The organism is Terriglobia bacterium (assembly GCA_020072815.1).
Lineage (GTDB): Bacteria > Acidobacteriota > Terriglobia > Terriglobales > Acidobacteriaceae > Angelobacter.
The window spans coordinates 1-230,686 of record JAIQGE010000002.1 but is presented as its reverse complement, the minus strand read 5'-3'; the positions used below and the strand labels follow the sequence as shown (position 1 = coordinate 230,686).

206 protein-coding genes, 1 tRNA gene and 3 pseudogenes (1 of these 210 cut by a window edge) are annotated in these 230,686 nt (G+C 59.2%); 107 read left to right on the top strand and 103 right to left on the bottom strand.

The genetic code is table 11. The annotated features are described in order from the left end of the window. Positions 1–1,811, bottom strand: the 5' portion of a protein-coding gene (locus tag LAO20_04935; GenBank protein ID MBZ5530756.1) for a DEAD/DEAH box helicase family protein. Its footprint begins 796 nt before the window's first position; only the first 1,811 of its 2,607 coding nucleotides appear in the window; it begins with the start codon at positions 1,809–1,811; its stop codon lies beyond the left edge, outside the window. A 467-nt stretch (positions 1,812–2,278) separates the two neighbouring features. Between LAO20_04935 and hpnJ the strand changes: the two genes are divergently transcribed. The 4 genes from hpnJ to LAO20_04915 all read left to right on the top strand — a co-directional run bounded on the left by hpnJ (position 2,279) and on the right by LAO20_04915 (position 7,893). After that, positions 2,279–3,772 (top strand): hopanoid biosynthesis associated radical SAM protein HpnJ, encoded by a 1,494-nt coding sequence (hpnJ, locus tag LAO20_04930; protein MBZ5530755.1) that lies wholly within the window; start codon positions 2,279–2,281, stop codon positions 3,770–3,772. Between the two features lie 34 nt (positions 3,773–3,806). Beyond that, positions 3,807–4,205: a DMT family transporter gene (locus LAO20_04925; protein MBZ5530754.1), complete on the top strand. Its 399-nt coding sequence runs from the start codon at positions 3,807–3,809 to the stop codon at positions 4,203–4,205. Next, on the top strand, positions 4,192–4,572 hold the full coding sequence (locus LAO20_04920) for an EamA family transporter (GenBank protein ID MBZ5530753.1): 381 nt from the start codon (positions 4,192–4,194) through the stop codon (positions 4,570–4,572). The genes LAO20_04925 and LAO20_04920 overlap by 14 nt, the downstream gene beginning before the upstream one ends. Before the next feature lie 231 nt (positions 4,573–4,803). Continuing rightward, positions 4,804–7,893 (top strand): TonB-dependent receptor, encoded by a 3,090-nt coding sequence (locus LAO20_04915; protein ID MBZ5530752.1) that lies wholly within the window; start codon positions 4,804–4,806, stop codon positions 7,891–7,893. A gap of 143 nt (positions 7,894–8,036) precedes the next feature. Here the strand turns inward: LAO20_04915 and hpnE are convergent, their stop codons facing one another. The 12 genes from hpnE to LAO20_04855 form a co-directional block, all read right to left on the bottom strand. After that, positions 8,037–9,431 carry a hydroxysqualene dehydroxylase HpnE gene (hpnE, locus tag LAO20_04910; protein ID MBZ5530751.1) on the bottom strand — a complete coding sequence of 465 codons (1,395 nt, stop codon included), beginning with the start codon at positions 9,429–9,431 and terminating at the stop codon, positions 8,037–8,039. Then, positions 9,428–10,333, bottom strand: a complete 906-nt coding sequence (locus LAO20_04905) for a phytoene/squalene synthase family protein (protein ID MBZ5530750.1) — start codon at positions 10,331–10,333, stop codon at positions 9,428–9,430. The genes hpnE and LAO20_04905 overlap by 4 nt, the downstream gene beginning before the upstream one ends. Further along, positions 10,330–11,271 (bottom strand): squalene synthase HpnC, encoded by a 942-nt coding sequence (gene hpnC, locus LAO20_04900; GenBank protein MBZ5530749.1) that lies wholly within the window; start codon positions 11,269–11,271, stop codon positions 10,330–10,332. The genes LAO20_04905 and hpnC overlap by 4 nt, the downstream gene beginning before the upstream one ends. A gap of 2 nt (positions 11,272–11,273) precedes the next feature. Continuing rightward, entirely contained in the window at positions 11,274–12,308 is a 1,035-nt protein-coding gene (locus tag LAO20_04895) for a zinc-binding dehydrogenase (GenBank protein ID MBZ5530748.1), read from the bottom strand. A gap of 8 nt (positions 12,309–12,316) precedes the next feature. After that, complete coding sequence (locus LAO20_04890; GenBank protein ID MBZ5530747.1) at positions 12,317–13,402, bottom strand: zinc-dependent dehydrogenase; 1,086 nt, start codon at positions 13,400–13,402, stop codon at positions 12,317–12,319. 30 nt (positions 13,403–13,432) lie between these two features. Next, on the bottom strand, positions 13,433–14,176 hold the full coding sequence (locus tag LAO20_04885; GenBank protein ID MBZ5530746.1) for a phosphorylase: 744 nt from the start codon (positions 14,174–14,176) through the stop codon (positions 13,433–13,435). Next, positions 14,173–15,192 (bottom strand): NAD-dependent epimerase/dehydratase family protein, encoded by a 1,020-nt coding sequence (locus LAO20_04880; protein ID MBZ5530745.1) that lies wholly within the window; start codon positions 15,190–15,192, stop codon positions 14,173–14,175. Before LAO20_04880 ends, LAO20_04885 begins: the two co-directional genes overlap by 4 nt. A gap of 301 nt (positions 15,193–15,493) precedes the next feature. Then, positions 15,494–15,961 carry a hypothetical protein gene (locus LAO20_04875; GenBank protein MBZ5530744.1) on the bottom strand — a complete coding sequence of 156 codons (468 nt, stop codon included), beginning with the start codon at positions 15,959–15,961 and terminating at the stop codon, positions 15,494–15,496. Then, positions 15,958–17,085 (bottom strand): adenosyl-hopene transferase HpnH, encoded by a 1,128-nt coding sequence (hpnH, locus tag LAO20_04870; GenBank protein MBZ5530743.1) that lies wholly within the window; start codon positions 17,083–17,085, stop codon positions 15,958–15,960. Before hpnH ends, LAO20_04875 begins: the two co-directional genes overlap by 4 nt. A gap of 278 nt (positions 17,086–17,363) precedes the next feature. Beyond that, entirely contained in the window at positions 17,364–19,367 is a 2,004-nt protein-coding gene (gene shc / locus LAO20_04865) for a squalene--hopene cyclase (GenBank protein MBZ5530742.1), read from the bottom strand. A gap of 3 nt (positions 19,368–19,370) precedes the next feature. After that, a complete protein-coding gene (ispH, locus tag LAO20_04860; GenBank protein ID MBZ5530741.1) occupies positions 19,371–20,345 on the bottom strand; it encodes a 4-hydroxy-3-methylbut-2-enyl diphosphate reductase in 975 nt (324 codons plus the stop codon). Positions 20,346–20,518: 173 nt separating this feature from the next. Beyond that, positions 20,519–20,830 carry a HigA family addiction module antidote protein gene (locus LAO20_04855; GenBank protein ID MBZ5530740.1) on the bottom strand — a complete coding sequence of 104 codons (312 nt, stop codon included), beginning with the start codon at positions 20,828–20,830 and terminating at the stop codon, positions 20,519–20,521. A gap of 72 nt (positions 20,831–20,902) precedes the next feature. On the opposite strand from LAO20_04855, the gene LAO20_04850 reads away from it, so the two are divergent. Continuing rightward, positions 20,903–21,181, top strand: coding sequence for a type II toxin-antitoxin system RelE/ParE family toxin (locus tag LAO20_04850; protein MBZ5530739.1), 279 nt, complete (start codon positions 20,903–20,905; stop codon positions 21,179–21,181). 171 nt (positions 21,182–21,352) lie between these two features. On the opposite strand, the gene recN is transcribed toward LAO20_04850, so the two are convergent. The 6 genes from recN to LAO20_04820 all read right to left on the bottom strand — a co-directional run bounded on the left by recN (position 21,353) and on the right by LAO20_04820 (position 25,863). Beyond that, on the bottom strand, positions 21,353–23,038 hold the full coding sequence (gene recN, locus LAO20_04845) for a DNA repair protein RecN (GenBank protein ID MBZ5530738.1): 1,686 nt from the start codon (positions 23,036–23,038) through the stop codon (positions 21,353–21,355). Positions 23,039–23,129: 91 nt separating this feature from the next. Then, on the bottom strand, positions 23,130–23,429 hold the full coding sequence (locus LAO20_04840) for a hypothetical protein (GenBank protein MBZ5530737.1): 300 nt from the start codon (positions 23,427–23,429) through the stop codon (positions 23,130–23,132). Between the two features lie 51 nt (positions 23,430–23,480). Beyond that, the gene (locus tag LAO20_04835; GenBank protein MBZ5530736.1) at positions 23,481–23,723 is read right to left on the bottom strand and encodes a hypothetical protein; all 243 of its coding nucleotides are present in this window, start codon (positions 23,721–23,723) and stop codon (positions 23,481–23,483) included. Further along, on the bottom strand, positions 23,723–23,953 hold the full coding sequence (locus LAO20_04830; GenBank protein ID MBZ5530735.1) for a hypothetical protein: 231 nt from the start codon (positions 23,951–23,953) through the stop codon (positions 23,723–23,725). Before LAO20_04830 ends, LAO20_04835 begins: the two co-directional genes overlap by 1 nt. A 145-nt stretch (positions 23,954–24,098) precedes the next feature. After that, complete coding sequence (locus tag LAO20_04825; protein MBZ5530734.1) at positions 24,099–24,911, bottom strand: hypothetical protein; 813 nt, start codon at positions 24,909–24,911, stop codon at positions 24,099–24,101. Positions 24,912–24,993: 82 nt separating this feature from the next. Continuing rightward, positions 24,994–25,863: a hypothetical protein gene (locus LAO20_04820; protein MBZ5530733.1), complete on the bottom strand. Its 870-nt coding sequence runs from the start codon at positions 25,861–25,863 to the stop codon at positions 24,994–24,996. A 173-nt stretch (positions 25,864–26,036) separates the two neighbouring features. Between LAO20_04820 and LAO20_04815 the strand changes: the two genes are divergently transcribed. Continuing rightward, complete coding sequence (locus tag LAO20_04815) at positions 26,037–27,365, top strand: amidohydrolase family protein (protein ID MBZ5530732.1); 1,329 nt, start codon at positions 26,037–26,039, stop codon at positions 27,363–27,365. 32 nt (positions 27,366–27,397) lie between these two features. On the opposite strand, the gene LAO20_04810 is transcribed toward LAO20_04815, so the two are convergent. After that, positions 27,398–28,213 carry a phage Gp37/Gp68 family protein gene (locus tag LAO20_04810; GenBank protein MBZ5530731.1) on the bottom strand — a complete coding sequence of 272 codons (816 nt, stop codon included), beginning with the start codon at positions 28,211–28,213 and terminating at the stop codon, positions 27,398–27,400. Then, a complete protein-coding gene (locus tag LAO20_04805) occupies positions 28,206–29,051 on the bottom strand; it encodes a three-Cys-motif partner protein TcmP (GenBank protein MBZ5530730.1) in 846 nt (281 codons plus the stop codon). The genes LAO20_04810 and LAO20_04805 overlap by 8 nt, the downstream gene beginning before the upstream one ends. Positions 29,052–29,414: 363 nt before the next feature. On the opposite strand from LAO20_04805, the gene tolQ reads away from it, so the two are divergent. The 6 genes from tolQ (at position 29,415) to LAO20_04775 (ending at position 34,508) form a co-directional block, all read left to right on the top strand. Then, positions 29,415–30,101, top strand: coding sequence for a protein TolQ (gene tolQ, locus LAO20_04800; GenBank protein ID MBZ5530729.1), 687 nt, complete (start codon positions 29,415–29,417; stop codon positions 30,099–30,101). Next, entirely contained in the window at positions 30,101–30,526 is a 426-nt protein-coding gene (locus LAO20_04795; protein MBZ5530728.1) for a biopolymer transporter ExbD, read from the top strand. The genes tolQ and LAO20_04795 overlap by 1 nt, the downstream gene beginning before the upstream one ends. 4 nt (positions 30,527–30,530) lie before the next feature. Then, entirely contained in the window at positions 30,531–31,304 is a 774-nt protein-coding gene (locus LAO20_04790) for a TonB C-terminal domain-containing protein (GenBank protein ID MBZ5530727.1), read from the top strand. Positions 31,305–31,359: 55 nt separating this feature from the next. Then, positions 31,360–32,691, top strand: a complete 1,332-nt coding sequence (locus tag LAO20_04785; protein ID MBZ5530726.1) for a translocation protein TolB — start codon at positions 31,360–31,362, stop codon at positions 32,689–32,691. Between the two features lie 40 nt (positions 32,692–32,731). Beyond that, positions 32,732–33,490, top strand: a complete 759-nt coding sequence (locus LAO20_04780) for an OmpA family protein (protein MBZ5530725.1) — start codon at positions 32,732–32,734, stop codon at positions 33,488–33,490. 130 nt (positions 33,491–33,620) lie between these two features. Beyond that, the gene (locus LAO20_04775; GenBank protein MBZ5530724.1) at positions 33,621–34,508 is read left to right on the top strand and encodes a tetratricopeptide repeat protein; all 888 of its coding nucleotides are present in this window, start codon (positions 33,621–33,623) and stop codon (positions 34,506–34,508) included. A 47-nt stretch (positions 34,509–34,555) separates the two neighbouring features. Here the strand turns inward: LAO20_04775 and LAO20_04770 are convergent, their stop codons facing one another. The 5 genes from LAO20_04770 to LAO20_04750 all read right to left on the bottom strand — a co-directional run bounded on the left by LAO20_04770 (position 34,556) and on the right by LAO20_04750 (position 39,172). After that, on the bottom strand, positions 34,556–34,879 hold the full coding sequence (locus tag LAO20_04770; protein ID MBZ5530723.1) for a (2Fe-2S)-binding protein: 324 nt from the start codon (positions 34,877–34,879) through the stop codon (positions 34,556–34,558). Positions 34,880–35,067: 188 nt separating this feature from the next. Then, positions 35,068–36,123 (bottom strand): 2-oxoacid:ferredoxin oxidoreductase subunit beta, encoded by a 1,056-nt coding sequence (locus tag LAO20_04765; protein ID MBZ5530722.1) that lies wholly within the window; start codon positions 36,121–36,123, stop codon positions 35,068–35,070. Further along, positions 36,124–37,965 carry a 2-oxoacid:acceptor oxidoreductase subunit alpha gene (locus LAO20_04760; protein MBZ5530721.1) on the bottom strand — a complete coding sequence of 614 codons (1,842 nt, stop codon included), beginning with the start codon at positions 37,963–37,965 and terminating at the stop codon, positions 36,124–36,126. 170 nt (positions 37,966–38,135) lie between these two features. Further along, the gene (locus LAO20_04755) at positions 38,136–38,804 is read right to left on the bottom strand and encodes a glycerophosphodiester phosphodiesterase (GenBank protein MBZ5530720.1); all 669 of its coding nucleotides are present in this window, start codon (positions 38,802–38,804) and stop codon (positions 38,136–38,138) included. A 56-nt stretch (positions 38,805–38,860) separates the two neighbouring features. Next, on the bottom strand, positions 38,861–39,172 hold the full coding sequence (locus LAO20_04750) for a hypothetical protein (protein MBZ5530719.1): 312 nt from the start codon (positions 39,170–39,172) through the stop codon (positions 38,861–38,863). Positions 39,173–39,238: 66 nt separating this feature from the next. On the opposite strand from LAO20_04750, the gene ribB reads away from it, so the two are divergent. Next, positions 39,239–40,396, top strand: coding sequence for a 3,4-dihydroxy-2-butanone-4-phosphate synthase (gene ribB, locus LAO20_04745; GenBank protein ID MBZ5530718.1), 1,158 nt, complete (start codon positions 39,239–39,241; stop codon positions 40,394–40,396). Between the two features lie 147 nt (positions 40,397–40,543). Here ribB and LAO20_04740 read toward each other — a convergent pair whose 3' ends face one another. From LAO20_04740 to thiS, 3 genes are all read right to left on the bottom strand, one after another. Further along, positions 40,544–40,807, bottom strand: a complete 264-nt coding sequence (locus LAO20_04740) for a hypothetical protein (GenBank protein ID MBZ5530717.1) — start codon at positions 40,805–40,807, stop codon at positions 40,544–40,546. Between the two features lie 96 nt (positions 40,808–40,903). Then, positions 40,904–41,371: a MerR family transcriptional regulator gene (locus LAO20_04735; protein MBZ5530716.1), complete on the bottom strand. Its 468-nt coding sequence runs from the start codon at positions 41,369–41,371 to the stop codon at positions 40,904–40,906. A 113-nt stretch (positions 41,372–41,484) separates the two neighbouring features. After that, the gene (gene thiS / locus LAO20_04730; GenBank protein ID MBZ5530715.1) at positions 41,485–41,706 is read right to left on the bottom strand and encodes a sulfur carrier protein ThiS; all 222 of its coding nucleotides are present in this window, start codon (positions 41,704–41,706) and stop codon (positions 41,485–41,487) included. Positions 41,707–41,921: 215 nt separating this feature from the next. Here thiS and LAO20_04725 point away from each other — a divergent pair, with 215 nt between their 5' ends. Further along, positions 41,922–42,467 (top strand): DinB family protein, encoded by a 546-nt coding sequence (locus LAO20_04725; GenBank protein MBZ5530714.1) that lies wholly within the window; start codon positions 41,922–41,924, stop codon positions 42,465–42,467. 49 nt (positions 42,468–42,516) lie between these two features. Here LAO20_04725 and LAO20_04720 read toward each other — a convergent pair whose 3' ends face one another. The 3 genes from LAO20_04720 to LAO20_04710 form a co-directional block, all read right to left on the bottom strand. After that, a complete protein-coding gene (locus tag LAO20_04720; protein MBZ5530713.1) occupies positions 42,517–43,500 on the bottom strand; it encodes a D-2-hydroxyacid dehydrogenase in 984 nt (327 codons plus the stop codon). Then, positions 43,497–45,101, bottom strand: coding sequence for a 2,3-bisphosphoglycerate-independent phosphoglycerate mutase (gene gpmI / locus LAO20_04715; GenBank protein MBZ5530712.1), 1,605 nt, complete (start codon positions 45,099–45,101; stop codon positions 43,497–43,499). The genes LAO20_04720 and gpmI overlap by 4 nt, the downstream gene beginning before the upstream one ends. A gap of 611 nt (positions 45,102–45,712) precedes the next feature. Continuing rightward, positions 45,713–46,288, bottom strand: coding sequence for a DUF6338 family protein (locus LAO20_04710; GenBank protein MBZ5530711.1), 576 nt, complete (start codon positions 46,286–46,288; stop codon positions 45,713–45,715). Between the two features lie 359 nt (positions 46,289–46,647). Between LAO20_04710 and LAO20_04705 the strand changes: the two genes are divergently transcribed. After that, complete coding sequence (locus tag LAO20_04705; GenBank protein ID MBZ5530710.1) at positions 46,648–47,316, top strand: SagB/ThcOx family dehydrogenase; 669 nt, start codon at positions 46,648–46,650, stop codon at positions 47,314–47,316. 52 nt (positions 47,317–47,368) lie between these two features. On the opposite strand, the gene LAO20_04700 is transcribed toward LAO20_04705, so the two are convergent. After that, positions 47,369–47,509, bottom strand: a complete 141-nt coding sequence (locus tag LAO20_04700; GenBank protein MBZ5530709.1) for a hypothetical protein — start codon at positions 47,507–47,509, stop codon at positions 47,369–47,371. A gap of 188 nt (positions 47,510–47,697) precedes the next feature. Further along, entirely contained in the window at positions 47,698–48,762 is a 1,065-nt protein-coding gene (locus LAO20_04695) for a hypothetical protein (protein ID MBZ5530708.1), read from the bottom strand. 410 nt (positions 48,763–49,172) lie between these two features. On the opposite strand from LAO20_04695, the gene LAO20_04690 reads away from it, so the two are divergent. Further along, positions 49,173–50,033 carry a hypothetical protein gene (locus LAO20_04690; GenBank protein MBZ5530707.1) on the top strand — a complete coding sequence of 287 codons (861 nt, stop codon included), beginning with the start codon at positions 49,173–49,175 and terminating at the stop codon, positions 50,031–50,033. Positions 50,034–50,629: 596 nt separating this feature from the next. Here LAO20_04690 and LAO20_04685 read toward each other — a convergent pair. Further along, the gene (locus LAO20_04685; protein MBZ5530706.1) at positions 50,630–50,968 is read right to left on the bottom strand and encodes a VOC family protein; all 339 of its coding nucleotides are present in this window, start codon (positions 50,966–50,968) and stop codon (positions 50,630–50,632) included. A 235-nt stretch (positions 50,969–51,203) separates the two neighbouring features. Between LAO20_04685 and uvrA the strand changes: the two genes are divergently transcribed. From uvrA to LAO20_04655, 6 genes are all read left to right on the top strand, one after another. Continuing rightward, entirely contained in the window at positions 51,204–54,026 is a 2,823-nt protein-coding gene (gene uvrA / locus LAO20_04680) for an excinuclease ABC subunit UvrA (GenBank protein ID MBZ5530705.1), read from the top strand. Between the two features lie 338 nt (positions 54,027–54,364). After that, positions 54,365–55,198: a CPBP family intramembrane metalloprotease gene (locus LAO20_04675; protein ID MBZ5530704.1), complete on the top strand. Its 834-nt coding sequence runs from the start codon at positions 54,365–54,367 to the stop codon at positions 55,196–55,198. Positions 55,199–55,241: 43 nt separating this feature from the next. Next, positions 55,242–55,925, top strand: a complete 684-nt coding sequence (gene pyrE, locus LAO20_04670; GenBank protein MBZ5530703.1) for an orotate phosphoribosyltransferase — start codon at positions 55,242–55,244, stop codon at positions 55,923–55,925. 362 nt (positions 55,926–56,287) lie between these two features. Then, positions 56,288–57,340, top strand: coding sequence for an S-methyl-5-thioribose-1-phosphate isomerase (gene mtnA, locus LAO20_04665; GenBank protein ID MBZ5530702.1), 1,053 nt, complete (start codon positions 56,288–56,290; stop codon positions 57,338–57,340). A 682-nt stretch (positions 57,341–58,022) separates the two neighbouring features. Next, complete coding sequence (locus LAO20_04660) at positions 58,023–58,376, top strand: PadR family transcriptional regulator (GenBank protein ID MBZ5530701.1); 354 nt, start codon at positions 58,023–58,025, stop codon at positions 58,374–58,376. 3 nt (positions 58,377–58,379) lie between these two features. Continuing rightward, positions 58,380–61,079, top strand: coding sequence for an ABC transporter permease (locus LAO20_04655; GenBank protein MBZ5530700.1), 2,700 nt, complete (start codon positions 58,380–58,382; stop codon positions 61,077–61,079). Positions 61,080–61,196: 117 nt separating this feature from the next. Here LAO20_04655 and LAO20_04650 read toward each other — a convergent pair whose 3' ends face one another. From LAO20_04650 to LAO20_04590, 13 genes and pseudogenes are all read right to left on the bottom strand, one after another. Then, a complete protein-coding gene (locus LAO20_04650; GenBank protein ID MBZ5530699.1) occupies positions 61,197–61,478 on the bottom strand; it encodes a hypothetical protein in 282 nt (93 codons plus the stop codon). Next, positions 61,475–62,167, bottom strand: coding sequence for a CoA transferase subunit B (locus LAO20_04645; GenBank protein ID MBZ5530698.1), 693 nt, complete (start codon positions 62,165–62,167; stop codon positions 61,475–61,477). The genes LAO20_04650 and LAO20_04645 overlap by 4 nt, the downstream gene beginning before the upstream one ends. 57 nt (positions 62,168–62,224) lie before the next feature. Then, positions 62,225–62,932 (bottom strand): CoA transferase subunit A, encoded by a 708-nt coding sequence (locus LAO20_04640; protein ID MBZ5530697.1) that lies wholly within the window; start codon positions 62,930–62,932, stop codon positions 62,225–62,227. A 369-nt stretch (positions 62,933–63,301) separates the two neighbouring features. Beyond that, on the bottom strand, positions 63,302–63,847 hold the full coding sequence (locus LAO20_04635; protein MBZ5530696.1) for an alpha/beta hydrolase: 546 nt from the start codon (positions 63,845–63,847) through the stop codon (positions 63,302–63,304). Between the two features lie 12 nt (positions 63,848–63,859). Beyond that, positions 63,860–64,702: pseudogene (locus LAO20_04630) on the bottom strand (prephenate dehydrogenase/arogenate dehydrogenase family protein). Between the two features lie 120 nt (positions 64,703–64,822). Continuing rightward, positions 64,823–65,842, bottom strand: a complete 1,020-nt coding sequence (gene aroF / locus LAO20_04625) for a 3-deoxy-7-phosphoheptulonate synthase (protein MBZ5530695.1) — start codon at positions 65,840–65,842, stop codon at positions 64,823–64,825. Positions 65,843–66,039: 197 nt separating this feature from the next. Then, positions 66,040–66,363 (bottom strand): chorismate mutase, encoded by a 324-nt coding sequence (locus tag LAO20_04620; GenBank protein ID MBZ5530694.1) that lies wholly within the window; start codon positions 66,361–66,363, stop codon positions 66,040–66,042. A gap of 119 nt (positions 66,364–66,482) precedes the next feature. Then, on the bottom strand, positions 66,483–67,250 hold the full coding sequence (trpA, locus tag LAO20_04615; protein ID MBZ5530693.1) for a tryptophan synthase subunit alpha: 768 nt from the start codon (positions 67,248–67,250) through the stop codon (positions 66,483–66,485). Positions 67,251–67,368: 118 nt separating this feature from the next. Further along, on the bottom strand, positions 67,369–68,571 hold the full coding sequence (gene trpB / locus LAO20_04610; protein ID MBZ5530692.1) for a tryptophan synthase subunit beta: 1,203 nt from the start codon (positions 68,569–68,571) through the stop codon (positions 67,369–67,371). Between the two features lie 21 nt (positions 68,572–68,592). Then, positions 68,593–69,222, bottom strand: a complete 630-nt coding sequence (locus LAO20_04605) for a phosphoribosylanthranilate isomerase (GenBank protein MBZ5530691.1) — start codon at positions 69,220–69,222, stop codon at positions 68,593–68,595. 24 nt (positions 69,223–69,246) lie between these two features. Continuing rightward, complete coding sequence (gene trpC, locus LAO20_04600) at positions 69,247–70,086, bottom strand: indole-3-glycerol phosphate synthase TrpC (protein ID MBZ5530690.1); 840 nt, start codon at positions 70,084–70,086, stop codon at positions 69,247–69,249. 245 nt (positions 70,087–70,331) lie between these two features. After that, a complete protein-coding gene (locus LAO20_04595) occupies positions 70,332–70,748 on the bottom strand; it encodes a cobalamin B12-binding domain-containing protein (GenBank protein ID MBZ5530689.1) in 417 nt (138 codons plus the stop codon). Between the two features lie 136 nt (positions 70,749–70,884). Beyond that, positions 70,885–71,550 carry a DNA-3-methyladenine glycosylase gene (locus tag LAO20_04590; GenBank protein ID MBZ5530688.1) on the bottom strand — a complete coding sequence of 222 codons (666 nt, stop codon included), beginning with the start codon at positions 71,548–71,550 and terminating at the stop codon, positions 70,885–70,887. Here LAO20_04590 and LAO20_04585 point away from each other — a divergent pair. Further along, positions 71,549–72,334: a class I SAM-dependent methyltransferase gene (locus tag LAO20_04585; protein MBZ5530687.1), complete on the top strand. Its 786-nt coding sequence runs from the start codon at positions 71,549–71,551 to the stop codon at positions 72,332–72,334. The two genes, LAO20_04590 and LAO20_04585, sit on opposite strands and share 2 nt — an antisense overlap. Before the next feature lie 145 nt (positions 72,335–72,479). Here the strand turns inward: LAO20_04585 and LAO20_04580 are convergent, their stop codons facing one another. The 7 genes from LAO20_04580 to LAO20_04550 form a co-directional block, all read right to left on the bottom strand. Further along, positions 72,480–74,285: a methylmalonyl-CoA mutase family protein gene (locus LAO20_04580; protein ID MBZ5530686.1), complete on the bottom strand. Its 1,806-nt coding sequence runs from the start codon at positions 74,283–74,285 to the stop codon at positions 72,480–72,482. Between the two features lie 102 nt (positions 74,286–74,387). Continuing rightward, the gene (locus LAO20_04575) at positions 74,388–74,537 is read right to left on the bottom strand and encodes a hypothetical protein (GenBank protein ID MBZ5530685.1); all 150 of its coding nucleotides are present in this window, start codon (positions 74,535–74,537) and stop codon (positions 74,388–74,390) included. Positions 74,538–74,576: 39 nt separating this feature from the next. Continuing rightward, a complete protein-coding gene (locus LAO20_04570; protein MBZ5530684.1) occupies positions 74,577–76,532 on the bottom strand; it encodes a DUF3857 and transglutaminase domain-containing protein in 1,956 nt (651 codons plus the stop codon). Between the two features lie 17 nt (positions 76,533–76,549). After that, on the bottom strand, positions 76,550–78,508 hold the full coding sequence (locus tag LAO20_04565; protein ID MBZ5530683.1) for a DUF3857 domain-containing transglutaminase family protein: 1,959 nt from the start codon (positions 78,506–78,508) through the stop codon (positions 76,550–76,552). Further along, positions 78,489–80,459 (bottom strand): DUF3857 and transglutaminase domain-containing protein, encoded by a 1,971-nt coding sequence (locus tag LAO20_04560; protein ID MBZ5530682.1) that lies wholly within the window; start codon positions 80,457–80,459, stop codon positions 78,489–78,491. Before LAO20_04560 ends, LAO20_04565 begins: the two co-directional genes overlap by 20 nt. Before the next feature lie 238 nt (positions 80,460–80,697). After that, complete coding sequence (locus tag LAO20_04555; protein MBZ5530681.1) at positions 80,698–82,704, bottom strand: DUF3857 and transglutaminase domain-containing protein; 2,007 nt, start codon at positions 82,702–82,704, stop codon at positions 80,698–80,700. Between the two features lie 275 nt (positions 82,705–82,979). Continuing rightward, positions 82,980–85,076 carry a TolC family protein gene (locus LAO20_04550; protein MBZ5530680.1) on the bottom strand — a complete coding sequence of 699 codons (2,097 nt, stop codon included), beginning with the start codon at positions 85,074–85,076 and terminating at the stop codon, positions 82,980–82,982. Between the two features lie 185 nt (positions 85,077–85,261). Here LAO20_04550 and truA point away from each other — a divergent pair, with 185 nt between their 5' ends. The 9 genes from truA (at position 85,262) to LAO20_04505 (ending at position 94,830) form a co-directional block, all read left to right on the top strand. Then, a complete protein-coding gene (truA, locus tag LAO20_04545) occupies positions 85,262–86,050 on the top strand; it encodes a tRNA pseudouridine(38-40) synthase TruA (GenBank protein ID MBZ5530679.1) in 789 nt (262 codons plus the stop codon). 12 nt (positions 86,051–86,062) lie between these two features. After that, positions 86,063–87,640, top strand: coding sequence for an aldehyde dehydrogenase family protein (locus tag LAO20_04540; GenBank protein MBZ5530678.1), 1,578 nt, complete (start codon positions 86,063–86,065; stop codon positions 87,638–87,640). Positions 87,641–87,677: 37 nt separating this feature from the next. Further along, entirely contained in the window at positions 87,678–88,946 is a 1,269-nt protein-coding gene (locus LAO20_04535) for a 2-isopropylmalate synthase (GenBank protein ID MBZ5530677.1), read from the top strand. Between the two features lie 98 nt (positions 88,947–89,044). Next, positions 89,045–89,263, top strand: coding sequence for a hypothetical protein (locus tag LAO20_04530; GenBank protein ID MBZ5530676.1), 219 nt, complete (start codon positions 89,045–89,047; stop codon positions 89,261–89,263). 222 nt (positions 89,264–89,485) lie between these two features. After that, positions 89,486–89,707, top strand: a complete 222-nt coding sequence (locus LAO20_04525; GenBank protein MBZ5530675.1) for a hypothetical protein — start codon at positions 89,486–89,488, stop codon at positions 89,705–89,707. A 268-nt stretch (positions 89,708–89,975) separates the two neighbouring features. After that, positions 89,976–91,046 (top strand): hypothetical protein, encoded by a 1,071-nt coding sequence (locus LAO20_04520; protein ID MBZ5530674.1) that lies wholly within the window; start codon positions 89,976–89,978, stop codon positions 91,044–91,046. Positions 91,047–91,169: 123 nt separating this feature from the next. Then, on the top strand, positions 91,170–91,712 hold the full coding sequence (locus LAO20_04515; GenBank protein MBZ5530673.1) for a hypothetical protein: 543 nt from the start codon (positions 91,170–91,172) through the stop codon (positions 91,710–91,712). 104 nt (positions 91,713–91,816) lie between these two features. After that, positions 91,817–93,064, top strand: a complete 1,248-nt coding sequence (locus LAO20_04510) for a M20/M25/M40 family metallo-hydrolase (GenBank protein ID MBZ5530672.1) — start codon at positions 91,817–91,819, stop codon at positions 93,062–93,064. Between the two features lie 44 nt (positions 93,065–93,108). Next, positions 93,109–94,830: an amidohydrolase gene (locus tag LAO20_04505; protein MBZ5530671.1), complete on the top strand. Its 1,722-nt coding sequence runs from the start codon at positions 93,109–93,111 to the stop codon at positions 94,828–94,830. Positions 94,831–94,917: 87 nt separating this feature from the next. Here LAO20_04505 and LAO20_04500 read toward each other — a convergent pair whose 3' ends face one another. Further along, complete coding sequence (locus tag LAO20_04500) at positions 94,918–95,424, bottom strand: DUF2127 domain-containing protein (GenBank protein ID MBZ5530670.1); 507 nt, start codon at positions 95,422–95,424, stop codon at positions 94,918–94,920. Positions 95,425–95,692: 268 nt separating this feature from the next. Between LAO20_04500 and LAO20_04495 the strand changes: the two genes are divergently transcribed. Continuing rightward, entirely contained in the window at positions 95,693–96,094 is a 402-nt protein-coding gene (locus tag LAO20_04495; GenBank protein ID MBZ5530669.1) for a hypothetical protein, read from the top strand. Here the strand turns inward: LAO20_04495 and LAO20_04490 are convergent. The 4 genes from LAO20_04490 to LAO20_04475 all read right to left on the bottom strand — a co-directional run bounded on the left by LAO20_04490 (position 95,997) and on the right by LAO20_04475 (position 99,465). After that, positions 95,997–96,827: a helix-turn-helix domain-containing protein gene (locus LAO20_04490; protein MBZ5530668.1), complete on the bottom strand. Its 831-nt coding sequence runs from the start codon at positions 96,825–96,827 to the stop codon at positions 95,997–95,999. The two genes, LAO20_04495 and LAO20_04490, sit on opposite strands and share 98 nt — an antisense overlap. 211 nt (positions 96,828–97,038) lie before the next feature. Continuing rightward, on the bottom strand, positions 97,039–98,094 hold the full coding sequence (locus tag LAO20_04485; GenBank protein ID MBZ5530667.1) for a dihydrodipicolinate synthase family protein: 1,056 nt from the start codon (positions 98,092–98,094) through the stop codon (positions 97,039–97,041). A 121-nt stretch (positions 98,095–98,215) separates the two neighbouring features. Next, complete coding sequence (locus tag LAO20_04480; GenBank protein ID MBZ5530666.1) at positions 98,216–98,734, bottom strand: hypothetical protein; 519 nt, start codon at positions 98,732–98,734, stop codon at positions 98,216–98,218. Beyond that, positions 98,731–99,465, bottom strand: coding sequence for a hypothetical protein (locus tag LAO20_04475; protein ID MBZ5530665.1), 735 nt, complete (start codon positions 99,463–99,465; stop codon positions 98,731–98,733). The genes LAO20_04480 and LAO20_04475 overlap by 4 nt, the downstream gene beginning before the upstream one ends. A 748-nt stretch (positions 99,466–100,213) precedes the next feature. Between LAO20_04475 and LAO20_04470 the strand changes: the two genes are divergently transcribed. Continuing rightward, a tRNA-Pro gene (locus tag LAO20_04470) sits at positions 100,214–100,290 on the top strand. A gap of 225 nt (positions 100,291–100,515) precedes the next feature. Here LAO20_04470 and LAO20_04465 read toward each other — a convergent pair. Further along, positions 100,516–101,559 carry a medium chain dehydrogenase/reductase family protein gene (locus tag LAO20_04465; protein MBZ5530664.1) on the bottom strand — a complete coding sequence of 348 codons (1,044 nt, stop codon included), beginning with the start codon at positions 101,557–101,559 and terminating at the stop codon, positions 100,516–100,518. A gap of 108 nt (positions 101,560–101,667) precedes the next feature. Next, positions 101,668–102,258, bottom strand: coding sequence for a hypothetical protein (locus tag LAO20_04460; GenBank protein MBZ5530663.1), 591 nt, complete (start codon positions 102,256–102,258; stop codon positions 101,668–101,670). Between the two features lie 283 nt (positions 102,259–102,541). Here LAO20_04460 and LAO20_04455 point away from each other — a divergent pair, with 283 nt between their 5' ends. Beyond that, a complete protein-coding gene (locus tag LAO20_04455; GenBank protein MBZ5530662.1) occupies positions 102,542–103,759 on the top strand; it encodes a hypothetical protein in 1,218 nt (405 codons plus the stop codon). A 79-nt stretch (positions 103,760–103,838) separates the two neighbouring features. On the opposite strand, the gene LAO20_04450 is transcribed toward LAO20_04455, so the two are convergent. Together LAO20_04450 and LAO20_04445 are read right to left on the bottom strand one after the other, a co-directional pair. After that, the gene (locus tag LAO20_04450) at positions 103,839–104,228 is read right to left on the bottom strand and encodes a DUF2059 domain-containing protein (GenBank protein ID MBZ5530661.1); all 390 of its coding nucleotides are present in this window, start codon (positions 104,226–104,228) and stop codon (positions 103,839–103,841) included. 250 nt (positions 104,229–104,478) lie between these two features. Next, complete coding sequence (locus LAO20_04445; GenBank protein MBZ5530660.1) at positions 104,479–105,063, bottom strand: carboxymuconolactone decarboxylase family protein; 585 nt, start codon at positions 105,061–105,063, stop codon at positions 104,479–104,481. 261 nt (positions 105,064–105,324) lie between these two features. Between LAO20_04445 and LAO20_04440 the strand changes: the two genes are divergently transcribed. The 7 genes from LAO20_04440 to LAO20_04410 all read left to right on the top strand — a co-directional run bounded on the left by LAO20_04440 (position 105,325) and on the right by LAO20_04410 (position 110,487). Continuing rightward, the gene (locus LAO20_04440; GenBank protein ID MBZ5530659.1) at positions 105,325–105,600 is read left to right on the top strand and encodes a hypothetical protein; all 276 of its coding nucleotides are present in this window, start codon (positions 105,325–105,327) and stop codon (positions 105,598–105,600) included. A gap of 6 nt (positions 105,601–105,606) precedes the next feature. Next, positions 105,607–105,876, top strand: coding sequence for a DUF3887 domain-containing protein (locus LAO20_04435; protein ID MBZ5530658.1), 270 nt, complete (start codon positions 105,607–105,609; stop codon positions 105,874–105,876). A 140-nt stretch (positions 105,877–106,016) separates the two neighbouring features. After that, the gene (locus LAO20_04430; protein ID MBZ5530657.1) at positions 106,017–106,790 is read left to right on the top strand and encodes an electron transfer flavoprotein subunit beta/FixA family protein; all 774 of its coding nucleotides are present in this window, start codon (positions 106,017–106,019) and stop codon (positions 106,788–106,790) included. A 23-nt stretch (positions 106,791–106,813) separates the two neighbouring features. After that, positions 106,814–107,059: a hypothetical protein gene (locus tag LAO20_04425; GenBank protein MBZ5530656.1), complete on the top strand. Its 246-nt coding sequence runs from the start codon at positions 106,814–106,816 to the stop codon at positions 107,057–107,059. A 3-nt stretch (positions 107,060–107,062) separates the two neighbouring features. Beyond that, positions 107,063–108,058 carry an electron transfer flavoprotein subunit alpha/FixB family protein gene (locus tag LAO20_04420; protein MBZ5530655.1) on the top strand — a complete coding sequence of 332 codons (996 nt, stop codon included), beginning with the start codon at positions 107,063–107,065 and terminating at the stop codon, positions 108,056–108,058. A gap of 155 nt (positions 108,059–108,213) precedes the next feature. Then, the gene (locus LAO20_04415; GenBank protein MBZ5530654.1) at positions 108,214–109,959 is read left to right on the top strand and encodes an electron transfer flavoprotein-ubiquinone oxidoreductase; all 1,746 of its coding nucleotides are present in this window, start codon (positions 108,214–108,216) and stop codon (positions 109,957–109,959) included. 183 nt (positions 109,960–110,142) lie between these two features. After that, positions 110,143–110,487, top strand: a complete 345-nt coding sequence (locus LAO20_04410) for a hypothetical protein (protein ID MBZ5530653.1) — start codon at positions 110,143–110,145, stop codon at positions 110,485–110,487. A gap of 20 nt (positions 110,488–110,507) precedes the next feature. Here the strand turns inward: LAO20_04410 and LAO20_04405 are convergent, their stop codons facing one another. Then, positions 110,508–111,491, bottom strand: coding sequence for a sel1 repeat family protein (locus tag LAO20_04405; protein ID MBZ5530652.1), 984 nt, complete (start codon positions 111,489–111,491; stop codon positions 110,508–110,510). A 174-nt stretch (positions 111,492–111,665) separates the two neighbouring features. Here LAO20_04405 and LAO20_04400 point away from each other — a divergent pair, with 174 nt between their 5' ends. The 4 genes from LAO20_04400 to LAO20_04385 all read left to right on the top strand — a co-directional run bounded on the left by LAO20_04400 (position 111,666) and on the right by LAO20_04385 (position 115,416). After that, complete coding sequence (locus LAO20_04400) at positions 111,666–112,169, top strand: GNAT family N-acetyltransferase (GenBank protein ID MBZ5530651.1); 504 nt, start codon at positions 111,666–111,668, stop codon at positions 112,167–112,169. A 389-nt stretch (positions 112,170–112,558) separates the two neighbouring features. Next, positions 112,559–113,614 carry a GTP 3',8-cyclase MoaA gene (gene moaA / locus LAO20_04395; protein ID MBZ5530650.1) on the top strand — a complete coding sequence of 352 codons (1,056 nt, stop codon included), beginning with the start codon at positions 112,559–112,561 and terminating at the stop codon, positions 113,612–113,614. Positions 113,615–113,788: 174 nt separating this feature from the next. Further along, entirely contained in the window at positions 113,789–114,697 is a 909-nt protein-coding gene (locus LAO20_04390; protein MBZ5530649.1) for a protein phosphatase 2C domain-containing protein, read from the top strand. Further along, the gene (locus tag LAO20_04385) at positions 114,679–115,416 is read left to right on the top strand and encodes an FHA domain-containing protein (GenBank protein MBZ5530648.1); all 738 of its coding nucleotides are present in this window, start codon (positions 114,679–114,681) and stop codon (positions 115,414–115,416) included. The genes LAO20_04390 and LAO20_04385 overlap by 19 nt, the downstream gene beginning before the upstream one ends. 281 nt (positions 115,417–115,697) lie before the next feature. On the opposite strand, the gene LAO20_04380 is transcribed toward LAO20_04385, so the two are convergent. Further along, complete coding sequence (locus LAO20_04380) at positions 115,698–117,308, bottom strand: SpoIIE family protein phosphatase (GenBank protein ID MBZ5530647.1); 1,611 nt, start codon at positions 117,306–117,308, stop codon at positions 115,698–115,700. Positions 117,309–117,616: 308 nt separating this feature from the next. Between LAO20_04380 and LAO20_04375 the strand changes: the two genes are divergently transcribed. The 4 genes from LAO20_04375 (at position 117,617) to LAO20_04360 (ending at position 123,420) form a co-directional block, all read left to right on the top strand. After that, positions 117,617–118,837: a sugar MFS transporter gene (locus LAO20_04375; GenBank protein MBZ5530646.1), complete on the top strand. Its 1,221-nt coding sequence runs from the start codon at positions 117,617–117,619 to the stop codon at positions 118,835–118,837. Positions 118,838–118,925: 88 nt separating this feature from the next. Then, on the top strand, positions 118,926–120,323 hold the full coding sequence (locus tag LAO20_04370; protein ID MBZ5530645.1) for an MBL fold metallo-hydrolase: 1,398 nt from the start codon (positions 118,926–118,928) through the stop codon (positions 120,321–120,323). Between the two features lie 272 nt (positions 120,324–120,595). Then, on the top strand, positions 120,596–122,656 hold the full coding sequence (locus LAO20_04365; protein MBZ5530644.1) for a M13 family metallopeptidase: 2,061 nt from the start codon (positions 120,596–120,598) through the stop codon (positions 122,654–122,656). Positions 122,657–122,682: 26 nt separating this feature from the next. After that, positions 122,683–123,420 carry a copper homeostasis protein CutC gene (locus tag LAO20_04360; GenBank protein MBZ5530643.1) on the top strand — a complete coding sequence of 246 codons (738 nt, stop codon included), beginning with the start codon at positions 122,683–122,685 and terminating at the stop codon, positions 123,418–123,420. Positions 123,421–124,047: 627 nt separating this feature from the next. Here the strand turns inward: LAO20_04360 and LAO20_04355 are convergent. Continuing rightward, on the bottom strand, positions 124,048–125,430 hold the full coding sequence (locus tag LAO20_04355; protein MBZ5530642.1) for a hypothetical protein: 1,383 nt from the start codon (positions 125,428–125,430) through the stop codon (positions 124,048–124,050). Positions 125,431–125,496: 66 nt separating this feature from the next. Between LAO20_04355 and dgt the strand changes: the two genes are divergently transcribed. The 5 genes from dgt (at position 125,497) to cax (ending at position 130,821) form a co-directional block, all read left to right on the top strand. Continuing rightward, positions 125,497–126,825: a dNTP triphosphohydrolase gene (gene dgt, locus LAO20_04350; GenBank protein ID MBZ5530641.1), complete on the top strand. Its 1,329-nt coding sequence runs from the start codon at positions 125,497–125,499 to the stop codon at positions 126,823–126,825. Positions 126,826–126,890: 65 nt separating this feature from the next. Beyond that, the gene (locus LAO20_04345; protein MBZ5530640.1) at positions 126,891–127,508 is read left to right on the top strand and encodes a hypothetical protein; all 618 of its coding nucleotides are present in this window, start codon (positions 126,891–126,893) and stop codon (positions 127,506–127,508) included. Continuing rightward, positions 127,509–128,210 carry a hypothetical protein gene (locus LAO20_04340; protein MBZ5530639.1) on the top strand — a complete coding sequence of 234 codons (702 nt, stop codon included), beginning with the start codon at positions 127,509–127,511 and terminating at the stop codon, positions 128,208–128,210. 184 nt (positions 128,211–128,394) lie between these two features. Then, positions 128,395–129,243 (top strand): 3-hydroxybutyryl-CoA dehydrogenase, encoded by an 849-nt coding sequence (locus tag LAO20_04335; protein ID MBZ5530638.1) that lies wholly within the window; start codon positions 128,395–128,397, stop codon positions 129,241–129,243. A gap of 420 nt (positions 129,244–129,663) precedes the next feature. After that, positions 129,664–130,821 carry a calcium/proton exchanger gene (cax, locus tag LAO20_04330; GenBank protein ID MBZ5530637.1) on the top strand — a complete coding sequence of 386 codons (1,158 nt, stop codon included), beginning with the start codon at positions 129,664–129,666 and terminating at the stop codon, positions 130,819–130,821. A 76-nt stretch (positions 130,822–130,897) separates the two neighbouring features. On the opposite strand, the gene LAO20_04325 is transcribed toward cax, so the two are convergent. Both LAO20_04325 and LAO20_04320 read right to left on the bottom strand, forming a co-directional pair. Continuing rightward, positions 130,898–132,070, bottom strand: a complete 1,173-nt coding sequence (locus LAO20_04325) for a glycosyltransferase family 2 protein (GenBank protein MBZ5530636.1) — start codon at positions 132,068–132,070, stop codon at positions 130,898–130,900. 509 nt (positions 132,071–132,579) lie between these two features. Next, complete coding sequence (locus LAO20_04320; protein MBZ5530635.1) at positions 132,580–133,554, bottom strand: response regulator; 975 nt, start codon at positions 133,552–133,554, stop codon at positions 132,580–132,582. A 395-nt stretch (positions 133,555–133,949) separates the two neighbouring features. Between LAO20_04320 and LAO20_04315 the strand changes: the two genes are divergently transcribed. From LAO20_04315 to LAO20_04285, 7 genes are all read left to right on the top strand, one after another. Next, positions 133,950–134,591, top strand: coding sequence for a hypothetical protein (locus tag LAO20_04315; GenBank protein ID MBZ5530634.1), 642 nt, complete (start codon positions 133,950–133,952; stop codon positions 134,589–134,591). A gap of 12 nt (positions 134,592–134,603) precedes the next feature. Then, entirely contained in the window at positions 134,604–135,188 is a 585-nt protein-coding gene (locus tag LAO20_04310) for a TraR/DksA C4-type zinc finger protein (protein MBZ5530633.1), read from the top strand. A 197-nt stretch (positions 135,189–135,385) separates the two neighbouring features. Continuing rightward, positions 135,386–135,982, top strand: a complete 597-nt coding sequence (locus LAO20_04305) for a hypothetical protein (protein ID MBZ5530632.1) — start codon at positions 135,386–135,388, stop codon at positions 135,980–135,982. 275 nt (positions 135,983–136,257) lie between these two features. Beyond that, positions 136,258–136,779, top strand: coding sequence for a bifunctional pyr operon transcriptional regulator/uracil phosphoribosyltransferase PyrR (pyrR, locus tag LAO20_04300; GenBank protein MBZ5530631.1), 522 nt, complete (start codon positions 136,258–136,260; stop codon positions 136,777–136,779). A 5-nt stretch (positions 136,780–136,784) separates the two neighbouring features. Further along, positions 136,785–137,690, top strand: coding sequence for an aspartate carbamoyltransferase catalytic subunit (locus LAO20_04295; GenBank protein ID MBZ5530630.1), 906 nt, complete (start codon positions 136,785–136,787; stop codon positions 137,688–137,690). Positions 137,691–137,814: 124 nt separating this feature from the next. After that, on the top strand, positions 137,815–139,107 hold the full coding sequence (locus tag LAO20_04290; GenBank protein MBZ5530629.1) for a dihydroorotase: 1,293 nt from the start codon (positions 137,815–137,817) through the stop codon (positions 139,105–139,107). Positions 139,108–139,126: 19 nt separating this feature from the next. After that, positions 139,127–140,185: an energy transducer TonB gene (locus LAO20_04285; GenBank protein ID MBZ5530628.1), complete on the top strand. Its 1,059-nt coding sequence runs from the start codon at positions 139,127–139,129 to the stop codon at positions 140,183–140,185. Between the two features lie 52 nt (positions 140,186–140,237). Here the strand turns inward: LAO20_04285 and LAO20_04280 are convergent, their stop codons facing one another. After that, a complete protein-coding gene (locus LAO20_04280; protein ID MBZ5530627.1) occupies positions 140,238–141,455 on the bottom strand; it encodes a glycine C-acetyltransferase in 1,218 nt (405 codons plus the stop codon). Between the two features lie 221 nt (positions 141,456–141,676). Further along, entirely contained in the window at positions 141,677–142,735 is a 1,059-nt protein-coding gene (gene tdh, locus LAO20_04275) for an L-threonine 3-dehydrogenase (GenBank protein ID MBZ5530626.1), read from the bottom strand. A 254-nt stretch (positions 142,736–142,989) separates the two neighbouring features. Here tdh and LAO20_04270 point away from each other — a divergent pair, with 254 nt between their 5' ends. The 6 genes from LAO20_04270 to LAO20_04245 all read left to right on the top strand — a co-directional run bounded on the left by LAO20_04270 (position 142,990) and on the right by LAO20_04245 (position 148,206). Then, entirely contained in the window at positions 142,990–143,733 is a 744-nt protein-coding gene (locus LAO20_04270; GenBank protein ID MBZ5530625.1) for a hypothetical protein, read from the top strand. A 72-nt stretch (positions 143,734–143,805) separates the two neighbouring features. After that, positions 143,806–144,507 carry a TetR/AcrR family transcriptional regulator gene (locus tag LAO20_04265; GenBank protein ID MBZ5530624.1) on the top strand — a complete coding sequence of 234 codons (702 nt, stop codon included), beginning with the start codon at positions 143,806–143,808 and terminating at the stop codon, positions 144,505–144,507. After that, positions 144,504–145,568, top strand: coding sequence for an efflux RND transporter periplasmic adaptor subunit (locus tag LAO20_04260; protein MBZ5530623.1), 1,065 nt, complete (start codon positions 144,504–144,506; stop codon positions 145,566–145,568). The genes LAO20_04265 and LAO20_04260 overlap by 4 nt, the downstream gene beginning before the upstream one ends. Further along, on the top strand, positions 145,568–146,566 hold the full coding sequence (locus tag LAO20_04255) for an ATP-binding cassette domain-containing protein (protein MBZ5530622.1): 999 nt from the start codon (positions 145,568–145,570) through the stop codon (positions 146,564–146,566). Before LAO20_04260 ends, LAO20_04255 begins: the two co-directional genes overlap by 1 nt. Before the next feature lie 3 nt (positions 146,567–146,569). Next, the gene (locus LAO20_04250) at positions 146,570–147,697 is read left to right on the top strand and encodes an ABC transporter permease (protein MBZ5530621.1); all 1,128 of its coding nucleotides are present in this window, start codon (positions 146,570–146,572) and stop codon (positions 147,695–147,697) included. Between the two features lie 11 nt (positions 147,698–147,708). Then, positions 147,709–148,206: a hypothetical protein gene (locus tag LAO20_04245; protein ID MBZ5530620.1), complete on the top strand. Its 498-nt coding sequence runs from the start codon at positions 147,709–147,711 to the stop codon at positions 148,204–148,206. Positions 148,207–148,405: 199 nt separating this feature from the next. Here LAO20_04245 and LAO20_04240 read toward each other — a convergent pair whose 3' ends face one another. Together LAO20_04240 and LAO20_04235 are read right to left on the bottom strand one after the other, a co-directional pair. Continuing rightward, positions 148,406–148,702: a hypothetical protein gene (locus LAO20_04240; protein ID MBZ5530619.1), complete on the bottom strand. Its 297-nt coding sequence runs from the start codon at positions 148,700–148,702 to the stop codon at positions 148,406–148,408. 336 nt (positions 148,703–149,038) lie between these two features. After that, on the bottom strand, positions 149,039–149,362 hold the full coding sequence (locus tag LAO20_04235; GenBank protein ID MBZ5530618.1) for a hypothetical protein: 324 nt from the start codon (positions 149,360–149,362) through the stop codon (positions 149,039–149,041). 213 nt (positions 149,363–149,575) lie between these two features. On the opposite strand from LAO20_04235, the gene LAO20_04230 reads away from it, so the two are divergent. Next, positions 149,576–150,388: a hypothetical protein gene (locus tag LAO20_04230; protein ID MBZ5530617.1), complete on the top strand. Its 813-nt coding sequence runs from the start codon at positions 149,576–149,578 to the stop codon at positions 150,386–150,388. A 74-nt stretch (positions 150,389–150,462) separates the two neighbouring features. On the opposite strand, the gene LAO20_04225 is transcribed toward LAO20_04230, so the two are convergent. From LAO20_04225 to LAO20_04140, 18 genes are all read right to left on the bottom strand, one after another. Next, on the bottom strand, positions 150,463–151,077 hold the full coding sequence (locus tag LAO20_04225) for an LppP/LprE family lipoprotein (protein ID MBZ5530616.1): 615 nt from the start codon (positions 151,075–151,077) through the stop codon (positions 150,463–150,465). A 31-nt stretch (positions 151,078–151,108) separates the two neighbouring features. Then, positions 151,109–152,056: an ACP S-malonyltransferase gene (gene fabD, locus LAO20_04220; GenBank protein ID MBZ5530615.1), complete on the bottom strand. Its 948-nt coding sequence runs from the start codon at positions 152,054–152,056 to the stop codon at positions 151,109–151,111. A gap of 2 nt (positions 152,057–152,058) precedes the next feature. Further along, positions 152,059–153,102 carry a phosphate acyltransferase PlsX gene (gene plsX / locus LAO20_04215; protein ID MBZ5530614.1) on the bottom strand — a complete coding sequence of 348 codons (1,044 nt, stop codon included), beginning with the start codon at positions 153,100–153,102 and terminating at the stop codon, positions 152,059–152,061. 13 nt (positions 153,103–153,115) lie between these two features. Beyond that, complete coding sequence (gene rpmF, locus LAO20_04210) at positions 153,116–153,301, bottom strand: 50S ribosomal protein L32 (GenBank protein ID MBZ5530613.1); 186 nt, start codon at positions 153,299–153,301, stop codon at positions 153,116–153,118. A gap of 58 nt (positions 153,302–153,359) precedes the next feature. Next, on the bottom strand, positions 153,360–153,911 hold the full coding sequence (locus LAO20_04205) for a DUF177 domain-containing protein (GenBank protein MBZ5530612.1): 552 nt from the start codon (positions 153,909–153,911) through the stop codon (positions 153,360–153,362). 195 nt (positions 153,912–154,106) lie between these two features. Further along, positions 154,107–154,331, bottom strand: a complete 225-nt coding sequence (locus LAO20_04200) for a YtxH domain-containing protein (GenBank protein ID MBZ5530611.1) — start codon at positions 154,329–154,331, stop codon at positions 154,107–154,109. Positions 154,332–154,496: 165 nt separating this feature from the next. Continuing rightward, positions 154,497–155,204 carry a tetratricopeptide repeat protein gene (locus LAO20_04195; GenBank protein MBZ5530610.1) on the bottom strand — a complete coding sequence of 236 codons (708 nt, stop codon included), beginning with the start codon at positions 155,202–155,204 and terminating at the stop codon, positions 154,497–154,499. Positions 155,205–155,338: 134 nt separating this feature from the next. Next, entirely contained in the window at positions 155,339–156,409 is a 1,071-nt protein-coding gene (locus tag LAO20_04190; protein ID MBZ5530609.1) for a response regulator, read from the bottom strand. Between the two features lie 120 nt (positions 156,410–156,529). Continuing rightward, positions 156,530–156,970: a hypothetical protein gene (locus tag LAO20_04185; GenBank protein ID MBZ5530608.1), complete on the bottom strand. Its 441-nt coding sequence runs from the start codon at positions 156,968–156,970 to the stop codon at positions 156,530–156,532. A 121-nt stretch (positions 156,971–157,091) separates the two neighbouring features. Beyond that, positions 157,092–158,702: a hydantoinase B/oxoprolinase family protein gene (locus tag LAO20_04180; GenBank protein MBZ5530607.1), complete on the bottom strand. Its 1,611-nt coding sequence runs from the start codon at positions 158,700–158,702 to the stop codon at positions 157,092–157,094. 85 nt (positions 158,703–158,787) lie between these two features. After that, on the bottom strand, positions 158,788–160,503 hold the full coding sequence (locus LAO20_04175) for a carboxypeptidase-like regulatory domain-containing protein (GenBank protein MBZ5530606.1): 1,716 nt from the start codon (positions 160,501–160,503) through the stop codon (positions 158,788–158,790). A 6-nt stretch (positions 160,504–160,509) separates the two neighbouring features. Continuing rightward, positions 160,510–162,207: a carboxypeptidase-like regulatory domain-containing protein gene (locus LAO20_04170; GenBank protein ID MBZ5530605.1), complete on the bottom strand. Its 1,698-nt coding sequence runs from the start codon at positions 162,205–162,207 to the stop codon at positions 160,510–160,512. 7 nt (positions 162,208–162,214) lie between these two features. Beyond that, a complete protein-coding gene (locus LAO20_04165; protein ID MBZ5530604.1) occupies positions 162,215–162,733 on the bottom strand; it encodes a hypothetical protein in 519 nt (172 codons plus the stop codon). A 130-nt stretch (positions 162,734–162,863) separates the two neighbouring features. After that, positions 162,864–163,733 carry a putative 4-hydroxybenzoate polyprenyltransferase gene (ubiA, locus tag LAO20_04160; protein ID MBZ5530603.1) on the bottom strand — a complete coding sequence of 290 codons (870 nt, stop codon included), beginning with the start codon at positions 163,731–163,733 and terminating at the stop codon, positions 162,864–162,866. Positions 163,734–163,772: 39 nt separating this feature from the next. Next, entirely contained in the window at positions 163,773–164,444 is a 672-nt protein-coding gene (locus LAO20_04155) for a protein-L-isoaspartate(D-aspartate) O-methyltransferase (protein MBZ5530602.1), read from the bottom strand. 23 nt (positions 164,445–164,467) lie between these two features. Further along, the gene (locus LAO20_04150) at positions 164,468–168,517 is read right to left on the bottom strand and encodes a translocation/assembly module TamB (protein MBZ5530601.1); all 4,050 of its coding nucleotides are present in this window, start codon (positions 168,515–168,517) and stop codon (positions 164,468–164,470) included. Continuing rightward, complete coding sequence (locus LAO20_04145; protein ID MBZ5530600.1) at positions 168,514–169,206, bottom strand: SurA N-terminal domain-containing protein; 693 nt, start codon at positions 169,204–169,206, stop codon at positions 168,514–168,516. The genes LAO20_04150 and LAO20_04145 overlap by 4 nt, the downstream gene beginning before the upstream one ends. A gap of 11 nt (positions 169,207–169,217) precedes the next feature. Then, positions 169,218–172,280, bottom strand: coding sequence for a BamA/TamA family outer membrane protein (locus tag LAO20_04140; GenBank protein MBZ5530599.1), 3,063 nt, complete (start codon positions 172,278–172,280; stop codon positions 169,218–169,220). 175 nt (positions 172,281–172,455) lie between these two features. On the opposite strand from LAO20_04140, the gene LAO20_04135 reads away from it, so the two are divergent. After that, entirely contained in the window at positions 172,456–173,472 is a 1,017-nt protein-coding gene (locus LAO20_04135; GenBank protein ID MBZ5530598.1) for a ThiF family adenylyltransferase, read from the top strand. 92 nt (positions 173,473–173,564) lie between these two features. Here LAO20_04135 and LAO20_04130 read toward each other — a convergent pair whose 3' ends face one another. Both LAO20_04130 and LAO20_04125 read right to left on the bottom strand, forming a co-directional pair. Further along, positions 173,565–175,796, bottom strand: coding sequence for an insulinase family protein (locus LAO20_04130; protein ID MBZ5530597.1), 2,232 nt, complete (start codon positions 175,794–175,796; stop codon positions 173,565–173,567). Continuing rightward, the gene (locus LAO20_04125; GenBank protein MBZ5530596.1) at positions 175,796–177,343 is read right to left on the bottom strand and encodes an insulinase family protein; all 1,548 of its coding nucleotides are present in this window, start codon (positions 177,341–177,343) and stop codon (positions 175,796–175,798) included. Before LAO20_04125 ends, LAO20_04130 begins: the two co-directional genes overlap by 1 nt. Positions 177,344–177,741: 398 nt before the next feature. Between LAO20_04125 and LAO20_04120 the strand changes: the two genes are divergently transcribed. The 5 genes from LAO20_04120 to LAO20_04100 all read left to right on the top strand — a co-directional run bounded on the left by LAO20_04120 (position 177,742) and on the right by LAO20_04100 (position 182,630). After that, a complete protein-coding gene (locus LAO20_04120; protein ID MBZ5530595.1) occupies positions 177,742–179,169 on the top strand; it encodes an APC family permease in 1,428 nt (475 codons plus the stop codon). Between the two features lie 98 nt (positions 179,170–179,267). Next, positions 179,268–179,966: a hypothetical protein gene (locus LAO20_04115; protein MBZ5530594.1), complete on the top strand. Its 699-nt coding sequence runs from the start codon at positions 179,268–179,270 to the stop codon at positions 179,964–179,966. A 130-nt stretch (positions 179,967–180,096) separates the two neighbouring features. Continuing rightward, positions 180,097–180,567, top strand: a complete 471-nt coding sequence (locus LAO20_04110) for a universal stress protein (GenBank protein MBZ5530593.1) — start codon at positions 180,097–180,099, stop codon at positions 180,565–180,567. Positions 180,568–180,731: 164 nt separating this feature from the next. Beyond that, positions 180,732–181,052, top strand: coding sequence for a superinfection immunity protein (locus LAO20_04105; protein MBZ5530592.1), 321 nt, complete (start codon positions 180,732–180,734; stop codon positions 181,050–181,052). Positions 181,053–181,382: 330 nt separating this feature from the next. After that, positions 181,383–182,630 (top strand): hypothetical protein, encoded by a 1,248-nt coding sequence (locus tag LAO20_04100; GenBank protein ID MBZ5530591.1) that lies wholly within the window; start codon positions 181,383–181,385, stop codon positions 182,628–182,630. 19 nt (positions 182,631–182,649) lie between these two features. Here the strand turns inward: LAO20_04100 and LAO20_04095 are convergent, their stop codons facing one another. Continuing rightward, complete coding sequence (locus LAO20_04095; protein ID MBZ5530590.1) at positions 182,650–183,186, bottom strand: metalloprotease family protein; 537 nt, start codon at positions 183,184–183,186, stop codon at positions 182,650–182,652. An 18-nt stretch (positions 183,187–183,204) separates the two neighbouring features. Continuing rightward, positions 183,205–184,260 carry a hypothetical protein gene (locus LAO20_04090; protein ID MBZ5530589.1) on the bottom strand — a complete coding sequence of 352 codons (1,056 nt, stop codon included), beginning with the start codon at positions 184,258–184,260 and terminating at the stop codon, positions 183,205–183,207. 271 nt (positions 184,261–184,531) lie between these two features. On the opposite strand from LAO20_04090, the gene LAO20_04085 reads away from it, so the two are divergent. The 12 genes from LAO20_04085 to LAO20_04030 all read left to right on the top strand — a co-directional run bounded on the left by LAO20_04085 (position 184,532) and on the right by LAO20_04030 (position 197,107). Beyond that, positions 184,532–185,278 carry an outer membrane lipoprotein-sorting protein gene (locus LAO20_04085; GenBank protein MBZ5530588.1) on the top strand — a complete coding sequence of 249 codons (747 nt, stop codon included), beginning with the start codon at positions 184,532–184,534 and terminating at the stop codon, positions 185,276–185,278. A gap of 490 nt (positions 185,279–185,768) precedes the next feature. Then, positions 185,769–186,455, top strand: a complete 687-nt coding sequence (locus tag LAO20_04080; protein MBZ5530587.1) for a sigma-70 family RNA polymerase sigma factor — start codon at positions 185,769–185,771, stop codon at positions 186,453–186,455. A gap of 98 nt (positions 186,456–186,553) precedes the next feature. Continuing rightward, a complete protein-coding gene (locus LAO20_04075) occupies positions 186,554–187,180 on the top strand; it encodes a hypothetical protein (GenBank protein ID MBZ5530586.1) in 627 nt (208 codons plus the stop codon). A gap of 23 nt (positions 187,181–187,203) precedes the next feature. Continuing rightward, entirely contained in the window at positions 187,204–188,073 is an 870-nt protein-coding gene (locus LAO20_04070) for a DUF4097 domain-containing protein (GenBank protein ID MBZ5530585.1), read from the top strand. A 46-nt stretch (positions 188,074–188,119) separates the two neighbouring features. Then, positions 188,120–188,671: a shikimate kinase gene (locus LAO20_04065; protein MBZ5530584.1), complete on the top strand. Its 552-nt coding sequence runs from the start codon at positions 188,120–188,122 to the stop codon at positions 188,669–188,671. Further along, entirely contained in the window at positions 188,668–189,408 is a 741-nt protein-coding gene (locus LAO20_04060; GenBank protein MBZ5530583.1) for a hypothetical protein, read from the top strand. The genes LAO20_04065 and LAO20_04060 overlap by 4 nt, the downstream gene beginning before the upstream one ends. Positions 189,409–189,563: 155 nt before the next feature. Beyond that, positions 189,564–190,619 (top strand): aspartate-semialdehyde dehydrogenase, encoded by a 1,056-nt coding sequence (asd, locus tag LAO20_04055; GenBank protein MBZ5530582.1) that lies wholly within the window; start codon positions 189,564–189,566, stop codon positions 190,617–190,619. A 22-nt stretch (positions 190,620–190,641) separates the two neighbouring features. Further along, positions 190,642–192,015 carry a lysine-sensitive aspartokinase 3 gene (gene lysC, locus LAO20_04050; GenBank protein MBZ5530581.1) on the top strand — a complete coding sequence of 458 codons (1,374 nt, stop codon included), beginning with the start codon at positions 190,642–190,644 and terminating at the stop codon, positions 192,013–192,015. A 70-nt stretch (positions 192,016–192,085) separates the two neighbouring features. Then, complete coding sequence (locus tag LAO20_04045; protein MBZ5530580.1) at positions 192,086–192,766, top strand: 4-hydroxy-tetrahydrodipicolinate reductase; 681 nt, start codon at positions 192,086–192,088, stop codon at positions 192,764–192,766. 70 nt (positions 192,767–192,836) lie between these two features. After that, positions 192,837–193,193, top strand: coding sequence for a four helix bundle protein (locus tag LAO20_04040; GenBank protein MBZ5530579.1), 357 nt, complete (start codon positions 192,837–192,839; stop codon positions 193,191–193,193). Between the two features lie 119 nt (positions 193,194–193,312). Further along, positions 193,313–194,224, top strand: coding sequence for a 4-hydroxy-tetrahydrodipicolinate synthase (gene dapA / locus LAO20_04035; GenBank protein MBZ5530578.1), 912 nt, complete (start codon positions 193,313–193,315; stop codon positions 194,222–194,224). Positions 194,225–194,620: 396 nt separating this feature from the next. After that, on the top strand, positions 194,621–197,107 hold the full coding sequence (locus LAO20_04030; GenBank protein ID MBZ5530577.1) for a hypothetical protein: 2,487 nt from the start codon (positions 194,621–194,623) through the stop codon (positions 197,105–197,107). A gap of 66 nt (positions 197,108–197,173) precedes the next feature. On the opposite strand, the gene LAO20_04025 is transcribed toward LAO20_04030, so the two are convergent. Both LAO20_04025 and LAO20_04020 read right to left on the bottom strand, forming a co-directional pair. Beyond that, the gene (locus tag LAO20_04025) at positions 197,174–198,334 is read right to left on the bottom strand and encodes an NAD(P)/FAD-dependent oxidoreductase (GenBank protein ID MBZ5530576.1); all 1,161 of its coding nucleotides are present in this window, start codon (positions 198,332–198,334) and stop codon (positions 197,174–197,176) included. Further along, the gene (locus LAO20_04020; protein MBZ5530575.1) at positions 198,313–199,650 is read right to left on the bottom strand and encodes a cyclopropane-fatty-acyl-phospholipid synthase family protein; all 1,338 of its coding nucleotides are present in this window, start codon (positions 199,648–199,650) and stop codon (positions 198,313–198,315) included. The genes LAO20_04025 and LAO20_04020 overlap by 22 nt, the downstream gene beginning before the upstream one ends. A 625-nt stretch (positions 199,651–200,275) precedes the next feature. Between LAO20_04020 and LAO20_04015 the strand changes: the two genes are divergently transcribed. From LAO20_04015 to LAO20_03985, 7 genes are all read left to right on the top strand, one after another. After that, positions 200,276–200,650, top strand: a complete 375-nt coding sequence (locus tag LAO20_04015; GenBank protein MBZ5530574.1) for a VOC family protein — start codon at positions 200,276–200,278, stop codon at positions 200,648–200,650. 268 nt (positions 200,651–200,918) lie between these two features. Continuing rightward, the gene (locus LAO20_04010; GenBank protein MBZ5530573.1) at positions 200,919–201,758 is read left to right on the top strand and encodes a 2,3,4,5-tetrahydropyridine-2,6-dicarboxylate N-succinyltransferase; all 840 of its coding nucleotides are present in this window, start codon (positions 200,919–200,921) and stop codon (positions 201,756–201,758) included. Positions 201,759–201,804: 46 nt separating this feature from the next. Then, on the top strand, positions 201,805–203,259 hold the full coding sequence (locus LAO20_04005) for a cation:dicarboxylase symporter family transporter (GenBank protein MBZ5530572.1): 1,455 nt from the start codon (positions 201,805–201,807) through the stop codon (positions 203,257–203,259). A 75-nt stretch (positions 203,260–203,334) separates the two neighbouring features. Next, positions 203,335–205,005 (top strand): ribonuclease J, encoded by a 1,671-nt coding sequence (locus LAO20_04000; protein MBZ5530571.1) that lies wholly within the window; start codon positions 203,335–203,337, stop codon positions 205,003–205,005. Further along, entirely contained in the window at positions 205,005–206,180 is a 1,176-nt protein-coding gene (locus LAO20_03995; protein MBZ5530570.1) for a hypothetical protein, read from the top strand. The genes LAO20_04000 and LAO20_03995 overlap by 1 nt, the downstream gene beginning before the upstream one ends. Positions 206,181–206,613: 433 nt before the next feature. Next, the gene (locus LAO20_03990; GenBank protein MBZ5530569.1) at positions 206,614–207,402 is read left to right on the top strand and encodes a hypothetical protein; all 789 of its coding nucleotides are present in this window, start codon (positions 206,614–206,616) and stop codon (positions 207,400–207,402) included. Between the two features lie 217 nt (positions 207,403–207,619). Next, entirely contained in the window at positions 207,620–208,693 is a 1,074-nt protein-coding gene (locus LAO20_03985; protein ID MBZ5530568.1) for a hypothetical protein, read from the top strand. A gap of 69 nt (positions 208,694–208,762) precedes the next feature. On the opposite strand, the gene LAO20_03980 is transcribed toward LAO20_03985, so the two are convergent. Next, a complete protein-coding gene (locus LAO20_03980; protein ID MBZ5530567.1) occupies positions 208,763–209,632 on the bottom strand; it encodes a flap endonuclease in 870 nt (289 codons plus the stop codon). Between the two features lie 157 nt (positions 209,633–209,789). Here LAO20_03980 and LAO20_03975 point away from each other — a divergent pair, with 157 nt between their 5' ends. The 4 genes from LAO20_03975 to LAO20_03960 are packed head-to-tail and all read left to right on the top strand — an operon-like array spanning position 209,790 to position 213,656. Beyond that, the gene (locus tag LAO20_03975; protein MBZ5530566.1) at positions 209,790–210,749 is read left to right on the top strand and encodes a threonine/serine dehydratase; all 960 of its coding nucleotides are present in this window, start codon (positions 209,790–209,792) and stop codon (positions 210,747–210,749) included. A gap of 7 nt (positions 210,750–210,756) precedes the next feature. Further along, positions 210,757–211,713, top strand: coding sequence for a hypothetical protein (locus tag LAO20_03970; GenBank protein MBZ5530565.1), 957 nt, complete (start codon positions 210,757–210,759; stop codon positions 211,711–211,713). An 11-nt stretch (positions 211,714–211,724) separates the two neighbouring features. Further along, the gene (locus LAO20_03965; GenBank protein ID MBZ5530564.1) at positions 211,725–212,735 is read left to right on the top strand and encodes a hypothetical protein; all 1,011 of its coding nucleotides are present in this window, start codon (positions 211,725–211,727) and stop codon (positions 212,733–212,735) included. Positions 212,736–212,771: 36 nt separating this feature from the next. Next, positions 212,772–213,656: an undecaprenyl-diphosphate phosphatase gene (locus LAO20_03960; protein ID MBZ5530563.1), complete on the top strand. Its 885-nt coding sequence runs from the start codon at positions 212,772–212,774 to the stop codon at positions 213,654–213,656. On the opposite strand, the gene LAO20_03955 is transcribed toward LAO20_03960, so the two are convergent. Beyond that, complete coding sequence (locus tag LAO20_03955; protein MBZ5530562.1) at positions 213,613–214,311, bottom strand: hypothetical protein; 699 nt, start codon at positions 214,309–214,311, stop codon at positions 213,613–213,615. The two genes, LAO20_03960 and LAO20_03955, sit on opposite strands and share 44 nt — an antisense overlap. Before the next feature lie 811 nt (positions 214,312–215,122). Further along, positions 215,123–215,590 carry a hypothetical protein gene (locus LAO20_03950; protein ID MBZ5530561.1) on the bottom strand — a complete coding sequence of 156 codons (468 nt, stop codon included), beginning with the start codon at positions 215,588–215,590 and terminating at the stop codon, positions 215,123–215,125. A gap of 143 nt (positions 215,591–215,733) precedes the next feature. Here LAO20_03950 and LAO20_03945 point away from each other — a divergent pair, with 143 nt between their 5' ends. Beyond that, the gene (locus tag LAO20_03945) at positions 215,734–218,019 is read left to right on the top strand and encodes a hypothetical protein (GenBank protein ID MBZ5530560.1); all 2,286 of its coding nucleotides are present in this window, start codon (positions 215,734–215,736) and stop codon (positions 218,017–218,019) included. Between the two features lie 157 nt (positions 218,020–218,176). Here LAO20_03945 and LAO20_03940 read toward each other — a convergent pair. Further along, positions 218,177–218,359 (bottom strand): annotated as a pseudogene (locus LAO20_03940) (hypothetical protein). Positions 218,360–218,671: 312 nt separating this feature from the next. Here LAO20_03940 and LAO20_03935 point away from each other — a divergent pair. From LAO20_03935 to LAO20_03900, 8 genes are all read left to right on the top strand, one after another. Next, positions 218,672–221,182: a DNA translocase FtsK gene (locus LAO20_03935; GenBank protein MBZ5530559.1), complete on the top strand. Its 2,511-nt coding sequence runs from the start codon at positions 218,672–218,674 to the stop codon at positions 221,180–221,182. A 189-nt stretch (positions 221,183–221,371) separates the two neighbouring features. Further along, positions 221,372–221,761, top strand: coding sequence for a PilZ domain-containing protein (locus LAO20_03930; protein ID MBZ5530558.1), 390 nt, complete (start codon positions 221,372–221,374; stop codon positions 221,759–221,761). Between the two features lie 277 nt (positions 221,762–222,038). Then, positions 222,039–222,404 (top strand): PilZ domain-containing protein, encoded by a 366-nt coding sequence (locus LAO20_03925; protein ID MBZ5530557.1) that lies wholly within the window; start codon positions 222,039–222,041, stop codon positions 222,402–222,404. A gap of 614 nt (positions 222,405–223,018) precedes the next feature. After that, entirely contained in the window at positions 223,019–223,483 is a 465-nt protein-coding gene (locus LAO20_03920; GenBank protein MBZ5530556.1) for a hypothetical protein, read from the top strand. Continuing rightward, complete coding sequence (locus LAO20_03915; GenBank protein MBZ5530555.1) at positions 223,480–223,869, top strand: hypothetical protein; 390 nt, start codon at positions 223,480–223,482, stop codon at positions 223,867–223,869. Before LAO20_03920 ends, LAO20_03915 begins: the two co-directional genes overlap by 4 nt. A 627-nt stretch (positions 223,870–224,496) precedes the next feature. Continuing rightward, positions 224,497–225,240, top strand: coding sequence for a hypothetical protein (locus tag LAO20_03910; GenBank protein MBZ5530554.1), 744 nt, complete (start codon positions 224,497–224,499; stop codon positions 225,238–225,240). A gap of 1,370 nt (positions 225,241–226,610) precedes the next feature. Continuing rightward, complete coding sequence (locus LAO20_03905) at positions 226,611–227,945, top strand: ParB N-terminal domain-containing protein (GenBank protein ID MBZ5530553.1); 1,335 nt, start codon at positions 226,611–226,613, stop codon at positions 227,943–227,945. Then, positions 227,932–228,294 carry a DUF5681 domain-containing protein gene (locus tag LAO20_03900; protein MBZ5530552.1) on the top strand — a complete coding sequence of 121 codons (363 nt, stop codon included), beginning with the start codon at positions 227,932–227,934 and terminating at the stop codon, positions 228,292–228,294. The genes LAO20_03905 and LAO20_03900 overlap by 14 nt, the downstream gene beginning before the upstream one ends. Positions 228,295–228,907: 613 nt before the next feature. Here the strand turns inward: LAO20_03900 and LAO20_03895 are convergent. Next, positions 228,908–229,405, bottom strand: a complete 498-nt coding sequence (locus LAO20_03895; GenBank protein ID MBZ5530551.1) for a hypothetical protein — start codon at positions 229,403–229,405, stop codon at positions 228,908–228,910. Positions 229,406–229,541: 136 nt separating this feature from the next. After that, positions 229,542–230,635 (bottom strand): annotated as a pseudogene (locus LAO20_03890) (IS3 family transposase). Positions 230,636–230,686 lie beyond the last annotated feature (51 nt).

The following is a 230,686-nucleotide window of genomic DNA, read 5'->3' as shown; positions in this document are numbered from 1 at the left end:
GCTGCAATTCCAGCCAAGTAATGCCACAAAGCCCGATAACCGCGAAGATCCGGTTTGGCTAAGCCACCCAATACGCGCTCGGCACTTTCACATGCAGATTCATAGTCTCCTTGCCACAAGGCATCTTGAAAATCTATTTCGTAAGCGACAACGGCTGCCAATTCATCCAGTGCAGGAAACGGAAGCTGGGCCATCTGCTTCCGCCCGCTCACGATTTGCTCGTTTACCTGTTCCCATTCCTTATCGTTTCGCAGGAATATTTGGAAATTCTCAAGAACATCTTCTACCGCGACACCTTTTGACTGCTCAACGCCAAACTGTAACTCTGCTTGAAGCTCGGGATGAAGGAATTTTCTCCTCTTGGCGTCAGCGAGATAGTCGGGCAATTCATCGCCGGAAATCACGACAGCCGAATAATCTTCGAGTGATCGAGTGCACCTTCCAATCGCCTGCAGAACACGGGTCTGAATTCGCTCATTAAAAAGCACGTTGGCCCCCATTCGCGCCATGAGAAAGCGTTCTTGGATGTTCATGGCTTTGGGGAGCCCCTCTATGAAAAGAAGCCTGCATTCGTCACCCGGAAAATCGATGCCATCGTACCTGTTTGCTACAACCGCCACTGCTTCCTTAGAGCCAATAAACTTCTTCTTTGATTTCTCAATGTCATCCGCACTAAATGTTGGGAACCCGAGGGAACTTTCGACATCCTCTGCTATTTGGTTCCGCAAACGATCGCTGGGCACTAATACAAGGCTGCGCCCCGCGATCCGCATCATTTCCCGTCTAAGGGCGACAGTCTCTTCATCACCCAATGACATACTAGGAAATATGAAAAATCTCCGACCCACAGCCTGTCGATCCCACCCTTGAGGTACCGCGAGACGCTTGATAGGACTACGGCCTACAAGCCTCTCCAAATCGCCGCCTGCACCCAATGTGGCTGACATATATATGCGCTGCTTCGGCTGCGAGAAGGGCGGATGCGTCGATGTGGGTGGAATGAGTGGCCTGATCAAGATCTCATCGCCAGACACGTAGCAATTGCAGCCTCGCAGGTGCCCTCGGACCATGGACCATGAATGATGCAGATCAGCGGCTTCGGCGTAGACGTCGAAAATCTCCGTAATCTCGTCATCCACACTAATGATGTCGGGACTCGGGATCTTGTCGACCCAGTTCCGGTCGACACCTCCTTCCCACTTGCCGGAAACGCGTACAAATGTGGCGGGATCCAAAAGTGGTTTCAAGACTTCAAGGAGAGCAGCGTGGATTACTCCATGTTTCGGATTATTTCGTGAAACTGAGAGCGTCCACAGCTTGGATATGTAGCTCTCACCAGCATGGGCGTCGTCCACGATCAAGACATCAGCGTCTTTGAAGAAAGGGTTCGTATTAAAGAGACTGCTATATGTCGTCACGGCAATTCTATCGCTGCTCTTGTACTCGGCCTTCCGATTTGGCTCATAATCTCTGATCGATCCGAGAAAAGGGATGATCGTAAGACCGTATTTGTCCTTTGCCTGCTCCACAACCTGGTTAACCAGTTGCCGGGTTGGACAGAGATAGACAACTTTTTCTTGGTTCTTTCGTCTTCTCCACTCCCCGATGAGCAACCCAACGAGAGTCTTTCCGCTACCAGTCGGAAGCTGGAATGCTACATCGGCGACATCCGCTTGCATTGCCGCATAGCTGCGCATGATCTCGCGCTGGTGTGGTAATACGTCGGGAATCTTGCGCCGTGGTAAGTCCCGGAACAACTCATCTGGGCTATCCGGCACAGCAGGACGAGGCGGGGCTTTCTTAAATGCCATAGAAGCTTCTAACCATATTGTCACCTAAAGCAAGGTCATCTCCAAGAACATTGAAGCGATTCCAGAGTTCTCGCAAATCGCTTTGGCGCTCCGCCTCGCTGCGCGCGGGCCTGCGGCGCCAGGAATTCATTTTCCCATGCAGCCTTTTCCCCGGACTGAAGGTCCGGGGCTTGGCCGGCAGGCTCAAGCCTGCCGCGCCCACCCGGTCCCCCCTTCGCGCCCGTTGCGTCCTTTGCGGTAAATGCCCTACCCCGCCGGATGCACCATTCGCCCACTCACCCTTGGCTTCTAACCGCTTGGATTCTCTGCTATTTAGCCTTGGCGGGAAGATGGTAGTATAGAATTCTTAAGCGTCCCCTAAGCGCGCCCGATGCGGCGTGCGGGGATGGAAGTGTCCCAAGGGCAAAAGCAAGGTTGGGACACGAAAATCTGGGCCAGGAACCAGGAAAAGAGAAGCAACAAAACACATGCCATTAAAAACGCTATTTCTCAACCCCCCGTCATTTGAGAACTTTGATGGTGGCGCCAGCTCGCGCTGGCCGGCCACCCGCGAGATTGAGTCGTACTGGTATCCGGTGTGGCTGGCTTATCCGGCGGGCATGCTGGAAGGCTCGCGCCTGCTGGACGCCGCTCCGCACCACGTGAGCGCGGAAGAGACCATTGAACTCGTCAAGCAGTATGAGTTCCTGGTGCTGTTCACCAGCACTCCGGGCTTCCCTGGCGACATCCGGCTGGCCGCCAAGATGAAAGAGGCCAACCCCAAGCTGAAGATCGCTTTTGTGGGCCCGCACGTGACCACGCTGCCGGAACGCACGCTGCAGGATTGCCCGTCCATTGATTTCATCTGCCGCCGCGAATTTGATTACTCTGTCGTCGAGTACGCCAACGGCAAACCGCTTTCAGAAATCCTGGGCATCAGTTATCGCGACGCCAACGGCAAAGTCGTCCACAACGCTGACCGTCCTGACATCCAGGACCTGGACGCGCTGCCCAACGTCACAGACGTTTACTACCGCGACCTGGACGTCCGCCGTTACAACGTTCCGTTTCTGCTCTATCCTTTTGTGGCGCTGTACTCCACGCGCGGCTGCCCGGCGCAGTGCACTTTCTGCCTATGGCCGCAGACGCTGAGCGGACACGCCTGGCGCAAGCGATCCACTGACGCGATTGCCCGCGAGATGGCCCAGGCCAAAGAATACTGGCCGTGGGTGAAGGAATATTTCTTTGACGATGACACTTTCAACATCCAGAAGGCGCGCACCATTGAGCTGAGCGAAAAACTCAAGCCACTGAAGCTGACCTGGTCGTGCACCTCACGCGTGACCACCGATTACGAAACGCTGAAGGCCCAGCGCGATGCCGGCTGCCGCCTGCTGATCGTGGGCTATGAAAGCGGCGATCCGCAGATCCTGAAGAACGTGAAGAAAGGCGCCACCGTGGAACGCGCGCGCCAGTTCACCAAAGACACCAAGAAACTGGGACTGCTGGTCCACGGCGACTTCATTCTGGGCCTGCCGGGCGAAACCAAAGAGTCCATCCGCCGCACTATTGATTTTGCGAAAGAGCTGGACGTGGAAACCATCCAGGTGTCCATCGCCCACGCCTACCCGGGCACGGAGATGTACGACTTCGCCAAGAAGAACGGCTTCATCGTGGGCAACGAGCGCATGGTGGACGATGGCGGCCACCAGGTGGCGCAGATCCAATATCCCGGACTGCCGCGCGAGCACGTGCTGGAGATGGTCCACAAGTTTTACGACGAATATTATTTCCGTCCCAAGGCCGTCTTCCGCATTGTGCGCAAAGCCGCATTCAACTCTGAAGACCGCAAGCGCTTGTACAAAGAAGCCAAGTCATTCATGAAGCTGCGCGCGGCACGCAATCGCGCGGCCAAGGAAATGCGCGCGGACACGGCACGCCGGGAAGCGGAAAAGCCCGCAACCCAGGTCGCCGGAGACTGACGCGCAAGTGAACTGGAAGAAAATCTTCATCTACATGGCCATCGCCTGCTGCAACGGCACCGGCGACGTGATGCTGAAACGCGGCATGGATGACCTGGGCCAGATCAGCATGGGCCACTGGACGCACATCTTCAGCGCGTTTGTGAATCCCTGGATCATCCTGGGGATGGCGTGCCTGGCCGGCTTCTTCTACTCCTACCTGACCGCGCTTTCCTGGGCCGACCTCACCTTCGTGCTTCCCGCGTCCGCCCTGGGATACGTGGTGACGGCGCTGTGGTCAAAGTATTTTCTGCATGAGTTCATCAGCCCCTGGCGATGGGCCGGCGTCTTGCTCATCACCTGCGGCGTGGGCCTGGTGGCTCGCGGACCTTCACGCACGGAACATCCGGCAACAACCATAGCGCCAGTGGAGGGCCAGCATGAACTTGCTTAAGGTCTGGTCGGCGATTGGCCTGCTGGTGATGGCCTCCAGCGCGGGTGACGTGCTGCTCTCCGCCGCCATGAAACGCATTGGCGATCTGGACGCGCTCCGCGCGGAGCATGGGTTGCTCGCGGTAATTCGCCGCGTTGCCGGCAATAAAATTTTTCTCTGTGCGCTGGCTTGCCTCATCTTCAGCTTCTTCTGCCTGCTCACGGCGCTCTCCTGGGGCGACGCCAGCCTAGTCGCGCCGGCCTCGGCTTCACTAACCTTTATATGTTCGGCGGTGATGGCCAAGTTCGTCCTGCACGAAAACGTTGACCGTCGCCGCTGGATTGCCGCGGCGCTGGTGTGCATCGGCGTGGCCCTGCTGGCGAAGTAGCCTTAGAACCGGAAAAGCAAACTTGGTGAAATCAATCGCCTATTGCTTTCGTCGTTTGAAGGAAACGGCAAGATCGGCAGTGCTTTGGAAAGCGTTTCTGGCAAAAGACGCTCCAAAATGAAACTGAACGCTGCCGGGCACTTCGCCCCATGACCTATATCTGAATTGACATTTATTAGTAAAGCTTAATACTATCCGACCCTGTTTTTTGCACGCTGCCCGGAGGGTCCCATGAAGCTTCGCCCGATCGTTCTTTGCTTCGCGCTGTCCTTGACCAGCTTTTTCGCCTCGGCGCAAACCATCACCGCGTCCTTGCAAGGGAAAGTCTTCGACAAATCGGGCGCCGTGCTGACCAGTGCCACGGTAAGAGCAGCCAATACGGAAACAGGCTTTGCCCGCACGGTCACTACCAACAGCGCCGGCGAGTATGAGATTGCCCAGTTGCCCGTGGGCCAGTACAAAATCACCGCGGGAGCGCGCTCTTTCCAGTCGCAATCGCGCACCGTGCGGCTGGTGATCGGCCAGGCGGCGAACCTGGATTTCACGCTCTCTCCCGGCGCGGTGACCGAAGGCGTTACCGTCACCACCGAAGCACCGCTCATCGAAGTCACGCGCACCTCGGTGGATTCGGTCATCAGCGAAGAAAAGATCCGCAACCTTCCCGTGAACGGACGCCAGTTCATTGACTTCGCTCTGCTGGCGCCGGGCGTGACCATCGGCGACACCACCTCCGGCAGCACCGACGTGATTATTGAGCCGGTGACCAAGCTTTCTTTTGCCGGACAGAACATCCATTACAACTTCATCGCCGTGGATGGCGCCGACAACATCTCCACCGCCTCCGGTGTGCAGAAGACTACGCCTTCCGAAGAAGCGGTGCGCGAGTTCCGCGTCATCAACAACACCTACAGCGTTGAGGCCGGACGCGCCGTGGGTGGCATCGTCAACATCATCACCAAGAGCGGCACCAATGACGTCCACGGCAGCCTCTACGAATACCTGCGCAATGACGCTCTTGACGCCAAAAGCATTCTGGCCGCGCCGGGACTCAACAAGCTGCAGCAGAACCAATTTGGCTTTACCCTGGGCGGACCGATAAAAAAAGACAAGACATTTTATTTCGGCAACTATGAAGGCCAGCGCCGCAATGAGAACCCGTTTTACAATTCTGTGATCCTGGCCAATCTCCCGGCCATCAATCAATTCAAGACCAACTTTGGCCTGAAGACGGAACAACTCAACGTCAACCGCAAGAGCGACTATGACAACTTTGTACTGAAGCTGGACCACTCCTTCAACGACCACCAGTATTCTTTCTTCCGTTATTTCTTCAATGACGGCCGCTTGACCAACGTTTCCCCGCTCAATGACGGGTTCGACATGCCGTCCGGCTTCAAAGACAACTTTCTCCGCGACCAGTCGCTGGTGGGCAGTTTGAATTCTGTGTTGTCGCCCAATTTGAACAACGAACTGCGCGGCCAATTTGCCCACCGCACTTTTGACTTCCCCACGGACACCACCCAGCCGCACATGGAAGTCCTCAATACGTTCACCATGGGCGTGAACCGCGGCAACCCGGACTCGTATCGCGAAACCCGGGAAGAAATCACGGACAACGTGACCTGGCAGAAAGGCAAACACAGCATCGGCTTTGGCGGCGACTTCAACTACGTCCGCACCACCGAATCATTCCCTCTGTTCTATCCCTTTGAGGCCGACTTCGGATGTTTGTTTGCCGCGCAGTGTCCTTTCAGCCTGGAAGCGGGCGCGCCTTCCGTAATTTTCTTCGAGCGGTTCCAGTCGCCGACGTTCACCGAGCCTTCCTTCAACCCGTCCGTGTTTGCCGGCCAGCGCATTCCCAGCAACGTCGCCAACCAGGCCAGGGGGACCATCGGCCACACCTACACAGGTTTCTACGTTCAAGACCGCTGGCATCCCACCAACAATCTGGCCCTGAACTATGGCCTGCGCTACCAGTTTGAGACCTTCCCTGCTGCCGCCCTGAACAACGAAATGAAGCAGTTTGATCCGCGCGCCGGGTTCGCTTACAACTTTGGCGGGAAATACAACGTGGTGCTGCGCGGCGGCGCCGGAATTTTCCATGGAATCCTGCCCATGCCGCTGCTCGCCTGCCAGCAGCCTTCCTGCGGCGGAACGTCCGGCCCGTACCCCGGCCGTCCGAACGAAGACTCTTTGAACTCCACCACGCGCCTGTTTGCCTTCGCCAGCGCGCCCAACATCACTTCGATCGCGCTCGCGGACATTCTGGGCGGCGCTTATCCTGACGCTGCGCCGCTCGGCTTCTGTCCCGGCGGCACCGTGGCTGGTTGCGGCTTCTTTGGCGACGCGGTCATCGCCCGTTTCGACAAAACGCACGCCGCGCCTTATGGCATCCAGACCAGTCTTGGCCTTTCCTTGCAGCCGACGCAGGACTCCGCGCTGGACATCAGCTTGCTGCGCTCCAAGGGCGTCCACCTGGGAAGCTTCTTCAACGTGAACCAACCTGACCCCAGCGGTCAGGTCACGGTCCACAACTCGCAGGGACAATCCGGAATCAAGAACACCTACTTCGCTGCGCCGGGCATTCCCGGCTCGCGTAGCGCCGCGCCCGGTTTCCCGGTGCTCTATGCAGTCTATTTTGAAGCTGCGTCCAAGTGGAATTCTGAGTGGAACGGCTTGCTGGTCAACTTGAACAAGCGCATGAGCCATCACTTCAGCGCCGGCCTGAGCTACACGTGGTCGAAAGGAATTGATGACGGTCCCAACCCCAGCTTTGTGCTCATCCCGCAGGACAGTAAGAACCTGAAGGCCGAGCGCGCTCTGTCTTCGGACAGCGTAGGCCAGCGCTTTGTGCTCAACGCCACGGTGGAAGGTCCCACGCACATGAATGCCCTGCTGAACAACTTCCGCCTGGGGACCATCGTCACGCTGCAATCGCCCAACTACTTCAGCAAGTTTGCCGGCTTTGACGCCAATGGCGACATCTTTGGCAACAACGACCGCGTCGGCATCGAGCCGCGCAACACGTTCAAGGGCGACACCTACCAGACCGTTGATCTGCGCGCCGCCCGCACCTTCAAAGCTACGGAGAAGCTCAGCATTGAAGCGATTGCTGAAGCGTTCAACTTGTTCAACACCGTGAACGTGCGCTTCTTCAACACCGTGTACGGCGCGGCTGACTTCTGCAACTTCAACGCCACGGCGCAAGGCTGCTCGCCGACGCAGCATTTCCTGGAGGGCTCGCCCAATCCCACATACGGGACGCCGCGCGCCGTCTTTAACCCGCGGCAGATCCAGTTTGCGGTGAGGATGAGCTTCTAAGACGGATAGGTATCAGGGAACGAACTTCAATATAGCGCGAACGGGCCTGCGAGACTCTGCCCCTGGCAAACGTCCAGCGCCGGAGGCGCGGTATGAGTTAGCCCAGGCCGGAAGGCCTGGGTACGCATCTTTGTGGTTAAGGTTTACCCCAACAGTTTCATCAACCCCGCCTTCGCCATGTCGGCGACGAGAAACCTCTGCCGCTGCCCGAATGACGCGGTCACTTCTTCCGCCGCCATGTAGCCGCTGCGCACCGCGCCTTCCATGGTCGCGGGCCAGCCGGTGGCCGTCCAATCGCCCGCCAGGAAAACGCGTGGCCAGCCGGTAACCGCCTCCGGACGAAATTCGTCCAGCCCGGGCAGAATTGCGTACGCCGCATAAACTTCTTTGATCACCGCCGCCTTCTCTACTTTGGCGTCTTTGGCCGCAGGAAAGAATTCCGCCAGCTCGCGCTGCGCCAGCTCCAGGATCTCTTCCCGCGACTTGGGCACCAGCGACTTGGACGCGCTCACCACCAGCTCCAGGTAGCTGCCCGGCCCTTCACGGTTCTCCTGCAGCTTCGATTTCTGGTACATCCATTGGATCGTCCGGTCCATGAGCGCGGCGTGCGGCAGCGGCGTGATCTCGCGGTCAAACCACAGATGGATGCCGGTAATCGGCGTGGCCTCAAAGTGCTGCAGTTTGGCCCTCAAGTCTTCGCCGGTCGGGTCGGCAGGAAGCAGGCCTGCTGCGGTCTGAAACGGGGCGGCCAGTACAGCGAAGTCAAAATGTTGGTCGCCCGCATTGCTGGTGACGGTCACGCCGCTTTCCGACGGAGAGAACCCCGTCACCGTGGTCCGCAGCAGCACTTCCCCGCCGCGGCTGCGTATGTAGTTCACCGCCGCCGCGTACAAGTCAGAAAGCGGGATGGCGGGCACGCCCATCTTTCCGCCTTCGGCGGAGATCAGGAACAGTTCGCGAAACACCTTGGTCGCGTAGCGCACCGAGATGCGGTCCAAGTCCTCCGTGAGCGCGCTAACCAGCACCGGCTCCCAGAAGCGTTGGATGGCCTGTGGCGTCTGCTTGTAGCGGCGCAGCCAGGAAAGAAAATTCTCACTGGAATCCTGGGGCAGGCCTTTGAGCATCGCCGTCAATCCGCGCGCAATCGCCAGCTTACTTATTAGCGAGAACAGCGGCGAGCCGATGAATGCCGGAACGTTGTGCAGCGGCGCGGGAAGCACACTGGGCGCGAATTTCGTAATGCGCCCTCCTGGCTCGACGAAGTTGATCTCGCTGGACCACCCGATCTTGTCGGCGACGCCCAGCGTCTCATAGAAATGAATCAGGTTGGTGCAGCAGCCAAAGAGAACGTGCTGGCAGTTGTCCACCACTTCGCCGGTGCCGGGATGTTCGTAAGAAGAAGCGCGTCCGCCGACGTAGGGCCGGCGTTCAAACAACGTGACTTTCAATCCGGCATCGGCCAGAGCGCACCCTGCGGCCAGGCCGGCCAGACCACCGCCGACCACTCCTACAGTCTTTGGATGAGAAGCTGAGTTCATGCGATGCGCAACATGAAGCCGCGGGCCAGCACCGTCATCTTTTCCCACAGGCTCAGGCTCACGCGCTCGGTGAAGACATCATAGTTGCGCTCGGTGATTTTCTTGAGCAGCCGGCTGTAGATTTCCACCAGCACCCACAGGCCACCGCGGCTGTCTTCGTGGACCAGTTCCATGAGCCACTTGGCCGATTCGTAATAGCGGCGCGCCCGCTCCGCCTGATATTCCAGCAGAGCGCGTAGATTCTGGGCCTGCGCCGGGTCGGCCAGCGCCGCACGGGAGAAGTTTTCTGCGGTCAGATTGAAGCGCGCCAAGTCTTCTTGGGGAAAATAGATCCGCCCCATCGCGGAGTCTTCCTTCACGTCGCGGAGAATGTTGGTCAACTGGAAGGCCAGCCCGCAGTCTTCCGCCAGAAACTCCGCTTTGCGGTCTTCATAACCAAAGATGTGGATGCACACCAGCCCCACCACGGACGCCACGTAGTAACAGTAGTGCTTGAGATCGTCGAACGTATCGCACAAGACCGCCGGCGTATCGCCCGAGGGCGGAGGAATGTCCAGGTCCATGCCGGTGCCGTACACCAGTTTTTCGAACAGGTCTTGCGGGATCTTGAATCTCTGCTGCGCGTCAGCCACCGCCATCAGCACCGGATCGTCGGTGGGACGGCCGGCGAACACCTGCCGCGCGGCGTCCAGCCACTCGTTCAGCTTCTGCCGTTTCTGCGCGACTTCCGTTGCTGGATCGTCGGCGATATCGTCGGCGTGCCGCATGAACGCGTACACCGCGCAGAAGGCGTTGCGCTTGTCCGAAGGCAGCACGCGAAAGCCGTAATAGAAGTTCTTGGCTTCGCGCCGGGCCACGCCTTTGCAGACCGCATAAGCGTGCGTGATTTGGTCGTGGGTCACAGTAGCTTGCCTGCCGCGGCGCGCGCCACCAGCAGGAGCTTGCGCGATTTTGAAATCACCGGCCGGTGGCCGAGCACGTCATATCCCTGGCGTTCAATGGCGTTCAGGATCTCCTGGCCGCCGCGGCTGAACAGTTCCAGGTCAATGGCCAATTCTTTGTTGACCATCTTGATCAGCGGCAGCCCGCGCTCAAACCACTCACGCGCGCGCTGGACTTCAAACTTCATCAGCTCGATGAATTGGGGCGTCGCCCGGCGCTGCGCGATGTCGTCTTCCGATACGCCGAAGCGCCGCAGGCCGTCGAGCGGAAGGTAGATGCGGCCTTTGCCGTAGTCCACGGTCACGTCCTGCCAGAAGTTGGCGAGTTGCAGCGCGGTGCATATGTAGTCAGAAAGCTGCTGACGCTCGGCATCACTGTAGCCGCAGAGGTACAAAACCAGGTGACCGACCGGATTCGCGGAATACTTGCAGTAGGCGAGAACGTCGTCAAACGTCGGAAAGCGGGTGATGGTCTGGTCCTGGCGGAAGGCGATCAGCAGATCAGAAAACTCATGCTTGGGAATTCCGCATTGCCTGACCGTCTCCGCCAGAGCGACAAACACCGGATGCTTCGGTGCGCCGGCGTAGCAGGCGTTCAACTCCTCCTCCCACAAGTCCAGTAGTTCCAGCGATTGTTGCGCGTCGCCGACTTCATCACCCAGATCGTCGGAAATGCGGCAGTAGGCATAGACGTTGTAGAAATGCTGGCGGAGTTTCGCCGGAAGAAACCACGTGGCGACGGAAAAATTTTCGTAATGGGTCTTGGCCAGGCGCTCACAATACGCGCGCGCGTCGGCCAGCGAAGGCGCTGCTTCCGGAATGCGGTACGACTCCGGCAGCGCGTTCCATCCCAGGGCCGAAGCGGGGACGGGAGAAGAATTGGCAGGCGAAACGGACATGATCAGTGACCGGGAATAATCGCGGTCTTGATCTGGCTCCCACGGTCCAGCATCTGCTGCAAGACCTGCTTGAGTTTGGAAAGCGGCGCTTCCCCGGTAACGTAGTCAGTGCTCTTCACTTTCTTTTCCGCGATCAATGAGAACGCTTTGCGCACGGTTTCCGGCGTGTGATGGAACGTAGCCTTGAGCGTGAGCTCGGAATAGTGCATGCGGTTGGTGTCCAGTTCCACCTTGGTGCCGGTGGCGCATCCGCCAAAGAAATTCACCACGCCGCCGCGCCGCACCATGTCCACCGACCATTGCCACGCCTGCGGACGCCCCACAGCTTCAATCACCACGTCTGAACCGCGTCCTTCGGTCGCGCTGATGATGGCGTCCACCGGGTCCTTGACCTTGGTGGTCTGTACCACGTCAGTTGCGCCAAAGTAGAGCGCTGATTTCACTTGCTCATCGCGCTTGACCACGGCAATCACTTTGCATCCGGTCAGCTTGGCCACCTGCATCAGCATCAGGCCCAGCGAACCGGCGCCGATCACCGTCACCGTGTCTCCGATGTCCGCGCCTGTCTCCTGCAGGCCGCGCAGCGCGCACGCCAGCGGCTCGGTCATGGCCGCAGATTCAAACGTCACGTCATCAGGCAGGGCCAGCATATTGGTTTCAACAATGCGGCGCGGAATCTTGATGTACTCGGCGTACGCGCCGTTGTTGAACAGCAGATCTTCGCAGAGATTTTCCTGGTGTTTCAGGCAATAGAAGCAAGCGCCGCAAGGCGCGGAGTTCAATGCCACGACGCGCATGCCACGGCGGAAGTCGCGCACGTCCGGAGCAACTTCTTCGATCACGCCGGAAAGCTCGTGCCCGAACAACGCCGGCGGCACAATCATGCGCGCGTGATAGCCCCGCTGAAACACTTTCAGGTCCGTGCCGCAGGTCAGCGCCACGTTGACTTTGACCAGCACTTCGCCGCGTTCCAGGGTTGGAATGGGGACTTTTTCGATTTTCACGTCCTCTTTGCCATAAAGGACGGCCGCTGTCATTTGCCCTTTCAAATCTTTGCCCACTCCATTCCAGGTTGGATCACAACCTTCATTGACTCCGGTCCAGGATGCGACGCCAGATGCAGCGCCTCCACCGCCTCGCTCAGCGGAAAGCGGTGGGTGATCAGCCGGGCAAAATCAACTCCGCCGCTGAACACCAGCCGTACGTTCTCGTCCTGCAAGTCCACAGACGCGCTGTAGGAACCCAGCAGCGTCTTTTCGTCCACGCAAACCGCCGACGGATCAATGGCCACTTCACTGCGCTGCGTCTGCGCAAACAGCATCACGCGTCCGCCCGGCCGCGCGGCGTCAATCGCCGGGCGAACCAGGCTATTGCCTGCCGTCGCCAGGATGACCGCGTCGGCGCCGCGGCCGTCAGTCAATTCCCGCACCCGCTCCATGGGGTCGGCCGACGACGCGTTCACGTTGTGCCGTAATCCGAACGCCTCACTCATTTTAAGGCGTTGGGGATACAAATCGGAAGTTACCACGGTCGCACCAGCCCGCTTGGCCAGTACCGCCAGCATGATCCCAATGGGGCCTTGCCCGATGACCAGCACGGTTTCGCCGCTCTGCAAACGCAGGGCTTCCATGGCCTTCATGCAGGTGTTGACCGGTTCAATGAACGACGCCTGCTCGTAAGAAACGCCGTCAGGAATCTTCACCACGCCTTTGCGGACGATCCAATCCATGGCCCTGACGTACTCGGCAAAGCCGCCGCCGCTGGGCTCAAAACCCGCCGTGGCGCCTACCTTCTTATAGACCGGACACTGCGCGAAAACTTTGTGGCGGCAGTAATAGCACTCGCCGCACGGGATGTGATGGAACACCATCACCCGGTCGCCGATCTTGAAATTCTCCACGCCTGCGCCGGTGGCGACAATCTGGCCGGCGGTCTCATGCCCAAAGACGCGCGGCGCGGAGTGCGACCCGGTGGCAATCTTCTTCAAGTCCGTGCCGCAGATTCCGCAGGTATGCACGCGGACCAGCACTTCGCCGCGTCCGATCTCCGGCACCGGGACGGTTTCCAGACGGACATCATTCACGCCGCGATAGACAGCGGCCTGCATGGTGGAAGGAATCCTTCCTTGCATGCCCAATTCCGGCTTGGTCAACGTTGACATTCAGTGCCGCCCGTTGGAGAACTCTCCATCCAGTGTAACAACTTTGGCTGCCTGCAGGCCGTCCAGGTTCTTGCCCAGCCAGTCGCACAGCGCGCGCACCGCCCGGCGCGTGTTGCGGCCCAGGGCCAGAGTCGCCGCCCAATACTGCGGACGCACCGCTACCCAGCGGGCGAACGCGCCCGTCTGAAAATTTCCGTCCGGGCCCACAAAGCGGCCCAGCGGCGGCATGGCAAAGTCGTATTCGTCGGAGATGGCCTTCACGCAGCGGAAGCCCACTTCCTTCTCCATGGCCACCTTGGCCACGCCGGCTGCCTCCATGTCCACCAGGAGCGCGTGGAAGCATTCCACCAACTCCGCTTTGGATGCTTTGCCGGCGATTTCAAACGTGCTCACCAGAACACCGCCGCCGATCACCTGTCCACCGACAGCGCAGCGATATTCGATGCCCGTGGCGCCATCCACAATCACGTTGGGCAGGACCACGTTGCCGACTTTCAGACTGCGGATCAACGCTCCGGCCACGCCCGCAGAAACCAGAATCTGCGGCCGGTAGCGCTCCACCACCGCGCGCGCGGCTTGCTCCGCGCGCTTGTTGCCCATGCCGCTGAAAACAGCCACGGTGTCGCGATTTTCATAGCAGACCAGCGGCTTGCCGCCGGCGGTCAGAATATTCAGGGCCCAGCCACGTATGAGAGGCTTCAACTCACGCTCCATCGCGGCTATGATGGCCACCCGGCAGCTCATGCGCGCACCGCCGCGGCTTGCGGGGCCGCCTGCACATATCCATGTGTTTGGAACCAGTCGATCGCCCGACGCAGCGCGTCTTCCACCGGAAGAACCTTGTAGCCAAGTTCGCGCTCCGCTTTGGCCGACGACGCAAACATAATCTTGCGCCCCATCTTTACCGCGTCAATCGTGGCCCGCGGCTCTTTGCCCATCACGGTTCCGACGAAAAATTGGTCCAGCGCCGCAAATCCCATGGCCACGGCGTGCGGCACTTTCATCGTCGGCGAAGGCAAGCCGGTCAATGCAGCCAACTTGTCCAGAATCTGCTTGAGCGTGAGGTTCTCGCCGCCCAGGATGTAGCGCTCGCCCGGCCTGGCTTTCTCCATGGCCAGCACATGTCCGCGCGCAACTTCTTTCACGTCCGCCAGGTTCAGGCCGGTGTCCACGTAGGCGGGAAATTTGCGCTTGAGAAAATCAACCACGATGCGGCCGGTGGGCGTGGGCTTGATGTCCTGCTCGCCGATGGGCGTGGTGGGATTCACCACCACCACGTTGCCGCCGCGGCGTCCGGCTTCCAGCGCAATCTGCTCCGCCATGAACTTGGACCGCTTGTAAGGCCCCACCATGTCATCGAGCGACACCGGTGTGGCTTCATCCACGATCTGGCCGCTGGCGGTAAAGCCCATGGTCGCCACCGAACTGCAGTAGATCACGCGTCGTACGCCGCTTTCTTGCGCGGCCTGGATCACGGCCTTGGTGCCTTCCACGTTGGCTTTGTACATCTCCTCCGGATCGCGCACCCATATGCGATAGTCGGCCGCAACGTGGAACACGAATTCGCAGCCTTGCATAGCTCCCTTGAGCGACGCGGGTTCACGCAGGTCGCCGACGACGGTCTCAGCGTTGAGGCCGGCAAGATTGTCCAGTTTGCTGCCGGAGCGGACGAGAAGGCGCAAGTCCGCGCCCTGGCCAGCCAGCGCGCGTGCAACGTGGCTGCCCACAAATCCCGTGGCTCCTGTGACGAAGGCCTTCATTCAGTCTTTACCCCGACCGCAGGGAGGGGTCCCTATTGCAACAGAAAACAGCCGCGTCTGGAATAATCGAACTCGGAAATGCTAGGTTCTCGCAAGCGCCTCTAGGGTTTTTCGATGCTCTTCCAATATCTTTCTTGCGAGCCTAACCTGTTTATCAGCGGCGCTCCCTGACTCGTCATCCTGTCGCAAGTGGGATGTCGCGGTCGAGGCTTGCCCCTTCTTTCTTCTGGCGCGCTTCGGAATGCTTTTGTTGCCCATAAGATTTCGCGGCTAAAAGGGATCCCTCACTCCGTTCGGGATGTTACTCCAAGCTCTCCGGCTTGATCTGGATGTTCTGCTCGCCGGCGGCCTTCTTGGCCCAGTATTTTTTCACCCAGGCTTCCCAGCTTTTGCCGGCGGCGGTGTCGCGTCCGGTAAAGGCCAGCGCAGCAATGTCGGAATAGGGCACGGAGAGCTTCTCGCCCGAGTCTTTGGGATACAGCCGGACCACGGAATCGCCCAGCGTTTTCCCCGTCCTGCGATCAAAGATGTAGCCCTCAACTTTGGTTCCGTTTTTGCGGGTCAGCGTCACGTCGCCACGATAGTCAAATGCCTTTTCCAGCGCCTGGCGGACTTCTTCTTCGCCGGCCAGCTCGGGTATCCAGCCTTCCAGCTTTTCATGGGCGAAGCCGGGGACCACTTCCAGTGCGTCGGTGTCTTTAGCAAGCTGCTCCGATGCAAGCCGCTCCGGGTTTTCGACGGCCTGTCTCCCATTAGCTGAGCCGCTCATGCCCGGGTCTCCTCAAGATCACTCGCCGTCGCTTCAATCTGCACCAGCGGATTGTAGCTGTGCACCGGCTTCACCGGCTCGTCCAGCAGCCGCAGGGCGCCTTCGTCGCGATGCGCGGTGAACAGCGTGGCCCGGACCATGGCCATAAAGCCGCGCAGTGAACCAAAGCCGTCGTCCACCGCGGACGCTTCGTATCCGCTGTGCACCATGCAGTTGGCGCACTTGGGATTGCCCGACTCAGTGCCGTACTCGTTCCAGGCGGTCGCTTCCATGAGCTCGCTGAAGGTATCAGCGTAGCCGTCTTGGAGCAGGTAGCAGGGCTTCTGCCAGCCGAAGATGTTGTAGGTGGGCATGCCCCAGGGCGTGCAGGTGTATTCGCGTTCGCCCATCAGGTATTCCAGAAACAAAGTGGACTGGTTGAACTGCCACGTCTTTTTGCGGTTAGACAAGATGGCCCGGAACAGCCGTTTGGTGCGCGCTTTGCCCAGGAAATGTTTCTGGTCGGGAGCTTTGTCGTAAGAGTAGCCGGGCGAGAGCATCATGCCCTCCACGCCCAGTTCCATCATCTGGTCAAAATGGGCCCGGACGCTGCTGGGATCGGCGCCGTCAAAGAGCGTCGTGTTCGTCGTTACTCGGAAGCCGCGTTTCAGCGCTTCGCGCATGCCTTCGATGGCCAATTCGTATCCGCCTTCGCGGCACACGGAGAAATCATGGTGTTCGCGTTCGCCATCCACGTGCACGGAAAACGTGAGGTACTTGCTGGGCTTGAACAGGTCAAGCTTTTCTTTCAGCAGCAGCGCGTTGGTGCACAGATAGATGTATTTCTTGCGGGCCACCAGGCCTTCCACAATCTTGTCAATCTGCGAATGCATCAGCGGCTCGCCGCCGGGGATGGAGACCATGGGCGCGCCACACTCTTCCACCGCCTTGAAGCACTCTTCGGGAGACAGTTCCTTCTTGAGGATGTGGGCCGGATATTGGATCTTGCCGCAGCCGGCGCACGCCAGGTTGCAGCGGAACAGCGGCTCCAGCATCAGCACCAGCGGATAGCGCTTGCGTCCCGCGAGCTTTTGTTTAAGCACGTAGCTCGCGACCGTCCACATCTGGGAAATTGGTACCGGCAAATCTGTCTCCTAATTCGTTTGTGCCGCCCCTGAAGGGGCTTCAATTATTTTTCATCGCCTACCCAGGCCTCACGGCCGCGGCTACCATTATGCCGCGCCTTCGGCGCTGGATCGTGATTACGAAAGCCGCTTCGTTCTTCTACTAGACTTCCATGAGAAACCCGCTTTGGGCCTTTTGCCTGATCTCGCCCTTCTCCGCGCCTCGGTGTCTCCCTGGTTCGTACTGTTTTTCCGATCACGGCGATCACGCTGCGATCGCGCGCGATTCCGGCGATGCCCTATCCCCGCTTGTACCCCACGCTGCCCTCACGCTCCAGCGCAGCAAATTCGCGCTGGTAATTGGCCAGCGCAATCAGCGGGAAGTAATCGCGATACAAGTGGTACGCCAGGTAGAACACCCGCGGGAAGCCTGTCCCGGTGTACTGGTCTTCCGCCCAGGAGCCGTCTTTCCCCTGGGTTTCCAGCAGGTACAGGATGCCGCGCTGCACGGATTCGCTGCGGGTATCGCCCGCGGCCAGCAGGCCCATGATGGCCCACGCCGTCTGCGAAGGCGTGCTCGGGCCGATGCCGCGCGTGGTGGGATCGTCATACGACCCGCAAGTCTCGCCCCACCCGCCGTCAGCGTTCTGCACCATGCGCAGCCACTCGGCGCCCTGCTGGATGTAAGGCTCGTGATGGTCCACGCCCATGGCTTGCAGGCTGCGCAGCACCAGCATGGTCCCGTAAATGTAATTCACACCCCAGCGGCCAAACCACGACCCGTCAGCTTCCTGCTCGCTCAAAATGAAGTTGATGGCCTTCTTCACCCGCGGATCGTCCTTGGTGAAGCCGTAAATCGCCAGCATCTCCAACACGCGGCCGGTGATGTCCACGGTGGGCGGATCGAGCATGGCGTTGTGGTCAGCGAACGGAATGTGCTGGAAGACCATGCGCGTGTTGTCTTTGTCGAACGACGCCCAGCCGCCGTTCTTGCACTGCATGGCGAAGATCCAGTCAATGGCCCGTTGCGCGACTTCATGCTGGTAGCGCTCGCGCGGGTTGTCCACCTTGTTGAGGCCCAGCAGCACCATGGCGGAATCGTCCACGTCGGGGTAGAACTCGTTGTTGAACTCAAAATACCAGCCGCCGGGCTGGACGTTGGGCACTTTCACGGACCAGTCGCCTTTGTTGCGGACTTCTTTGCTCAGGATCCAGTCGGCGGACTTGACCATGCGCGGGTCCGTGCGTGAGACGCCGGCTTCACCCAGCGCGAACATGGCGTAGGCCGTGTCCCACACCGGGGACATGCACGGCTGCATGCGGAACGTTGGCTCGGATTTTCCGGCGACGCCGGGCTCTTCAATGCCCAGCTTTTCGAATTCATCCAGTGCGCGGATAACCTGCGGGTCGTCGTTGGAATAGCCCAGGCACTTCAACGCGATGATGGAATTCAGAATGCCCGGATAGATCGCGCCCAGACCGTCTGATTTCTCAAAGCGCTGCAGCATCCATTCTTCCGCTTTGCGCAGCGCCAGCTTACGCAGCGGACGAATATGGAACCGCTCGCAGAAATGGACCAGCGTGTTGAGCACCAGGAAAAAGTTTCGCCAGGTGATGTGCTTTTCCGTCCAACGCAGATGCAGGTGCCGGCCGTGGCGTCCGCCGACGAAAATTTCATCAATGCACATCTCCGCTGGAAGCTTCTTGAACGGCTTCTTGGCGTAGCAGATGGAGAGCGGCACCAGGATGGCCCGCGACCACGATGAAATCTCGTAGATGTTGAACCAGAACCAGTTGGGGAACAGCACAATCTCCGGCGGAATCGCGGGCACGGCGTCCCAGTCATACTGGCCCAGGAAACACAGATAAATCTTGGTGAAAGTGTTGCACTCGGTGACCCCGCCCATGGACAGGATACGGCTGCGCGCGCGCTCCAGGACAGGATGGTCGGGCGACATGCCCATCAGCTTCAATGCAAAGTAGGCTTTCACCGACGCGCTGATATTCGAAGGACCGCCGGCATAGATGGGCCAGCCGCCGTCGGCGTTCTGGTGGCGGATGATCTCCGGCACGGCGCGCACCATCCTGCCGCGGTTGCCGGTCCCCAGCAGCGTATGGATAGCGATGTAATCCGATTCCAGCGTGGTATCGGCTTCCAACTCGCCGCACCAGTAGCCGTCTTCATGCTGCAGAGAAAACAGGTGATCGCATGCGCTGCTCAGGCCCTGCGCCACGCGCTCCATCATGTTCGCAATTTTTCCAAAGAGCATCTGCCCGGGATGCCCGTCTGACTTGGTACTCATAGGCTAGTCCCCACTCACGGCAGGAGCTGCCGCAATGGCCTCCACGATCTCCGGCGGCAAGCCGAAGCGAACGTTTTCCGGCATGACCTCCACTTCGCGGATGTTGGTGAAACCTTTTTGCTTCAGGAAATCCACCGCTTGCTCCACCAGCACTTCCGGCGCGGAAGCGCCCGCGGTCAGGGCCACGGTTCTTACGCCGGTCAGCCATTCCGCTTTGATGTCGTCCGCCGTGTCAATCAGGTAAGAAGGTGTCCCCAGGTTGGTGGAAACTTCCACCAGCCGGTTGGAGTTGGAACTGTTTTCTGAACCGACCACCAGCAGCAGGTCGGCCGAATCGGCAACGTCTTTCACCGCCGTCTGGCGGTTCTGCGTGGCGTAGCAGATGTCTTGCGCGTGCGGGCCTTCAATCAACGGGAACTTTTTGCGCAGCGCGGCAATCACGTCTTCGGTTTCGTCCAGGCTCAGCGTGGTCTGGGTGATGTAAGCGATGCGCGAAGGGTCGGGGACCTGCAGGTCCGCGACTTCTTCCGCCGTGCCCACCACCTGCGTCACATCGGGCGCTTCACCCAGCGTGCCCACCACTTCATCATGATCATGATGGCCGATGAGAATGATGCTGTAGCCGCCTTTGGCGTACTTCACCGCTTCCACGTGGACCTTGGTCACCAGCGGGCAGGTGGCGTCAATCACTTTCAGGTTGCGCAGCTTGCTGGCGTCGCGGACGCTGGGCGCAACGCCGTGGGCCGAATAGATCAAGCGCATGCCGTCAGGCACTTCCGACACTTCGTCTACGAAAATCGCGCCCTTGGCTTTGAGCTCTTCCACCACGTAGCGGTTGTGTACGATCTCTTTGCGGACATAGATCGGCGGGCCGAACTGGTCCAGCGCGATGCGCACAATGTCAATCGCCCGAACAACTCCGGCACAAAAACCACGCGGCTTCAGCAACAATAAAGTCTTATCTTCGTGAACTGTCATTTTGGTCTGTAAATTATACCCTTTTAGACACTTTTCCCAGCCTCTAGGTTATCCGTTGGGTCATTTATTAAGTAATCCAAGTCATTGAAACATCTAGATTTAGCAGTGATCAGGGAGGATCAGGGGGTGAACGGGGACGCTTCAACCCTCAGGGACTTGCCGGGTCGAGTCCGTCAGGCCTGGGGTCTCACTTCACTCTCAATGCGGGCGAGCGTCTCATCTTCAATTATTTCCAAGTCATACGCGGTCTGGAGGTTGAGCCAGAAACGCGCAGTGGTCTTGAAATATCGTCCCAGGCGAACGGCGGTATCTGCTGTAATGGATCGCCGGCCATGGACGATCTCCGTCATCCGGGTTGCGGGCACATGGAGGGCCATCGCCAAACGATGCGCTGAGAGACCAAGCGGCTTCATGTAGTCCTCCAGCAAGATTTCGCCGGGGTGGATGGGGGGCAATTTTTGCGGTCCTCGCTTCGTCTTGGCCATAACGGTCCGTCCCAACCTAACGTTGAGTTTATAACGCTTGACGTTCAACGTCAAGCGTTATACTTTCACTCTGTGATCAAGACCTTTCGCTGCAAGGACACGGAACGTCTGCACAGGCGTGAGCGAGTCCCCCGTTTCCTGGCGATCGAACGCGTCGCACAAAGGAAATTGCGCCAACTGGACAGCGCCGTAATCCTGGCCGACATGGCGAGTCCGCCGGGAAATCGACTGGAAACGCTAACGGCCGACCGGCAAGGCCAGCATAGTGTACGCATCAACGACCAATGGCGGCTCTGTTTTCGCTGGATTGAAGGCGATGCCTATGAGGTCGAGATCGTTGATTATCATTAATCGGGTTTCGAAGAGTCTTTGAGGAGCTTTGGGAAACGATAAGTGACGTGCCAGCTATCCAGTTCTTTGTAGTTGGCACGTGAGCAATAGAAATGCCCGTTGGCGGACAAGGCAACTACGCGGATGCCCAATCCTTCAATCCGCGCTCATCCGCGTAATCCGCGGCAAGCCTTACCCATTCGCCTTCAGCAACTGCTCGGCATGTTGCCGCGAAGTCTCCGTTAACTTGGCGCCGCTCAGCATGCGGGCAATTTCTTCCGTGCGTTCTTCGTCGCTCAGCGGACGGACCAGCGTCCGCGCCCGGCCCGCGACTTCGCGCTTCTCAATCAAATAATGATGGTCGGCAAACGACGCAATCTGCGGCAAGTGGGTGATGCACAGGACCTGGTTGGCTTTGGCCAGGGCCTTGAGTTTTTTGCCCACGGCTTCCGCCGCGCGACCGCCGATGCCGGTGTCAATCTCGTCAAAGACCAGGGTCCTCTGTGCCGCCGACTTGCTTTTCTTACCCGACTCCACCGTGGCCTTCAGCGCCAGCATCACGCGCGAAAGTTCGCCGCCGGAAGCAATCTTCTCCACCGGACGCAGCGGCTCGCCCGGATTGGGAGAAATGAGATAAACCACGCTGTCAAAGCCGCTGGCCGTCCAGTTCTCGCGATCGTCGCTGCCGGAGACTTCAATTTTGAACTGGGCCTTCATGGCCAACTGATTGATCTCCGCCTCCACCAGCTTTTGCAGGTCTTTGGCTGTGGCGTAGCGCCGCTTGGAGACGGCTTGCGCCAGAGTTAGATACGCCGCAGCGGCGGAGTCAAGTTGCTTCTTCAGGTCGCGCAGAACGTCTTCGCGATTTTCCAGTTCGTTGAGTTTGCGCGCAACTTCTTCTCCGTAGGCGATGACCTCATCCACCGTGCCGCCATACTTGCGCTTGAGCAGGTCCATCGAGGCCAGGCGGTCTTCCACCTGGGCCAGGCGCTCCGGCGAGGCGTCAATACCCTCGGCGTAGTCGCGCGCGGTGGCGCTTACGTCCTCAATCGCCGCGCGGGCGCCCAGCAGCGCAGTGAGCGACTCTTGAAATTTGGGATCAAAACGCGCCAGTTCTTCCAGGTGCTTGCGCGCGGCGGAAAGATTAGCCAGCACGGAGGAATCGGCTTCATACAGCAGCTCATACGCGGCCATGGCGCCGCTGTAAAGTTTTTCCGCGTTAGCCAGCACGCGCTTCTCGGTTTCCAGCTTCTGGTCTTCGCCGGGCATGAGGTGGGCTGACTCGATTTCCTTTTTCTGGAAGCTCCACAGGTCGGCCATGCGAAGGCGGTCCTGCTCGTCGCGCTCAAATTCGGCGATGCGGTCGCGTATCGCGGCCCATGCAGCATACTTTTCGCCTAGTTCGTACAGATCGTGGCCGGCGTACGCGTCCAGTAATGAGAGCCGGGCCGGGCCATCGAAGGCCAGAATCGTTTCATTCTGCGCGTGGATGGACGCCAGCATCGGGGCCAGTTGGCGCAGCAGAGCAACCGTCGCCGGCTGGTTGTTGACGAACACGCGTCCCTTTCCCCCGGCGGCTATTTCGCGCTTAATGATGATGTGGCCGTCTTCCAGGTCGCTCGACTCAAGACCGTTGGCTTCCAGAATCTTTTTGATGGCTTTTTCTTCCGCGTCAAACACACCGCTGACCACAGCTTTCTCCGCGCCGTGGCGAATCATGTCCGAAGAAGCTTTGTCGCCCAGAAGAAGTGACAGCGCGTCAATCAGGATGGATTTGCCGGCGCCGGTCTCGCCGGTAAGCAGGTTCAGCCCCGGCGCAAACTCCACCGCCAGGCTGTCAATCACCGCATAGTTTTCAACGCGCAGTTCGAGGAGCAAAGTGCCGAGCCTCTTTATGGGGAAAGTTTCCGAATCGAGCGCAGTCTACCAGAATTTGTGGGTTGTCACTTGGTATTTGGTACCGCCTTCCCTACACGCTAAAGTTGCGATAACCGAAAGTCACGGCGATCCACGCGTAACGCTTCAAGGTGCGCGGATCAGGGAGGGGGAAGTCGAAGGCGTCCGCCAGGCGGTCCATGGTGGAGAGCATGAAGCACACGTAGATGGCCTCGCGTAGGGCCTGGTCGCTGACGCCGGCGGCGCGGGCGGCCAGCACATCGCCGCTGCTGATTTCCTGCGGCGTCAGCGTGAGCTTCTCCAGAAACTGGAGGGCGGCGCGCAGGCGAGCGCTGAGATCCGCCGTCCGCCAGTCCGTAATCGCCGCCTTCACGGTTGCCTCTCCGCCCAAAGACTTCGCCGCGACCGCGGCGTGGCATAACACTCAAAACCTGCAGTGGTTCAGGCTGGAAACGAAGGCGGCGAAGATTTCAATCTCTCCCACTTGCCATTCGCGGGCGCCGCGCAGGCTCTCCTGAACGCAACGCGCCAGGCGGCGGCCGCATTCATTGCGCCGGTAGGAAAGGGCCAGAATGGGCCCAGGGATCTGCCGGCCGAACACGCGTGCCAGAAAAAAGCGGGTCCTTTGCCACAAGTGAACGGGTTGCTGGAGAGAGGCGAGACGCATTAACGGGCCTCGGCTTCCTGGAGAGCGCGCAAGCCGGCATCAAACCGCCGCAGGCCGGCGCCGAGAGCGGCTGCCAGGGTGACCTCGTAGAGCTGGCTTTCCGAATATCCGGCAGCGCGAAGGCCCGCAAAGTCTTCGTCCGTGACAGTCCAGGGGCGTTCGGCGATTTTTTCCACCAGGTCACGCAGGACGTCCGGCACGGTTCCCGCCGCGGACCGCGTTCGTTCCAAGACCGCACCACGGAGTGAAAGTTCAGTCTCACCCGGTTGATTGAGAAGGGCCGTGACGGCCTTCTGCAGGTGAAGAGGCAGTTGCATCGGGAAATTATACGGCCCTTGTCACAAGAAGACGCCGGCTAAACCTACCGGCGCGCTCTTACCCGGTCTTTTTGGCTTTCTCCATCACTACTTCCCGCGTGCGTCCCAATGCCTGGCCGAGCGAGTGTTTAGGAATGGACGTGACCAGCGGCTTCAAGAGCCAGCCCAGCCCGTAAGGCATGTCGCGCGTGAGGGAAAGGGCTTCGCACTGCACGTAAAGGCCGCCATCGTGCTCTTCAAATCGCCAGTAGGTGTTTAAGCGCCAGAGATAGCCGCTGTCGTGGCCCACGGGAAACTCTTCGCCATCAGGATGATCGACTTCCTTGACCTGAGCAATGCGCGTGCTGATGGAATCCGAAAACATCCTGCCTTCTCCCGCGTGCCCCCAGTGCACGGCGTACTCCGAGTTGAAGATCACAGTGGTGAATTTCTTCTGGTAGAGGCGCAGGAACATCTTGAAGTCGTCGCCCTGGTGGGAAATCTCGCGCGAGGCAATCACCTCAGGTTTGTACAGGTCAGCGCGATGATCGTAATCCTGCACCACCGGGAGCGCCTGCGCCAGAGTCACGCCGGGAATGAAGACCAGCGCGACCCAGTGGTGCACCATGCCGCCGGGAACGTCTCCGTCCACGCCGGGGGCTTGGGTGTGGCGCTTTTCCACCAGCACCTCACCGGCTTTCAGTTTCTCGTACGCTTCTTTACGCGCGGCAGAGGAAAGACCATCTACATAAAGGAAGACGCCGCCGGGGCGGAGTTCACCGGCGAAACGGGCTTCCGTGGCGGCAACATATTTGTTGAAGGCATCCGTGGTCTGCGGCTTCAAGTCAGCGGCAGCGGCCACCGACGCCAGAGCAAGCCAGCACAAAACCATTGCCGCGCATGGTCTACTTCCATAAGTTGTCTTTGCCATATTCATCAAGCTGAAAAGGTCAATGAACTCTTAGCTTAGAGCGCTAGCTTGCTGGTTTGGTTTGCCCAGCCCTGATCTTTATCTGTTGTTGCACCACCGTGCGCGTCTGGCCCAGCATGCGCGTAAGGCCGTGTTTGGGGACAATGGTCACCAGCGGACGCAGCAGCCATCCCAGCCCGGTGGGCAAATCGCGCGAAAGTGAAACCGCTTCACACTGGATATACAGTCCGCCGTCCTGCTCGAGAAAGCGGAAATAAGTATTGATGCGCCACAGGTAGCCGTGACCGTGGTCCACCGGGATCTCGGCCCCGTCAGGGTGGTCGGCGTCTTTGGCTTCCGCGATGCGCGTGCTTACCGAGCGGGAATACGCGCGCGCCGGGTCCAGCTGGCGCCAGTGAACGTCATATTCAGTGTTGTAGACCACGGTGGTGAACTGCTTCTGGTAAACCTGGACAAAGAGTTTGTAGTCTTCACCGTCGCGCTGCATGATGCGGCAGGCAATCACGTCCGGCTTAAAGTATTCCACGCGATGTTCATAGTCGCGCAAAATGGGGAGCGCCGTGGCCAGGGTCGCGCCGGGGATGAACACCAGCCCCACCCAATGATGGAGCAGCCCATCGGGCACGTCGAATTTGGCGTCCGGCAGCCTGGTCTTCAGCCTCTGCACCAGGATTTCTCCGCGATGCAATTGCTGGTAAGAGTTGTTCATGGCCTGCGGAGGCAGAGCGTCCACGTATAAGAACGGCGTGCCGGCTTGAATTTCAGCGTTGATGCGGACTTCCGTAGCGGCGACGTACTTGTCAAACGCCGCCACGGTGCCGGGCTTGAGATCAGCGGCGCGCGCGGCGCCGGCGAGCGCCAGCCCATGGGCCAGCATGACCGCTAAAGTTCGCACTGCCGACGGAAGTTTCATTTGGTCATTGAACCTTTTTTGGTTCAGCCGGATTTACATCAATAATTCTACGCGAGGAAGGCAGGCTATCCGTTGGCCATAAGCGGAACAGTCGGGACTTGCAGCTTACTGGCACGAACCGCCGCTGAGCACAACCCATCGCCCGCTTGACCTGTGTTATATACTTCGCTGCCATGAATCGCCGGACGCTGCTGTTCGCCGCCTTCGTCAGTTCCATCGCCTTTGCGCAAACACCACAGCCTGCTCCATCCGCGCCACCGGTCATCATCAAGGCCGGACGGATTCTTGACGTTAAATCTGGAACGTATCTTGAAGGCCAGTCCGTCCTGGTCCGCGGCGGGAATATTGATGCCGTTGGGCCAACGGCCAGTCTGCAATCGCAGGCGCCGGGCGCAAAAATGATTGATCTGGGTAATGCCACGCTGCTGCCTGGGCTCATCGATTGCCATACGCACTTGCTGCAAAACTACGATTTCAAACTGAACGGCGACGACCCGAACATGACGCTGACCGTAGCCGCCATGAGCCCGGCGAAACGCGCTCTGCTCGGGGCCAGGATGGGACTGGAAGACTTGGAAGCCGGCATCACCACCGTCCGCGATCTGGGCAATTCCGGCGTGAACGGTGACGTGGCCTTGCGCGACGCCATCCGCGCCGGGTGGGTGAAAGGTCCGCGGATGGCCGTGAGCACGCGAGCTCTCTCCGCCGCTGGCGGACAGTTTGGTGAATTGCAGTCGGCTGCGCAGAACCTGGTCGCCCAGGAGTACGTTGTGGTCAGCAATCCTGACGAGGCGCGGGCTGCCGTCCAGCAGGCGTTTTACGATGGCGCTGATCTCATCAAAGTGATCGTGAATACCGGGCGCCGTGTGCTCACGCCGGAAACCATGAAAGCCATCGTGGACGAGACCCACCGGCTCCACGCCAAGGTTGCCGCCCACGCCATTGGCGACGACGCCACGCGCATCGCCGCTGACGCCGGCGCGGATTCCATCGAACACGCCTATACCGTTCCCGACGACGTACTGAAAACCATGGCCGCCAAACACATCTACCTGGTGCCCACCGATACAGGAACCGGCAGCTTCAAATATTTCATTAACGCCGCAGCCGCGCCCGAAGAACGCAAACGTCAGGAAGAAGCGATGAAGCGCGGCTTTGAGAGGACGTCAAGCCGGCTGCGCCGGGCCATTGCCGCGGGAGTGCCAATCGCGTTTGGGTCTGACGAGTACTACCAGTTCCCCGGGCTCACCCGCGGAGAAGCCACCTTGCTGACGCTGGATTCCTACATTGAGTCCGGGATGACGCCGCTGCAGGTGATCCAATCCGCCACGATAAACGCGGCCGACCTGATCGGCGTGCAACATCTGGGCGTGATTGAAAAAGGCAAAGCGGCGGACATCATCGCGGTGATGGGCGATCCGCTCAAGGACGCCGGGGTATTGCAGAAAGTCAAATTCGTAATGAAGCAGGGTGAAGTCTACCGCAATGACATCAGCCACTAGCGAAATGCTGCAGGCCGACTTTTTCGAAATAGTTAGATAACAGCTTCCAATTGAAGTTCGTCTTGAGCGCTTGTCTCATCAGCCCACTGCCGTCGCACGTCTCGCTGGGGAATGGGATAACGGGCTGTTTCAGGAAACTCGTCATAAGTGCGACCATTGAGTAATCGTCCGGTCTTGCTCTTATGGACTCCACCCCATTGTTTGAAAAAGAATTTGACTCCTTGTTCACGACAGTGCCCCAAGATGTTAATAACCCACTCGCGCTTCATGGGTCTGGCTCCGTGGCCGCTCTCGCCGCCTACGATCACCCATTGAATCCCGGAAAGATCCAAGGAGCCTAAATCTTCAAGGAGAGGCTCAATCGACAAGAACCGCACTTGTGCCGGGCTATTACGCAGAAACTCAATGCGCGGCAGGCCGTGCTTCTTATTCTCGACGCTGACGCCCCACCAGACGTTTCTTGCGTCACCTGCAAAACGCAGCCTGCCTGATAAGAGTCTTTGCAACCGGTCCGCACGTTTCGTCAGAACCTGATAGGTGTGCCACCTCGCCGTGGTCATGACTTTAGCCACACTTTCGATGTAGCCATCTGGAACGAAGTCGTGAAAAAGATCACTCATGGAATTGACAAATACCATGCGCGGAGTGGGCCATCTGAAGGGTTCGCTGAGTTTGTCGGGAACCAACCGTGGGTCGAACCCGTGTTCATAGGGGTGGCCAGCGACACCACGGAACCGCTCCGCAAACGTTTCTGCGTAGCAGTGCTTGCAGCCTGGGCTGATCTTGGTGCAACCACGCACGGGGTTCCAAGTTGCATCAGTCCATTCGATTTTTGAGCGATCAGCCACGTATTTTTCCTTGTTTCCGATAACGATCAAGAATCTGGCTCACTATCTTATCTGCCGGCTGCTGCTGCGCTGCAAAAAAGAGATAGTACACAACTGCATTTCGTGAATTGCGCATTGGAGCAGGATCAGGCACAAACTTGAAACCAGCGACTTCCTTCAGTCGCATCCGAAAGGCCGCCACAATCGCTTCGTTCGGTTGCTTCTCATCCTGCGGCCCGAATAGCGTCGCCTCCTCCTTGTATGCTGCCGCTCGCCACGACTCATCACCCCAGAAAGCGTTCATGCGCGCGATGTTTTCTTCTGTGGCGTTCTCGGGGCGCCAGAACAGGACATTCATGTTCATGTCCATGACTGGAAAGTTCAGAAATGTCTCGATGGTCTTAGTCTCAGCGGCACTCTTTAACACTCTCCAGTCCAGATGTAGGCCGTATGGATCAAGGAGGCAAATCGCTCTCTTGTACGCTTCAAAGCGGACTTTAGGGAAAATTTCGGACACCAGCAATTCGTTGGAATCACCGCTGTAAATGTAAACGTTCTTCTTGTCAGAAGTGAGCTTTCGGAGATTGTCCACCCGTTCCTCTTTTAGGTCGACAAGGTGAAACTCCTCGAATGGCGGCTCGACATTCAGAGCGTTCAATGGGCTCCCGGGTACTAATTCTCTGGTCTGCTCCGAAATATGTTGTCCCGCACCTGCAAATCCGTCAATGTAGACTGGGTGGAGGCCCTTACTAGTCACGATCTTTGTATATGCGCCTGCATATTTCCGTAGAATCTCTAGTTTTAGCTCTGACCAGTCACCAATTTCGTCGAACTTCAGAGGTTTTCGTGGTCGTACCATCCAGATATTTCGCCATTAATTCGCCGTTGTTGTCAATAGTAGAGTTGATCCATTCCACCTCGATTCACACCTTCAATCCAGCCACGCAAACCATTCCTTCTCCTCCCGCCGGCCGCGATTTTGCTCCGATCATGGCAAGTCTGAGCTGCCATGCGAGTAACCCGTTTGGCTTTTCCCTCATCATAGGGGAAGCGAGTCACCGGTCCGGGGGAACCAAAACACAATTTGCGCACCCTCATCAGATGGGAAATGACCCAAAGTCCCTGTCCTAATGTCCGTTGGACGGCTGGATTCATGGGTTTGACGCGGCCCATACAAGGTGTTACGGTCAAAAGGTAACTCATAGAGGCAATTGGATTTGCAATGATTAAGATTTCCTTGATTGCGATGTTTATTGGCGAGGAGATTTTCTCCATGGTGCAGCAAACCGGCATTGTGGCGAAGGTGGTTCTCCTTATTCTGTTCATTTTCAGTTTGATTTCCTGGTCCATCATTTTGTCCAAGTGGTCGTCCTTGAAACGCGCACGCACGCAAAGCGGGCGCTTTCTGCGAGCGTTCCGGCGCGCGGCGCGGTTGCAGGACGTGGCCGCCATCTCTGACCAGTTCAAGCCCAGCCCGCTGGTGCCGGTGTTTGAAAACGCGTATGACGAGTATCGCCGCCAGGGTGACGGCAACGTGGCCGCGGTGCAGCGCGCGGCGCAGATCGCCTCGTCGGAAGAGCTTTCCCGCCTGGAGCGCAGACTTCCCCTGCTGGCGACCACCGGCAACGTAACGCCGTTCATCGGACTGTTCGGCACGGTGTGGGGCATCATGGACGCCTTTCACGGCCTGGGCGATGCCGGCGCGGCCACGCTGCGCGCCGTCGCTCCGGGCATCTCAGAAGCGCTGATCACCACGGCGGCAGGCCTTTTCGCGGCCATCCCGGCGGTGATCGCCTACAACCAGTTCACCCACTCCATCCGCGAGTTTGGCGCGCGCATGGACGATTTTTCCCTGGAGATCCTGAACCTCATCGAACGAACCACGGGTATCCCCACGGGGGTGCGCTGATGGCCTTTACCGCCAAAAACGGCAGGACGCAGACCTCGCTGTCCGATATCAACATCACGCCGCTGGTGGACGTGGTGCTGGTGCTGCTGATCATTTTTATGGTCACCGCGCCGGTGTTGCAGTCGGGGATTGAAGTCAACGTTCCCAAGACCAAGGTGGTCAAGCAGATTTCCGAGGAGCGCGTGGTCATCAGCATCACCAAGGGCCAGGAAGTTTACGTGAACAACGACCACGTGAAGCTGGATGAACTGGGCGCAGCGTTGCACCAGAAGATCCGCGACCCGCGCGGGCAGTCGGTTTACGTGCGCGCGGACCAGGACGTGGCTTTCGGCGCCTTTGCCACGGTCATGAGCACGGTGAAGTCGGCGGGCATCACCAATATCAGCATCGTTACGGAACCCATCCAGATCAGCAAGAACAAATAGAGATATGAGCTACGTTCGGGCCAACCTGTTCATGGAGCGGGAGCGGTGGAAAGAACCGCTGGTCTATTCCTTTATCTTTCACGTGGTGCTGACCGGCGCCATGGCGCTTACCGCCTACGTTTTTGGGCCGCACAGCTCCAGCAATTGGGGCATCAACAACGGTGAAGCCGTGGACGCCACGCTGGTGAGCGCGTCCGCCTTGCCGATTCCGCACGTGGAAGAAACCAACAACATTGTGGCCAACGAATCCAAGGGCGTGACCGAAACCCCGCCGCAGCCCAAGCCGGTGGAAACCGAAGACGGCATCTCCATCGCAGGAAAGGTGAAGCCGCAGCCGCCCAAACCTAAGCCGGTGGTCACGGCGGCGGTCCATCCGCCGCGCGCCATGCCTACGCCGGACACGGCGGTGCCCTACGGTGAAGGCGGGCCGGTGAGCGGGCCGTACGGAGCTTTCAGCGCGCCGCATACCCAAGGCGGCTTCAGCTTTCAGAATGCCGACTTCGGCACGCGCTTTGCTTATTACGTCCAGCGCGTGAACCAGACGGTTTCGCGCAACTGGTTCAAGCCGGACCTGGAGGCCCCGCACCGGGCCTATGTGGTGTTTGACATCATGCGTGACGGGTCGCCGGCCAACGTGCGCGTTACGCAATCCAGCGGCGTGCCGTCGCTCGACCAGCTGGCGCAGCGCGCCGTCCAGCGCAGTGATTTTGGACCGTTGCCGCCGGAATACACCGGCAGCAAAGTGTCCGTGGAATTCTGGTTCGATTACAAAAAGTAAAAGTGGGGACATGTTGAACATAGCTTCCGCAAGCAAGTCAGCAAACACGCGCAGGATGTTGAGCACGGCGGCCCGCCTGGCGCTTCTCTTAGTCCTGGTACTTTTGTCTCTCAGCCAGGCGAACGCGCAGGACTGGATCCGCACCGGCACCAACCGCGGCGCGCCCATCCGCATGGCGGTGCCGGACTTCAAAGCCGCCAGCGCCGATCCGCAGACGCAGCCGCTGAACACGGTCTTCAACCAGGTCCTGTGGGACGACCTGGATAACGCCGGCATCTTCGAAATGGTGGCCAAGAGTTTCTATCCGGCGGGCACGCCGGGATACCCCAATGACCTAAAGCTGGACGCCTGGGGCAATCCTCCGCCGAACGCTGCCATGGTGGCTTTTGGCAACCTGGGCGTGAGCGGCGGAAAGTTGAACGTCCAAGGCTGGCTGTTTGACGTAAAGAACCCCGCGTCACCGCAGGTGCTGGGCCAGCAATACAGCGAAGACGCGACCGCCGACAAGGCGCGGGACATCGCCCACCGCTTTGCCAATGAGATCATCACCCGCCTGGGCGGGGTGCCGGGCGTGGCGCAGAGCAGGATCTACTTCATCAGCAACCGTACCGGCCACAAAGAAGTGTGGTCCATGGAATATGACGGCGCCAGCCAGCAGCAAGTGAGCAAGCTGGGCACCATCGCGCTCTCGCCGCGGGTGTCACCCGACGGTTCGCGCCTGGCTTTCAGCGGCCTGAGCAAAGATTCCTGGCAGATCATGATGTACTCGTTTGATCTGGGGCGGCTGGTCAGCTTCCCGCGCTTCCCGGGCGGCAATTATTCCCCCGCTTGGACTTCTGACGGGACTAAAATTGCCTTTGCTTCCTCCATGGGCACGGGGGCTTCCGAGATCTACATTGCTGACGCATCGGGCGCAGGTCCCAAACGGTTGACTACCGGGAAAACCGACATCTCTCCCGTCTTCAACCCCAAGACCAACGCGCAGATTGCCTTCGTCAGCGGGCGCACGGGCCTGCCCCAGATTTACGTGACGGACGCGGACGGCAGTAACGTGCAGCGCGTGACCGACCAGGGATATGCTGTCTCGCCCTCGTGGTCGCCCAACGGGTTGCTGCTGGCTTTTTCCTGGATCCGCAAGTACGGTCCGGGCGCGCCCGGCGGGCAGGACATTTATCTCATGGATATCGCATCACGACAGATCGTACAATTGACCCACGATGGCGGACGGAATGATTTTCCTTCGTGGTCGCCGGACGGCCGCCATATTGTGTTTGAGTCAACCCGCAATGGCAGTGAACAGATCTGGAGCGTGCTGGCCGACGGCACTCATCTGCAGCAGCTGACGCGGACGGGGCGCAACAGCCAGCCTAACTGGAGTTATAGGTAGACGTTTTTATTGTGTTGAATCAAGCCGAGCGCAAACTCGCATGAGTTTTGGAGGACATGAGGTGAACTACTTGAAGAGGTCCTGGTTGTTAGTCCTGGGGGTACTGGCTCTGACGTTGGTGGTCAACGGCTGCAAACCAAAGCCGAAGCCAGTAACGCCGGAACCGCCTAAACCCGTAACCGCTACACTTTCCGCTAATCCCAGTTCCATTCAACGCGGCCAGTCGGCCACGCTGAGCTGGAGCACACAAAATGCAGACGAAGTGAGCCTGGACGGCAATAAAGTTGACGCCAACGGCTCACAGTCCGTCTCACCCACAGACACCACCACGTACCATCTGCACGCCAAAGGCGCAGGTGGAGCCCAGGATGCCAGCGCGACCGTGAACGTGACCGCGCCGCCAACTCCAACGCCAACACCGCGGCCGACGCCGCCGCCGATTACCGACGAGCAGCTCTTCGCGCAGAACGTCCAGGACATCTATTTCGACTATGACAAGTCCGACCTTCGCCCTGAATCGCAGGCCGCGCTGACCCGCACCGCCGAGTTCCTCAAAGCGCACATCGGCTGGAGAGTCCAGATTGAGGGCAACTGCGATGAACGCGGCTCCACCGAATACAACCTGGCGCTGGGCGAACGCCGCGCTGATTCGGCACGGCAGTTCCTGATCCGCGCCGGCATTGGCGGCGACGCGCTCAAGACCATCAGCTACGGCAAAGAACAGCAAGTCTGCCATGAGTCCAACGAGGATTGCTGGCAGCGGAACCGGCACGACCACTTCGTGCTGATCGCACACTAAACCTCACCGCGCCGGACGGGGCATTCAATCTGCCACCCCGTCCGGCGTTACTTCCCGGTTTCTCCGCGCCCGCGTCTGCTTTAAAATTCTTTCAAGGACTTGAAATTCAGCATCTAATGGATTCATGACTATGCAGAAACACAGAATCGCTGTTCTGACCGCCGCGCTGATCTTCGTCGCCTGCACGGCACGGCCCGCAGCCGCGCAGAACACCAAGTCGCAGCTTATCCAGATCCAGACCCAGCTCCAGATCATGCAGGACAGCATGACCAAGATGCAGCAGTCGTTTGACGAGCGCATGGGCGTGATGAAAGAGATGGTCACCACGCAGACTGACAACGTCAACAAAATGGGCATCGCCGTACAGAACCTGCAAAAGACCCTGGGCACGCAGACCACCGACGCTTCCACCAAGGTGGACCAGATTTCCGGCCAGATCCAGGCGCTGCATGATTCGGTGGACGAACTGAAAGCGCGCATGGCCAAGCTGAGCAAACAACTGGATGACATCCAGGCTGGCCAGCACAGCATTCCGACTCCGGGGACGGGCTCTCCCGGCGGATCTCCGACCGGCCCCGGAGCGGCCAGCCAGGCGCCGCCGGCCGACCAGCTCTACAATGACGCGCTACGCGACTACAACGCCGGCAAGAACGAGCTCGCGAGCCAGGAGTTTGCGCAGTATCTGCAGTTCTACGGCAACACCGACCTGGCCGGCAACGCGCAGTTTTACCTGGGCGAAGTGCAATACCGCCAGGGTAACTTGAATGGCGCGGTGCAGTCGTATAACAAAGTGCTGGACCAGTATCCCGGCGGGAACAAGGCCGCCGCAGCGCAGCTGAAGAAAGGTTACGCGCTGCTGGACCTGGGACAGAAGAGTGAAGGAATCGTCGAGTTGCGCAGCCTGATCGCGCGTTATCCCAAGAGTCCGGAAGCCTCGCAGGCCAAAGACCGTCTTGCCAAGCTGGGGGTCGCCAGCGCGGCTCCCAAGTCCAGCCGCCCTTCACCCAGCCATCACTGAGCGTTCGTCCAAGCGTTCTATGGGGCTTTGTTTGTCCGTTTCTGCCTCTATTTCGGCTTCTTACCCAATCCAAGGCTTCTTAGACAATAAGTAATTTCCTGCGCCATCTCCGTCACCCGCATGCCTTCCTGGACCATCAGCTTGCAGGAGAGAGCGGTGCGCACCTGCGTCCCCGGGCCCAGATCATAGTTGACGCGACAATACTGGCATTCTTCATTCCAGCAGAAACGTCCGTAGGAGACATCTTCCGCGGCCAGGTACTGCATGCCGCGCAAGAGCATGTTCCCTTCCGGGACTTCAAACTCCTTGTCGCCGAGCTTGATCTTGATGAGCTTGTCGAACGGGCGAAACAACGGCCCCGGATTGTGCATGGGAAGATTCTAACGGAAGTACGCGTGAGGGAAAAAACTGCGGAGGGACCACCGCGTCCTTGCCAGATCGGAAGAATTGCCAAAATCGCCGGAATTGCCAAAATTGCCAAGATTGAAAGTCGTCGCTTTGACGCCCTCACTCTTGGCAATTGTCAATTTTGGCAAGCTTGGCAATCCTGGCAATTTTCCTACTGCAGTTCCGCCATGATCTCGTCCAGCACTTTCCTGGGCGGACGCACCACGCTCTCCGGCAGCTGGCCCAGCGGCTGGTCCACCACGTTGAGCAGATCAATGAATCCCGGCGCCTGGGTGTTTACGTAAAAGACGCCGGTCAGCATCTCGCCTTTCTCATGGCTTTCCGCCATCACTTTCAAGGCGTTGACCTTGTCGGTGGCGTCGTAGTCGCGGTCCAGCTTGCGCAGGCGCAAGGCCGAGCCGTCATGCATGCGGACGTTGGCGGTGGTGCCGGGATCGTAATCCACGTCAATGGTTTCGAAGCTGGGGATGAAGCCCACGTCCTGCACCGGCTCGTCATGGTCTTTCAGGTACTTGTAGGACTTGGTGGAGCCTTCGTGGTCGTTGAAGGTCACGCAAGGCGAGATCACGTCAATCATCACCGTGCCATGGTGGGCCATGGCGGCTTTCAGCAGAGTAAGCAGCTGTTTCTTGTCGCCGGAGAACGAACGGGCCACAAAAGTTGCGCCCAACTGGATGGCCAGCGCGCAGGTGTCGATCGGAGCGAGGTCGTTGATCACGCCGCTCTTCAATTTCGCGCCCAGGTCGGCGGTGGCGGAAAACTGGCCTTTGGTGAGACCGTACACGCCGTTGTCTTCAATGATGTAGATCAGCGGAAGATTGCGCCGCATCAGGTGGACGAACTGCCCAATGCCGATGGAAGCGGTGTCGCCGTCGCCGGAGACGCCGAGCAGCATGACTTTGTGGTTGGCCAAGGCCACGCCGGTGGCTACCGACGGCATGCGTCCGTGGACGGCGTTGAAGCCGTGCGCGCGGCTCACGAAATAAGCCGGGCTCTTGGACGAGCAGCCGATGCCCGACAGCTTGACCACGTTTTCCGGCGCCAGACCCATTTCAAAAGCGGCGTCAATGATGCGCTCAGAGATAGCGTTGTGGCCGCAACCGGCACACAGCGTAGTCTTGCCTCCGCGGTAGTCGAGAACGGTGAGGCCGATGTGGTTGGTCTTCGGAGCCGGCGCGGGAGCGGGCGTAGTTTGAGTTGCCGACATTTACTTAGCCTCCTGGCGAACAATTTCGTCGCTCACGGACCGCGCATCAATCGGCAGTCCGTTGTAGTGCAGCACGCGCCGCAATTTGGTGACTTGATCAGGCGCCGCGTCCAGCTTGAGCAGCTCGTGCATCTGCCCGTCACGGTTCTGTTCCACCACGTACACCACGTCGTGGTTGCGGATGAATTCGTGCACATCCTGATTGAAGGGGAAGGCGCGCAAGCGCAGGTAGTCAGCTTTGATGCCATGCTCCTTGATGAGTTGGTCCAGAGCTTCGGCCACCGCCCAATGCGAAGTGCCGTAGGCGATGATCCCCGTTTTCGAGGTCCCGCTGACTTCCTTCACCGGCGCGGGCACAAACTTGCGCGCGGTGTCGAACTTGCGGGACAGGCGGTCCATGTTGTTGGTGTAATCGTCAGCGCGCTCGCTGTATTGCGCTCTTTCGTTGTGACCGCTGCCGCGCGTGAAGTAGGCAGCCGCCTTGTGCGGAGTGCCGGGCAGCGTGCGATACGGGATGGCATCGCCATCAACATCTTTATAGCGGGAGAACCCACCCAGCCGCTCCAGGTCGGCCGCGTTCAGAACCTTGCCGCGATCGATCGGCTTATCCGGATACTGGAACGGTTTGGACATCCAGCTGTTCATGCCCAAATCCAAGTCCATCATGACGAAGACCGGAGTCTGGAATTTTTCCGCCAGGTCAAAGGCGTCCATGGCCATGGTGTAGCACTCTTCCACCGATGAGGGCAGCAGCATGATGTGCTTAGTGTCACCGTGGGAAAGGAACGCACAGGTCAGAATGTCGCCCTGCGCGGTGCGCGTAGGCAGCCCGGTGGACGGGCCGACGCGCTGAACGTCAAAGATCACGCCGGGAATTTCCGCGTAGTAACCAAGGCCCACGAACTCGCCCATGAGCGAGATGCCGGGACCGGAGGTGGACGTCATGGACCGGGCGCCCGCCCATCCCGCGCCCAGGACCATGCCGATGGCCGCCAGTTCGTCTTCCGACTGCACCACGGCGAAGGTGGCTTTGCCGTCCGGGCCAATGCGGTAGGTCTTGAGCAGATCAATCAGCGACTCAATCAGCGAGGTGGAGGGCGTAATTGGGTACCAGGTCACTACGGTCACGCCGGCGAACATACACCCCAGGGCCGCGGCGGCGTTGCCTTCAATAATGATCTTGCCCTGGTTCTCATTCATGGGCTCAATGAAGAATGCGTCCTGCTTGGTGAAAGTGGCCTTGGCGTAGTCGTAGCCGGCGCGGACGGCGGCCGTGTTCAGGTCAGCGGCTTTTTTCTTGGTGGAAAACTGCTTGGCCACCGCTTTCACAGATTCGTCGAGATCAATGTCCAGCAGAAAGTCCACCACGCCCACGTAGATCATGTTCTTGACCAGGCGGCGCAGCTTGGCGTCCGGGCAGACCTGGGCCACCAGTTTGTCAAACGGCACGGGGTAGAAGGTGACGTCACTGCGCAGCGCCGAGAGATTCAGCGGCTCGTCATACACGCAGACGGTCCCGCTGCCCAGCGACATGGTGTCTTCCTGGGCGGTCTCCGCGTTCATGGCCACCAGGAAATCAATTTCCTTCTTGCGGGCAACGTAGCCCTGCTTGCTGGCGCGTATGGTGTACCAAGTGGGCAGCCCCGCGATGTTCGAGGGGAAAAGGTTCTTGCCGGAAACCGGTACGCCCATCTGGAAAATACTGCGCAACAGCACGCTGTTGGCCGACTGTGAACCTGAACCGTTCACGGTGGCCACCTGGATGCTGAAATCGTTCACGGTGCGGCGCGGGTGCGTGCTTTGCGCCGAGCGTTCCTGTAAACCTACATCAAAAGTTGCCATGATTGTTTTGTTCCTGTGCGCTGACCGCCGCGCGGGGTTCCATTATGAACTCCAATTAGGATGCCGTACCCTTCATTATAAGACAGTGACTTACATCACGCTGGCAATGTAAGGCGAGCAGACGGCGAACCAAGGCGCGGGTCTTAGGTAATGAAGATGGAAGAGGCGCACTACCCCAACGTCGCCACCAGCAGCTTTGTGTCGTCAGAGATAATGCCGTCCACGCCCAGCTCGGCGGCGCGCCGCATATGGCGAGGGTCGTTGACAGTCCAGGTAACGACTTTTCGGCCGGCGTCATGGAGCTTTTCCATCAGCCGTGGCGTCAGCAGGCGATAGTGCGGGACCACATACTGCGCGGGCAGAACCTTCCAGCGGCGAAGTTGCCACCCAGTCTGCGCCAGCGCACCCAGAACAAGATTGCGGTCCAACCGATGCAGCCGCTTGACCACGCTCGGCAAGAACGACGATATGAAGTAGTGGTGGGGGCGCGTGCGGCGCACCGCTCGCACTACCAGTTCCTCAATGCCGCGGACTTTGACTTCAATATTGAGAAACGCCGTGCGGCTGTAGCGATCGAGCACATCTTCCAATGACGGCGGCGGCAGATGATGCAGATGCCGGCAGCGGTCTTCAACTTGTTCCAGCGTGTGGCGGCGCAGGACCAGGCCGTGGAGTTTGGGGTCGTGGACCAGAACGGTGTGGAGGTCCCGGGTGCGGCGGACGTCAAACTCAAAGCCGTGGGCGCCGTGGTCCAAGGCCAGGTCGAAAGCGGCGAGAGTGTTTTCCGCCGCGTAACGCCGCGCGCCGCGATGTCCCAGAAGAAGCAGCTTATCGGCCAAGCAAACTGTCCTTGGTACGGGCCAGCACGCAGCAAGAGCGGAGCGGCATGGCGGGACTAGTCCAGATCAAAGTCACGGATGCGCGGGCCTTCGTCCGGGGCCTCTTTGGCCTTCTTCACCGCGTCCTGGAACTTCTTTTCCAGAAGCTCGGCTTTGTTCTTTTCGGCGTCCACGGCCTGGCGGAAGAGCGATTCCTTGCGGCCTTCCTGCTCGCGCATGGATTTGGCGGCAGCCTCAAAATCGGCAAAAGTCTTGGGCTTGACCGGGGCAACGTGGGAAATCACCCCTTTCGTGGCGGCATCCACCTTAAGGACGGCCCCGCAACAGGGGCAGCCTACTTCAAACGGTTCGGGCGACGGCTTGGCCATAAGGGCATTGTAAGCCTAACGCCAGCCCGGCTTCTGCTAGAATTTTAGGAGCCTGAAGCAGGTCTTATGCCCACATCCGCCGCATTTACTGACGTTCCCACCGCCATTGAAGAAATCCGCGCCGGGCGCATGATTATTGTGGTGGACGACGAAGACCGCGAAAACGAAGGCGATCTCACGCTGGCCGCGGAAAAGGTCACGCCGGAAGCCATCAACTTTATGGCCAAGTACGGCCGCGGGCTGGTCTGCCTGGCCATGACGCCGGAGCGCCTGGACTACCTGCGGCTGGGGCCTATGACCAAGGAAAACACGTCGCCTTACGGTACGGCGTTTTACGAAAGCATTGAAGCGCGCGTGGGCGTGACCACCGGCATTTCCGCGCATGATCGCGCGCGGACGATCCAAGTGGCGATTGATCCCATGAGCCGCGCCGCCGATCTGGTCCGCCCCGGACACGTCTTCCCTCTCTGCGCGCGCAAAGGCGGCGTGCTGGTTCGCGCCGGACAGACCGAAGCTTCCGTGGACCTGGCGCGCATGGCCGGTCTGGTCCCCGCCGGCGTGATCTGCGAGATCATGAAAGACGATGGCACCATGGCCCGCGTCCCAGACCTGATGGAGTTCTGCCGCCAGCATGAGCTCAAAATGCTGACCGTCGCCGAGTTGATCCGCTATCGCATGGAAAACGAGCGCTACGTGCTGCGCGTGGGCGAAGCCATGCTGCCGACCAGCCACGGCGAATTCCGCATGATCGCCTATGAGAGCCAGTTGGGCGGCGAATCGCACGTGGCCCTGGTGCGCGGCGACGTGGAACACGCCACCTCACCGGTGCTGGTCCGCATGCACGCCCACTGCCTGGCGGGAGACGTGTTTGGCGCCGCGCTCTGCGACTGCCACACCGTGCTGGACCGCTCACTGGAGATGATTGCCCGCGAAGGCACCGGCGCGCTGATCTACCTGCACCAGACTTCCAAAGGCTTCAACGTGGGCGATGAAAAACGGCTGGTGTTTCATCGCGAAGTGCGCGAACCTGCCACGGCCGCCCACCAGAGAAAGACGCAACGGGAAATCGGGCTGGGCGCGCAGATCTTGTCGGACCTGAATCTGAAATCCATACGTTTGCTGACCAACCATCCCAAGCGCGTGGCCGCGCTGGAAGGCTTTGGGATCAAGATCACCGAACAGGTGCCGATCCCGACGGAAAAGACCGTAGAAAAAGCCCGCTAACCACAAAGGACACGAAGGATCACGAAGTTGGTTTCTGATCGAGAATCCCGCACTTCGTGAACCTTCGTGTCCTTGTGGTTTTGCTCTGGCAACAGCGGTTCGCTCTTATCCGCGCGTATCCGTCCAATCCGCGGTAAGAATTCTTGGCTAATTTGGCCGCTTGGCGACCACCTGTTCATCCTCAATCACAAACTGCGCCGGGCATTCATTCGAACCGCAGATCACCGGGATCAGCCCGCGGAACTGGCGGCGCGTAATCAGGCCGAGCGTGCCGCAGGCCGGGCAAGCGAGCACCGCCCAGTAGGGATCGTCCTGGTCGCCGACCTGGCCGGCATTCTCCAGCACAAAGATGCTTCCCGGCTCCATCAGTTCCGGGAGCCACTCCGTAACAATGTTTAGTTGTGCCACCATCCGTCACCTCCCGTCAGGTAGTGCGGCTTTTCTTCGCCTGACTGTGTGCAGCGTCATTGCATGCAAACCTGGGCTTGCAAACCACCAGGTGAACGCTTACGAACTTTTGCGCCGCCGCGGGCCGCGTCCCGAGTGCGACTGCGCCGGCCGGCGGTTGAAAATTTCAGCGTGCACTTCCCGCACCGCGTCATTCAGACAGACACCCAGCAAGGGCTGGCGCGAGTTCTTGAGGACGTCAATCACCCGGCGGTCGGAGTCTTCCAGGTAAATCCGCTTGCCGTCCGTAAGCAGGTGGTATTCGGAACCGGAGCTTACGGCTTCCGCCAGACGCCGCCCAAATTCCTTCTGCAGGAACTTGATGATGCGGCGCACGCGCTGCAAGGGAAATCCCTTGCGGCGCAGAGCGCAGATGACGGCGATCTCCGTGATGTCGTCGGCGGAGTACAAACGGCGGCGGCCTTCGCGCCGCGGGACCACGACGCCACGCTCATCCCACCATTGCAGCTGGCGCGGCGTAATGCCCGTCAGCCTGACCACCTGCGCCGATGTAAACTGCTGCTCCATAACTACTAAGAAATGTTTTAAACATTTCTTACACCATATGTTTGCATCATTTTATGGGCAGAATCAAGAAAGTCAACTGAGAAATTTGCGGGGATTAGGGATTAAGGTGAGACTTACGAATTGAAGGCAGAGCCGCTGCCGCCGCCGACGAAGTGCACGATCTCCAGCTTGTCTCCGTCTTTGAGAACCGTTGCTTCCCAGTTGGTTCGCGGGACAATCTCCAGATTCAGTTCCACCGCAACGCGGTCGGCCTTCATCCCGAGATGGGCGACAAGCCCGGCAACGGTCAGGCCGTTAGGGAATGTCCGCGGTTCGCCGTTGATGTGGAGAGTCATGAAACCAGCCCTTAGCTCCTGGCCATTAGCTTTTGGCTCTTTAACGCAGGGACGGACATTATCGCGTAAGAAAGAACGAGAGCCAATCCCCAAAAGTGTGCTGTGCCTGCGCAGGTTGTCCGCCAGCACCGGGCCATCGGCTCCGCTGTTAGTCCGGGAATTCAGACACAGATACAATCAGAGTCTCTGGAACACTGCTTCTATATTGGTGAGCCATGACGGAACATAACCTGCAAGACACAGTCTCTTTGCTGGCTCGCACGCCAGTCGCACTCAATGCCCTGCTACGCAATCTCCCGGAAACCTGGACGTTGCGAAATGAAGGTGACAGCACCTGGAGCGTGTTCGATGTGGTGGTGCATCTGATTCACGCGGAACGCACGGATTGGATGGCCCGCGTGAAGAGGATCCTGGAATCCGGCGAGAGCAAGCCGTTCGAGCCCTTTGATCGCCAGGGACAGATACGAGAAAGCCGAGGCAAATCACTGGAGCAGGCGCTGGATGAATTCGCGCGCGTGCGGTCCGAGAACCTGGACGCATTGCGTGCGTTGAATCTGCAGCCGCAGGACCTGGAGCGTCGCGGACGGCATCCGGTTTTCGGAGCCGTTGCGCTTTCCCAGTTGCTGGCGACCTGGGCGACTCATGACTTAACTCATCTGCACCAGATTTCAAGGATTATGGCCCACCAATACCGGGATGCGGTGGGCCCTTGGAACACATACCTTGGGGTACTCAAATGTGCCGGCCACAGCTCTGAGTGAAGAGCCAAATAAAATGCAAAGCCGCAAAATGTTTTTTGCTGATTGCTTCCTAGTATCCCCGCTTCGTATTCACCGCGTTGAGCAGCGGCTCGCCGGCCAGAAAACGATTCAGGTTTTCGACGATCAACTCATAGTGCCGTTCCCACAGTTGCTCGGTGACGGCGGCACTGTGCGGCGTGATCAAAACATTGTCCAGCGACCAGAAAGGCGAATCCGGGGGCAACGGCTCTTCCACGAAGACGTCCAGCCCGGCGCCGGCGATGCGCCGGTCTTTGAGTGCGGCGACCAGCGCCGGTTCGTCAATCAGCGGGCCGCGGGCAACGTTCATCAAGTACGCTTCAGGCTTCATCTTCTGTAAGCGCGCGGCGTTGATGATGTGTGTTGTCGCGGGCGTGACCGGCGTGCATAGCAACACGTAGTCGGCTTGCGGCAGGACTTCGTCAATCTGCGCCCCACTGAAGACCGCGTCGGCGCCGCCGGCGCCTTTGCTCACGTCTTCACGCACGGCGAGCACGCGCATGCCCAGCGCCTTGGCCAGCCGCGTAAATTCGCGTCCAATGCCGCCCATGCCGACCACCGCCACGGTCGCGCCGGCCACTTCACGCGGACGCGGGCGCTCATTCCACAGAATCTCCTGCGACCACACTTTCTTCGCCTGATATTGCATGGCCTGCGGCAGCCGCTTGGCCAGGGCCAGCATCACGGCGATGGCGTGCTCGGCCACCACCGGCCCATGCACGCTGCTGGAGTTGGTCAGCAGCACGTTGCTGCGGACCAAATCCGGGAACATCAGTTGATGCACGGCGGCAGCGGGCGAGTGGATCCAGCGTAGTTTCTTTGCGGCCACGAATTGCTCCGGGCGCAGCGACCAGCCGATGAAAACTTCAGCGTCCACGATCTCTTCCGGCACACGGTCATACGATTGGAGCTGGACGAACTGGAAGTCCGGGAAAGTCTTCTGCAGGCGTTCACGCAGCCACGCGGGCGCGTGCCAGAGTTCAAAGCGGTGGTAGTGGACGATTAAGATTTTCAAGACGTCTTCTTCACCCGCAGATCCTTCCCCGTCATTTCTTTCGGTTGCGGGAAGCCCAGCATGCCCAGCACGGTCGGCGAAATATCTTGTAAAGACCCATCCTGCCGCAGCCCAAATTTCTGCGCATCTTCACTGATCACGATGAACGGCACCGGGTTGGTGGTATGCGCGGTGTGCGGGCCGCCGGTGGCCGGGTCAATCATCTGCTCGGCGTTGCCGTGGTCGGCGGTGACCAGCATGACTCCACCGCGCTGGCGGACGGCGTCGTAAATCCCGCCCAGGCAGCCGTCCACGGTCTCCACGGCTTTGATGGTCGGCGGAATCTGCCCGGAGTGGCCCACCATGTCGGCATTGGCAAAGTTGACGATGATGACATCGAAAGCCGAGTCGTTCACCGCTTTGATCACGTTCTCCGCGATGCCGGCCGCGGACATCTCCGGCTTCAGGTCATACGTAGCCACTTTTTGCGAAGGCACCAAGATGCGCTCTTCACCGGGGAACGGCGTCTCAATTCCGCCATTGAAGAAATATGTGACGTGAGCGTATTTTTCCGTCTCCGCAACGCGCAGATTGCGGAGCTGATGGTCGGCCATCACGTTGGCCAGAATGTTCTTGAGAAAATCCGGCTGCACCACAAAGGGCAGCGTGAACTGCTTGTCATACTGCGTCATGCAAACGTACTTCAGGTTTTTCGGCACGCGGCCGCGCAGGATAACAGCGTCCAGTGCCTCGGCATCGGGCAAGTCGCGGCCGCCGGTGGCGGTGAGGCCGCTCTCGCGCGCCAGGCAGCGCGTGATCTGGCGGGCGCGGTCGGCGCGGAAGTTGAAGTTGATGACGGAATCGTCATCGCGGACCACTGCCGTGGGCTGCCCCAGATTGTTGACGCAGGTGAACGGTATGACGAACTCGTCGGTCACCCCGCGGTTGTAGGCATCTTTCATCCCCTGCACGGGATCAACGTACTCTCCGCCCTCGGCCTTGCCGGCGACCATCGCGTCAAAGGCTTTCAGCTCGCGGTCCCATTTTTTGTCGCGGTCCATGGCGTAGTAGCGGCCGCTCACCGTGGCCACCTTGCCCACGCCCAGCTCACGCATCTGTTTTTGCAGAAGTTCAATGTAGCCGGCGCCGTTGGTGGGCAGCGTGTCGCGTCCGTCCATGAAGCAGTGGACGAACACGCGGTCCACTCCATTCTGTTTGGCCATGCGCAGCAACGCGTAAAGATGGTTCTGGTGTGAATGCACGCCGCCGTCAGAGAGCAGCCCGCAGAAGTGGAGCTGCCGCCCGCCGCTGCGCGCGTTCTTGATGGCGTTGAGCAACACCGGGTTGGAGTAAAGCTCGCCGTTCTCGATCATCAAGTCAATCTTGGTGATGTCCATGTACACCACGCGTCCGGCGCCAATGTTCAAGTGGCCGACCTCACTGTTACCCATCTGCCCCGCCGGCAGCCCGACGGCGCGTCCGCTGGTCTGGATCAGCGTGTTGGGAAATTCGTTGAGCAGGCGATCATAGTTGGGCTTGCGCGCCAGCGCGATGGCGTTGGCCGGGGACGGCGGCGCATAACCCCAGCCGTCGAGGATGATGAGGACCAAGGGACGGTTCATGGCTCGATTCTTGATAAGACTCTGCATTCTAAACGACTCCCCAGCAGCCCATGTTGACGCTCGTCACGGCAGCCAGATTTGCCTGTTCCGATCGTAGCGATCCTCCGTTCTCCCTCGGGTTTGCCCTTCCGATCACGGCGATGTCGGCGATCACGCGCGATGTCGGCGATTGGCCCGCTTTCGCGGGCCCTCCCCTCCCCGTTCATCCCCGGAAAATAAGCACTTAGCTCGTGTCATCCCCGGCGATATCCCGGCCAAAACCGTACCCAACCCCGGCCTTGACCCCGGCGTACCGCCTGCCATCCCCGGTATTGCTCTCCCACCCTCCATACGATTCGTAAACTGCTACAAATAAATGAGTTATATTAACATAGACCATGGCGAATTTCAAGCGAAAAATAGGCCAATGGCCTTCGCTTACCGGACTAGTACGGTACCGACTGCCATCAATCCAATATCTTGTTGTGCCAAACCTATTCAAAACTACATCTTGTGTTTTTGGTTTGGATATAGCGATTGGCGTTGGCCTTGGACGGCGGCGCATAGCTCCAGGCGTCGGGAACGATGAGGACCAGAGGGCAAACAAGGCGATTTGTTAAAACCGCGCTACTCTATTGTCGCCCCTTTCGAGTGTCGATCCCTTCCAGAAAGCTCATCGTCTTTATGCCGCAAGAATCCGATATGAGAATTCCGGGACCCTTAATATCAATCTGTTCACCTTCAGGCGTAACCCATGCGGCATCTGTCAAGAACAGAGAGAATGGTGCGGCGTTAGAGTAAAATCCCACCCAACCGAGTATCAGCCGCCCGTCGTTCAGTTCTACCAACACGTAGTTGCTGTACTCATGAAGAGTATTGAGCCAAACTGTTTCACGACTCGTGCGTTGTGTAATCCGCAATGGCCTAAGGGTCTTCCCGACCAAATCGTGCGTCCAGAGCACAGTGATAAACATAGCCCAGCAAACTGAGATTGCCGCCAAGATCAAGAGATGCTTTGTGCGGATCTCTAAACTCCCAACAACTACATTGAACGTGACATAGATCAGAAAGCTGTACAACAAAGCTTCCAAAATCTTATCCATATCGGTGAGTTGCGGGCGCACACAAAGGGCCTGCAGGATGCGCGCACACAGGAACCCAGGAAGCAGGATGATCAGTATTGTTAGAGCCTCAAGGCTCAGTGACATAATTTTCCTATTTCTTTTTCTCGTCGTTTGGGGCTTTATCTGTATTTGCTCTTGGCACTGGCGGCGGCATGGGGATCGTCTCCGGGCGCTTCAAGAACGGCGGTCGCTTTTTTTGCGGAGTCGTACGTAAGAGATCCCGCTCTCAGATCGACTATTCTCATCTGTTTCTCAGTCTCGGACATGTAGTAATTCCTTCCTCAGCGTAGATTATCCCCGTTTGCAATCGACGAGCAACAACATTCGAGCGAACTGAGGATGGATTGCGTCTGCCCTAACGTTTCGAACTCGTTGCCGCCGCACGCGACGCTGATTGCTTTCAGTCCGGCGCAGGCGCAAACTCTGGGCAAAGGAGTTTCATTATGAAACGGTCGCGCGCTTGGGGAAAACATTCGGCATGGTTGGCGTTGATTCTGTGTTTGTCGGTCCTGTGTCCGCTGGCAAGCTGGTCGCAGGAATTCAAGCCGGTCCCGCTGCCGAGCCCGCAAACCACTGGAGGCCGGCCGCTGATGCAGGCGCTCAAGGACCGGCAGTCTTCTCGCACTTTCAGCGGGGAGAAGCTGCCCTTGCAGGTACTGTCCAATTTGCTGTGGGCGGGCTTCGGAGTGAATCGCCCGGGAGAGGGCAAGCGGACCGCGCCTTCCGCTGTGGATTGGCAGGAAACCGACATTTACGTCGCCACCGCGGACGGGCTTTACGTTTATGACGCCAAGCAGAACCAGCTGAACCCTGTGGTGCGCGGCGACCTGCGCGCGCAGACGGGAATGCAAGACTTTGTGAAGGACGCGGCCGTGAACCTGGTGTACGTAGCCGATCTTGCCAAGACAAAGTCCAGTTCCGGCGACCGCGACATGTTTGTCGCCGCCGATGTGGGCTTCATCGCTCAGAATGTCTACCTCTACTGCGCGTCGGAGGGCCTGGCCACGGTGGTCCGTGGCAGCATTGACCGGCCGGCGCTGGCCAAGGCCATGCATCTGCGTGCCGACCAGAGAATCATGCTGGCGCAGAGTGTGGGATATCCGAAGAAGTGAGCGCGTGCTGGGGCGGAACGGCGGGTCGCCCGGATGAGACGTGAAAAGTCCCCTACTGCGTGCTTAATGCCAGTCCGTAGAAGAGCTCAAACACGGCGATGATGGTGGTGGCAACCGCTGCCATCCAAACCAGACGAAGCTCCCTGGGCTTCAGCTTGGATCGCTCGCGCCGTGATTTGCTTGCGCCAGTCATAAGCCTCAATGAGGTTCAGGCGCCGGACAATCGGATGCGGCTTTTGAACGTCACCGCGACTATATCGTCGCGTGTCGCCGAATGCATGTGACAAATATCACAGCGGGAAGACAACACTGGTTGTGGGCCAGTTTCGCGCCGCGACATGCCTGACGGAACACATCCGACACGAATCTGGCCTGCAGGCTTTACGGTTTGGCCGTTCCCTTCAAACTCACCGCTGCCGCCACATCAACGCCTGCGGGGTCTACGGCGTGGGCCCAGAGATTGTCGAAGGCATCTTTGAGTTCCGGGTGTTGTCCGGCGAAAGCGGTGGCCAGGCCGCGGGCGTCGGCCTGCGTGGCGTTGAAGTCGGCGGCGCTGGGGACGGTGTACTTGATGGCCAGATCCAGGCTCTTTTCCGTGCCGAATACGCTGATCTCGGTCAGCGTGTAGGTCTTGCCGTTGGCGGAAAAGCTCACAGTGCTGCCGGAGAGCGGCAAGTACGGCGGCTGCAGGCCGGCGGATTCCTGGATGATCTTGCCCAGCAGGTTGGTTTCCATGAACTTGACCGGAGCCAACAGGTCCCAGGAAGTGACGTAATAGAACCAGGCGTTGTGTCCCTGGCCTTTGGTTTTGTATTCGCGCGCCCGCAGCAGGTACCACAGGCCGTCATGCCCGTTGGCTGCTTCCGGCCGGACGTAAAAACCCGCCAGCTTCCATCCGCCGACGTCCTGAAAAATGGTGGTCATGGCGAAGGGGCCTTTGGGGCCGGTGATGTCCTGGATCACGATGGCCCACTTTCCGGCGGCCAGGCCGGGCAGGTTAAATACCGCGCTGCCGGAGGCCAGCCCGCTGGCGCTAAAGGCGCCGCAAGTGTAGCTGTCGGGCGATGCACCGGCATTGAGAACAGCATTCAAAACAAAGACGGCGCGAGTTTGCGCCCGGGCCCCGGCCAGCGCTGCTTTGTTTTCCGCGACCACCGCGGCCACTCCGTTGAAGCTGGCCTGCAAAGAATCGATGGAGCCGGCGCGCAGCGCCACCACGTCGCCGCGGCTGGCTTGGTCAAAGGCCTGTTGTGCAGCCGTCTCCACGGCCGCGCGGACGGCTGCGGGGATTTCGTCGCCCTTCTGGCAGCCCGGCTGCGCAGCCTGAGTTGGCGACGCCGGCTGAGGCGTCGTTTGAGGCTGAAGCAGTGCCTGCGAAGCTGCGGGCATCGCCGACGCGAGAAGTATGAATGCGGAAAAGATTTTGATAGAACGATGTCGAATCATGTTCTCCAAGAGGTGTTGCACTGGTCTTATAGACTGCGGCCGAAGAGACTGCGCCGGACAATATTTCGCTTGGCCGCGTTGCTAACTATTGTGCAATTAATGTCTTGCATGAATAAGATGCTGAGCGCGCCAGTTAAGATGCGCTCTTCGCAGTCCAACTGGCCGTCCGTCAGCCCGGTGAGAAAACTATACTCCTGCGGGACGGCCGCTTACTACGGACCAGGCAGTTGACCTGAATCCACGCCAAGGTCCATTTTGGACCTGCCGAGCGGGGCAAGTTACCACAAAAGTAGCAAGACTTCTTTGCTCGCCCGTTCTAAGGAGAGTAAGGGTAAAATCAAGTATTAACTCCCAACTGGTGGGGTCCAAAGCTTTCCTGAGACTGAACCCGGGATTGAAAAAAGACAACGATGATTCGTGTTTTATGTGCGTGTGCATTTGCGATAGGTTTTGCGCTGGCCGGTTTGACCGCCGCGCAGCAGCCGGCGTACGCGCCGCAGGCCACGCCAAAACCGCAAGTGACCACCGGAATTTCCGCCAGCGGTAGACCGGCCGCGCAAAGGGCCAGGCCAGCCGCACAGACGGCCAGCCCAGCGGCTCCCGCGGCCAAGCCAGCGCAAGCGCCAGCCCACAGGACGGCCGTCAAACCAACGCCGACGCCCACTCCGGTCCCCACGCCCGAACCCACGCCGGTTCCCACGCCGACGCCCACGCCGCCACCACCGCCGCCGCAGGTCACCTATCGTGACGGCATGCTGACCGTGGAGGCGATGAACTGCTCGCTCAACACGCTGCTGACGGCCATCCGGAACAAAACGGGAATCGAGTTTGAAGGCATTGAACGCGCGATGGAGCCGGTTGCCGTGGTCATTGGTCCAGCGCCGGAAGGAGAGGTCCTGGCCGGGATCCTGGCCGGGTCCAAATATGATTTTCTGGTAATAGGGCGGCCGGACAGTCCGGGCGTGGTGCAGCGCGTGATTCTTTCGCCCCGAGGCACACCGCCGGCGATGGGCGCACGGGGCGCGCAGCCCGTGCCGACGCCGACGCCGAAGCCGGAGGAAGACGAAAACCCAGATGAAGCGGCCGCCGAAGAACCGCAAGACACCGCGGTGCAGCCTCCTCCAATAGCCCAGCAACAGCCCATCCAGCCCAATACTCCGAAGACCCCGGAGCAGTTGATGGAAGAAATCAAAAAGCAGGAGCTGCAGCGCCAGCAACAGCAGGGCATGCCGCCGCCTCCCGTCAACCAGGTCCCGAAAAAACCGGGCTAATAACAACAAAATAGCAACTAGCAATTAGCTCTGGTCTTATGGGTCAGAAGCGCTTATGGCTGAAATTCCGAGCGTAGCGAGGAATCGCTATCGCCAAACATTGCCTTCAAATGCGCAGGAAAATATTTAACCGAACCACGGCTTGCCGAGCCAATAGGGATCTCTCGCGTACGCTCGAGATAAAGAAAAAAGCGGCTAGTGGCTGGACGCTGACGTAATGGGAATGACCGCTGTCGCCGGAGACCTCTCCGCCGACCTGGGTTTGTGCGAGATAGCTTGCAGGATCGCCGAAATCACAGCATATCCGCATGCGATTCCCAGAGAAAGACAAAACGCGATGGTAAGAAGCACAGTAGATGAAGCCAGAAAGGTTCTCATGAATTCGGTTCTTCTTTGGTCCCGGCCTAAAAGGCCTCCGCTGAGTATTGGGGAATCCTTATTGTGCTCGAAGTCGGGCTGAATGTCTGGATTACCAGCGTTGCTGCCCTGGGGTAACAGACATCAGGCCCAGCGAATCGCTGCAAACTGCTGAATTTAACAAGAGTAGCTTTGCTGTCCTAAGGGGGCAGTTTCCTACTTTGAATGCTGACGTTTGGTCAGTCACAGTGGAAATAGAAGAGGTTTCCGTCCAGGTCCTGTACGGTGAACTGCCGTAGTCCCCACGGCTTTTTTTCCAGAGGATCCACGATGTTCGCGCCTAACGACTTCAGTTCCTGGTACGTCGCATCAATATCTTCAGCGAACACCCAGTGAACGGCAGGTTCGAACGGCGGCTCCCGCTTCCGAAAGAATATCGGCCCCATATCACCGCGTGACACGGCCCCAATTCCTTTGCCGGGGTAAAGCCATCCAATCTCAAAGCCGAGTGCATCTCTGTAATGCTGTTGAGCGCGTTCGACATCAGCCACCGGCAACTCCGGCACTGGCCGGCCCATCGAGTTCGTTTTCTCTTTTGCGCCCACAGATCTCCTTTGCTCTTCTTTATGCAACAAGACCGCCCACGCGTCAACTTAGGGCACTGCCCCTTTAGGGTTCCCGCGTTGACCAGACGGCGCAGCCGCCCGTAAAATACGCTAGTTGAGCTGTGTACTGCCCTTTTCGCACTCTTCTGTAAGGCAGGTGGAAGCCGTCAAGCAGTCAGCAGCCCCGCGGAACCCAGGTTAAGTGTCCATGTCTATCAGTAAGATCACCGTGCGCGGCGCCCGCCAGCACAATCTTAAGAACATCTCGGTGGAAATTCCGCGGAACGCGTTCACGGTAATCACCGGCCTGAGCGGGTCGGGCAAGTCTTCGCTGGCGTTTGACACCATCTACGCGGAGGGCCAGCGCCGCTACGTGGAAACGCTGTCCGCTTACGCCCGCCAGTTCCTGGACCAGATGGAGCGCCCGGACGTGGATTCCATTGACGGCCTGAGCCCGGCGATTTCCATTGAGCAGAAGACCACGTCGCGCAGCCCGCGCTCCACTGTGGGCACCATCACCGAGATTTACGACTACCTTCGCCTGCTGTATTCCTCGGTCGGACTGCCGCATTGTCCGAATTGCGGGAAGGCCATCAGCCGCCAGTCGGCGGAGCAGATCGTGCAGCGCGTGATGCAACTCAAGCCCGACGACCGCGTCATGGTCATGGCCCCGCTGGTCCGCGGACGCAAAGGTGAATTCAAGCAGGAGCTGGCCAAGCTGGCGCAGCATGGATACGTCAAAGCCCGCATTGACGGCGAACTACGCCATCTGGACGAAGAACTTGAAGACATCCAACTGGACAAGCGTAAGAACCACACCATTGAAGTGGTGATTGACCGCCTGCTGGTCAAGCCGGGGATCGAGAAGCGCCTGGAGCAGTCTGTCGCGACGGCCATGAAGCTGGGCAACGGGCTGGTCCAGGTGGCGGTGGTCGGCGGCGACGAACAGCTTTATTCTTCGCGCATGGCGTGTCCGGACTGCGGCATCAGCATCCCCGCGCTGGAGCCGCGTTCGTTCTCCTTCAACAGCGTGTATGGCGCCTGCCAGGAATGCAACGGCCTGGGCAGCAAGTATGACTTTGACCCGGCCAAGGTGATTACCGACTGGTCCAAACCTCTGCTGGAAGGCGCTTTGGGACCAGGTTCTGGTTCCGGCTACCTGCGACGGATGGTGGAGATTGTCGCAGCGGCTTACAAGATTGATCTGGCCACGCCGTTTGAGAAGCTTCCCGCCAAGATCCAGACGCTGCTGCTGTATGGTCCTGAAGAAAAAGAAGCGCCGCGCCTGGGCTTCCGCGGCGTGCTCGGCTTCCTTAAGCAGAACATGGAAGAAGCCACGTCAGAAGGCTATCGCGAATGGCTGCTGGCCTACATGTCGGCGAACCGGTGTACCGCGTGCAAAGGCCAGCGCCTGCGCCCGGAGAGCCTGGGCGTGAAGATCAACGGCTTGTCCATTGCCGAATTCACCGCTTTGCCGGTGTCGCGTTCGGTGGAAGCCGCCGGCAAAATCCAGCTCAACCAGCGGGAGCGCGCCATCGCCGGACGGGTGCTGCATGAGATCAGCGAACGGCTGCAATTCCTGCATGCCGTGGGCCTGGGCTACATCTCGCTCGATCGGTCGGCGGCAACGCTTTCCGGCGGCGAAGGCCAGCGCATTCGTTTGGCCACACAAATCGGATCGCGCCTGCGCGGCGTGCTGTACGTTCTGGACGAGCCTTCCATCGGCCTGCATCATCGCGACAACAACCGGCTGCTGCAAGCTCTGGAGGCCCTGCGCGATCTGGGCAACACCGTCCTGGTGGTGGAGCACGATGAAGAGACCATCCTGCGCGCCGACTACGTGATTGATCTTGGCCCCGGCGCCGGGCTCCTTGGCGGCGACGTGGTGGCCGTCGGCACGCCCAAGCAAATCATGCAACAAGCCGCGTCCCTGACCGGACAGTACATCGCCGGCACACGCAGCATTACCACGCGCTTTGAGCCGCGCGCCACCAACGGGAAGGCGTTGACCGTTCTCGGCGCAAAAGAAAACAACCTGCGCAGCGTGGATGTGACCTTTCCCCTGGGCGTGATCACCGTGGTGACCGGCGTCTCCGGCTCGGGAAAATCCACGCTGGTGAATGACATTTTGTACAAGGCCCTGGCCAAGCAGCTTTACCGTTCGCGAGAAGAGCCGGGCGCGCACAAGGCCATTGTGGGCGCGGAGCACATTGATAAAGTCATCCGCATTGACCAATCGCCTATCGGGCGCACGCCGCGCTCCAACCCGGCGACCTATACCGGCGTCTTCACCCACATCCGCGACCTCTATGCCATGTTGCCGGAATCGCGCGAACGCGGCTACAAAGCCGGACGCTTCTCCTTCAACGTCTCCGGCGGACGCTGCGAACATTGCCAGGGTGAAGGCGAGCGCCGCATTGAAATGAATTTTCTGCCGGACGTTTACGTCCTGTGCGAAGTCTGCGGCGGCAAGCGCTACAACCGCGAAACCCTGGTGGTGAAATTCAAGGACCGCTCCATCGCTGACCTGCTGGAGACCGCCGTGTCCGACGCGCTGCCGGTGCTGGAAGACATCCCGCTGATCCGGCAGAAACTGCAGACGCTGGAAGACGTGGGCCTGGGCTACATCAAGCTGGGCCAGTCCGCGGTGACGCTCTCCGGCGGCGAAGCCCAACGCATGAAGCTGGCCAAGGAACTTTCCAAGCGGCAGACCGGACGCACTCTGTATCTGCTGGATGAACCCACCACCGGTTTGCATTTTGAAGATGTCAACAAACTGCTGGAAGTCATCCACCGGCTCACCGATCTGGGTAATTCGGTCATTATCATCGAGCACAATCTGGATGTGATCCGCAACGCGGACTGGATCATTGACCTGGGTCCCGAAGGCGGCGAGGATGGCGGACGCATCGTGGCCCAGGGCACGCCGCAACAGGTGGCGAAAACCAAGAAGTCGTTCACCGGACAGGCGCTGGCCGCGTACTTTGCCCGCAGCGCACCGACAGTTCCCGCGGAAAAACCGGCCACCTGAGCAACACCTGCGCGCGGCGCGCCAACGGCCTATCGGGAGATGGTCGTGTTCGCGATTCCAAATTCGGCCGCTCATTTCGGACTGAGAGTTTCCCCTTACCGTGCTCGGTAAGTCATTGACAACACGGGGCTGTACAGCGATTTTTCGGAATTCGTAACTTTTCTTATTTTTTGTTTGACAATTTCCATTGTCGCTTAAAGTCTTCTCAACCTTCTCCTTATACCTGGGCACAAATGAGGGGGTAGCGACTTTGGCTTTCAGCTACAACGCTACCCCTTTAATTTTTCTCCTGAAAAACTTTCGTGTACATTGAATTCAGTTCTTCTCTGAATTCTCGCTTGCCTGATCTGGACCAAATCCCGGAACCACCTCCACCGCCTCCGCCACCGTTTGAGACATTTGCCCCAGTCGTCGTCGTCCATGATCCCGACCGGCCGCAGCCAGTCTGGGGCCTGCTGGACGCGTTTCTCGCTGCCCTGTTCTTTGTCCTGGCGATGATTGCCGCCATTGGCATCGCCATCCCCATGGCCCGCCTCTTGCCTGGTATGCGCCATGCGAGCCCGGACACGCTGTTCAAAGATATGCGCGTGGCCCTCCCGGTGCAGGTTGCAGCCTACGCCGCTCTGGTGGCAATCATGGTCCTGCTGGTCACGCTGAAGAATCGCGGTCCGTTCCTGAAAGAAATTTCCTGGAACGCGCCGGACCGCAAGCGTATTTGGCGAGCGATGGCCTATGGTCTCGCGCTGGCAGTTGCTTCCACGTTGGCGGAAACTCTGCTATCACGATGGATCCCGAAATCGTTGCCGATTGAAGAGTACTTCAATGGCCCGCTCTCGGCATATTTGCTCGCCGCCTTTGGGATTCTAGTGGCGCCTCTGGTGGAAGAATTGTATTTCCGCGGCTTCCTCTACCCCGCACTGGCCCGCTGGACCGGGATTCTGCCCGCCGTGGTGCTGACCTCGGCCGGCTTCGCTCTGCTGCATGGCGCGCAACTGGCGTATGCCGTGGTGCCGGTGCTGACCATCTTCGTGGTGGGCGCAACGCTGAACATGATTCGCGTCCGGACTGGATCGGTGGCCACCGGCGTCATCGCCCACATGACCTACAATTTTGTTTTGTTTGTCCAGACGTTTATCGGGACCGATGGCTTCCGCCACTTCGACAAACACTGATTGGATTCCCGGCGCGAAAAGCTGGTAACTTAGATTCTTCCCTATGCCCCAGACCGCGCGCCAACAACTTCTCAATCTGATTGCGGCGAACTCCTTTCGCCTGGGTGAGTTCACGCTTTCCTCCGGCATCAAGAGCGACTACTACATTGACTGCCGCACCACCACGCTGCACGCCAAGGGAGCGGAACTGACCGGCCAGGTCTTCCTTGATCTCTTCCGCCAGCAGGGCTGGAAGGCAGATGCGGTCGGCGGGATGACCCTGGGCGCAGATCCCATTGTGGTCGCCGTGTCAGTCATCAGTTCGCAAGCCGGATCGCCCATGCACGGCTTCCTGGTGCGCAAGGCGGAGAAATCGCACGGCATGGGCCGCCGCATTGAAGGCTTCCAGGAAAAAGGCGCGCAGGTGATCATCGTGGACGACGTTTGCACCACCGGCAGCTCCACCATCCAGGCCATTGAAGCCGCGCGCGAATTTGGCTTCAACATTGCCGGCGTTGCTTGCCTGGTGGAACGTCTTGAAGCCGCCGGCCGCGCCGATGTTGAACGAGCCGCCGCGCCTGCGCCTTTCATATCGGTCTTCAAGTCCAGCGAAGTCAAAGCCGCCCACATTGCTCTAAAACAAGCGCCGCAGACGCCACAAACCTTCGCCTACTCCGGCGCATGCGAAATCTGCGGACGCCCGGCCGTCACCAACATGCCGGGACTGCGGTGTGATGTACATAAGTAGCAGTCAGCAATCAGCAGTCAGCAATCAGCTCGGGAACAACTTTCAGGCCTAAACAAAACGCCTTTGAAACACGGAGGAAAGGAGGAACCGGAGGATTTTCCTTTAGCATCCGTCTTTTGGCCTCCGCTTACTCCGTTCCTCCGTGTTTCAAGGGTTTTCGGCCCCGTCGAAGTAGTCGCGACCGCTGAATGCTGACTGCTCCATTGCGTGCTTTCCTGTAAAATTCAGTTAGCAGCCAACAGGCTCCACAATCATCAAGCGGCGAGACCGACTCGCGTGTCGAGCCGGACTGCAACAGGAGCTTGTTACGCCCGCGAGCGAACGAAAGCCGTGGGCGGTTTGGAGCGTAGCGACAGGAAGAAATGATCAAGACATTGGAATGGACCTCTGACGGCGTCCGCTTTATTGACCAGACCCGGCTGCCGACGGAAGAAATCTACGTCACCTGCCGCACCTACAGTGAGGTAGCCGACGCCATCCGCGACATGATCGTGCGCGGCGCTCCGGCCATTGGCGTGGCCGCGGCCATGGGCATCGCCCTGGGCGTGCAGGCTTCTTCCGCGAAGGACCAGCACACTCTGCGCGTCGAGCTTGAACAGATTTCCAAAGTCATGGGCGAAACCCGCCCCACCGCCGTCAACCTGTTCTGGGCCATCCGCCGCATGCAGAAGCTGTTCGAATCGCTGGCCGCTAGACCGCTGGCCCAGATCAAGTCCGCACTGGTCGCCGAGGCCCAGCAGATGTACCTGGAAGACATTGCCGCCAACCAGGCCATGGGACGCTACGGCGCCACGCTCATGCCGGCTTCCGGCGGCGTACTCACCCACTGCAACGCCGGCGCGCTGGCCACGTGCGGCTACGGCACCGCGCTGGGTGTGATCCGCGCGGCCATTGAAGCCGGAAAAAACATCCACGTCTTCGCCGACGAGACCCGCCCTTTTCTTCAGGGCGCGCGCCTCACCACCTGGGAGCTGACCAAGGACAACATTCCTACCACGCTCATCGCCGACAACATGGCCGGAACCATGATGCGCCTGGGCAAAATCCAGGCCGTGGTCGTGGGCGCGGACCGCATCGCCGCCAACGGTGACGTGGCCAACAAGATTGGAACATATTCGGTGGCCGTGCTGGCCCGGGAACACGCGATTCCCTTCTACGTCGCCGCACCCTGGTCCACGGTGGACATGAGTATGCAGTCCGGCAACGAGATCCCGATTGAAGAACGCGCCCGCAAGGAAATCACCCATCACGGCGGCAAACAGATGGCCCCCGACGCGGTGCTCGTCGAGAACCCGGCGTTTGACGTAACGCCCGCCAAGTACGTCACAGCCATCATCACCGAGCGCGGGATCGCGAAGGCGCCATACGGGGAAGCGATGAAGACCCTGGCCGAGGCGGAAGCCGTGAAAGTCTAGCAGGCATGTCCATGGATCATTCTTTCGGGCTCGTGAAGACGAGCCTGCTTCCTTTGCAAGATCGCAAGCGATGGAAGACACCAACCGGACTGCATGAGTTGATGATTGATCCGATTGAGATACATGATGACCTTCTCCGCTATATCGGCGATACTCTGCAATGGATCCCTTGCTACAATCCATGCACGTCACGCCGTCATTTGGGCCTGAACATGCATGGGATTACCTGCATCACACGGCCGGGAGCAAGCAAAGCAGCCAAGGTCTTTGACGGGTGGGCGGACTTGTTGGATGTGGGTTCCGGAAGATCTTTCGCTGACCGGCAGCTACATGTTCCCTTCCGGCTCGGACTCAGAAGGTTCCTATGCAGCGTTGCGGTTTGATCGAAACGAAACGGTCGCGAAGCTCGCTAACTTAGCGGCTCGGTGCCGCCAAGTAGCGAGGAGTAACGGAGAGTCTTACCTTCTGCATCTGGGGATCTGATCCGCATGCCCTCCGAAACCACGCGCATAAGTCCTTTTCCTTGAGCAGTATTGAGTTAGCTTCGCTGTGTTTTCCCCCTAGATCATCATTTCATCAAGCTTTCTGGAACCGTAGCCATTTTGCTTGCGTACTTGTCTCCAGTAGGAATCTGACTCCTCTCTTGCACTAGATCATCTATGGGAGTAGACTGAGCGGCATTATGGCCAAACGAGGCGCCCAACCCCTGCAAGGCGAAGTCCTGCAGGGCACGCTTGATTTATTGATCCTGCAGACGCTGGTGCTCGGTCCGGCGCACGGACACACCATCGCTTACGCCATCGAACATCGCTCCGATGACGTGCTGCAAGTCGAGCACGGCTCGCTCTATCCGGCGCTGCACCGTCTGGAAGACCGCGGCTGGATCGCGTCCTTCTGGGGAACGTCAGAGAACAACCGTAGAGCGCGCTATTACCGCCTGACCCGCGCCGGGCGCAAGCAGCTCGCTGAACAAACCAGCCGCTGGGAACAGTTGGTGCAGGCCATCAACCGCGTTCTCCGCCCGGCCAGCGAGTAACCCATGAGTTGGACACGCTTTTTCCGCCGCAGCCGCTGGGACCAGGAACGCGCCCGCGAGATCGAAGCCTGCCTGCAGATCGAAATTGACAGCAACATGGCGAGGGGCATGTCCGCGGAAGACGCCCGCGCTGCGGCGCATCGCAAATTCGGCAACGCAACCCTGGTCCGTGAGGAAATCTATCGCATGAACAGTCTGGGTTTCCTGGAAACGCTGTGGCAGGACATCCGTTATGGCTGGCGCATGCTGCGCAAGAGTCCTGGATTCACCGTCGTGGCAGCGCTCACACTGGCGCTGGGCATTGGCGCCAACACCGCCATCTTCAGCATGGTGGACTGGCTGTTGTTTCAGCAGTTGCCGGTGCAAGATCCCAAGGCGATCACCTACTTGGGCTTTGCCATGAGCGGATCGCGGCACAATGACAACCAATTCTCGTTTCCCGAATATCAGGAAATGCGCAAGCAGTGCGGCGCGGAATTCGACGGCATTTCAGCCTTCACCTTTGGCGGCGCGGCCGGCAGCCAGATGGGACCTGACGGGCTCACCTACCAGGGCAAGACACTTCCGTTGCAATCCATTTTCGTCACGGGAAACTTCTTTTCCATGCTCGGCATTCAACCTGAGCTCGGCCGTTTTTTCGCCGCCGACGAAGGCAACACGCCCAACGCTGATCCGGTCATTGTGCTGGCTTACGATTTGTGGCATTCGCGCTTTCAAGGCGACCGGCAAATCATCGGCCAGCAAGTCGCCGTCAACGGCCATCCATTCACCGTGATCGGCGTGGCGCCCCAAGGGTTCTACGGCCCCACGCCCGTCATGCGCATGGAGGCATATCTTCCGCTGGGCATGCTCACGGTGGAGGCGGGCCATCCCGCAAACTTCCTGACCAAGGCGGACGTTCGCTCTTTGGTGGTCATTGCGCGTTTGAAACACGGCGACAAGCCAGAGCAGGTGCAGCCTGCGCTAAGCGTCGTGGGACAACGCCTGCTGGCCCAGAATCCCCGGCCGGACGAAAAGCTTACCGTGCTGCACGCCGTGCCTCTGCGCCCGCCGGCCCTCATGAATACCGAAGGCCCCAATCCGGCGATCAGGTTCTCCCTGCTGCTGCTCACGCTGGGCGCTCTGGTTCTGGGCCTCTCCTGCGTGAATGTTGTGAACCTGCTGCTGGTGCGCGGGACAACGCGGCAAGGTGAAATCGCTGTGCGCGCGGCGCTGGGCGCGGCGCGTGGCCGGCTGGTGCGCCAGCTTCTCACCGAGAGCGTGCTTCTGGCGGGCCTGGGATGCCTGGGCGGAATCGCCGTCGGCGTGCTGGGGATGCGCGCTCTGGCATTGGCGTCCATGCAGGCCGAGTCGGCGCTGCCCATCCGCTTTGATCTTCAATTCAGCTGGCTGGTATTTACCTATGCGTGCGCGGTTGCGCTGATCGCGGGAATCGTGGTGGGGATTGTCCCGGCGCTGCGCGTGGCCCGCGCCAATCTCAACCCGGTGCTGCGCGAGAGCGGACGCACCACCACTGGACGCCGGCAGCGCGTTCGCAACGTGCTGGTGGCTGCTCAGGTTGCAAGCTCTCTGGTCCTGCTGACGGCCGCCGGTTTGTTCATGCGAAGCTTGCAGGCGGCGCAACATGTTGATCTGGGCTTTGATCCTCACAACGTGCTGAACATGACGCTGGACCCCAACCAGATCGGCTACTCGCAGGCCCGAGGACAAGAGTTTTACCAGCGGCTTCTGGAACGCGTGCGCGCCATGCCGGGAGTTGAGTCGGCGAGCCTGGCCGCGCTGGTGCCCATGGGCGATACCGAGATGGGCGGAAACATCAACGTCCCGGGCTTCGAAGCCGTGAAAGGACAGCCGCATCCTGGCGCCCTTTACAATGCCGTGAGCCCCGGCTATTTCGCGACCATGCGCATGGCGCTGCTTCGCGGACGCGAATTCACCGCAAGCGACAGCGACAAAAGCCCGCGCGTGGCGGTGATCAACGAAATCATGGCGGAGAAGTATTGGCATGGACAGGACCCGCTCGGCCGGCAATTCTCCACGGAAGACGAGCCCGCGCGTCCCATTCAAATCATCGGCGTGATGAAGAACAGCCGCAACGTGGATACTTACAGTCCGATTGAACCAACGTACTTTGTGCCTCTGGCGCAACATTATTTTTCCACGCAAACACTTCAGGTCCGGAGCCGTGGCGTCCCGCCTGACTTGACGCGTCAGGTGCTGGCGCTAGTGGATTCCCTGGCGCCGGCGATGCCGGTGTTCGGCGTCCGCACCATGAGCCAGGCCTTGAACAGCCTGAACGGCTTATTTGGATTTCAACTGGCTGCATGGCTCACCGGAGTTCTTGGGCTGGTTGGGCTGCTGTTGGCGATGATCGGCGTGTACGGCGTGATGTCATATTCGGTGAGCCAGCGCACGCATGAAATCGGCGTTCGCATGGCGCTGGGCGCGCAGCGCGGACGCATCATGCGCACCGTCGGCGTGCAAGGTCTGTGGGTGGTCGCCGCCGGGTTGACGCTGGGCCTGCTGCTCGCTGCCGGCGTCAGCCAGTTGGTAAAAGACTTTGTGATCGGCATCAGCTCCATGGACGCCGTCACCTACTTGAGCGTTTGCGCGCTGCTCGCGGCTGCCGCGATGACAGCCTGTTACATTCCCGCGCGGCGGGCCACTCGAGTTGATCCGGTGGTGGCGCTGAGGAATGAGTAACTCATGTCGCTTGCGCTCCAAACCGCCTGCGTTGCCAGGATCGCTCTGCGACCTTTTCGCTCTTGTAGCAGCGGGCTCGGCGCGTAAATCGGACTCGCCCTTTTCGGTCTTTGCGCTCTAGCTCGCCATCCGTTTCACCGTAATCGCCGCGCTATCCAACTCGTAGCCTTCATCTTTCAGCGTCTCGAGCGCTGCCTGCCGCAACGCCGGCTCATCCGCGTTCTGTGGCAGACTGCAATGGCGGCGAATCACTTCTTCGCCGGTCTGAATTCGCACCATCCATTTCGATTTGGCAGCATCCCAGGAGACTTCAACGCTATCGGCTTGCATGCTTTCCTCCCATATCTTTGATGCTAACAAGGCCCCCGATGCAATCAGGTTCCGCGCTGCAATCTTCAACTTTCCATGGTCTTCAAGTTCGGGCTCACAATCAGCTTGGCTTCCGTTGCTTTTTGCACGTCGGCCGCGGTCAGTCCGGGCGCCACTTCTTCCAGCACCAGGCCTTGCGGCGTCACGCTGATGTACGCCATCTCGGTCACGATAGTGTTCACCACTTTCACGCCGGTCAGCGGCAGCGTGCATTTTTTGAGGATCTTGGGCGCGCCTTCTTTGGTGGTGTGCTCCATGGCGATCACCGTGCGCCGCGCGCCGGCCACCAGGTCCATGGCGCCGCCCATGCCTTTGACCATTTTGCCGGGGATCATCCAGTTGGCCAGATTGCCTTCCTGGTCCACTTCCATCGCGCCCAGCACGCTGAAGTCAATGTGCCCGCCGCGGATCATGGCAAACGAATCGGCGCTGGAAAAATACGCGGTGCCCGGAATCTCCGTCACCGTTTCTTTGCCGGCGTTGATCAGGTCAGGGTCTTCTTCGCCTTCGAAGGGAAACGGCCCCACGCCCAGCATGCCGTTTTCGCTTTGCAGGACGACTTCAATCCCCGCGGGAACGTAGTTGGCGACCAGAGTCGGCATGCCGATGCCCAGGTTCACATAGAAGCCGTCTTTCAAATCGCGGGCAATCCGTTTGACGATGCGCTCGCGCTTGTCTTCGTCTTTTTGTTTTTCGGGTTTGACTGGTGTGGTGGACATGGTTGGCTCTTCTATGGACTTTGATATTTTCGTAGTTGGGCGGCTAGCTGCTAGTCGCTAGCGGCTAGTAGCTGCCTTCTTCCTCACCGTCCGCTTCTCAATCCGCTTTTCTGCCTTGCTAAGAACAATACGTTTCACGTAAACGCTGGGCACGTGGACTTTGTCAGGATCAAGCTGGCCCGGCTCCACAATCTCTTCCACTTCGGCGATGGTCACCCGCGCGGCCGTGGCCATTACGGGATTGAAGTTGCGCGCCGTCTTGCGGAACATCAGGTTGCCCCAGCGATCGGCCTTCCAGGCTTTCACCAGCGCAAAGTCGGCTTTCAGCGCGCGCTCCATCACATGCGGACGCCCGTCAAAATCCCGCACCTCTTTGCCTTCGGCAACAATCGTCCCCGCGCCCGTGGGCGTGAAGAACGCGGGGATGCCCGCGCCGCCGGCGCGAATGCGCTCCGCCAGCGTGCCCTGCGGATTCAGCTCCAGCACCACCTTGCCGGTGAGCACCATCTGCTCGAAAACTTTGTTTTCGCCCACGTAAGAGCCAATGTGTTTTTTGATCTGGCCATTTTGCAGCAGCTTGCCCAGGCCGTATGTGTCCACGCCGGCATTGTTGGAGATGGTGGTCAGGTCCTTGACGCCCTTGCGCACCAGGGCCTCAATCAGTTCTTCCGGGATGCCGCACAGCCCGAACCCGCCGACCATGATCGTGGCGCCGTCCTGCACGTCGCGGACAGCTTCCTCAGCGCTGGCAAAGACTTTATTCATAAACAGACGATTCTAAATAGCGGTGGCCGCAAATGGAAGCAGGCGGCAGATTCCACCACGGAGGCACGGAGAAAAGCAGAGCTAACCACGAAGGACACGAAGGGACACAAGAGAAGGATCACCACAGAGGACACAGAGAACCAGGTCGAGAAAAACGCACCGGCAGGAGTGCCGGTGCCACACGGGCGTCGCAAACCGGCGCCAGATCAATTCCATACCATTCGCCACTGTGGAACCTTGCCCTCCGTGCTCTCTCCGTGTCCTCCGTGGTCAGCATACCTTCGTGCTCCTTCGTGTCCTTTGTGGTTCAGGGTTTGGTTTTCCCGATTTCGGCGATGACGGCGATGTCGGCGATTCCGGCGATCCCCGTCATTCCCCTTCTATCAAATGCCGCAGCAACCGCTTCCCTTCCGGCCAGTCGCCCACGCCAGAGTCGCCGTTGATATGGCCGGCCGAGCCGACGTCCACAAAGCGGCTGCCCCAGGCGCGGGCAATTTCACGCGCGCGGTCGGGAGCGAGGTAAGGATCGTTGTTGCTGGCCACAACAATCGTCGGAAACGGCAGCGGGTTTTTGGGGACGGGGGCGAAGTCCAGCAGTTCGCGCGGCGAGTCTTTGCGGTCAACGTCGGCCGGGGCAACCAGCAGCGCGCCTTTGATCTTGCCAGCCAAGACCGGCTCAGCGGCGGCCCAGTGGGCAATAGCCAGGCATCCCAGGCTGTGCGCGGCAAACACAATCGGTCCCGGCGCCTGCCGCACTTCCGCCGAGATGCGGTCCAGCCACCAGCTTTTGTGCGGCGTGTCCCAGTCTTTTTGCTGGACGCGCAAAAAGATCGGGTTCTGCTGCTCCCACAGCGTCTGCCAATGCTGCGGGCCGGAGTTGAGCCAGCCGGGGACGACGAGCACGGTGTGGGCCACGTCCCTCTTGACCAGCTCAAATTTGTTGGCGCGCTCAAACTCTTCGCGCAGTTGTGGCGACCGCAGATTTTCGCGAATATGCGCCAGCCGCTGTTCCAGCGCGTGCAGCGCGGCTTCAATATTGCCGGCGTTGGTGTAGGCGATGTCCCGCCACATGGAATACGGGCTGGACGCAATGCGCGTCATCTCGCGCAGCGCGCGCCCGCCGATGGCGTGCAGGTCGGCGTCACTGAATTCGTCGAGCAGCGTTGCCGCCAGGGCGGTGGAGATCATTTGCGGCAGGTGGCTGATCCAGGCGCACAGGCGGTCATGGCGTTCCGCGTCCATCTTCATTACGCGCGCGCCAATATGTTCCAGCAGGTCGCGAAACTCTTTGAGCTTGCCGTGTTCCAAGTCCTGCCCGGGCTGCGGTACCAGCAGCCACACGGCATTCACAAACAGCTTGGACTCGGCGTTCTCCAAGCCGCCGTGTTCCTTGCCGGCCATGGGATGTCCGCCGAGAAAACGCGCGGGCGCGTGGTCGCCAAAGACCGAGCGTGCGCGATCGATAATTTCTTTCTTGGTGCTGCCCACGTCGGTGATCAGCGCGTCCGGTGCGGCGATGGGCCCGATGCGTTCGATGAAGTCAATGATCGCGCCCACCGGAGTCGCCAGCACAATCAGGTCGCTGCCCTGGACGGCCTCAAACGCATCTTCGGTGCCCAGATCAATGGCCCGCATGGCGCGCGCGCGGTCCACGACGGCCTGGCGGTCGCAGCCGATGATGCGGCCGGGAAATCCCGCGGACTTGATCGCCATGCCGAACGATCCGCCGATCAATCCCGTGCCAATGATGGTGATTTGCTTGAAAGCCATGTTCTCCAGAGACACACTCCCCCACAGGCGAGGCGCCGCGTCAATTTTGTAATGGCCTTCTCCGCAGGGCTTGAGGGCTCCATCTCAAGTCCGTTCGCTGGGACTAATGTTCAGGAGATTCTACCCGAGTCTGCGCCCCACGGCGGGAGCAATTACGCGAAGCTGGCCCATCAATTCGGCAAATTGTTCCGGGTAGAGAGACTGGGCGCCGTCAGAAAGCGCTTTGTCCGGATTGTTGTGGACCTCAATCAGCAGGCCGTCAGCTCCGGCGGCGATGGCCGCCCGCCCCATGGGAGCAACTTTGTCGCGACGCCCGGTGCCGTGAGAAGGATCAGCCATCATGGGCAGATGCGAAAGTTTTTTCACAATGGGGATGGCGGAAATGTCCATGGTGTTGCGGGTGTAGGTTTCAAACGTGCGAATACCGCGCTCGCACAGAATCACGTCGTAGTTGCCGCCGGCCAGCAGGTATTCCGCGGAAAGCAGCAGTTCTTCAATGGTGGCGGCGATGCCCCGCTTGAGCAGCACCGGTTTGCGCACCTTGCCCAATTCGCGCAGCAGGTTAAAGTTCTGCATGTTGCGTGCGCCCACTTGCAGAATGTCCACATAAGGCAGCATCAGCGGGATTTGCGAGATCTCCATGACTTCGCTGATCACCAGCATGTGGAACTTGTCGGCGGCTTCGCGCAGCAGCTTCAGGCCTTCTTCGCCCAGCCCTTGAAACGTGTAAGGCGAGCTGCGCGGCTTGAACGCGCCTCCGCGCAGGAACTTGGCGCCCGATCGCGAAACCGATTCCGCTACTGCAAACAACTGGTCGCGCGATTCCACCGAACACGGGCCGGCCATCAAGGCCACTTCGTCGCCGCCGATGGTAACGCCGTTCGCGAACTTTACGATCGTCCCGTCCTCGCGGAAGCCTCTTGCCACCAGCTTGTATGGCGAACTGACGCGGTGGACTTCCCCCACGCCGGACAGAACTTCAATATCGCGGATGTCGAATTCGCGGCGCTGGCCTACCGCGCCCAGCACGGTCTGTCGCGCACCGGTGGAACGGTGCACTTCAAAGCCCATGTCCACCAGGCGTTCAATCACCTGCTGGATCTGCTCTTCGCTTGCCTGTTCTTGCATTGCTACAATCATGATTTCCTGTGGCAGCTAGTGCTGCTGTACGCTCCGTTCGTGCTGAGCCCTCCGGTTCGGTGTGCTGATAGTGGCGCGGCGATTCTTATTCCGGCGACCGCTTTGCCCTTCTCCGTGTCTCCGTGCCTCCGTGGTGAGATGTTCCTAGTCCCGATTTCGGCGGTGTCACGCGATGTCGCTGCGATCTCGGCGATTCTTCAATCGTTCACTTCCAGATCAAATTCCGTGCTCGCCTCCGGCACGGACCGTTCCTTGGGAACAATCTCTTCTCGCTGAATGTTGCGCATCACGTCAATAATGCGCTCGAACACCTGGCGCAATTCGCTGTCCGGCAGCGGGCCGCGGTTGGTCCTGCAGACGTTGTCAAAGATGATCTTCTCGCGGTCCGGCTCATAGATGGGCATGCGCGTGTTGCGCTTCAGCTTGCCGATCTCATGGGCCGCCTGTGCCCGCTGGTTCAGCAGTTCGACCAGTTGCCGGTCCAGTTCATCAATTTTCTTGCGCCAATCGGCGATATCCATGGCTTCCGCCTTCCGTATAACGGGCTTACCATACGATAAAAAACTTAATGAAATTGGTATCTATAAAGAATAACTTAACGATGTTAACTTTGTGAAGAGGGGCTCTCGACTGTCGGCGGCTACGCGCCACTCTTCAACGAGCGGATCAACTCGGCCACGGCCTGCGGCTCACGCCCCGGATTCTGCTCGACCGCCTGCACAATCGCGCTGCCCACCACCGCGGCGTCGGCAAATGCGCCCACCTGGGCAAACTGCTCGCCGGTGGAGATGCCAAAGCCCACCGCGACCGGCAGCTTGGTGTACTTGCGGATGCGTTTCACCAACGCGCTGGCGTCGCCGGCCAATTGTTTTTGCGTGCCGGTCACTCCGGTGCGGGAAACGGCATACACAAATCCCCGGCTGGCCTGGGCGATCTTCTTCAAGCGCGCGTCCGGACTGGTGGGAGCCGCCAGAAAGATGGTGTCCAGACCGCGGGCGGCCATTTGTCGGCGATAGTCATCGGCTTCTTCCAGCGTGAGGTCGGTGAGAAGAGCGCCGTCCACACCGGCTTTGGCCGATTCGTCGCAAAATCGCTCCATCCCCATGCGGAGCACTGGATTCAAGTAAGAAAAAATGACCAACCCGGCATCCGATTCTTTGCGGATTTCCGCCGCCAGATGCAAAACATCTCGCAAAGACGTTCCATGCTTCAGCGCGCGTTCACTGGCCCGTTGGATCACCGGCCCATCGGCCAGAGGATCACTGAAGGGCACGCCCAACTCGATCACGTCCGCGCCGGCGCTAATGGCCGAGAGGATGATCGCGTGCGTCGTGGCGATGTCTGGGTCCCCGCAGGTCACGTACACGACCAGACCTGGCTTTTTCGCAAACTGGAGGCGGCTCTTCATCTTTGGCTCTTTCCCATTTCTTGCTTTCTCCGTGACTCCGTGTCTCCGTGGTGGATGTTTGTTTTCCGATCTCGCGCGATGTCGGCGATCACGCGCGATCACGGCGATTTCTTCCCGATCACCCAATCTTCAAATTCTCCCTCAAGATCCCAATGTCCTTGTCTCCGCGTCCTGAGATATTCACGATGAGCACGTCTGACTTCTTCATTTTCGGCGCGCGCTTGATGCACTCCGCCACCGCGTGCGCCGACTCCAGCGCCGGGATAATGCCTTCGGTCTTTGCCAGCCGGCTGCACGCTTCCAGGGCCTCTTCATCGGACGCCGCTAGATACTCAGCGCGGCCGGAATCCGCAAGCGCGGCATGTTCCGGACCGATGGAAGGATAGTCGAGTCCAGCGGACACCGAGTGCGTGGCCGCAATCTGGCCGGCTTCGTCCTGCAACACGTAAGAAAAAGTTCCTTGCAGCACGCCCGGCATCCCGCCGCGAAAACGCGCCGCGTGTTCACCCAATCGCTCGCCGCGTCCGCCAGCCTCCACGCCAATCAGCTTGACGCGCTTGTCGCCGATGAACTGGTGGAAGATGCCAATGGAATTCGATCCTCCGCCCACGCAGGCGATGATCGCGGTAGGCAGCTTGCCTTCCGTTTTCAGAATTTGCGCGCGCGCTTCCCGTCCGATGACCGAATGAAAATCCCGCACCATGGTGGGATACGGGTGCGCTCCCAGCACGCTGCCCAGCAGATAATGCGTCGTCCGCACGTTGGTCACCCAATCGCGCATGGCTTCATTGATAGCGTCTTTCAGCGTCTTAGATCCGGAATCCACGCCGCAGACCTCGGCTCCCAGCAGCCGCATGCGGAAAACGTTCAGCTCCTGCCGGCGCATGTCTTCCGTGCCCATGTACACCACACACTCGTACCCGAACAGAGCGCAGACCGTGGCGGTGGCCACGCCGTGCTGGCCCGCCCCGGTCTCAGCGATGATGCGCTTCTTGCCCATGCGTTGCGCGAGCAATGCCTGGCCTAGGCAGTTGTTGATCTTGTGCGCTCCGGTATGCAGCAGGTCTTCACGCTTGAGATAAATTTTGGCGCCGCCCAGTTGCTGGCTCAGGCGGCGAGCGTGAAACAGCGGCGTGGGACGTCCGGCATAGTCTTTGAGCAGGCGGGCAAATTCAGCTTGAAACTTCTTGTCGCGGCGCGCGCGTTCGTATTCGCGCTCCAGTTCTTCCAGCGCGGCCATCAGCGTCTCGGGGACGTAGCGCCCGCCGTAGGGACCGAATCGTCCGGCCACGGGCTTGACCTTGCGTGCTGCGCTCGCCATGGTTCCTCCTTGCTGTTCCTCTTACAGCCGTTCTGCCTTTCGCACCGCTGCCACGAACGCCTTCATCTTGGCCGGGTCCTTGCGTCCCGGCTCGGACTCAATGCCCGTCACCACGTCCACGCCCCAGGGATGGAGCGCGTGCATCGCAATGCCGACGTTGTGCGGCGTCAATCCGCCGGCCACAATCAGCCGCGCGTTGTAGCCATTCACGCGCGCCCGCACGGCGAGCCAGTCAAACGTCAAGCCGCTGCCCGCGCCCGAATCCAGCAGGATGTGATCAGCGCATTCGCGATGGCCGAAATACTGCGCGAAACGGTCTTCCAGACTGCTGTTCACCAGAATGGTCTTGATCACGCCGATCTGTTCGCGCAGCGCCAGCACAAACTCCGGCGGCTCGTCGCCATGCAACTGTACCAGGGTCAGGCCCGCTTCCTTGATAATCGCCTGGATCTGTGCGGCGGATTCGTTCATGAACACGCCCACTTTCCGGATCTCGCGCGGCAGACGGTCCACGATGGCGCGCGCCTTCTCCGGCGTGATGCGGCGCTTGCTGGGCGCAAAGATGAAACCCAGCGCGTCGGCGCCGGCCTCTACCGAAGCCTGCGCATCTTCCAAAGAAGTGGTGCCACAGAATTTGATCCAGGTGTGCATGATGGTTTGGGAATTGGACCCGCCCTATTGGACTATGCCGCGCCAGTTGGCGGACGCCGAGGGAGACTCTGAATACCATCCAGCTTCCTGCAAAAGCAGCTCCAGCTTCTTGCCGGGATCGTCCGCGCGCATCAGCGCTTCGCCAATCAGGAACGCCTGGTAGCCGGCGGCGTGCAGCTCGCGGATTTCCGCGCCCCGATCAATCCCGCTTTCCGCCACGCGCAGCACGTGATTGGGGATGCTGCCGGCCAGTTCCACCACCGTATCCAGGTTCACGTGGAATGTGGTGAGGTCGCGGCTGTTCACGCCGATGATGTCCGCGCCGCCTTCCAGCGCGCGCTTCAGCTCGTCCAAATTGTGGACTTCACACAGCGCGTCCAGTTCCAGGCCGCGCGAATAGTCCAGCAGGCGGGTGAAGGTAGCGTCATCCAGCGCGGCCATGATCAGAAGGATGGCGTCCGCGTGGCTGGCGCGCGCTTCCAGGACCTGAAATTCGTCCACGATAAAATCTTTGCGCAGGCAGGGCAGGTTGGTGGCCGCGGAAGCTTCCAGCAGATTGGCCAGCGAACCTTGGAAGAACTGTTCATCGGTGAGCACGGAAAGGGCCGACGCGCCGCTGCGCGCCAGTTGATTGGCCAGAATCCCCACAGGAAAAGTGCCGCGGATGACGCCCTTGGAGGGCGAAGCTTTCTTGAGTTCCGCAATTACCGCCGGGCCCAGTTGGGACATGGCCAGCAGGCGCTTGCGAAACCCGCGCGGCGCGTGGTCCGCGGCCGCCTTCTCCAGCGCGCGCAAGTCCGCCCCTGCTTTGCTATGGGACACGCGCTGCCGCGTTGCGGACAGGATCTCTTCCAGCTTGCTCATGGGAATGAACAGCTTTAAGTATATTTGATTTGCCGCAAGAAAGATGCAGAAACCGGTGAACGAAAGTACCCACGCTGCCAGAACGAGACAAGTGTCAGGGCACGACTTGAGCGCCTAGGACGAAGCGAGCGCAGCGAACGACGACCTGCGAAGTCGTGCCGACAGGCAACAAAAACAACTCCAAATTGCCGTAGGCGGGCGCGCAGCGGAGCGGAGCGCCATTAAAAGGAAGGCTCGAATCGCAGCTATGCTGGAATGCCGCGCGGTTTCACGTTCTTGCGGATGAACTCGGCAATCTCGTCCATGGGCGTGCCGGGATTGAAGATGCCGGCCACGCCGGCTTTTTTCATCGCGGCAAAATCCTGCTCCGGGATGATCCCGCCCACCAGGAGCAGCACGTCGTCCATCTTGTGCTGGCGCAGCATTTCGGAGACCCGCGGCACAATCGCGTTGTGGGCGCCGGAGAGAATGGAAAGACCAATCACGTCCACATCTTCCTGCAACGCGGAGTTGACGATCATCTCCGGCGTCTGGCGCAGCCCGGTGTAGATGACCTCCATGCCGGCGTCGCGTAGCGCCCGGGCAATGACCTTGGCGCCACGGTCGTGGCCGTCCAGCCCAGGCTTGGCGACAAGCACGCGGATTTTGCGGTCATTTGCCACTAGGGTTGATTTTATCAGAAGCAGAAAATCCACCACGGAGGCACGGAGGCACGGAGAATTGCCAGAATTGCCAAAATCGGGTAACTGCCAAAATTGAAAGGCAAATACCTGAACACTAACTTTTCATCATCGGCCTCTATCTTGGTCGCGCGATTCGGGCTTGTTTCTTGAATTTCGGCGATTTTGGCAATTTCGGCGATTCCGGCGATTCCTTCAGCTCCAAACTTCGCCACAAATACCACGCGGCAAAGCTGCAATACGGATGCCAGCCTTTGGCCAGCTTGTGGATCTCTTTCGCCGCCGGCAGCTTTCTTTTGCGATACAGGCGCTGTATGGCGATACGCACGCCCAGGTCGCCCACCGGCAAGACGTTGGGCCGGCGCAAGGCGAACAGCAGGAACATGTGCGCCGTCCACTCGCCAATGCCTTTGATGCCGGTCAGCGCGACGATCACTTCTTCGTCGCCCATGGCATGCAGTTGCGCGAAATCCACTTTGCCGCTCAGCACGTGCTCCGCCAGATCGCGTATGTAACCGGTTTTCTGCTTGGACAAGCCCGCCCGCCGCATCTCGCCGACGCTCAGGCTTTGGATGGCCTCTGGTGTAATTGTGCCGCCAGCCGCTTCTATCAAACGCCCGTAGATGGTGCGCGCGGCCTTGGTGCTGAGTTGCTGGTTGACAATGGCCCGCGCCAGTGCTTCAAACGATGGTTCGCGATAGGCCAGTTTCGGCGGACCAACACGTTCGATGATTGAAGCTAGAATTGCGTCTGAATTCTTGAGATGATCAACTGCCTTTTTCATGGATGCTGATTCTAATCCAAGCACGGCGTCTGCCGCTGCCGGCGAAACGGCTGAGAACAACTTCGCCCGAACATTCGGGCGCTTGTGGAGAGATCATGCGCAGCAGCATGGCACTCTCAGGACGCTATCGAGCGCCACATTCGCCTTCGGCTCGACGTTGCTCGGCGGGTTGCCCGCGCGCCGCCGCCTGCGCTTTGACGATCTTGATTACGACTTTGAACACGCCGTGGACACCACTCGCTCCAACCTCAGCTTTGCCACGCGGTTCTTGACGGCCTTTACCGCGACTCCATACTTCGCCATTGAACCGTGGCTGTTTGAGCAAATCATGCAGGCCCTGCCCATACAGTTCGCGGACTTCACGTTTGTGGACCTAGGCTCCGGCAAAGGCCGGGCGCTGCTGCTGGCGGCGGCTTACGGATTCCGAAGAATCATTGGAGTGGAATTCCTGCCGGAACTGCATCGCGTGGCGGAGGAAAACATTCGCAAGTTTGCGGCCAGCGAACCGTTGGCTCCGCAAATCCAAAGCGCGTGCATGGATGCCCGCGAGTTCGAATTTCCGGAAGGCCCGCTGGTGGTTTACCTGTTCAACCCTTTTCCTGAAGCCGTGTTCGCCGCAGTGCTCACAAATTTGCGGAAATCATGGCAGGCCAGCCCGAGACCGGTGTTCATCGCGTACCGCTCGCCGGAATCGGAAAAGCTGCTGGCGGAGAGTGATTGGCTGCAGAAAATCAAAGGGACGGAGCAGTGGGCCGTGTTCAGACATCGCCGGAATCGCGCGTGATCGCCGGAATCGCCGTAATCGGAAAGGCGCACCATCAATGATTCGCAACCTAACGCTGTCTATCAAACCCTGAACTGCCGGTGGGGTGCGATCTCGGATCACGAGCGATTCCGTGCGATCTCGGCGATCTCGGCGATCTCGGCGATTACGTGATGCTCACCTCTTCATACGTTCCATACACTTCCCTTAGCGCCTGGCAAATCTCGCCGACCGTCGCATACCCTCGGACGCAGTCAATGATGAACGGCATGGTGTTGGCGTCACTGATGTGGCCGTCCGTGCGGACTTGGGGCTCATGCGCGGCGGCGCGCTTCAGGGCGTCCAGGCAGCGCTCCACGGCCGCGTTGTCGCGGCGCGCGCGCAGAGCTTTTAGTTTCTTCGTCTGCTGCACCGCCACCGATTCGCCGATGTACAGGGTCTCCGGCTGCTTCTCTTCGATCACGAATTCATTGGAGCCCACGATGATTTTCTCTTTAGCTTCCACGGCGCGCTGGAACTGGTAAGAGGCCTCAGCAATCTCTTTCTGCGGATAGCCGTTCTCAATGGCTTTGACCATGCCGCCCATGGCGTCCAGCTTGTCAAAGTAGTCGAAGGCGCCCTTCTCCATGTCCAGCGTGAGCTTTTCCACGAAGTAGGACCCGGCAAGCGGGTCCACCGTCTGCGCGACGCCCGATTCATACGCGATGATCTGCTGCGTGCGTAGCGCGATGCGCGCGGCTTCCTCGGTGGGCAAGGCCAGGGCTTCGTCAAAGGAATCGGTGTGCAGGGACTGCGTTCCGCCCAGGACCGCTGCCAGGGCCTGTATGCCTACGCGGGCAATGTTGTTCAAAGGCTGCTGCGCCGTCAGCGACACGCCGGCAGTCTGGGTGTGAAACCGCATTAGCCACGTGCGTTGGTTCTCGGCCTTGAAGCGGTCTTTCATCAGCCGATACCAGATCTTGCGCGAAGCGCGGAACTTGGCAATCTCTTCGAAGAAATCGTTGTGTGAGTTGAAGAAGAAGCTGAGGCGCGGGCCGAATTCGTCCACGTCCAGGCCGCGGCGGCGCGCCCACTCCACGTATTCCACGCCGTCATAGATGGTGAAGGCCAGTTCCTGCAGCGCGGTGGAGCCGGCTTCACGAATGTGGTATCCGCTGATGGAGATGGTATTGAACTTGGGCGTGAACTTGGAACCAAATTCAAACGTATCAATCACCAGGCGCATCGAAGGCGCCGGCGGATAAATGTATTCCTTCTGCGCGATGTACTCTTTCAGAATATCGTTTTGCGTGGTGCCGGAGATTTTCTTCCAGTCCGCGCCCTGTTTTTCCGCGACCACCAAATACATCGCCCACAGCACCGACGCCGGGGAATTGATGGTCATGCTGACCGTGGTCTTCTCCAGGTCAATGCCGCTGAACAAAATTTCCATGTCTTCCAGCGAATCAATGGCCACGCCGCACTTGCCCACCTCGCCTTCGCTGGCCGGATGGTCAGAGTCATAGCCCATCAGGGTCGGCAGATCGAACGCCACCGACAGCCCGCCGCCGCCGCTGGCCAGCAGATATTTGTAGCGTTCGTTGGTCTCTTCCGGCGAGGCGAAGCCGGAGAACTGGCGCATGGTCCAAAGCCGGCCGCGGTAGCCGCTGGAGTGGATGCCGCGCGTGTACGGCGGCTGGCCGGGATAATTCAGGTGCTTTTCATAGTTCCAGTCATCGGGCAGGTCCGCCTGGGTGTACAGGCGACGGATGGGCATCCCGCTGATGGTGGTAAAGCGCGCCGTTCCGTTTTCGTCCAGGTTGACGCCGGTGGACGCGCCAATCGGCTTTTCCGGGTTCTTGTCCAGAGACTTGGCCAGCGTGGTTTCCGCCCAGTGCTTTTCGGAAACCGCGGGATGCCGCCCCTCAAATATTTCCGCGATGGGGCTTTCCGCGATGCCGGTCTCAGGTTTCTTCTTGGATTGATCTGCCATATTTGAGCTTGTTGACCGCCTCGGCCGTGACTTTGGGCCGCCTGTTCATCATAGAAGATGAGAAAAGGCGTGAGCAAGTAACCTTTAGACGGCACGCAGGCATCAGTTGGCTTTCTGCGCGCTGGTTGCTCCCTGGCGCAGCACGCTCTGCGATTCGTCGCCGGCCTGCACTTTGGCAAAAAAATCCTTCAACTCCGGATAGTGGGGAAGAGCAAAATAGGTGCCACCCAGCACCAGCGCTCTTTGCGTCACCAGCGTGGTCTCACTTTTGAAGCAAACCGCACCGCGCCGTTAATTACTTTTTTGAGCTTCAGCGGTTGCACCCTGGCGCAAGACACTCTGCGATTCGTCGCCTGCCCGCACTTTGCCGAAGAAATCGCGCAGGTCGTTGTAACGGTCGGGCTGGAAGAACACGCCGTTGAACAGCAAGGAACGGTCCACGTGGAGCCGCTTGCCCTCCATGCTGGATTGGCTTTTATAGCTGGCGTAGGTGGTTTTGGCGGCCTGCGCGGAAGCCAGGCTCTCCGCCGTATAGCCTTCCGGGACCTCGATAAAGATTTCGTCATGCTCGCTAAACGCGTAGCGCATGTACACCGGGTACTTGCGCGTCCCGGACTTCAGGAAGCCGGTGCGGTTGGACTGGAACAAAGCGGAAGGCACCAGCAGGCGCTTACCGGCCGCGGACGCGAATTCCGGCACTTCAATATTGAAGATGGCGGTGAGCGGTTCGTTTTCCTTGTCCCACGCCGCGGAATCGGTCATGTCCACTTTGGCGTGGATGGGGAGCCATGTCTTGACTTCTTCTTCCATTTCCTTTTTTCGCCCGGCATCATCCGTCTCCAAAGCAGAGAGCCGGCGCTCCAGTGATTCGGCGCCTCCAAACTCAACGCGTAGCTCGCCTTTGAGGGCGCCTTCAGGACTGAGCGTGAGGTTGGCGGACCGGAACATAGGGGCTTCATCCTGGCTGGCGCCGGGCGTGTTGAACAGCGGGCCAGGATCGCGCATGTCCATGGCCGCGGTGCCGGTTCGCATCCAGCGCAGCAGCCCGTAGGGACAGAAGCGGGTACCGGGGTCCAGAAAGATTGATTTGCCGTTGAGTCTTACCAGCGCGATTTCCGAATCCAACTGGCCGAAGGAGAGCACTTCCCGGTCAAAGAGCTGGGATTCGCGGCTGGAGACAAACACCACCGAGGCGGTGAGTCCGCCAGCGCGGGCCAGAGCCACAAACAGCCGCGTAATGTCATTGCGGCTGCCGTAGCCATGCTTGAGCACGTCCTCAACGTTCTTGGGGGCTTTTAAGTCTTCTTGTTTCTGTTCTTTCTCGGTCCGCCTTCGTTCGTAAGACAGGTTTCTTATTTCCTGCGCGCGCGCGTAGAGCTTGCGCAGTTTCTTTTCCGGGTCTGTCTCCGCCCCTATCGCGTCATCCGCGGCCTTTCTGATTTCCTTGATTTCCTTGTGGTTGCCCAGGAAGCCCTCGATATACAGAGAAAACACCCGCCCTCTCTCCGACCAGAATGACGAAGGCGAACTCATGTAGGGCGAGGTGTAAAAGAACCTGACTTTGAGCTTGTAACTGTCTTCCGGAGGCATGTGCTCTTCGGCTTCAAATGCCGGCACGTTTTCCACGTCCATCTGAAAAACGCGGTCTTTCATGTCATGGTCAGGGCTCTTGTCCAGGCCAGCAGTGGGCAGCCAGCGCACGGCCCACTGTTTGTCATAACGAAACCGAAAGTGGGCCTTGACGGTGAACATATCGTGCTGCACGGTCCAATTGTGATGCCGCAACCCTTTGTCGCCGTAATGCAGTTTGTATTTGTATTCGATGATGCTGCCGGCGGTGACCTGCGGCAGAGTGAAGGCCTGCACCCGGACGCGCACCCCCTTTACCCGGAACACGGTCTTTTCAAACGGCTGCTCGGTCATCGCAATGATGGTCCCGTCGGGATGGATGGTCCGCGCGGAGAGGTCCATGATTCCGGTCTTCTCCACCATGGGAATTTCCACGTTGGCGTGGCGCTTGCCGCCGTCGGAAAAGATCTTGATGCGCGAGTAAAAAAACTCTGAGTGTTCCTGGTCGTCAATCTGGTTGGCGTAGTACAGCAGGACGGCCGCGGCGCCGGGGACGGGCTTGAATTCCGTCATCTGAAGTTCTTGCGGGTTGATGGGAAGAAACTCTTCCCCCGGGCCGGAAGCCACACAGGGCGCGGCCAGGCCGGCGATCAAAACCGCGCAGAAAAGCCAGCGCATGCAGTTCACCTTTCGATTCAGTTGGCCCGCTTCAATACCGCCATGTTCCTCTCATCCTGATTGATCTGATGAAAGAACTTGCCCACTTCGCTGATCTTCTCCGCCGGGACCACGGTGGACTTGATCTTGTACTCGCGGCTGTACTTGAGCTGGGTACCGGTGTTTTCGAACTTGCTGCTGTAATCGGCGAAAGGAAAGTTCGCTTTGGCCGCTTCCGGCAACTCGTCAATCTTGTAGCCTTCCGGCAGGTTGAACTCAAAAGTATCGGTTTGCAGCGTGGGCACGTCAAAGGAGTAAGGGTAGTGGCGGGGCTTGGTCATATCCAGCGCCCCCAGCTTTTCTCCCAGCACCCGCGGACGCACCAGCAGCAGCGCTCCGGCGTTCTTGGCATAGTGTTCGGCCGTGAACTTGTAGCGGATGATCAAGTCCTTATCAATGTCGTCCAGGTTTTCGGCGTCCACGGTGTCCAACTGGAAGTTGCCCATCATTCTGCCGAGAAAACGCTCCAGGATTTTCCTGCGGTCGGCCGACGTCTGATGCTCAAAGGCATACCGGCCCAGGGCCGCCTCGTTGCCCGTGCGGATTTCCTGCACCTCTCCTTTGATGGAGCCGTCGGCCTGCAAGGTGAGTTTGGCGGTGCGCGTAATCCGGTTCATGTCCGGGGCGCTGACCGGCAGGTGAATCAACTCACCGCCTTGGTCGCTCACCAGCAATCCGTAGTTGTCCTGCTCATAAGAAGGAATCTGCCCGAAGGGGACCACGGTGGAAGTGGGATCAAAGATCAACAGATGGCCGAGTTTAGGATGCTCGTACACCGCGGGCATGCCTTCGCGGAAGCTGGCCGGCGGCAACTGAATGGCCAGGATGGCATGGTTGAAGCCGATCGTCGGCGGGGACTTCTCCGAATAAATCCCGCGGTCCGTATGGATCAGGAAGTAGTACGATTTCACGCCGATTTGCGCCAGCATGGTACTCAGCAAGTTGGCCTTGTCTTTGCAATCGCCGTACCGGTTGCTGAAAACCTGGCTGGCGGCATGCGGCTGATGACCTCCGATGCCGATCTCGATGGCCGCATAGCGAACGTCCCGCTGCGCAAACCGCGCCAGGGCCTTGATGCGGTCGAGCGTAGGCATGGCAGCAGGAGCCAATTCCAGGACTTTCTGCTGCAGCGCGGGAGATGCTTCGCGCATCGGCACCGTCAATTGGTATTGCCAGGCTGCGTAATCGTTCCAGTTGGCATAGGTCCGGCCCCTGGTCTTTTCGGAAAAGAAAGTGACGATGAGTTGGCCTGCCAGCGCCCGGAATTTTGGCGCTTCCACTTCCCTTTCAACGCGAGGAAGATCAGTCAAGTCCCAAACGTACGTCCCGTTCCCTCCTTGCGCGGCTTTTTCGGGATAGTGGAGCCACGCAGCGCGATATTCCCAACTCGGCGGCAGATGCAGAACATAGCGCGCGTGTTCGACCGGTATTCTGTCCTGAAAGAACCAGTGCTCTTCGAAGGTATAAGGATGGCGCTTCTGTTCGTATTCCACCCCGACTACGGTCCCCACGTCCACGCCGGGGATCCGCATTACCTTGACTTTGGTGTCCGAATAGATCTCGTACCCTTCGCCGCCGGAGACTTCTATCACGTCGTCCTTCTTGGCTTCGTACTCCTGGCCTTTGGCGTTGATGCTCCAGCCTTTGAAGTAGCCCAGCTTGGTCTCGTCGTCAAAGGGCACGGGTTGGAACGCCGAGCTGCGTCCTTCCGGGCGAAGCACCTTGATCACCTGGCGCACGTGCGTCACGGTTTCGCCGCTGTCTTTCACCGTGGTTTCGGTTTCATCCAGGAGCACAACGGCGTTCACGTCGTCAGCGTATTTCTTCACCGGCTGCTGGGCCGCGTTGCGCAGCCAGTCTGGCACGCCGGCGTTGGCAGCCAGGGGAAGCAGCAGGACGAACAGAACGATGGCGAAGTTAATTTTCTTTTTGTGCATGGACGCTGCCTCCCTGGAATACCGCTTGCTGTTCATCCCCCAGTTGGACCTGGCTGAAGAAGTTGCGCACGTCAGAGTACTGGTCCGCGCGGAAATAGATCCCGTTCACCTGCAGCACACGGTGGGACACCAATTGTGCGCCGCTCAGCTCAACATGATTTTGATAGACAGCGGCCGGCAGGCTGGCTTGATGCGACTGGAGCGCAGTTTCCACCGAATATCCGGCTGGGACTTTGATGGTGGTAGTGTCGTCTTCTGCAAACGCGTAGGGGAAATAGACAGGATACTTGCGCTCCTGGGTCTTAAACGCATTCTTCTGCCGGGGCTGGAACAGGCTCACCGGCACCAGCAACCGTTTGCCGGCCACAGAAGCGTAGCTGGGTACGGTCACCGTGAAGCTGGCTTCCAGCGGCTCTTCGGTCCCTTCCCAGGCTTTCACTTCTTTCACCTTGGCCACAGCTCCGGGAGGCAGCCACTTCTTGACTTCATCTTCCAGGTTCTTCTTTCGTCCCGCATCGTCGGTCTCGGTTGCTTCCAGACGGCGCTCCAGGGCTTCCGATCCCTTGTACACAACTTTGATTTCAGCTTGGAGAGCACCATCATCGTCCAGTGACGCCTGGGTGGTGCGCTCAATCACCGCCTGGTCTTGCGGGGCGCCGGGGGTCTCAAACATCTCGCCTCCACCCTTGGTTACGCGCATGGCTTTGGTGGACGTCCTGATCCAGCGCAGCAGGCCAAAGGGACAAAACCTTGTTCCGGGATCGAGCAGGACGTCGCGGCCGTTGAGGCTTACCTGGGCGATCTCCGCATCAAGCTGGCGGCGGGACATGGTGTTCTTGTCAAAGAACCTCTCGCTGCGGTTGCTCACGCGGACCAAAGACGCGGTAAAGCCGGCGGCGCGGGCCATGGCGATGAACGTCCGCGTGATGTCGTCGCGATAGCCATAACCGCGCGTCAGCACGTCCGCAACGTTCTGGTTGGGCTTCAGACTTTCTTTCTTCTGTTCCTCTTCCGTGCGGCCGCGTTCGTAACTCAGGTTCCTGATTTGTTGTGCGCGGGCGTACAGTGCCCGCAATTTCTTTTCCGGATCGGTTGCGCTGCCGATCGCCGCCGTCGCGGCCTCACGCGCTTCTTTCCGGTTGCCGATGAAGGCTTCAGACTGATCATTCCAGCGGTTGCCGACATGTTGCCAGAACGTCTCTGCAGTCCGGAGTTCCTGCCCGCCGTAAAAGAAGCTCACACGGTAGATGTAAGAAGCCTCGGGAGGCATGAAGGGCTCAGCTTCAAAAGGCGGCACGTCCTGGGCCGTCAACTCAAACCCCTCGCCTTTTCTCTGCGGCCTGATGCTGCTGGGCAGATGGCTGGAAAGGGAGAGCCCGGACCCTTCCTCGCCGACCAGGCGCCCGGTGTAGGCGCGGATGCGGAAGTCTTCCTTCACCGTGTAGAGTTCGTGCTGCACCGCCCATTCGTGGAAGGGCAGCTCATTCGGCGGATAGTCCAGTTTGTACCGGTACTCGACAATGCTGCCTGGAGTGACTTCCGGCAGGGTGAAGGCTTTTCCCATGAATTTGAAGCCGTTGCCTTTGACCAACACCTTGTCAAAAGGCTTGCCGGTAAAGTCAATGGTCTTGCCGTCAGGATGGATAGTGCGCGCCTTCACTTCCTGCACGTGGCAGCCCGGCGGCACAACAATTTCAACGTCCGCGTACTTGTTGCCTTTTTCCGTCAGGATCTTGATGCGCCGGTAAACCCGCTCCGACTCGTTGTTAGCGGCGGAGTCGTCAATGTCCTGGAAGTAATAAAGCTGAATGGCCGGTGCTCCGGGATTGCCGGGTACTTCCTTGATCTGCAGATCCCGCGGAGTGACGGGAAGCCAGTCAGTCTTTTGTCCCCAACCAACTGCGCAGGACAGCAGGCATCCGATATATACAAATGGGCGCAAAACTCTCATCAACTTCACCTCAGGGTATGCTGAACTCTAGGAGAAGCAAATCAGGGGGTGTCTTTGCGCCGTACTATATATCAAAAAGCAGGCTTTGACCATAAGTTGAAAATAGCTGATAGATATGAACCGGTTAGACCAGTAGTTACGGCCATCGGAATGATTGATAGGTTGCGGTACTAGCGGTGTGGTAACGGCGACCAGTTGAATCGCGAAGCCGGGTCTCCAGTGGGCGCCGTTGCATTAGTCAGTTTTCAGATTTCTCAGGACTGGCTGCTTCCTGCGGCCGCAGGACAGCCTGACTCTCATCGCCACCCTGGACAACGCCAAAGAATCCTTTCAGCTCAGGATATTTTTCCGGCGGGAAAGACAGGCCTTCCAGACGCAATTTGCGAGTCAAGGAAAGCTGCTGGCCCTGGACCTCACTGCTGAATTCGTAGCCCGCGTAGGCGAGTCCGGCCCGGCGCCTGTAAGGCGGCGCTTCCACGGTGTAGCCATCGGGCAACTGGATGGCTACTTCGTCGGATTCTGAAAAAGGATAGGGGAAAACGATGGGATACTGCCGCATGGTATGCGTGAACATGTTTTTCTGCAAAGTGGAGAAGAGCACCGCGGGCACAACCAGGCGCTTTCCCGCCACGGAGGCATAGCTGGGAATCTCCACGGTGAAGCGCGCGGTCAACGGGCTTTCTGTGGCGTCCCAGCCCTGCGAATCCGCCATTTTCACGGTGGCGCCGTTGGGCAACCCGGCATTCAATTCATCTTCCCAACTCTTGCGGCGCCCGGCTTCGTCCGTATCCAGCGCCTCCAGGCGGTGCTCCAGCGCATCTTCACCGCTTAGTTCGATGGTGATTTCGCCCTTCAGGGTGCCGTCAGCGCTAAGTTGCATTTTGGCCACGCGGTGCGTCCGCGACGGCTCGGGTGCGGGCGTGGTAGCGAAGGCATCGTAATTCCGGCTGAGCCTCAAGGCCGTAACCGAACTGTTCCTCCAACGCAGCGCGCCAAAAGGACAAAGCCTGGTGCCGGGGTCCAACACAATTTCTTTTCCACCGGTCCTTATTAAAACTACATCGTGACTAATCTGGCCCAGCCAGAGCACCAACCGGTTAAACGAGCGGTCTCCCCGGTCTGAAGCTTCCAGAAGGTACGCTTCGAAGCCCAAGGCGCGCGCCATCCCCGCAAACAATGCGCTGATGTCAAAGGACGTTCCGTAACCGTGCCGCAGCACGTCCAAAGCATTGTTGTTGGTCTTGAGGTCTTCCTTCTTGGATTCGGTGCTGGTGCGTGCCCGCTCAAAGGAAAGGTTTCTGACCTGCTGCGCGCGAGCATAGAGCTTGCGCAGTTTCTTTTCCGGATCGGTCTCTCCTGCCATGGTTTGCTCTGCCAGTTCGCGGATTTCGTGAAAATTCCCAATGAACTTGTCTATGTACTGCGTGCCCAGCCGCCGCCACTCTTCCCAGTATTTCTCCGGCGAAGCCGTCTCCCGGCCTCCGTAATAGAACAGGACGACCTGGCGGTAGTCGTCATGCGGAGGCATGTACTCCTCCGAGTAGAACGCCGGGACGTTCTCCAGATCCAGTTGCATCACGTTGCCTTCTTTTTTCTGGAGAGGAGTCATGTCCACCTGGTTCAAGTAACTATAGGACACTTGGGATTTTTGGCTGAGGTTGGCCCATTCGGTGGGGACCACGACCAGGCCCTGGAATGGCCGGAAACGCAGGGTCTCTTTCAAGGTAAACAGATCCCCTTGGACGGGCCACGCGGAAATGGATTGAACGGTGCGTAATGGCAGGTTGATCGTCCAGCGCACCTCGACGATGCTGCCCACAGTCACTTCCGGCAGCGTGAACGTCTTGGCGACATACTTTACGCCGCGCGCCTTGAGAACTGTCTTTTCCAGTGGCTTGTCTTTGAATTCAACAATGGCTCCATCAGGATGGATGGTGCGCGCAGCCACCGTCTTCAGAGATTGGCCAGGGCCAATCTCAATTTCCACATCCGCATATTTCTTGCCCGCGTCGTTCAATATCTTGATGCGTTTGTAGACAGAGATGAAGTTCTCATTGTCGTTCTTGAAATAGCTGAAATAGAGCTGCAAGGCGGAGGCATTGGAGTTTCCCGGCACATTCTTGATCTGTAGGTCCTGCGGGGTGACCGGCAGCCAGTCATCCGCTCCGGTCTTTTGCGCGTAAGAAGTGCGGCCAACCACGACCAGTACAATGACCAACGCAGCCAACTGACGGGGACGATGCATCGCTGATACCTCCATCTGCTTCCCAAGGAACAAGGCCTTTGGCGAATTCGCGAGGCTCCGAAATATAGCGCAAAAAGAAAATGGGCGCTAGGTTGAGCGGTTTTCATACATGGAAGATAGAGCCCTGGCCAGATGCAAGCGGAGTTCTATTGTGGATGGTTGCCAGTCCCTCGCGACTTATCTATGAGAAATCTCTCCATCGAAAACGAAAACCCGGCTGGAACCCATCCAGCCGGGCGGTCTTGCTTAGCCGGTTCTGCTCTAACTTTGTTGCGTTACTTCGGGGACGATGGGTTGGTCTCCTGCATGGCCGTCTTGCTGGGCATGGTACCGGGCACGTTAGGAATGGTCTTGATGTCGCCGGTCACCGCTTCATCGATCTTGATGTTGTAGCGGTCCAAAGTTTGTGCCGTATCCTGATCGAGCTGCACCCGGGCCTTGGCGTAGTTGATCTTGGCCTGGACCAGGTTGGATTCGTTCTGGGCCAGATCACGCTCGTCCTGCAGGACGTTAAGATAAGTGGAAGCTCCCAGGTTGTATTTTTTCTGCTCCGCGTCCAGAGTCTGGGCGGCAAGGTCGCGGGCCGTCTGGGCGGCGATCACCGCGGCCCGGCTGTTCTCCACGTTGAAAGCATCGTTGCGGATGCTGATGGCAATGTTGTTCTCCACGCTCTTCAGCAGCAATTGCGACTGACGGTACTCCAGTTGCGCGCGAACGTGCGTGGCCTGGGCCACACGATTGCCCAGCGGGATATTGATGTTGATGGCCACGCCTTTGTCCGGCGCAGTCGAATTGAACAGGTTGGAAAACGCGTCACCCAGCCCGGTGGCGGGGAAGGTCCCCGGCAGAAGACAGGGATTGCTTGCGGAAGGCACTACGGCGGGCGGGCAGGTCCTCAGCGGATTCTGCACGCCTGCCAGCGACGACGCACCGTAAAAGCCGATCAGGTCCACCACCGGCAACAGACCGTTCCTGGTGCCCTTCAGGGTAAGCTGGCTGTTCAGCAAATTGATTTTTTGCCCCGTGTAATCAGGCCGGTTGGCCAGCGCCAGTCTTACCAACTCCTCTACCGGCGGCAGGTTTTCCTTGTCAGGGACCTGCACCGTGTCCGTGGGGATCACTTCCGCCTGCACCACGGGAGAATCGTTGGGCAAGCTGCGCGTGAGCGCGTTCTTGATGAACAGTTGCTGCAGCTGGAGATTGGTTTTGGATGCGATCAGGGCCTGCTCGGCCGTGGCTACGCTGCTCTGCGCGCGGACCACATCCAGAGGCGCCAGGGTGCCGATCTCCACCTGCTTCTGGTTGTCGGAAAGGGTCTTCTTAGCCAGCCCCAGGGAACGCTCTTTCACTTTGTAGTCTTCGTAGGCGTTGACCAGGTTCCAGTAAATATTCTCCACCGTGCTGACGGTGGCGATCACCTGCCCGCGGAAACCTTCTTCGGTAATCTTCTTGGTGTTTTGCGCAGTGCGGATCAAGCGCAAGTTCAGGCTGCGGCCAAATCCCTGGAGCAGGTGCTGGCGCACTGAAGCCGAAAAGCTGGACTGCAACACCGGGTTCAAGGAATTGAGGGGGTTGTTGGAAGCCTGCCGCACGTTGTTGTAGGCGACGGAAAGCGCCGTGCCCGGAGAAAAGCCCTGGCTGTAGGTAAAGTCTGCAACCGTAGTGTTCTGTTGCGAGACTGCGCTTCCGGTGAGAACAGTACTAACCTGGGGCGACTTTGCGCGCTCGAATTGCAAACGCGTACTCAGCGATGGGTCAAAGTTGTCAGGCTGCGGTCCCGCGCCGCTGGCGGAGCCGACAAAGCCTCCAGCGCCCGTTCCTGCACCGCCGGAGCCCGCGGTGGTTCCTCCGGCGCCGGTGCCGCTGGAGCCGGTAATGCCGCTCCCGGTCCCTCCCGGCGTGTTGGAGACCAGGCCCGTGGATACGCCCAGGAATGAAGAGCCGGCCTTGGTGCGCAGGATGTCAGTGTCCGCGATGGGCAAATTGTAGCGGGCCACGGCGATGTCCAGATTGTCAGCCAGGGCAATGGCGATGGCGTCATTGAGCGAGAGAAACAGTTTGCCATCCTTGATCAACTGCTCCATCTTCGGCGCGTTGGTAAACGCCGGGGGCGGCACGGTGCGCTGCATATAGCGCGCGAACGGATTGGGAAGCAAAGGCACGGGCCTGGAGTAATCCACGTTGGTGGGCTCCGGCAAGGGCTTGACCTGCGGCGCGTCCGGCATGGACTTCCCACTCTGCGCGGCCGCGGCCGGAGCCGGCTGCATGGACAGGGCGGTGTTGGCCTGCTGGGCCGAAGCTGAAAAGGCGCACAAGCACACCACGGCAACGAGCTTGCGAAGGAAATTACTGCGGATTAAAGCTGCAGACATTACTTTTTCTCCAAAGTTTTGGAACTAATGAGATACAGACTGGATTTTTGCCTTTTCGGTCACCAACAATCATCTTAGATACGCGCCAATACACTGTTTGGTTCCCGCGAATGCACGCGCCGCATCCGGCACAAACCGATAGTATATCGGCATAGCAGCATCAAAAACCAACAGGGGAGACGGAATTGCCGCGTAATTTCAAATTGACGCTCGCCTATGACGGCCATGATTTCGCCGGCTGGCAGGTCCAGCCTGATCGTCCCACGGTTCAGGGGACTTTGCTGTCCGCTATCGAACAGTTGACCGGCGAAAAGACGCTGCCGCAGGGCTCGGGACGCACCGACGCCGGCGTCCACGCGCTGGCGCAAGTCGCCACAGTGGCGCTGGAGTCTCCCATTCCGGCGGCGAACCTGGCCAAAGCACTGAATGACGCGCTGCCGTCCGCCATCCGCGTGCTGAACGCGGAAGAAGTCCCGCCGGAATTCCACGCGCGCAAGTCCTCACTAGCTAAGACGTATCAATACCGGATTTATCGCGGCGAGATTTGTCCCCCGTTCCTGGCGCGCTACGTCTATCACCATCCCTACCCGCTGGATGAAGCCCGCATGACCGAAGCCGCGGGCCTGGCGGTGGGCCAGCACGATTTCACCTCGTTCGCGGCCGTGGATCCTGAGAAGAAAGCCCCGGAGAAAAGAATCGACCCGGAAAGCGGGCAAGAAGGCTTGGCCGCGAACAATGTTCGGACGATTTATTCTTCAACCTGGCAGCGCCAAGGCGACGAGTTGCACTACACCGTCCGCGGCAACGGATTTCTTCATCACATGGTGCGCAACCTGGTGGGGACTTTTCTGATGGTGGGCAAAGGCTCGCTAACGGGAATAGATTTCACCCGCATCCTGGAGCTGCGTGACCGCTCCGCCGCGGCGGCCACGGCCCCGGCCAGCGGCTTGTTTCTGGTGAGCGTAGAATACTGACGGAATCCCAATATGAGCGCTATTCAAGCTGAACCGGCCCACGCACAACTGCCCGTCTTAAATCCCGCGACGCGGGAAACCATCGGCTCCGTTCCCATCTTTACGCAAGCGGAGATTGCCGCTGCCGTGGACCGCGCGCGCGCGGCGCAAGCCCGCTGGGCGACAACGCCCGTCCGCGAACGCCTGCAGATCGTCCGCCGCTTTCAGCAGCTTTTATGCGATCAAAAAGACGCGGTGACGGCGGTCATCACGCGCGAAGCCGGCAAGCCGCTGGCGGAAGCGCTCGCCACGGAAATCCTGGTGGTGCTGGACGGCGCGCAATATCTCCTCGACAACGCCGCAGACTTCCTGCGTCCGGAACACGTTCCGCACGCCAACCTGGCCATGAAGCTCAAGCGCGGCACGCTGCTGCGCGAGCCTTACGGCGTGATCGGCATCATCAGCCCGTGGAACTATCCGTTCAGCCTGCCTTCGGTGCAGACCTTGACGGCGCTGGTCACGGGCAACGCGGTGGTGCTGAAGCCGTCAGAGTTCACGCCGTTTTCTTCGCTGGAGTTGCAGCGGCTTCTGCGCGAAGCTGGCCTGGACCGCGATCTGCTGCAGGTGGTCACCGGCGAAGGCCCGGCGGGCAGCGCGCTGCTGCAATCCAAGATTGACAAGATGGTTTTCACCGGCAGCGTAGCGACGGGGAAGAAAGTGGCGCAAGCCGCGGCGGCGCGGCTGCTGCCCGTGGTGCTGGAACTGGGCGGCAAAGATCCCATGATTGTGCTGGACGACGCCGACGTTGACGTGGCGTCGAGCGCGGCGGTGTGGGGCGCATTCATGAACGCCGGGCAGACTTGCTTGTCGGTGGAGCGCTGCTACGTGCACGAATCCATCTACGAACCGTTTTTGAAGTCGTGCGCAGAAAAAGCCGGCAAACTTCGTCCTGGCGCTGGCACTGACCCCAACAGCGATATCGGGCCGCTGATCCATGAACGGCAATTGCGGACGGTGCAAGCCCACGTGGAAGACGCCATCGCCCACGGAGCGCGGCTGCTGGCGGGAGGAAAGACTCTGCCGCAGATCGGGCCAGGCTTCTTTGCCCCGACGGTGCTGGCTGACGTAACGCACTCCATGGACATCATGCGCGAAGAGACCTTTGGTCCAGTGTTGCCGGTGCGCAGCTTCAAGACTGACGACGAAGCCGTGGCGCTGGCGAATGACTCGGAATTCGGCCTGGCGGCCAGCGTATGGACGCGCAACAAGGCTCGCGGCGAAACGCTGGCCCGCGGCATTCACGCCGGAACGGTCATGGTGAACGACGTGATTTGCTGCTTCGGCATCAGCGAAGCGCCCCATGGCGGCATCAAAGCCAGCGGCATCGGCCGCACCCACGGCCGCTTTGGCCTGGAAGAGATGGTCTGGCCCAAGTATGTGGATTCTGACCAGATGCCGGGCATGAAAAAGCTGTGGTGGTACGGCTATGGGCCGGCGTTCCGGCGGCAGATGCAGGGGTTCATCGAACTTCTGTTTGCCGGAAACTTAACAAACCGTGTTCGTGGAGCGTCAAAAAGCATAAAATCCTATCTAGGCCGCAAGCCCTTTTAGCGTAAAATCGCCACGTAAGGGCAATAGATTTTACAAAGTGACACTCAAACACTCCCATCTGATCTACGACTGGAACTCCGCGTCCGGGCCTGAATTCAGTCCTGCCGGGCGAGTTCTGCTTAACGATGAAACCCTGCGCGATGGCCTGCAGTCACCTTCGGTGAAAGACCCGCCTATCGGTGACAAGCTGGCCATCCTCCACCTGATGGAGGACCTGGGAATCAATTCGCTGGATATCGGATTGCCGGGCGCCGGGCCGCGCGCGGTGGCCGACGTGGAGCGTCTGGCCAAAGAGATTGCCAATTGCCGGATGAGAATCAAGCCCAACTGCGCCGCGCGCACGCATGAGAATGACATTCGTCCGATCGCCGAGATTTCCCAGCGCGCCGGCATCGCCATTGAAGTTGCGTGCTTCCTCGGCTCCAGTCCCATTCGCCGTTACACGGAAAACTGGACTGACGACTTTCTTCTCCAGACCACGGAAAAAGCTGTAAAGTACGCGCGTTCGTTGGGTCTGGAAGTGATGTACGTGACCGAAGACACCACGCGCTGCGACCCTGAAACCGTGAAGCGGCTGTACAGCACGGCCATCAACTGCGGGGCCACGGCCATTGTGATTTGTGACACGGTGGGACACGCCACGCCCGCCGGCGTCCGGTCACTGATTCACTTTGTGATGGATGAAATCGTGTGGCCTGCAGGGCCGCTGCCTTCGGGGAAAAAGGTCCGCGTGGATTGGCACGGCCATTCCGACCGCGGCTTGGGCGTGGCCAATGCGCTGGCCGCTCTGGCGGCGGGCGCGGACTGCGTACACGCCACCGCGCTGGGCATCGGCGAGCGCGTAGGCAACACGCAGATGGACCAGATGCTGGTCAACCTGAAGCTGATGGGCGTTTCGCCCTGGGCGGAGCAGGACCTCACACATCTCAAGGACTACTGCCTCGCCGTGTCGCGGGCCACGGGCGTTCCCATCCCGCGCAACTATCCCGTGCTGGGCGATGATGCCTTTCGTACAGCGACGGGAGTACATGCCTCGGCGGTCATTAAGGCATTCAAAAAAGGCGACATTGAACTGGCCAATAGCGTGTATTCCGGTGTACCCTCTCATTACTTCGGCCTGGAACAAGTCATTGAGATTGGCCCCATGAGCGGCAAGTCAAACGTGATCTTCTGGCTGGAGCGTAAGGGAGTCCCTCCGGCTGACGATCTGGTGGAGCGCATTTTTCAGCGGGCCAAAGCGTCAGACCGGTGCCTTACCGAAGAAGAGATTCTCGCCTGCTGCCAGAATGCGCCAGCTGGGACCTGAGACCGTGATGAATCAACGGTTTACGCGGACGGCGAAACTATCGGGTCCAATGTGGGTTTGCAAAATTACACTCTGAACTTCCCTTTAAAGGAGAAAGCATGAAGAAGCTGTTCGCGTTTGTATTAACCATGTTGCTCGGCGCTTCGCTGACCTTTGCACAGGCCACCGGCGGCACTGACAAGACCGAAAAGGGCGGCAAGAAGACCACCGCTGCCGCTTCGGGCAAGAAAGCCACAAAAACCAAAACCGCCAGCAAGAAGGGCGGCAAGAAGAGCAAGAAGAGCAGCGGCGGCACCACCACTCCGGCCCCGAAATAACTTCCTGGAAGTTTTTTTCATGGAAAGCGGCCCTGCCGAACGGGGCCGCTTCTTTTTCGCTCCAACAAACTTGAGCGGAGCAAGCGCATGTAGCTCTTGCCAAAAACCGCAACTCGTATTCCAATAGAGCCGCTCTGAAGCGCCTTTTGACCAGGCGAAACTTTTTCCCTGGCAACGGTTTCTAGTACCTACATATCTGAACTTCCCTTTAAAGGAGAAAGCATGAAGAAGCTGTTCACGTTTGTATTCACCATGTTGCTGGGCAGTGCCCTGGCTATTGCGCAGACGGGCACCGGCTCAAGCGGCGATAAGACCGCACCAGGCAAAAAGGCCACTACGGCCTCCGCCACAAGTGGCAAAAAGGCCACCAAAACCAAAAAAGGCCACAAGGGCGGAAAGAAGAGCAAGAAGAGCAGCACCAGCACCACGCCGCCTCCGAAATAACTTCTTGCAAGGTTTTTCATCGAAAGCGGCTCTGCCAAACGGGGCCGCTTCTTTCTTGTCCAGACGCCTTTGATCCGGGAATACGCTTGGTGGCTATTGCCAAAAAGCCCGCCTCGTATAAACAGAGTGGAAAAGGTAGGCACCCGCCCTAATTCTTTTTGGGGGCATTGACACGGGTTGCTTTACGGCATTCCTCCAGTCATTGTAAGCTGTCAAACCTATGTAAAAAGACGGTAGCGTCAACAAAGTTACTTTTTTAGAGGGGCAGATGGCGATCCCGCCCGAAATCCTGAAAATAATTTCTCAGTGGCTAAAGTATATCGGCATTGCTCTTACTTCGGGGATCAGCCTTCATAGCCTTGGCCGAGAAACCTTCGATAAAGAGAGACGAGTTCTCACGAAGCCAGGTAGGCGCCACAGAAATCTGTTAATCGCATCGGGTCTTCTTGCCCTCGTCAGTGCGTTGGTTGAGAATGACGCTGATAAGAAACTAAAAGAAATAGCAACGAAGAACGGGGATCGGGCCTTTCAGGGCCGCTTAGCGGCCTCAAATCAAGAACTGGTAGAAGCTCTTACACCTCGATTAAGCACTCTGCTGCAGAAGCAGGAGGATGGAACAACAAGATCGATTAACCGGATTGATCTCGCCGCGAGAGCTCTCAAACAAACCATCTCAGAAACCAATCCCCTCGATTCAGTGCACGCCAAGATCACTCTCTCAAACTTTGAAAAAATAGAGATTACATATCCAAAGACTGGAGGTGTGGCTAATGTAGCTTTCGTCACCGACAAGATCGATTCAAAAGACTGGAATGAAATCGTGTGTTCACGAGAACGGGCAATGTGGTCTCCGTGGCAAATGGTTGTGCCAATTTCGTCAACTATTGAAATGGTGCTTGGCAACAATTCCGAGATGGGGGATTTACGGAATGACTGTAACATTCCTGCATTTGTGAGGGTGGAACCGGCATCCGGTAGGCTCGGGGCTTGGGGAGGCCAGCCTTTCTTTCGCCACAGCAATATCGAGTTGCATTTGTCCTCTGAAATTGCCATCAACCAATTGCCAGAGTCAGCAAAATGGAGCATGCATCTGCGATCACTAGACCGGGCGGGAAGCCCAGACCTAATGATGGAACCTATCCCTGGAAAATCAGAAATGCAACTAATCCCTCGTAAAGTCGAGGTTGAAATCACGGCGGTTCATTTCGGGATGCCGAGCAGAAAAGTAGTGCGCACATATCAACCCGGGAGAGAGAGTGACAGTTGGTTTTTTCATGAAATTGACTATGTCAACATTGGGCAAGGGCCGAAGGACAATTTGGCTAGCGGCGGACGATAAAACGCGCCAGTGGCAATTGCGGCAACCCAAAGATTTCGCTAAGATTTGCGCGTATCTTCGATTGCCAAGGGGTTTTCACCCTGGTACGGCAGCGTGATCTTGAGTCCACACAAAGGATGGGAAATGAAAAAGGCATTAACAGTCGCGATCGTGACCTTGCTGGCCAGCAGCCTGGCGTTCGCGCAGGCGGCATCCGGCGGAAGCAACGCAAGTCCTGATTCCAAGAAAAGCAGCGTAAAGCTGAATCCTCAGCCCGAGCCTCCGGGTGCGCAGCTGAACGGAAGACAGTCATCACCGGGCGGAAGACAGGCATCACCGGGAAGCAAGGTGGCCTTGAACCCGCAACCGCTGCCTCCTGGCGCAAGAAAGACCTCCACATCACCTGGGAGCAAAGTGTCTCTCAATCCACAACCGTTGCCTCCTCGTACGACCAAAGCCTCGCCTGGAAGCAAAGTGGCATTGAACCCGCAACCGCTGCCCCCTGGAGCAAGGAAGACTACAGCTACCAGCAAGAGCGCGTCCTCGCCCGGGAGCAAGGTGGCGTTGAACCCGCAACCGTTGCCTCCCAGGACCACGACAGCCAGCAAAAAGCAGCCTGCAGGCACCCACGCCGCTAAGAGCAAGAAGAACAGCGGCGGCAGCACCACCACCACCAGCCCGAAGTAGCTCTTGAAGATTTCGTTCGCATTGCGGCGGCCCTGTCCAGCGGGGCCGCTTGTTTTTTGCGCGAGAGCTTCCGACACCGCACGGTATAGTATTTCTCCATAGCCATGCCCGGCCGCCCAACAACCTCCAACACCGACGCTCCTCTTTTGCCGCAGCAGGAGGTGGCGCGGATTGCGGAAATGCGCGCCGTGCACTCGGCCATGCTCTATCTGCACAACCAGGAGATGGAGTTCCGGCGCTGGCAGCGCGAGTTGACGGAGATCGCCGCGCCTCCGTTTGGCGAGGCCGCGCGCAGCGCTTGGCTGGTGCAGCGTTTCACCGCGCTGGGGCTGGAAGACGTCCACAGTGACGAGCTAGGCAACGTGTTTGGCCTGTTGCGCAAGCTTGATGCCGGACCCATGATCGGCCTGAGCGCGCACCTGGATACGGTGTTTCCGCTGGGCACGCGCCTGGAAACGCGCGAAGACGGCAATCGCCTTTACGGGCCGGGCATCAGCGACAATGCAGCGGGAATGGTGGCCATCCTGGCGGTGGTCTCGGCGCTGAAGCGATCGCAGCTCGAGCTGGCGGCCAACGTGGCCTTCATCGGCAATGTGGGCGAAGAGGGCGAAGGCAATTTGCGCGGCATGCGCCACATTTTTTCCACGCAGCCATGGAAAGATTCCATACAGTCCCTGCTGGTGGTGGACGGCGCGGGCACGGATACCTACGTCAACCAGGCGCTGGGCAGCCGCCGTTTTGAGATCACCTTCCGCGGGCCGGGCGGCCACTCCTGGAGCGACTTTGGCGTGCCCAACCCGCTGCTGCTGCTGGCGCGCGCGCTGACCCGCTTCAGCGAAGGCACGGTGCCGGAGTCGCCGCGGACCACGTTCAACATCGGCGTGATGCACGGCGGCACCTCCGTAAACTCCATTCCGGAAACCGCCACGGCGCGCGTGGATTTGCGCTCGGCTTCCATGCGCGAACTGCATAAGCTGGAAGACCGCCTGCGTGAGTGCGTGAATGAAGTCTGGACGGAAGTTCCGCTGCCCTTCCGCGCCGGCGAGCCCAAGGTGCGGTTTACGATTGAATCCATCGGCGACCGGCCGGCGGCGGAGCTGCCGGAATCAGCGCGGATCTTAAAGGTCGTCCGCGCGGTGGATTATCATCTGCGCATCAAGTCCATCCCGCGGCTGGCTTCCACGGACGCCAACGTTCCCCTGGCGCTGGGCAAAGAAGCCACCACCATTGGCGCCGGCGGCGATGGCGGTGGCGCGCACACTTTGCGCGAATGGTTCGACTGCACCAACCGCGATTTGGGATTGAAACGAATCCTGCTTACTCTGCTGGCTTTGACCGGAGTCAACGAATGAAAACTTGCCTCGTGCTGTTGTTCGCACTCACCCTGGGAATCATCATGACCAACACTGCAGACGCACAACAACAGACCGCAGCCGACATCATTTTCATTAACGGCGATATCTACACCGGCGCCGTATTCGTGCCGCTGGTCTCTGCTGATGGAAAGACGCCGCCGAATGGTGTGCTGGTGTCCCCAACGGCGATCAAGTCTAAGAGCAAGAAGTCTCAAATCGGACCCACGCAGACGCGCTTCCAGGCTCTGGCCGTTTCCGGCGGAAGGATCGTGGGCGTGGGCGACAACCGGGGGGTCGAAAAGGTCAAAGGCCCCAACACGCAAGTCATTGATCTGGGCGGACATTTCGTCATGCCGGGATTCAATGACGCGCACGTCCACCTGGGCTCGGGCGGCTTTGAGAAGCTGAACGTTGACCTGGTGGGGACCAAATCGCTGGACGAGATGAAAGCGCGCATTGCGGCGCGCACCAAGACCGCCGGTGCGGGCGAGTGGGTGGTGGGGCGCGGCTGGGACCACACGCTCTGGGCCGTACAGGAAACGCCGACGCGCGCGGACATTGACGCCGTCACCGGCGACCACCCGGCAATCTTCAATCGCGTGGACGGGCACATTGCCATCGCCAACTCTGCGGCGCTGAAAGCCGCGGGCATCACCGCTGCGACGGCCGACCCGCACGGCGGCAAGATTGATCGCGACGCCAAGGGCGAACCTACGGGCATTCTGCGCGAGACGGCCATGGGCGCGGTGTTTTCGAAGATCCCGGCTCCGACTGCGGCGCAACGGCGTCGCGCGGCGGAATTGGCGCTGGAAGACGCGGCGCGCTGGGGCATCACCTCCGCGCAGGACAACTCCGACTGGGAAGATTTCCTGACCTACGAGCAAATGGAAAAAGAGGGCAAGCTGACTTTGCGGATTTCAGAGTGGCTGCCGTTTGACGCGCCAGTGGAAGAACTCAAGCAACGCCGCGGCCATCATCCTGCGGGCGACTCCATGCTGCACACGGCGATGCTCAAGGGCTTCATGGACGGGTCTTTGGGATCAAGAACGGCAGCAATGCTTGCGCCGTTTGACGATGATCCCAAAAACTCCGGCATTCCCCGCTACGAGCAGGACGAGCTCAATCAAAAAGCGGCGGAGGCCGCCAACAATGGCTTTCAAATTGGACTGCACGCCATCGGCGACCGCGGCGCGCGCATGGCCCTGGACGCTTTTGCCTTCGCGGAAAAAAAGAGCGGCAAGCGAAACCTGCGCTTCCGCATTGAGCACGCGCAGGTGGTCGCTCCGGAAGACTACAAGAAGTTCAAGAACCTGGGCGTGATCGCTTCCATGCAGCCCAACCATCTTTTGACGGACATGAACTGGGCGGAGTCGCACATCGGGGCCGCGCGCGCCAAACACTCGTACGCGTGGAAAGAATTTCTGGACGACGGCGTGACCCTGGCTTTCGGCACCGACTACCCGGTGGAACCCATCACGCCGTTCCGCGGAATCTACTGCGCCGTCACGCGCAAGAACGAAGCGGGCACCAAAGAGTATTTTCCCGAGCAAAAGTTGACGATTCAGCAGGCCATCGCGGCATACACTACGGGTTCGGCGTATGCGGAGTTCGCGGAAAAAGAAAAAGGCGTGCTCCAGCCAGGCATGCTGGCCGACTTCATCGTACTGGACCGCGACATCACCAAGGTGGCGCCGGCTGAGATCCTCAAGACCAAAGTCTTGCGGACGGTGGTGGGCGGCAAGACCGTGTACGAAGCGAGGTAGCCGGCCATCGGCGAAAAGCGGCCGCGAAGACGCGCGAATGGGGCGAGCTTGAAGAGACCGTCGCGCAAGTTGCGGCTGGGATCTTCCTCAGGCCGTGGCCGCTTCCTGGGCTTCTCGCCGGCGCTTGCGCGAGTCTATTAGCAGCCAGGCCAAGTAGATCACGATGAGAGCATTCACGCTGAGAATCGCCCATTTCCAGCCGGTCGCATGGCGAAGCAAAGCAGCAATCTCGATGGGCAAATAAACGGAGCCGGAGATCAGCGCAAACCACTCGGCCCACTCTTTCTCCAGCCACAACCCGGCGGCCTCGACGAAACGGATGGTTACATAGGCCATGGCCAGTGCGAAGATGAGCCACAGGGTCTTTGGAGTGAGGCTACCGACTTCCTCCAGGGCCCACCGGTAGAAGTGCCGGTCAGGATTGATGTGCAGAAACCTGTGCATGATCTGGAGCATGTCCTGGGCCACGCTGTTCATGTCCTTGTGCAGCGCGGTCAGCACCCAGATGCCGAACCCCACCGCCAGCAGGCCTTTGCCGGCTTCAAAAATAGCGATCCCGCGCAGACCAAAATGTTTGACAAGAAGACTGTGCATACCTTGATGCGCCGCCCGAGCCCCCTGGGCCTCCCCTGGTTGGAAGCTTTTAAAAGATGACGTTTCCTGATTCTAAAGAATAAACGTGAAGGTTGGCTAATAAAGACCAAAACTCCCCTTGCGCAGGTACTTTCGTGATCAGCATTTGCCCGGAATATTCCGGATTCCAGAAAAATCCGCGGGGTCCTGAAGTCCAAGGTGCGGGCTATGCTAGTTTTGATAGCATACCAGCCAAAGCAAATAACGGTGGTTTCCGGGTGAACGCGCGATGATGTTCAAGGCTGCCGAAGACTTTGAGAAGCGCTCTCTGGGCGTCTTGCCGACGCTATTGGAGAGGCTCACCTACATCTGCTCGCTGCAGACCGAAGACGGCGCCTACCGCCACTGGGGCCTTTCGCGCACCTATGGCCGCCGCGCCGCGCAGGAGACCATCTTCAACGCCCACCTGGAAAACGCCATGGAACTGGTGCGGACGCCGATGCGGGAGATCTACGAGGAATTCAAACAAGCGGTGGGACGTACCGGAGGGCCGGAGGTACTGACGGCGGAATCGTTCGTGCTCAAGGCGCCGGTCAACGACGACGCACTTCTCGCTGCTCATCTTCGTCTGCTGCAGGACTCGATTGCAGCTGTGGTTCATCCGGGGCATACCACTCCACCAGGCGCATAGCCAAGCCCACCACCTGGCCAATCACTTCCGCTTCCTGCGGATGCTTCAAGATGCGCGGCGGAACCGGCGAAAGCGGGTGCGACTGCAGCACGATCTCTCCCCGCCGCACGGAGCACCAGCAGCAAACATGCCCTTCGCGGGTCTCCACGAAATAAATGGGCCGCTCAAACTCGGAACGCCACTTGCCTTCTTCCACGCGGCTGCGCTCTTCATCCACTTGAACAAAAGAGCCGGGCAGCAGCAGCGGGTACATGGTCAGGTCTTCCGTGCCGATGTACGCGTACGTGTATTTCCTCTTGGAAAGCTCCTGCAAGAACTGCAGTGGGACCACGCCCCAGTTCTCAATCATCCGGCCCAGGTCGGCCGAGCGCCGTATGTCAAAGCCGGGATCAAATTTGACCGGGACCTGCACGGTGCCTCGCCCGGTGACCATATCCAGGCGATGGGTCTTGCTGGGCTTGCAGATGGCAAAGTCGGCGGCGGTGGAACTCAGGTCCACGCCGTAGAGCTTGAGCAGCTCCGTGAAATCAGCGCGGTAAATCACCGACAAGACGTACAGGCGATAAATGCTGGGAATGACTCCCTTGGTCTCAATGTCGGAAAGCCGGCTGGGGTTGATGATGAACTCTTCAATGCCGCGGGATTCCGCCAGCGCCGTGCTGGCCAGTTCCACGTCGCGCAGAGTCAGTCCCAGCTGCTCGCGAAGATCACGTAATTTTCTGCCCGCAGACAACACTGTAATTTCTCCCAGGCCCCGCGACGCTTCCCGATTCGGGACAAGAATAGTCTAAGGAGCCTGCTGCCCGTTCACAATACCCCAACCAGCGTCCCGGTACAACCCGATGAAAAACTCTGCACTCAGGGCGCAAAACCTGGCACGTAACCCGCGTTTGTGGCACCCCCCCGGACAAGGCCGGACATTTTGGCCCTGGGAGGGGGGCGCCCTAGTTCCGGAAGAACTCCATGTGACCTTCGATGTCCTTTTTCTGGGCCGCCGTCAACGGCAGCAGGGGAAGCCGGGGAGGACCGCCGTAGTACCCGTTGAGGTCCATGGCGTACTTGACCGCTGGAATTCCAAGCTCAGAAACCACCCGTCTGGACACAGGCGCAAGTCCCTCCTGTTTGGACCGCGCCAACTCCAGGTCATTGTCTCTAAAAGCGGAATAGATTTCAAAGCAAATTGTAGGGGCGGGCGAGGCAATGCCCAGCACCCCGCCGCTGGCGCCTGCCTGGAGCGAGGGCAGCAGAGTATGGGCAGCTCCCACAAGTACTTGAAAGCCCACTTCTTTGTCGCGGGTCTTCAACGTCGGGGCCTTGGGCGGCTGGGCGACGGCCACGGCGCCGGAAGATGTCCCTAAAGTAACCAGCGCGTCAGGGCCGCCGGCCGGCGCGCTGGCCGCCATGCGCCCGGTGACCGCCTGCTGGACCTCGGTGACCTTGGCCGTCCGCTTGATATGGCGCGTCTGCTGGACCATGGCCGAGACCTTTTCCACATTGCCGCTGGATTCCTTGATTCCAATAATGTTGGGATGATCGGCCAGTTCCACGATGACTTCCAGGGGCAGGTCGTAAGCGGTGAACGGTGGAACGGTATACAGCAGCACCGGCAGGGGCGAGCGGTCAGCCACCGTGCGGTAGAAAGCCAGCATGGCTTCCGGTTTCATCTGCGGGCGGTAGAAATGCGGCGTGCGCACCAGGGCCACGTCATAGTTCAAGGCGGCGGCATATTCTGTAAGGCGAAGGGTTTCGATCACCGACTCCGCCCCGGTGCCGGCGATCAACACTTTTTCCGGGGACGCTACCTCGGCGGAGATGCGGAGAACGTCGCGACGCTCATCGTCGCTGAGCATGACCGCTTCACCGGTAGAGCCCAGAATGACCATGCCGGCCACCGGCGTCCGCGAATAGCGGTCAATGTTGTGTTCGATTTTCTTGTGATAGACCGTGCCGGCTGAGTCAAACGGCGTGGTCACTGCCGGGAAAATGCCCTGGAGAAGCATGGGAATATTCTAACCGCAAAATCAGCCGGTAGCGTCTGCCAGCGAGGCACTGGGAAGAGCCATGAAATACAAAAGCCCTGCTGCGGGCAGGGCTCTTGAGGAAAGAGTTGAACTCGAGACTTTAGATGGCCTCAGCGCTAGGGGTCAACTGCTGCGTCTGGAGAGCGCCCAGGCGCTTGAGGTTATCGCGCAAAGCCTGATAGCGGGGCGCCAGCACTGCCGGGGTCAGCTGCAAAGACGGCAGAGCAAATTCCACTGACAGTTTGGCGAAGGCCAGCAGACACTGCAGGCGGATTTGCGTTGCCAAGTCGATGATCTGCGCCGCTGTTTCGGCGACTTCCAGGTCAGAGCTGAGCCGGGCCGGCTCGCTCAAGCGCACCACAGCGGCGGCGTTATTGGCAATCCTGTTTACGTAACGCAGGGTCACGCCAATGCGCTGCCGTTTCAGCCGGCAGAACCGCCTGCGGGGAAGGCTTTCCCGCAGGAAAAGCTCGTCATCGCGGTCCAGGAGCGTGTGCAAAGCTTTGAGGTCCACCGGCCGGATGGCTTGGTGCGCCATTCTCCGGCGGTTGCGGACCTGCATGTAAAACAACCCAACGGCGCTCAGCGCCAGAACGATAACGATCATCGTAATCATCATTGGTTTATAAGCTCCATCATTGCGCGGTTCCACTGCTCAAGCTGCGCGTGCTGAGGCACTTCGCTGTGCGCAGCGGCACGCTCGGGCACGAGCAGGTATCCGATCCAAATTAGAAAACTGATGTCAAGCGAGAGCACGACTGTCAAATTCAATGCATCGCCCAAGGAGGCGACGTAAGGAACCATGGCCAGCGAAATCAGTTTGAAGGTAGTAAGGGTCCCCAGCCCCAGGCCTATTCCAAATACCGGCTGCCGCCAGTGCAAACCAAATGCGCTGGAACAGAGGAACAAAACCATAATCAACCCAACTTCCAAAATCCTTGCCGCTTCCTCGACTCGCAAGAGCCCAAACATCATTGCTCCCTTGCCGATTGGGGCATGTGCGGCAATCACTGCCCCGCCGAGAACTGCCAGCAGAATCACCACAACACGAAAAACCCGCGTGGCAACGTTGCGCAGCGCCGCGTGAGGAGCAAAGAGGTGCTTGAAGATCTCATACACTACGGCGACCCCCAGCAGGAGCGACGCAGTCTCACCAATCACATAAAGATAGAAATAGGCGGGTGAGTGGCGCGGAATACCGTACCCGGCCAGACTCTCAGCGAAAGTGACTGCCGAGTAGACCGCAAAAATAGGGAAGCTTCTCCACAGCTTCTTGACGACGATTACCAGAAGCAACACGGCCTGCAATGCGAGGCCAGCCAGCCACAAGGCGGAAATGGTTGACGCCAATCCCATAACTCTCGCTACAGGATACCGCATGTCCCACGCTCGCCAACAATAGATTTGTGTTGGCCCGGCAACGCTGGGTTACGCCCGTAACTCCCACCTTGCCGCTATTGAGGGCAGTTGGGCATTCCAGGAATGCAGGGTATTGGTAGCTCGTTGGGTTGGTTCGGGGTTACGACTGAATTGGCGGAAATGAATAGCACGGCCAACAGGGCAAAACGGAGAATGCTTCTTTTCATTGTGGCTCCTTTGAGTTTTGCAGATCGCCTGGATTGTTATTCTTGACAAGCTATCTACTACAAATTAATGGACTTCTGGTTATTTCCGAAATCCGAAACAGATTTTCCCAAAACGGGAACAATGCCCATGGTAGGCGGGGCAGAAGCGTTGACAAGGTAGAATTTCAGCTGGCCGGGTTACTCCGGTTGGTACTGGAGCTTGGCCGGTCGGGGAGAACGATAACGCGACGTGGGCTTTAACCCCACTTGCCTCATATTTTCCGGTTTTCGGAATGAGCGCCTAGAGCAAGGGTTCGGTGGGTCCGTTGAATCCTCTGAATTCAACTGTTTGGTTCTTGAATATCTGGTTTCTGGAATGACTTCGGCTAAAGTCCTGCTCTTCGCCGTAGATCCGCCTCACACAATTATTCCGGAAACAGAAAATGTCACAGCCTTAGGCGCGCGAGGACGCGGGCTGCCGTGGGCGGTGAGAAAAATCGGTTAGAATGAGAGATGTCAGCTTCAATTCTTGTCGGGGCGTAGCGCAGCCTGGTAGCGCACCTGCCTTGGGCGCAGGGGGTCGGAGGTTCAAATCCTCTCGCCCCGACCAATTCTTCAACCGGATATCTGCTTCGCTCAAAGATCGCGGGGTCCTTCGACTCCGCTCAGGATTTCGGCTGGCGGCTCAGACGCCGCCAAGACGCCTCAAGTTCAAATCCTCTCGCCCCGACCAATAAAACCCAGCAATTAGCACTTAGCCGTTAGCATTTAGCTCGTGCCTTTCAATTTCGGCGATTTTGGCAATCTCTTCTAAGTCTGCCCGTCCGGGCCAAAATCAGCAATTAGGCATGAGGACAATCTTGCCTACCACGCCTCCCTTCCCGAGCAGCTCTTGCGCGCGTTTTGCCTCGGCAAGGGGAAACCGCTGTGCGATGAGCGGCTTGATCTTTTGCTGCTGAAGAAGGTCCAAGAGCGTGATCAAATCCTGCCGAAACAAAGCCGGCTTCAACCGTTTGAGCGTCTGGATGCTGTAGGGGACGATCCGTTTCCGGCCGGGGAGAAGCCAGCCGCCGGCGATGTACAACGCGTAGATGGGGAGTCCGTGAAAGCGATTACGGCGGCCCGTGCGGCCGGAACCTAATCCCTCCCCGCGTAGCGAGGTTGTATTGCCATAACCCACCACCCTCCCGCCCTTGCGGAGGGCCTGGCGGGAATGCCAGAGGTGGGCGCCACCGATGGGGTCGAAGACGGCGTCCACGCCCTCGCTGGCGAGGCGATGAATTTCCTGCACATAGTCCTGATTCTGGTAGTCAATCGGGACACCGCCCAGTTCGGAGACGGCCGGCGCACTTCGCAATGAACAGGTACCGTACATCTCCAGCCCGGCGAGGCGCCCAAGCTGTAGGAGCGCCGTGCCGACCCCGCCCGACGCGCCGTGAAACAAGACGCGCTGGCCCGGTTTGACCTTGGCGGAACGATGCAGCATCTGGTACGCCGTGATGTAGTTCAGGATGAGGCTGACGGCCTCGGCGGCGTCCAACCCGGATGGCACGGAAACCAGTTCTCGTTGCGGCAGGCAGACGAACTCCGCGTAAGCGCCGTGTATGGGCATCGCGGCAACGATCTGGCCCGGTTCGATTGCAGAGACACCGTCGCCGAGACGGTCCACCACGCCCACCAGGTCCCACCCCGGCGTGAAGGGCACCGGGGGCGTTTCGGGATGAATGCCCTCGCGCGCCATGATGTCAGGCATGGCGACGCCTGCGGCCAGCACTCTCACCCGCACTTCACCACTCTTCGGCTCGGGGCACTCTTCTTCAAGCACCTGCAGTGCATCGGGCCCGCCGTAATGGGTGACGATGATTCGCGTGTTTCTCACGAACCTTTTACTTCCTGTTTAGAATACAACCCTGGGCGCTTGAGTTTGTCGAGCAGAAACCTTTTTTCAGACTGGCCCGGATAAAGCGGCCATAGCGGGGCGCCATTCTCATCGGTGCGCAGGAAGATTCGTCGCGCTTGCGCACGCAGTTTTGAAGTCCGAGTAGCTGCTCCAGTCCAGGGTCACCGACGCGTGTTCGATTTTCAGACCGGAGCGGAATGCGCTTCCCGGTTCACCGCGATCTTCCATGACCAGTTCCTGTCCGCGCCATCGGCCGTACAGGTTGAAGAAACCCTGCCGTTGGCCTACATCGAGAATCTTCTGTTCGAGCAGGCGAAAATCCATCACGCTACCGTCGGTGCTTCGCCAGCCGCCATAAATCGTGCCGGAAAGTTTCAGGTATTGCATCACGCCCGGCGAAGTACACAGCCAGCCCGAGCCCTGCAAGCCGCCGGTCGGACGCAAGCCGTCCAGGTGCAGCCGGGAAGAATGACTGGACGGGTAGAAATAAACGTATAGAGGATAGGTTCCGCCCTTGGTTAGCAGCTTGCCGGACCCCGACCAGTACAGCAGTGGCGTCGAGCGCCCACCGATGTGAAAGGACCAAGGATTCAACCCGACGACCACTCCGTAGACCAGGGCCAGGCCGAGAACGAGTGCCCAAAACACCTTTGCGAGCGAGCCGCGGCGCTGCTGCATTCGCCGAGTATACCGAAATCACGGGCGCACTCGTAGCTAATCAGGCCCCTATGGTTTCAGGAGCTGGCAAGCATGACCATCTAGCACTTTTGAACAGATCTGTGAAAAGGTGGTGTACTGGCTTGTTACAGCCAACTGCCTTGCGCCAGCTTTGCATCCCAACATGTGCGGATCAGCTGCGTGATATGTTCTCGGTCACTGAAAGTTCCGCTCGGCTCCTGGTAAAAGGGAACATCGGACCGGACGGTGCCGTCATCCGATGCAGTTCAGGGGAGATGCGCCAATGCACACTTATCTGCGCAAGAAGAGAATTGTCGTCCTTTTCTCCATCAATATCCTTATCCTTCTGCTGCTACCTCCGCCTTCGCAATGTCAGAACACCTGTCTGGGCCCGGCAACGGAAGGCTTCGGCACGCGCGAAGCCTGGGTCGCCGTGGACATCTCAAGGCTGACACCGAACACGGCTGTTGATCCCGACCCGACCGTCAGGCCGAAAGAGATTGGCTGTCACCCTGAAAGCAGCAAGATAGGCGACCGGACGACCACCTTGATCGTGGACTGTCGCTCAATGACCACTCGTGACCAGCATTTGGCCGGCAAGATCACGCCGGATGATTTCTATTCATCACGTGCTGGCCTGCACTGCCGAAATGACTTACGTCCGGGGGTGAGTTTCTATCGCCTTCCCTATCTGATCTTCGGGAGAGACGAAGCAGACAGCCAAGGCACGCTGCGATTCAGGCGGTATGGTATCCGAGAAACCTGGGTTTGGTACAAGGCAGATATCAGCAGCTTCTATCTGCTCGCAAGCTACATGAATAGCTATGACCTGCTGCTTGGTCCATTTAAAGGGGACCCTCTGGTCGAGTTGCGCAAGGCAATAAGACCCCACCGAGAGCGGACATTGCCGGGGGTGGCGGCCTCGGCGGTGTCCCACTATTTTTACGATGCGCGCAAGAGGCCACCCGAAACGCCGCCGCCGTCACCTGTGCCGCCAACAACGAATCTCACCCCCGACATGATATGGGAACGGGAGTGGAGTCTCTGGAATTCCTCAAATACCACCGTTCGCCTTACCAATAACACCGGACGGGTTCTGTATTACTTGTCTAATGAAGGTGCTTTAGTTGTTGAGGAGACGAAAACTGAAGGTGGAATTTACGCTTACGCCCTTGGTGGTACCTGGCGCAAATTGGAGCCTGGACAATCAGTCGAAGGACAGATCTTCAACATGGGAGCGAATCTGTCCTTAAGCGAATGCGCTCGGGGGAGGGAGGCTGCTCAGAGGTTCGCAACCAAGAAGGTCCGCACCGCTGGTTCCTCAGTGGAACCTGCGACAAGTGATTTTCCATGCCAAATGACGGCGCTGAAGCGGCACGTTGTCGCCTTCGTCAACACTGAGCCTGTTTTCCATGACGAGATACCAATCGAGATCACGTATACGCCACCACTTCGAGAGACCCTTCCTCCCGATGCCCCGGCGGTCGTTCCAGCCCAATAGGCCTGTCATGCTACTCTCGATCACTGGCGAGGAATCGCCATTCCATGGCGGACCCATTCATGGATTTACAAATCTTGCACTATTTCTGCTGAGCGGCTTTTCCAGCATCTTCCAAGGCCTTCTGCATCTCTGGATGTTCGGCCAGGACTTCCTGCATGGACTCGCGTCCCAGCTTCTCGCCCCATTTCTCGCCTTCCAAACGCATCTCGTTGGTGAGTTGAGGCATAAGAGAAGCAGCTTTTTGTCCTACTGGCGTCTCATAGAACTTGATCATGCTCTTGATCTCATCGTGGGAAAAATACTTGTCATAAAGCCGGACTCCGGCATCCAGAAGGTACTGAAGGTCGGCCTTCGCGCGGAATTTTGCGAAGAACAGATCAATCAACTTCTCACGATATTCTCCGGGAGGCAGTGCATTGGCCATCAGAGGCCGGATGCTGTTGGTCATGGCGTCCATGGTTTCACTCATGACCTTGCGGCTCCCCATGACATCCAGGAGATGGCGAATGTCAGCTTCCTTGGCAGGATCGATCTTGGTCTGCGTTGGGGAAGCGCCAGATGGAGTAGCAGTTGGTTGATTCGCCGCTTGCGCCGGGACGGGTTGTGCAGGACTTTGGGCGGCAACCAAACCCGGCAGTAAGAAACACAAGCAAACTATCGCAATAAGAAGCTTCACAGATTCTCCTCTCCATCACGGCAAGAACCAACCTTCGCCGCAACTAGTGCGGGAAATTGATCAGCGGGGGCTGGGCGCCTTTGGGCAAAGCGGTGCGCGCCACATTCAAGATCATGGCCAGGAAGGTGTAGTAGCCGCACACGCCCACCAGGTCGATCACGCCCTGCTCGCCCCACTTGCTGACCGCCCAGCTGTAGGTCTCGTCGCTGACGCACTGGTTGGTCAGGAGCTCGGTGCAGAACTCATAGCAAAGCTGTTCGCTTTCATACAGGCCTTTAGGGAAACGGCCTGCGGCGATGGTTTTGAGCATTTCCGAGCCGAGCCCGGCATTGAAAGCGATGGGAAAGTGCACGGCCCACTCGTACTGCTGCGACCAGTGCCGCGCCGTAATCAGGATGGCGAACTCGCTGATCTTGGACGGCAGAGAATTCTTGTAGCGCAGGTAGTCGCCCATGGCCTTGGCGCGCAACATCACTTCCGGGCTGCGCAACATGGGGATGAACGGACCAAAAACCGGGGTGCCGCGTCCGGCGGCGAATTCTTCCGCGGCTTTCTTCTGCGCGTCGGTCATTTTGTCGGCGGGGATTTCCGGCATGCGGTCGGCAGGCAGGGTTTTGCCTGGTTCCACCGGCTTGGCCTGTGGGTTGTCCTGCGGTGGAGTGTTCTGCGCGCCGTTGTTCTGTAGAACCTGCGCCCCGCCGGTGGCCACCGCGCATGCCGCACCGGCCCCGGTCATGATGAAATCTCTTCTGGAAAAAGCCATCGCCATCCCTCCTGAATTTCCCTGCTGATGAGTTAACCCTAGCATGTTACCCCGAGGGAGCGGCCTTAAGCGATGAACGAAGTTTTCCTTGTGCGGCGGAGCGCGTTCAGCGTTTACACTAGGGCAATGGACGAGCGCGACTTTTACGACGAGAAAGAAGCCAAGAAGCCGCACACACTGACCTGTCCGCACTGCCGGACGGCCAACGAGTACGAACTTTCATGGCTGGTGCGCACCAAAAAGAAGCAGCTTCCCGGACGCGCCGATGAGCGCGACCGCGCCAAGTTCGCCAAAGCCCAGTCTTACATGGTCCGCCGCGATGACGTGACCATGTGCAAGAACATACGCTGCCGCAAGCGCTTCGACGTGGCGGGGGTGCAGTCGGTGGCGTTTCTGGAGTAGCCAAGCATGAACAGAGCGGTTGCAGAAGCGCTTCTGGAGCAAGAGTTGACCGCTGCCTGGGAAATGGGCTACGAGCAACTCGGACGCCTGATCGGCAGCGAACCAATCACCAAAGTAGTCACAGGATCTGACGGCAAACTCTACGTGGTTGAGATCAGCGCATACTGGGACGCGCGGGAAAACGGGCCTGTTCGGGTCACCGCGGTCATTGACGATGGCGGCTTGCGGGCCCTCATCATCCCCCTCACCGCAGATTGCGTCGTGGACCCAGCCTGAAAGGCGCCGGAGTAGCCGGTCACCCACAATCCTCTCCGCTCATTTATACTTGCAGGTTTCATTCCCCATTTCCGGCCCTAACACTTGGCCGGTGAACGTCATCTAAGCTTTTATACAACGAGGCGCAGGAACAACACCTTATGAAGATTCTGGTCTGCATGAAGCAGGTCCCGCAGAAAGACGCTCCCCTCAAGCTGAACGAAACCGGCACGTGGATCCGCGACGACGTCTCCTATGAAGTCAACGAGCCCGACGCCTATGCCCTGGAAGAAGCGCTGCGGCAGAAAGAAAAGCACGGCGGCGAAGTGGTGGTGATCACCGCCGGGCCGGCGCGCGCGCAGACTGTTCTGCGCGAAGGGCTGGCCAAGGGCGCCGACCGGGCAATCCATTTGGAAGACAACGGGTTCGTGGGCATGGATGCGCTGAACATCGCCAAGGCGTTTGTGGCGGCCATCAAAGATGAGCAATTTGACCTGATCTTCACCGGCCTGCAGTCGGACGATTACGGCTTCGCCCAGACCGGCGTGGTCATGGCGGAACTGCTGAACTGGCCGCACGCCACCATCATCATGGAGATCCAGAAGAACGAGAGCGGCGGCATTAAGGTGAAGCGCGAACTGGAAGCCGGCTTTTTCCAGCACGTGACCATGCCGTTGCCGGCGGTTCTGACCATCCAGTCGGGCATCAACAAGCTGCGCTACGCCACGCTGCTGGGCATCAAGCAGGCCAAGAACAAACCCATGCGCAAAGTGGCGCTGGACGAAGTGAAGGCCGCCGTCGGCGACAACCTGCAGAAGATCGAGAAGCTGTACGTCCCGCAAAAAACCAAAAAGACCGAGATGCTGGACGGATCACCGGGCGAGATCGCCAAGAAACTGGTGGACAAGCTGCGCAACGAGGTCCGCGTAATCTGACAAAGTTTGAAGGAGGACAAGCCATGGAGAAGATTGAATACGATCCTGAAGGCGGGAATTACCTCCCTGTAACGGAACATGAAACCGGCGCCACCCTGCTGGTGGTGGGCATTGTGATGCTGATGGGGGCGCTGGGCTGGCTGTTGTTTGTGTCCTGGGACATACGCGCCGGCGGCAAACTCATGCAAATTATTTTTGCGACCGACGTTGTCGCTGCCCTGGTCTTGATGACCTGGGGCTTTGTCAAAAAGAGACGGCAGAGAACTTAAAACATGGCAGACACAATTCTAGTAGTAGCAGAGCAGCGTGAAGGCAAGTTAAACCGCGTCTCCCTGGAGACGCTTGCCGCGGCGCAAGCCATTGCCGCGGAGACCGGCTGGGCGGTTGAGGCCGCGGTCTTTGGCAGCGGCGTGGCCGGCATCGCCGGAGAACTTGCCGGCAAAAAGCTGGCCAAGGTCTACGCGATGGAATCGCCCAAGCTGGCCAAATACGAACCGGACGGGACAGTGGCCGCGCTCAAGGGTTTCATCCAGCAGAAACAGCCACGCCTGGTGCTGATGCCGCACACTTACCAGGTGCGCGACTTTGCGCCGCAACTGACTACTTCGCTCGGCAGGACGTTGATCAGTGACGCGACCGGCTTCCACAAAGCCGGCGACAAGCTGCTGTTCACGCGGCAGATGTTCCAGGGCAAGTTCGCGGCGGACGTTTCGTTCGCCTGCGATCCGCCGCACTTCGTGACGTTTCAAGCAGGCGCGTTTCGCGGCGACAAAGCCGAAGCCGGAGCTTCCGCCGCGCCGGGGGAAACGGTGAACGTGGAGATTGCCGACAGCGCCGTCCGCAATCAGCCCGAAGCTCCGTTCAAAGAAGCCAAGCAGGCGGTGGACCTGACGCAAGCGGAGATCATCGTCTCGGTGGGCCGCGGGATCAAGGAGCAGAAGAACATCGAGCTGGCCAAGGCGCTGGCGGACGCGCTGGGCGGCGAGATTGCCGCGTCGCGCCCCATCTGCGACTCCGGCTGGCTGCCCATGGACCGCCAGATCGGCAGCTCCGGACAGACCGTTGCGCCCAAGCTCTACCTCGCCGTCGGTATCAGCGGCGCGATCCAGCATATCGTCGGCATGAAGGGCTCGCGGTCCATCATCGCCATTAACAAGGATGCGGAAGCGCCGATCTTTGAGATCGCCGACTTTGGCGTGGTGGGCAACTTGTTTGACATTCTTCCGCTGCTGACCGAAGAGGTCAAGAAAGCGAAAGCCGGAGGGTAGGTTGCTGCAATTGCCACAATTGCCAGGATTGCCAAAATTGAAAATTGGAAAAGCCACCTCATGCCTCGATATACAGGTTCTCAATCGACAATTTTGGCAATCATGGCAATTCTGGCAATTCACGGCCGAGCCCGGCAAAAACTGAGCACTAACACATGATCTATTTCCGCAAACCACTTGAGGGAATTGAGCGTCCGCAGATGGAAGCGGACGTAACCATTGTGGGCGGCGGGCCGGCCGGCATGGCTTGCGCGCTGCGCCTGTCGCAGCTTATTGACAAGCACAACGCCCGCTACCCCGACGCGGCGCTCAGCAAGGAAAACATCAACGTCCTGGAAAAAGCGCGTGAAGTGGGCCAGCACTCGCTTTCCGGCGCGGTGCTTGATCCGCGCTCCATGGACGAACTGCTTCCCGGCTGGCGCGATGAAGCTCCGCTGGACGCGCAGGTGGACCAGGAGAGCTTCTATTTTCTGACCGAGAAAAAATCGTATCGCGCGCCGCTGATGCCTCCTCCGATGATGGACCACGGCAATTACGTGATCTCGCTCAACCGCTTCATGAAGTGGCTGGGAGAAAAAGTGGAGCAGGCGGGGATTACCGTGTTCACAGGCTTTGCCGGATCGGAGCTGACGTATGACGGCAATCGCGTGACCGGCGTGATCACCGACGACAAAGGCGTGGACAAGACGGGGCAGAAGAAATCGAACTTTGAGCCCGGGTATGAGTTGAAGTCCAAAGTCACGGTGCTGGCGGAAGGCACGCGAGGGTCGCTGACCAAGCAACTTGTCGGCAAATTCGATCTACATAAAGACCGCAACCCGCAGGTGTACGGCGTGGGCGTGAAGGAGCTGTGGGAAGTGCCGTCGGGACGGATCAAGCAGGGCGAAGTCATCTTGACGCTGGGCTGGCCGCTCACGACGAAAGAATACGGCGGGTCATGGATGTACGGGGCGAAAGACAATCTGGTTTCGCTCGGCTACGTGACCAGTCTGGATTACGCCGACCCGCGCACCGATCCGCAGCGTGTGCTGCAAATGTGGAAGACGCATCCGCTAATCGCGCACCTGCTGGAGGGCGGAAAGATGATCCGTTACGGCGCCAAGTCCATGCCGTACGGCGGATGGTTCTCCATGCCGCCGCTGGCGGGCGATGGCTGGATGATTGTGGGCGACTCCGCCGGGTTCCTCAATTCGCAACGACTCAAGGGCATTCACTTGGCGATCAAGAGCGGCATGCTGGCCGGCGAGACGGCGTTCTCGGCGCTAGTGGCCAACAAATTCGATGCCGAAAAGCTGCAGGAATATAAGTTCGCGGTGGACGCCAGCTGGATCAGAGACGAGCTGTGGGAGGTCCGCAACTTCCATCAGGGATTTGAGAATGGCCTGGTTTCCGGTCTGTTGCATACGGCGCTGCAGCAGATGACCGGCGGACGCGGCCTGCATCGCATTTACCCGGCGCACGCGGGGCACACGCGCATGCAGCACCTGGACCAATTGCCGGAAGACGGCGGGAACCGCGCGCAGGTGCTGGGCAAAGCCAAAGGCGACGGCAAGCTCACGTTCGACAAACTTACCGATCTTTACCACTCCGGCACCAAGCATGAAGAAGACCAGCCATCGCACCTGGTAATTGCCGACACCAACATCTGCAACACCAAGTGCGTGACGGAGTTCGGCAACCCGTGCCAGAACTTCTGTCCGGCCAACGTGTACGAGATGGAAGAAGCCACGGGCGCTGACGCTGCGAAAAACGCGGCGAAGGACGCAACCCAGGGCAAACGCATCCACCTGAACCCATCGAACTGCGTGCACTGCAAGACCTGCGACATCGCCGACCCCTACGAGATCATCACCTGGGTGCCGCCGGAGGGCGGCGGCGGGCCGAATTACGATGGGATGTGAGGATGATCGAACATGCGGTTCTAAGTGTAATCGCCTGTTAACAACACTCACGCATCCGGTTCGGCTGAGTTGGAAGGCTGCAAAGCTATAATTGATAGCGAAATGAGTCTCCGGCAACTCCTACGACGTCTTGTTTCTGTCCCTGAGGGTCGTGTTACGTCGCAGCAGACGTGCACTCAACCCGTGCCCAACGTCACCCCAAATGACGTAGAGAGGATTGTTCGACGGGAGTTTCAAGAAGAGCAGTTCGTGACCGTCATGGCCATTCTTGGCCGGTACGGAACGGAAAAGCACCACCGTGAAGCCTCGCGCGTGCAACTGGCAGCATTGAAGCTGGCAAGCGGAAGTGTGGATGACTTGCAGTCCAATATTGAATCAGCGACGCGCGATTATCGAGACATCCTAGCGTATGCCGAATATCCTGAGTACTTCAAAAAAGGCTTTCGCGTAGCCGAATTGCCTGCCGAGGAGCAGAGGCGGATCATCGATAGTGACTGGAGACAATACGACGGATGGCTGCGGAGATGACGGCGCTGGAGACGTTCTTCTCAATGAATCTTGATCTTCTTGCCTCGATCCGCCTTGGGACCGCGGCGCCATTCTTCGGCCGCTTTTGCCGCAGACGCGATTTCCTGTTCCGTGAGTTGGGCCGCCGCCTTTTGCAGTTGCGCGTCAGCCTGGGGAAGCTTGGCCAGCCGGGCAAGCTGAAACCAGAAGTATGCTTCCTTCACGTCATCATGCGAACTGGACTGGAGCTTGAGCCGTCCCATTTCCATGAAACCTTCAGGCACGCTTTCCGCGGCTGCCTTGCGGTACCAATCGGTTGCGTGCTTCAAGTCGGCTGGTTCGCCCAGGCCTTTTTCGGCCATGCGGCCGAGCACCACGTAGGCAGCATAGACGCCCTGCTGGGCCGCCGCCTTGCAGCGTGATGCAGCCTGGACAAAATCCTTCGGTACTCCTCTCCCGGTCACGCAGAACTGGCACAGGCGAAATTCCGCCTGGGCAACGAAGAATCCTTGCCTCGGCCCCAAGGCGGCGAGTTCGCGATACAGCGTTGCCGCTGCCGCGAAGTCCTGCGGCACTTCGTCCCCCTGCTCGTAGATCCCGGCCAGTCTGAACTTGGAAAAATCCACGCGGCCGTGGAGTTCATCGCCCATGTGCTGGAGGGCCTCGGCAGCCTGCGGGTTGCCTTTGCTCTGCGCGATCATCATGTAGGCGTACGCCAGCTGAAGATCTCCCGGCACGCCCTCACCATTGAAATAAGAGATGGCCACGTTGTAGAACCCTTCAGAAAGTCCGCCCTTTGCCGCTTTGCGATACCAGCGGACCGCTTCCTCCTTGTCACGCGCGACCCCGCGCCCAAGCGCGTACATTACCCCCAGGCTATTCTGTGCCTGGGCGTTGCCCTGGTCGGCGGCTTTGCGAAACCATTCCGCGGCTTTGACGTCATCCTGAGGGACGCCTTTGCCATCTTCATAGGCCCGCCCCAGTTCGGCTCGGGCGGCGGCGTCGCCGGCCTTCGCGCGTTCCATGATGGCCTGCAACTCCGGCGCGGCCGCGTTATCCTGCGCTAAGGCGAGCCCAGATAACAGAAAAGCAATGATAAGGAGCGGAAGCAGCCTACTCATGGGGCCACTTGTAGCACAAAAGCGCGGAAAAGTCAGTGAGAGTGGACCGACTGTGGGGCACCGTAAAATAGTTCTCAAATGGAAATCAGAATCTTGACCGAACACGACGCCGAAGCCTGGTGGCACTTGCGCCGGCTGGCGCTGGAAACCGATCCGCGGTCGTTCGTTGAGTCCGTCGCCGACCACGAAAGGAACTCCATCGAACAAACGCGGGAGAGAGTTCGCCGCGGCGGCGCGGAGAACTTTATTGTCGGCATGTTTGAAGACGGCCGGTTGGCGGGGATGGCCGGGTTCTATCGCGACCAGCATGCGCACTTGCGACACAAGGGACATATTTGGGGCGTGTACGTGCGCCAGGAGTCGCGCGGCAAGGGCGCGGCAAAGAAGATGATCGAAGAAATTATCCGGAGGGCGCGGCAGATTCCCGGCGTGGAGCAGATCCTGCTGGTGGTGTCGGCAACGCAGGCGGCTGCGCGTAGAGTGTATGAGTCATTGGGGTTCCGGCGTTACGGCACGGAGCCGAAGTCGCTCAAAGTCAGCGGCGAATATATTGATGATGAGTTGATGGTGCTGTATTTGTAGATCCGCTTAATAAGTTCCTTCAAATTGGATTCCCGTCTATAATGGGCGCGAAGGTTTCGACCACACGTCAGGCCTCAGGGCATACCCGGCCGGTGTGGCGGCTTCTTGCAACGTTGCAAGGACGAGGGTCCCGTTGGAAACGGCTGGGCCTCCCGAATTCAAGCTCCCAGATGGCGCAAAAACGGCGCGATCCGGGAGCGATGGAAAGGAACCGAAAACGCCGCGGGCGTATTCCCTTCCTTTCTTTGTATTCCTTGCAAAATTTGAGTTTGAGACGTAGCGGTGCTACGTCTCTACGCGAAGAGCATCGCGACCCGAAGATCATCGCAACCCAAAGATCGTCGCGACGCAAAAGATCATCGCGATGAAAGATCATCTCGTCGGCAAAGATGGTCGCAACATTGGCCGGGTCGGTAAGCGACGCCGGTCATGCGGCGGAAAACAGAAACGAGCTCATGCGGCTTCAGGACAAACACGGGCGGTACATCACGGACTTGCGGGTGAGCATCACCGACCGCTGCAACTACCGCTGCGTTTACTGCCGCACCGGCAACCAGGGCGCACAATATTCCGAGCTTCCCTTCAATGACTACCTGCGCATGGTGCGGATTCTAGTCGGGATGGGGATTGAGAAAGTCCGCTTGACCGGCGGTGAGCCTCTGCTACGCAACGGCCTGGTGGGATTTGTTCGCGACGTAGCCAGGCTGCGCACGCTGGATGGCCATCAGCCGGACATCGCCATCACCACCAACGGCCACCTGCTGACCGACCTGGTGCGGCCGCTGAAAGAAGCCGGGCTTTCCCGCGCCACCATCAGCATGGATGCGGTGGACAGAGAGAAGTTTGCGCGCATCACGCGCGTGCCCAACGGGTATGACAATGTACTGGCGGGAATCCGCGCCGCCAAGAAAGCCGGGTTGGAGCCGGTGAAAGTAAATTGCGTTCTGCTGCGGGGATTCAACGAAGACCAGATTGTGGAGTTCGCCAAGTTCTCCCGCGACGAAGGCGTGGTGGTGCGCTTCATTGAATTCATGCCGCTGGAAGAAGACCGCGTGTGGTCGCCCAACGTTGTTGTCACCATGGACGAGGTCCTGCAGAAGTTGAACGAGTTTCGTCCGGTGCGGCAGTTGCCCAACGCGCCCAGCGAGACAGCGCGGCGCTACACGTTTGACGACGGACGCGGCGAGATCGGGATCATTGCGCCGGTTTCGCATCCCTTCTGCGGACATTGCTCGCGCATCCGTCTGACATCGGACGGCAAGCTGCGCACCTGCTTGTTTTCTCTTCTCGATCATGACATGGCGGGACGCATGCACCGCGGCGCCAGTGACAGTGATTTAACTGATTACGTTCGTTCAGTGGTCGAGCAGAAAGAGGCGCGCCATCATATTGGCGAGCCTGGATTTATCAAACCTTCGCGCAGCATGGTGCACATTGGCGGCTAGTTTTTGATTGCAAACCAGTAACTAGTATGCCTACAATCGCCGCAAATCCCTCCTCCCCGGCGGCGCGAACCTACGGCAGCAACAGCACATAAGCGCCTAAAACTCGCCGAAAACGGGATAATAACTCCAGCGGGCGCCGCGGCCGCAGTAGCAGCCGCGCGCGCCGAGGAAAGCATGACGCTTGCGGTAGAAGTTGCCGGCAAAACCGATACGGGATGCGTCCGTCAGAACAACGAAGACAACTTCGGGTTCGACTCGCGCTACGGCATCTTTGTGGTCTGCGACGGCATGGGCGGGCAGGCCGCGGGCGAGGTCGCCAGCAAGATGGGCGTGGACGTGCTGCTGAAATATTTTCGCGAAGTGGCGCCTTCCGTCAGCCCGAAAACCGCCGCCATCCGCGCGACGGCTGCCATCACGCCGATACCAGAAACAGACGATGAGGAGTTCACGCCGCAATCCGCGAAAACCGCAGCCATAACCACAGCCGCTTCCGGCGCAGGCGCTTTGGCCCGCGCCATTTACCTGGCCAACCGCACCATCTACGCCGCGGGACGCGACGGCAACGGACGCACCGGCATGGGCTCAACCATTGTGGCGGCGCTGGTGCGCGGACACTCGCTGGCGATTGGCCACGTGGGCGACAGCCGCATTTACATGATCCGCCATGGCGCCATCCAGCAACTGACACAGGACCACTCGCTGGTGATGGAACAAGTGCGCCTGGGTTACATCACGCGCGAACAGGCGGAGAAGTCAGAGTTGCAGAACGTGATCCTGCGCGCGCTGGGCTCGGAAGAAGACGTGCAGCCGGACATTGACGAACTGGTGGCCGTACCGGGCGACCTGATCCTGATGACGTCTGACGGGCTGACTCGGCACGTGCAGGACGAAGAGATTCTGGCAATCGTCAAGAACTCGGATTCATTGACTCAAGCCTGCAACGCGCTGGTCCAGTTGGCCAAAGAGCGCGGCGGCGACGACAACATTACGTGCCTGCTCCTGCGGATTGTGGAGCGGCCATGGTTCAAATCACTTTTTAGAAAGTTCTTTTTCGGAGGCCAGCAATGGCAAAACTCTATTTGAAATTTGGGGCATCCACGCTGAAGGAAATACCGCTCACGCAAGCTACGGCCACCATCGGCCGCCAGCCGGACAACACCGTGCAGATTGATAATCCGGCGGTGTCCGGGCATCACGCCAAGATCACCTGGAACCAGGACCACTACGTGGTGGAAGACCTGGGTTCGCTGAACGGCACGTTCGTGAACAACGCGCGCGTGGAGAAAACCAAGCTGCGGCACTGCGACTTGATGAAGATCGGCAAGCACGAGATCGAGTTCAAGAATGAAGGTCCGGCGCCGGTGGCGGCCATTGCCGCCAAGGCGGGCCCGGCCACGCCCAAGCTGGACAACACGGTGATGCTGGACACCAAACAGGCGCAGGAACTGCTGGCCAAGAACGCGGCGCCAGCGGTGATGTCGGCGTCGGGCGTTCCGATCAAGGAGCACATCGGCATCCTGAGCGTGCTGGAGGGCAAGACTGACCAGCAAAGATACGTGCTCACGGGCAAGATGACGATGATTGGCAAGTCGAAAATGGCTTCGATCCACCTGAAGGGCTGGTTCGCGCCGAATTCTGCGGCGTTGATCAGCCGTCGCGACAACAAATACTTTATCGCGCCCGCGGAAACCAAGGTGAAGCTCAAGGTGAACGGCCAGGACCTGCACGCGCAGCGCGACCTGGCGGCCGGCGACGTTATTGAAGTAGGCAAGTTGAAAGCGGCGTTCAGCTTCCAGGAGTGATTTTCAGGGGCTGAAGCCCAAATTGTTTTTGACTCTAGTCGGCACGCCTAAAGGCATGCCCTGATACCTGCAGAGGCTGAAGCCGGGACGCCCCATCATTTTGCAACTTCTCAGTACTGTTCAGCTTCCAGGAGTGAGACTTCAGGGGTGCGCTGCCGCGCATCCCGGGCTGAAGCCCGGGCCTACCTAATTATTTCTCCACGCCTAGCGGCTTGGCTGAAGCCAAGCCCTGATACCTACAGAGGCTAAAGCCAGTGTCACTCCCCGCAGTTGGTAGTCGCTTACTGCAGGCGTTCCAGCACCAGCAGGGTGCGATCGTCCTGGGCTTCAGCGTGGCCGCTGAAGGTATTCACGGCGCCTAGAATCGCCGACAACGGGTCTTGCGCGCCCAGCAAGACTTCCACTTTTTCCAAGCCAAATTCCGCGCCTTCGGCGTTTTCGGTTTCGCTGATGCCGTCGGTGATGATCACCAGCCGCGCGCCGGGCGCGAGCTGCGCCTGGATGGAGTGGAAGGAAGCGTCAGCCATCAAGCCCACCGGCATGTCGCCGTCCTGCACCTGGGTCACGGCACCGGCGGCGGAGATGAGTCCCGGAACGTGGCCGCAGTTGACGATCTCCAGGCGGCCGTCATGCTTGAGCTGGGCGGCCAGCAGGGTCGCGTATTTTTGCCCGGCCACGCGCGAACAGAGAAATTGATTGATGGCGTGCATGGTTTCCACCAACGGGGAGCCGGTGGAGATCTGCGCGTAAAACATGCCGTGGATCACCGAGGCCAGCAGCGCGGCGGAGATGCCCTTGCCGGAGACGTCGCCCACGATGACGGTGACGGCGTCGGGCGAGACGTGGACATCAAAAAAGTCGCCGCCAACTTCCTTGCAGGGAATAGTGCGACCGGAGACCTGAGCGAATTCACAGCGGACCTCAGCCTCTGAACTGAGGCTGCGCTGGATGGAGGCGGCAATTTCCATTTCCTGGCGATACTGGCGGGCGGACTGCTCGGCTTCCATGAGCCGCGCGCTCTCCAGCACCGCGGCGCATTCTGCGGCGAGCGCACGCAGCACTTCCGGGCTCACGCCGGAGAGATTGCGCGAGGCCAGGTGACTATCCAGGTAGAGCACGCCTTGAACTTCGGCCGCGGCCGCGCCCGTGGCCACGCGCTTGGCGCGCAGCGGAATGGCCACCACGGTGCGCAGTTCGTTCATCACAATGCTCTGCCGGGCGGCAAGCGCGCTCTGCTGCGAGGTGTCGCCGGCAATGAATTCTGAAGCCGAGGTGAGGGCGTCCTGGATCACGGAGTTGGAAACGTTGGCGTCCTGGGTAAGCTGGTTGCCCCGGCTGTCCACACCGCAGGCCAGGGCAGCCGTGTCTTTTTCCCGCAGGTAAACAAAGCCGCGTTCGGCTTTGGTGAGGCGCAGAGCATAGTCCAGCATGTTGCGTAGGATATCGCGCACCACCAGGCCGCCGCCCAGACTGCGCGCGGCTTCGAGAAAGAGCCGGAGCTTCTCCAGCTCAGAGACGTCAGTATCCGAAGCAAAGCGCGTGAGCAGCATGCTGGCGGCGCTGCCCGGCGCGGGACCCGCCTGGAAAATAATCTTCAGGCCGGGAACGCCGAAGGTGATCTCGTCAAGGTGCTTGAGGCGCATGCGCTCGCAGCGCGCTCCGTTGACGAAAGTGCCGTGGCGGCTTCCGGTGTCCTCGACGAAGTACACGCCGTCTTCGCCGAGCAGGCGGGCATGCAGGCGGGAGACGCGGAAGTCGGCGATGGTGGCGTCGGCGTCGTCCGAGCGGCCGATGGTAAAGGGCAAGCGGAAAACTTCCACCCGGCGGCGCTGGCCAGCAATGTCAATCAGAAGAGAGGCTTCCTGCGGCCGGATTGTGGTTGCGGTAGCCATCTTGTTGGATTTGTTCCCCCGATTCTAACCGCCTACGCTCGGGCGGGGCACAATTTCAGTGAGCCCATTATTGCCTTTTCAGACGAACGAGACAATACGAATCACGGTACCAGCCGTGGCTGGACGTGAGCGGCCTCTGCAACTCTGTGCACATGTGAACGGAGATTGGACTTAAGCGGATAGCTGACTCTATTCTTAAACGGCATTTGTTCGAGACCGTTGGATCGCAAACCGCCATCGCAAACACCATCCAACCCGACGAAGTCGCCGCCCCGCAGAATGCTCCGGCCAAGACCGGCGTGGGCGCGATGGCCATGGTGTCCACGCTGTTCTTTGCCTGGGGCTTTCTGACTTGCCTGAATGACATCCTGATCCCGCATTTGAAGAACATCTTTGAACTGAATTACGCGGCAGTGATGCTGGTGCAGTTTGCTTTCTTTTCCGCGTATTTTGTGTTCTCCATGCCGTCCGGCAAGATCGTCGAATGGATTGGCTACAAACGGGCCATGGTGACCGGACTGTTGACCATGGCTTGCGGTGCTCTGCTGTTTGTACCGGCGGCGGCGCTACCGGCGTTTCCGCTTTTCCTGACGGCGCTGATTGTGCTGGCCGCGGGGATGACCATATTGCAAACGTCGGCGAATCCCTACGTTGCCATTCTTGGACCGTCGCGCACGGCGTCGAGCCGGCTGAACCTGACGCAGGCATTCAATTCCCTGGGGACCACGCTGGCGCCGACGTTCGGAAGCTGGCTGATCCTGGGCGCGGTGGGCGCGCCGCTGGCGGTGGAAGCCATGCAGGCGATGACCGGCGACCAACTGCACGCGTATCGCGTGCAACAGGCAGCGTCAGTGAAGGCGCCATACATTGGGCTGGCGGTGGCGTTGATTGTACTGGCGGCGATTGTCGGACTGTTCAAGCTTCCGGTGATCGAATACGCCGAGGCCCATGGTGGCGCCAGCGGCAGCATTTGGCGCCATCGCCACCTGGTGCTGGGAGCGGTGGCCATCTTTGTGTATGTTGGGGCCGAGGTGGCCATCGGCAGCCTGATGACCAACTACCTCAACCAGAAAGATATTGGCAACATGCCATTGAAGGACGCGGCCGGCCATTTGCAGTACTACTGGGGCGGCGCCATGATGGGAAGATTTGCCGGGTCCTGGGTGTTGCGCCGGGTGAAAACACACAGGCTGCTGGCTTTGGCCGCGACCACGGCGGCGGCGCTGGTGAGCGCGTCCATGCTGACGACAGGCCATGTGGCGATGTGGAGCATGATTCTAGTGGGCCTGTTCAACTCCATCATGTTTCCCAGCATCTTCACGCTGGCCATCGCCGGACTGGGACCACTCACCGGACGCGCGTCCGGCTTGCTGGTGGCGGCCATCGTCGGGGGCGCCATTGTTCCCGAACTGCAAGGCGTGCTGGCCGACCATATTGGAATCCACCATGCGTTCATCATTCCGCTGGTTTGCTACATTTATGTGATCTTGTACGCGCTGCGGTGGTCCGCCGAGAAGAGCCAGCCGTGATTGCGGCGCGGACTGACTTTACGAGAAAGTTTCGGGCTATGATTGAGCAGATCGTAAATTCCGGGAAGAAGTAAAGAGGCAACAGTCGATGTATTTTGAGCAGTTTTATCTGGGATGTCTGGCGCACGCCTCGTACATGCTGGGGTCGGAAGGCGAAGCCGCGGTGGTGGATCCCCAGCGCGACGTGGACATCTACCTGCAAGCGGCGGCCGAACAGGGCCTGGAAATCCGCCACATTTTTGAAACTCACCTGCACGCCGATTTTGTTTCCGGACACGCCGAGTTGGCGGCGCGGACGGGAGCCAATATCTATATCGGCGAAAGGGCCGAGGCCGCTTTTCCCAACGTGGCTTTGCGGGACGGCTTCGAATTGAAAATGGGCAAGGTGCGCGTGGCCTCAATGGAGACTCCCGGGCACACGCCGGAGAGCGTCTGCCTGGTGATCACGGACGAAGAAAAGTCCGCCAATCCCTGGGCGGTGCTGACCGGAGACACACTGTTCTTGGGCGACGTTGGACGGCCGGACCTATCGAAAGCCTACACATCGCAACAACTCGCGGGAATGCTTTATGACAGTCTGCACGGCAAGCTGCTGAAACTGGCGGACGACGTTCTGGTGTATCCCGCGCACGGCGCCGGTTCGCTGTGCGGTAAGAACATGCGCGCGGAACGCTTTTCCACGCTAGGCACCGAGCGGCTCACCAATTACGCGCTGCAGATCAAAGACCGCAATGAATTCATACGCCAGCTAACGACGAACCTGCCGGCGCGTCCGGAATATTTTCTGCAAGACGCGCAGATCAACCGGCAGGGCGCTCCGTCGCTGGCCGGGTTGCCGCCGCTCAAGGCGCTCGCTCCGGCCGAACTCAAGACGCAAATGGAGCAAGACGCGTTTGCGCTGGATGTCCGCCCCAGCGAAGAATTCGCAGCCGCGCACGTGCCGGGGTCGGTGAACATCGCGTTGTCCGGGCAATTTGCGTCGTGGGCGGGAATCGTTTTGGGCGCCGGCTCGCGTCCGGTGCTGATCGCCGATACGCCGGAGCAATATTCGGAAGCACGCTTGCGGCTGACGCGCGTGGGCATTGAAGATCCGCAGGGCTTCCTGGAAGGCGGAGTGCAAGCCTGGAAGCAGGCGGGATTCGCCGTGGCCGCGTTGCAGCAGATGAGTCCGGAGGAATTGCTGCAAAAGCTGGGCGATGGACAGATCAACGTCCTGGACGTGCGGCGTGAATCCGAGTGGCAGGCCGGGCACATCGCCGGAGCCAACTGGTGGCCTTTGGACAATTTCAGAGTGTCGGCGCCGGAAGTTGATCCTGCGTTGCCGGTGGCGGTGCATTGCCAGAGTGGATATCGCAGCGTGATCGCCTGCAGCCTGCTGCAACGCGCCGGCCTGGAAAACGTGTTTGACGTCTCCGGCGGGTTTGCCGCGTGGCGGCAGTCAGGATTGCCGGTGGAAGTTGCGGAACCCGAACTCGAGAGCAAGTGAACGCCATCATCTGCGCGGACTGCGCGGAGTACGTGTGCCCGTCGTGCAAGGCCACGCACGGCGAGAAGTGCAGTGGCGACGTAGTGGGTTGAGCGGGACCTCTCACATTCGCTCCCAGCGCTCGCTTCCTGTAAACTAGCGCGTCAAAGAAAAAGCAACTAGCAGTTAGCAATTAGCAATCAGCCAAAACCTCATAACTTCAGCAGTTGTTCCCGAACACTGAGAGGCACTTCATGAAAAGCCCTGCCCGCAGCAAACGTTGTCTCGCCATCATGCTGGCCATCGCATGCACCGCGTCCATCCAGCTTGGAGCGCAAACTTCAGCGGCAAGTCCGGCCGCGAGCAAGCCCGAGGACAAGCCGGTCACCACGCTGCCTTACACGCCCAGCCTGGATGTGCCGTCCATGGACTTGACGGCCGACCCTTGCGTGGATTTTTACCAGTACACCTGCGGCGGATGGATGACCCACAATCCCATCCCCGGCGACCAGGCCGCGTGGAGCGTTTATGGCAAGCTGACCCAGGACAACCAGCGCTTCCTGTGGGGCGTGCTGGACGATCTGGCCAAGAAGACCAGCGGACGCACCGCGCCGCAGCAGAAGATTGGCGACTACTTTGCCGCGTGCATGGACGAAGCGGCCATCGAAAAGCTGGGCGCCAAACCGCTGAAGCCGCTGCTGGATGAGATTGCGGCCATCAAGAACAAGAAACAACTGGCGGCGCTGCTGGGACGCGCACATCTCACACAAGCGACGGGCGGCCTGCTGTTCGAATTCAGCTCCGATCAGGATTTTGCCGATTCGTCGCAGGTGATCGCGTTCGCCGCCGCGGGCGGGCTGGGCCTTCCGGACCGCGACTACTACACCAAGGACGACGCCAAGTCGGGCGAAATCCGCACCAAGTATCTGGCGCACGTGGCGAAGATGCTGCAACTGCTGGGCGACAAACCGGAAATCGCGGAGAAAGAAGCCACTAGCATCATGCAGATAGAAACCGCGCTGGCCAGAGCGTCGCTGACGCGGGTGGAGCAGCGCGATCCGCACAATCTTTTCCACAAAATGGACCTCAAAGGCGTGCAAGCGCTCACGCCGGATTTTGACTGGGACACATACTTAAAGACCGTGGGCCTTGCCGGCGTGAATACCTTCAACGTGACCGAGCCCAAGTTCTATCAGGAGGTCGCCAAGCAAATTGAAAGCAACAGCCTGGCCGACTTGAAGACTTATCTTCGCTGGCACATCGCCAGCGCGAACGCGCCGTATCTCTCCAAAGCGTTTGTCGAAGAGAATTTTGACTTCTTTGCCCACACGCTGCGCGGCGTGCAGGAGATCCAGCCGCGCTGGAAACGTTGCGTGCGCCTGACTGACCGCCAGTTGGGCGAAGCCCTGGGGCTGGAGTTCGTGAACCGCGCCTTTGGCGAAGCCACCAAGAAGAGCACGCTGACCTTGACCAAACAGATCGAGCAGGCCATGGAAGAGGACATCAAACAGCTCACCTGGATGGGTCCGGAGACCAAGAAGCAGGCGCTGGAAAAACTGCACAGCGTGGTCAACAAAATCGGCTATCCCGACAAGTGGCGCGACTACAGCTCGGTGGAAGTGAAGCGCAATGATTTTCTCGGCAACGTGCATCGCGGCACCATGTTTGAGGCCAAGCGGCAGCTGGCCAAGATCGGCAAGCCGCTGGACCGCGGCGAGTGGGGCATGACGCCACCCACCGTCAACGCCTACTACAACGCGCAGATGAATGACATCAACTTCCCCGCCGGCGTGCTGCAGCCTCCTCTCTATGATCCCAAGATGGACGACGCGCCCAACTACGGCAACACCGGCGGCACCATTGGCCACGAACTCACCCACGGCTTTGACGATGAAGGCCGCCAGTTTGACGCCAAGGGCAACCTGCGCGACTGGTGGACCAAGGAAGACGGCGCGGAATTCGAGAAGCGCGCGCAGTGCATCGTGGACCAGTACGCGACCTACACCATCGTGGACGACATCAAGATCAACAGCAAGCTCACCGAAGGCGAAGACGTGGCCGACCTGGGCGGACTGGTGCTGGCGTACATGGCGTGGAAGTCCGCCACCAAAGACCAGCACCTGGAACCCCGCGACGGCTTCACCCCGGACCAGCGCTTCTTCATCGGCTACGCGCAGTGGGCGTGCGAAATTCAGCGTCCGGAAAACCTGCGCGCCAACGCCATCACCAATGAGCATTCGCCGGGCAAGTACCGCGTGAACGGCCTGGTGGTGAACATGCCGGAATTCCAGGAAGCCTTCAAGTGCAAGGCCGGTGCGCCCATGGTCCGCGAAAACCGCTGCCGCGTGTGGTAGCGCAACCGCAAACGCGTCCAGGCTCCGTGCTGCTGGAGATCTGCCTTGACTCGGCGGAGTCAGCAGCGGCGGCGGAGCGCGGCGGCGCGGACCGCGTGGAACTCTGCGCCGGCCTGCCCGAAGGCGGCACCACGCCCAGCGCGGGCATGATTGCCGCTGTGCGCAAGAAGATCGCCATCGGGCTGCAGGTCATGATTCGTCCCCGCGGCGGCGACTTCTGCTACAGCGAAGAAGAATTCGGCGTGATGCAGCGCGACATCCTCATCGCCAAACAACTGGGCGCCAACGGAGTGGTCTTCGGAATCCTCAATCTTGACGGCACCGTGGACAAAGACCGCATGCGCCGCTTGCTGGAGCTGGCGCGTCCGCTGAACGTGACCTGCCACCGCGCGTTTGACATGAGCTGCGACCTTTCGCAGGCGCTCGATGACCTGATCGAAGCAGGCGTGGACCGCGTGCTCACGTCGGGCGGAAAGAAGAGCGCCGTGGACGCCATGCCCACTCTGGCGCAACTGGTGCAGCAGTCGCACGGACGGATCTCCGTGATGGCCTGCGGTGAACTTTCCGTCGCCAGCGTGAAGGCGGTGATTGCTTATACCAACGTGCGCGAAGTCCACGCCGGCCTGGGTACGGCGGTCACCAGCGTCATGAAGTTCCGCAACCAGAAGATCGCCATGGGCACCCTGGCCGACAGCGAATACCAGCACCTGGTAGTCACCGAAAGCAGCGTAAGAGAGTTGAGGACGGCGGTGGACGGGGCATGAGGGCACCCTCCCCTCCTTCGGCATCCCAAGATCTAAAAGACTTACGCGACGCATCCCAAGTTGGCGCGGGTTTGACGCTTTTCAGATCACGGCGATCACGCGCGATGTCGGCGATTTCGGCGATCAGGCGCGTTCCGAGCGCCCCTGCCTGTGATTAACGACGACCTGCCATTAATCGCCTCGCTAGTAGCGGCAACGTTACTCCCACCCCCACCCCTGGGGGTAGCCCCGTATTGCAAATACAGGAGTTATTGGATTCGACCCAACGGTCACCCAACTGTTTACCAGTAAGTAAATTTACCGGTTAAGCTGCTGATTCCTTGCAGGGTTAGCGTCCTTTTCCACGACGACGCGATTTTCTGATTTCAAAGAGCTTTTCCCCGCCGCCTGGGCCGCGGTCCGTTCTGGCTAACGGCCAATGGCTAAGTGCTAATGGCTTGCTTTTTCATTTTACCACCTTTTATTCGCCTTTGCCAGCGCGAAAAAGGACAGTGCACACAATATGCAGGAGATCAGATTTCTTTGTCACGGTAAGCTGGGGTGGAGCACCGCGGCAAGAAGAGCGGGCTGAGGACTCGAGTTGAACCGTTCACGGAAACACAGCGCGGAGGGTAGTTTTCCTAGGGCTCACCTCGGGACGATTCGGGAGGGTATTCGATTTCGTCGCAGGACATCTGCTATGTGGCTAGTCATTCCGACCTGCCCGACAACTCGGATGCCAACGTTTTTGCCTTCCATGAGCCCGATCAATTCGCGCAGTCCGCTGAGCCCTGCGCGCACGTCGAAGTCCATCTCTGCCTTAACGTCGCCAGGGAAGATGATGCTACCTTTTGAAACAGCTTTCTCAGGCTGTAGCTGCAGAATCCATAGGTCCAAGCCATCGAAGGCCCACTCCGCTCTGATGCTTCCGACCTGTTTTGCAAGCCGCGAGTGTACGTCTGTTACCAATTCCACTACCTTGTTCGGCAGGGACTCCGGTTGTCTACGGCCCAGCATTAGATCGTCGCCGAACCCGGGCACGCCCTCGACAATTGGATCTCCGTCGGCGCGAGTCAGAACAGCGCCAGAATAGGTAGCCGCAACTTCATCTTGCGCAATTATCGATGCTACTCGTTCGTTGCCGGGCACTTGTTCCAAGAACGCGAACGGGTCAGTCCATCCTCGAACAGTTGGAAAAAAGCCAGGTTCAGGAAGTTTTGGGCTGGTCCGCAGCCAGACGACATCAGAACCAGTTCTTCGACCAAAGACGAATGGACGAAGCACTCGAGAGAGCACCATGGCACGAGGAACACACAGCCCGATACAATTCGCAACGAGCAACCCAAATGCCTTGTCGCCAATGAATTCGCTAAACGCGTTGGGCCACCTTAGAACAGGCTTATATTTCACCGGTATCGTGTCTTGGATCTCCCAAATTATGGTGTGTTGGTGGCGATAGCCTCTTCGAATGGGGTGGATACTGAATTCGACTCGGAGTTGATCTTCTTCAGGAAGCAGGGGCTCGAACCCGTAAACTAACTCGATAATGCCTGTGCCCAGACGTCGATCTGCACTTAGCACGTTTTCAGTCTCAACGACTCGCGGCGTATCCCTGGGAGCGAATTCAATGACATCGCCGTGTGCTACTCCAGATACACCGCCATCGTCAACATCAACGGTTTCATTCGCTATCACCCATAGATTTAACGCTGTGAGCCGTTCAATTTGTGCCGTAGCCTCATCATTGGATTTGATGCCGTAGAGAAACTCATGGCCCTGCGGCTCTTCAGGGCGGAAACTCCGAATGTTAATTCGCTTCTCGGGTGATCGTTCAAGCAGGGTCTTTACAGCATCTGGCACGCTAGAGAAAATGTGGTTGGGTGGAAAGCCTAATACTCTGGCGTAGCGTTGACGACGGCTCGGATCAAAGCTAATGAATTGGGCTACATTGGCGCGCTCGGCAAGCTCATCCAGATGCGCATCCTTGAAATGGAGTTGTCGAGCGACCGTTTGGGTATTATGCTGCTCCATGTGTCCTTGGCTAATTTACACTACACCGTTGCCTCTGTCTAAAATAATCATTTATTGGAGCGCGGCGTGGCAATTGGAAAGAACGAGTACGATGCCGGCGACAGGGCGCGTCGCGGGATGCACCGCTCTCTAGCGGTTCGGCAAGAATTTGAGGTGGACAAGGGGCGCATAGTCCACAGCGCCGCTTTCCGGCGCCTTCAGGGCAAGACCCAGGTCTTAGGAGTGGGCGAGCGAGATTTTTACCGAACTCGACTAACTCACTCCCTTGAAGTGGCTCAATTAGGAAGGGGTCTGTGCGTCGAACTTCCTAGGGAGGACTTCAAGCCAGACGCCGATCTCGTTGAGGCTATCTGCCTGGCTCACGACATTGGGCATCCTCCTTTTGGGCACTCTGGCGAGAATAACTTGCACGACAAGATGAGAGCTTTCGGAGGGTTTGGGGCCAATCCGCAAAACATCCGGATTGTGACTTTCCTCGAAGCGAAATATATGGATTCTGGCCTGGACCTCACTCGAGCGACAATCGACGGACTGGCCAAGTACCCCGACTTGTATGACAGGACATTTCCTGGACTCGAAAATAAGCCTCCACATAAAGACACAAAGTTCACATATTCTGATTCGGCGGCCGAGATCGAGCTTTTCAAATGGATCAAGCACGAAGTTGAGCATCCGGAATGGAATCCACTGGAAGGTCAGATCGCGGATTTTGCAGACCAGATGGCTTATTCAGTCAATGACTTTGAAGACGCGATTCGTGCGGGACTGTTGAGTCCTGTCGAGATGCGCAATCGAGCCGATGAAATCTCCACAAGCGTCCAAAGGAAGATGGAAAACATTGCACAAAGCGAGAAAAAACCGCTTGACTCCGTTCCTGCTATTACTGACGTCGACAGAATAGCGGCCTTGGCGAACGATCTACAAGAGCAAGTGATTGAGCCTAAGGATTACCGCCTGCGCAAAGTAAATCTTAAGAAGTGGACCTCTGATCAATTTAAGCTCCAGAAAAAAGGCAGGATCGTTCTACGATGCGCAAAAGAAATGTCCGTTCGTTATCGATTCGGACTTTCGGTCGATATGGAGGCTCACGCTCGCATCGCGGTCCTCAAAGAAGCGGCAACCCTGTTGGTTTTTCGTGATCCTCGTGTTACGACGCTGGAAGAGAAAGGCCACCATATTATCGACGCGCTTTTTGATAAGTTTTGCGACGTTGTGGACGGCAAAGAGAAATTTCGATTAATGCCATTCGATTTCCAGCAGCTTATTGAGCAAGGTGCAGCGTCGAAACAAAGACTGGTGGCGGACTTCATCTCGGGAATGACGGATCGATACGCATATTACTACTACAGGCGACTATTTGAGCCCGGCAGCGGTTCCTTTTATGAGGATGTGTAGGATGTTTCGACTAGATTAGTTGTGAGAAGTCCGGTAACATTCCGTTCCGTTGGAGCTGATACGTTTTGGCGAACGATCACAAAAACGAAGACACGAGTTCGACCAAAGATACCAGTCTGAAGTTATCCGAGGCGTCTGGAAACGCTGCTACGCCCAAACGATCAGCACCGGACGGCGGTCGCGTTCCGTATGTGGTCAGCATGTATCACCTTTTGATCCTTGGCTCCGTCATTTTCTTGGCATTGAAATTCCAACACCACGCGATTCCTTCTGACGACTGGTTCGATGAGATCTACGCCTTGTTGGGAGGGGGACTGGGAGGCACTGTCACGGCCTCGCGGTGGGTCGTGTGGGCTGTTCGACATGGCGAATACGATGCGCGCAGGTTGCTATGGCAGCTGTCGACGCCGGTCTATTCGGCAGCACTGGCGTGGATTGGCCTGGTGGCGACTCGCGGCGGCCTTCTTGTAGTTTCAAATTCAGCTCCGACGAAAGAGCCGAATTTTACGTATTTTGTTCTTGCGTTTTCGTTCCTTGTTGGCTTTGCTTCAGAAGCGTTCCTGAAGCGTCTGATTCTGGCTGCACAAACTCTGTTCGGAGAGCACAGAGAGGAAAGCAGACAGATAGACTTAGAAGGAGATAGGGACAGAATCGAGTCAAGTCGGACGAAGGAGTCGGATTAGATGGCCACCATCATGAGCGGCACCTGTTCAATATGTGACGAACTGATAGGAACTGCACCTAATAGGCTTTCGCCCCTTCTTTCTGGTTCAGTGAATGCTATCCTTCACGAAACAGAAACACTTGCTCTGATCCCGAGTGTCGGCGCGCTTGTAATAGGGCACTGCCTGATCGTACCTAAATGGCATTCGTGCAACGTTATGCTTAGCTTGGAATCGTCCGGGATGCAGGAACTTTTCTCCATTTTGGCTTCTGTGCAGCAGCTAGCCTCAGATCGACTTGGCGTTACCGGGTTATTCTGTTTCGAACACGGGAAACACAACATGGACGAGGGAGACGTTCTCTGCAGTACTTCGCATGGACACTTACATGTGTTGCCGCTCCGCAAGCGTCAAATCGATCGTGTATTTGAGCGCGCTTCAATGGATCTACAATCAGATCTTCCGCTCAACCTGCTTCGTGAGAAGGTCGACAAGTTCGACGAATATATCGCCGCATTTGTTTGGCAGCGCGGAAGAAGCTGTCAAAGAACGGCTGTACTAAACGCAAAAGGGCTACCCTCACAGTATCTCCGAAAAGTCATTGCCGAATCAGTTGGAGTGGCAGAGTGGAATTGGAAACGAGACCCTCGCGTCGACATTGTTAAGAAAACGATTGACGAGCTTTGCATTCAGGTACCCGTCTTTCCCTCAACCGCTCAATAGTCCATTTTGGAAAGGCCGACGAAAAAAGTTTGGGATGCGTCTGAACATGCCTCGCACTAGAGGCGGCCCTTCTCTTCACAATCGTCTCCTTACAAAACCTGCGAAGGGGCGGGACCCTTGCCCTTCTGCTAAACTCATCCGTTTCGGAAAAAACGGGTTTTGATACAAGGGAGACACGGCCATCATGGACATCAAAACAGTAGGCGTTGTAGGCGCGGGGACCATGGGCAACGGCATTGCCCACGTGCTGGTCAAGTCCGGATACAACGTGGTGCTGGTGGAAGCCGCGCAGTCGGCGCTGGACCGCGGCATCCAAACGATCAGCAAAAATCTGGAGCGCGAGGTCAGCAAGAACAAGATCACCGCGCAGGACCGCGAGCAGGCGCTGAAGCGCATTGAAGCCGTGATGGAACGCCGCGCCCTGGCCAAATGCGACTTTGTAGTTGAAGCTGCGTTTGAGAAGTTCGAGGTCAAGCAGGAAATCTTCGCCGACCTGGACAAGTACTGCCGGCCGGAGGTGGTGCTGGCGTCGAACACGTCGTCTATTTCCATCACCAAGATTGCCGCGCAGACCAAGCGCGCCGACAAAGTGATTGGCATGCACTTCTTCAATCCGGTGCCGGTGATGAAGCTGGTGGAGGTGATCCGCGGGCTGGCCACGTCCGACGCAACGTTTGCCGCCACGCGCGATCTGGCCTTGAAGCTGGAGAAGACGCCGGTGGAGGTGAACGACGCGCCGGGTTTCGTATCCAATCGCGTGCTGATGCCGCTGATCAATGAAGCCATCTACGCCGTGATGGAAGGCGTGGCCACGCCGGAAGCCGTGGACGAAGTCTTCAAACTGGGCATGGCCCATCCCATGGGTCCGCTCACGCTGGCGGACTTCATCGGACTGGACGTTTGCCTGGACATCATGCGCGTGCTGCAAAACGGGCTGGGCGATCCGAAGTATCGTCCGTGCCCGCTGCTGATCAAGATGGTGGACGCCGGCTGGCTGGGCAGGAAGAGTGGAAGAGGGTTTTACAAGTATTAAGGGATATCGAGGCGGCAACGCGTGTGCCTTCTGACGCACCCATGCGGGCGATTTGACACAGCTTCGTCGCAGGCCACCGTGTATCTTATTGATAATAAACAATTTGCATTATGGCGCAAGGCTTGCTCTTTCTCCTGGCATGTCGCACAAGGAGGACATGACGATGAAGGACGCAATCCCCGCCGACAACACCGCGGAACCGAAGTACTTCCTGATGTGGGTTGGACTGTGGATCGCCGCGCTGGCGGTCCTGCTGCCGCTGCTGGCGCGTCCGTAAGGTTCGCGACGACGGGCGACGACTGGCGGAATGCTTCGCTGCCGCTGCCGACTTCGTCTTCGACAGCGTCAACATCGCCGCACAAAGGCATCGTCATCGCACACCAGGGTTCGGCCATCAACAATGTCCGCTACAATTCCCGGATGGCGAATGCAACCCCGGCAAACTCCAAGCCCGCAAACGAGAGTTTTCTAACCAAGTTCTGGCACAAGTCCCCGCTGCGCTCCACGTACACCTGGCTCAACGTGCTACTGCTGTTTGTTCCCGCAGCCATCGCGCTTGATCTGATGCACGCGCCGCCGCTGGTAATCTTTATTGCCGCTGCACTGGGCATCGCGCCGCTGGCCGGCGTTCTGGGCGAATCCACTTCTGTGCTGGCTGCGTATTCGGGGCCTGCGGTGGGCGGGCTGCTCAGCGCCACCATGGGCAACGCCACGGAGCTGATCATCGCCATCTTTGCCCTGCACGCCGGACACATCAACGTGGTCAAGGCGTCGCTTTCCGGAAGCATCATGGGCAATCTGCTGCTGGTCCTGGGACTGAGCCTGCTGGCCGGCGGCGCCAAGCATGAAGTCCAGCGCTTTTCGCGCAATGCTCCGTGCATGAACGGCACCATGCTGATGATCGCCGTGGCCGCGCTAGTGATGCCCGCGGTCTTCAACCTGACGGTGTACGGCAACCTGGAACACGGCAGCCCGCAGCTGGAGCGCTTGAGTTTATGGACCAGCGGCGTGCTGATTCTGCTGTACCTGGCCAACATGTTTTTCGTCTTTCGCACGCACCGCAATGCGCTGCTGGCCAGCGCCGGCGCCGGTCACGTCCAGGACGCCAAGCCGGAAATCAGCAAGGGCCGCGCCCTGACCGCACTGCTGCTGGCCACGGTGATGATTGCAGCGCTGAGCGAAATTCTGGTCGGTCAGATTGGCGCGGTCACTCACGCGCTGGGCATGACGGAGTTGTTCGTCGGCGTGATTGTGGTGGCGCTGGTGGGCAACGCCGCGGAAAACTCCGCTGCCATCCTCATGGCGCGCCGCAACAAGATGGACTTGGCGCTCTCGCTGGCCACGGGGTCCAGCACGCAGATTGCGCTGTTTGTGGCGCCCATCCTGGTGTTTTTGTCCGTGGCCATGGGCCAGCCCATGAGCCTGGTCTTCAACGGATTTGAAATTGCCGGCATTTTTCTTTCGGTGATGATCGTCTCCATGATCGCGTCCGACGGCGAGACCAACTGGTTTGAAGGCGCGCAGCTCCTCGCGGTGTACGCGATCGTGGCCGTGGCGTTTTACTTTGTGCCGGAATGAAAAGGAATTGCCAGAATTGACAAATGCACGCCGCAAACTGAACGTGTTTGGGGATCTGGCGCGAACCAGCCAATGGTTAGCCGACGCTGGGTTTCGCGCCGGCGGCAAACTCCGCTTTCACCTTGGCTCGCAGGAGATAAAGCAGCAGCGCTCCGGCGATGACGAATCCTGTTCCGCCGCGCAGGTAGTCGCCGCGAAAGAAGTTGAACAGATCGCCCAACACTTGCGTGATGATAATGATGACCGCGAGCCAGTATCCCCAGAGTTTGCGACGAAACCAGCCTGCTCCGGCCGCGGCCAGCGCCGCGCTCAGCAGCAGGAAGCCCACGCCGATCCATCTGCCCAGCGGCGCAAGTTGGCGATAGGCTTCGTGGTTCAACCTCCACATTTTGTCCAGCGGAGTTCCCGGCCAGGCCAGCGTACTTCCGGCAAGCGCAGCCATGGTGGCGCCGAAGAACAGAAAGACGCCCACGGCGGTGAGCCCGCGAGGCGGCGCAGAAGATTGCTCGCTTTCTGCCCGGTACCTGCCGCTCATCGCGTACCAGCGTACGCGCAGCGCATCCAGCCCCATGCGCATCCCGTCACGCAGAGGATGGATTTTCGACCGTTCATCGTGCCCCCAGGCCACCGGCACTTCGGCCACTTTGAGTTTCATGCGATGGGCCAGATAGAGAATCTCCGGATCAAATCCCCAGCGGGTGACGAGCTGCAGGGGAAAGATCATGTACGCGGCGCGGCGGGTGAAGGCCTTGAAGCCGCATTGCGTGTCGCGATAAGGGAACCACAGCACCACACGCAGGAACAGGTTATACATCCGCGACAGCGCCTGCCGCTTGAGCGATTGCCTCTGGAATTGCAGCGAAGGATCGAGCCAGCGCGAGCCGATGGCCACGTCCGCGCCTGCTGCGAGCGCCGCAAACAGCTTGGCCGCTTCCGTGATGGGCGACGACAGATCGGCGTCCGTAAACAGCAGCACCTGGCCGCGCGCGTTCATCATGCCGTTGCGAACGGCGTAGCCTTTGCCCTGGTTGCCGGGATTCTGGACCACGCGGACTTCCGGGTTCTCCGCGGCAAAGCGGTTAACGATTTGCAGAGTGTCGTCGCGCGAGCCGTCGTCCACCACGATGACCTCGGCGTTCCAGCTCTGCTGGCGCAGGTGTTCGACGATTTTTTTTAGACTGGCGCCGATGCGCGCGCTTTCGTTGTACGCAGGCACCACGATGCTGAATTGGGGTTGAGTAGGAGTCAGAGAGGTAACTATACCAAAGCTCGCGGGATCGCCAACTTTATCGGGGAGAACGCATCACAGACAGGCACGCGTCAAGGACATCACAATTTTTCAGCACAAATTGGTTTGAATCCAACTGCAACCTCCGGGTATGTCATGCTGAAGGCCGCTCGAGACGAGCGGAGCGAGTCGAGAGCAAGTCGAAGTTGAGGCGTGTTGGCGGCGTCTGAGCCGCCAGCCGAAATCCCGAGCGCAGCCGAGGGGCCTTGCTGCATCTCGAGGATGCTTATCTTCCGCGAGGCAGCTTCAGAGCATTTTCACCATGAACTTTTTACTCTTCAGGTTTGGAACGAAGTGCTTCGTGAAAACGCCCTGGGACGGCATGGTCGGGGGCAGATTCTCGGGGTCCTTCGACTACGCGCCGCCACGCTGCGCAGCGTCGCTTCGCTCAGGATGACAAAGCTAGGGGTACGTCGTAAATATGCAGCAACAACAACGGGGAATCCCGAATGAAAGATGCGCGCAAAGACTTACGCTGCCTGCTCCTTCTTTCTCAGCATGGCAAAAAATTCCGGTACCAGGACCGGGTCCCAAAGGCCGCTGGCCGCGCCTTCGGTCATGGTCTGTTCGGCTTCTTCGTGGGTGAGCGCCGGTTTGTAAGGGCGGGCGGTGCGCAGAGCGTCGTAGACGTCCACCACCTGCAGCACGCGCGCCAGCAACGGGATTTCATATTCTTTGAGTTTGTCCGGGTAGCCGGTGCCGTCCCAGTGCTCATGATGATGGCGGATGATGGGCAGCACGCTGCGGAACGACCGCAGCGGCGCGCAGATGGCTTCACCGATCACCGGATGCTGCCGCACGATGTCCCATTCTTCCGCAGTCAGGCAGGTGTGTTTCTTGAGGATCTCATCGGGGATGGCGACTTTGCCCAGGTCATGCAGATAGCCGCCGCGTTTGAGGGCCAGCACGCTGTCGGCGTCCAGGCCGATGTGTTCTCCCAGGTCGGAAGCGTATTTCGCCAGGCGCTCGCAGTGGTTGCCGGTGTAGGGGTCGCGCGATTCCACGCCCAGGGCCAGCGCCACCAGGACGGACTCGGCGTTCTCCAGCTCGTCAGTAAACTCTTTGAGTTTGAGCAGGGACTTGACGCGCGCGAACAGCTCTTCCGGATACAGCGGCTTGCTGAGGAACTCGTCGGCGCCGGCTTCTATGCCGCGCACGCGATCGTCGCGGTCAGTAAGCCCGGTGATCATCACCACGGGAATCAGCCGGGTGATGGGATCTTCTTTCAGTTCGCGGCAAAGGTCCAAGCCGGATTTGCCGGGCATCACCACGTCCAGCAGGATCAGGTCCGGTTTTTCCGAATGGACCAGTTCCTTGGCTTGGTCGGCTTCTTCGGCGGTGATGACTTGGTAGTCTTTGCCGGCCAGCAGTTCCTGCAGCAGGAGAAGAGTGTCCAGCTTGTCGTCCACCACCAGGATTTTTGGCTTGCGCGGCTTCAGCGACATATACTCCAGCCGCGTTTGTTCCGGGAGGTGGGCCATCACCACTTGAGAAGACGCAGCCACGTCCTGGGTTGCATCGCGCAACGCGTGCTCCGGATGCTGGTCGTGATGATTCTTCACATGCACAGATGTTTAGATACGGCTGGCTGTCAAAATGTTCGGTGGTGGATGCCAGTCGCTGGAAAATCTTGGGGTTAGTTCTATGGTAGGCAATCTCGGGGCAAATTCAAAGCCGCTTCTTTAAGACTTGCTATTAATGCTATTCGCCATCGATTTTGCTGAATAATCTATGCACATTCAGGCGGTAATCTTAACGAATATCCAGGGCGCTGGGAGCCGGCATTCGCCGACCTTAATAAAGGCAGTTTATCTTGAAGCCCTATAATTGCAGGATTCCTATGCCGATTGCGTTCCGTGGCGGATTGTTGGTTACGGCCCTCTGTGCGCTCAGCGCCTTGGCCGCGCCGCGCCCGCATGTGGTCGCTTTCGGAGCATGGCGTTCGGTGGAAATCGCGTCAGAGTCCGGGCCGCCGCGGGAGGTGAAAGTCCGCGCGCTGATCATGGACGGACGCATGCGCGAGTTCGCTACCGGGCCGCTGCATGACGTCACCGACCGCGTCTTCGTGGTGCGCCGGGCGTTTCGCGTGAACGATTCTCTCCCCAGCGACGCGAAGAAACCGCAATGGGTCTGGCGTCTGGGCGGATGGCTGAGCGTGGACCGCGCCACCGGGCGCGTGGTCCAGTTGAACCTTCCGGCTTTTGATACGGAGGTTTCGGAAGCTAGCTGGTATCGTGATTACGCGGCGTACTGTGGCGCGTCCGACGACGGCGGCAAGCGGTACATGGTGATCGCGCAAATCGGTTCGCGCAAGCCGGTCCTGAAGAAAGAATTTTCCGGCGAAGCCTGCGCCGCTCCAGCCTGGGAACGAAAACCCGCTCGCGTGACCTTTACCAACGGAACGGAGAAGACCAGTTTTGCCGTGCATGCGCGCAGCGCGGAGTTGCAACCGGACGCCGGAGACGAAGAAGGCCCGGAATAGAGAAGATCCGCAATGAAAACACTCGACGAATACCTGCAAGACGCTGCTGTCGCGCACGGCCATCTTTGCGCCGGCCAGGTGCTGGGCGTCCGCCTGGCCATGTTCGGGCTGCGGCAGATTGGCCTGGAAGACCCCCAGGGCAAGGACCGCAAACGCATCGTCACCTTTGTGGAGATTGACCGCTGCGCCACCGACGCGGTGATGGTGGTGACCGGATGCCGCCTGGGCAAGCGAGCACTCAAGTTTCGCGACTGGGGCAAAATGGCCGCGACCTTCGTGGACGTGGAGACCGGCAAGGCCGTCCGCGTGGCCGCGCGCGAGTCGTCGAAAGCGCTGGCCAGGAGCATGCATCCGGAAATCGCCGACAAGAACCAGCAGCAGATGCTGGCCTACCGCGAAATGTCGGACGATCAGATGTTCCACGCCGAAGCGGTGCGGGTGGAGCTTCCGGCGGAGGAGTTTCCCGGCTACAAGGGGGAACGCATCGTCTGCTCGCAGTGCGGGGAAGGCATCAACTTTCGCCGCGAGGTCCGCCGCCAAGACAAGATTCTGTGCCGCGCCTGTGCCGGGGAGAGCTACTACCAGCCGTTGGGCTAAGAGCGGCGGGCCAAAGCGCCGACCGGTCACCAAGATTTGCGAACAAAAGAGTTGTGAGAAAAAGATTTGTGAGAACTTTTTCGGGGCCAGTGCGTATGTATAAACAGGAGCCCGTCCGCTCGGAAGCCCCTGACGTCCGGGGGCAGCCAGCTGCGCGCGGCGGCTTGGGATTGAAGAAGATTGGATTGGAGAATTCAATGATGCGCGATCTTCGTTTGCGACATGCACTCACCGGCTTTCTTGCTCTGGTCTTGGTCACAGGCTGCTCCGTCAGCGCCCACAAAGACAACTCTTCCCAGGGAGAACCGACCAAAGACGTTGATATCCGCACGCCATTCGGCTCGATCAAAGTGCACAAGGGCAGCATGAGCGCCAAGGACGCCGGCTTCGCGGACTATCCCGGCGCGCAGCTCAAGAAGGGCATGGACAAGGAGGAGACGGATAGCGCCAACGTAAATATCTCCAGCTCGCTTTTTGGCGTGAAGGTGGTGGTGCTGAAGTTTGAGTCCAGTGATCCTCCGGAGAAAGTCGTGGATTTCTACCGCAAAGACATGGCGCGCTACGGCAAGGTGCTGGATTGCACCGGCAAGATTTCCATGAATTTCCGGCGCCATGATAGTGACGCCCCGGTCAGTTGCGACGACGGCGGCGGCTCCGGCGATCATTACAAGCAGGAATTGAAAGTCGGCACGGAGAACAACCAGCGCGTGATGGCGGTAAAGCCCAGCGGCAACGGATCAGAGTTCGCCCTGGTGTACGTCCGCGCCCGCGGCGAAGACAGTGACACCATGTAAGCGCTTCCCAGCTTGAAGACCGAGCAAGTTTGCTGAGGCCCCGGCGTTTTTTGTTCCGGGGCTTTTTCTTCAGTGAAAAAACATTACGTTGCCGGCAGCGTTGCGTGCGCCTGTTCTGAATCGGACACTTTTTGTGTTTTGTTCGCCATAGCACCTTCTTTTTGCGAAAAAAAGCCTCTTGTTTGTCGCCACATGCCCGCTTCAGATATCATGCGGTGGACATGACCGCCGGAACTTCAACCCGTCTGCCTAACCTGCGCGAAAAAGGGCGCATTATGTCCGCCTCAGAAATTGAGCGCACCCTGGTCCGCCTGGCCCATGAGATCGTGGAAAAAAACAACGGCGTCCAGGACCTGACGCTGATCGGCATCAAGCGGCGCGGCGTGCCTCTGGCCGCGCGCCTGGGCAAGCTCATTGAGCAGATTGAAAAAAAGCCGGCGGGGATTGGGACGCTGGACATCACGCTGTATCGCGATGACCTCTCCACCGTGGGACACAGCCCGGTGATCCAGAAGACGCCGCTGGGCGTGGAGATTGGCGGCAAGAACGTGATCCTGGTGGACGACGTGCTGTACACCGGACGCACCATCCGCGCCGCCATGGACGCGCTGTTTGACCACGGGCGTCCGCGCCGCGTGCAGCTCTGCGTGCTGATTGACCGCGGCCATCGCGAGCTGCCCATTGAAGCGGCCTTTGTCGGCCGCACCGTGCAAACCAGCGATAAGGAAATCATCGAAGTGCGGCTGACCGAAATTGATAAGGAAGAACAGGTCATGCTGGTGGAGCGTACGGCATAGCCGGCATGGCACGCACCTGCTCCCTTCTCGGACTGGAACACCTCGCAGCGGACGACATCACAAGATTTCTCAAGCTGGCGCGAAAGATGCATTCGCGCCGTCCCCAGCCTCTGCTGCGGGGCAAGCGCATTGCGCTTCTTTTTTATGAAGCCTCCACGCGCACGCGCGTTTCGTTTGAATTCGCCGCCAAGCTGCTGGGCACGCATACTTCCGTCATTAACGCCGAGTCCTCCAGCATCAAGAAAGGCGAGTCGCTGGTGGACACCGGCAAGACCTTGCAGGCGCTGGGCGCCGATTGCATCGTGGTGCGGCATCCATCGTCAGGCGCGCCGAACGTGCTGGCGCGGAACCTGCACATTCCCATCATCAACGCCGGTGACGGCATGCATGAGCATCCTTCGCAAGGACTGCTGGACGCCTACACCATGCTGCGCCACAAGAAGGCATTGAAAGGCCTGAAGGTGGCGATGATCGGCGATATCCAGCACAGCCGCGTGGTCCGTTCCAACGTGCATCTGCTCTCCAAATTTGGCGCGCAGGTGGTGTTGTGTGGCCCGCCGGAGCTGCTGCCGGAGACTGCCGTCTCCCTTGCTCCCGAAATAAAGATCAGCCGCCACGTGGAAGAAGCTGTCCGCAAAGCCGACGTGGTCATGATGCTGCGCATGCAAAAGGAGCGGCTCGCCGGGTTGAAGCTCAACGCCGCACGCTACGTGGCGCAGTACCAGCTCACGCCGGAACGCCTGAAGCTGGCCAAGCCTGACGCCATCGTCATGCATCCCGGACCGATGGTCCGCGGGATGGAGATCCAAAGCGAAGTCGCCGACGGACCGCAATCGGTGATCGAAGAACAAGTGCAGAACGGTGTGTACGTGAGAATGGCGATCCTGAGCATCTGCCTGGGGGTAGCGTGAACAAGCAACTAGCGATTAGCAACTGGCAATTAGCCAGAGCTTCACACAGAACCTCGCGAGATTTGGTTTTGCCAATTGCTAATTGCCATTTGCTAGCTGCTCCCTCTGCGGCTAAAGGTTTTTCATGAGGCCTGAGAGTCTCACAATTCGTGGCGGTTTAGTCATTGACCCTTCGCAGAAGCTCGAAGGCAAGTATGATCTTTTGCTCAAGGACGGCCGCGTCGCCGAGATTGCCCAGGCAGGCAAGCTGCGGGGCAAGGGCGACGAGAACCTTGACGCCCGCGGCATGATCGTCTGCCCCGGATTCATTGACATTCACGTCCACTTGCGCGAGCCCGGCCAGACGCACAAAGAGACCATCGCCAGCGGAACCCTGGCGGCCGCTGCGGGCGGGTTTGCGTCCGTCTGCTGCATGCCGAACACTTCGCCGGTGAATGACAACGCTGACGTCACCCGCTGGATTCTCGATCCGGCGCGAAACCCGCACGTCAACCTCTTTCCCATCGCCGCCGCAACGCTGGGCAGCAAGGGCCAGCAGATGACCGACTTTGCCGCGCTGCGCAAGGCCGGCGCCGTGGCCGTGACCGATGACGGCAAACCAATTCTGAATGAAGCCATTATGCGCCAGGCGTTTCTGGGCGCGGGGAAGCTGGGGATCCCAGTGATCCAGCACGCGGAAGACACGCGCATGACGGACGGCGCAATGATGAACTCCGGCCCAACAGCTTTTCGCCTGGGCCTGCGTGGCTGGCCCAGCGAAGCCGAGAGCGGCCTGGTGGAACGCGATTGTCGCCTGGCGGCGGAAACCAAAGCGCATTACCACGTCGCCCATCTTTCCACCGCGGGCGCGCTCAAGGCCGTGCGCCGCGCCAAGCGCGACCGCCATAACGTTACCTGCGAGGTCACTCCGCACCACTTTGCGCTGGTGGATGAAAACGTGGGCGACTACAACACCAACTTCAAGATGAACCCGCCGTTGCGCTCGCACGCTGACCGCGAGGCCCTACTGGTTGGGCTGGCCGACGGCTCAGTGGATTGCATCGCCACCGACCACGCGCCGCACTCCTTCGACGAAAAAAACCAGGAGTTTGACCGCGCGCCCTTCGGCATCACCGGCCTGGAGACGGCGCTGGGCCTGTGCATCGCGATCCTGGGCGTCAAGCACAAGCTGCCGCTGCGCCGCATTGTGGAGTTGCTTTCGACGAATCCCGCGCGCGTCATGGGTTTGCAGTTGCGCGGCTCCCTGGCCCGCGGCGCCCACGCTGATGTCACCATCTTCGACGCCGCCAAAAAGTGGACCTACCACGCGGCTGCGTCGCACTCCAAGTCAAAGAACTCTCCGTTCGACGGCTGGCAGTTGCAGGGGAAAGTTGTCGCGATGGTGGTGGGTGGAGTGGTGAAGTTCCGCTCGAATTGACATGCACAAGAAGGGTCGAATGATTGCGATTGCCGTTTTGCTTTTCGGTGTGGCCCTGACGCCAGGGCAAAGCCAAATCGGTGCGAACACTCCTGAGCCTGCGGTCGCGAAATCGTCTGCAGTGGCGCAGGCCAGTGCTGAGGTCACACCGGTCCCAAAGGACCCGGCTGAAATCCTGCGATTGGCGACCACGACGAACGGTGTGGACGTTCCTTCAGCCACGCCCTGGCACGTCAAGCTCGCTTATGATCGATTTGACGACGATGGTGACAACGTGGAAAGCGGGGCCTATGAGGAATTCTACGCTGGCGCCAAAAGATACAAGCGAATTCACACCGGAGACAAGCTAAACCAGACAGATGTCGCCAACGACTCAGGGCTCTATCGCAGCGGCGACCAGCGCTGGATTGGGTACAGATTGGAGAGCGAAGCGTTACGACCTCTGTATCGTGCAAATTCCGCACATCGCAATACACGTCTCGACAAAATTGATTGGCAGATCGGGGCCAACAAGCTCCCGTGCGTGATCATCCGCCGGACTGACATGATCATCTCCGACAACGGCCTGCCTAAGTTTTGCTTTGACCCTGGCACCCTTAGGCTTCGTTATACCCGCGGACGGGGGTGGGACGAAACTACCTATAACTCTTTCGTTCTGTTCCAGGGCCGTGAGGTGGCCCGCGATATTACCGTCACGCACGGAGGAAAGGCCTCCACCAAAATTCATATTGAGCTGCTGGAAACAATTGCGAATCCTGAGGAATCTCTGTTCGCGCCGCCACCAGGGAGCACCGGCCCTCTCGGTGGGCGGATTGTCATACCCTCCGACGTGCTGATGGACGAGTACCTCATCTCCGAGGGGCGACTGCTTCCCCCAGCGCATGCGAATGGCAAGCTCAATGTAAAGTTCGTCGTGGGGAAAGACGGGCGCGTGATCCAAGCTGAAGTACTAGATGGCCCCAAGGAGCTTCATAAGGCCGTGCTTGACGCGATGCGAGGCTACACTTTCCGACCATACTTGATCCTCGATCAGCCGGCTGAGGTGGAGAGCAGCATGTCGTTCGAGTTCCGTCGTTAGGCTTGAATCTCTTTCTGAAATCCCGAGCGTAGCGAGGGACAATAAGCAAGGCTTACGAGATAATCCCCATCCTCGTCCCCACCTTCTTCAGCACCTCCAGCGCTTTGGTCAGCTGGTCTTTGGTGTGCGTAGCGGTCATGATGGTCCGCAGGCGGGCTTTGCCTTCCGCCACGGTGGGGAACGCAATGCCGGGAACGAACACGCCTTCGTTGAACAGTTCGCGGCTGAAGTCCATTGCCAGTTTGCCTTCGCCCACGATGACCGGCGTGATGGGCGTCTCGCTGGCCGGAGTGTTCCCGCCGCCGATGTTGAAGCCCAGCAGTCCCAGTTCTTTCTTGAAGAAACGGGTGTTGGCCCAAAGTTTGTCCATCAACTCGGGCTCGCTCTCCAGCACGTCGAACGCCGCGATGCAAGTGGCGGCCACTGACGGCGGGTGCGAAGTGGAAAACAAGAACGGCCGCGCGCGGTGATAAAGAAAATCAATCAGGTCTTTCGATCCGCAGACGTAGCCGCCCAGCGCGCCGATGGCCTTGGAGAGCGTCCCCACCTGCACGTCCACGCGCCCGTGCACGCCGAAGTGGTCCACCGTGCCGCGCCCGTTGCGGCCCAGCACGCCGGAGGAGTGCGCGTCATCAATCATCATGATGGCGCCGTATTTGTCCGCCAGGTCGCACAGCGCGGGCAGCGGGCCAATGTCGCCGTCCATGGAAAAGACGCCGTCGGTGATGATCAGCTTGTGGCCGGGTTCGCCGGCAACTTCCTTGAGCAGCTCTTCCGCATGCGCGACATCTTTGTGGCGGAAGACCTTGATCTTGGCGCGGGAGAGGCGCGCGCCGTCAATGATGCTGGCGTGATTCAGCGCGTCAGAAATGATGAAATCGTCAGGGCCCAGGATGGCCGAAACCGTGCCCGCGTTGGCGGCAAAGCCGGACTGAAAGACCACGCAGGCTTCGGTGCCTTTGAAGCGAGCGATCTTCTCTTCCAGTTCCATGTGGATGCTCATGGTGCCGCTCACCGTCCGCACTGCGCCCGAACCCACGCCGAACTTTTTGATGGCCGCCAGCGCCGCTTCGCGCAGCTTGGGATGCGTGGTCAGGCCCAGATAATTGTTTGACGCCAGGTTGATGACGTGCTTGCCGTCCACCGTGCACTCCGGCGCTTGCGCGTCTTCCAGAACGCGCAGCTTGAAGTGCGTGCCCTTCTGCTTGAGCTCGTTCATCTGGTCGGCGAGATACGACAATTGTGGACGGGAGGATGTTGTGGTCGGCATACTCGACTCCATTCGATCTTGATCAGTTGCGATGAGCAGTCAGCACTCAGCAATCAGCATTCAGCCCTGAAACATCCCCGCGCGGCCAAACAAACACCTTTGAAACACAGAGGAACGGAGGAACCGGAGGTCGCTCGAATCCCTGCTACCTTCAACTCTTCCTCCGCTTACTCCTTTCCTCCGTGTTTCAAGGTCTTTAGCCAATTGCCAACTGCTATTTGCTATTTGCTGCTCACTCCATTCGGATACAGCAAAATCTTGCTGGCTTCGCCGCTCTTCAGCCGGTCCATGCCTTTGCTGAAGTCGGCGAGCGCCATGCGGTCGGTGATTACCGGATCCAGGTCCAGCTTGTGGGCCTTGAGCATGGCGTTCATCTGGTACCAGGTCTTGTACATCAGCCGCCCGTTGATGCCCTGCACGCGCGCGCCTTTGAAGATGATGTCTTCTGACAGATTCAGTTCCATGGGGCGCGAAGGAATCCCCAGCAGCGAAACGCGCCCGCCCAGCCGCAGGATCTTGAAGCCCAGGCGGATGGCGTCGGGGTGGCCGGACATTTCCAGCACCACGTCCACGCCGGTGTGGCCGGTCACGTCCATCACGCGCTGGTAGACGTCGTCTTTGGCCGGATTGAGCACGATGTCCGCCTTCATCTTCTCCGCCAGCTTGCGGCGATGCTCGTTGATCTCCAGTGCAAAGACTTCGCTGGCGCCGCAGGCGCGCGAGACGGCGATGGCAAACAGCCCAATCGGCCCGCAGCCAATCACCGCCACCGTCTTGGTGGCGATATCGCCGGCCAGCACGGTGTGGAAGGCGTTGCCCAGCGGGTCAAGCACGCTGGCGTAGTCGGCGGGAACGGCGGGGTCAATCTGCCAGATGTTGGATTCAGGGATGACCACAAATTCGGCGAAGGCGCCGTTGGCGTCCACGCCAATGATCTTCACGTGCTGGCAGATGTGGGCTTCGCCGGTGCGGCACTGGTAGCACTTGCCGCAGGCCACATGCATTTCCGCGGAGACAAAGTCGCCTTCCTTCACCGCCGTCACGTTCTTGCCCCGGGCCACCACGTGCCCGCAAAATTCGTGCCCGGGAATCAGCGGCGGCTTGATGCGGTTCTGCGCCCACTGGTCCCAGTTGTAAATGTGCAGGTCCGTGCCGCAGACGGAGGCCACTTTCACTTTCACCAGGACGTCGTCCGGGCCAAATTGCGGGATGGGCATCTGGCGGATGTCGGCTCCCGGCGCGGCCTCCGGTTTCACTACGGCAAGCATGGTGTCAGACATTCGGGTCCTTGGTTCAGCTCGAACAAAAGCTAGCGCGAACCACTGTTGGCGTGGATCAGGCAGGCAAACTAGGTATTTTAGCAAATTGGCTTTATTCACATCCCAATCAGGGTCGCAGTGAAGCGCAGGACCGTTGTCGGAAACCGCTCAAGCAAGCCAGAACATAAAGTTTCACAGGAATTCCGGCCCGCAATTCGTTTATTGTTTTCAGAGTACCTTACGACGCCTGATGTGCGGTGAAGGAACGGTTTCACATGATGCCTCCTTGCGGGACCTTTGCTTACGTCACTACTGTCCCTGAACATCCGGAAGACAGCTCGTCAGAATGGATGGTGCGACTGAGCCATCCGATAGAGCGCAAGGGCAACGAACTCGCAGATCGGCGACTGGTCGGCTATTCACCTCGCTTGCGAATCACAGACGCCGGGCTGACTCCAAACCCGGGACCGCGGTGCCCTTCGACCATGCGAAGCCGCTTAACTCTCACCGCCTTAAACCCGGAAGGCGCGACCATTTCTGCAATATCGTTCCATGTTGATAGTGGCTTTACCTCCCGGCTCCAGCCAGGCGACGATCTGCATATGAGCCGCACCGCTTGCGCCGGGCTGGGACTCTCGATTGTGCGTCATGGCGAACTGGTGGCGGCCGTGGGAGCCGTTACCACAGTACACCTGGGCGACAACTTCGAGGCCCGCACTCCGTTTGACTTACTGCAAGAGGCGTCTAAGCTCTTCACTAAGGCAGACCCAGAGTTTAGGTTTTCCGAGGCGCCAGTTGAATTCATCCACAAGAAACAGCGACGAATCTTATTTCGTGGTTCCTGCCGCGTTGGGGAATACGAAGTTGTGATGTGGCATGGCTTCCTGCGCGGTATGCCTGGTACTGACGAGTCCGCGGCGATCTCCCGGACCGGCCGTCCTGCCTCCAGCTTCGCCAGCATTTCAGCTCAGCTTCTGGAAGCCGATCCCGCCGAATTGATCAAGTGGCCGAGCCGTTAAAGATCGGTCTCACGAGTTTCGATTTGCGCAAGAGCGGGCGACTATCCGATAATTAAATAACCAGTTAATTAAATGGTTTCTCTCGCCAAATCTCGCCGGTCCGGCTCGCGTGGCGAACCGGAAAAGACGCGCGCCGCCATCCTCAAGGCCGCGCTGGAAGAGTTTTCGCATGAAGGCGCCGCCGGCGCCCGCACTGACCAGATCGCCCGCCGCGCCGGCGTGAACAAAGCCCTGCTCTACTACTACTTCAAAGATAAGGAAGGCCTGTACGCCGCTGCGCTGGAGCAGGTTTTCAGCGGGCTGCACCAGCGGGTGATGGCCATTTTGAATCGCGACGATCTGCCGCCGCGCGCCAAGCTCCTGCAATACGTGGAAGCGCATTTCGATTACATCGCCAGCCACTCGGTGTATCCAAGGCTGGTCCAGCGCGAATTCATGCGCTCCGCCGGACGGACGCTCTCTCCCGTGGCCAGCCGCATCCTGGAACGCTACGGCAAACCGATCTATCAGAAGCTGGAAGACCTGATCCGCGACGGCATCAAGTCCGCGGACTTCCGCAAGGTTGATCCGGTGCAGACGCTCACGTCCATCTTGGGGACCATCGTGTTCTACTTCATCAGCATTCCCGCGCAGCAAGTGATGCGCGCGGGCGACCCGGCGTCACCGGAGCGGATCGCGGCGCGGCGCATCGCGGTGCTGGATTTTGTTTCGTCCGCCCTGTTCGCACCCGCGACGGGTTCGGCCTCCGCCAAAGAGAAAGGCAAGCCGCAGTGAGCGCGCGCAACAAATTCTTCGCCGTCCTCGGCCTGCTGCTGGTGGCCGCGGCCATCTACTACTTTTTCGCCGCGGACCATTCTTCTGACCTGGTGCTGGTCGGCACAGTGGACGCCAACCAGGTGGTGGTCAGTCCCAAGATGGCCGGCCGCATCGCGCGCCTGGCCGTGGATGAAGGCACGGAAGTAACAGCCGGACAGACCGTTGCCGTACTGGACGCGGAGGAATTGACTGCGGACCGCCAGGCCGCGCAGGCCCAGTTGGCCAGCTTGCGCCACCAGGTAGCGCAAACGCGCGCCACCAAAGACCAGACTGCGGGTGAAACTTCCAGCGGCGTAGTCAACGCCCAGGCCCGGTTGCGCGCCGCGCAAGCCACGCTGGCCCAGGCGCAAGCCGATCTGGTCCGCATCGAGAGTGACACTAAGCGATCGGTGACACTTGCCGCACAAGGAGTGGCCCCGCAACAGCAAGCTGACGACGCACAGGCCCAGTTGAAGGCCCAGCAGGCATTGGTCCGCGCGGTGGAGGACCAGTTGAACGCCGCCAAGGCTGACCTGGAGACCGCGCGGGCACACACGCTCCTGGCCAATGCAGCGCAGAGCACGGCGGCTTCGACCCGGGCACAGCAGCTCAACGCGCAGGCGCAGCTGGAAGCCGCTGAGGCCCGGCTGGGATACACCAAGGTGGTTTCGCCGGTGAACGGCACGGTCACCATCCGCGCGGCGCGTGAAGGCGAAGTGGTCACGCTGGGCCAGCCCATCGTGATCATCACCGACTTGAGCGATACCTGGGTGCGCGCGGCGGTCCCCGAGACCGAATCCGTGCACATTGCCATCGGCGACCAGCTCAACGTGCGCCTTCCTTCCGGTGACATCGTGTCCGGCAAGGTGATTTACAAGGCTCCGGAAGCCGACTTCGCCACGCAGCGCGACGTGAGCCGCCGCAAGCGCGACATCAAAACCATCGCCCTGAAGCTCAGCGTGGACAACAGCAAGAAGAACCTGGTTCCGGGCATGACCGCGGAAGTGCTGGTCCCGAAGTCGAAAGTCGGGGGCTCCTGATGGAGGACGTGAAGGCCATCCGCGTGGTGGACATTGTCAAACGCTACGGAAACTTCACGGCGGTGGACGGTGTCTCTTTCGACGTGGCGGAAGGCGAAATCTTTGGGCTGCTGGGACCAAACGGCGCGGGCAAATCCACGCTCATCCGCATGATGACCACGCTGCTGGATATCACCAGCGGCTCGGCGTTTGTTGAAGGATTTGACGTGAGCAAAGACCCGGACAAAGCGCGGCGCTCCATCGGCGTGATTCCCCAGGCCATGACCAGCGATGGCGACCTCACGGTGTGGGAAAACCTGAGCATTTATTCCAAACTGTACGGGATTCCGGCGGCCGTCCGGAAACAATCCATTGATGAACTGCTGGAACTGGTGGACCTGACGCAATGGCGCGACGCGCCGGCGCGCAATCTTTCCGGAGGCATGCGGCGGCGGCTGGAGATCGCGCGCGGGCTGGTGCACCGGCCGCGCATCTTCTTTCTTGACGAGCCCACCACCGGCCTGGACCCGGTGTCGCGCGTGGCGGTGTGGGAGATGATTGGCGCCATCAAACAGAAACGCAACCTGACCGTCCTGATCACCACGCATTACATGGATGAAGCCGACCGCCTCTGCGACCGCATCGCCATTGTGGACCACGGCAAGCTGGTGGCGCTGGATTCTCTGCGCGCGCTCAAGGCCAGCATTCCCGGCTCCAGCGTGATTGAAGCGCAGTTCCTGAACGCTCCTGAAGACTGGCAGGGCGAGCTGTCGCAGTTGGCGGGCGTCAATTCCGTACAGCCGGAAGGCGCCAGCATGTACCGCATCCTCACCGACGACGGCCCGCGCACCACCACCGCGCTGGTGGAAACCGCGGTCCGCGCCAAGGTGGAAGTGAAATCACTCACGGTGCAGTCCACCACATTGGATGACGTGTTCGTCCACTACACTGGCCGCCAGTTGCGCGACCAACTGGCTGACGCGCCGCTCTACCAGTCGCCCGTGGCCTGGGGGAAGTGAAACATGGCGTTCTTTCAGACTGAACGCATGATGGCCATTGTGGAGCGCGATCTGCGCAAGTTCTTCCGCTCGCCTGCCCTGATGATGGCCGCCATGGTCTTTCCCCTGGTGCAATTGATCGTGCTGGGCAACGCCTTCGGCGGCAAGATTCGCGACGCCAAGCTGGGCATTGTGAACCAGGACCGCGGCCCGCAGGCCATCCGGGTGATTGAAGCGCTGCGCGCGGTGCAGAGCAATGCCCGGACTTTCCAGACCATCCTTTATACCGACGAAAAGCAGATGGTCGCGGACGTGCGCAAGGGCGACCTCAACGCCGGGCTGGTGATTCCGCCGCAGTTCTCGCGTGACGTTTACGAGCACGCGCGACCCCGCGTGGGCCTGGTGCTGGACAACACCGACAACTTCATGACTGCCACCTTTGAGCAGAGCATGACGGAACTCGTTGGGGCGCTCAACCAGCCGGACTTCCAGCCGCGCGTGGTGCAGCAAGTGGCGCTGCAGGTGGTGGAACTCTACCCCTACATCGAGTACATGAAGTATCTGTTGCCGGGTTCGATCACGCTGGCCATGTTCGTGAGCGTGATGATCGGCGGCGGCATTGTGTACATTGACGATAAGGCCCGCGGCGTGCACGAAGGCTATCTGGTCACGCCCATCACCAAAATGGAGTTGGTGGCCGGCCTGAACGTGGCCGGCGCCATGAAAGCCATGGGCGCGGGAGTGGTGCTCACGATCATTGGCTCGCTGATTGCCGGCGTGGGAGGCACTTTTCAGCCCGCCAATCTGCTCTGGCTGCTCTTGCTGATCGCGTGCACGTCCTTCGCGTTCATCGCCATGATGTTCTTGATGATGGTCCGGGTAAACGACCCGCTGGTGCCGCGCGCCATGTTCGGCATCCTGAATACGTTGCTTTACTTCCCCAGCGGCGCCATCTATCCCATTCAGGCTTTTCCTGAATGGTTGCAGTGGATCGCCCGGGTGGACCCGTTCTCATATTCGGTGCACGGGTTCAAGGCAGTGTTGCTCAAAGGCGTGGGACTGGCTGCAATCTGGCCGGACCTGCTGTATCTTAGTGGGTTCGCAATTGTTACGTTCTCGCTCTCCACTCTGTTGTTCAAACGCACTTTGTAGAGGCGGTTCTTATGGGACTGTTGGACGCAAAAGAGTATGACCCGCGGCCAGCGCAGCGGCGCTGGCGACTGGTGGGGATCGCCGTGGTACTGGTGATCGTATTTTTGATCTTGTGGTTCTGGCCCAGTGGCCGGTTCCGTTACATACGGGAATGGGGCGTCGCCAACAAGTTCTTTGCCGCCATCGAGCGCAAAGATCTGGACGCGGCCTACGGTTTGTACAATGCTGATCCAGATTGGAAACAGCATCCGGAGAAGTACAACCAGTACACGCTCTCGCAATTCACTCTGGATTGGGGCCCTTCCAGTGATTTTGGGACCATAACCAGCCATCAAGTGGACTGTGCCACGGAGCCGCCGACCAAAGGTTTTGGGTCGGCCAGCGGTGTGATCCTGGTGGTAACGCTCAATCGCCGCACGACCCCGACACTTTTGTGGGTGGAAAAGAGGTCGCACACCATCACCACGTCGCCGGATATCTGGCAGGTGCGCTGCCATGGTCCAGGATAAGAGGACGCAGGCGCACTTCTCCCGCCGCGCAAGATGCGCGCGAAAGTGAATGCAAGTGAACGGACAGTATGGCGGAGAGACTCTCTCCGCGCCCGGCTTCACAGAACCTTGAAGCGACGAAAATCAGGCGCGGATCCGAGTTGGTGTTGGTCCAGCAAACCAGGAAACCGGCAGATTCCCCGGATGGAGTGAGGAATGCTTATTTCTTGCCGCCCTTGTCGTCGCCACCCTTTTTGTCGTCGGCTCCTGCAGCTTTCTTCGTGGCGCCTTTTTTCGCGCCCTTCTTGGTGGCCTTTTTGCCGCTGTCAGCTGTGGCTTTTTTGCCGCTCTCGGCCGTGGCTGCCTTCTTCGCGCCCTTCTTGGCCGTGGTTTTCTTCTTTCCGGCGGCAGCAGTCTTGGTTTCGCCACCCTTCTTGTCCTTGTCGCCAGTAGTCTGGGCAAATGCCAGAGTGCCGAGCAACAGGCAGAGGGCCATTAACTTAGCAATAGTCTTCATGTCTCCTAGATCTCCTTTGGTCTCTTGTGACTCTTTGTGATTAAGGGCCGGGGAGGCCCTGTCCGAATGCCGTGGAATTATAGAGATTTAATGGCCAAAACTGAACTAAATAAGATGATTGGCCGCATACCGCACCTGAGGGGCTGTTTTGGGGATTGAACGGTAGAAAAACCGTCGCGGAAAGAGGGGAGGATCTGAGCGCCGACGGGCACCGAACGCAGCTCACCCATGTGGATGAGTTCCAGCCACGCGGCGGGCCATAGCATGGGCGACGCCCGCCTCAAGGTCTTCAAGCTCGGCGCCAAAATGTAGCCGACCAAGGAGACTTCGCGACGGTTACTTCTTGCCGCCCTTGTCGTCCCCACCCTTCTTGGTCGTGCCCGTACCCTTTCCTTTTCCCTTGCTTGTGCTGGCGCCTTTGCCTTTGCCCTTGCTCGTTTCGATCGTCTTGCCTTTGCCCTTGCTGGTGGCGGTGGCTGTGCGCTTCCCTTTGTCCTTGTCGCCGCCTTTGCTTGCAACTTTGGTTGTGGTCTTACCTTTTCCCTTGGAGGAGGCTGTCTTCTTGGTGTCGTCGGTCTTGCCCGCGGACACGCCACCTTGCGCGAAGCTCAGCGAGCCCAGCAACAGGCAAACGGCCACTAATTTAGCAATTGTCTTCATGTCTGGATCTCCTAGGTCTCTTTGGAATCTTTGTGAGTCGTCAGGCGGGGGAAGCCCTATACGATGCCCGGAATTATAAGGACTCAAGAACCAAAACGAAACAAGAATCAACATGTCCGCGGACCGGATGCCGGACCTGAGGGGCAAGGCACGCGGCCTGCTTCGGGTAGAATATCGCGATTTGATTACCGCAAGGCTTCTGAACGAGGAATCATGACCCATACACTGCTTCCGCTGTCGCTAGGCAAGCTGCTCGATGAGACGTTTAACATCTACCGGCGGAACTTCCTGCTGTTCATCGGCATCAGCGCGGTTCCGAATCTTGTCCTGCTGCTGCTGCAGCTTGTCGTGACGCTTCCTGCCGCTGGCGACCAAAAACTGGAAACATTCGTGACCGGGCTCGGTATTGTGGGCACGCTGGTTGCTTCCATGTTCGCGGGCGCGATCGTAACGGCAGCCACAACTTTTGGCGTCTCCGATGTCTATCTCGACCGGCCCACCAGCATGGTTGCCTGCTTTGCGCGCGTGTGGGCCAAGGCCCTCAGAGTGCTGTACGTCTCTTTTGTGGTTGGCCTAATCGTTGGCTTTGGCGCCATGCTGTGCATCGTGCCCGGGATTTATTGGGCGGGAGTGTATGGAATTGCGGTTCCCGCCGTAGTCCTTGAAAACATCACGGGAAATGAGTCCTTGAAACGAAGCTCATCGTTGACCAGCGATTCCGTTGGCCGGGTCATCGTCGTCTACTTTCTCACAACGATCTTTGCCGCCGGTATGTCATTCGCGCTGGATGCGGGCGTGACCGCCCTGAGTTCCAAGGTATTCCATGTTGCGGCAACGTTCGCGCCACAGGCGCTAAGCCAGATCAGCACCGCGGTCGGAGAAATCCTGTTTGGCCCGGTGAGCGCCAGCGCCCTAACGCTTGTTTACTACGATCAGCGCGTCCGCAAAGAAGCCTTTGATATTCAGCATATGATGGCCTTGATGTCCGCTCCTAACAACATGGACGCGGGAAATACGGCTTTGTGAAGGACGCCGGATCTCAGGAACAAACAGCAGCTCTGTGGAGAAGGTTGAACGGGAGCAAAATGCGGCTTGGCCGCTTAGTCTTGTTTGGAAATTGGGGCTCGCTTGGCGCTGATGCGGACGAACCGCTGTCCGTCCCAGCGGAAGGTGACAGTGTTAATGTAGATAGGGCAGCAGCGACCCTTCGGCGAGTCAAATGGGACGGACCGCACGGTCAGAATTTTCCTTTTTGGATCGAAGGATGCGCCCACTGCATGACCACCATGATGCATATCAAAATCTATTTGCTGGATGATAAATACCTTGCCCTCTCGCAGCTCAAAGACCTGAACTGCCCCTGAATGCGCCGAACTTGCCATATACCATCCCCATTCGTAATACGCCAGCCAGAGTTCTCGAGCAAGTGGCATCTGCCAGCCAAGCTTCACTTCGGTGTTCTCAGAGAATCCATCGTCGAAGCGGTATATCCTCGTGCCGCCGCCATGACTGAGTTTCACTCTTTCCATGACTCTTCCGCGATTGAGAAATACAGCTTTCCTGTTCGCCAAATCCATCTTTTTGACGTCAAGAATCTCGGCAACAAACAACTGGGGCTTGTTGGTAATTGAAATACCAAGGTCTTCATTCTTCAGCGATTGAGCAGCAAGGGAAGATACAGCTAGGAGTACCAGCAGGCGGGCAAGATGGTTCATGGGAACAAACTCTCGGCTTCAGCCCAATGTACTACTGTTGTGCAGGAGAAGCGAAGAAATTTATCGCTTTGGCGAGTGATGCTTCGTCGCCCACGTTCATCGCCGTTTGCGCGCGGTCAATGGACCGCATCAGCCCGGTGAGGACCTTGCCGGGCCCGACTTCGACAAACGTCTTCGCGCCCAGGGCGATCAGCTTCTGCACACAGCCCACCCACTGGACAGTCCCGGTGACCTGGCGGATGAGAGCGTCGCGCGAGGCGTCGCCTGAAGTCTTGGGTTCGGCGTCAATGTTGCTGACCACGGCGACCTTTGGATCGGCAAACTTGAGCGCGTGCAGGTCTTTGGCCAGGCGGTCCTGCGCGGGCTGCATGAGCGCGCAATGGAAAGGCGCGCTTACCTCCAGCATGATGGCCCGTTTGGCGCCGCGATCTTTGGCCAGTTCGGCGGCACGGGCCACGGCCGCGACTGCGCCGGAGATCACGATCTGGTCGGGCGAGTTCACGTTGGCCGGCTGCACCACTTCGCCTTGCGCGGCGTCCACGCAGACTTGCTGGAGCTGGTCAATGGGCATGGCCAGGATGGCCGCCATCGCCCCCTTGCCCGCGGGGACAGCTTCCTGCATGTACTTGCCGCGATTGCGCACGGTGCGCACGGCGTCAGCGAAATCCAGCGTCCCGGCAACTACGTGGGCGGAGTATTCGCCCAGGCTGTGCCCGGCGACAAATTGCGGGGTAATTCCCTTTTCGGCCAGGACCCGCGCCGCGGCCACGCTCACCGTCAAGATGGCCGGCTGGGTGATCTCGGTCATGCGCAGCCGGTCGTCAGGGCCTTCAAAGCACAGTTGCGACAGGCTGAATCCCAGGGCGGCATCGGCTTCTTGAAAAGTTTTTTGCGCGACGGGATACAGAGCGGCGAGTTCCTTCCCCATCCCCGCGGCTTGTGAACCTTGTCCAGGAAAGAGGAAAGCGACGTTGGGCAGACTCATGCGTTTTCTTCCAGGCGGGCGGCCGCGGCTTCCACGCGGGCGGCGGTGATTTCCTGCTCGATGCGCTGGTTGATGCCGGACTCGTGAAACTGTTTGGCCACGCGGACGGCGTTCTTGATGGCGTTGGCGTTGGACGCGCCGTGGCCGACAATGGCCACGCCTTTGATCCCCAGCAGCGGCGCGCCGCCAAATTCGGAATAGTCCAGGCGGCGTCCGAAGTTGGTGAACGCTTTGCGCGCCAGCAACGCGCCCACCTGTGAAGTGATGGTCGAATTCAAAGACTCTTTCAGCAGGTAGCGGACGGCATCCACCAGGCCTTCTGAAATCTTCAGGGCCACGTTGCCGGCAAAGCCGTCGCAGACGATCACGTCCACGCGGCCGTTGTAGAGATCGCGGCCTTCCACGTTGCCGATAAAATTCAGCGGCAGCTCCTTGAGCAGCGCGTGGGCATGGCGGGTAAGGTCGTTGCCCTTGGTTTCTTCTTCACCCACGGAGAGCAGACCCACAGTGGGCTTGGCGGCGCCGAAGATGGCGCGAAAATAGATTTCGCCCATGATGGCGAACTGGGCCAGGTTCTGGGGCTTGGAATCCACGTTGGCGCCCACATCAATCAGGATGGAAGGCTTGCCCATGGATGTGGGGAAAACGCTGGCCAGCGCCGGGCGGTCCACGCCGGGCAGCGCGCCCAGCACCATCTTGGCGGCGGTCATGGCGGCGCCGGTGTTGCCGGCGGTGACGAAGCCCACGACTTTTTTGTCGCGCACCAGGCGCAGGCCCACGTGGATGCTGGAATCTTTCTTGGTCCGCACCGCCTGCACCGGCTTATCGTGCATGGTGATGACCTGGGTGGCGTTGACCACTTCAATGGCCGAGTGCGCGGCAGAGGGATGTCCAGCCAGCTCGCGTTTGAGCTGCGCTTCCGGCCCGACCAGCAGCACCCTCACTCCGGGATAGTGCTGCACAGCCAGCAAAGAGCCTTCCACTTCAGGCTTGGGGGCCCGGTCAGACCCCATGGCGTCAACAGCTATGAGCGTTTCCACTGAATGTGCGATTTTACTTGGTTTCCTTGACTTCCACTACTTCGCGGCCCTTGTAATATCCACACTTAGGACATACGCGATGGGGCAGCTTGCGTTCGTGACAGTTGGGGCATTCGGAAACCGTCACCGCCGTCAGATGATCGTGAGCGCGGCGCGTCGAGGTGCGCGTTTGCGAGTGCCGCCGTTTAGGATTTGCCATTGTATCCAGTTACCTTTCATGGCGCGCGACCCGCGGCCGCTGCGCAAAAATTCTTGTCTTACCGCTCCAGCTTCTTGCGGATATCTTCCAGAGCGGCCCAGCGCGGCTCAGCCACCGCGACCACGCAATCGCACTTGCTCTGGTTCAGGTTCGTCCCGCATTGCGGGCAAAGCCCCTTGCAGCCGGGCTTGCAGACTTGCTTCACCGGCAGGGCCAGTAGAACCTGCTCTTTCAGGACGTCTTCCAGCAGCAGGCCCTCACCTTGATAGTACCCGATTTCCGTCTCCGCCGAGCTGATGGAAGCCTCTTCGCCCTTGGCGTCAATGCCCAACGGACGGTAGATCAGATCGAACAACTCGGCGACAGAATTACTCACCGGCTCCAGGCAACGTGCGCAATACACCTCGATGCCCGTGGCAATCTTGGCGACGATCCGGATGTCCTCCACCACGTTCTTGCCGCCGCGGTGCTCGCGAATCAACTCCGCCCGTCCTGCCGCTTGCAGCGGGACTTTTTGGACGATGTCCTCACCAAAATCAATCGCGCCGGGAGGGAAGCTTTCGTCAAATTCCAATTTCCGGAGTTCAAGATCCTTTATTTTTATAAACATAGGGCTACTCCAGAATCTTGAATGCCTAGCAGAGGTTACGCTGGGGACAGTGTTAAGGATAAAGGCCGGGCGGATGGAGTGTCAAGGATGGCTCGAGCGCATAGGTATTAAGAGACGTGGCCGTGCCACGTCTCTACGCTGCGATTCGTTGTGATCTCCGCAAGGTTCGCCAGCGGGATTCCCCGGCGCTGTTGCTTACGAATTCCCCAAACCTTCCGTGCCCGTGGCTTCGGCTGGGGTACGCAGGGCGGTGGCCGCGTTGCGGACGCGCTTGCGTCCTTCCACCACCAGATCACGGGTGGAACCGGCGAGGTCGCCGGCGCGGTCCGCCAGGCTCTCACGGGTCTCTTCGCCGCTCAACGGGGCAAAAAGCAATCCGATTCCAATGCCAATACCTAAACCTGCAAGAAAAGATTTCATGGGGAGCTCCTCGATGGACTTCGGCCAGGAAAGTCCGGAAATTCGGTGGAAGAATACGCGGCCGCTCGGTCGCAATAGAATGCCGGAAAACTCGCCGCTTCAGGAAAAAGCGGACAAAGAGAGCCTACTCTTTTATGCCACCCTGGCGCAAAGTCCAGAGCGTTGTTAGAAGTTCATGGCGCCCGGCTGCTTGCCGGCGTTCAGCTTGGAACCGGCGATCTGCGCCGCGACGCTCTTGGGGTTGTCCTTCTGTATCTGCTGGTAAATGGCGGCCGCCTGGTCGGGAGCGGAAGTCTCATACATTTCCGCCAGCTCCAGTTGGGCGCGCGTCTTGGGGACCGTGTCCGTAGGATGGTCCGCCAGGTCTTTGTAAACCTTGGAAGCATCGGCCGCGCGGTTGGTTGACCGGTAGAGCGATGCCAGAGAGAGCTTGGCCAGCGCGGCGATTTCCTTGTCGCGCAGGTCGGCGGCGGCCTTCAGTTCCTGCTCGGCGGTGGCGTTGTCGCCCGCCTGCATGGCGGCCACGCCGCCCAGATAACGGGCCATGCGGCCCGGGCCGGTATAGGTAAATTTGTCAGCGACGGCTTTCAATTCCTTTTGCGAAGCTTTGGCCCGCTCGGCCGCGGTGGCATAGCTTTTTTCCCCGGCAACTGCGGCTGCTCCTGCCGGCCGCAGAGGCGCGCCATAAGTCCGCAGCGCGGCGGCCAGCGCCAAGTTGCCCTGTTCAGTCTGGCGGCCCTGCCAGGTCATGAATCCGGCGAACGCCAGGGCCACGACCACGACCAGCCCGATGGCCCAGATGACAGAACTTTGGTGCCCAGCGGCCCAGGTGGCGGCGCCCTGCGCGGTCTCAGCGAACTTATCAGTCTTCAATTGACGGCGGGTATAACCTTGCACGTGGAAACCTTCTTGGTGGGATAAGTGCTATGAATTCATTGAGTTTAGCAGGCGTTCGCGGGAGGAGTCAATGCGCGATCTCGGAGACCGCCGGGCTTCGCTGCGCGAAGTCAGGAAGAAGGCACAGCCTGCTTGTCCACTTCCGAGCGCAATTCCATCCAGACCTTGTCCGGCATGTCCAGGAAAACGCGGACCACTGCCGGATCAAACTGTTTGCCGGCCAGTTGGGCGATTTCCACGCGCGCTTCAGCCAGGCCCTTTGCCGCGCGGTAAGGGCGCTCCGTGAGGATGGCGTCAAAGGCGTGGGCCACGGAGAAAATCCGTGCGCCCTGGGGGATGGCCTCACCTTTCAAGCCGCGGGGGAAGCCCGTCCCGTCATAGCGCTCCTCATGGGCGTAAACCAGTTCGGCGGCCTCAGTGAGAAACGGGATCTTTTTGAGCACTTGGTAGCCGCGGAAGCAATGCTCGCGCTGAATCCGGTCCTCTTCCGGAGAGAGCGGGCCGGGCTTGCGGATGATGGCGTCCGGCACGGCGATCATGCCGATGTCATGTAGGATGGCGGCGCGCGCTACCACGCGGATTTTTTCTCCGTCCAGCCCCAGCGCGCGGCCCAGAGCAATGGTGAACGCCGTCACGCGGCGGGCATGGACGCCGGTAGCTGAGTCCTTGAGACCTTGCAAGTCAGCGGCGATTTCAATCGTCGTGTCATAGGAGCGCTCCAGGTCAATCATGGCGTCGTGGAGTTGCTGGGTGCGCGCCGCAACCAGCGATTCCAGATTCGACTGGTAGACGCGATTGTCCAGCTTGAGCCGGCGGTATTCCAGCGCCCGTCCGGTAATCGCCAGGAGTTGTTCATCTTCGAAAGGCCTGAGCAGGTAGTCGTAGGCCCCGCGGCGAATGGCGTCCAGTGCCACGGAAGCGTCATTGGTGCCGGCGCAGAGGATCACCGGCATGTCAGGGTAGCGTTCTTTACAGTGTTGCAGGAGCGCCACGCCATCCATACCCGGCATGGCCAGCTCGCTGAGCATCAAATCATACTCGCCGCTGGAGCCGAGCACAGCCAACGCTTCTGCGCCGGATGCAACTCGCGTGACCTCATGGCCGGCCTCAGCCAGCGTGTTCGCAATCAGCTTTGCCAGGGATTCTTCGCCATCAACGATCAGAACGCGGCTTGCACTCATAGCGATACTCGGGACCAATCTTGGACCTATTCGGGGGAGGCAAGTAACTCTACCGGAGTTGCTACCCGAAATTCAATCTTCGGGTAGTTTTGGCAGAGGTGCAGTGTGAATCCTCTCACCTTATGATCGCAACGGAGGCACGTAAACCTGCTTCGCTGAAAGCCATGCCGCCGCAATCAAGCACACCGTAATCAGGGCTGAGAAAACGATAGGGGTAGTAAAGGCGTATCGCCAGCTCAAAGCTGTGACGGCCACAAAGCAAATGGCCAGCGCCCACGCAATGCTCCGCACGCGCGCCAAAGTCTCTGCCGGAAGTCCGCCTAGCAGCCATGCTAATACCGCCGCAAACAACAGAAACACGGAGAACAAAAGCCCGAAGGCGCTGAAGAAGTCCCAATACGTCCGGGTAAACCCTTGCGCGTCAAAGTGGACGGAACGCATTAAACCGAGAACCGCGTCCGCTCTCCATTCCGGAATATTCTGGCGAAACCCATACGTATGTCCGGCGGCAAATAGCAGCAGAAGAACAGAAGAGATTCGATAAAACATAGATGCTTTCATTCTTGCCTCCAGAGATCATCTCAGCGGGCGCCACTATCCTGCCGCGCAGGTTCAAACTGTAGCATCACCGTAGTTTGCCGCTGGAATACACCACCAGCATCCATGATCTACTCGCCGCAACCTACTTTCCCCAGCCTCCGCCGCCGGGCGACTCAATGCGAATGCGCTCACCTTTTTTCAAGCGTACGCTGGTTTTGCCGGGCAGAGATTCCACGCGGCCGTCGAGGTGGACGGCTTCGGTGCGTCCGGCAGCGCCATCGGCGCCGCCCGCAAGACCGTACGGACCGCGGCTGCGGCGGTCGGCCAGCAGAGTCACTTCGGCGTCGCTCAGCAACTCTACTTCGCGGACAATGCCGTCCCCGCCGCGAAACTTCCCTGCTCCACCGCTTGATTTGCGCAACGAATAGCGCGTCACCCGCAACGGATACGCGTATTCCAGCGATTCCGCCGGAGTGTTGAGCGAGTTGGTCATGTGGGTGTGCACGCCGCTGACGCCGTCGCGATCAGGACGCGCGCCCATGCCGCCGGCGATGGTTTCATAGTAGGCGAACGGCTCGCCAGTGCGCTCGTCCATTCCGCCGATGGTGAGGTTGTTCATGGTGCCCGACGATCCGGCCGGCACGCGATCAGGAAGGGCCTGGGCCAGCGCGCGCAGAAGAACGTCAACAATGCGTTGCGAAGTCTCCACGTTGCCGCCGGCCACGGCCGCAGGCGGGCGCGAGTTTACCACCGTGCCCGCCGGGGCGATCATGCGCACGGGACGCATCAGCCCCGCGGCGGCGGGAACGTCTTCCTGCAGCAGGCAGCGGAAGACATAAAAGCACGCCGAGTACGCGATGGCCTCCACGGCGTTGATGCTGCCGGCGACTTGTGGCGCGCTGCCGGTGAAATCCACGGTGACCAGCGGCTTGCCCGGCGGCGCAGCGGCAAACGTCAGCTTGGCGGCGATGCGCACGGGACCGGAGCCGGCGCCGTCGTCGTCAAGAAAATCTTCAGCCTGGTAAACGCCGTGCGGGACCTTGCCCAGGAAGGCCCGCATCATCTTCTCAGAATATTCCTGCAATTCATCCATCACACGCTGCACGCTGGGCATGCCGTAGCGCGCGGCAATATCGCGCAAGCGCGTTGCTCCGGTATGGCAGGCGGCGATTTGCGCGTTGAGGTCACCCTGGCGCTCTTCCGGCGTGCGAACGTTGCTCAACACCAGGCGCAGCACGTCGTTCTGCATGCGCCCGGCGGAAATCAGCTTGATGGGAGGAATGCGCAGGCCTTCCTGGTAAATTTCGCGGCAGCTGCCCATGGAGCCGGCGTACATGCCGCCGACGTCGGCATGGTGGGCACGCGAAGCAACGTAAAACTGCGGCCCGGACCTCTTCGTTTCTACCTTGCCGGCGCGGGATTTTTCGCGCTCGAGAAAAACCGGGGCGACCAGTGTTATGTCCGGCAGATGCGTGCCGCCGCAAAACGGATCGTTCAGGATGGCCACATCGCCGGGACCGAGCGTGAGCTGGTCCACCGCTGCGCGCACGGACATGGGCATAGACCCCAGATGCACCGGCATGTGGTCGCCCATGGCCACGACTTCACCCTGGCCGTCAAAGACCGCGCAGGAGTAGTCGCGCCGCTCCTTGATGTTGGGCGAAAACGCGGTGCGCCGCAGCGCCGCTCCCATCTCTTCCGCAATGGAGTGGAACAGGCTCTTGAAGATTTCCAGTTCAACGGGGTCACGCATGGGAAGACAAGTGTACCCGAGAAAAACCCTTGCCGCTGATGAACTCTGATAAGCGCGGATCAGCGGTAGAGTTCATTCGGCGAGGTCACGGCTGTGCGCCAGCTGTTGGAACCTGCTGCACCTTGAGCTTGAATTCCTGCTTGCCGTTCGGCAGAACGGTGATGGATTCACCTTGTGGCAGAAACGGCTTGAGCACGGCAGGCTTGGTCCATTCCAGGTCCCAGCCGTTTTCGAGGGCCAGCAAAGTGTATTTGCCGGGCACCACCTCAGCCAGGGTGAACGTGCCGTCACTGTCGCTCTGGTCGCGGCGGAAGAGCACCTGGTTGTGCGCGGGGTCAGCGGGGACCAGCAGGACCATGGCGCCGGACAGCGGCTTGTCGTCGCGCAGCGCCACGCCCTTGATCTGCGCCTGGCCCAGCCCCACCACCAGCGCGAGCGTGAGCGGACTGGAGCCCTTGATTTCCACGGTCCGGCCAATGGGTTTGGCTCCGGACGAAGAGACGCTTTTCACAAACAGTCCGGTCGAGTTGGTGATGGACAATTCATAAGTCCCCGGCGGAACTCCGCTCTTGAATTCAAATTCGCCTTTGCTGTTGGCGCGCTCCACAAAAGCTTCTGAAGTGTTCTTGTTATAGAGCCGGATTGCGCTCTGCGGCGCAAGCCTCGCGCCCGCTTCCAACTGCACGGACACCGTCACCTGCGCCCGCGATGCAGCCTGCGGCGTTTCCACATCGCCGCTGGCGCTTACGTCAACCTCGCGCGTGGAGATGTTTTGCATGCTGCCGCTCGAGTAGTCGTTGATCTTCAGACTGTAATGTCCGGGCGCGACGCCACTGATGAAAACGTAGCCGGCAGATTCGGCCTGGATCTCGCTTTGCAGGGAAACGGTGGTGTCAAACAGCCGGACTTCCAAGGAAGGATAGCGTTGCTGGCCTGCCTTCTCATCCCTCCAAACGCGAAAATGCGCCGCAGGAACCGGCTGCAGAGTGACGTTGGCGATGGCTTTCTCTCCCAGTGCCAGTGGAATCTGCGCTCCTGCCGCCGGATCCGCGGCGCCGGGATAAAACGTGATGGGGTAGGCGACATCTAACGCGGCGGTTTTTTCGTCCACTGGGAGCGGGGCGGAACCCTCCCGGGAGTGGCTGGTCACCGCGCCGCCCTGGGGCTGAAATACCTGATGGCCGCCGGCGTCCGGAGAAACCGCGGGTTGCGCGTACCACGGCTTGGCGGAGACGGCCACCAGATACTTGCCGGGCATGAGATGGCCAAAGCGATACGCGCCTTCATCGTCAGTCACGGTGCGGCTGCGCAGGCGGACGCCGTCCGCTCCGCCGGCGATCCCGGCCTGAAACAGCAGGACCTGCGCCTGGCGCACCGGATCGCCAACTTCGTCAGTAATCACGCCGGAGATGGCGGCTTCCGGCGCCAGACGAAAAACCAGATCGCCGGAATCCAAGCCGGCGCCCACAGCGATGGACGAAGAAAACTGATCATGCTGGTTGAAAGACTGCGTTAGGTAACCGGGCCGCTGCGCGGTGAGCGTGTATTTGCCCGCCGCCAGCCGGCGGAAAACGAATCGGCCATCATCGCTGGTGACAATCGCGGTAAATGCGCTGCGGTCGCTGACCGGGGCAATGGCTACGCGCGCGTGGGCCAGCGGTTGGTCGTTGGTGGAATCCACCAATGTTCCGCTGATCTGGAAAGCTCCAGCGGGCGCGGCCGGCGGCTTGGCGGCCGGCTGGGCGACGGCGGCCATCGCTGCGAAGAAAAAGCCGAAGCAGCATGCCATGCGCGCGATCATTCCGGGCTACTCCTCGTCCTTGTGGATCAAATCCGCACTCACGCTCGACGTGGCTTTGGGCATGATGGATACCCGCGAGGCCTTGGAGCTGTATCGCGACAGGACGCTGGGATTGGTGTACTCCAGGCCGTCAGTGGAATCAAAAGCAAATACCTTGTAGTCTCCGGGAGCCAGCCCGCCGTACTCGCGGTCAACGCCGGGCCCCACGTTGAGAAGGACAGGGCTCAGGCGGGGCGCGGATTCTGACACCACCAGCGCCCAGGCTTTGGCGGAAGCCTGATCAGAATTTACGTGGACCTTCACCGTGCCGCCGTCATCGCGCAACGTGATCTCAATGGGAGGAACGCTGCCTTCCGTCGGCACCACCAGGTCTTCGCGCAACAGGTTGGCGCCGCCGCTGCGCACCGATTGCACGTATCCGCCCACCAAGGAATGGACCTGGACCATGTACCTGCCGGGTGAGACGTTGGCAATCTGCCGGCTCAAGGGATTGCCGGGGACGTTGTCGCTGGCATAGCCCCCACCGGCAAAGGGGGAGTCAGCCGAGTACAGGGTCACGTGGACCGGAGTTGCATCGCACTCGCCGCTGGACAAAGTTGTACAGCGCGCCAAAGATTCCTTGGATGAGAATTCCGTGCGCACCATTACCGGGATCGCGGTGGCGGCGCCCAAGGCCAGTTTCAGGCCGGTGACGTCGGCGTCCACGGAGATGGGGCGTTGCGTCCAGTTGAACTGGCCGTTCTCACGCACCGCCCCAATACGCAGAAGGTAGTTACCGGCGGGGACCGCCTGGAATTCAAAAACGCCGGTGGCGCGGTCAAATTGCTCCGCTGAGGCCAGAATCTGGCCCGACCGGTCAGTGAGCCAGGGATTGTTTACCTGCTTCCAGTCGCCGATACCGGAAATGACGCCGGAAATCTTGTACGCGGGCTCGAGCTTGAGAGAAAGCCGGATGTCCATGTGCTGCGCCGCGGTGAGATCGAGCAGAGCAGCGGCTTCCAGATCCAGAGCAGATGGGTAATAAAGTACCGGCGGGTAAGCTTGCTTGCGCTTGCCGGACTGTGCTCCCAGGATCCTGCGGGCGGCGTTCGCGGCGCGGACCGCCACGTAATACTTGCCGGGGACCAGGCCGGCAACGCGGAAGTTGCCGTCTTCATCGGTGGCGTGGACCTGGCCGGCAGGCAGCAGGCGGCGCATGCCGGCGATGACTTCAGAATGCAGGACCGTGAGCTGGGCGCCCTCCAACGGTTCTCCATCGGCGGCGCTGACTTGTCCGGCGATCACGCACTCGGGAACCAGCTTGATGACGGCTTTGCCGGAACCAGCGGTGACTTCAAATGTTGCCGCCGAGTTGAAATTGCTGGTCCCTTCCTGGGAGTACCCGGGTTTTTGCACCAGGAGCGACGTATGGCCCACGGGGACGCCCTCAAACTCAAATTCTCCCTGATCGCCGGTGAGCACGGCCCGCCGGACGCCGCCGAACATCCGCACCAGCGCGCGCGGGACTGGCTTGCCTGTGAGCGCGTTGACGACTACGCCTTCCAGACTGGTCAAGTTCTGTCCGCCCGCCGGCGGCTGCTGCGCGACGCACGGCAAACCGCACAAGAGGAGAGCGGCCACGGAGACGAAAGGAAATCTCTGCAAAGCGGCCCGGCATCTGCCAGATGACCAGGGCCGGTTGTGGATGCGCAGCAGCGTGTTCATGGGGCGCTCAGTTCGGTGTCTTTTCTACAGAAATACTGAATGCGGGGATGGGGTCGCCGTCGTCGCTGGCGAGCTCCGCATTTTCGAAGCGAAGCTTTTGGCCGGTCTCTTTGAGCGCGTCTTTCGGAATCTCTTTCAGGGAATCGGCTGCGAGTTTCTCCCCTGGCTTGAGCACCGCCATGCCCGCGGGCGTGGCATCGTCGAAGAACACGCCGACCACGGCCTTGTCGGGATTCGAGATCAAAATCACCAGCTTACGCCCGGGCTTTGCCTCCTTCAGCTTCAGGAACGGTCCGGCATCTTTGTCTTTGAGCAGGGGCGTCCAGATGGTCTGGTCAATGTAGGCGACGGCGTATCCGTTGAGATCAACGTGCTGGGTGTTGATGGCGATCACCGCAGCCGTCTGTGCGAACCAAAGCTGACTTTTCTCGTCATTCGACTTATCGGCCTTGGTGGAAGGCGTCTGGGCTTGAGCCAGCGCGGCCACGGCGGCCAGCGCGAAAATTGCCAAGTGTCTGATTCTCATATGGAAAATACTATACCTCACCGCGCCAGGAGTGAATGAGAGGGCACCCACTGACAAGAATGCTGAAGGAAGGAAAACTTGCAGCAGGTTTTGGCACGCGAAGACGGGTGGAAGCAGTTGCAGCCGATGGTCAGTGCGCGTTGCGAATCAGCAAATCGGCGGCAACAAAGACGAAGAACACCACGGCGATCACGCCGTTCATGGTGAAGAACGCGGCATTGAGCTTGCTGAGGTCGTGCGACGAAACCAGCGAGTGCTCGTAAAGAAGCAGGATAGCCACGGCGGCCACGCCGACGAGCGCGATTTTTCCCAGGCCGAACAGCACCACCAGCGACGCCAGCAGCCCGAGCATGACTGCGTGCAACACGCGGGCCAGCAGCAAAGCGCGCGGCACGCCAAAAGCCTGGGGGATGGAGTTGAGCGCGTTGGCGCGGTCAAAATCAATGTCCTGGCAAGCGTAAAGCACGTCAAAGCCGCCCACCCAGAAGGTGACAGCGGCGGTGAGCACCAGGATGCGGGGGTCGAGCGAGCCGCGCACCGCGATCCAGGCGGCGGCCGGGGCCATCCCCAGGGCAAAGCCCAGCACCAGGTGCGACCATCGCGTGAACCGCTTGGTGTAGGAATAAAGAAGTATGACTGCGAGTGCTACCGGCGCCAGATACAGGGTCAGGCGGTTCAGTTGCGCCGCGCTCACCACAAAAATGGCGCATGAAGCCAGCACAAATACGCCGACAAACTTCGCGGAGAGCACGCCGGCGGGAATGGCGCGCGTGGCGGTGCGGGGATTGGCGGCGTCAATCTGCGCGTCGGCCAGGCGGTTGAAGGCCATGGCCGCCGAACGCGCGGACACCATGCAGAGGATGATCCATCCCAGTTGCGGCGCGCTGGGCCATCCTCCGGCGGCCAGCATCGCCCCGCACAGAGCAAACGGGAGAGCAAAGATGGAATGCTCCCACTTGATCATTTCCAGCGTGATCTTGATGTTGGAGAAAAGGGCCACGGAGTAGTTTAGCGGAACTGTGGGGAAATCGGGCCCCGATCACCCGATTCCCCTAAACCCTTGCTCCCCAATCAGTGGCACGAAGCGGCAGCTTTCCAGCACACGCGTTGCGGTTGTGCCGTCAGGGAGTTTGCGGACGAGTTGCAGGACTTGCTGGTCAGGGTCGCCGACGGGAATCACCATCCTGCCTTGCGGCGCAAGCTGTGCAATCAACGCCGGAGGGACCCGCGGCGCGGCGCAGGAGACGACGATCACGTCATAGGGCGCGGCAGCAAAGTGGCCCAGCGAGCCGTCACCGGTGACGATGGTGATGTTGCCGTAGCCCAGGCGCGCCAGCACGGTCCGCGCTTCGTCAGCCAGAGTGGCGTAACGCTCCACGGCAAAAACTTGGGCGGCGAGTTCCGCCAGCAACGCGGTCTGGTAGCCGGAGCCGGCGCCGATTTCCAATACGCGGTCCGTGGGCTTGATCTCCGCCGCCTGCAGCATGGCGGCGATGATGTACGGCTGCGAGGTGGTCTGGTCTTCGCCGATCAGGACGGGGTGGTCCGCGTAGGCTTCGTACTGCCGCTGCTGCCCGACGAATTCATGCCGCGGCACCTTGCTCATGGCCTGCAGGACGCGCTCATCGTGGATGCCGCGCTGGCGCAGGTGGCTTTCCACCATGGACAAGCGCTCGGCGGTAAAGGGTTCGTGAGAGTTTCCGGTCGTCATAGTTACTAACTACGGGGCAAGTGTTACTTGGCGCGGCGGCGAATGTGAACGTCAAACCCCAGGATTCCGTTCTGGTCCCGCACCGCGACGATGGAGATGTTCTTGTCCACAGCATACTCCACCTGGATCACGGTTTCCGCCGACTGCGTGAGGCTGGTGACGTAGGTGAGCGTCACGTTGTTGTTGATGGTCTGCTCAATGGTCACGCGCGCGCTGGGGTTGTTGCCGGTGCCAATGAACTGGGGATCAATCTTGACCCGGCTGGCGCCAAAAAGCCGCTGCACGCGGTCACTGAACTGGGAATTGAGGGCCTGGCCCAGAATGGCGTTCGATGCCGTTGCGGTATCGCTGCCGCCCTGCGGGGCCACCCCGCCGGGCTGGGAAGCGTTGTACACATCCTGGCCGCGCGTCCGGCCGAATGCCAGCAGAGAAATGATGTCGGCGTTGGAGAGCGGAGGGTCTGAGCGGTAAGACATGCTCAGGTTCTTGCCGCTGGCCACCGACCCATGCAACCCAATGGTGATGTCGTAGTCCTGGACGCGGGCCGACATATCAATATTGACGATGGGCTCAATGGTCAGGGGGTTGGAGAAGATAATGTCGCCGCTCTCCAGCCGGTACTTGGTGCCGTTGAAAAACACGTCGCCTTCCGCGATGTTCACCCGGCCGAGCAGCGCGGGGCGGGTGGCGGTGCCGCGCAGGCGAAGATCAAGATCGCCGGAGAGCTTGGCCAGCGAGGTTTCCACACGCAGTTCCGGGGTGGACGTGATGTGCACGTCCAGGCGCAGGTTGTCGAGGAACGGATTCAGCGTGGCCAGCACCGGCGTCTTCTTGCTCTGCGCCAGATACAGGGCAAAATCAAAATGCGGGTTCATGCCGAAGCGGGTGACCACCACGTCACCGGAGAGCTGCGAGCTTCGGGCGGAACCGGTGTAGCGCAACTGCGCGTTGGCGGAAGCGCTCACGCCCGGAGGATAGCGCAGGCGCACGTCCGTGCTGGTGGCGGTGAGATCAAAGAACAGGCCGTTACGATACGCCAGGAAACCGCTTACGTCCAGGTCCCCGCCGCCGGAGCGCGCGGTCAGCTTCTCAATGTGGGCGCCGTCCTGGGCAAAGACCATGGTGCCGTTGATGTGGCTGAGGCCGTTGGGCAGGTCGGCCAGAGAGACGCCGGCGTCTTTGAGCTCAAGCCGGCCGCTGAGCAAGGGATGCGCCACGCTGCCGCGGATGTCCACGGTGAAGGCCGCGGGGCCGTTGGCCAGAATGTCAGAGTTGAAACCCTGCAGCAGCTTCATGTCAAAGCGGCCGCGGGTTCGCAGGTCGAGTGACTGGTCGCCGGAAATGTGGCCGGCCCCGGTCATGGTGATGTCCGTATCGTCGCCCACCAGGTGGAACTGGTCTACGCGGACCACTTCATTTTCCATGGAAAAACGGATAGGACCATCATTCTGCAACTTGACGTTTTCCCAACTGGCGGCGAGCTGGGTGATGTTGCCGGTCACCACCAGGTCGCGCGGGCGGCGCAAGGGACCGCGCAGGCTGATGGTCCCGGCGGCCGAGGAGTGTCCGGTGAGCGGGCCTTGCACGTAAGCGCTGATCAGTGGATCAAAATCCAGGCGGGCGAACTCCAGGGTCATCTGGCCGGGAAAATCATTGCGGAGCTGCACGCTGCCATCCACGGCAAGAGTGGCGTTCTCAAACTTGGAGCGGCCGCGCAACAGCATATCGGCGCCCTTGGTTTCCGCCGTGATGCTCATGCTGCCCACGGTCTCGTGGTTCACCTTGAGATCGCGCAAATCAACCTGACCGGCGATGACCGGCGCTTCTTCCGTTCCGGAACCGGTGGCGTGAAATGAAGCTATGCCTTCCACGGCGAAGCGGGGGAGTTCAAAACGCTGCAGCGTGGCCAGATCAATGTTGTCGCCCTTCAGGTCAAAGCGGAAAGCGCGCGAATCAAAGTTGTAAGCCAACTCTCCGGTGACCTGCGCGCCGTTGTGGGCCAGAGCAACGTTGGCAAGCTGGAGCTCCATTCCGGCGATCTGTACCTGGCTGCGAAAACTTTTGAAGGGCTCGCCGAAGACCGTCATCTTGCTGATCTGCACGTTTCCGCTGCCGCGCAAGTTGACCGTGGTGCCGGACGCGCGCACCTCCGCTGCCACCAGACCGGCCACGGGATAGTTCAGCCCGGCCAGCGTCTGAATGTCTTCCAGACCCGCTTCCTGCACGCGGAATGCAACATCCACGTGGCTGGTTTTTTCATCGAGCACACCGGCGTGCAAAACCGCGGAACCGGAAAAATCAATTTTGGCTTTGCCACGGCGCAGCACGCCATGTTGCATGCTGATGATGGAAGGCGAGTACACGGCGTCGGCTGTCAGGGAATCCCAATGAACGCGGCGCAAACGGCTTTCACCGGGGACGGCGGAAAGCCGCAGCGGCGCCAGCTCCGAATCAAAGTTCTCCAGCTCCAGGCGTCCGCGCATAGCCAGGGCATCCAGCTTTCCGGAGACCGTTCCGTTGAAGGAGGCGTGCCCTTCCAGCAACAGCGGAATGCGCGTGCCCGGACTCATCGCCGCCAGCGCGGGCTTGAGTTCATGGAGGTCCGTGGAGGTAGCGATGAGCTTCGCTTGCGCCGATTCCGATCCCAACTGCCCAGAGGCGGTCAAGTGCAGCGCACGGGTGGAGAAGTTCAAGGTGGCAACGTCCAGGGTGCGCGCGTCGCCATGGTAGGTGGCGGCGAACTGCGCGGTCACCGGAACTTGTTCCGGCGCGGCGTCAGGCGGCGGCGCAACGCCCAGCTTGATCTCCACCAGAGCGTTTCGAACGGCGCCGGACCACGATCCTTTGAGTTGTCCTGATATACCTCCAGCAAGCGACATCTGGTCGAGCGGCAAGTGCGGGGTGGACACGGCGGCAGCGACCTGGCTGACTTGCAACCCTGACAGCTCAACCGTGGCGGCGCCCTTCTGCGGCGGAAGTTTCTTGTTCCCTGCCGGATTGTTCCAGTTGCTGACCTGTACGTCCGCCTTTATGCTCCCGCCGAAGGCGCGCAGAGCGAGGCGCGGAAGAGCAAGCTTGTCCTGCGTCAGAGTAAACGGCGACTCCGCGTCCACTCCGGCGACGCGCCATTCCGCGTCATGCCATTCCAGCCCGCGGACCGTGAGGTCGCCTTGGGTGGAGTAACGTCCGTTCTGGTAGAGGAACACGCCTTTGAGGTTGGCCTTGCCGGCGCGCACTTCAGAAATGTGAGCTTGCCTGGCGGCATCCACCAGTTCCACCGTGGCGGTGTATTGCAGGCGCACGTCCGGGTTGTTGTAGCTGCGCAGGGCGCCGGTCGCCTGCAGCTTGCCCGCGGCGTACGAAAGCTTGAGGGACTTGATCTCCGTTTCCGTGGGACGCAGGAGCAGGCCAAGTTCCAGGTCACCGCTTTGCGGCGAAGAATTACGGTAGCGCACCGCGCGCAGCGACATAGCCAGCCGCGCGTCATAACCCTTGTCCTTGGCGGAATAACTCATACCCAGGGAAACACGGTCGCCGTCCATAGCGAACGGAATCTGTTCTTCATTCAAGACCAGCGTGCCGTTGCTGATCTCCATATGCTGAATTTCAAGGTCAAAGAGCTGCTGCGTTGGCGTGGAAAGACTGGCAATCTTGTGCGCCGGCTGGTTGGTGGAGCCGTCAGGATAAACAATGAGGTGGACCACCGGATGGTCAACCACCACTTTGCTCAAGGACACTTTGCGGGAAAGAAAAGAAACAATTCTCACTTCCACGGTGACCAGGTCAGCATGAAGGTACGGGGCTTCGCCCGGCGGCTCTTTCCCGTGGATGGTCAAGTTGCCGGCGACAAAGCGCAGCGCGGAAAGCTTCCAGGTGAAGGACTGAATTTCGACTTTGCCGCCGGTGATTTGCTCGAGTTCGGCCACCACGCGGGCGCGGACCGACTCGCGAAACCCGGCGCTGTTCAAGTAAAACACGAGCGCGACCACGCCCGCGAGAAAGAGCACCAGGACGGCCTTGCGCAGGCGCGAGCGCCGGGGCTTGACGGGGAGCGCGGCCGCAGGCGCAGTCACTGATTGACTCCGCTGGCTTCTCCCGACGCGGCGGAGATGGCGGCCACCATTTTTTCTATGCGGGCCTGGGAGCGCAGGGTCTGCAGCCAGGTGTTCAGCATTTCATTGATGTTCTGGTCCACCAGCAGCTTTTCAATCTGGCCGGAGACGTCCGCGAGCGGCTGTTCCGGGTGGCCCTGCTTGCGCAGCTCGGGCAGAAACTTTTCCTGGTAGTAAGTCGTGATGGCGACCTTGTCCACGCGCACCAGCCCGCGGAACCGCAGGTCAATGAAGCTCAGCAGGCGGACCTGCGACGTCACGTAGTCTTCGATATCCTGCCGGATCAAGCCGTAGTCCTGAAGCAGCTTCTTCCAGCCTTCGTCGGTGGCGGCGCCCGGGACCTGGGCGCGAACGCTCTTTACTTGTTCCGCCACTTGTTCGGGAGCGGGGTCCACCATGGCGGTGTTCATGATCTGCTGGTCCAGGAGCGCACGGTCAATCAAGCGGTCCAGCGCAGCCAGAGTGTCCTGCGGCGTGCGCTTGGCCAGCGGAGCGCCTTGCATCATGAACTCCACGCGCACTTCCTGGTCCAGTTCGCTCTGCAGGATCACGCGGCCGTTCACCACGGCCACCATGCGGTCCACAATCTGGGCGGAGCAGGCGGCGGAAACCAGCAGCAGGAGCACGAATTGGAGAGCGCGCGTCATCATTAACTAAGATGTCAGAAAGTCTGTCCTATGTTGAAAAAGAAATTGAAGTGCCGCAGCACTTGCGAAAAAGGCTGCACTGGGGGAGCAGGCGGGGAGGGCTGGATCGGGACCGAAACCGGGAATGCCGGCGGGTTTAGGTTGTATCCCAAATCAAAGCTCACCGGGCCGATGGGCGTGCGATAGCGCACGCCGCCGCCCACCGCATGCGACACGTAATTGAAATTGCAGGTCTGTAAGGCTGGATTCAAGCACGTGCTGCGGTTGGGCTGATGAAACTTGTAAAAGCTGTTAACCATGTCCTTGGGCGTGGCGAAGATGTTGCCCATATCATGAAACAGCACAACGCTGAGATTGTTGCCGACGAACGGCAGCGGCAGGGGCGGCGTGCGAAGTTCCAGGTTGTTGATGAACTGGGCTTCGCCGCCCAGGGGAAAGCCGGTGGACAAGTCGCGCGGACCGGCCTGATTCACGCCGAAGCCGCGCTGCGTGGTGCTGCCTCCGGCGAGAAAACGTTCCGGCAGAGGAATGAAGTGGGTGGTGGAGGGGACCACGGCGCCGGCGGGAACGATGGCCGCGCTGGTGTTGCCAAACGGCTCTTCAATTCCAATGCGGGTGGAGCGGGCGAACACCCAGCGCCTTTTGTGGAACTGGTAGTAAGTGGAATTCTGCACCACCAGCCGCACAAAGCTGGCTTGCGACCCGAAGGCCCCGGATGCGACGCCAATGTCAGCCGCCGTGAAAGACCCTTTGCGGGAGTCGATGGGATTGTCGCGGGTATCGCGCAGGTAGCTGAAGTCCGGCATGCCGACCCGGACGGCCTGAGAGAACAAGGGCACGGCGTTGATGTTGATGGCCAGATTGTCTGTGGCGACTTTGCGATAAATAAAGCGGTAGAGCAAGGTGGTGGCCTTGTTCAGCGTTTGCTTGATCTCCGCGGAACCTTCCAGCCGTTTCGCGGTAAAAGTGCGCACGTCATTGGTCTGCTCATAGAAAGCGGTGAAGGCCAGAGAAAGTTTTTCCGAATCAAACCAGCGCGGCGCTTCAAAGCCCAGCAGCGCCAGCTTCTCCAGATTTCCGTAGCGGGTCTTTAGACTGAGAGTGTGAGCGCGCCCGCGGAAATTCAGCCGGGTGATGTCAAATGAGACGCGCGGGCTCGCGCCGGTTTGGCCTTGCGGACTGGTGGTTCCCGTGGGCTGGCCGGTCTGCACTTCCAGGCCGCCGCCGTAGCTGAAGGTGTAACGCTTGGCTTCAGAAAGTTCAAAGTTGACGTTCTTGCGCGTGTCCTGGCCGTCCGGATTCTGCACCGCCATGTTGACTTCATTGAAGATGCCCAGGTCATAGAGGCGGCGCTGGGCGCTCAACATGTCCTGCTGGCTGAGCGCGCTGCCGGGGGGAATTCTGACTTCGCGGTCCACCACAAAGGGGCGCGTGTAGTGCAGCCCGGAGATGAGCACCTGGTCCACAAATACCTGGGGGCCTTCGGTGATTTTGTAAGTGACGTTGATCTTGGTGGCGTCGCCCGGTTCGGGCTGGGTGGCGTATTCAAACTGGACTTTGGAAAATCCCTTGTTGAAGTAGGCGTCCATGACCTCCGTCTGGTCGCTGAGGATGGTGGCGTCAGAGTACGGCTGGCCTTCGGTGGCGGCGATGAGCTTGCGGATGTCATCGTCAGAAATCGCCGAGTTTCCCGTGATGTCCAGCTTGCCTACGGTGGTCTGCGGCCCTTCCTGGATGGTGAGCTTGACCTTGAGGAAGCTGCGTCTGCCTTCGTCCGCTCCGGTCACGGCAGGCGTGACCTTCACCTGCAGGAAACCGCTGCCGCGATAGAGGTTCTCAATCGCCTGGATGTCACGCGCCAGCAACGACTGGCTGAAGACCCCGTGGACCAGAAGACCGCCCGCGGGCTGGATCACCATGCGCTCGCGAATGTCTTCAGGGCGAAAATAGTGGTTGCCTTCAATGGTCAGCTCGGCGAACTTGTGGCGATCGTTCCTCTCCACTTTATAGACCACGGACCGCCGGCCTCCATCCTGTGATTGTTGCTGCGTGTAGGTGACGCGCACGTCGAAGTAACCTTTGGTCTGGAAATAATCGCGCAGGTTGCGCGCCCCTTCCTGCAGCAGGTCTTCATCCACGGCGTTCTCTTCGTAAACCGGGACGTATTTTTTGATCAGCCCGCGGCGCAGTTTGGCGCCTTCTACTTTAACGTCCACGATAGGGCCGCCGGAAATCTCAAAGGTGTAATCCAGGGTATTGGACTCGGGATGGTAGTCGCGCTGCGTCAAGGTGACCTGGGCTTCCAGGCGCTGTTTCTTTTGGAAGCGTTTGCGCAGACGCTGTAGGGCCTTGGTGAGACGGCTGGCGGTCACGCGGTTACCGTTGTGTAGTTTGGCAATACTGCGGACTTCCTCGGCGGTGTATCCGGGCGATCCGCCGACCTTAATCAGTCCCACGCGCGCCGGCTTGCCTTTGTTCACGGAGAAATGGACGGCGACTTGGCGGTTGCGGGAGTCCCACTCATAAGAAGGAGTGATAGTAGCCTGGTAGTATCCGTTTTCCTGCAGCGACCGCTGCATGGCGGCGATGCCCGTCTTAATCTTATCTTCTGTAAATTGCTCGCCCAGCGTGAGCTTGCTGGCGTTGACCAGGCGGCTGTCACCGGGAGGAGACGGCGCGTGCTCCGCGGTGATGGAGCCGAAGAAGAAGCTTTCGCGGGCGGCAAACGTCAGCGTCACTTCGCCTGCGGGGGTGCGCTGGGCTTCCACCTGGATTGCCGCAAAACGTCCGGTGTCATAGAGCACCTGGACGGACCTGCGCACCTTGTATTTGTCCAGCGGTTCGTTCACTTTTTGCGGCAGCAAAGGCTGAAACCACTCCGGATGCTCCACGCCGGGACTTTTGATCTCCACGCGCGCTACTTTCAGGCCTTGCAAGCTGTTGAGGTCGTCCGGGGTACCGGTTTCCGGCTGCGGCGCGGGATTGGCCGCGGGCGCCTGGACGGACGCCGGCTGCTGTCCTGCACAGACACCCAGGCATAACACATACGCCAGGAGCGCTGGTCGGAAAAGTGGCAAAGATGAGCCCCTCTTGGTGGAAAAGTTGGTCTTACTTACTTCGATGGCCGCAGCTTCCTGCTTTGTTGTACCTGAGGACGCGAATTAGCAAGCCACAGCGCCGGTTAGGACATTCCCAAAGCCCATTGACCCAAGCCTAATGATCGTTGACCTCTGACACCTATAATAATAGTGCATGCGATTTCAGGACCGATATTCGCGCCAGGTGCTCTTTCCCGGCATCGGGGAAGAAGGCCAAAAGAAGCTGGCCCAGGCGCGCGTGGCGATTGTCGGCTGCGGGGCCACGGGGACCAGCGTTTCCAGTCTGCTGGTGCGGGCGGGCGTGGGCCACGTCCTGATCATTGATCGCGATTTCGTGGAACCCAGCAACCTGCAGCGGCAGTCGCTCTTCGATGAAGCCGACGCCGCCGAATCCCTCCCTAAAGCCGTGGCCGGCGCGCGCAAGCTGGCGTCGTTTAACTCTGACGTCCAGGTGCAGGGGGAAGTTGCCGACCTGACAACGGAGAACATCGAAAGGCTGCTGGGCAGCGCCGACCTGGTGCTGGACGCCACTGACAACTTTGAGACGCGCTACCTGATCAACGATTTTGCAGTGAAGAACAGCAAGCCGTGGATCTACGCGGCCGCCGTGGCGGCGTACGGCGTGACCATGAACATTATTCCCGGCGAAACCGCGTGTCTGGCGTGCGTCTTCCCCGCTCCGCCGGAAGGTCCGGTGGAGACGTGTGATACGGCGGGCATCCTGAACAGCGCGGTGAACCTGGTCGGTTCGATTCAGGCCACCGAGGCGCTCAAGTTTTTTGTTGGGGCGCGGGAGCAGCTGCGGCGCAGCCTGCTGTCATTCGACCTGTGGCGCAATGATCGGGCGGAAGTGGCCGCGGCGCGTCCACGGCCGGAATGCCAGACTTGCGGCAAGCGTGAGTTCACCCACCTGACCGGGCGGCAGCGCGCACCAGTGACGTTGTGCGGACGGGATGCCGTGCAAATCCACGAGCGGCATCGTCCGGTGGACTTTGCCGAACTTAGCTTGCGATTGCAGCCACACGGCCAGGTGAAACACAACGATTATGTGTTGAGATTTTTGCGCGATCCTTACGAGATGACGCTGTTCCCCGACGGCCGGGCCATCATCAAGGGAACCAGTGACACCGCGGTGGCGCGGAGTTTGTACGCCAGGTTTGTGGGGAGCTGAGCAAGACATTAGCCGCGGATTCGCGCAGATGATCGCGAATGGCACACATTGCCGAATCAGCGTTCATCCGCGAAAATCCGCGGCAAGTTCTTCTACTGCGGCTTGTCGAAGATCTTGGGGTCCACCGCGGGATTGATCTCCACGGCGCTGGTGGCCACAGTGGCGCTGGGCTTGCCGTCCGCGGTGACTTCCTCGTGGAAAGCCAGGTTCACGCCGTCCACCGCCTTCCAGTCAGAGTACTCCACGACCTGGGTGTTCGGACCGGTGGGGCCGTTGCCTTGAAACTGCGCGCGCAGGACGCGTCCGGTCTTTTCGTCCACGAACCAGCGCAGTTGTTCACCACCGTGGCTGATGTCGAGCACGGCGGCTTCGCCGTCACCGATTTTCTCCTTGCCCTGGGCGGCGAAGGCAAACTGCGGGTCGTCAGCATGCTGGGCGATGTACCAGATTCTGCGGCGCAGACCCCGCAGCGTGTCGTCCTTCTGCGATGCCGGCATGTCGCGCGGCGCGCCCATGGCGGCCATGGACATGAAACCTCCCTGCGCGGTAGCGACCATAATCATTTCGCCGCCGGGAGTGTTGATCTTGAGATGGGTTTTGTCATCGCCCGCGGAAGTCTCTTCCACCTCCAGCGTAGCGTTCTGGGCCTTGATGGTGTAGGCAGCTTTGCGGCGGTAGGTTTTGACGGCGTTCAGTTTGGCGGCGCCGCCGGCGGCCTCAATCACTTTGGCCAGCAGCGCGCGGCCTTCCGGATTGCTGGCGGCGGGCGCGGCCGTGGCGGCAGCAGCGCCGGTCGGGATGGTGATGTCCACGGTGGTAACTTTGCCGAAAGTGCTCAGCGGCTTGTCAAAATCCGCAGCTTTGCCCACCACCAGGACTGAGAACTTACTCTTGTCCAGATATTTTGCGGCCACGCGGTTTACGTCGGCGGCGGTCACGCCCTCCACGCCCTTCTGGTAACGCTCCAGAAAATCCACGGGATAGCCGTGGAACTCCAGGTTGGCGCGGAAATTATTCACTTTTTGCTTGGAGTCATATTCGAAGACAAATGAATTCAGGATCGCGTCCTTGGCGAGCTGCAACTCCGCTGCCGAGGGCGGCTCGGTGTGCATGCGATCGATTTCGCCGTACAGACCTGCTACGCCTTTGGCGGTGGTGGCGCTCTTGGTGCCCATCTGCAGGATGGTGAGTCCGGGATGGTCAAAGGGCGCTTGCACCGAGCCGCCAACGGCATACGCCAGGCCGGCCTTGGTACGCAGGTTGGAAAACAGGCGCGAAGCGAAGCCGCCGCTCAGAATGTGGTTCATCACCTGGACGGCATAGAAATCCGGGTTGTCACGGCGAATGCCGGGGGCGATCAGGCGAATCTCACTTTGGTTGACGTCATCTTTGGCGACAAAGTAAATGCCGGTTGGGGCGGGCGAATCGGCCACCGGCGGCGCAACAAACGCCGGGCCTTTCGGCCAGCTTTCAAACACCGCGCGCAGCTTGGCTTCCATGGCGGCGGCGTCAAAGTCGCCGGTAAGAGCAAAGATCACGTTGTTGGGGTGGACGTGGGCGGCGTGCCAGGCGAGCAAGTCTTCGCGGGTGACGGCGGCCACGGTGGCGTATTCAGGCGTGCGCGCAAACGGACTTTTGGCCCCGTAGCCGATTTTGGTGGCTTCGCGGAAAGCAATCTGGCCCAAGTTGTCATTGCGGCGCGAAATCCCGGTCTTCTCCTGGTCTTTGGCCAGATCAATTTTTTCCTGGCGAAACTCCGGGTTGCGCAGCAGGTCATTGAACAGGTCAAGGACGAAATCAAAGTCGCCCTTCAAGCAGGAGATGGATGCGGTGACGGAAAGAGGGCCTCCGCCGGTTTCCATCTTGGCAGCGCGCTGCTCCAGCATTTCGTCGAGCTGGTCGCCGGTCTTGGTCTTGGTGCCGCCGGTGCGCCAGGCTTCGCCAAAAATGGAAACCAAGCCGACTTTGTCTTCCGGTTCGCTCTTGCTGCCGCCGCGAATGGAAATCCAGCCTTCCATCAAAGGCAGTTCATGGTCTTCTTGCAGGAGGACCACCATGCCGTTGGACAACTGGACCCGCTTGGGCTGTTGCGGGTGGAACGGCGCCAGCGGCGGCTTCTTGATGGCCGCCAGGTCACCGGCAGCCAGATCCTGTTGCGCCGATTTTTTCGCGGCGGGCGATGCCGCCTTGGTCCCCGCGGCGGGGGCTTTGGGCTTGGCCGGCGGAGCGGTCTGCGCGGGACTGGTCCAAACGCTCAGACAGAACGCGGCAGAAAGAAGAAGCACGGGCAGGAACTTTTCGCGGAGAATTCTGTGGTTGAGCATTAGTGCGTCTCCTTCTTCTGTGCGCCATCGGCAGCAGCAGTTTTGGCGTGCGCCGATTCATTTTCAATGATGGCCACGGTGCGGTTGGCGTCAACGAATGCTTTGTTGGCCACGCGGCGGATGTCCGCCTTGGTGACTTTGTCAATTTTGTCCACGCTGCGGAAGAGCTCGCGCCAGTCGCCATAACGCAGCTGGTTTTCCGCCAGTTGGATGGCCAGCCCTTGATTGTTGGCCAGCTGGCGCAGCAGATTAGCCTTGGCGCGGGTCTTGACCATCTGCAGCTCGTCGTCGGTCACGTCTTCATTCTTGAGCCGGTCCACTTGTTCGCGGATGGCCTGTCCCATCTCCTGCGGCGTGTGGCCAGGAAGCGGGACGGCGAAAAAGCTGAACAAGCCGGGATACTTGGTGCCCGGCAGGCCGGAGAAGCCGGCGGAGAACGCCGCGATTTTCTTGTCGCGCACCAGCGAGCGGTAGAGACGCGAGGTGCGGCCTTCAGAAACCAGGTCAGAAATCACGTCATAGACGGCGTCGTCAGGATCTCTGTAGCTGGGCCGGTGATAGCCCTCAATGTAGAAAGGCTGGGACTTGTCCACCATGGTGACGGTGCGTTCCGCGAACTGCTCAGGCTCAATGGTGGTGAGGGGCTCTGGCTTGGGGGCATAGGGAATGGGGCCGAAATACTTTTCCACGATGGGAAAGACCTGTTCCGGCTTAAGAGCTCCCACCAGGGCGATAACGGTGTTGGAAGGAACGTAATATTTCTTGTAAAACTTGGCGGCTTCGGTGGCGGTGAGATGATCGAGTTCGGAAGGCCAGCCGACGCCGGAGCGCTGGTAAGGATGCGCGGTGTAGGCCGCGGCCATGAACTGCTCCACCATCTTGCCGATGGGGTTGCTGTCCGTGCGCAGGCGGCGCTCTTCATGCACCACGTCACGCTCTTTATAGAATTCACGCAGTACGCCATGCTGGTAGCGCGACGACTCCAGATAGGCCCAGACCTCCAGGCGGTTGGCGGGGAAAGAATAGAAGTACTGCGTGCTGTCCATGCTGGTGCTGGCGTTGAGGCCCACGCCGCCTTCGCGGTCAATGATTTCTCCAAAGCGGTTTTTGATGACGAACTGGTTGGCTTCTTCGTTGGCCTTGTCGAAGGCCGCTTTCAGCTCGGCGACTTTCTTGGGATCGCGGCCGTTTTCGCGGCGGTCCTCGCGGTCATAAGCGGCCCAGGCCTGCTCGACTTTCGCCAGCGCGACTTTTTCCTTGGCGTAATCGGTGGTGCCGATGCGGTCCGTGCCTTTGAAAGCCTCATGCTCAAACATGTGGGCCATGCCGGACTGGCCTTGCGGGTCCTGCACGGCGCCGGCGTCCACAATGGTGAAGAAGGAGAACACCGGAGCTTCCGGACGCTCGCACAGAATGACCGTCAACCCGTTCTTGAGGACCTTGACCGTGGTCCGCTTTTCAAACGATGCCACATCTTGGGCCAGGCCGCTGGCCGCCAGCAAAATTGCTATGAGTAAAAAGGAGAAGACTCCTAGAGACCGCCGCATTCCTGCCTCCTGAAACTACTAGTTTGCGCATCAAGCAAAGTAAAGCGGTGAAGCTGGGATGTCAAATTGCGAATGGGTGATATTGGCGGTTGGCGAAGTTATTAGGATTCACATCTCTGTCCAGACCAAGCAGTCATGGTGAGAACGCCCTGGAGCGGCATGGTGGCCGGAGGCATCCTCCGGGGTCCTTCGACTCGTCCTTGTCCCGCGTTGCAGGACTCGGACTCGCTCAGGATGACATTCCTAATGTGTTAGCTGAGACGCAGGCGGCCTCCAGATCAAGAAGAAGGATTGCATTTTCTTTTGCTAATCTTGGGCCTTCGTTGTGTAATACAGCGCAGCCGACCGAGCTTTCGAACGTTTGGCTTACGAGCGGCGTGGAGCGAAGCGACACACCAATGGAAACCGTCAACCAAAAACCGCAACTGCGGCGCGCCATGGGATTTTGGGACGTGCTGCTGTTCAACATTGCCGCCGTGCTGGGCCCGCGATGGATCGCCGCGGCTGCGCATTACGGCACGTCGTCCATCAGCCTGTGGGTGCTGGCGGCGACGCTGTTCTTTCTGCCTACGTCGCTGATTATCGTCGAGCTCTCTACGCGCTATCCGGCGGAAGGCGGGCTCTACGTATGGAGTAAAGAAGCGTTTGGAGATTTTCACGGGTTTGTGGCGGGATGGGCGTACTGGATTTATACCTTCTTCTATTTCCCCGGGCTGCTGGCCGCCAGCGTGGCCATGTCGGTGTACGTCGGCGGGCCGCAGTACGCGCACCTGGCGGACAACAAATGGTACACGCTGGGCACGTCGTTAGGACTGCTGGCCATTGCGGTGGTCCTGAACATTGTGGGACTGAACATCGGCAAATGGCTGCAGAACGCCGGAGGCGTGGGCACTTACATTCCGCTGCTGATGCTGATTGGCATCGGCGGATTCATTGCGCTGCGCCACGGCAGCGTGACCCATTTCTCCTGGCATGACGCGATGCCGCAATGGAACTGGGGCACGGTGACCTTCTGGTCGCAGATTGCGTTCGCCTTCACCGGCATGGAGCTGGTGTGCGCCATGAGCGAAGAGGTGCGCGACCCGAAGAGGACGTTCCCCCGGGCGATCTATGCATCCGCGGGCCTGATTGCGGTGATTTACATTCTGGGGACCGTGGCCGTGCTGGCGATGCGCCCTGCGGCGGAAGTTGACCCGCGCAACGGCGTATTTCAGGCGGTGACCGGCGGCTCCACCATGCTGGGGATCGCGTGGTTTGGAATCCTGGCGGCCCTGCTGGTGACCGCGGGCAATGCCGGCGGCGTCGGCGCAACGGTTGCCGGCGTGGCGCGCGTGCCGTTTGTGGCGGGCATTGATCACTATTTGCCGGCGTTCTTCGGAAATCTACATCCACGCTGGAAGACGCCCTGGATTTCCATTCTGGTGCAGGCCGGCATCTCCGGCGTGATCCTGGTTCTGACTACCTACGTCACAACGCTGCGCAAGGGATACCTGTTCCTGGTGGACATGTCAGTGATCCTCTATTTCATTCCCTTCCTCTATATGTACGCCGCCGTGATCAAACTGGCGTACCGGCCCGACCGGGAGAGCGAACAGGCGGTGCTGGTGCCGGGTGGAAAACCCGGCGTTTGGGTGGCGGGAATCTTGGGATTTGCCGTCACGCTGGGCTCCATGGCGCTGGCCATGGTCCCGTCAGAAGACGTCAAGAGTGTGGCGCTGTTTGAGATCAGCATTGTGGTGGCCACGGTGGCATCGGTGGGAATAGGCCTGCTGCTGTACTGGCGCGGCGCACGGAGCAAAGCGCGGGCTGCGCTGCCACAGGTTTGAGCTTTTGATCTTTGATCTTTGATCTGGAATTCTTGGATCTGGGATTCTTGCGGAAGACAAAGCACTAGTAAGGAGAAAGCCTTTTAGGAGAACGACCAATGAACAACTTTGGATTAGCGATGGTGGTGGCCAGCTCGCTTGGCTTGGGCACGGCATGCGGCGCATTCGCTGCAGGGCAAGGCGGCGCTCAGAGCAAGGCGGCTGAGGTCCCGTCGAGCCCGTTCTTTGAAGCCGAGTTGACGAAATCACTGGACGCCAAGAAAGCCAAAGTCGGCGACCCGGTGAACGCCAAGGTGACGGCGGAGTCGAAGTCGAACGGCAAGATTGTCTTCCCCCAAGGCACCAAGCTGGTGGGCCATATCACGGAGGTCCAAGCGCGCACCAAGGACGAAACCGAATCCAGGCTGGGCATCGCATTCGATAAAGCCATCCTCAAAAACGGAGGAGAAGTGGCGTTCAATGAGGTGATCCACACGCTGATCAGCCCGCCCCGGCCAGCGGTCCGGATGCCCGATATCTCAAATTCATCGCTGAACAGCTCCATGGACCGGGCAGGTGGATTGCAGCCTTCAGGCAACGCGCATGACACCACGCCGCACGCCCTCAACGAGCCGATCTGGTCGCAGACGGCGCAACGGCCCGCACCGGGGGCACGGCAAACCGGCGTGGACGGCCTTTATCTCAAGGCTCCGGCCACCGACCCGGGGCACTCGGTGGTGATCACCTCATCCACAGGCAACGTAAAACTGGACAGCGGAACACGGCTGGTCTTCCAGTTGAATACCCCGGCGCGATAGTACGTGGCAGCTGAACCGAAGGGGCCGCCCGAGGGCCGCCAGATTCTGAATCCGGCATTGTGACGGCGGTCACCGCAACAAATCAGGCTGCGGAGCGAGAATTTATATGGATTAATAGGAGGAAGACGTTATGAAAATCCTTCTGGCAACAGATGGTTCCACATTCTCAGAAGCCGCGGCGAAGGCCCTGGCATTACAATTCCGGCCGCAAGATACTGAAGTGCTTGTGCTGGAAGTGATTGAGCCGCTGGTCTATTCGACGCCGCCGGAAATGGCCGCGGGATGGGTCCCGGAGATGGCGGAGAGACGCAAAGAACTGGCCAAGCTGGCGGAAGTTTCCCTGGCCAAGGCGGTTGAGGTTCTGCGCGCCGCCGGATTCAAGGCGGAGACCCGCATCGTGGACGAAGAGGTCCGGACGGGCATTGTGGGCACAGCCGAAGATTGGAAGGCCGACCTCATCGTGCTGGGATCGCATGGCAAGAGAGGCGTAGAGAAATTCCTGCTGGGCAGCGTGGCGGAGTCGGTAGCGCGGCATGCCAAGTGCTCGGTGATGATCGTCAGGACGCCGCAGGTCAAGAAGCCGGCCATCAAAGTGGCGTAACAGAATCTGTGACCGTCGGTAGATGCGATTGAACACGGGCGGGCGAAGGGAAGGTTGTTGGAGATCGTCCGCCCTGAGATGGCATGAGTCCATTGAAGACAGCCTAGTTGTGTCGCCCCTCCATCAAAGCCGCCGAAACAAGACACCCCCGGAAAGAAAACGCTATGAACTTCGCAATGATCCTGATGCAGTCTGACGTTCCGGTCCCCGATTTCGGGGCAATGCTGGTAGGCCTGCTGGCCGTGGTGCTGGCGATTGCCGCCTATTTTCTGCCGACGATCATCGCGTCCGGCCGCGGGCACAACAATCAAGGCGCGATTTGCGTCCTGAATCTTTTTCTGGGATGGACGGTGCTGGGATGGCTGGTGGCGCTGATCTGGTCGGCCAGCGATAACACCGGCAACCGCCCGCCGCAGGTCATCTACGTTATGCAACCCGCGTCGCCGCCGCCGCCACAGATGCCGATGAATGGAGGCCAGCGGTGAAACGGGCCTACCCGGGTGCGCTGCCGCGCATCCCGGCCTGAAGCCCGGGCCTACAATATTCTTCACGCGCTCCCAGCTTACGAGCCTGGGCCATCATTACTTCGCGACTGCGGCGCTGGGCTTACGCAAACGTGCTAAGTCACATGCAAGAACACGCCGAAGCAAATCGTCCATGAAAAAATCTGAGCCGTGCAATCGGCCAAGCTGAGGGCGACGCAGCTTGGCGTGTTCTTTGCGGGTACAATGGCGCGAGTGTGTGTATGGCGCCGTGCCGCCGAAAAAGCATGGCGCATCCAAACTTTTGATGGGACTCAAAGCCAGGGATTGAAGATGACGCGCAGCAGAATCCGGACAGTGTTGTTCTTGGTTTGCGTCCCAGCGCTGGCTGGCTGTCCGGCGGGATTGAAGGCCGGCGATCCGGCCCGCACAATTCCTTTGGAGCGTCCCAGCGACCCGGCGTCTTCCGCGGAGTTTCAAGTCCTCACGCGCGATGGCTTCGTCCACTACTACACGCTGGAATACGATCTGGCCATCCGCGATTTTCAGAAGGCCGCGGACCTGGTCCCCGACGATCCGCAGGCCTGGAACCACTTGCTGGAAGCAGTGCTGTTCCGCGAGCTGTACAGATATGACGCGCTGGACACCAGCCTGTACACCCATCAGAAATTTCTGGACACCAAGCAGGTGCCCATGGACGCTGCGACCAAACAAAAGATCAAAGAGCTGGCCGACAAAGCGCAAGACCTGGCGGAGAAGCGGCTCAAGGCCAATCCCAACGACGTGCAGGCGCTTTATTCGCGGGGCGTGACCAAGGGCTTGCGGTCAACCTATCTGGCGCTGATCGAACATGCCTGGTATTCGGCGGTGCGCAGCTCGCTGGCCGCGCGCAACGATCACGAGCAGGTGCTGAAGCTGGACCCGTCCATGACCGACGCCAAAACCACCGTGGGCGCGCACAACTACGTGGTGGGCAGCCTGCCCTGGCTGGTAAAGGTGGCCATTGGCATCACCGGAATCCATGGCGACAAGAACAAGGGCCTACGCTATCTGGAAGAGGCGGGCCGGGCCGGAGGCCAGACCAGCGCCGACGCGCGCGTGGCGCTGTCACTTTTTCTGCGTCGCGAGGAGCGGTTTGACGACGCCATCAAGGTGGTGCACACGCTGGTGCAGGAGTATCCCAAGAATTTCCTGTTCCGGCTGGAAGAAGCCAACCTGATGAAAGACGCCGGCAAGGGCCCGGCGGCCGTGCTAGCGCTCCGCGAGCTGCTGCAAGCCTGCGAAGCCGGCCGGTATCCCCAGGCCCACGTGGAACTGGTGCAATACGGGCTGGGTGAAGCCCTGCGCGGACAGGGGCAATACGCCGAAGCCGCGCGGGCATATGAGGCGGCGGGAAATTCGGGCAGTATTAATCGCGAGCTGCGGCAGCGGTCGTTGTTGTCGGCGGGAGAGGTGTCTGATTTGCTCAACCGGCGCGAAGACGCGATGAAGCAATATCGCGCCGTGGTCGCGCTGGATGGTTCGACCAAGGAAGCCGAGACCGCGAAGAAGTACATGGAGAAGGCGTATCGGAAGGGGTGAGACAGCGCCTGAGGTCCAACTAGACCAGCCAATGGAACACAGCCAGCGGCGCCAGAATGCCAATGGCGATACCGTAACCCAAGTCAGCCCAGACCACCCGAAGAAAGTTCAGGACGTATACGATCGCTACGACCGGGTAGCTCATGATGGCTAAAAGATTGAATCTTGCAGCCTCACCCGGCATGAGGCGCCAAATCTCTTTCAGGTCCTGGGTTGAGGGAAAGGAATGCATTCCAATAGACAATCCAAGCCAATAAAAGAAATAGGCCATCGGATCCGCGACTTCCAACTCCCACACCGGCATGAATGCCGCTGAGCAGAAGATCACGCAGAACAAAGAGTTCACGAAGAAGGGCCCCATGCCTACCATGAAGGCCTTCTTGAAATCTTCCGTGGTCTGGTGGACGACGTAACCTGCCGGATTGCCAATGCGAAAGTAACAAACGTCGAAAACCGCAAGTTTGTTCACCTTGCAGAAGAACAAATGCGCAGCTTCATGCAGGATGACGCCGGGAAAAGTCGCAATGGAAATGACAAATCCGGGGATAAAGAACATTAGTGTTTCTCCCCCTTATTAGTGTTTCTCCCCCTTATTCCGGAAGCGGCGATCGTACTCTTTCTTATCAATGATGATTCGGGTGTCAAGGCGGTAATTGATTCGCTCAACATATTCGTCAAAGTCAGCTTTTTGTTCAGGAGACCGCTGAGCCTGAGTTCGGGCTTTACTCAAGATTTCTTCTGCCTGGTTGCGGTACGTCTGATCTCCGGTGACCGCGTACTTGCAGGCAAGCGCGCTAGCTACTCCGCCTGCGAGCCGAGGATCGTCGGGTCTGCTGGCAAGCTGGGCCTGGGCAAGGCGCAAGAACGTGTCGTAGTCTTTGTGATCGAACGCGACGAAACCGTCCAGGGCAAGGGCCGAGATAGCAAGGTCCGGCGACTGCGGGTACTCGTTGCTGGCCTCATGCATCAAGCGTGCCGCTTCCTCGTTTTTGTCCGCCTCCGCGAGCTTCGCCGCCAGTTGGGCCTTTTTAAAAGCGCCTAGCGCGTGGTCCCACATTCCGTTCACTTCGGTGAACAGATCGTTTCGTTCATAGTCGAGGCGTTGTTTCAGGAATTTTCCCGCGCCCTCAACATCTCCCGACATCAAGTCCGCCTTGGCCCCCTCAAGAACCACCCTCTGCGCGGAGGGAGAGACCTTGAGGACTTCAGTAAATTCGATGGCGGCCCTTTTGTAGTCCCGGTGGTCCATGGCGCGTTCCGCCACCACCAGGTGACGGCCAGCCTTGAAATAAGGCAAGCCTCGCCAGAGCGAGCCGGCAAGCAGCAAAAGAAGGCCGGCCATCGCCATTCTGAGCCAGCCGGGGTACGGCCGCTCATACAACCCGGCAGCACAGTTAGAGCAAGCGGGAGTGCCACCGACGAGAGCGAGATCACTGTTGCCGAAATCTGTTTTGCATATACCGCAAATTGTGGGATCAATGATGTGGGCAAATTCCAGAGTGGAATTTACGGCGCCGGCTTCTTTGGCCTTGGCGTCTGCACAAGGAATGCAGATGGGCTTACCATTCAACGCCAGCATTTCCGCAGCCGGGCTTTCACAACGACATATGTGGCAGGTAGTCTTGCGCATGAACCATGTTATTAAGCCAAGGTTGCGGCTATTTTGCAACTCTTAGTTTGCGGAAGGTTGTGACTATTTGCGCCTAACGTCTTGTGCCAACAGCCAAGGACCACCCTAGCAATGTTTACAAGGCGACAGCTTCTCCGCATGGATAGACCTTCCGGCATTGCGGCCTGAAACTAGGCCCGCATATTGTGGCAGAAGCTTAGGGAGTATATTTGACTCCTCGACATACGCGTCGTAAGGTCTTTAGATCTGCTGATCGCCAAGGAGTCCGTTGATGCGCAAGCTCAGTTTATTCTTTGTAGCTCTGTTCCTGTTCGCGTTTGTGGCCCAAGCCCAGACCGTGGATGAGATCGTGGCCAAGAACATCGCCGCTAAAGGCGGGTTGTCCAAGCTCAAGGCGCTGCAAACGGCAAGAATCACCGGCAGCTCTGCCATCGGCGAGATGCAGGCTGGTTTTGTGCTGGTGCAAAAGCGCCCGGACAAGGTGCGCCAGGAAATCAGCATACAGGGTCTGACGATGGTCCAGGCCTACGACGGAAAGAACGGCTGGCAGATCGTTCCTTTCACCGGAAAGAAGGACCCCGAGCCCATGTCCGGCGACGAGCTGAAAGCGATCCAGGAGCAAGCGGACTTTGACAGTCCTCTGGTGGACTACAAGCAGAAAGGGCACAAAGTTGAGCTGGTGGGCAAGGAGCAAGTTGACAAGGCCGGCACGTTTCATCTGAGACTCACGCTGAAGAACGGTTCCGTCCGCGAACTTTACCTGGACGACCATAGCTTTCTCGAAATCAAGACTGAAGAGAAGATCAACCAGGGAGGCCAACAAGCGGTGTCGGTGAGCACAATGGGGGATTACAAGGAAGTGGAAGGGATGATGGTCCCCTTCTCGATTGAGCAGCGAATCAAAGACGGGCAAGGGCCGGGGCAAAAACTTGCGATCCAAAAAGTTGAATTCAATGTTCGGGTGGACGACTCGGTTTTCGTCCTGCCAGCGCCGGCACCGCAACCAGCACCCAAGTAACAAAATAACGTAAAGGGCAAGATTTTGCTTGTTATTCGTGGACAGACGTGCTATAGTAGAGCTTTTGTTTGCAACGGTTTAGGTGCGAATGGGGGCGTGCGGTGCAGGCGGCGACCGGGGAATCGCCCAGGTGAAATGGCGGTGCGATTGGGCTCCCACTGGGATCACGGGTGGCTAAGTCCTTTTGTTTATTGGGACCATTGGGATGAATAGGGAGGGTAGGGGGGCATCCCAATGGAGATTGCCAAAATCGCCCGAATTGCCAAAATCTTGAAGAGCGCGATGATCGGGACATCGGGTGACCTCCACCCCAGCAAGCCAAGATCAGGCTTGCCGGGGGCCCCGGGGTGATCGGAAAGGCACCAGAGGCATCGGCACAGGCAGGAGTGCCTGTGCCACACGAGTCTGGTGGGTCAAATCCCTGTAAAAGTTACATGGCAGGTGGGGTGGACAGGCAACCAAAACCCCTAGAGAATGGGTCTTTACCCGGATGGCACTTTCAGCGCAATGCCGGGACAACGAAGCAGTGACGGGGCCGCATCCAAGGGACAAGCGGCCTGATAAAGGCACCTTGACACAGCAAAAGAAGATCATCGCGCCAGGCCTGACGGAAGCAGAGGCGATTGAACGGGCCAAGAGCGGTGACGCGGAATCGTTTGAAGCCTTGTACGCGCTGCACAAACGCCGCGTGTATTCGCTGTGCCTGCGCATGACGGGGAATACGGCGGAGGCGGAAGACCTGGCGCAGGAAGCTTTCTTGCAGTTGTACCGCAAGATCGCCACGTTCCGCGGCGAGTCAGCGTTTTCAACCTGGCTGCACCGGCTGGCGGTGAACGTGGTGCTGATGCACCTGCGTAAGAAGGGGCTTCCGGAAGTTTCGCTGGACGAAATGCTGGAGCCGCAGCATGACGAGGGCCCAAAGAAAGATATAGGGGCACGGGACAACGTTCTGGCCGGGTCCATTGACCGGGTGAATCTGGAACGGGCCGTGGAAAACCTTCCGCCGGGGTACAGAATCATATTTGTATTGCATGACGTAGAGGGTTACGAACATAACGAAATTGCCGAGATGATGGGATGTTCGATCGGCAACAGCAAGTCGCAACTGCACAAAGCGCGCATGAAGTTGCGCGATTTGTTGAAGCTCAGCAGAGCCGAAAAGGCCACCCGCCAGTGATCATGGGCGGCTGAGACGAAAGCGGCCACGAGAAAACACGCGAAGAAGCGGCGTGGTTTTCTTCAGGACGCGGTCACTTTGGGAGAGGATGAAGACAAATGAACTGCCAGCAATTTCAGGAAGTCCTGCCGGAGATAATGGATACCGGCGGGAGCGAGCAAGAAGAAGAACATCTGCGAACATGTCCATCTTGCGCCGGACTGGTGCAGGACCTGGAAACCATCGCCGGACAAGCCAAGCTGTTGATGCCCATGCACGATCCCAACCCGCGGGTGTGGGCGGGGATTGAGCAAGCGCTCCAGCGAGAGGGCTTGCTCCGGGAGGGTCGAACGCCACGCCTGGGAGCAGTGATCGCCCTGCCGCCTCCGGTCGAGAGCTGGACACGCAGCGGGTGGGTGATGGCCGCAGTGGCGGTATTGGCCTTTGCCGCCGTCCTCATCACTTACCGTCCACAACCCAATCAAATTTCAGCGCAAAAAGCCGCAACGCCAGCCATACAATTTGACGGCGAAGACCAACAGTTGCTCAGCCAGGTGGCGCAGCAGGAGCCGGTGGTGCGGCGCGCGTATGAGGACAGCCTGCGCGAGGTGAACGCGTACATTGTTGACGCCCGCCAGGCCATCAAGCAGGACCCGGATGATACGGTAGCGCAAGAGCACCTGGCGGACGCCTACCAACAAAAGGAAATGCTGTACCAGATGGCCACGGCCCGCTCGTTGCCGTAACCGCGAGGAGACTTTAGACCGCTATGACGAAGCTTGGATACGCCGCTACCCTAGGATTGGCCGCAGCCCTGGCCACATCCAGCTTGTGGGCCGCTGATGTTCGCAAAGAAGTCCGGCTGGAGATCGCCCCCGGAGGCACGCTCAACATCTTCAACAACGGGGGCTCCGTCAACCTGCACTCAGACAACGGACGCCAGTTGGTGGTGGTGTATACGGAACATTCCGACAAGGTGGAAGTGGACCAGTCCATAACGCCGGACAAGCGGCGCGTGGAATTCCACACCCATACCATTGCCGACCAGAAACCTACCAGCGATGAAGCCCGCGTGGACTATGACGTGACGGTTCCCAAGGGGATTTTTGTTGCGGTCAGCGGCGCAAGCTCCACCATTGTGGCCGACAACATGAGCGGCGATCTCAATCTCTCGTCGGACACCGGGCAGATCACGGTACGCAACGTATACCTATCCCACATCAAGGTGCGCAGCGTAGCTGCCCCGATTACTCTCTCCAGCATCAACAACTCGACCGTGGACATCATCACCACGGCGGGCGCGGTGGAGCTGAGCAACGTTTACGGTCCTAAAGCGAAGGTGAAAGCCGGTACGGCCAGCGGCAACATTACCTACAGAGGCGATTGCGCGGGCGGCGGCGAATACAGCTTTACCACGCACAGCGGAGCGATTGATGTGTTCATGCCGGAGACGGCGTCCGTGGACCTGACCGCGCATACCGACAGCGGCACGCTGCAAACCGATTTTGCCTTTAAGATCAAAGGCCATTCCTACCTTCATGACAAGCCGGGCAGTTCCTTAGTAGGTACCTCCAACTCAGGCTTATCCTCACTGGAGCTCCGCACCTTCAGTGGTAAAATCCGCGTGAAGAAGCAATAAAACGCGCGGCCACGCCGCCAGGAAACATTTTTGCCTTTGTCCTTAGATGGCCCGCTCTGAGCCAACCCGGCGTGTTGTCCTCATCGGGTTCATGGGCGCGGGCAAGACCAGCGTGGGACGCGCGCTCGCCGCGCGGCTGGAATGGAATTTCTGCGATTTGGACAACATCATTGAAACCCGCGAACAGCAAACCGTTGCGGCGATCTTTGCCGACCGCGGAGAGGCAGGCTTCCGCAAGGCGGAGAGCGCCGCTCTGCGCGAACTACTGCAAGATTCCGACATGCCGGGCGATCTGGTGTTAGCGCTGGGCGGCGGAGCGTTTGTGCAACCCGCCAACCGCGCCGCGCTGGAGCGCTCCGGGGCGGCAACAGTCTTGCTGGAAGCGCCGCTGGAGGAATTGCGCCGCCGCTGCCAGGAAGGCGGCAACGTGCGTCCTTTGGCGCGGGACGCGGCAACCTTCAGCAGACTTTTTGCAGAACGGCGTTCCGCTTACCAACTGGCGCAACACCGCGTGGACACCATGGGCAAATCAGTGGAACAAGTGGCGGAAGAAATCGAACGTCTTCTCGCCGCCGGCAAGCCGGAGGTAAAGCAATGAAAAGGTCCATCAACATCGTGCTACTCGCCATGACGCTAACGGCCACGGCGACGTTTCTCAGCGCCTCCGACCAGAAGGACAAGAAGACCACCGGAAGCAAAGTGGTGGATGCGGGCAGCTTTGGCATCTTTATGAGCGGCAAACGCGTGGGCACGGAGACATTTCATATCGAGCAGCGCGCTGACCTGAGCGTAGCCACATCTGAAATCAAAGTGGACGACGGGAAATTCAAGGCCACACAGACTTCGGAGATGCAGATTACCGCCAAGGGCGAGCTGCGCTCTTACAACTGGCGGTCCACGTTGCCGCAGAAAGAAGAATCCAGCGTGGAAGCCAAGGACCAGTTGCTGGTGGAGCACGTGGTCCCGGCCGACCAGAAAAAGATGGACGTGCCCCACGTTCTGCCGCTTTCCACGGTGATCCTGGACGACAACTTCTTCTCCCATCGGGAAATCCTGGTTTGGCGCTACCTGGCCACCGGCTGCCTGCTGAAAAACAACGAGCGCCTGTGCGGACCCAGCAGCTTTGGCATCCTGGTGCCGCAGCAGCACGTGGCCGCCAGCGTGTCGGTGGAGCTGGTTGGCCGCGACAAGCTGCTGGTGAAAGGCGTGGAGCAGGAGGTCAACAAAGTCAGAATGGAATCAGAAGGTATCGTATGGATGCTGTGGGTGGGCGACGACTACAAAGTCATGAAGATGGCCGTCCCTGCGAACAACGTTGAGGTGGTGAGGGACTAGAAGATTGGTAATTGGGTAATTTGGTAATCGGGTAATTTGCGATCGTACTCTGTTGAAACGCCGAATCGTCCCATCGCCGAAAACTTAACGGTCGGGCTGAGTGCTGAATGCTAATTGCATCTTCCTCAATGCTAAAATCACACTCTTAGAACTCCATGACCACCAAGATTCCAGTTGGCATTCTCGGCGCCACCGGCACCGTAGGACAGCGCTTCATCCAGCTGCTGGAATCACATCCCTGGTTTGAAGTTGCGTGGCTGGCGGCATCGGACCGCTCGGCCGGCAAGAAATACTCTGAAGCCGCCACCTGGCGGCTGAGCACGCCGATTCCGCAGGCCGTGGCGGAACTCACGGTCAACGCTGCGGCTCCCGCGCAAGACACGCCCAAGCTGATCTTTGCCGCCCTGGATGCGGCGGCCGCGCGCGAGATTGAGCCGGCCTTCGCCGAAGCGGGATGCGCCGTGGTTTCCAATTCCAGCGCGTTCCGCATGGCGGAAGACGTTCCGCTGGTGGTCCCGGAAGTGAACGCCGACCACACCGAATTGATCAAGCGGCAGAAGTGGTACAAGAAAAACGGCGGCTTCATGGTGACCAATCCCAACTGCTCGGCCATTGGGCTGGTGCTGGCCCTGGGGCCGCTGCATCGCCGATGGGGCGTGGACAAAGTGTTCGTCGCGACGATGCAAGCGGTGAGCGGCGCGGGATATCCGGGCGTGCCGTCGCTGGACATACTGGGCAACGTGATTCCCTACATCGCCGGCGAGGAACCCAAGCTGGAAGCGGAATCGCGCAAACTGCTGGGATCGCTGGGCGGCTCAGGTGTAATCCCGGCGGAGATCGCGCTGAGCGCGCATTGCAATCGCGTGGCGGTGGAAGATGGGCACATGGAGTCGGTGTCCGTCAAGCTGCGCCAGTCAGCGGAAGCCGAAGAGATCATCCGCACGTGGAACGAATTTCGCTGCCTGCCGCAGAAACTGAAGCTGCCCACAGCGCCGGAGCAGCCGGTGATCTACGATCCCGCGCCGGACCGGCCGCAGCCCCGCCTGGACCGCGATCGCGGACGCGGCATGTCGGCCGTGGTGGGGCGGCTGCGTCCCTGCAACATTTTTGACTGGCGATTCACCGTGCTTTCCCACAATACGATTCGTGGCGCTGCCGGCGCGGCCATCCTGAACGGCGAGCTGCTCAAAGCGCAAGGATATCTGGGTTGAGCGCGCCAGCCGAGGCACGCCGATGATCGTGATGAAGTTCGGCGGGACCTCCGTGCAAGACGCGCAGGCGATTGACCGCGTGGCGGCCATCGTGCGCGAACGGCTGAAGGAAAAACCCGTGGTGGTGGTGAGCGCGCTGGCGAAAATCACTGACCAGTTGCTGGCCATGGCCTCCGCCGCCGGCGCCGGAGATCGCGCAAAAGCGCTGGAACTCTCCCGTGCGGCGCGCGAGCGCCACTACAACACCGCCGTGGACCTGCTGGGCACGCACGCCTTTGAGCAGATTGCGCCGGAGCTTGACGCCGACTTCAACAGCCTGGACGAGCTGTTGCGCGGCGTGGTGGCGGTGGGCGAGTTGACGGCCCGCACCACGGACGCCATCGCGGGCTTTGGCGAGCGGGTATCGTCCAAGATTGCTGCGGCGGCGTTTTCGCAGCGCGGCATTGACGCCACGCACGTGGATTCGCGCCGCTGCATCGTAACCGACGACACGTTCAGCAAGGCCATTCCGCAATTTGAAGAGACCAACTCGCGCCTGGTGGAAACGGTGAAGCCGCTGCTGGAACGCGGCCGGGTGCCGGTGATGGGCGGCTTCATCGGCGCAACACGGGAAGGCATTGGCACCACGCTGGGGCGCGGCGGGTCCGATTTCAGCGCGGCCATTGTGGGGGCGGGGCTGGACGCCACGCGCATTGAGATATGGACGGACGTGGACGGCATGATGACCACCGACCCCAGCCTGTGCCCTCAGGCGCGGCGGATCAAGAACATTAGTTTTGAAGAGGCGGCGGAGCTGGCGTATTTCGGGGCGAAAGTCCTGCATCCGGCCACGCTGCTGCCGGCCATTCAGAAGAATATTCCGGTGCTGATCCTGAATTCGCGTAATCCCAAATGCGAAGGCACGCGCATCACCGCCACCGCGCCCAAGAGCAAAAACATCTTCAAAGCCATTGCCGCCAAGAAACGCATAACCGTGGTGGACGTGGTAGCCACGCGCATGTTGATGGCTCACGGCTTTTTGAAAAGCATTTTTGAGGTATTCGCCAACCATCGCTGCCCGGTGGACATGGTTTCCACATCCGAGGTCAGCGTTTCGGTGACGGTGGATTCGAACGAGTCTATTGCCGCCATCGCCGCCGACCTGGGCAAGCTGGCGGACGTTAAATATGACGGCCGCAAGGCGATTGTGTGCCTGGTGGGCGAGAACATACGCAACACGCCGGGAATCGCCGCGAAAGTTTTTGGCGCGATTCCAGACGTCAACATCCAGATGATTTCCCAGGGCGCGTCGGAGATCAACATCAGCTTTGTGATTGACGAGGCGGACGTGCCGCAAGTAGTCTCACGGCTGCATCAGGTGTTTTTTACCGATGTGGACCCAGCGGTGTTTGCGTGAGCTTTTTTGTGTGCTCCGCTGGCGCTGCGCAGGTGAAGCCGAACAAAGCTGATGGACAGAGAGGACTGGTTTGCAAATTCTGGTTCTAGGACGCGGCAAGACGGGCGCGCTGGTGGCGGACGTGGCCAGAGAGCGCGGCCATGAAGTAACTTCGCTGGCCAGCCAGGACAACCAGGACGGCCGCGGGCTGACGCCGGAACTGCTTAAGAAAATGAACGTGGTGGTAGACTTCACCGCGCCGCACGCGGTCATCGCCAACGTGATTCGCTGCGTGGAGAGCGGAGTGCCGATGGTAGTCGGCACCACGGGGTGGTACCAGCACATGGAGAAAGTCCGCGAGCTGGTGAAAGAACGCAAAGCGGCGCTGCTCTACGGATCGAATTTTTCCATCGGCATGAATTTTTTCTTCAAGGCCGTGCAGGCGATTGCGCCCATCTTGAAAAACCATTATCGCGGCAGCATCGTGGAGCGGCACCACGTCCACAAGAAAGACAAGCCTTCCGGCACCGCGGTGACGCTGCAGAAGATCCTGGAGTCCGGCTCAGGGCAGAAAGTTGAAGTGGCTTCCGTGCGTGAAGGCGAGACCGTGGGCATGCACCTGGTGATGCTGGACTCAGCCAACGACACGATCCTGCTCACGCATGACGCGAAAAACCGCCTGGGCTTTGCTGAAGGCGCGGTGCGCGCCGCGGAGTGGATCCAGGGCAAAACGGGATTTTATGAGTTTCCGGAGATCGTAGATCAGCTCTAACGATCGGGTCATCGGGAGATCGGGTCATCGGATCATCGGAAGATTGCCTTGCGTATTAGAATGGCCAGCCATGAGCCTCGACCAGCACCATCAACTCAAGCAGCGGACAAAGGCCTTTGCGCTACGGATCATTCGCATGACGCAGGCTCTTCCGCGTAGCCGCGAAGCCGACGTCATCGCTCGCCAAGTATTGCGATCAGCCACCAGCATAGCCGCAAACTATCGAGCCGCCGGTCGAGGGCGTTCCAAAGCGGAGTTCACCGCCAAGCTCGGAATCGTCATTGAAGAAGCTGATGAGACGGTACTGTGGCTGGAACTGCTGGGCGAGAGCGGCATCACTAAACCTGCAAGACTAAGAGATTTGCTCGACGAAGCAAACCAACTGTTGGCGCTGTTTGCAGCGTCTTGGCGAACACTCAGGCAATAGCTGAGGAATTTGGCCCTGGTCTCCGATGGCCCGATGATCCGCTGCCCCGATCTTCCGATTCTGCGCCTCGCGACAATCTATCTCCAGGCGAGGAACCTTTGTTATGCTATGAAGCGATCATGAAACTCCAGGGTTGCGGCACCGCGCTTGTTACTCCGTTCCGCCAGGACCAAACGATTGACCAGCAAAAGCTGGGGCGCCTGGTCGAGTGGCAGATTGAATCGGGGATCCATTTCCTGGTCCCCTGCGGGACCACGGGCGAGACGCCCACGCTGAGCAAAGAAGAATGGCTGCGGGTCATTGATATTACGATTGAAGTGGCCGCGGGGCGCGTGCCGATTGTGGCCGGGGCCACGTCGAACGACACCGCGGACGCAGTCGCCAAAGCCCGCGAACTGAACAAGCGCAAAGGCGTGGACGCCATCCTGACGGCGTCACCCTATTACAACAAGCCCACGCAGGAAGGCCAGTACCAGCACTTCAAAGCCATTGCCGAAGCGGTGGACAAGCCGCTGGTGCTGTACAACGTTCCGGGACGCACGGCCGCCAACATTGAGCCGGCCACGCTGGGACGTCTGGCCAAGTTGGGGAACATCATCGCGGTGAAGGAAGCCAGCGGCAACATCAGCCAGATTGCAGAAGTGTTCAACCACGTTCCCGATAGCTTTCTGGTCTTCTCCGGCGATGACGCGGTCACGCTGCCGGTGATCTCGCTGGGCGGCGTGGGCATCATCTCCGTGGCGTCGAATGAGATCCCCAAAGAAATGTCGGACATCGCCCGCGCGGCGCTGAACAACGATTGGAAGACGGCGCGAGAGATTCATCGCAAATTCCTGCCGCTGATGCAGGCCAACTTTTTGGAATCGAACCCCATGCCGGTCAAGACCGTGCTGGCGATGATGGGACGGATTGAAGAAGTCTTTCGCCTGCCCATGGTCCCGGTGAAAAAAGATACGCGCAGCAAGCTCCAGCAAGTTGCCGCTGAAGTCGGGCTGCTGGAAGCGGTCACCGCGTCAGTCTCCGACCTGTGAACCTTTATCACGCTGAAAGTGTGACGCCGACTCGGTTCAGTCGGGCGACTCTGATGAGCCTAAGCCTGCTTTGTAAGGAAAGGCCAAGCTTTCTCCACCAAACTTAACCGCAAGCATGCGCATCCTTCCGAAACTTGCCGAATCTCGCAGTGTTGGCATTAGTGGGTAGCGATATTCATTGAACACAAGGTTTTCGGCATTGCCAAAACGCCGCGAAACCGCATCTAAGTTAAAGGGAACCCAGGTCAAAAGACCACGATCCGTTACATCAAGCTTATTAAAGCAAAACTTGTGAACTCAAAGATGAGTGAACCAAGATTTGTGGACCAAGAGAAGAGGTGGCACGTGAAAACTGCCGATGTTCTTAAGCACGCCCGCAAGATTTGTTTGTCCGTTATGGCTCTCGCCGCAATCATGCTACTGGCATCGCCGCTGCTGGCCGATGAAGGCGATCCGCCGGGCCGCGTAGCCCGGCTCAGTTTTATGAGCGGCAACGTCTCATTCCAGCCTGCCGGTGAAGACCAGTGGAGCCAGGCATCACTGAACTATCCGCTCACCACGGGCGACCGCATCTACACCGACCGGGACGGGCGGGCGGAACTGGAAACCGGCAACATCGCCATTCGTCTTTCCACCGACACCGACATAACGGCCACCAACCTGACGGATGAGCTGCTGCAAATGGGTCTGGCGCAAGGCACGCTGCGCATCCGGGTTTTTGACATTCGCGAGGGAAACGCGATTGCGATTGATACGGCCAACGCGTCGCTGACCATTTTGCGCGCGGGCAGTTACCGCATCGAGACTTATCCTGACGACAACATGACGCTGATCGTGGTCACCAGCGGAGAGCTGGAAGTCAACGGCAACGGCTTTTCCGAGGTGGTGCAAAGCGGCCAGGCGTTGCAGCTCACCGGCACGGACCAAGCGGAGTTGCAGTGGGTGTCAGCGCCGGGCAACGACGATTTTGATCAATGGTCGGGCGACCGCGACCGCCGCTTTCTGGGCGGCGATTCGCGCAAGTACGTGAGCACGTACTCTCCTGGCTACTCTGATCTGGACCAGTACGGACGCTGGCAATCAGAGTCTCAATACGGACAGATTTGGTATCCCACGACTGTGGCCGCCGACTGGGCGCCGTATCGCTACGGACGCTGGGTCTGGGTGGCGCCGTGGGGTTGGACCTGGGTTGCGGAAGAGCCCTGGGGATTTACGCCCTTCCATTATGGTCGCTGGGTGTTCATCGGCTCACGCTGGGGATGGTGTCCCGGCCCGGTAGCGGTGCGTCCGATCTACGCGCCGGCGCTGGTGGCTTTCGTGGGCGGACCGCGCGCCGGCATCTCAGTGTGGTTCCCGCTGGGACCCAGAGACCCGTACTTCCCTTCGTATCGCCACAGTGACGGGTACTTGCGCGAAGTGAATAGGGCGAACGTTTCGGTGAGGAACGTCACCATCATCAACAACTACATCAATGTGCGGGACAGGAGCAACGTCCGCTATCAATACCAGCGCGTGGCGCCGACTGCGGTGTCCACGGAAACCTTCCGCAGCGCGCGGCCCGTGAACCGGGAACTGGTGCGACTGAACCCGAGTGAGATTGGACGCGGAAGAGTCATTGCGCAGCCTGAAGTTAAGCCTGATGTGCGCGCCATTCATGGCGGCACGCCGCAGACACGTCCGCCGGTGCAAGCCGAGCGGCCGCGGTTCGAGCAAGGCAAACCGGGTGGGGTAATTCGTCCTGGAACACAGCCCGGTGTCGCAAGACCAGGAACGCAGCCCGGCGTTGTAAGACCGGGAACACAGCCCGGTTTAGCAAGACCGGGCGCGCAACTGCCCGCACCGCAGCAACCTGCGCAGGACACTCGCGGGGGACGCGGAAGGGATTTTGGCAGAACTCAGCCAGGCGCGGCGCAACCCACACGGACTCCTCCGGCCGCAGGCCAGCCAGGAGAAGCCGGTGGTCGCAGAGCGCCTGACACCGGGAGGCCGGTAGCTACTCCGGCTCCGGGACAACCCTTGTCCGGAGGAGGGCACCAGGTTCCGGCAACCCAGCCACCCGCAACACAACAACCGGCGCAACAGCCGGCGGTGCAACAGCCGACGCCGAGGGGTCGTGAGCCAGGACGCGGACGGGAACCGGGCGCACAGCCGGGCGTACCTACGCGGACTCCACCTCCACCTGTGGTCCAGCCGCCTGCTGCACAACAACCGCCGCCGCAACAACCTGCAATAACGCGGCCGACGGTAGCGCCAGCGCGGACTCCACCGCCAGCTGCAGTTCAGCCACCGCAACAGCCGGCAGCACAACAGCCCACACCGGGCGGTCGCGAACCAGGACGCGGACGGGATGCCGGCGGTCAGCCGGGCACACCTACGCGGACTCCACCTCCGGCGGCAGTCCAGCCCCCGGCGGTGCAGCAACCCGCTCCGCAACAACCCGCTGTAACGCGCCCGACTGTGGCGCCGACGCGGACACCACCTCCACCCGCGGTCCAGCCACCGGCAGCGCAACAACCCGCTCCGCAACAACCCGCTGTAACGCGGCCGACTGTGGCGCCAACGCGGACTCCACCGGGCGCGACCTTGCCAGGAGGAGAGGTGGATCGCAGAGTTCCTGACACCAGGAACAGGCCGGCAGCCACTCCGCCGCCTCCACAACCTCCGGCGCCCCGGAGCCAGCCGCCTGCGGCACAGCAGCCTCCGCCGGCAGCGCAGCAGCCCGCGCAACAGCCTGCGCAGGAGCGGCGTCCCGCGGTGACCAACACTCCGCCGCCGGCGCAACAGCCTGCACAGGGCAATCGCGACGTGGGACGCGGCAGGGATACAGGAGCCCAGTCGACCCCCAAACCGACTCCGACGCCGGACAAGGACAAGAAGAACTAAGCACGACCAATCGCATTTCAAGTGGCCCGGCGAGTTGCCGGGCCATTATTTTGGAAGAGCACGCGGTCAGGCGGCGTGGAGAAACCAGTTCTCAACCGCCGTATGGCGGCAGAACGATGGCTTGGTCAGCAGCCAGCGCGCAATTCCCTTCCGCATACCAGATGGAAGGCGGCGTCCCAGCGATTGCAAGATTCCGCCGTGTGAGCCAAAGCGCTGGGTGAGGAGCGCGGGATATTCTTGCAGGCGGTCCAGGGAATAATCACCGGCGGCGGACTGGACCACACCGGCGGCGATCAACCCGGATTCGACCGCGGGCAAGATGCCTTCGCCACTTTGCGGGAACGCCAGGCCGGCGGAGTCGCCTATGAGCAGGACGTGGTCGCCGACAATTTTCCGCGGCGTATAGCCGGACACCAGATACGCGTGGCCGAACAGCCGCCCCGGCAGATCGAAAGGCACTTTGCCGGCGGCGCGCAGGAATTCCAGGAAGCGCGCCACGTGCTCCGGCAAAGCGCGCTGGTCCAGCCGGCCCAGTCCGATATTCAGCAGATTGCCTTTGCGGAAACACCAGCCGTAGCCTTTGAGGTCTTCACAGAAATAAAGTTCGGGCGTCTCGCCCTGCACGCGGCATTGCGCCGCCTGTTCGGGCGACATGGCAAATTCAATTTCCTGGGCGACGACCGGCTCTTCGTTCTTCCCATTCTTGCTTGCGTCGTGGTTGCCGTTGGTGTTGCCGTTGCGGCCGCTGTTGAGAGCGCGGGCGATGGGACAAAAATGTCCGCCGGCCCCGATGAGCATACGCGCGCGGATTTCTCGGTTGATGAGCCAGGCGTCGCCAACACGTTCTATGCTGGTGATGGGGACGCCTTCACGGACTCGCGCGCCACAGCGGCGGAGGAGATATTCGTCGAATTCCCGGCGCTGGATGCCATAGCTGACGATGTTGGGAAAGGTCACGTCAACTTCGCGACGTCCCATGCTGCTGATGCGAAAGCCGGTGATGGGCTGCATGGTCCGTCCGGGAGCGTAGTCGCGGGAGGCGTAGTCGCAAGGATCAATGGCCAGGGCGCGGAGTACTTCGGGGGTGATCCAGCCGCCACAGACTTTGTTGCGAGGAAACGTGGCCTTGTCCAGGACACGCACGTCCAGGCCGCTGGAACGCAGGGCCCAGGCGCACGATGAGCCTGCAGGTCCGCCGCCGGCGATCAGGACATCGCATGAATCCATTTTTTCTCCGGCTGGTTCTGCTGGGCTGATGTATCGCCGAGGTTGTCATGGAGGCCGGCCCACGTCCAGCGCTGCGCGGCGCATTTGTTTCCGGCGAACACGATCTGGAACAACTGCAGGCTGCCCACGCGGAATGCGGCAATGGACCCGGCCAGATACAAGCGCCAGGCGCGGGCAAAGTTTGGTCCAAAGCGTTCCACCACGGCCGGGTAGGACTGCTCAAAGCGGCTGAGCCAGTGCTCCAGGGTCTTGGCGTAATGGGCGCGCAGATTTTCCACGTGCAGGACGCTGTAATCCTGGGGCTCCAGCACGCTCATGGCTTCTCCCAGGCTGGGAACGTAGGCTCCGGGGAAGATGCGTTTGCGGATCCAGACGTTGAAGGGGCGGGGATAATTTCTGCCGATGAAATGCAGCAAGCCGCGGCCGGTGTCGCCGATGGTGCGGTGAATCACGCGCCCCAAGTCGCCATAGTTCTTCACGCCCAGGTGCTCCAGCATTCCCACCGAAGCAAAAACGTCAAAGCGGCCACTGATGTTGCGGAAGTCGTCTTCAATAAACTCAACGCGGGAGGCCAGCCCTTCTTTCGCCGCCCTCTCGCGGGCGAAGGCAATCTGCTCGTGGGAGATGTTGAAGGCCTTCACGCGAACGCCGTAATGCTGGGCCATGTGCAGGGCCAGCGCGCCCCATCCGCAGCCGGCTTCGACCACAGTTTCGTCCGGCCGCAACGCGAGCTTGCGGCATACCAGGTCCATTTTGGCAGCCTGGGCTTCTTCCAGCGTTGCGTCGGGATGGGGAAAATAGGCGCAGGTATAGACCATCTGGCGATCCAGCCAGAGCCGGTAAAAGTCGTTGGAAAGATCGTAATGATGATGAATGTTGCGGCGCGAACCGCGCAAGGTATTGGCCTGCACCCAATCCAGCCAGCGCGAAACCAAACCGGGGCTGTGGCTCTTGGGCGATTGGTAGAGGTTCTCCAGCAGACGGACCAGATCACCTTCCACTTCAATGCGGCCGTCACTGTATGCGTCGCCAAACCCGATATCGGGATTCAAGGCAATGGCCGCCAGCGTTTTCTTGCGACGAATCACAATGGCTGGACGCAGCGGTTCCACATGCGCCTGCTTTTCCACCGGGCCATCGTCACCCAAACGCACCGGAACGTCCCCGGCAAGCTTCTGGACAACGCGCAGCAGATGGCGATTGAACCATGACCGGCGGGACGATGACTGGCGGGGCGATGACGGGGCGGATTCGGACGGGCTGGGCGATGTCTGGCTAGAACGCGACTGGTTGAATCTGGAGCTTGAAGTTCCCATGGTCTAAACCTCTCCGTTTCTGATGAGAGCGGACTTGGGGCGACCAGGAGCACGGCCTGCCGGTGAAACTCGCCGGGCGGCGAGGTCATGGGCGAACCAGCGGCCTGGGGAATTTATTTTATCCCTAAGATCATCCCCCTGGGCAAGAGGCAATTGCGGTGATCGCCATCACAGACAGGTAAGCGGCCATGGCGGGTATGGCACCCAAGCGGTCTAGGAAAGCACGGCCGAAATCAGTTGGGAATAGCGTTCGGAGCTATCGGCAGAGATCCGCATTGCGGATTGCAGGGTTTAGATTACGCGGCAGGCGCTTGGGAGAGATTAGTCAAGTCCAAGCGAGTTGGGGGCGAACGCGAACGGCCGCGCCGGTTAGCGCAGCCGTTATGGATGAAACCCGCGGCCTGCACAGCCAACGGGTTGCATCGCCGCCGGACCCCGGCAGTACCGGAAGGAGCTAACTGCTGCCGCAAGCCGGGACCCGGCGGTTTCCACCTAGGAGAAACATCCCTCTGGAATTAAGAATGGGCAGGCGGGGGTTTCTTGCAAGGATTTTTGGTGAAAATGGGGAAATTAGGTGGCGCTGAGGCAGGGTAGAATGCGGCGGGGCAAGCTCTGTCCTTTATACATGCTCAATTCAGCCAAGATCGTCGCTTTTGTTCCTACGCTCGATTTCGCCAAAGCCCGCAAGTTTTACGAGCAGACGCTGGGCCTGCGCTGCGTGAGTCAAGACGGCTTCGCCCTGGTGATGGATTGCCACGGCATCATGCTGCGCGTGGTGAAGGCGCCGCCGTTCACGCCGCATCCTTTCACCGTGCTGGGTTGGGAGGTGGAGCGGATTGAAGACGAAGTAAAGGCATTGCAGGCCAGAGGCGTAAAGTTCGAGCGCTACCCCGGCATGACGCAGGACGAACTGGGTGTGTGGATCGCGCCGGGCGGAAGTAAAGTCGCGTGGTTCAAGGACCCGGACGGGAATCTGCTGTCATTGTCGGAACACGTTTAGCGATTCGGACGTAGAGCGTCCCCCCCGCGCAACGCAAACGCAAGGTCCTTCCGGCCTACTCGCGCGCTGAAGATCGCCCCAGCAAGCCAAAACCGGGCTTGCCGGGGGCCCCAATGCAAAAGCGCGCGCTCTCGCTTAACGGCCGTCAGGATGACGGTCTTTCGTGGGAAGCGATGTTGGTTACTCGACCTGCCCCAAACTAGGTGGATCAAGTCAAACCAAAGAGTTGCTTGGCCGCCGCAAGCTTCCGCAGGTATACTCCCCGGCGATGCACAAACTTCAACCGGAGATTGAACGCTGGTACGCGGAAGGCGCGCTGGACGGCACGGCCGCAATCGAAGCACGCCGGGTGTTTCAGGAGTTTCTTGGGGCGCTGACCGGGGGCGAAGTCCGCGCCGCGGAGCGGCAGGCCAGCCATTGGGTGGTGAATGCCTGGGTGAAGCAGGGCATCCTGCTGGGGTTCCGACTGGGCGAGATGGTGGAATCGGGCGGCAAGGACGGGCTGTCATTCGTGGACAAGAGCACCTTCCCTGCCCGGCGATTCAACGTGCAGGACCGCATCCGCGTGGTGCCCGGCGGATCGTCGGTGCGCAGCGGCGCGTACCTGGCGCCGGGCGTGATCTGCATGCCGCCCATGTACGTGAACGTGGGCGCGTACGTGGACGAAGGCACGCTGATTGACTCGCACGCGCTGGTGGGATCGTGCGCGCAGGTGGGCAAGCGCGTGCACTTGAGCGCAGCGGCACAGATTGGCGGCGTGCTGGAGCCGGTGGGCGCGTCGCCGGTGATTATTGAAGATGACGTGCTCGTTGGCGGCAACTGCGGCGTCTATGAAGGCACGCAGGTGTTGCGCGGCGCGGTGCTGGGCGCGGGCGTGATCCTGACGCGGGCGACGCCGGTGTATGACATTGTCCGCGAGCAAGTGTACCGGTCGAGCGCGGAAAGCCCCTTGGTGATTCCGGAGAACGCCGTGGTCGTTCCCGGCGCGCGCGCGGTGAGCAAAGGCAAAGCCGCGGAGTGGGGATTGTCACTTTATACGCCGGTGATCGTGAAGTATCGCGACGAGAAGACTGAGGGTTCGATCACGCTGGAGGACGTGTTGCGATGACTAACTCCGGATCTCACCGCAAAGGACGCGAAGGACGCAAAGGCAGATGAATAATTCTCGCTGGAAAGGGAAATTTCTGATTGCGTTTCTGGCGCTGGCGGGGATCGCCGCGGTGCTGTGGGCGATTGGGTATTACTTTGGCCCGAGCCCGTCAGAACTAGCGGCGCAGGCGAAAGCCCCAGGGTTCCAGCCTCCGGCGCCGTGGATACATCCGGGCTGGTTATTGTCGCTGCGCTGGGCGGCGTTGGTCGCCTTCGTTGGATACGCGTGGGCGCGGCGGTCGCTCACGGCGTGGATCTTCGCCGGCATGCTGATTGGGGCGGAAATCGGCCACGATTTTCCCGACGTCGCGAAGAACCTGCAGATCCTCAGTGCGATTTTCCTGCGGCTGATCAAGACCATTGTGGCGCCGCTGATCTTCGGCACGCTGGTGGTGGGCATCGCCGGCCACGCTGATTTGAAACAAGTGGGGCGGATGGGGATCAAGGCCCTGCTGTATTTTGAAGTGATCACCACGATCGCGCTGTTCATCGGGCTGGGAGCCATCAACCTTTCGCAAGCCGGCGTTGGCGTACCCCGGCCGGCGACCGTAGCTGCGCCGCCGGCCACGCAGCCGCAGAAAGCCGCGGACATCATCCTGCACGTGTTTCCGGAAAACATTGCCAAGTCCGTGGCTGAGGGCCAGGTGCTGCAGGTGGTGGTGTTCAGCATCATCTTTGCGATCGCCCTGGCGCTGCTGAGCGAACACAAGCGCCGTCCCATGCTGGAGTTCTGCGAAAGCCTCTCTGAGGTGATGTTCAAGTTCACCAACATCGTCATGTTCTTTGCGCCGTTCGGCGTGTGCGGAGCCATGGCTTTCACTGTGGCCACCGGAGGCTTTGGCGTGCTGGTGAACCTGCTCAAGTTGCTGGCGACGCTCTATGCCGCTCTGGTGGTGTTCCTGGTTGTGGTGCTGCTGCCGGTCGTGCTGCTGGCGCGCCTGCCCCTGAAGCGGTTTGTCCAAGCGGTTACTGAGCCGGTTTCCATCGCATTTGCCACCGCCAGCTCAGAGGCGGCGCTGCCGCGTGCGTTGGAAAATATGGAGGCCTTCGGCGTGCCACGGCAGATTGTGGCCTTTGTTTTGCCCACGGGATACAGCTTTAACCTGGACGGCAGCACGCTCTATCTCTCGCTGGCTTCGATCTTTGTGGCCCAGGCCGCGGGGATTCATTTGAGCTTCGGCCAGCAACTGATCATTGTTCTCACGCTCATGCTGACCAGCAAAGGCCTGGCCGGCGTCCCGCGGGCGATGATTGTGGTGCTGCTGGGAACGGTGGATTCATTCCACCTTCCCGTCTGGCCAGTGGTGATTCTTTTCGGCGTGGACCAACTGATGGACATGGGACGGACGGCGACAAACGTCCTGGGCAACTGCCTGGCAACGGCAGTGATTGCACGATGGGAAGGCGAGCTGGGAGAAGGATCGGCTTCGCCCGCGGTGATGGACGCGCAGCAGCCGTGAGTTCGCGGCGTGACCGAACGTCCTGAAGCGGTTGCGTCAGCGGCGGCCATTCTCTGATAGCATCAAAGTTACTACATGCCTGCTGGAAAACTACATCTGATACCTTTGGGCGGCCTGGGCGAGTTCGGAATGAACTGCATGGCCGTGCGCTGGGGCGATGACATCATGGTCATTGACGCCGGGCTCATGTTCCCTGAATCGGAGCTGCTGGGTGTGGACATTGTTGTCCCGGACATCACCTACCTGCTGGAACATCGCGACAAAATTCGCGGGATCGTGCTCACGCACGGCCATGAAGACCACATCGGCGGGTTGCCGTGGATATTGTCTGAGCTGAAAGTGCCGGTCTTCGGCACCGAGTTCACGCTGGCCCTGGTGGAAAACAAGCTGGAAGAGCACGAATTGCTGGATGACGCCGACCTGCGGGAAATCCAAGCGGGGAAGCGCTTTGCCCTGGGACCGTTCACGGTGAATCCCATACAGGTCACGCACAGCCTGGTGGACTGCGTGGCGCTGGCCATCCACACGCCGCTGGGCGTGGTGATCCACACCGGCGACTTCAAAGTTGATCCCACGCCCACGGACAACCGCTCATTTGACCTGCACACCTTTGCCGAATACGGCAAAGACGGTAACGTGCTGGCGCTGCTGCAGGATTCCACCAACGCGGAGCGCCGCGGCTACACGCCGAGCGAGCGCGCGGTGCAGGCCCGCTTTGACGAGATCTTTGCCCGCGCCCAGGGCCGGCTGTTCATCACGTGTTTTTCGTCTTCCATCCACCGCATCAAGCTGGCCATGGAACTGGCGCGCGGCTATCGCCGCAAAGTGGCCGTGGTGGGACGCTCCATCACGGAGTCCACGGAGATCGCGCAGGACCTGGGCTACATTGACGTTCCGGAAGGACTGCTGATCCATCCCGGGCAGATCCGGGAATACTCGCCGCAGCAGGTGTGCGTGCTGATCAGCGGAACGCAGGGCGAGCCCATGTCCGCGCTGTCGCGCGCCGCGGTGGACAACCACAAGCATGCCCGGATCGAGAAGGGCGACACGGTGGTGCTGTCTTCGCGCATCATCCCGGGCAATGAGAAAAGCATTTACCGGATGATTGACCACCTCTACCGCCGCGAAGCCGACGTGATCTACGACGACGGGTCCACGCCGCCGGTGCACGTGAGCGGCCACGCCAGCCAGGAAGAGCTCAAGCTGATCATGAACCTGGTAAAGCCGAAGTACTTTATTCCCATCCACGGAGAGTACCGCCAGTTGCGGGTGCACGCGGACCTGGCGCGCTCAGTGCGCGGCGCGGTGGGCCAGGTACTGCTGATGGAAAGCGGCGACGTCTTGGAATTCGACGAACTGGGCGCGCGCAAGATTGACAAGGTACCAGTGGGGCGCATCTGCATTGATTCCGGTTCGCGTGGCGACGTGGTGGAAGACCTGGTGATCAAAGACCGCCGTCATTTGAGCGAAGACGGGTTTGTGTTGCCGATCATCGCCATTAACAAACTGACGGGGACGGTGGAATCCATCCCGGAGATTGTGATGCGCGGCTTTGCCGCAGGAGCCGAAGAAGGGTTCCTGAGAGAATCGCGGCGGGTGATCGCGCAGACGCTGGACATGTCCACGGCGGAAGAAAAAGCCGACTACGGCGTGATCAAAGAAAAGATCCGCACGGACCTGAAGCGGTTCATCGCCAAGACAACTTCACGGCGGCCGCTGATCATGCCGGTGATCCTGGAGATCTAGTGGCCGAAGCGCGGCGTTCACGCAAACTCGCGTATTTTGCTGTTTGCGTTGCGCTGCTGTTGCTGGCGTGGCTGACGCTGCACCGCACGGCCGGCGACCATCTGCGCGCCATGTCACTGCTGATGCGCTTCTCTGACGCGCAGGCCCAGGGATTTTCCACCCGCTTCGCCCGCCATCCCTTCACACAGGTATTGACCACGGTTGAGACCCCGCAGGGTCCGCTCAAGTTCCGCATGTACATTCCGCAGGACGTGAGCAATCCGCCGGCGATTGTGGTGCTGCACGGCATCCACAATCTGGGGCTGGAAGAGCCGCGCCTGGGGCGCTTTGCCAGCGCAGCCGCCGGGGCCGGGTTGCTGGTCATGGCGCCGGAACTGACGGACCTGACGGATTATCGCGTGACGCCCAAGACGATTGACACCATCGGCGCCGCCACCAACTACCTGAGCGCGCAAGTGGGGCGCAAAGTGGGGGTGATCGGACTGAGCTTTGCCGGAGGCCTGGCGCTGATGACGGCGAGCCGGCCGGAATATGCCGGCAACATAGGGTTCGTGGTGGCCGTGGGCGCGCACGATGACATGGCGCGGGTGGCGCGATTTTTCGCAGCTAACGTGGTGGAACGGCCGGACGGTTCCACGGCGCCGCTGGACGCGCACGAATACGGTGTGCTGGTGCTGGCTTACACGCACCTGAGCGACTTCTTTGCCGAGCGCGACATTCCCGCCGCCCGCGACGCTCTGCGGCTGTGGCTGTGGGAGAAGCCGGATGATTCGTTGCGCGCGGCCCGTACAGCGAGCGTGGCGGGCCAAGCGGAGTTTGATCTGATCGTTCACCATCGCGAGAAACTGCAGCAGCAGCTTCTCCAAGAGATTGAGAAATACAAAGACGAGATGGACGCGGTTTCGCCGCACCACAACCTGGACGGCCTAAAGGTCCCGGTATTCATTCTGCACGGCACCGCGGACAACGTAATTCCTGCGTCGGAATCAGAGTGGCTGGCCAAGGACGTTCCACCGGGCGCGCTCAGGAAAGTGCTGCTGAGCCCGGCGTTGATCCACGTCCATTTGGAAGACAAAGTGACTCTTTCGCAGAAATGGGATTTGATTGAGTTCATGGCGCAGGTACTGGAGGCAGCAGAGGAGTTGCCGCCGCCTCCCAAAATGGGAAAACGATAGGTACAGAAACAAAGCCCACCCAGCCGGTGGCCGTCTCCGGAATTCTCTCCCATCCTTCAATCAAGCACATACCTGTCTGATGACTTTCTGGCACAGTCTTGCTAAACACGGCGCATAGATTACTGGTTTGTATCTATCTCTAATGTCGAGATATCGTTCACTTCCTTTTTAGTTATCTGCAACAGCCATCCTGTAAGACTAAGTAGTTCTTAGTTCCATTAGGATTAGATATCTTTAACATGACTAGATATTCACAGAACATTTTCCCAATAACTATTGCAACGTTTTAGTATGCGCTGCCACTATAGTTCCGCGGGCCTCCTAAAGTGCGGACGGACTTGTTTGTCTTTTCCGCAGATGTGTACAGCGTTCGTGCTGATCGCGAAAGGATGTTGATCACGAGAGCTAAAAGCTCCAATACAAGGAGAAAGACATGGTGAAGAAAGTGTTTGGATCGGCAGCATTGTTTGCCGCGCTGATTATGGTCTGCTTATCGGGTGCGTCGCAGGCCCAGCAGATACACATGGGCGAAGCCAAGCCCGGTGGCCCACCCGTTGGCACGGAAGAGCCGTGCATTCTTAACTCGTGCCTGCTGTACGCCGGCGATTTTGACATTAACGGCCAGAACCCCAATGGTCTGTGGAACGGCACTAACACCGTCTTCAACATCACCGGGGTGGTCTATATCCCGATCACGATTCCAAAGAAGTTCAAGGGAGCAAAGGGCAAGACCGACTGGCAAGTGGGAGGGCTCTTTGTGAATGAGCTGATGGAGGACCTGGGGTTGGGCATAGGGGTGAGCAGCGTGTCCTGGTCCATCGTACAAGGCTCAGTCGCCGAAGGCGGCAATCCCAATGGCAACCAGGTAAAAACCATCTGCAGCGGCACCGGGGTGCCCACGGTAACCCCCACCGGACGCAGCGGCTTTGGCCTTCCTGAGGTGACCATCCTGATTACGGGCATTAGCTGCCCCATCCTGGAAAATGGCAGCTACTGGATGACAATGGTGCCCACGAGCCCGGCCATCGCCTTCCTGTCTGACGTGGAGGACAATTCCCCGGCGAACATCCAGGGACCTGGAACAGAGCCAACTGACCTCTCGTTCTTCGTCTCAAGCTTCTTTGGCTTCCCTAACTTCGCCAATACCACTGACATCGCCGTCTGCGGCAACATTGGCTGCGATAGTTTCTCCGCGGGAGTCGTCGGAGTAGCAGTGCATTAAACCCAGTTCGCAGCGCAGGCGAAGCCATACCAGTCTGCACAGCGATCTGGCAAAGCTCCGACCCTGGGTGCCTTGGGCTGCCGGGGTCGGAATCTATATATCTGATGGGAAGACGCGCTGCAGTTGCAAGAACTGCCTTCAGTCGTCTGAACTAAAGCTTACATTCGCCAACTGCAGCCCGCGACTATAGCGAGAAGTTCGCTAAGGAGAGATATTTGTGCGCAAAAAAATCTTTGCTCCCCTGACTATTTTCGCCGCCCTTACCGCGTTAACCTGCGTCAGCCTGGCAGGCTCCGCCATGGCGCAGGCGCAATCCACGCCCAGGTTCGTTACCCTGCCTCCGCGTTATCTCAGCAACGTGCTCGCTCCGGCTACTCCCACCGTCACGAACTGGACCGGGAGTCTATCGCCGGGCGGAACCAGTTTCACCATGGTGGGAACCAATCCGCAAACCACCAACACCGCAACCACGGTGACCGCTTATCTGATCCCCATCCGCATCGTCATCAACCCGACCCCCAATGGCATCTTTGATCCGGCACACGTGCTGGCCAACGGCCGGAACGTGATCCAGAACACCGCGCTCTCGCCCATCTTCAACTCGGGCATTGATTTTGTGCAGGGTGGCGTTGACCTTGGGAACACGCAATATATTGATGCTTACCAGCGCGGCAACTTTTGGAGCGATGTATCCATCAACACCAACTATCATGTGCTGCTGAATCTGGTTGTGCTGCCGGAAGTGACCATTAACGTTCCGCCGGCATCCGGCAAGATCGCCACAGAGTTCGGCGTACGAGCGGCCCTGGTGGACATCAACTTCTTTGACGCCAGGCTGCAGCAGATCATCAGCGGCAACAGCCAAATCACGCCCGACAGCCTGCCCATAGCCCTGACCTACAACACGTACCTCACGTCGGGCGGTTGCTGCATTGGCGGCTACCACAGCGCATTTGGCAGCGCGAGCTCGCCCCAGACCTATTCCCATTTCACCTACATTGACAGGGCGGGCGCGTTTGCCCAGGATGTTTCCGCCCTCTCGCACGAAGTCGGCGAGTGGATGGATGACCCGTTCATTGATAACCCCGGCTGCGGCGGTTTCTTGGAGAATGGCGATCCGCTGGAGGGCGCGCCCAATTTTGGCGCCGTCCCCTACACGTTGAACGGGTTCACTTACAACCTGCAGGACCTGGTCTTCCTGCAGTATTTCGGCCAGTCACCATCCACGTCAGTCAACCATTGGTTCAGCTTCCAAAACGCAAACCTGCAGGTTTGCTCCAATGGCCAGTAGGCCGCGTGAAAAGCGGGCTCAAGCGAATCGCTAGACGCTGATACAGGTACTGGGTCAGTCCAAACTGACCTAGTACTTGGCCGCCAGCACGCGGCGAAGCAGGTCGGGCGCCTTCAGTCGCTGCGCATGTTCGGCGAACATGGGACGCGGGCCTTGCCAGCGAAGGTCGTCAACCGTGTTGAAGACGGGGACGTCCAGGCGCAAGGTGGCGAGAGTGCGGAAAAGCAAGGCGTCATCCCACGCGCCGAACAGAGATTCGGACAAGGCACGGGCGCGCTTGATGGATGGGTGCCAAGCCTGCCAATCCTTGGGGATATCTTCAAGGTGCGGATACTGAGACAGAGCGAGGGCCGCGGCCTTGGCGCCCCATCCGGGAATGCCGGGGAAGCCGTCGGCGCTGTCACCGACCACGGCCAGGTAGTCGGGAATGGACCGGGGCCCCACGCCGAACTTTTCCACGACGCCCGATTCATCGCGCACGATCTCACGACGGCGGTCGAGCTGGACGACGCGCGTGCCGGCGACACACTGGCTCAGGTCTTTGTCTGGCGTGCAGATGAAGACTTTCCTTGCGGAGCTGTCCTTCGCGGCTTTGGCGGCGGCAGAGGCGAGCGCGTCGTCGGCTTCAAATTCCACCATGGGCCAGACCATAACACCCATGGCTTCCAGCGCTTCCTCCAGAATCGGGAACTGCGAGAGCAGCTCCGGGTCCACGCCTTCACTGGTTTTGTATCCAGGATAGAGATCGTTGCGAAACGATTCCACAACGTGGTCGGTGGCCACGCCCAGATGGGTTGCGCCCTGCTCGATCATGGACAGGACGGAAGTCAACACGCCACGCACGGCGCCGATCTCCTGTCCGCTGGCATCTTTCGCCGAGGGCACGGCGAAAAAGTAGCGGAACAGCTCGTAGGTGCCGTCAATCAGGTGGACGTCCATGGGGCTCCGGTCAGGGTTTTCTGCAAAAAGGAATGGTAAACGATTTGAAAATAATTTTAGGGGATTCTTGTTGCTAGCGTTCCTCCTGCATCCAATATGCAGCAGGCGCATTGAGAGTCATCATTTAACATAGACAATGCTACTGAAGAATCCAACCATGGTGACCCTCCAGGACATCCAACAAGCACGCACGTTGCTGCGCGGGGTGGCGGTGCGCACGCCGCTGGTGGCGTGCCAGCTGCCCGACGGCCGCCAGATTTTCCTGAAGCCGGAGAACCTGCAGCCGGTTGGCTCATTCAAGTTGCGGGGCGCTTACAACAAGATATCGTCGCTCACGCCGGAACAGCGGCAGCGCGGCGTTGTCGCCCACTCCAGCGGCAATCACGCGCAGGGCGTAGCATTTGCGGCGCGGGCGCTGGGCGTGAAGGCGACCATCGTGATGCCCAGCAACGCGCCGAAAGTAAAGCTGGACGCCACACGCGCGCTGGGCGCAGAGATTGTACTGGTTGGGCCGGCGAGCGAAGAGCGGATCAGGAAAGCCGAAGAGCTGGAAAAAGAACGCGGACTGATTGCCGTGCCTCCGTATAACGACGAAAAGATCATCGCCGGCCAAGGGACGATGGCGCTGGAAATCCTGGAAGACATGCCCAACGTGGAAGTGGTGCTGGTCCCGGTGGGCGGCGGAGGGTTGATCAGCGGCGTGGCCACGGCGATCAAGGAGTCCAACCCCAAGATCAAGGTGATTGGCGTGGAGCCGGAGTTTGCCGCGGACGCGCGCGAAAGCCTGCGCACAGGGACGATCCAGAAAACGAAAGCCGAGGATGCCGCGAAAACGCTGGCGGATGGCTTGCGGTCGGTGAGCCTGGGCGACATCACCTTCGCGCACGTGCGCAAATATGTGGACGCGATCGTGGCGGTGAAGGAAGACGAGATCAAGCAAGCCATGCGGCACTTGCTGTTCGCGGGACGAATCCTGGCCGAGCCCAGCGGAGCGGTGACCACGGCGGCGGCCATGTTCCACGCCGATGAAATTCCTCCGGGCACTACTGTTGCAGTGGTGAGTGGCGGTAATATGGAGCCACAGCTTTTTAAAGATATTCTTCAAGGTGCCTTGTAGGATGCGCATGAAATGCTTCCGAATTGGGGTGCGATGTGTGCCGGGCTGTGCCTGGTCCGCGAAACTTGCCGCGCTGCTGGCCACCGGACTCTTCGCGCTGAGCGCCGCGGCGGCCGACAACGAGCATGCCACGCTCATCCGCGAAGCTTCGCTCTACTCTTCGCCGGCGACAAGTGCAGAAAGAATTGCGCAGGTGGAACGCGGCCGCGACCTGGTGGTGCTGGAGCGCAAAAACGCTGACGGCAACCAGACCTGGATGAAAATATTCGTCACCCTTACACAAGGAGAAAACTCCCGCCAGGTGACAGGATGGCTGCCGGCAACGGCGGTGGTCACGGCGGCGACCATGAACGCCGACCAGATCATCTACGGCGAAGCCGTCAACGCGGAGCAGGAAGCAGAACGGCCTCGCGGGCGCAGAGGCGCAGCCGAGGACGCGCTTCGTCTCTACCAGCGCGTTGCTGAATATTTTCCCAACTCGCCGCTGACCGGTGAAGCTACCTTCCGCTTTGCCGACATCCGCTGGCAACTGGACCGGGCCAAGGCCAAAGGACAAGCGCCGGTGGACGAAAAGCTGATGCAGGCGGTGATCCAGAAATTCCCGGGAAGCAAGTGGGCGGACCTGGCTGCCTATGATCTCCTGGAAAACAAAATGTGTCCGGAATGGCGAGGACTGGCTGACTGTCCGCTGAAAGAAAGCACAGCGTACGAGCTGTACGCGCGGGAGCATCCGCGGTCGCCCAAAGCGGCGGAAGCGCTGTACAACGCGGCGTGGCGGCAAGCCGCGCTGGCGGACATCTTCCGCATCCAAGGCCAGCCCGCCAGCAGCACTGCCGCGCGCAACCGGGCCATGGCCTTGACGCAGGAGCTGGCCAGCCAGCTTCAACCCGAGTGGAAAACGCGGGCCGCCAGCCTGTTGTACAAGCTGCAACAGAATATTTCCGTCTACGGGTTGTCGCAATGAGCGGCGCACAGATGGTTCTCCGAAAAGCAAATTCGCGAACGCGCGGCAAGCAAGTTCGATGGCCGCTGTTGTTGAGTATTGCCATCGCCATCGCCATGCTGACCTCGCCGGCGCAGGCCGCGGACAAAGAACACGGCACGTTGATCCAGGAAGTTCCCATGTACGTGGCGCCGGACGCCACCTCGCAAAAAGTGGCCATGGCATCGCGCGGGCGCGACGTTCTGTTGGTGATAGCACGCTCCACCGTTGACGGCAAAGACTGGGCGCAGGTGCTGGTAGTGGTGGACACGGCCCGCATGGAGCCGCGTGAAGTCAGCGGCTGGGTGGAAAGCCGCATGGTCATCACCAACGCCACGCCCAACGGCGACCAGATCATTTTTGGCGAAGCCGTGGACTCTGAGAACCAGGCCGAACAGCGGGGCGGTCGCCGCCATGCCGCGGAAGACGCCATGCGGCTGTACTATCGCATGCAGGAATATTTTCCCAACTCGCCGCTGGCGGGGGAAGCGTTGTGGCGCGCCGCCGACATCCGGTGGCAACTGGAAAAAGCCGGCGTGATGACGCGGCCTTCTTCGCGCGAACGTGACGCCAGCTTGCGCACGGAGATTGAAGATGACGTGATGAAAGAGCTCATCAAGAAATTTCCCCACACCCGGTGGGCGGACCTGGCGTCGTACGACCTGATTGACAACAAGCTGTGTGGCGAATGGAAAGACGACGTCAGGTGTCCGGAAAAAGAATCTGACATGTACGAGCATTACGCGCATGAGCATCCGGAATCGCCCAAAGCGGCGGAGGCCCTGTACAACGCCGCCTGGCGGCAAGCCGCTCTGGTGGAGATGTTCCGCACCGCGCACCAGCAGGACAAGAGCGAGAAAGCCAGAAAAAAGGGCATCGACATTGCCACCGAACTGGCGGCGAAGTCGGTGGAGAGCGATTGGGGGCCGCGCGCCCGGGCCTTGATTTACGCGCTGCAACAGAACGTCCCCGCGGACTTGACGGGCAGAAGCTTTGGCCGCTAGTCGCGTGCGCACCGCCATCCAACCGGAGGAAACTTTTTGCACGAATATCTCCTGTCAATATTTCTAGGCGTGGTGGAAGGACTCACGGAGTTTCTCCCGGTGAGCTCCACCGCGCACCTGCGCATCAGCGAAGCGCTGCTCAACATCCACTTGGACGACCCGTTCTGGAAGATGTATTCCATCGTGATCCAGCTGGGCGCCATCCTCTGCCTGCCGATTTACTTTCGCGCGCGCATCTCCAAGTTCCTGGCAACGTTCCCGCAAGGCGAAAACAACGACCGCACCGCGCTCAACCATCCGCTGACGCTGGTGATGATCGCGTTTGTGTGCACCGCCGGGCCCGCGTACCTGCTGACCAAGGTGATCGGCAAACATCTGGAGAGCCTGACGGTGATGGGCTGGTCGCTGCTGGTGGGCGGCATCGTCATGTGGATTGTGGACGCCATGTTCGGCACGCCACGCGCGGGCGGGCGCGAAGGCGGGCGCTTTAAAACCGAACACGTGGAAGAGATGACGGTGTTTCAGGCGGTGTGGATCGGCGTGTGCCAGATTGCGTCGGCGGTGTTCCCGGGGACCTCGCGGTCCATGTCCACCATTGCCGCGGGACAGCTCGCCGGGATGTCACGCCCATCGGCGCTGGAGTTTTCTTTCTTCCTCTCCATCCCCACCATGGTTGCGGCCACCGGTTACGACATGCTGCGAACGCTGCATCCCAAACACGGCGGCGAACCGCTGGGCCGCATGCCGATGAACTCGCACGAATGGGTCGTGCTGGTCATCGGATTCGTGGTGTCATTCTTCGTGGCCTGGGCGGTGGTGGCCTGGTTTATGAACTGGGTGCGCAAGCGCGGGTTCGCGCCGTTCGCGGTGTACAGGATCATCGTGGGGATCGCGGTGCTGGTGTGGGTGATGCGGTCTTAGGTCGTTCCGCGCAGGCGTTTGTCTGTTTCTGTTTGCTGCAATCGCGCGCTGTAAGGAAGATCATGAACAACCCCGCGGCCTGGAGCGTGTGGTACACAGCATTGTGATTGAAATAGCGCGGATGCAGCGCGATCCTGGCCTGCTGAACAACCGCGGCCAGAAGCGTGATGCCGATGCCGGCCAATCCCCAGGCGAACGCCGCCCGCCTGGTCTGGCGATATTGATCGAAAAACACCCAGCCCAGGAAGAGCACAGCCGGCAGGTAGGCTACAATAGCAACCACGAACCGGTCATTAAAAAACAAAATCGCCACACAATAGACAAGAAACAGGAAGAACGCGGCGCGAGAGATGGCCAGAACCGCCCCTCCGGTAAAGCGCAGAGTTGCCGCGATGTTCGCAAACGCCAACGCCGCCACGCCGATCATCACCAGGCCCAGAGGCCAGAGTATCCCGTGTCCAACTGATCCTGGCTGGTTGAAAAAGCCGTGCACGGTGCCCCCGGCCAGCCCCGCTACGCCGGTTGCGAGAAAAGCCGTGATGAACCAGAAGGAGACCGGCTCCCGGCCCTTTCGCATCCGCCAAAGAGAATAGGCGAAGTAGGCGCATTCCAGCGCCACCGCATAGTCGGTAAGAGCTACATCGGGTTCAGTCATGGGTGGAGTCCGGCTGCGAGTGTACAGCGTTGCTCGTTTCTTGTCGCTCCGCCGCGTAGGAAGAGCTGAAAGAGGTCGTTCGGATTGAAAAGGGGCTACCCTCTCTACCCTCAACTAGGATTCTAAAGGGTTTACTCGACTCATCCCCAGTCCATCCCCAGCGATACTCGTGTGGCACCGGTGCCCCGCCCGGTGTCTTCCCCTTTTGCGATCTCCGCATTCTCTGCGGTGACCCTTGGTTTTCCGATCACGCCGATCACGCGCGATGTCGGGGTCCCCGGACTGCGCCGGTTTTGCGCGGGCTGGGGTGAGGTGTCGGCGATCCCGGCGATTCCTGTTTAACTCCATCGCCAACGACCATCTGGTAACTCCACCCCCACCCTCCCTCTGTACGTTTGTTGCAAACAAAGGGAGTTATTCCATTCGACCCAACGGTCACCCAACTGTTTACCGATCAGTAAATTTCTTCCTAACCTACTGATTCTCCGCGACATCCGCAATGCAACAGGGTCTTTCGGCTAGTTGCCAATTGTTAATTGCCAAGTGCTTCTGTTTTCAAAGACCTACACTTCTCCAGCCCTGGGACTGGCTTGCTTATTTTAACCGATTTCTAGAAGAGAATACAGCACGAAGTAGTACATCTTGACAAAGCAACTTTGAGGAGGTGTTCATTTTCGCGCAGCCATTCACATGCCGCTTGTTGAGAAAAGTCCCCGGTGGAAGCGCGGCCATTCATGGCCGCGAAAAGAAGCTCAGAAAGATCATTCCTTGCTGCCGCAGGCTGTCGCGGAACGGAGTGGAGCGACATGCATCAGCTTTGACCGAGCCTTTGCAGCCATTCCTCGATTAGTTCATAAGACTGAGACGATTGATTGTGCAAAGGCGAAATCGTGTCTGTCATTTTCAGCTGATCCCACTTGCGGACGTCTGTCTTAACATCCGCGTAAAAATGAACTTCGTCAACTTTGCGGAAATGCCGGAACCATACACCAATTTCCGGAGCAAACCGTCGGACATAGTTGTATTCACCTGCAATCCTCGCTAGAGCAAAAGGAAAGTGATGAGCGATCACAAGCACTCTATCTCCCACTTTCATGTCGTGGGCAAATGCCCAGTAGTCTTTTTGCTTTTCCGGCAGTTTCTCTTTTGTAGTCTGCATCAAGTCGCCTACTTCCGCGCTGAAATCCAAGCCAATATATCCAGCAGCGAGACTCTCGACACAGTGTTTTATTGATTCGCCCGGTTCGGCCGGATGTAGTTGCATTCGCCAATATGCCATTTCGTACGCTCCATTGCACAGCAGATATCTTATGTCTAATCCGTTCCGCCTGCGAACCCGCGACGGCCGTACGGCGAGGAGATAGTCCTTCTATGACCTTTCCGGAGGAACTCAGCCTTCGCCTTTGGTTATGATTATGGGCTATGGATACGCTTAATCTGCGGGTGGGATATCGACCTGTGCGCTTCGGCTGGTGCGTGCGTCAGGGCAATCTAGAAGATGTCAGAAAAGTCTTGCGCCTCACTCATACTCTCTGGGGAGGGCGCTACAACCCAATTATTCCTATTGCTGCCAACACTAATCTGGCCGACCAACTTATTGAGGTGTTCCATGTTGATGCTCTCTACGCGGCTTCCGACGACAATACTCTAACCAATTTTATTGCACGTTTTCCCCATCTACCATGGCCTGAGCTCCACAGACAACTCTTCATTGATGGCATGCGCGGCAAATTGGCAACCTTCGTGGACATCTACCACCCAGTGCGTCACTTGTTTGAAGAGTTCGTAAAGGACAAGGATATCCCGCAGATCTCAGCAAAGGTTTTCGAGTGGGAGCCAGATGATCCGCTTGGCGACATGTTACTTGCAACGTTTGGATCCTATCCAACAACCGCAGAAATTGGTAAGGACTATCGTGACTTCGTCTTAAGAAATCTCAAAGCCGAGGCCGTCAAGATTGCCCCTGAAATGCCTGTTCCGCACGAAGTCTATAACGTCCTATTCCCCTCTGGAATTTGTGCCCATCGACTTGAATGGGATCGCGCCCCAAACCGGCGAGACCCAGGTGTCTATTTAGGCAGTGCAGGTTCGTTTTCCGACATTGTAAACTTTTGGAATTTACGCGCTTCGGATATAGAGCTGGTTTTTTATGATCCAATTTACGATGGTCGTCTACGAACGTTTAAAGACTCTTGGGTGGCTAAGTTAAATGAGCGACCAGAAGACCCGGTCGGATTCAGGAATGCCGTCGCAGTCTGGCAAGAGGGCAATATACCTCTCGCCGATTTGAATTTCGGACCAAGAGTACTCCAGTGCGCAGTAACGGATGCGACGTGGAATGGACTCAACGTCCTACCTGCCACGATGCATATTGAGGAGCAACAGTCTTTGCTCGCCTCCGTGTCAAGCGGCACGCCGGTGCCGTCCGCCCATTTCCAATTGCCCAAAAAGCCATTTTACGATGAACGCGAGTTTCACAATCAGCATGTGGTCGTGACCGTCCACCCTTACGCATTATCGGGCAAGGATGAACCTAGCTTTCATTTCCCATTTATTCCGGAGATAAACGAGTATTACGGACGGAATGCTCACTTTAGATGGAACGTAGCTCGGTCTCAGCGGGACGGACTTGGGATTATCACCGAAGTCACGAGCAACAACTTACACATAAATGCCCTACCGCCGCGCCAACTGATCACCAAGATGTTCGAAGCGTTCGGGATCACAGCAGTGCCAAGTCAGGCCGGTCTCATAGCGGGTCGGCTGATACGGCAAATGGGAGGGCTACAGGGATGCCGAGTGTTCAAGATTCGCGGAATCCGAGAGCTGATTGAACAGTATGGCCCATTGCAGCCCTTCACCAGATCAGGAGCGATTCAGATTATCGGGCAGAATGACCCGGTCACACACCAGCCACGATTTGAAGATTACGAGAGTCTGTACATCGAGGCCCGCGAAAAGAGAAAACTCAAACCAGAAGACGCGTTTACTTACCTTCTCAAGAACGGAGTGTTCCGTGTTGGCTTGAATCTCAAATGCCCAAACTGTGAGCTTAGTTTTTGGCTGTCTTTAGACGAGGTTGCGACAGAGACTGAGTGTGAATACTGTGGAACCGAATTCAACATCACGCCGCTCCTTCGCGACCGAGACTGGGCATTCCGGCGCTCAGGTCTCTTTGGCAAAGAGAACCACCAGGAGGGCAGTATTCCCGTTGCGTTAACCTTGCAGCAGATTGATACGGTTTTAAGCACGGAACATATCTTCGCTACCGGCATGTCCCTCGTGCCAGTCACGGCCCTGATTAATGCTTGCGAGACAGACGTTGTGGTTGTTGCCGCGGGATATGATGACAAAGTACATCTTGCAATTGGCGAAGCAAAAACTAATGATGAAATCACGGAACAAGATGTCGACAACCTCCGGCGCGTGGCAGACGCATTGCAAGGTAAGAGGTTTACGACTTACATAATATTTGCCAAGACCACGTCATTCACGCCTGAAGAGGTGATCCGTTGCCGAGCGGCCCAGCCAGAGCATCGCAGGAGAGTGATCCTGCTTTCGGACAGAGAACTTGAGCCCTACTTCGTGTACGAACGCACCGCAAAGGAATTCGAGATTCAAGCAAGCGCAATTTCGCTCGAACATTTTGCTCAGGCAACCCACAATATATATTTCGAGCCCAGGCGAAAAGCAGTCCCGCCCGTGTGAACTGATCATCGTCAGCCAAAAGGAACTGCCGTACCTCTTACCTCCCGCCCCTCCGGCGTGGTTCCGTCTTCTTACGCCGCCTGGGAGTAGGCGAATGCAGATCCTTATTCGCCAGTCCGCCGGTGCGACGGACGGCCCGTGTGGTATTCAAGACTCCGCGCAGGGCCTGGTTCACGGCCTGTTCATTGGGAAAAGCTTCGGCAACTTCCGGCTCCAGCACCACAATATTGGTCCGCTCGCGCAGCCGCTTTACATACTTGCCCCTTACGCCGCCCTTCATCCGGGCCAAGTCATACTCGGGGCGCATATCGCCATTCGCATTGCGGTCAGTTTTCTTCATAAAACTCTAGCTCGCGCCGCGTCACCGGACGTGCGCTGATGATTCGAATCGTATCATCTCGTCGTCCTGATCCGCGTTAATCCCTGGTATGTCTTACCTGCCCAAACTCATCTCCGTGTCTCCGTGCCTCCGTGGCGGACTTTATCCCTTCCAGCAAAGGAACATGTTTAAGCACCCCTTAGCTCGAAAGGCCTACGAATTCCCGCGCATTTTTCCCTTTGTTTCTGCCATAATAATCTGGCTCTGGTGTACTCTGGACTTCAATACACAGGATAAAGAAATAAAGTCCTTATTGAAGGGCGGAACACCTCAATGAAGTTTCTTACGCGCGCTTTCACGCCAACCAAGAACCGCCGGCTCAACGAGCTGATCGGGTTCCTGTTGTTGGCCTCTGCGACCCTCCTTTTCCTGGCCCTGGCGAGCTACTCGCCGGCCGACCCCTCATTCAACACCGCCGGCCCCGGTTCCGCTTCTAACGCCGCCGCGGGACACGTGAGCAACTGGATTGGCCTGTTCGGCTCGGTGATCAGCGACCTGCTAGTGCAGAGCATGGGCGTCTGCGTCTTCCTGATGCCGGTGATGCTGGGCTTTCTGGGCTTGCGCTGGTTCCGGTCGCGTGAAGTGCCGTCGCCCGGCGCCAAGGCCCTGGGCGCGGCGATTCTGCTGATCTTTGCTCCCGCGCTGCTGGCCCTGCTGCCGTGGCAGATGCGCTGGCACGGCGCCGTCCCGCTGGAAGGACTGCTGGGACGCATTGTGGGCGACGTGCTGCTGCACTACTTCAACCTGGTGGGCGCTTACATTGTGAGCGCGACCGTGGTGTCCGTGGCGCTGTATCTTTCCACCGCGTTTTCTTTCTCCACGGCACGCGTGTGGTTTATGAGCCGCTTTGCGTTTGTGCTGGCGGCATGGCAGAGGTTGCAGGATTGGCGCGCGGCCCGCGCGGCAAAACGCGCGCAGAAGAAATTGCTCAAAGCGCAAGCGGCGCAGCAAGAAAAAGACCGTCGCCAGCAGGAAGCCGACAGGCGCAGCGGAGCAGATCGTCGTGTGGTCGCCGTGTCTGCAAATGGCGGACTGGGGAATGCGGCGGCGATGAATGGTTCGTCAAACAGCGCGACGCTCGGCGCGCGAGCCGCGACACAGCAAGATTCGCGGCAAGCGCAGCCCGCATCGTCGAACAACTTCGAGCGCACATTTGCCGACGAACCACAGCCCGCCGCGGCGTCGCAACTGCCCGCGTCACAAACAGCCGGCGCCATCGGCACGGAAGCTTTGCCGGAGCCCGCCGTCTCTGCGCGCGCCGACCTGGAACGCAAAGGCAAGACGGTGATGCCCAAGATTGCCGGCGGATACAAGCTGCCGCCCACTTCCCTGCTGCATCGCGCGGAAGGCTCGCAGGCGGTGAATGAAGAAGAGCTGAAAGTGCTGGCGGAAGTGCTCACGGAAAAATGCGCGGAATTTGACGTGCTGGGCACGGTCACGCAGATCAATCCGGGGCCGGTGGTCACCACGTATGAATTCAAGCCGGAAGCCGGCGTGAAGTACAGCCGCGTCACCAGCCTGTCAGAAGATCTGTGCCTGGCCATGCGCGCGGAGAGCATCCTGATCGAACGCATGTCGGGCAAATCCACCGTGGGCATTCAGGTGCCGAACCACGAGCGCGAAACCATCTGGCTGCGCGAGGTGATGGAAGCTGCGGAGTTCATCGGCACCAAGAGCAAGCTCACGCTGGCCATGGGCAAGGACATCAACGGCCGCATCATCACCGCGGACCTGGCATCCATGCCGCACTTGCTGATCGCGGGCTCAACCGGCTCCGGCAAGAGCGTGGCCATCAACGCCATGATCATGTCCATCCTTTATAAGGCGACGCCGGAGCAGGTGCGCCTGATCCTGGTGGACCCCAAGCGGCTGGAGCTGGGAATTTATGAAGGCGTGCCGCACCTGTACGTGCCGATTATCACCGAGCCCAAGCTGGCAGCCAACGCGCTGCGCAACGCGGTGCGCGAGATGGAGCGCCGGTTGAAGGCGCTGGCGGCCAAGGGCGTCCGCAACATTGAGCAGTACAACAAGCTGTTTGAGCGGGAAACGCCCGGGCTTTTCGACGAGCAGGACGACGCCGACAACAAACCGCTGCCCTACATTGTGATCATTATTGACGAGCTGGCCGACCTGATGATGCTGGACCAATCGAACGTGGAAGAGTCCATCACGCGGCTGGCGCAGATGGCGCGCGCCGTGGGCATACACCTGGTGCTGGCGACGCAGCGGCCGTCGGTGGACGTGATCACCGGGCTGATCAAGGCCAACTTCCCGTCGCGCATTTCCTTCCGCGTGGCGACGAAGATTGATTCGCGTACGATTCTTGACGCCAATGGCGCTGAGTCGCTGCTGGGCAAAGGCGACATGCTGTATTTGCCGTCAGGATCGGCGCGCGTTCATCGTCTGCATGCGCCGTTCACCACGGAAAAAGAAATTCATGCTGTTGTGGAATTCTGGCGCTCGCAAGCCTTGGCGCAGTACGAACAGAAGTTCCTGGAGGCGCCGAAAGAAGAAAAGGTATCCGTCACTGGCTCCATGGACGATGATGACGCCGACGACGAGCAGGACGAGCTTTACCAGGACGCCGTACGGCTGGTGATCGAGTTTGGGAAAGCGTCCACGTCTCTGCTGCAGCGGCGGTTGCGTATCGGCTACGGACGCGCTGCGCATCTCATCGACTTGATGGAGAGAGATGGCATCGTAGGCGCGGCCGATGGGCCGAAGCCTCGCGAAGTGCTGAAGCGTCCGGACTGGCTGAGCGAAGTGGAAGAGGCGCTGCGCTAGTTCTACCAGAAAGAAAACCTACCGCGGATTTGCGCGGATAAACGCGGATGGGCGCGTCTGGATGGCATGGAATTTCTGAAGAGGCTCCGCTCAGGATTGCAGAGAAATCGGCCCTGATTACTCTTCGCTAACCATATTGCTTTTCTTGGGCAGCAGGAGCACCATACGTTGCGCAACCTTAGTCCTCCTATGACCCTTATCGAGCGGCGCAAGCATCCACGCTTTCCCTGTGAACTGGCGGTGGAGGTCCGCGCGGACAACCAGCGCGTGTCCTACCCGGGCAAGCTGGCGGACATCTGCCTGGGCGGGTGCTTTGTTTCCACCGTTTCGCCGCTGCCCGCGGGGACGTCCGTGATGTTGTTTTTCCGCACGCAAATTAGCGACAACGGCGGAGCCGAAGCTCAGGCAGAAAGCGGCGCAACCGCCGCCGTCGCCGGCCGGACGGTGACCAGTCTTCCCGGCAGCGGCATGGGCATTGAATTCACCGGGGTTGGCGATGCAGCCATCGTGGCGCAACTCAAAGCGCTGATCGCACAACTGGAAAGCGGGCCGCCCAAGGAAACGCGGGCCGCAATGTAAGCGCGCTTGTCCCTGCCGCGGATTTGCGGCCTTGCGGCTTGAAGCAGAAGCTCTTGCGAAAAGAAGGCGGATTCGTCGCGTTTGGTTCGTCGAATATTTGGTTCGTCGAATTGGGTTCGTGGAATTGGGTTCGTGGAATAAAGCCAGATTCGGCGGAAAAAGGGCCGGGCTTTCCCCACTCACTCGTACATCGCCCACCTGGACGCTGCACCACCTGCTCCTAGGTAATGTCCTTGCCCCGTCTAATGGGTGGACAATATGCGGTAAGGAGTTCTCTATGGCAGCCGTAGATTTCAAAGACCGCCGCAAACATCCGCGCTTCCCGTGCGACACCGGTGTGCGGATCCATCCGGAAAAAGGCAACGCCGGGTACTGGGGAACGGTATCCGATATTTCCATCGGAGGATGCTATATCTATACTTTTTCACCGTTGCCGGTGGGACAGATCGTCACATTAGTGATCAAGATTGACAACGCTGAGATCAACGTGGGCGGCCAGACGGTGAGTTCGCATCCCGGCGTGGGCATGGGCGTGGCGTTTCATGGCTTCGTCCACGAAGACGGCGAGGCGCGGCTCAAAGCGTATGTTGAACGTCTCTCCATGCAGCCCAAACCGAAAGACCAAGTCACCGTTTTTCACTAAACGGCTGAGCGCGGACTTCAACCCTTTGGCGACAATCGCCGGGTGAATCCTGGGCAGCGTCTGGAAGTGTGGCGAGGCCTGACTCTCGTCCGCAGCCTGACTCTCGTCCGCAGAAGATCGTCGACTAATTAAATCCGCGGCTGGAAAATAAAGAAATAACTGGCGGTGGATGCAGTCCGGTGCGAACCTGTCTCTGCGTGAAATTCCCGTTAACAGGGAAAAATACAGGGAAATTTCTGGGTTTCTGAACCCGAATTATACGACACTGCCCTCCATCGTCAGCATTTCAGGCAACTTAGACAATACCCGTGACGCGTAGGGGCTTAACTGAACAGGGATTTTGGCGCGAGGTATCAGGGATGATTGTGGCAGCTAACAGGGAAATGTGGTTTCAAGTTTCAGGCTCATAGAATCCTCTGTATGGGGATATGGCAAACTGTCGCTGGCGGCGGTATACAGTAGAAATGGCAGTTCATTGCGAGACAGGGGACCCGGAGCGGGAACCTTGCTTGTCGTTCGTTTGTTTTCTCTAAACCCTGTGGCGAAATCGCCCACTGAATTGCCCTGTGCGGAATCACAGAAAGTACCTGTAAAATTGCGCTGCGGAGGCGAAGGTGGAAATTCCTCTAAACGCAGTTGCCAGAGTCATACAGGGCTGCTGGTGCGAAGCTGAAGAAGCGACCGCCGATGCCGTCCGGAGATACTCCGGGCCGACGGAGGAGTTCATCACGTTTCTTTTCGCAGGCGAATTCCGTGCCGCGGTCGCGCAAGCCAGTGATACCCGGAAGATCGAGAAGGCGTTTCTGGAGGACTTGCGCCGGGAGATCCGGGAACTTCACACGATTGACGTAAGCAAAGCGGCGGGGCTCGTGGCTCGCGTCAATTTCCATACTCGCTACCACGAGGGCGAGCGCAGCGCAGCCGACTTGGGGCTGGTCATACGGCGTCCGCAGGTAAAGCGCGATTCTTACCAGTTGCGCATCGAAGTAAATCAGGATCACGCCACTGGTCTGCTGGCGCAGGCAAAGCTGGGACACGCGCGGAAATCAAAGCCAGATTCCTATCGCGGGGTGGATTGACAGAAAAACAGGAAGAACTTTTCCCGATGCGCCGGGGTTACTATTCACTTCTTCTGTATCGCCTCGCGGGAGCCGATAAAGACGACTTGAAACCCTTCGCCTGGAAAGTGTGTAACAAGCAGGACAAAGTGGTAAATGTAAAGGAATGGCTCCGCTCCGGGACTTTTCCCAGCGAGCAGCCGTCACCAGACCTGCTGAAGGCGCTCTTTGCTGGCAAGATCGGAACGCAAGAGTCCGAGGTTATCAAAACGATCATCGAACCAAACGCGCCGAGCTCCTCCACCATTGAACTTGAGATTTTCTGGCCGGACGGCAAGAAGCCGCCCAAATATATTCAGCTGCAGCGGGAGCAGACGCAAAGAGTTACCCTGGTTCTCAGACAATGAGCGAAAAAGCACCTGGAACATCTCCCTCTATGCCAACTTACCGGTACCACTGCTCCGTTTGTAGGTTCGGGACTTCACTGAAATGCGCTTGGCTGCCCGCCGTCTTTTGGCTGAGCAACTAAACATACTGAAATAGTGATTTGAAGGGGATGAATCAACGAGGCGCCCGAGGGCGCAAGCCTCGTAGCGCGCTTCTCCTGGGCTCAAAGTCCCTTCCAAGAGACCGCGAGACAGGAAAGAGGAGAGTTGTGCTCCATAAGTCCGCTTTTGGGAAGTAAACGGACTACTCCCGAGTCCGGGCTATTCCGGAAGTAGTCTGCCGAGGAGTGCATATCTCCTCGGCTCCCACCTATGTAACCTTGTCGTCCGCGGATGCTCCGGGATCACGGCCTTAGTGTTGTCGTTTCCGTTGTCGAGGATGAGCAGTTCTGCGTCAGTGAATGTCTGAGCCAGAAAGCATTCAATCGCCAGCGGAACCCACTTTGCCCGGTTATGTTGGCATCAAGCAGCTGACTAACAATTTGCCCGATTCGAGTCGTTTGTTCATTTTCTTGCGTTGACGGAGGCGTCCTACTTGGAGCGACGGATAGCCGCATTTTGGACGCGACGGGCTATAATGCTGGCCCCATGGCAAAGACAAAGTCTCCTAAGAGAAAAATTGCAGAGGTCATTTTGACAATCGCTGGTACTGCGGTGGTAGCGGCGACGTTTTATTTACATGAAGTGAAACGGGAGAAAGTGAAAGAGCTCATGGCTGGAATCGCTCAAGTGCAGGAAGAGACATTGCTGCGCGATGACATGACGGGATTGCAGACCGATCTCTCAACGATAAAGGAGGGCATCTGGCACCTTGGCCAAAAACGTGCCAACTATCTGGACTTGGAGTTTTTTTGGGCGGAGATCAACGACTTGATTATCTCTCAATCAATTACAAAACGTGATATTGATCGGTCACTTTTGAACGCAAGCTTGCTCGCCGCTACTTTAGGAGAGTCTCAGAAGTACGCTCCTAAAATCAAAGAACTTGAAGCAGAGAACGAAAGTATTGCGAAAACACGCGACCAACTCCAATCAAAGATCTTTTCTTTTAGGACCTCGCCCGCAAACGCGCCCAAGTCGTCGTTGGAGAAATGGACTAAGGAACTATACGACGAGGACTATAAATCGAACATTGCGTTCAGGGGCCTGTTCGAAAAGCGGGATCGTCTCATTGCGAATGTGACAAATGAGGTGAATAGTACTGCAGTCACAGCAAAGCAATCTTATGAACGATACACCCGCATCAGCTACGTCTTATATCCGCTGGGATTCATTTTGGGGCTCGTGGGCAAACTCTTGGGGATAGAAGTAGACAACGACACTGCGGAATGATCAACCCACCCTCGCGGGACATCGGAGAGCCGTCGGCGCTGACAAGTGGCGACCGCTCCGGCTCAGGATTGCGATTCACCGGGGGCCAGCAGTTTGGCGCCATTCACAAGGCAGGTTTGACGGCAGTAGTCGAACAGAGCACCCCCAGCGGCTCCCCCCCATCTTTGTGTTGCCAGACACAGAACACAGGATGAGCACAGCTCTCAGCCTTCCGACACTCAACATCAGATACACGACTCAGCTCATAACAACGTAGCTGCGTTGGGTGGTATCTGTTGCCTGGCTGTATGTGCCCTGGTTCAACAAGACACCTCTCTTCCGTTCCAACACAACTGGCTCGCGCTGCGTCATTTACATTGGCGTGCACTGCGCGAAGGGCCTTTTTGACGGTTCCTCGAAACCGAAGGGGAACGCTGTGACAGAAGCCTGGAATCGAGAAGAGCTCTACGCCGGCCGGCCCTGCCGTTCAGCAATATTGGCTCTCATTTCACTAGACGAGCGTCCTGATACTTTCCTCCTGCTTTGCGGCGATCGTAACTCTCCCTTGTTAACCGTTCGAGTTAACCACTTTGGCGTAATATCCGGCTCTTTACGTGATACCCACTGTTTCCAGTTAAGAATCGTCCGGATTTTAGGCCACATCTGCGCTGCTGCCTGAGCGCGCCGCAGCTTGTCGGCGTGCTCCTCATCCAGACGCTTTCTAGTAGACGCGGTGGCCGTAGCAAAGCTGCTGCATCTGCGGCTGCAGTACTTCTTGTGACGGACAGTGTTCATGACGTAATACCTGGCACACCGTTCACAGGGGCCGCCCAGCCTGTCCCATTCCGGATTGAGTGTCAGCGAATAGAACAGCAACAGCGCTCCGCCCTCCGGAGTGGGTCGACATGCTCCGTCTTGTCCTTTTTTCATGTGACCTGGTGGCAGGTCGGGCAATAACAGCAGGTGCGCTCTTCCGGTGCGAGTTGGCAGCCATGTCGCCTTCCAGCTCTCCTGAACATCTCGCCACTGCCCGAAGTCCGCATGCATCATTTTCTTCAGATTTGGCCCTGACGCTTGCCAGGATTTGATGAGTCGGCTCAAAGCCAACCGAAGCTCCGGCTGTTTCTCCCCGTTTAGGACACGGCAAATGTGTGCCAAGTCCTCCCTCGACGGTTCATTGAGGAGGAGAGGCGTGTGTAGTTTCGATCGCGGCATATATTATTAATAGTACGTAATACAGTGTATCGCAAATAAGTAATTCTTGAACCTCAGTGCCACAGCCCAAATAATTCTTACTCAGAGACTTCTTGCGAAAGAAGAGCTCAGCGATCGGCTACCACCAACGAGGAGATTTATGGCCCAAAATTCGACAAGCACTGAATCAAGAGCAGCTGAAAGCCAGCGTTCCTGAGCTGGCTATCGTTTACCTTCTCATAAGCACCCTGGTAGAAAATTGCCAAAATGCCAGGACGCACACCAAACGGCAAATTCGCAAAATCGCTGCCAGCATCCGCAGGTTTGGTTTTGTCAATCCTGTCATTATTGACCGAAATAACAGAATCATCGCAGGCCACGGTCGCGTCCGGGCCGCCAAGCTGCTCGGACTTGAAAAAGTACCGACGATCCTGCTGGAAAACCTAACAGAGGATGAAATTCGAGCATACGTTTTGGCAGACAATCGCTTGGCAGAATTAGCAGGCTGGGACGAAGAAATCCTCGCCATCGAGCTGCAGTATCTGCTGACGATTGGCGAAGACTTGGATGTCACGGACATTGGTTTTGAGATGGCTGAAGTTGACTTGATACTGCAAGAGCCCAAGCCAGAAAAAAATGATCCTGCCGATGACTTCATAATCGATGAGACCGCGCAGGCCACTACTGGCCCCGGCGACCTGTGGCAACTAGGAAAGCATCGGATATTGTGCGGTAGCGCCATTCAGGAGTGCTCTTTCAATCAATTAATGGAGGGCCGGCGCGCGGATATTGTCTTCGTCGACCCGCCCTACAATGTACAGATTGACGGTAACGTTTGCGGCAAAGGCACGATCCACCATCGAGAGTTCAAAATGGCCGCCGGGGAGATGAGCGGGACCGAATTCGTCGCCTTTCTCCTCTCAGCCCTGCGCCTGTTGACTCTCTACAGCGTCACGGCTTCCGTTCATTTCGTCTGCATGGACTGGAGACACATAAAAGAGCTCATGGCCGCTGGCGATCAATCTTACAGCGACCTCCTTAACGTTTGCGTTTGGGTGAAGAACAACGGGGGAATGGGATCGCTCTATCGCTCCCGACATGAGCTTGTCTTTGTCTTTCGCAACGGCAGAGGGGTCCACCGCAACAACGTCATGTTAGGCCAGTATGGACGTAACCGCACAAACGTGTGGGAATATGCAGGCGTAAACACTCTCGCGCGCCAGGGTGATGAAGGGAATCTCCTCGCGCTGCATCCAACTTGTAAGCCGATAAATCTAGTAGCCGATGCTTTGCTCGACTGCTCCGCTCGGGGTGATTTGGTTCTTGACAGCTTCCTTGGCTCTGGCACCACATTAATAGCAGCCGAGCGCGTGGGACGTGTCTGCCATGGGATAGAAATTGATCCGCTGTATGTCGATGTAGCAATCAGACGCTGGCAGCGACATACCGGAGATCGTGCAATTCACGCAGGAACGGGCAAGTGTTTTGATGAACTTGCAACAGCTGTGGAGGCGACAAATGGCGAGGCATAAGGGTGAATATGACATTGGTTACGGTAAGCCGCCCAAACACACACAGTTCGTAAAAGGCCAATCAGGAAATCGAAAAGGACGCCCCAGAGGTTCCTCAGGCTTAGTGGCGACATTTATGAAGATCGTAAATGAGCGTGTCAGGGTTACTAAGAATGGTCGCCCATGCAGCATCACCAAGCTCGAAGCGACTTTGACTCAGATGATGAACAAGGCCGCATCTGGCGATATGCGGGCAACCAGAGAACTTCACAATTGGTTCGACTCATTACCGATTGAGCAATACACGATAGGGCCTCCGCCGGAGCTGCATGTCCATTTCATTTCAGCGAAAGATAAGCTGAGCGATTAAAACAATCTGGCAGAGGGCGAGCCAGAACCTTCTGACTCTCCATCCCCGCGAGCGTCGGCGCAAACGTCGACAGATAATTTCGGCAGTTCTAACAACGGCGTGAGGCCGCCTGACGTATTTTCGAATACGGAAAGGAAGTGGGAACAATCTTGAGGTTCCTAATGAGAAAAGTGTTTACCTGACAATCAAAATGGCGCTATAAAAGTGAGTTGCTGAAAGGGAGAAAGCACATGAGAACAGCGCTGACCTGAAACTCAATAGATCGCTCGCGGTCTGGGAAAGGCTGGGGAGAAATTAATGGCGGTCAGGGTCACGGAGACGACTTAAAAGCTAACGGTCTTGCACGGACAGGTTCAAATTCCTGGGACGACAATTTTTCCAGATCGGGGTCGGAGCCCGTTTCCATTTCAATCAGTGCCGTGGGCGGTCATCCCTAAGCACCAACAAAACTCCCGCTTAGGCCCGCATCCATTCCACGCTTCCTGGAGTCCGCCCCCCCACGATTGCCGCCAAAGGCAGAGCCGAGGGACGCATTTAGGGAACGCCGCAGGCTATCAATATGATGCTGAAGGGGCAGTATTCCACAAGGACGATCAGCGCTTCCCCCTGTGTTTTATCTTCCTGGGATTTCCAATATACCAATCTCTAAACTCATTTGATTGTCTAACCGGGTAACAACATTTTCTTCCTCTTTGCCATTGCGGAATATGTTCCAGGCGGGATCGCTGCCGTCCCGCGCTCTGCCATTCTTATCCTCCTTGCCCCTATTCCAAACTGAAACCACCCAACGATCATCGTGCGACAAAAAACGCCTCTTGAGCTTCATTTCATACCTGGTCATTCGGTCGTGAATTGGGTTGAGAATCACCCTCACTTCTTTTCGCAGCGATTTCCTGATGCCGAAATCGTCTCGCACGGACTTAGATTTTTTTGTGTATTTAACACCATTGGTCTCGCCGCATAGCAGGACACAGCAATTCCCTAACATCCGCCTGGGCATGTCATTTTTCAGACAGTCGATCTTAGCGCCCATCCAGTCCTTGACGGTCTTGCCGGCATCTTTCGCCGCATTGACGTGCCCCCCATCTTTAGTCCATTCGTAATGAGACATTCTCCTGGCTTTGGGTTTCGAGCATAGCACTTCCAGGTTGATGCCCGCAGCCATCGAGGCTGTGGGAAAGTGGGAAACGCGGAGCGTTTTCCAAGGCGGCCCGGCCGCCGTCTTTTCCACAGTCCCCACCCGCCGCCGCTGCAAACTCTTCCGGGGTGCGATAGCCGAGCGCCGAGTGCGGCCGGCATTGGTTGTAGTCCTGGCGCCAGGCTTCGATGGTTTCCCGTGCTTCAGCCAGATCGGCAAACCAGTTTTCGTTGAGGCACTCGTCGCGCAAGCGCCCGTTGAAGCTCTCCACGTAGCCATTCTCCATCGGTCGTCCAGGTTGGATATAGTGCCACCGGATGCCGTGCTCATACGCCCACTGGTCCAGCGCCCGGCTGGTGAACTCCGGTCCGTTGTCGGAGCGGATCTGCCCTGGCAGCCCGCGTTGCATCTTCAGTTCTTCCAACACTCGAGCTACCCGCAGACCACCCAGTGAAGTATCCACCTCGATGGCCACGGCCTCGCGCGTGTAGTCGTCCACGATGTTCAACATCCGAAACCTTCGTCCCGAGCTGAGCGCGTCGGTCATGAAGTCCACCGACCACACTTGGTTGGCTCCTGTAGGCTCCAGCAGTGGCTGGCGCACACCCGACCGTTTCCGTCCACGCTTGCGGCGCAGTCCCAGCTTCTCTTCCACGTACAGCCGGTAGATTCGTTTGTGGTTTACCCGCCAGCCTTCGCGCAGCAGCAACACCTGCAATCGCCGGTAACCGAACCGTCGTCGTGTCTCCGCCAGCTCGCGCAACCGTGTCCGTAAGCCTGGATCTTCGCTGCGCCGCCGTCGATAGCGGCAGCTGGCCCGATGCACTTTCATCAGCCCGCAGGCGCGTCGCTGGCTTACGCTCACCTCCACCTGCATTACCAGCACTGCCTCTCGTAGCATCTGCGGGCTCACCACTTTTTTGCCAGCACCGCCTTCAACGCCCGGATGTCTACCGTTTGCTCGGCCACAATGTGCTTCAGTTGCCGGTTCTCCTCTTCCAACTGCTTCAACCGTTTGGCTTCGCTCAACTCCAGTCCTCCGTACTTTGACTTCCAGCGATAGAAGCTCGCCTTGGTGATCCCGTGCCGCCGGCACAGTTCTCCGGTCTCCACCCCAGCTTCCGATTCCTTCAGGATGGCGATGATCTGTTCTTCGTTGAACCGACTCTTTCTCACTTCTCCTCCTTGGCCCTGGCGGGCCATCTTAACGGAGAAGTCTCATTTTGACTGGGCTACTTCTTGGGGGGCACGTCA

Bases quoted from the DNA above. Each gene is read 5' to 3' on its own strand.
- hpnJ (MBZ5530755.1), top strand. From the start codon at position 2,279: ATGCCATTAAAAACGCTATTTCTCAACCCCCCGTCATTTGAGAACTTT.
- LAO20_04925 (MBZ5530754.1), top strand. From the start codon at position 3,807: ATGGCCATCGCCTGCTGCAACGGCACCGGCGACGTGATGCTGAAACGC.
- LAO20_04920 (MBZ5530753.1), top strand. From the start codon at position 4,192: ATGAACTTGCTTAAGGTCTGGTCGGCGATTGGCCTGCTGGTGATGGCC.
- LAO20_04915 (MBZ5530752.1), top strand. From the start codon at position 4,804: ATGAAGCTTCGCCCGATCGTTCTTTGCTTCGCGCTGTCCTTGACCAGC.
- hpnE (MBZ5530751.1), bottom strand. From the start codon at position 9,431: ATGAACTCAGCTTCTCATCCAAAGACTGTAGGAGTGGTCGGCGGTGGT.
- hpnC (MBZ5530749.1), bottom strand. From the start codon at position 11,271: ATGTCCGTTTCGCCTGCCAATTCTTCTCCCGTCCCCGCTTCGGCCCTG.
- LAO20_04895 (MBZ5530748.1), bottom strand. From the start codon at position 12,308: ATGACAGCGGCCGTCCTTTATGGCAAAGAGGACGTGAAAATCGAAAAA.
- LAO20_04890 (MBZ5530747.1), bottom strand. From the start codon at position 13,402: ATGCAAGGAAGGATTCCTTCCACCATGCAGGCCGCTGTCTATCGCGGC.
- LAO20_04885 (MBZ5530746.1), bottom strand. From the start codon at position 14,176: ATGAGCTGCCGGGTGGCCATCATAGCCGCGATGGAGCGTGAGTTGAAG.
- LAO20_04880 (MBZ5530745.1), bottom strand. From the start codon at position 15,192: ATGAAGGCCTTCGTCACAGGAGCCACGGGATTTGTGGGCAGCCACGTT.
- LAO20_04875 (MBZ5530744.1), bottom strand. From the start codon at position 15,961: ATGAGCGGCTCAGCTAATGGGAGACAGGCCGTCGAAAACCCGGAGCGG.
- shc (MBZ5530742.1), bottom strand. From the start codon at position 19,367: ATGAGTACCAAGTCAGACGGGCATCCCGGGCAGATGCTCTTTGGAAAA.
- ispH (MBZ5530741.1), bottom strand. From the start codon at position 20,345: ATGACAGTTCACGAAGATAAGACTTTATTGTTGCTGAAGCCGCGTGGT.
- LAO20_04855 (MBZ5530740.1), bottom strand. From the start codon at position 20,830: ATGGCCAAGACGAAGCGAGGACCGCAAAAATTGCCCCCCATCCACCCC.
- LAO20_04835 (MBZ5530736.1), bottom strand. From the start codon at position 23,723: ATGCGTCTCGCCTCTCTCCAGCAACCCGTTCACTTGTGGCAAAGGACC.
- LAO20_04825 (MBZ5530734.1), bottom strand. From the start codon at position 24,911: ATGGTTTTGTGCTGGCTTGCTCTGGCGTCGGTGGCCGCTGCCGCTGAC.
- LAO20_04820 (MBZ5530733.1), bottom strand. From the start codon at position 25,863: ATGAAACTTCCGTCGGCAGTGCGAACTTTAGCGGTCATGCTGGCCCAT.
- LAO20_04815 (MBZ5530732.1), top strand. From the start codon at position 26,037: ATGAATCGCCGGACGCTGCTGTTCGCCGCCTTCGTCAGTTCCATCGCC.
- LAO20_04805 (MBZ5530730.1), bottom strand. From the start codon at position 29,051: ATGGTACGACCACGAAAACCTCTGAAGTTCGACGAAATTGGTGACTGG.
- tolQ (MBZ5530729.1), top strand. From the start codon at position 29,415: ATGATTAAGATTTCCTTGATTGCGATGTTTATTGGCGAGGAGATTTTC.
- LAO20_04795 (MBZ5530728.1), top strand. From the start codon at position 30,101: ATGGCCTTTACCGCCAAAAACGGCAGGACGCAGACCTCGCTGTCCGAT.
- LAO20_04790 (MBZ5530727.1), top strand. From the start codon at position 30,531: ATGAGCTACGTTCGGGCCAACCTGTTCATGGAGCGGGAGCGGTGGAAA.
- LAO20_04785 (MBZ5530726.1), top strand. From the start codon at position 31,360: ATGTTGAGCACGGCGGCCCGCCTGGCGCTTCTCTTAGTCCTGGTACTT.
- LAO20_04780 (MBZ5530725.1), top strand. From the start codon at position 32,732: ATGAGTTTTGGAGGACATGAGGTGAACTACTTGAAGAGGTCCTGGTTG.
- LAO20_04775 (MBZ5530724.1), top strand. From the start codon at position 33,621: ATGCAGAAACACAGAATCGCTGTTCTGACCGCCGCGCTGATCTTCGTC.
- LAO20_04770 (MBZ5530723.1), bottom strand. From the start codon at position 34,879: ATGCACAATCCGGGGCCGTTGTTTCGCCCGTTCGACAAGCTCATCAAG.
- LAO20_04765 (MBZ5530722.1), bottom strand. From the start codon at position 36,123: ATGTCGGCAACTCAAACTACGCCCGCTCCCGCGCCGGCTCCGAAGACC.
- LAO20_04760 (MBZ5530721.1), bottom strand. From the start codon at position 37,965: ATGGCAACTTTTGATGTAGGTTTACAGGAACGCTCGGCGCAAAGCACG.
- LAO20_04750 (MBZ5530719.1), bottom strand. From the start codon at position 39,172: ATGGCCAAGCCGTCGCCCGAACCGTTTGAAGTAGGCTGCCCCTGTTGC.
- ribB (MBZ5530718.1), top strand. From the start codon at position 39,239: ATGCCCACATCCGCCGCATTTACTGACGTTCCCACCGCCATTGAAGAA.
- LAO20_04740 (MBZ5530717.1), bottom strand. From the start codon at position 40,807: ATGGTGGCACAACTAAACATTGTTACGGAGTGGCTCCCGGAACTGATG.
- LAO20_04735 (MBZ5530716.1), bottom strand. From the start codon at position 41,371: ATGGAGCAGCAGTTTACATCGGCGCAGGTGGTCAGGCTGACGGGCATT.
- thiS (MBZ5530715.1), bottom strand. From the start codon at position 41,706: ATGACTCTCCACATCAACGGCGAACCGCGGACATTCCCTAACGGCCTG.
- LAO20_04725 (MBZ5530714.1), top strand. From the start codon at position 41,922: ATGACGGAACATAACCTGCAAGACACAGTCTCTTTGCTGGCTCGCACG.
- gpmI (MBZ5530712.1), bottom strand. From the start codon at position 45,101: ATGAACCGTCCCTTGGTCCTCATCATCCTCGACGGCTGGGGTTATGCG.
- LAO20_04710 (MBZ5530711.1), bottom strand. From the start codon at position 46,288: ATGTCACTGAGCCTTGAGGCTCTAACAATACTGATCATCCTGCTTCCT.
- LAO20_04705 (MBZ5530710.1), top strand. From the start codon at position 46,648: ATGAAACGGTCGCGCGCTTGGGGAAAACATTCGGCATGGTTGGCGTTG.
- LAO20_04700 (MBZ5530709.1), bottom strand. From the start codon at position 47,509: ATGACTGGCGCAAGCAAATCACGGCGCGAGCGATCCAAGCTGAAGCCC.
- LAO20_04695 (MBZ5530708.1), bottom strand. From the start codon at position 48,762: ATGATTCGACATCGTTCTATCAAAATCTTTTCCGCATTCATACTTCTC.
- LAO20_04690 (MBZ5530707.1), top strand. From the start codon at position 49,173: ATGATTCGTGTTTTATGTGCGTGTGCATTTGCGATAGGTTTTGCGCTG.
- LAO20_04685 (MBZ5530706.1), bottom strand. From the start codon at position 50,968: ATGGGCCGGCCAGTGCCGGAGTTGCCGGTGGCTGATGTCGAACGCGCT.
- uvrA (MBZ5530705.1), top strand. From the start codon at position 51,204: ATGTCTATCAGTAAGATCACCGTGCGCGGCGCCCGCCAGCACAATCTT.
- pyrE (MBZ5530703.1), top strand. From the start codon at position 55,242: ATGCCCCAGACCGCGCGCCAACAACTTCTCAATCTGATTGCGGCGAAC.
- mtnA (MBZ5530702.1), top strand. From the start codon at position 56,288: ATGATCAAGACATTGGAATGGACCTCTGACGGCGTCCGCTTTATTGAC.
- LAO20_04660 (MBZ5530701.1), top strand. From the start codon at position 58,023: ATGGCCAAACGAGGCGCCCAACCCCTGCAAGGCGAAGTCCTGCAGGGC.
- LAO20_04655 (MBZ5530700.1), top strand. From the start codon at position 58,380: ATGAGTTGGACACGCTTTTTCCGCCGCAGCCGCTGGGACCAGGAACGC.
- LAO20_04645 (MBZ5530698.1), bottom strand. From the start codon at position 62,167: ATGTCCACCACACCAGTCAAACCCGAAAAACAAAAAGACGAAGACAAG.
- LAO20_04640 (MBZ5530697.1), bottom strand. From the start codon at position 62,932: ATGAATAAAGTCTTTGCCAGCGCTGAGGAAGCTGTCCGCGACGTGCAG.
- aroF (MBZ5530695.1), bottom strand. From the start codon at position 65,842: ATGATTGTAGCAATGCAAGAACAGGCAAGCGAAGAGCAGATCCAGCAG.
- LAO20_04620 (MBZ5530694.1), bottom strand. From the start codon at position 66,363: ATGGATATCGCCGATTGGCGCAAGAAAATTGATGAACTGGACCGGCAA.
- trpA (MBZ5530693.1), bottom strand. From the start codon at position 67,250: ATGAAGAGCCGCCTCCAGTTTGCGAAAAAGCCAGGTCTGGTCGTGTAC.
- trpB (MBZ5530692.1), bottom strand. From the start codon at position 68,571: ATGGCGAGCGCAGCACGCAAGGTCAAGCCCGTGGCCGGACGATTCGGT.
- LAO20_04605 (MBZ5530691.1), bottom strand. From the start codon at position 69,222: ATGCACACCTGGATCAAATTCTGTGGCACCACTTCTTTGGAAGATGCG.
- trpC (MBZ5530690.1), bottom strand. From the start codon at position 70,086: ATGAGCAAGCTGGAAGAGATCCTGTCCGCAACGCGGCAGCGCGTGTCC.
- LAO20_04585 (MBZ5530687.1), top strand. From the start codon at position 71,549: ATGGATGCTGATTCTAATCCAAGCACGGCGTCTGCCGCTGCCGGCGAA.
- LAO20_04590 (MBZ5530688.1), bottom strand. From the start codon at position 71,550: ATGAAAAAGGCAGTTGATCATCTCAAGAATTCAGACGCAATTCTAGCT.
- LAO20_04580 (MBZ5530686.1), bottom strand. From the start codon at position 74,285: ATGGCAGATCAATCCAAGAAGAAACCTGAGACCGGCATCGCGGAAAGC.
- LAO20_04570 (MBZ5530684.1), bottom strand. From the start codon at position 76,532: ATGCGCTGGCTTTTCTGCGCGGTTTTGATCGCCGGCCTGGCCGCGCCC.
- LAO20_04565 (MBZ5530683.1), bottom strand. From the start codon at position 78,508: ATGCACAAAAAGAAAATTAACTTCGCCATCGTTCTGTTCGTCCTGCTG.
- LAO20_04560 (MBZ5530682.1), bottom strand. From the start codon at position 80,459: ATGAGAGTTTTGCGCCCATTTGTATATATCGGATGCCTGCTGTCCTGC.
- LAO20_04555 (MBZ5530681.1), bottom strand. From the start codon at position 82,704: ATGCATCGTCCCCGTCAGTTGGCTGCGTTGGTCATTGTACTGGTCGTG.
- LAO20_04550 (MBZ5530680.1), bottom strand. From the start codon at position 85,076: ATGTCTGCAGCTTTAATCCGCAGTAATTTCCTTCGCAAGCTCGTTGCC.
- LAO20_04540 (MBZ5530678.1), top strand. From the start codon at position 86,063: ATGAGCGCTATTCAAGCTGAACCGGCCCACGCACAACTGCCCGTCTTA.
- LAO20_04530 (MBZ5530676.1), top strand. From the start codon at position 89,045: ATGAAGAAGCTGTTCGCGTTTGTATTAACCATGTTGCTCGGCGCTTCG.
- LAO20_04525 (MBZ5530675.1), top strand. From the start codon at position 89,486: ATGAAGAAGCTGTTCACGTTTGTATTCACCATGTTGCTGGGCAGTGCC.
- LAO20_04520 (MBZ5530674.1), top strand. From the start codon at position 89,976: ATGGCGATCCCGCCCGAAATCCTGAAAATAATTTCTCAGTGGCTAAAG.
- LAO20_04515 (MBZ5530673.1), top strand. From the start codon at position 91,170: ATGAAAAAGGCATTAACAGTCGCGATCGTGACCTTGCTGGCCAGCAGC.
- LAO20_04510 (MBZ5530672.1), top strand. From the start codon at position 91,817: ATGCCCGGCCGCCCAACAACCTCCAACACCGACGCTCCTCTTTTGCCG.
- LAO20_04505 (MBZ5530671.1), top strand. From the start codon at position 93,109: ATGACCAACACTGCAGACGCACAACAACAGACCGCAGCCGACATCATT.
- LAO20_04500 (MBZ5530670.1), bottom strand. From the start codon at position 95,424: ATGCACAGTCTTCTTGTCAAACATTTTGGTCTGCGCGGGATCGCTATT.
- LAO20_04495 (MBZ5530669.1), top strand. From the start codon at position 95,693: ATGATGTTCAAGGCTGCCGAAGACTTTGAGAAGCGCTCTCTGGGCGTC.
- LAO20_04485 (MBZ5530667.1), bottom strand. From the start codon at position 98,094: ATGCTTCTCCAGGGCATTTTCCCGGCAGTGACCACGCCGTTTGACTCA.
- LAO20_04480 (MBZ5530666.1), bottom strand. From the start codon at position 98,734: ATGATGATTACGATGATCGTTATCGTTCTGGCGCTGAGCGCCGTTGGG.
- LAO20_04460 (MBZ5530663.1), bottom strand. From the start codon at position 102,258: ATGCAGCAGCGCCGCGGCTCGCTCGCAAAGGTGTTTTGGGCACTCGTT.
- LAO20_04455 (MBZ5530662.1), top strand. From the start codon at position 102,542: ATGCACACTTATCTGCGCAAGAAGAGAATTGTCGTCCTTTTCTCCATC.
- LAO20_04450 (MBZ5530661.1), bottom strand. From the start codon at position 104,228: ATGAGTGAAACCATGGACGCCATGACCAACAGCATCCGGCCTCTGATG.
- LAO20_04440 (MBZ5530659.1), top strand. From the start codon at position 105,325: ATGGACGAGCGCGACTTTTACGACGAGAAAGAAGCCAAGAAGCCGCAC.
- LAO20_04435 (MBZ5530658.1), top strand. From the start codon at position 105,607: ATGAACAGAGCGGTTGCAGAAGCGCTTCTGGAGCAAGAGTTGACCGCT.
- LAO20_04430 (MBZ5530657.1), top strand. From the start codon at position 106,017: ATGAAGATTCTGGTCTGCATGAAGCAGGTCCCGCAGAAAGACGCTCCC.
- LAO20_04425 (MBZ5530656.1), top strand. From the start codon at position 106,814: ATGGAGAAGATTGAATACGATCCTGAAGGCGGGAATTACCTCCCTGTA.
- LAO20_04420 (MBZ5530655.1), top strand. From the start codon at position 107,063: ATGGCAGACACAATTCTAGTAGTAGCAGAGCAGCGTGAAGGCAAGTTA.
- LAO20_04415 (MBZ5530654.1), top strand. From the start codon at position 108,214: ATGATCTATTTCCGCAAACCACTTGAGGGAATTGAGCGTCCGCAGATG.
- LAO20_04405 (MBZ5530652.1), bottom strand. From the start codon at position 111,491: ATGGAACGCGCGAAGGCCGGCGACGCCGCCGCCCGAGCCGAACTGGGG.
- LAO20_04400 (MBZ5530651.1), top strand. From the start codon at position 111,666: ATGGAAATCAGAATCTTGACCGAACACGACGCCGAAGCCTGGTGGCAC.
- moaA (MBZ5530650.1), top strand. From the start codon at position 112,559: ATGGTCGCAACATTGGCCGGGTCGGTAAGCGACGCCGGTCATGCGGCG.
- LAO20_04390 (MBZ5530649.1), top strand. From the start codon at position 113,789: ATGACGCTTGCGGTAGAAGTTGCCGGCAAAACCGATACGGGATGCGTC.
- LAO20_04385 (MBZ5530648.1), top strand. From the start codon at position 114,679: ATGGCAAAACTCTATTTGAAATTTGGGGCATCCACGCTGAAGGAAATA.
- LAO20_04380 (MBZ5530647.1), bottom strand. From the start codon at position 117,308: ATGGCTACCGCAACCACAATCCGGCCGCAGGAAGCCTCTCTTCTGATT.
- LAO20_04375 (MBZ5530646.1), top strand. From the start codon at position 117,617: ATGGCCATGGTGTCCACGCTGTTCTTTGCCTGGGGCTTTCTGACTTGC.
- LAO20_04370 (MBZ5530645.1), top strand. From the start codon at position 118,926: ATGTATTTTGAGCAGTTTTATCTGGGATGTCTGGCGCACGCCTCGTAC.
- LAO20_04365 (MBZ5530644.1), top strand. From the start codon at position 120,596: ATGCTGGCCATCGCATGCACCGCGTCCATCCAGCTTGGAGCGCAAACT.
- LAO20_04355 (MBZ5530642.1), bottom strand. From the start codon at position 125,430: ATGGAGCAGCATAATACCCAAACGGTCGCTCGACAACTCCATTTCAAG.
- LAO20_04340 (MBZ5530639.1), top strand. From the start codon at position 127,509: ATGGCCACCATCATGAGCGGCACCTGTTCAATATGTGACGAACTGATA.
- LAO20_04335 (MBZ5530638.1), top strand. From the start codon at position 128,395: ATGGACATCAAAACAGTAGGCGTTGTAGGCGCGGGGACCATGGGCAAC.
- cax (MBZ5530637.1), top strand. From the start codon at position 129,664: ATGGCGAATGCAACCCCGGCAAACTCCAAGCCCGCAAACGAGAGTTTT.
- LAO20_04320 (MBZ5530635.1), bottom strand. From the start codon at position 133,554: ATGTCGCTGAAGCCGCGCAAGCCAAAAATCCTGGTGGTGGACGACAAG.
- LAO20_04315 (MBZ5530634.1), top strand. From the start codon at position 133,950: ATGCCGATTGCGTTCCGTGGCGGATTGTTGGTTACGGCCCTCTGTGCG.
- LAO20_04310 (MBZ5530633.1), top strand. From the start codon at position 134,604: ATGAAAACACTCGACGAATACCTGCAAGACGCTGCTGTCGCGCACGGC.
- LAO20_04305 (MBZ5530632.1), top strand. From the start codon at position 135,386: ATGATGCGCGATCTTCGTTTGCGACATGCACTCACCGGCTTTCTTGCT.
- pyrR (MBZ5530631.1), top strand. From the start codon at position 136,258: ATGTCCGCCTCAGAAATTGAGCGCACCCTGGTCCGCCTGGCCCATGAG.
- LAO20_04295 (MBZ5530630.1), top strand. From the start codon at position 136,785: ATGGCACGCACCTGCTCCCTTCTCGGACTGGAACACCTCGCAGCGGAC.
- LAO20_04290 (MBZ5530629.1), top strand. From the start codon at position 137,815: ATGAGGCCTGAGAGTCTCACAATTCGTGGCGGTTTAGTCATTGACCCT.
- LAO20_04285 (MBZ5530628.1), top strand. From the start codon at position 139,127: ATGATTGCGATTGCCGTTTTGCTTTTCGGTGTGGCCCTGACGCCAGGG.
- LAO20_04280 (MBZ5530627.1), bottom strand. From the start codon at position 141,455: ATGCCGACCACAACATCCTCCCGTCCACAATTGTCGTATCTCGCCGAC.
- tdh (MBZ5530626.1), bottom strand. From the start codon at position 142,735: ATGTCTGACACCATGCTTGCCGTAGTGAAACCGGAGGCCGCGCCGGGA.
- LAO20_04270 (MBZ5530625.1), top strand. From the start codon at position 142,990: ATGATGCCTCCTTGCGGGACCTTTGCTTACGTCACTACTGTCCCTGAA.
- LAO20_04265 (MBZ5530624.1), top strand. From the start codon at position 143,806: ATGGTTTCTCTCGCCAAATCTCGCCGGTCCGGCTCGCGTGGCGAACCG.
- LAO20_04255 (MBZ5530622.1), top strand. From the start codon at position 145,568: ATGGAGGACGTGAAGGCCATCCGCGTGGTGGACATTGTCAAACGCTAC.
- LAO20_04250 (MBZ5530621.1), top strand. From the start codon at position 146,570: ATGGCGTTCTTTCAGACTGAACGCATGATGGCCATTGTGGAGCGCGAT.
- LAO20_04245 (MBZ5530620.1), top strand. From the start codon at position 147,709: ATGGGACTGTTGGACGCAAAAGAGTATGACCCGCGGCCAGCGCAGCGG.
- LAO20_04240 (MBZ5530619.1), bottom strand. From the start codon at position 148,702: ATGAAGACTATTGCTAAGTTAATGGCCCTCTGCCTGTTGCTCGGCACT.
- LAO20_04235 (MBZ5530618.1), bottom strand. From the start codon at position 149,362: ATGAAGACAATTGCTAAATTAGTGGCCGTTTGCCTGTTGCTGGGCTCG.
- LAO20_04230 (MBZ5530617.1), top strand. From the start codon at position 149,576: ATGACCCATACACTGCTTCCGCTGTCGCTAGGCAAGCTGCTCGATGAG.
- LAO20_04225 (MBZ5530616.1), bottom strand. From the start codon at position 151,077: ATGAACCATCTTGCCCGCCTGCTGGTACTCCTAGCTGTATCTTCCCTT.
- rpmF (MBZ5530613.1), bottom strand. From the start codon at position 153,301: ATGGCAAATCCTAAACGGCGGCACTCGCAAACGCGCACCTCGACGCGC.
- LAO20_04205 (MBZ5530612.1), bottom strand. From the start codon at position 153,911: ATGTTTATAAAAATAAAGGATCTTGAACTCCGGAAATTGGAATTTGAC.
- LAO20_04200 (MBZ5530611.1), bottom strand. From the start codon at position 154,331: ATGAAATCTTTTCTTGCAGGTTTAGGTATTGGCATTGGAATCGGATTG.
- LAO20_04190 (MBZ5530609.1), bottom strand. From the start codon at position 156,409: ATGAGTGCAAGCCGCGTTCTGATCGTTGATGGCGAAGAATCCCTGGCA.
- LAO20_04185 (MBZ5530608.1), bottom strand. From the start codon at position 156,970: ATGAAAGCATCTATGTTTTATCGAATCTCTTCTGTTCTTCTGCTGCTA.
- LAO20_04180 (MBZ5530607.1), bottom strand. From the start codon at position 158,702: ATGCGTGACCCCGTTGAACTGGAAATCTTCAAGAGCCTGTTCCACTCC.
- LAO20_04175 (MBZ5530606.1), bottom strand. From the start codon at position 160,503: ATGATCGCGCGCATGGCATGCTGCTTCGGCTTTTTCTTCGCAGCGATG.
- LAO20_04170 (MBZ5530605.1), bottom strand. From the start codon at position 162,207: ATGAACACGCTGCTGCGCATCCACAACCGGCCCTGGTCATCTGGCAGA.
- LAO20_04165 (MBZ5530604.1), bottom strand. From the start codon at position 162,733: ATGAGAATCAGACACTTGGCAATTTTCGCGCTGGCCGCCGTGGCCGCG.
- LAO20_04155 (MBZ5530602.1), bottom strand. From the start codon at position 164,444: ATGACGACCGGAAACTCTCACGAACCCTTTACCGCCGAGCGCTTGTCC.
- LAO20_04145 (MBZ5530600.1), bottom strand. From the start codon at position 169,206: ATGATGACGCGCGCTCTCCAATTCGTGCTCCTGCTGCTGGTTTCCGCC.
- LAO20_04135 (MBZ5530598.1), top strand. From the start codon at position 172,456: ATGCGATTTCAGGACCGATATTCGCGCCAGGTGCTCTTTCCCGGCATC.
- LAO20_04130 (MBZ5530597.1), bottom strand. From the start codon at position 175,796: ATGCTCAACCACAGAATTCTCCGCGAAAAGTTCCTGCCCGTGCTTCTT.
- LAO20_04125 (MBZ5530596.1), bottom strand. From the start codon at position 177,343: ATGCGGCGGTCTCTAGGAGTCTTCTCCTTTTTACTCATAGCAATTTTG.
- LAO20_04120 (MBZ5530595.1), top strand. From the start codon at position 177,742: ATGGAAACCGTCAACCAAAAACCGCAACTGCGGCGCGCCATGGGATTT.
- LAO20_04115 (MBZ5530594.1), top strand. From the start codon at position 179,268: ATGAACAACTTTGGATTAGCGATGGTGGTGGCCAGCTCGCTTGGCTTG.
- LAO20_04110 (MBZ5530593.1), top strand. From the start codon at position 180,097: ATGAAAATCCTTCTGGCAACAGATGGTTCCACATTCTCAGAAGCCGCG.
- LAO20_04105 (MBZ5530592.1), top strand. From the start codon at position 180,732: ATGAACTTCGCAATGATCCTGATGCAGTCTGACGTTCCGGTCCCCGAT.
- LAO20_04100 (MBZ5530591.1), top strand. From the start codon at position 181,383: ATGACGCGCAGCAGAATCCGGACAGTGTTGTTCTTGGTTTGCGTCCCA.
- LAO20_04095 (MBZ5530590.1), bottom strand. From the start codon at position 183,186: ATGTTCTTTATCCCCGGATTTGTCATTTCCATTGCGACTTTTCCCGGC.
- LAO20_04090 (MBZ5530589.1), bottom strand. From the start codon at position 184,260: ATGCGCAAGACTACCTGCCACATATGTCGTTGTGAAAGCCCGGCTGCG.
- LAO20_04085 (MBZ5530588.1), top strand. From the start codon at position 184,532: ATGCGCAAGCTCAGTTTATTCTTTGTAGCTCTGTTCCTGTTCGCGTTT.
- LAO20_04080 (MBZ5530587.1), top strand. From the start codon at position 185,769: ATGGCACTTTCAGCGCAATGCCGGGACAACGAAGCAGTGACGGGGCCG.
- LAO20_04075 (MBZ5530586.1), top strand. From the start codon at position 186,554: ATGAACTGCCAGCAATTTCAGGAAGTCCTGCCGGAGATAATGGATACC.
- LAO20_04070 (MBZ5530585.1), top strand. From the start codon at position 187,204: ATGACGAAGCTTGGATACGCCGCTACCCTAGGATTGGCCGCAGCCCTG.
- LAO20_04065 (MBZ5530584.1), top strand. From the start codon at position 188,120: ATGGCCCGCTCTGAGCCAACCCGGCGTGTTGTCCTCATCGGGTTCATG.
- LAO20_04060 (MBZ5530583.1), top strand. From the start codon at position 188,668: ATGAAAAGGTCCATCAACATCGTGCTACTCGCCATGACGCTAACGGCC.
- asd (MBZ5530582.1), top strand. From the start codon at position 189,564: ATGACCACCAAGATTCCAGTTGGCATTCTCGGCGCCACCGGCACCGTA.
- lysC (MBZ5530581.1), top strand. From the start codon at position 190,642: ATGATCGTGATGAAGTTCGGCGGGACCTCCGTGCAAGACGCGCAGGCG.
- LAO20_04040 (MBZ5530579.1), top strand. From the start codon at position 192,837: ATGAGCCTCGACCAGCACCATCAACTCAAGCAGCGGACAAAGGCCTTT.
- dapA (MBZ5530578.1), top strand. From the start codon at position 193,313: ATGAAACTCCAGGGTTGCGGCACCGCGCTTGTTACTCCGTTCCGCCAG.
- LAO20_04030 (MBZ5530577.1), top strand. From the start codon at position 194,621: ATGGCTCTCGCCGCAATCATGCTACTGGCATCGCCGCTGCTGGCCGAT.
- LAO20_04025 (MBZ5530576.1), bottom strand. From the start codon at position 198,334: ATGGATTCATGCGATGTCCTGATCGCCGGCGGCGGACCTGCAGGCTCA.
- LAO20_04020 (MBZ5530575.1), bottom strand. From the start codon at position 199,650: ATGGGAACTTCAAGCTCCAGATTCAACCAGTCGCGTTCTAGCCAGACA.
- LAO20_04015 (MBZ5530574.1), top strand. From the start codon at position 200,276: ATGCTCAATTCAGCCAAGATCGTCGCTTTTGTTCCTACGCTCGATTTC.
- LAO20_04010 (MBZ5530573.1), top strand. From the start codon at position 200,919: ATGCACAAACTTCAACCGGAGATTGAACGCTGGTACGCGGAAGGCGCG.
- LAO20_04005 (MBZ5530572.1), top strand. From the start codon at position 201,805: ATGAATAATTCTCGCTGGAAAGGGAAATTTCTGATTGCGTTTCTGGCG.
- LAO20_04000 (MBZ5530571.1), top strand. From the start codon at position 203,335: ATGCCTGCTGGAAAACTACATCTGATACCTTTGGGCGGCCTGGGCGAG.
- LAO20_03990 (MBZ5530569.1), top strand. From the start codon at position 206,614: ATGGTGAAGAAAGTGTTTGGATCGGCAGCATTGTTTGCCGCGCTGATT.
- LAO20_03980 (MBZ5530567.1), bottom strand. From the start codon at position 209,632: ATGGACGTCCACCTGATTGACGGCACCTACGAGCTGTTCCGCTACTTT.
- LAO20_03975 (MBZ5530566.1), top strand. From the start codon at position 209,790: ATGGTGACCCTCCAGGACATCCAACAAGCACGCACGTTGCTGCGCGGG.
- LAO20_03970 (MBZ5530565.1), top strand. From the start codon at position 210,757: ATGAAATGCTTCCGAATTGGGGTGCGATGTGTGCCGGGCTGTGCCTGG.
- LAO20_03965 (MBZ5530564.1), top strand. From the start codon at position 211,725: ATGGTTCTCCGAAAAGCAAATTCGCGAACGCGCGGCAAGCAAGTTCGA.
- LAO20_03955 (MBZ5530562.1), bottom strand. From the start codon at position 214,311: ATGACTGAACCCGATGTAGCTCTTACCGACTATGCGGTGGCGCTGGAA.
- LAO20_03950 (MBZ5530561.1), bottom strand. From the start codon at position 215,590: ATGGCATATTGGCGAATGCAACTACATCCGGCCGAACCGGGCGAATCA.
- LAO20_03945 (MBZ5530560.1), top strand. From the start codon at position 215,734: ATGGATACGCTTAATCTGCGGGTGGGATATCGACCTGTGCGCTTCGGC.
- LAO20_03935 (MBZ5530559.1), top strand. From the start codon at position 218,672: ATGAAGTTTCTTACGCGCGCTTTCACGCCAACCAAGAACCGCCGGCTC.
- LAO20_03930 (MBZ5530558.1), top strand. From the start codon at position 221,372: ATGACCCTTATCGAGCGGCGCAAGCATCCACGCTTTCCCTGTGAACTG.
- LAO20_03925 (MBZ5530557.1), top strand. From the start codon at position 222,039: ATGGCAGCCGTAGATTTCAAAGACCGCCGCAAACATCCGCGCTTCCCG.
- LAO20_03910 (MBZ5530554.1), top strand. From the start codon at position 224,497: ATGGCAAAGACAAAGTCTCCTAAGAGAAAAATTGCAGAGGTCATTTTG.
- LAO20_03900 (MBZ5530552.1), top strand. From the start codon at position 227,932: ATGGCGAGGCATAAGGGTGAATATGACATTGGTTACGGTAAGCCGCCC.
- LAO20_03895 (MBZ5530551.1), bottom strand. From the start codon at position 229,405: ATGTCTCATTACGAATGGACTAAAGATGGGGGGCACGTCAATGCGGCG.